This is a genomic window from Paenibacillus sp. FSL R7-0345 (assembly GCF_038595055.1).
Lineage (GTDB): Bacteria > Bacillota > Bacilli > Paenibacillales > Paenibacillaceae > Paenibacillus_AQ.
On record NZ_CP152002.1, the window covers coordinates 3334704 to 3565389 of the forward strand.

Consider the following 230686-nt stretch of genomic DNA (forward strand, 5'->3'; position numbering starts at 1 on the left):
AGGCTTTAACGGGTTTATCCAAGCAGGATAAGGACAAAAAAGCATATACGGTATTTAACGGGGCTTCCTTTGACCAGGCAGGACTCCTTACCGTGTATGCCGAAGATTCTGAACACAGACAGTGGAGGGATGAAAACGGTTCACTACTGAACGCACAGCAGCTGGGCAACGAATGGCTGATTGAAACGCCGGAGATCCCGATGCTGGCAACGGCAGTCATTAGTGCACATTTTACTGATAATGTTGAACCAGCAGCTCAAACGGACTCTTTTGTATGGGAATACCCTATCCTGACTACGCCTCACTATATTATGGAATGGAACAAATCGGGCCAGTTAAGCCGTCTGTATGACCGTGATGCTGAACGTGAGGTGCTCGCTCCGGGCGAATGCGGAAATGTACTGCAGGTATTCGAGGATAAGCCGAAGCAGTATGATGCCTGGGACATTGATCTGTATTATCAGGAGAAAAAACGGGAAATCACCGAACTTGTCTCTATGGAGCTGGTTCACTCAGGCCGGCTGGCAGCAGTGTTACAGTTCTCCTGGAAGTATATGGACTCAATGGTAATCCAGAAGGTGAAGGTGTATGCCGGAAGCCGCCGGATCGATTTTGAGACGCTGGTTGACTGGCATGAGCAGCATCAGCTGCTTAAGGTTGCTTTTCCGGTAACCGTCCGTTCGACAGAGGCCACTTATGATATCCAGTATGGTAATGTGAAGCGTCCGACTCACTGGAATACAAGCTGGGATTATGCGCGTTTTGAGAGTGTGGGGCATCAATGGGCGGATCTGTCGGAGCGGGGCTATGGGGTAAGCCTGCTTAATGACTGCAAGTACGGGTATGACATCAAGGATCATGTGATGCGCCTGTCGTTGATTAAGTCAGCAACCGCACCGGACTGGCAGGCCGATCAGGGTGAACACCGGTTCACGTACAGCCTGCTGCCGCATGAGAGAGACTGGGCCGAGGGACGTACGGCAGAGGAGGCGTGGATGCTTAACAATCCGCTGCGGGCGGTAGAGGGAAGACTCAACGGAGAAACAGGTAAATCACTGTTCCGAACGGACGCTGCAGGAGTCGCCATCGATGCCGTCAAATGGTCTGAGCAGGGTGACAGTTGTGTGATCCGGCTGCATGAATTCTTCGGCGGCCGCCGGAAAGTCAAGCTTAGCAGCGGATATCCCGTCCGTTCCTGGCAGCTGTGCGATCTCATGGAGCGTCCTCAGGGAGAGGTTGCCAGTGGCGGTGAAATCGAGCTTGAATTCAAGCCTTATGAAATTCATACCCTGCTTATCAAATTCTTTGAATAGCTCTGCTAACTCATTATCCGGGAGGAATGAACATGCCGCTGATCAGAAGGGTTAACCGGCTGCAGAAAGAGCTGCAGCTGCGCTGGATTAAGGAAAGCCGCGATATCGGGGAGTGGTCCCTGCAAAGAGCGTTTTATGCGGATGAAGGAGAGTACCGGTATGAGGCTGAACGGGAAACTGCTGCTCCCGGCCGGCTGCAGAGCCAGGTTAGAGAAACGCTATTTCTGGAAGCGGCGGTTCAGATACCGGAGGAATGGGCGGATGAACAGGCAGGTATTGTATTCAAGGCCGGAGGAGAGGGATTGTTGTCCATCAATGGAGTTCCCTATCATGGACTCGACAAGAACAGAAGCTTTGTTCCTCTGTCCAGAACGCTTGCGGCAAGCGGTGAGCTGAAGCTGAATATAGAGCTGTATCATGTGCCGCTCATTCCCGACGACCCTTTAAACGGCCAGAAGGATAACGATGCCCCGCCTGTCCAATTCCAGGAAGCCCGGCTGGTAACTGTGAACCAGGCTGCCGAAAGCTTGTATTTCACAGTCACCTTATCTATGGAGACGCTGAACAGGCTGGCGGAAAGGTCTGCTGAACGTCTTCAGCTGGAACAAGCGCTTGAGGATGCAATTTTGTTTATCGGGAACCCGGCGGAGGCGGACGAGGAGCTCTTCCGGCAGGCGGAGGAGCAGCTGATGAGCAAGCTTCAGGCTGCTGCGGGCAGCCGGAATCCGGGGGACGCCGGAACGATGCATATGGTCGGCCAGTCGCATATTGACCTCGCCTGGCTGTGGCCGCTGAAGGAGACCGTACGAAAAACAAGCCGGACCTTTTCAACCGTTATTACGCTTATGGAGCATTATGAGGACTACCTGTATTCGCAAAGCCAGCCGCAGTTGTACGCTTATGTGAAGAAGCATTTTCCCGATTTGTATGAACAGATCAAAAAGCGAGTCGCAGAAGGGCGCTGGGAGCTTGTCGGCGGAATGTGGGTTGAGCCGGATCTGAACATTCCTTCCGGGGAATCGCTGGTCCGGCAGCTGCTGTATGGCCGGGCTTTCTATGAACGGGAATTCGGAAAAACCTCCCGGGTGGAGTGGCTGCCTGACACGTTTGGTTATTGCGCTTCTCTTCCCCAGCTGCTGAAAAAGTCCGGGGTGGACTATTTTATGACCACCAAAATGAACTGGAACGACACGAACGCTTTTCCATACGACCTGTTTTACTGGGAAGGCATTGACGGAACGAAAGTTCTGTCCTTCCTGAATCATGGCCTTAATGAGAACACACTCCCGGGAGATGTGGGTGAGCACTGGGACAGCTATAAGCAGAAAAAAGCCCATCCGGAGCAGATGCTGCTCTACGGATACGGGGACGGCGGGGGTGGCGTGACCCGGGAGATGCTGGAGGTCATTAGCCGTTCTGCAGCATTGCCCGGTCTTCCGGTGAGCCGGTTCAGCACCGCTCATGACTTCTTTGACGGTGTCCGCGAGGCTGCTCCCAAGCTTCCGGTCTGGTCGGGCGACATGTACCTGGAGCTGCACAGGGGAACCTACACGACACACGGTAGCAACAAGCGCTGGAACCGCAAGGCTGAGGCGCTGTACCGTGAAGCCGAAATTTGGAACTCCCTGTCCTATCTGTCAGGTGTGTCGACACTTGAGGAATGTGCGGAGCTGCAGCAGGGCGGACTCCAGGAAGGCTGGGAGCTGCTGCTGCTGAACCAGTTCCATGATATTATTCCCGGCACTTCGATCCCGGAGGTATATGTTAAATCGGCAGAGCACTATGAGAAAATATTCAGCCGAGGGAAAGAAGCGCTTAGCAGGGGACTTGAGGCACTGGCTGCAGCTGTAGATACCCAGGGAACAGGAACCCCGCTGCTTCTGTTTAACAGCCTTTCCTGGAACCGCAGCGATGCTGCCATACTGACCGGAGGAGCCGAGCTGCTGAACAAAGCCCCGTACGATGCCGGCGGAAACCCGCTGATGTACGATCTGCTGAAAACCGAAGACAGTTACCAGATGAGCTTCTATCCGGGGGAGGTACCTTCGCTGGGTTATACTACGGTTTGGCTGCGGGATAAAACGGATGAAGATGCGGAGACAATTACGTGCGGGACTGATGAATCTGCAGCCGGCCGGGAGACTGCCAGAACTGCTGCAAATCTGCAAAGCTGGGAAACAGGGAATTACAGCTTACAGTTTGACAACTCCGGACAGATTGTCTCCTGGGTTGATAAAGCAGCCGGCCGGGAGCTGATTACGTCTGGGTCTGCGGCCAATCATCTGCAGCTATTTCATGACCGCCCGACGGTCTGGGATGCCTGGGATATTGATCCGCATTTTGCGGAGCAGCCGGCGGCGGAAGCCGTTCTGCTCTCCAGTGAGGTCATGCTTCAAGGAAAGACCAGGGACATCCTGAAGTTCTCCTGGCAGCTCAATGATTCGCTGATCGAACAGCATCTGATTCTGTATCATCAGTCCCGCCGTGTCGATTTCGAAACCCGGGTGGACTGGCATGAGGAGCACAAGCTGCTCAAAGTTGCTTTTCCTGTAGATATCCGCTCGGCCAAGGCGGTCTATGAAATCCCGTTCGGCAGCATTGAGCGGCCGACCCATACCAACACGAGCTGGGAGCAGGCCCAGTTCGAGGTGTGCGGACACCGCTGGGCGGATCTGTCGGAAGGCGGTTACGGGGTAAGCCTGCTGAACGACTGCAAATACGGCTACAACATCAAAGGCAGCATCATGCGCCTGTCCTTGCTGCGCTCCCCGCGCTGGCCGGACAACACCGCAGATATCGGGGTGCATGAGTTCACGTATTCCCTGTATCCGCATGAGGGCGGCTGGAGGGAAGGGGATGTGGTCCGGCAAGGCTTCGAGCTTAATCAGCCGATGACATTGTACGCCACAGCAGCACATGAGGGCGTACGTCCTTCTGCTGCTTCATTACTGGAGGTGCGGAGCCGCCACGGTATTGTCGATGCAATTAAAATAGCCGAGGACTCCGGCGGAACTGTAATCCGGCTCTATGAATCCGGCGGCGGCAGGGAGCAGCTGGAGCTGGCGTTCTCTGCCGGACTGGAGGGACAGAAGCAGGCAAGTGAGGATACTCTGTCTGACGAGCCGGGCAGAGATTCGATAAGGGTAATAGAGACCAACCTGATGGAACAGCCGGAGGAGAACCCGCAACTATCATTAAAGAGCGGGACGGTAACCCGCACGCTTGCACCCTATGAAGTGGTTACAATAAAAGCAGTCCTTCACTGATAGCATGACCATTAAGCAGCTTTTCCCCTTGGGAGGAGCTGCTTTTATTGTGGCAGCACAAGAGGATAGATATTTCCACCCGGATCGTAGATGCATGGGATACGTTAATTTGTGAGCGCTTGCTACAATAACACTGTAAGCTAGAGGAACAGGTTCCAGCGATGATCGATCCTAAACAAAGGGGAGTGCATGCAAGTGACAAGAAAACGTTCACTGATCGGATCTCTGACTGCGGTTTTTGCCCTTACCGGGATACTGGCCGGCTGCGGCGGCAATAACAATGCCGGAAGCGGGGATGCAACCGCACCGCCGTCCGGTTCGGCGGCTACAACGGCACCTGCGGCTACAGCCGCTGAAGTGCAGAAGGTGAATTTCTCGATCGTTTCGGCCAGACCGGGTGATGAAGCTTTTTACAAGGAACAAATGGACATATTTATGAAAGCGAATCCAGAGGTGAAGGTGACGGTCATTGCCAATCCGACGGAGCAGTATAACAATGCGCTGCAGCTGTCTTTTGCGGCTAACGAAGGTCCGGATATCTTCTTCATTGAAGGCGGCCAGCCGCAGGCGAGAACGGTGTATGACAATAAATGGGTGGAGCCGCTGGACAGCTATATCGATGATGCTTTTGTGGCCCGCTTCCCGGAAGGGGCCTTCAGCCGCACCAGCCAGACTCGTGTGAACGGGGAGATCATCGGGATTCCGGTCCGCGACCCGCGCTTCGACAAGGTAAGACCGCTGTATTACAACAAGACTATACTGGAGCAGTACGGCTACAGCGAACCGCCTAAGACGCATAGTGAATTCGTCGCAGCAGCGACCAAGATTACAAAAGAAGGCAAGGGCCAGGTATACGGCTTCGCCATGATGGGGAAAGCACCGGCGGTGTTCGGACTAAGTGTTTCGGGCCTCGGCTCCGGGCTTGAAGGCGGAGTAATCGGGTATGAGGGCAACACGATCATCAACCTGAAAACCGGACAGTTCTCGTCGAAGTCGGCGACACCGGTCGTAGAAATCCTGCGGCAGCTGAACGCGCAGAAGATAGTGGCACCGGGCTGGGAGAACTGGGATACCGCGCAGATGCACCAGCAGTTCGCAGCCGGACGCGTGGCGATGTTCATCGGGGCAGCGTGGCAGGCCGAGGAAATCCGCAAGCTGAATGAGGGTATGGATATGGGCATTGCAGCTGCACCTGTACCGGATGCCGGACGGAGCGGATACCGGGATACTCCGACGATTGCCGAGCCGCGTTATGCAATGAGCTCACAGTCGAAGTCGAAGGATGCCGCCTGGAAGGTACTGGATTTCCTCGGATCAGTGGAGTTTGAACGGGCGAATTATGAATATGCAAAAGAGCTCGTGCTGATGCCGGCAGCAATGGAAGGCATAACAATGTCCGCAGACATGGAGCAGATTGTGAAGGTCATGGATGAGACCATCCGGATGGCTCCTGCAGTCAATACGAATAACCAGAACTATGACCAGTTCTCGAAGAGCATCAGCGATGCCATGCCGAAGCCGAAGATTCAGGAGGTATTCCTGAAAGCGGTAGTCAGCAACGAGGATCCGGTACCGCTGGCAGAGGACTACGATGCCAAGGCCAATAAGGTCATCGATGAGCAGATCAAGATTGCGAACGACGGCGGCATTGATTTTAGCAGAGAGGACCTTAAATATCCCGATTGGAATCCGATGGAGAATTATATTATCGAGTAAACGTTAACCTGTAGTCCCGGAAACCATACAGAAACAGACAGGAGTGAATTCACGATGGGTTACGGCACACCGCAGCAGAGTATTCCTGCTTCCGCCGGCAAGGCTCCGCTCTCCAAAAGAGCGGAGCTGTTCAAACAGATCAAGAAGCACCGCTACCATTACCTGTTCGTGCTGCCGATGCTGGTGTTCTTTGCCGCTTTTACCTTGTGGCCGATGATTGCAAGCTGGTATTATTCGTTCTTTAACTGGGACGGCATCGGCTGGCCGACGGATTTTATCGGGCTTGGCAACTTCAGGGAGGTCGCATCCGACCCGGGCTTCTGGAATGCTTTTATGAACACGTTCCTCTTCGCCCTGACGCATGTGCTGATCCAGATGCCGCTGGCGCTGATCGTTGCGGTCATTCTCAACAACCAGTTTCTTGCGGGGAGAAATGTATACAGGCTGCTGCTGTTCGTGCCGGTTATCTCTACTACAGCGGTTATCGGTGTTATTTTCTCGATTCTGCTGAACCCGCTGGGCGGTGCGATCAACGAAATGCTGCTGGGCACAGGGCTGATTAATGAGCCAATCAACTTCCTGGGATCTACTACACTTGCGTTGCCGACACTGCTGGCCGTTTCTGTCTGGAAAAGCTTCGGTACGCCCATGATCTACTGGCTTGCGGGGCTGCAGACGATTCCGGGTGAGCTGTATGAGGCAGCCAAAATCGACGGGGCGAGCAAGGTGCAGAGCTTTTTCCGGATTACCGTTCCGATGCTGGCGCCGATTGGCCTTGTAATAACACTGCTCACTTTTATCAACAACCTCGATCCGTTTGATCTGGTCCGAACAATGACTGAAGGCGGGCCGGTAAAAGCGACCGATGTGGTGCAGACTTACATTTTCCGTTATGCATTCGAACCCGAGAGCGGCTCTTCCCGTTACGGCTTCGCCTCGGCAGCAGGCATCCTGTTTAGTCTGGCCGTGCTTGTTGTTGTTATCATTCAGGCGCTGACCGGTAAAGCTGCCCGCAGATCCGGCACGAAAGGAGCCTAAGCCATGTACCGCCTAAACCGATTCCTTAGACAGCTGCCGGCCCAGGTCCTGCTGCTTGCCTTCACGTTAATCTGGAGTTATCCGTTTATCTGGATTATCTCCTCTTCCTTTAAATCGCAAAGTGAAATGTTCCTGGGCGGCATCAACATCATCCCCAAGGAGCCGACGTTCGACAATTTTGTAAGGGCGTGGGATCTGGCTAACTTTTATCAATATTTCTTCAATTCGGTCATTGTTACCGCTTCGGTTGTCCTGCTTGTGCTTGTCATTACCTCCATGGCGGGTTATGCGCTGGGAAGAGGCAGCATGCCCGGTAAAAAGCTGATCATGACCATGCTGGTCATCTCGATGTTCTTGCCCAAAGGCTTCACTATTCTTCCGCTGTTCGAGCTGATCGTCGGCCTGGGCTTCAACAATACACTGATGGGAGTTATCCTGGCTGAATCGGGTCCGTCCAAAATCGTATCCATCCTGCTGTTCGTCGGCTATTTTGCCTCGCTGCCCAAAGAGATGGAGGAGTCCGCAACAATTGACGGGGCCGGTTATTTCCGGATGTTCTTCAGCATTATGCTTCCGCTGTCTAAACCGATTCTCGGCACGGTAACAATTTTCAGCTTTATCGGGGCGTGGAATGCGTTTTTTGTTCCGCTGACGTTCACTTTAAGCAAGCCGTCGCTGCGGACGCTGGGTGTCGGGATGTACAACTTCTTTGGAACGAACAGTGTGGACTGGACCGGTCTGGCGGCGGGGGCGGTTATGTCGGTGGTGCCGATCATCATCGTATTCCTGTTCCTGCAGCGGTATTTTATCGAAGGTCTGGCCGGTTCCATCAAAGGCTAATCAGGCAGGAGGTGTAAGAATTGGGCCAGTCAAAATCAGTCCGGACGGAGGTTCTCGTTGTTGGAGGCGGAACAGCAGGCTGTGTGGCGGCTATTGCGGCTGTTGAGGAAGGAGCGAAGGTCATCCTGATCGAAAATGATACTGCACTTGGCGGGGTTGCTACCCGCGGCGGTATCCACCGGTACTATTACGGTTCTCCCGGAGGGCTGCAGGAGGAGATTGACCGCCGGACCTCAGAGGCAGCTGCAATATTCGGAGGCAAAACCAAGGGCTTTCATCCGGATGCCAAGCGGGTGATGCTTGCCGCCCTTTGCCGGGAAAAGGGAATTGAGGTTCACCTGAATTCCGTTGTGTATGAGGTTATTAAAGAGGATGAGAATGTAGCCGGTGTGCGTGTTCTGTCACCGGCAGGGCGATTGGAGATTCGTGCAGGGGTGACCATCGACGGCACCGGGAATGCCCATCTCGTGCGAATGGCCGGGGGCAGGCTGAGGTACGGCCGCGAGCTGGACGGCGTGTATCACAATTATTCCTTCATTCCGCGCAGAGTGCTGGACGGGGAGATCGGGTATGACAATCTGGATGCCGGATGGGTAGATCCGTACGATCCCTGGGATGTGTCGCGGGCTTTTATCCGCGGCCGTGAATGGGTCAGGGAGGGGTATGCAGAGGGTGCGCATTATTTTGCAGTCTCGTCCATGCTCGGGGTCCGGGAAGGCGGCCGGATCGAAGGAGACACTACAATTACACTGGAGGATTATATTGAAGACCGGCCTTCACCGGAAGTGATCTGCCGCAGCTATTCCCATCTGGATAATCACGGCTTCGATACAGGGAATGAAAGTGAGTTCAGCCAGCTGTGGATTGCGGTCATGGGCTTGTTCGTCAAAGGCCTGTGGTGCGATATTCCATACGGGGCGCTTTTGCCTGCCGGTATCGGAAATCTGCTGGTGGCCGGACGGGCCTTGTCTGTAGACCGGGATGTGGGAATGGGTGTACGGATGCAAAAGGACATGCACAAGGTTGGCGAGGCGGCAGGGGTTGCCGCTGCAATGAGTAGCCGTTCCGGCTCTGCACCGCGTGAGCTGGACCGTTCCGTGCTGCAGAAGCGGCTGGTCGAACGGGGAGTGCTGGAGGCTGAGGAGCTGGAGCGGACTCATGGCCGGAATCTGCGCTTTAAGCGCGGTGAGCTGGCTGGTGTGGAGCTGGGAAGGGAGAGCGCCGCTTCGTATGCAGAACAGCTTGCATATTATTTCGAGACGGACGAGCGGTGGAAGGCAATCTGGCTGCTGGCCAGTTCAGCTGAAGCTGCACAAGACCGTCAGGTCACCGTTTTGCTGGAAAGCAAGCTTTATGAAGGCACACCGGAGGCTAGATTCTGTGCTGCTATCACAATGGCTAAGCTGGGAAGAGAAGAAGCCATTCCATACCTGCTGGAACGCATTGCCGCCAGGGATATGAACAAGCTCAGCAATCATCCCAAATGTGTACCGTTCTGGATTGCCTCATTTGTACTGCTGCGTATGCTGAAAAGCACCGCTGGAGTGAGTCAGGCGGCTGCTGCACTTAAAGATCAGCCTGGCGCGGTTCACAGCACTTTTCTACTGGATTACTTGTCTGTTATTTGTCCGGTGCTGAGCGCCGGGGAACGTGCTGAAGCTGCCGGTGCTGTTGAGGTGTGGTTATCATCCGGTGAACTTGGAACGGATTACCGGATGCACGGGGACCGGCCGGAGTCGCTCGGCTGGAGCCTTGAACTCAGAGCGGCAGCGCTGCTGGCAAGTTTGAACGGGGAGCAAGGGAGGGACATTGGAGGTGCGGCGGCTGCTGCGGCCGATCCGCGGGGGTATGTCCGCAATGCGGCAGTGCGGCTGCTTCCTTGGAGTTTTAGAGAGAGTGTGCCTGAAGATGGGGCTGTCCCGCTGCTCGGTGAGTTTGATGTTGCAGTGATTGGTGCCGGGACCGCAGAGGTTATCTGTGCGGCAACGTTGGGCCGTCAAGGCAGGAAAGTGGTGCTGATTGCTGACGGAAGTGCTTTGATGACTGAGGTTACGAAGTCCAGAGTGACCTATTTTAAAGGGCTTGACGAGTCTGCTGGCGGAGTCGCATACGAGTTGATTGATCTGTTGCGACAAGAAGGAGCGTGGAACGGAGAGCAGCTGGAGCCTGTATTGGTGCAACTGGCGGCGGACCAGCTTTTGCAGAATGCCGGGGTAAGCGTTCTGTATGAGGCACGTTGTCTGGAGGAGCAGAGGGCAGAAGGGCGGAATCTAGTTGAGATCGCCTATAAGAACGGCAGAGGGCTGGTTGCCGCCGGCAGAATTATTGGGCAGACTTATCGGACGGGAGTTAAAGTGCAGGCCGTTTCAGGTACATTGACTGCGGTTTTGATAGGCTCCGGGTCATTTGGAGAGTCGGCAGACTGTGCCTGGATGGAATGGAGCCATAGCGGTAACAGGCTATCTATGCGGCTTCGGCCTGGTTATTATCCGGAGGAGGCTTATCTGGATGTCCATTGGTCTTGGGAAGCTGCCGAAACGGCAGGCACCGGGGAGCTGCTTGTGCTGCCGGCAGTTGAGCATCTTCGACAACAGGGACTCATATCGGAGCATGCTGCGCTCGCTTATATTGCAGATGAGCCTTGGCCGGAAGGACTGTCTGACATATTGGAAGCAGCCGGCGGGGACAGGACTGAGCAATTATGGATTGCGGAGCAAATTACAGCCGGAGCAGCTGCCTCTGCAATCGGTTAAGCCTTGTTATCGGAAATAGCAGGATTTATGTTCATAGAATGTCTATTCCAATTAAAAAGGAGCGATTATTCATGAGTATTCTATCTTCATTACCGTTAATGCGTATAGCTGAAATTAAGGTGGAAGCTTCGCCGGGGACTGAGATTACATTCAGCTCCCTGTCCGCGCTTGTGCCTGAGGGCACCCGCCATCTGGTTATTGAAGTCAATGCTGCCCAGACTTACACCGAGCGCAGATTCTGCGAAGTTATTCTGAACGGAGATACTGCCGCCCATTATAACCGAAGGGAGTTCGTGGCTACAGGCTCTGCGGTAACGACAACCAGCACAACGAATACCAATGTTGCCCAGGGCGTGGACATTCCTCCTTCAACAGCAGGATACGGGGGCGGATATCTGCTCTTTCCGTTTGCCTTCCGCACGGATAATCTGAAGCTGTGGCATTCCATGGGATCTTCGCTGGAGACCAGGCTGCAGCGTCATGCCGGAGCCTGGGAGAATACAGCAGCAATTGACGCTATCACTCTGCGTCCGTGGCAAAATGTGCCCGGAGGGGTTAACCAGTGGGCTACGGGCTCCATCATCACCCTGTATGCAGTCAATGAAGCGCTTCTGGCCGCAGACCGGCTGCCGGATGCGCAGTCCAAGAAGTTTACGTTCGGCACACTGCCAACGGATGCGAATCATCTGATCCTGCTTATGTATCTCCGGTCCAGCCATAATGTGTCCACCCGTCAGGGCGACCGGGTCTATCAGGAGCTTAATCAGGATAGCGCCTCATCCAATTATCCTATTCAGCGTTTCGGCGGCGAAGGGATTGCGGATGCTAAAATCATCGATGAATTTTATAACGAGAAACGGGTCGGCTGGTCAACAGCAGCAGCAGCTCCGGCGGATTCCTTCGGCAATCTGGTGGTCATGTATCCGGAATACCGCAGCACGGATTTCCATAAGCCGTGGATAAGCCAGCATGCCGCATACGAGGATATTTTCTATCCTGTCAGCCAGGAGAACGGCCGGAGAAGGAACACGGCGGCATTGACCCGGCTGCATTATTTCCCGGGAATGGGCGGGGAATCTTATCTTCCCGGTTCGATCATGAGCGCGTATAAGTCCGGGACACCGGCTGCAAGGCATGTTGTCTCAGCTTCCGGCGAAGCGTCGGTCACGCTTCAGGTTCCTGCCGGGAGTGTCGGCCTCCGTGCGGTAGTGGTAGCCAGAACAAATAGCAGCGCGGCAGAGGACCGGCTGCTGATCGAGCTGAACAATGATGCTTCTGCGGCAAGCTATGCAATCCGCAGGGCATCGGCCAAAGGGGAACTAAATACCGAGGGCACCCATGAGACTGTGCTGCAGACAGACAATGAAATCGGAGTCATTCCGGGCGGCGGGGCGGAGGCAGGCCAATACGGCTGCGGTGCACTGTCCATTATCCGGCATGCAGAGACCGACCGTCATAAGCATATTCTATCTCTGATCGGCGCAGCCGGCGGCCGGCTGGCCTTGTACGGCGGGCGCTGGAAGAGCAACGCAGCCGTAACCTCTGTGACCTTCAAACCGAAGTCCGGCACACTATTTGCCGCCGGCTCTGTCTTCGAGCTGATTGTTGCTGATGATGCACTTTAGGTGAATATAGGGGCGGGGCCATGTGCAAATGAAGGGATAAATGCTCTTGATTTGATCGGATGAGGCGTCTACGCTCAAATGAAAGGCAAAAATGCCCTTGATTTGGCCAAATGGGACATCTACGCTCAAATGAAAGGCAAAAATGCCCTTGATTTGGCCAAATGGGACATCTACGCTCAAATGAAAGGCAAAAATGCCCTTGATTTGGCCGAATGGGGCGTCTACGCTCAAATGAAAAGCAAAAATGCCTTTGATTTGGCCAAATGGGGCATCTACGCTCAAATGAAAGGGAAAAATCCCCTTGATTCGGCCCGATGTGGCTGCCGCGACCAAATGAAAGGGAAAAATCCCTTTGATTCAGCCCAACATGGCGGCCACGGTTAAATGAAAGGCAAAAATGCCCTTGATTCGGGCCAATCTGGCTGCAGCACTCAAATGAAAGGCAACATGTCCTTCACTCAGCCAAATGTGGCGGCCTACGGCTAATGTCCCAGCAAATTCAAAAAGGAGTACTCCCGAACACATAGCGGGAGTACTCCTGTTTAACGGCGCCACTAGACTGTGCCCTTATGGAAGCCTTCCTCCTCCCGGTACTGGCTGGGCGTCTTGCCGACCAGTCTGCGGAAGATCCGGGCGAAGTATTTGTAATCGGGTATGCCGACCTGCTCGGCGATTTCACCAACCTGCTTATCCGTTTCACGCAGGAGCTGTTTGGATTTCTCAATGCGGTAGCGGGTCACGTAATCGGAGAAGTTGATGCCGGTCTGAGCTTTGAACAAATGGCTGAAGTAGTTGGGGCTGATGGCTGTATATTCGCTGATATCCGCTACACTGACAGGCTCCCGGTAATGCCTGGCTACATAGTCCAGCGCCTTCTGTATTTCACTGCGCTGCACAGGCTGGTCGAAGGACAGCTGGCTGGTGCTTTGCTTCCACAGGAACAGGCGCAGCAGAAATTCTTCGGCGTCGAAGATCGTTTCGATCCCGCCGAGTTCAGAGTGAAAACGGCTGCGGGAATCAGCATCCGCCGTAGTCCAGCGTACGGCCAGCTCCTCCATCCAGCGCAGCAGTTCAGCAGGCCGGAGCTGCATCCGGGTAACCGGACGTATGTATTCGTCATGCACCAGACGCTGAAGCTGTGACGGATCACTCCAGCCGGCAAGCCGTTCATCAGGGTCGGGAAACGCAGACAACGATAGGGTGTGAGCATCTCCTGCAACAACGTGTTCCTTCCCGCGCAGAGTTTCCTGTCCCGCAGTTAACCCGGCACCGTAAACATGCAGCCCGCCGTGCCCGTGATAGAACAAGTCAGTTTTCAACTCCTCTAACTCGGCGAAGGCTGATCCGAACGACGCCTGCCAGGCGTGCGGACCTGCATCCATGCGGTGTTCAGTGCTTATGCGGACAGAAACAGTGAACGGCAAATATTTTCTCGCATGATGTAAAATATTTTCATAGAACAGCAGATGCTCCGTCTGATCTATGTAAGCTTCAGGCAGTTGAATCCATAGTCCGATACTCTGCTGCTCCCATTCAAACACATTGCATAGCAGATTCCTGTCAGCAAGCTCCTCAATAAGACGCATCATCACATACTTGAACAGGGAGAGATCCTTGGGATGAAACGTCCGGGACAGTGCGCTATACCGGTCGATGCTGACCATCCCCATTACAAAAGCCGCCTCCGGCCGGTGCCAATTCACGAAATCACAGGTACTGTTTAGCTTGGAGAGGGACTGCACGGCCCCGGAGCGGATATCGAGGATAAGCTGTTTGCGCAGCAGCGGCTGGCTGTCCTGCAGATGCTTGCGTTCCTCAATGGACAGCAGCATCTTTTCACGGTCGGCTTCGATTTCAGATCGCGCTTGAATCAGAATCTCCAGCAGCTCCTGATAACCCGAGGTCACCTTCAGCAGATAGCCCAGCGCCCCGAGCATAACTGCCTTACGGGCAAATTCAAACTCCTGAAAGCTCGACAAAATAATCACTTTAACCCGAGGCATGAGCCGTTTCAGCTCCTCTGTCAGCTCAAGTCCGTTCATCCGGGGCATTACGACATCGGTGATAACAATGTCAGGACTAAGCTGTCTGCACAGCTCCAGTGCTTCTTCACCGTCCTCTGCTTCGCCTACGATCTCAAACCCATGCTCCTCCAGCGGAAAAGCATAGCGGAATCTCTCGCGGATTAGCGCCTCGTCATCCACAACGATACAGCGGATTTTGTCCAGTACAACCGGATTAATGCTCATCTGCCTGTCCTCCTCTCAAGGCCGGGAAAGAAATAATGATTTTGGTCCCCAGCCCTTCGGTACTTTCAATCTTCAGACCGTAAGCCTCACCGAACTGCAGTTGCAGCCGCTCATGAACATTCCTAAGCCCCATTGATGAATAACGGGGGAGCTCTTCAGCAGCATGAGTATCATTGTCAGAAGGCTCCAATAGTCCGGCAAGACGTTCGGGTGCAATACCAGTGCCGTTGTCTTCAACGTAGAGCTGCACAATTTTGGATTTGTACAAACTGCCGCTTACTGTGATTTGCCCGTCTCCGCGCCGTTTTTCCTTAATTCCGTGAAAAATGGCATTTTCCACAATCGGCTGCAGGGTCAGCTTCAAAATATGGCAATCAAGGATTTCATCGTCCACCTTGAAGGTAACATCAAATTTGTTCTGGTAGCGGATCTGCTGCAGATACACGTAATGCTTCAGTCCCTGCAGCTCATTGTCCAGCGTGGTTAGCGCTTCCCCTTTGCCCATCGAATAATTCAGCAGATTGACGAGCGCATGCAGCACCTTGGCGATTTCGTCCGTCCGCTTCAGATCAACCAGGGCATTAATGGAATTTAGCGTATTATAGAGAAAATGTGGGTTAATCTGAGCCTGAAGCGCGCGGAATTCGTATTGCTTTTTCATCTTTTCAATTCTCAGCTTGTCGTCGATCAGCTCCCCGATATGATCCAGCATAACATTAAAGGAGTCCGCCAGTGTGCGGAACTCATCCTTACGCTTCAGGTGGACCCTTAGCCCCAGGTTGCCTTTTTGAATACGGCGCATCTGCAGAATCAGGCCGGAAATCGGTCCGTCGATGTAACGGGCAAGGAAGAAGGAGATAATCAGCGACATCAGGATAAAAAAGAGCACCAGATAGATAGCATAAGCCCGCAGCTGAGTGACCGGAGCGAGAATGTCCTGCTTGTCAACAAAGCTGACCAGCTGCCAGTTCTGGGAGTTAGGGCTGCCGAACAGAGCGACAAATTCTTCATCCTTAGTATACAAGGGGAGAACGCCGTCGGCTGCCTGCTGAAGATAGCTTTTGATCTGGGGAAAAAGACCGCTATATTCGTCCTGCCGTACTTTAACAGAGCTGAGGATCGGCTGGATATCCGGGTTGAACAGCAGGGTGGAGGTGGTAGGAGAGGGGTTCATGCCCGCAATCAGCTCGTTCAGGGCCAGCAGATCGATGTCGGCAGCGAGAATGCCCTGAATGTCCATTCCTCTGTAAACGGTTACGGCAATCGTCAGCACAAGTCCTTTACTCTCCGACTGGTAAGGCCCGGCTGTCTGCAGAGATGTCCAGGAGTCGCGGGCAGAGGCGAACAACTTATCAATAAGCGGCTCCGGCAGCACAGTGGTTTGTGCAGTTTCATAAATCGAGTAGTCCGGAGCAATGAAATACATGCCTCTCGAAAATGGATACACGGAATATTGGTACATTCGAAGTACATTGGTAACGCCTTCCCGCGACTGGTCGGTTTCCGACAGCTTTCCGGCCAGCTGGCCGAGCGGGGCTTTTATATCCGACAGGATCCGCTCCAGCTGCTCGGATTGACGGTCAGAATAGGATTTCATCTGGCTCATCTGTTTTTCGGTCAGCAGATCGGTTATATACCGGTAGGCGATCAGGCTGATGGACAGCGCAACTGTAAGCATGCAGGCGAGAATGATGATGAACATTTTAAAGCGGATTTTGTGCATAAAAAGCAGCAGCTTCCTCATAGCCGGTGGTCCTCCGCATTTTTGACCTGTAAGACCAGTTTAACGACCCTTTTTCGCCACTGTCAATGCATGAGGCAAAGCGGGTAGATTTATCCACCCTGATCGTAGCTGTGTAGGATACGCGCAATACTTAGACTAATGATGACATGCATAAGTTCTTGTTCATGGTATGTACGGCAAAGCAGAGAAGCTGCTGATGGATAAAATGGTGTCGCTCCAGCTGCGGTTATATATCGAAGGATGTGCTATTCTTGTAAAAGCAAGCGAGATTTCACTATGCAAGGAGGAGAGATTACGATGAAGCTGCTCAATTATATGCAGGATGGCAGTTACCGGCTTGGTATACATACGGATTCGGGGGTTGTGAATGTTGCCGGTGCTGCAGTAGCGAGCGGTCAGGCGGAATTAACCGGCTTAAATATCCACCAGGCCATTTCAGGAGGAGATGCAGTTCTCAATAAGCTGCTTAGCCTTGCCGGTTTCGTTACCGGTAACCCGGACAACAGCTATTTGCTGCTGGATGACAATGGACTAACTTTCGGGCCGGTAGTGACTGGTCCGGGTAAAATCCTCTGTGTCGGCCTTAACTACCGCAAGCATGCGGAAGAGACTGGATCGGCGATCCCGCAGACCCCGATTCTGTTCAGCAAATTTAACAATGCTTTGGCCGGGCATCTGGAGGATGTTCCTTTACCTGCGGTATCACAGCAAGTAGACTATGAGGCAGAACTGGCAATTGTCATCGGCCGAACAGCTAGCAATGTGAGCAAGGAAGATGCGCTTGATTACGTCTTCGGCTATTGCTGCGCGAATGACCTGTCTGCCCGCGATCTGCAGTTCAGGACCCAGCAGTGGCTGCTCGGCAAAACCTGTGACAAGTTTGCCCCAGTGGGTCCATATCTGGTCACTGCTGATGAAGTACGGGAGCCGAACAATCTCCGGATATCGTGCAGTGTGAACGGTGAGGTGCGGCAATCATCCAACACGTCGGATATGATCTTCCACTGCGATGAAATCATCAGCTACGTCTCACAGCATATGACACTGGAGCCGGGAGACATCATTCTCACTGGAACACCGGAGGGTGTAGTTCTAGGGTATCCGCAAGAGAAACAGGTATATCTGCAGGCTGGCGATGTGGTAACGGTTGAGATTGAAAAGCTTGGCAATCTGACCAATACGATGACGGCACATTAAATTATATAGCAAGCTGAACCGTGATCTCTGTACTTCAGGCGCACAAGTAGAGCTGCATAGGGAAACAGCCAGTATGAGCATAGGACCGAATTAAACAAATGGCGATACCACCCAGGTAAAATGGGGGGCATCGCCATTAGCTGTCTACTCCTCGGAATGCGCGGCTTCGTCCTTAATTTCCTCGCGGAAGCCTTTGATGCTTTCTTTGCGTCGTTCGTTCTTTGCCTCGATTTGATCACGTTCTTTGCTGCTGATTTCAGAAGAAAACTCGTTTAAATAGTCTTCAGCTTCATCCAGGTTTTGCATGGTGTGCTGAATGCTTTGCTGTAAATGCTCTACATTGTCTGCACGGTTATCCGGCTTTGCCATTTGTACGAACACCTCCTGTGATTAGCGCGCCGTAAGGACGCTAACCTGTAGGTTGATCGTTGCCGGACGATTTTATGCATCTTTTTTCCATAAGATCTAACACTTTCTGCTTAATAAACATCCCGCGCATACCGCTTGGATAAGGTCATTTCTTTTACATACTGATTCGCTTCATCCGCTGTCATGCCGCTGTGTTGCTGGATAACCATCTTCAGCGCGGCATCTACCTCTTTGGCCATTTGCTGGGCATCTCCGCATACGTAGAAGTGCGCGCCTTCCTGAAGCCAGGCCCAGAGTTCGGCTCCATGCTCAAGGATGCGGTGCTGTACATAAACTTTGTCAGCCTGATCGCGGGAAAAGGCCGTATCCAGCCGGTGCAGGAAACCTTCCTGTTGAAGATCCTTAAGCTCTTCGCGGAAATAGAAATCACTTTCCTCCCGCTGTTCACCGAAGATCAGCCAGTTTCTTCCCTTGGCACCGGATGCTTTGCGCTCTTGCAGGAAGCCCCGGAACGGTGCAATGCCAGTACCTGGACCGACCATAATCATCGGGGCATCGGGATTAGCCGGCGGGCGGAAATGGGCATTCTTTTGAATGAAAATGGGAATGTCCGTATCTTCTGTTGCAAGGTCTGCGAGAAAGGTGGAGCATACTCCCTTGCGGGGGCTGCCGTTATTCTCGTAGCGGACGGTGGAAACGGTAATATGAACCTCGTCCGGATTTGCTTTTGGGCTAGAAGAAATCGAATAGAGGCGGGGCTGCAAAGGCTTAAGCTGCTCCACAAGCTCCTGTGCGCTAAACGAAACCGGAATTTCCTGCAGCACATCGATCAGCTGACGGCCCCACAGCCATTGCTTGAGCTCCGCCGGGTTCTCATTCTCTAGCAGCTGGCTTAACCGGGCATCCTGAGAGCGGTCATTGATGAACCGGAGCATATCCGGTGTCACCCGGGCAATCTCGAAATGACGGAGCAGCGCTTCGGCCACCGGCAGGTGTCCCTGGCCTTTGACCAGCACCGGGGTAGAGGGCTCAATGCCCAGCGTATGCAGCAGCTCGCGGACCAGATCCGGGCAGTTGGCAGGCCACACGCCCAGAGCATCACCGGCTTCGAACCGGACCCCGGCAGCTGAAAGGTCGAAGGCATAGTGGCGGGTTTCTTTTTCAGATCCGGCCTTGTTTAGATGCTGCTTGAACAGCAGCCGTGAAGGTACCGGGTGGTTCCGGTGATATCCACGTGGTTCCGAACTTGGGATAACCGGGACGGATACAGTGGCCGGAGTGGACGGGATACTGATTGCTGCGTCGGGTAGAGTAGGCTTCGGGCTATCTGTAAATCCGCTCAATAGTTCAGAAATATCATGCGTCCAAGCATCAACCTGCTCTTGAAAGTCTGTATCGCAATGAGCACAGTCAAGCAGCCGCTGCGCGCCAAGCTCCTGGAGGCGGGTATCCAGATTCCGCCCAAAGCCGCAAAAAAGATCGTAATTGGAATCCCCGAAAGCGAGCACAGCATAACGCAGATCCTGAAGCTGCGTGGCATTCTCTGCCTTGAGGGATTGGAAGAAGCTTTCGCCATTGTCCGGAGGGTCACCTGCTCCGAAGGTGCTGGCGATGAACAGGGCAAACCGGTTCTTGGCCAGATCGCTCACGGAGTATTGGTTCATATTTACGAGCCGTACATCATAACCGGCTTGCTGTAACTTCCTGGCGCTGTCAATGGCTGCACCCTCCGCATTCCCCGTCTGTGAAGCCCAAAGAATAGTTACCGGAAGCTTGGCTGCAGCGGTACTCTCCGGTAACGGGGCAGCATCCGAAGCGGATGGTCCTGATAAAGTATTAGTTCCAGCGTAAGCTTCCGCCCCGGGAAGCGAGGCGCGGGAGAACATGCCCGCCAGCAGGCCGTCTACAAAGAAGCGGGTAGGTGCTTCAAAAGGTGCGCTGGACGGTAAAACTGGAATATTGGAAGTGGTCCGGCCAGCCTCGGTGCGCAGGCTGGTGAGGAAGCCGGACAGATATGCCTGTTCGCGGCTATCCAGATTCAGGTCTGCGGAGGCTTCAATCCCTAGCAGTCCTGCGAGTGTGTCGATCTGCTTCATCGTTACGGCCTCCTCAGGGTGGACGGTCTCAGTGCTTGCTGGCTGTGAAGCCGGACTCTGGTCTGTGGCTGGCGTATGCAGTTCCCCGTCAGGCTGAACTGCTGCCTTGAGCAGAGAAACCGAACAGAATTTCAACTCGGGCTGCAAGGACATAGGGTCGACGGCATCATTAGTGACGTCATTGACAGCCAGCTGTACCCCAAAGACATCATTCCAGTGAAAAGGGGCAAAGCAGTTACCGGGGCGTACGCGGTCTGAAAGAACCGCGGGAAGAATGGCCAGCCCGCGCCGCGAACGGAGCTCCACCGCCTCCCGGTCTTTAATTCCCAGGGATTCAGCATCTTCCGGATGGATTTCCACAAAGGGGCCCGGATTCAATTTATTGAGCTTCTGGACCTTGCCTGTTTTGGTCAGCGTATGCCATTGATGCTGCAGGCGGCCGGAATTCAGCACAAAGGGATAGTCGCTGTCCGGCAGCTCTGCAGGCGGCATATACGGACGTGCCCAGAACACAGCCTTTCCGCTATCTGTCGGGAACACGAGATCCGGAGAACTGTGATCTGAATAGTCAATCTGTGCTGTGCCGCCTTGACGGTTCAGATACCGGATGGGATTCCGGTCGTTCGGCTGATCCGGCGGACTCGGCCACTGCACAGGCGTTTCTCTTAGCCGTTCATAGGTGGCTCCGCGCAGGTCATATCCAGTTTTCGGATTCCAGGCCTGCTGGATTTCCGCGTAGACCTCGGCTGATGAAGAGTAGGAAAAAGCCTCAGCATAACCCATCTCAGCGGCTACCCGGGCGATAAGCTGCCAGTCAGGCAGGGCTTCTCCAGGCGGCTTCACGGCCTGCTGCATCAGGGTCAGATTGCGCTCCGAATTAATCATCACGCCTTCACCTTCAGCCCATAGGGCTCCGGGCAGCAGAATATCTGCATACCGGTTGGTCTCGGTATCCAGGAAGCTATCCTGAGTAATGACCAGCTCCGCTGCTTCCAGCGCAGCAATGACCTTCTTGCGGTTCGGAACGGTAGCCACCGGATTGGTGCAGATAATCCAGCAGGCTTTGATCTTGCCTGTGATCATGCTTTCGAACATGGAGATGGTACCGCCGCTGACATCTGTTCGTAGAGTTCCTTGGGGAATTTCCCACAGCTTCTCTATGAAGCTGCGGTCAGCCTCAGACACCAGAGAACGCTGTCCGGGCAAACCCGGCCCCATGTAACCCATCTCCCGGCCGCCCATGGCATTAGGCTGTCCGGTGAGGGAGAAGGGGCCGCTCCCCGGACGGCAGATCGTTCCTGTAGCCAGATGCAGATTACAGATAGCATTGGTGTGCCAGGTGCCGTGAATGCTCTGGTTGAGACCCATGGTCCAGCAGGACATCCACTCCGGAGCCTCACCAATCCACTCAGCTGCCCTACGGATATCCGCTTCCGGGATGCCGGTGATTTCGGAGACTTTATCCGGCGGATAATCCTCCAGGAATTCCTCCATACTCTCAAAGCCCAAGGTGAAACGGGAGATAAAGGCCGGGTCCGTATGGCCGTTCTTAACCAGCAGATGCAGCAGCCCGTTGAGCAGGGCCAGATCCGTTCCGGGTCTGATCTGCATGAACAGGTCGGCCTTCTCGGCCGTTGCCGTCCGCCGGGGGTCAACAACAATCAGCTTGGCGCCGTTCTTCACCCGGTCCATCATCCGCAGGAACAGAATCGGATGACAATCGGCCATATTGGCGCCGATAACGAAGAATAAATCGGTCTGATCCATATCCTGATAGGAACCCGGAGGGCCATCCGCGCCCAGGGAGAGCTTGTAGCCGTTGCCGGCACCAGCCATACACAGCCGTGAATTGGACTCAATATTCGGTGTCCGGATGAAGCCTTTGGCCAGCTTGTTAATCAGATACTGGGCCTCCAGCGACATTTGCCCCGATACATAGACGGAGAGTGCATCCGGGCCGTGTTCCTCCAGAATGCTGCGTAGCCGTTTCGCGGTCTCGGAGATGGCTGCGCTGATTTCCATTTTTACAGGTTCAGCACCACGGGTTGGACGGATGCAGGCATACTCCATCCGGCCGGATTCTGTAATCGCAGCTGCAGCGGTGCTGCCTTTGGTGCACAACCGGCCGAAATTGGCCGGATGCTCCTTATCCCCGGTGATTTTGACTACGCGGTTATCGGATACTTCGAGTATGATCCCGCAGCCAACCCCGCAGTAAGGACAGACGCTTTTAACTTTGCCAGTTGTCATGTGAGTTCACCACCCCGAAGTTTTGTGTACGAGCTGATTAGAAATTAACCCCGGATTCTGCCTTCGCCCAGGATTTTCTCCAGGATCTTGTTACAGCGTAGAAGATAAGCGTGGTGAGGAGCACAATGGAACCAACCACGAGAAATCCGGTAACTTGTGAGCCTGTGGACTGCTTCAACGGGCCCAGGACGTAAGTCGGCAGCAGATATCCGCCAAGACCTCCGGCAGCACCGACAATGCCGGTAATGACTCCGATCTCACTGGAGAAGCGCTGAGGGATGATCTGAAAGACCGAGCCGTTCCCCATCCCGAGGCAGGCCATCATCACGCTGGTATAGAGCAGCATTACCAGGAATGAACCCGGCATTGAGGCAATCGCAAACGCACATACCGAAATTACACTGTACAAAACAAGCAGCAGGCGCATGCCGCCAATCCGGTCTGCAATCCATCCGCCTAAAGGCCGGAAGAAGCTGCCCGCGACGACTGTAATAGTGACCAGGTATCCTACCTGGATTTTGGTCAGCCCTCCCGGGTGTGCGCCGTCGCCGTATACATCATAGAAGAAAATGCTCGCGTAGTTGGCGAACCCGACAAACCCGCCGAAGGTAATGGCGTAGAACATCGAGAACCACCAGGTATCCGCATGTCTGAAGACGCTGAGGTAATCTTTGAGTTTTTTGGGCGCAGGGGCATTTGGCGCATCTTTAGCCAATACAGCAAAAACTATCATTACGATCCCCAATGGTATCAGCGCGAATCCGAACACACTGTGCCATCCGTAAGCCTGAGCGATTTGCGGTCCGAAAAAGGTGGCCAGCGCGGTTCCGCTATTTCCTGCACCGGCAATACCCATCGCCAGCCCCTGATATTGCGGTGGGTACCAGCGGCTTGCAAGGGACAGCGATACAGCAAAGCTTGCACCTGCGAAACCGAGCAGGAAACCGATCATATGAATCTGCAGCAGGCTACTTCCGCCAAGCCAGCCCCACAGGAGGGGGATTATGGTAAGAAACATCCCGGCCAGGCCCGCTTTTTTGCTCCCGATGCGGTCTGCCAGGATCCCCATGGGAATCCGGAAGATCGAACCGCCGAGGATAGGAATGGCGACCATGGCTGCTTTTTGGGTATCTGACAATCCGAAATCCTTGGTAATGTAGAGCGATAGCGCTCCGCACAGCACCCAAATCATAAAACTTACGTCAAAGTACAAAAAAGCTGATAACAGACTCGGGGCATGACCCGCCTTGCGAAAACTTTTTGCTTCCATTGCTGACTTCCTCCTTTTAATAAACCCCAAGTAAGTAAATTGACAAAAAAGGGCCGACTGACAGAACCCGCATACCTGCGGATTGTGTTAATCGGCCCCGTTGCCAATTGCAGCCACGTCATCGTAGCTGACTTTATAAACAAATGTAAGAATGCAGGTACAACAAGCCGTCCAGCCACAACATTGTGGGGAGAACCCGCTGTTTCCTTCGTTGACACAATGTTGTGTCGTTGAAATCTTATATTGTCAATATAAATAGTCACACTGAAAATGTCAATAATGATGACATGTAAATTTTTATTTATTTATATTTATGCTATTCTTAAAGCGTTTTCCGGTACTTGTGTTAGGTAATATTACATTTAGAGATACAGATTGTCGTCGCTCTTTTTTTTTCTGCGTCTGGCCGTATCATTAACTCTGTGGAAACCTTCTTCTAATGGGTAACTTTCCGAACTGCAAGAGGAACTCAATCGAGGGGGGGTTTTACTTCCGAGTCCCGACTTCTCGAAGGCACAAACCGCCTTTGATTCCGCCGAGATCCCGACCTTTATTTGAATCGTCTCGAAAAACGTGTTTGTTGATTGGGCAGACCAAGTTTTTTTATGTTAGCTGTGTTCTATTTAAGTAGAAGCAATCCGCCCCGATTCTCAATTGGACTGAGAATGACACATCTCCGACAAACCCTGTCGGCATACCCGTTATGCATACACTTTTCAACAATTCCCAAAAAGATCATAACCTGCAGACAAAACCCGGCATTTAAGCATCGGCTGCGGCATAGTCTAGAGTATTCTTAGCGAGTAAATTATTTTAGCAAACCAGAGGGCACAGCAATCCGCTATGGCTTAAGCCTGCCGCAAGGACGGAGGCCACTGAACAATGGAAGCATTGCTTAACAAATTATCTGAACAGCATGAATTGACTGAGGAAGAAATCGTCTGGTTTCTCGGGCATCTGACTCCCAAATGGAAGCAGCAACTGTACATCCGGGCTTCAGAGGTCCGTAAGCAGCATTATGGTGTAAGCGTTTACCCGCGTGGATTGATTGAATTTTCCAGCTTTTGCAGGCGGGATTGCCTGTATTGCGGACTGCGCCGTTCCAATTCCAGTGCAGAGCGTTACCGGCTCACAGATGAGGAGATTATCGAATGTGCGGCGGAAGGCTATGAGCTGGGTTACCGGTCGTTCGTGCTGCAGAGCGGGGAGGATATCATCTATACGGTGCAGGTAATGACCTCCATTATCCGTGAGATGAAGCTGCGTTTTCCGGATGCTGCAATTACCCTGTCAGCCGGGGAACGGAGTGAGGCATTTTACCGTGCAGTGTATCAAGCCGGCGCTGACCGCTATCTGCTGCGGCATGAGACTGCGTCCCGCACGCTCTATGAATCCCTGCATCCGGGCATGTCGTTCGATAACCGTATGGACTGCCTGCGCATCCTTCGGGAGATTGGCTATCAGGTGGGAGCAGGCTTTATGGTCGGACTTCCCGGCCAGACACACCGGCATCTTGCTGAGGATCTGCTGTTCGTAAAAAGATTTCATCCGGAGATGATCGGCATCGGCCCGTTCATCCCGCACAGTGCAACACCGCTTAAAGACGCGGCGGGCGGAACAGTGGAAGATACGCTGGTAATGATCGCGATGGCCAGACTTATGGTGCCGGAAGCCCTAATGCCTGCAACAACTGCAATGGGCACATTGGACCCGTCCGGCCGGGAAAAAGCAATCCAGGCAGGTGCAAATGTCGTCATGCCCATCCTGTCACCGCTGCAAATCCGCAGCAAATACGCCCTGTATGAGCAAAAAATCTGCACGGGCGATGAGCCGGAGCATTGCCGCAGCTGCCTTGAAATGCGGATCGCCGTCTCCGGCTACCGGATGGAGTTTAGCCGGGGAGATCACTGCAGCTATAAGGCACAACTATAAAACAGTAAGTGAATAATTTCACTTTATAAACTGAAGGAGGAAACCCGTTGTCTACCCTGACCAAGAAAAATGCACTCGGCTTCTATGAAATCCGCCTGGAGTCCATCGGCGGGCTTGGCGCCAATCTGGCCGGCAAAATGCTGGCCGAGACCGGAGCGCTGGAGCTGGGCTTTAATGCCGCTAATTTCTCGTCCTACGGCTCGGAGAAAAAGGGCTCACCCGTCAAAACCTTTGTCCGGTTCTGTGATCCGGAAATGGAGATCAGAGATCATAGCCCAATTGAGCAGCCGCATCTGATCGCCGTTTTTCATGAAGCGCTGTACAAGATTGTGAATGTCGCCAGCGGCCTGCAGCCGGACGGGGTTATTCTGGTCAATACCACCCGCGGCTTTGATGAGGTGCGGGCCAGTCTTGCCGTTGAATCCGGTACCGTGGCCCTGATTGATGCGATGGGCATAGCCGTAGAGGAGAAGACCAAGATTAACACCGCGATGCTCGGTGCGATGTTCCGCATCTGTGATTTTCTTGATCCTGAAGCGATGCGCACCGTTATCCGCCGGACGTTTGAGAAAAAGTACCCGCAGCTCGTGGAGCCCAACCTCCGCACCTTCGACCGGGGCTACAATGAGGTGCAGTTCAGGGCCTATGAAGTGCCGGCGGGCTCACAGATCAAGCCCTTTAAGCGGGTGCAGTCGCTGCTCGGATATAAAACACAGCTGCCCGGCGGCGTAATTACGGCACAGGGCAACAGTACATTGAAGGATCTGGGCGGCTCACGGGCAGGACTGCTGCCGGAGTTTCATGCGGAGAAATGCATCAGCTGCGCAGCCTGCGATAATGTGTGTCCGGATTACTGCTTCGTGTGGGAAGCGGAAGCTGATAAACGCGGGCGGATACAGCAGGTATTGAAGGGCATTGATTACCAGTACTGTAAGGGCTGCCTGAAATGCATAGAGGCTTGCCCCACCGATGCACTGACCAGCCTGCGTGAAGAGCCGGGATATGCCGAGCAGCACCGTGTTGCCCAAGTGTTCTGTTAATTGAAGAGGGAGGAACCGACCAATGGCTGTTAGTGAAAATCAATTATCTGGAGCATTGCCGGCTGAGCAGGTCACTTGCTTCGAATCTGGCAATGAAATGGCGGCAACCGCTGCTGCGCAAATTAATTATCATATGATGGGCTATTTTCCGATAACCCCCTCGACCGAGGTTGCCCAATATCTTGACCAGATGAAAGCCCGCGGGCAGCATGACATTCAGCTCGTTGCTGCTGACGGGGAGCATGGCTCGGCGGGAATCTGTTATGGTGCTGCAATGGCCGGAGCGCGGGTAATTAACGCGACCAGCTCGCAAGGCTTCCTGTATATGCTGGAGCAGCTGCCAACCCAGTCGGGAACCCGGTTTCCGATGGTGCTGAACCTCGTAACCCGGGCAATCAGCGGTCCGCTGGATATCCGCGGCGATCATTCCGACCTATATTATGGTTTAAACACAGGCTGGGTTATCCTGACGGCAAGTACACCGCAGGCGGTCTATGACATGAACATTATGGCGCTCAGAATCGCCGAGCACTCAGAGGTACGGCTACCGGTAATTGTAGCTTACGACGGATTTTTTACTTCGCATCAGAAGCGTAAGGTCAAATATTTTAAAGACAACAGTGTGGTTCAAGGCTTTGTCGGACCGAACCCGAACCACAGCTATCCGAATGTGTCTGATCCGTCCCGTCCGGTAACGATCGGGGCCCACATGGGCGGCGATGATCTGCTGAACAATCACTATCAGCTGTCAGAAGCCCTGGAGAAAGCGGGCGAGGTGTACAGCGAGGTTGCCAGAGACTATGCGCTCATGTCCGGCCGGGAATATAAGGTGCTCGATCTGTACCGGATGGAAGATGCTGAATACGCTTTATTTTTGCTTAACTCCGCCGGTGAGACGGCCAAAGATACCGTTGACCAGCTCCGTGCCAAAGGCATTAAAGCCGGGCTGATCCGTCCGAACATCATCCGTCCGTTCCCGGCTGAACAGCTGCGCGCCGCGCTTAAGAACGTCAAGGCGCTGCTTGTGGGTGAACGGGCTGATTCCTACGGTGCCCAAGGCGGAAATCTCATCCATGAAATCCGTTCGGCGCTGCAGGTTGATCCCGATAACAACACGATTGTCCTCTCCCGTATCTTTGGACTGGGCGGAAAGGATTTTTATGCTGACGATGCGGCAGCTTTCTTCCAGCTTACAATCGAAGCGGCCGGAATGGGCTATGCTGAGAAGCCTTTTGACTACTATGGCTATTATCCGGGCGAGGAAAAAGATGCTCACGCCCCCGTAATGGAGCCGCTGCACGGAAATGCCTACAAAACAGGGCTGATTCAAGTCACACAGAGTGAAGAAACGGGACTGCTCAAGGTGAAGCTGCCGCCACTCCGGCAATTGACCGTGAAGCCGCACAGACTTGCTCCCGGACATGGCGCTTGTCCCGGCTGTGGTGCGCTGTCTGCGCTGGAACTCTTTTTTAAAGGCATCGAAGGTGATATGGTTGTTCTCTTCCAGACCGGCTGCGCTTATGTAGTTACTGCAAGCTATCCGTATTCCTCGCATAAGCAGACCTTCGTGCACAATCTCTTCCAGAACGGGGCAGCTACGCTGGCCGGCATGGTGGATGCGTTCTATGAACTGAAGCGGCGCGGAGAGATCCAGGTTGCGGATGATGTCACCTTTGTCATGGTCTCCGGGGACGGCGGCATGGATATCGGGATGGGGGCCACCGTTGGTGCTGCTCTGCGCAATCATAAAATGATCATTCTGGAATATGACAACGAAGGCTATATGAATACCGGATCGCAGCTGTCCTACAGTACACCGGTGGGTCACATGACCAGTACTTCAGGCGTCGGCGTAGCCCAAAAAGGCAAAAAAGGCCATCACAAGGATACCGCCCAAATTCTCGCTGCCTGCAACATCCCTTATGTGTTCACCGGAGCGGAGAGTAATCCCCAGGACCTGCTGCAAAAAGCGGCGAAAGCCCAGTGGTACGCCAACAATGCCGGGACCGCTTACGGAAAAATACTCTGCGCCTGTCCGCTCAATTGGAAAACGCCGGATGATCAGGGCAATGAGTTGGTAAAGGCGGCGGTGGATTCCTGCTTTTTCCCGCTGTATGAGATTGAACAGGGCATCACCCGCATTACTTATAATCCTGAGGATAAAGGAAAACGCATTCCTGCCGTCGACTGGCTGAAGCGTATGGGCAAAACGAAGCATCTGGTGAAGGACGCGGGGCTGCTGCAGGATTTTGAGAATGAAATTGAACGCCGCTGGAGCCGCCTGAAGCTTAGACATGAGCATGAGCTGCTCTAAATCGGGATGGAAGGGAGCCGTCTGAGTGGAACAACATCAATCTTGCAGCAACAGCACCATTGCCGAAGCCGACCGGAAGCTGGAGCAGATCAAGCTGGCCATCGATCAATTTAAGCAGATGAAGGGTGCTTTAATTCCTGTACTGCATGAGGTTCAGGATGTGTACGGGTTTTTGCCTGAGCCTGTGCTTCAGGTGGTGTCGGCAGAGCTTGATTTACCTATGAGCGAAATCTACGGCGTTGCGTCGTTCTATCATTTCTTTTCACTTACTCCCAAAGGGGAGCATGTTATCCATGTCTGCATGGGCACTGCCTGTTACATTAAGGGGGCTCAAGGCATTCTGGACCGGCTCAGCACAGAGCTGAAGGTTCCGGTTCAGGGAACGACAGAGGACAATAAATTTACGCTGGAAGCGACGCGCTGTCTGGGAGCCTGCGGGCTGGCCCCTGTACTGACTATCGGGGAAAAGGTGCATGGACGCCTGACGCCGAACGCCGTGCCTAAAATGCTTAAGGAATATAACTAGTTCCCGCAGTACACGCAAATTGTTAACGGGAGGTATCGGCATGAAACTGTTAACGGATCTTGATGCCATCCGCACGCTTACCCAGGGACGGCTGGATAACCGGAGGATTAGCGGGGCATCAGGAGAATCGGTTTCCTTCAGATCAGTGATGGTATGCGGGGGCACAGGCTGCACATCATCGGATTCGAATAAAATAATCGCTGCGCTGGAGCAGGAAGTCACTGGCCGCGGCATCCAGACTCAGGTGGAGATCGTGCGCACAGGCTGTTTTGGGCTGTGTGAGCTAGGCCCGGTTGTGATCGTCTATCCTGAGGGGATTTTTTACAGCCGGGTGGAGGTCAAGGATATTCCGGCGCTGGTCGAGCAGCATCTGGTCAACGGCAAGCCGTATGACAAAAAGATTTATGAGAAGACCCGCCAGGGCGATGAGCTGCTGAATTTTGAAGAAACCGATTTCTATAAAAAACAGGTACGGATCGCGCTGCACAACTGCGGTGTGATCGACCCTGAAGTGATAGATGAGTATATTGCGAGTGACGGCTACCGTGCGCTTGCCCAAGTGCTTACAACGATGAGCCCTGAGCAGGTCATTGACACCGTAAAAAGATCCGGACTGCGCGGCCGGGGCGGCGGCGGCTTCCTGACCGGACTGAAGTGGGAGTTCGCAGCCCGGCAGAACAAACCGCAGAAGTATGTCATCTGCAATGCTGATGAGGGCGATCCGGGGGCGTTCATGGACCGTTCGATCCTTGAAGGCAATCCGCATTCTGTTATTGAGGCGATGGCGATAGCCGGATATGCCATAGGTGCGAACCAGGGATTCATCTATGTGCGGGCAGAATATCCGATTGCTGTTCAGCGGTTCTCGAAAGCGCTGGATCAGGCCAGGGAATATGGACTGCTGGGCGATGATATTTTCGGGACGGGATTTGCTTTTAATATTGAGGTGCGTCTGGGTGCAGGGGCATTTGTCTGCGGTGAAGAAACCGCGCTGATCCACTCGATTGAAGGACACCGGGGAATGCCGACGCCCAAGCCGCCGTTTCCGGCCGTTGAAGGGCTGTGGGGCCAGCCGACCATTATCAACAATGTGGAGACGCTGGCCAACATCGGCCAGATTATTCTGAACGGGGCAGAGTGGTATGCCGCAATCGGTACCGAGAAGTCGAAGGGCACCAAAGTGTTCGCGCTTGGCGGCAAGGTGGTGAATACCGGACTGGTTGAGGTCCCGATGGGCATTACGCTGCGTGAGGTTATTTTTGAGATCGGCGGCGGCATTCCCGGCGGCAAAAAATTCAAAGCCGTCCAGACCGGCGGCCCGTCCGGCGGCTGTCTGACCGAGGAGCATCTGGACTGTACGATTGATTTCGATACCTTGACCAGCCTTGGCTCGATGATGGGCTCAGGCGGGATGATCATTATGGATGAGGATACATGCATGGTCGATGTGGCGCGGTTCTACCTTGATTTCACCAGGGATGAATCGTGCGGCAAATGTACCCCGTGCCGGATCGGAACGAAGCGGCTGCTGGAAATGCTGGATAAAGTCACTTCCGGCAAAGGCACGCTAGAGGACCTCGACAACATGGAGCAGTTGTCCCTGCAGATCAAGAATGCATCTCTGTGTGCACTCGGGCAGACGGCTCCAAACCCGGTGCTATCGACTTTAAAATATTTCCGTGAGGAATATCTCGCTCACATTACGGACAGCAAATGCCCGGCCGGTGTCTGCAAAGCGCTGATCTCCTATGAAATTGATGCGGAGCTGTGCAAAGGCTGCAGCCTCTGTGCGCGCAAATGCCCGAGCGATGCCATATCCGGCAAGGTGAAGGAGCCGTATGTGATTGATAAGGCGGCCTGCATCAAGTGCGGCGTCTGCTTCGATGTATGCAAATTCAAGGCGGTAGCGATAGTCTGACGATAGGAGTGATCAGCTTGAACACGGTCAAAATCATGATCGACGGGATTGAGACGGAAATCGCCAAAGGCACCACGGTGCTGGAAGCCGCCCGGGATCAAGGTATAACTATTCCTTCCCTTTGTTACCTGCAGGGAGTTAATCATTCCTCCAGCTGCCGTGTCTGTTTGGTCGAGGTCGGACCGCGGCTTATCGCCTCCTGTACGCTGATCGCCGAGGAAGGCATGAAGATTCAGACGAATACGAAGAAGGTCCGCGATGCCCGGAGGACATCGGCCCAGCTGCTTCTCTCCGATCATGACCGGGAATGTCTCAGCTGCTCACGCGGCGGCAATTGCGAGCTGCAGAGTGTATCGAATTCGCTTAACATCCGCGAAGTGACGTATACCGGTGAGCATTCCAGCCGGGAAAAGGATTATTCGTCTCCGGCAATTGTACGCGATGCCTCTAAATGTATCCTCTGCGGCCGCTGTGTCGGCGCTTGCGGAACGGTTCAGACCGTTGGTGCGATCGGTTTCGCCAAGCGGGGCTTTGACACCGTAATTTCTACAGCCTTCGGCCGTCCGCTGGCAGAGTCAACCTGTGTCAACTGCGGCCAGTGTATTATGGCATGTCCGGTCGGCGCTCTGACCGAGCATGAGAATATCCGCGATGTATGGGAGGCCATCGCTGACCCGGACCAGTATGTCGTTGTGCAGACGGCCCCGGCTGTAAGAGTGGCCCTTGGCGAAGAGTTTGGTCTGCCGGTCGGTACGCGTACAACCGGCAAAATGGTTGCCGCGCTGCGCCGGCTCGGCTTCGACAAAGTGTTCGATACCGTCTTCGGGGCGGATCTGACCATTATGGAGGAGGGCACCGAGCTGCTCTCCCGTCTGTCCAGCGGACAGAACCTGCCGCTGATGACCTCCTGCTGCCCGGGCTGGGTCAAATTTATGGAGCATAACTTCCCTGATATGCTCGATAACCTGTCTACCTGCAAGTCGCCGCATGAGATGGAAGGCGCCATGGTTAAATCTTATTTTGCCGGCAAGCTTGGCATAGACCCGCAGAAGATAACGGTTGTCTCCATCATGCCCTGCACGGCCAAGAAGTTTGAAGGTGCACGTGAGGAGCTGTCCAATAAAGATATGCAGGATGTGGACTGGGTGCTCACAACCCGCGAGCTGGCGGCGATGATTAAGGAAGCAGGGATTGATTTTGTAAATCTGAAGGATGAGGAATTTGATAATCCGCTTGGAGTTGGATCTGGAGCCGGTACAATTTTCGGGGCGACTGGCGGAGTATCCGAAGCGGCTCTGCGTACCGTCTTTGAGCTGGTCTCCGGCCAGCCGCTCGATTCTATTGAGTATACCGCTGTACGCGGGATGGATGGCATTAAGGAGAATGCGGTTGAGCTGCCGGACGGCCGAAAGATCCGGACAGCTGTTGTCCACGGGCTCGGCAATGCCCGCAAGTTAATGGAAGCTATGCAGCGCGGAGAAAAGAATTATGAATTCATGGAAGTCATGGCCTGCGCCGGCGGCTGTATTACAGGCGGGGGACAGCCGATTCTAAACGCTGCGGCCAGCAGCCGGCTGGATGTCAAAGCGCTGCGGGCCAAAGCGATCTATTCAGAGGATGAAGCCCAGACCGTCCGCAAATCCCATCACAATCCGTTCATCAAGCAGCTGTACGCTGAGTTCCTCGGCGAGCCGAACAGCCATCTGGCCCATGAGCTGCTGCATACGCATTATACGGTGCGGACGAAATACTGATTAAAATTCATATAAAAAGGAAAAGTGGAGTCATTTCCAACCCCGATAATTGTAAATGCTAAGGAGGAGGGCACATTTGCGCAAGGATTGGGAACCCGCGGACTTCATCGACGACGCGGAGATTACAGCCAGCCTGCAGGAAGCCAGGCGGATGGCCGGGAACCGGAACGTTGTCCAGTCTATTTTGGATAAAGCAAGAGCCTGCAAGGGGTTAAGCCACCGGGAAGCGGCAGTGCTGCTGGAGGTCAGGGATGAGGATATTCTGCAGGACATTTTTAAATCAGCCAAAGTCATTAAGGAGAAAATTTACGGCAACCGCATTGTCCTGTTTGCGCCGCTGTATATCAGCAACTACTGTGTCAATAACTGCGAATATTGCGGCTATAAGCACTCGAATCAGGATTTTGTACGGCGGAAGCTGGGCAAAGAAGAACTTGCGGATGAAGTCCGGGTGCTGCAAGAGCTGGGTCACAAACGGCTGGTGATAGAAGCGGGAGAGGATCCGGTCCATTGTGATATTGATTATGTGGTTGATGCCATCCGAACGGTCTATTCTGTCAAAGTGGATAACGGCAGCATCCGCCGGGTTAATATCAATATTGCCGCAACTACAGTCAAGGATTACCAAAAGCTGCGGGATGCGGAGATCGGGACCTATATTCTTTTTCAGGAGACCTATCACAGGCCGACTTATGCTGCGCTGCATCCGAACGGGCCGAAGCATGACTATGACTGGCACACAACAGCGATGGACCGGGCACAGCTCGGCGGAATCGATGATGTTGGTGTAGGCGTATTGTACGGATTATATGACTACAAATACGATACAGTGGCCATGCTGATGCATGCCGAGCATCTGGAGGAGCGGTTCGGGGTAGGTCCCCACACTGTCTCTGTCCCGCGGCTGCGGGAAGCGGCGAATGTTAGTCTGAAAACGTATCCATATCTGGTAAAGGATGAGGAATTTAAACAGCTGGTTGCCGTTCTGCGGCTGGCGGTGCCTTATGCGGGCATGATTTTATCCACCAGGGAGGAGCCATCGTTCCGGGATGAGGTTATCCGGCTCGGGATTTCCCAGGTCAGTGCCGGATCAAGCACCGGGGTCGGCGGATATATGGAGGCGAAGCAGGGTACAGCCGGCCTGTCAAAAGAAAAGCCGCAATTCGAGGTGGGCGACCACCGTTCACCGGAGGAGATTATCCGGGGGCTGTGCAGGGACGGCTATGTTCCCAGCTATTGTACAGCCTGCTACCGGGAGGGGCGGACGGGTGACCGGTTTATGCGGCTGGCCAAATCGGGGCAGATCCATAATGTATGCCAGCCGAATTCGCTGCTTACCTTCAAAGAGTATCTGCTGGATTATGCGAATGCTGAAACCCGGGCCCTAGGTGAAGAAATGATCCGTAAAGGGCTTGAAGACATTCCCAAGGAAGCTGCACGCAAAATCACCAGGGAACGGCTGCAGCGGCTGGAGAACGGGGAGCGGGATCTGCGCTTTTAATAGACCCATAAGGAGAGATTGGCCATGCAAATTACACCGCAGCCGGGCAAGATGCACATCGCAGTCTTCGGCCGGCGCAACTCCGGGAAGTCCAGTCTGATCAATGCGCTGACCGGCATTCCTTATCAGATTGTCGGCGATCAGCCCGGCACAACGACTGAACCGGTGTTTCAGGCTTATGAGCTGCCCAAGATCGGCTCCGTCATCATTATTGATACGACTGGTATAGATGAAGATAAAGAGACAGGAGCTTTCCGGGTGCAGAAGACCCGTGAGGTTATGGATCTGACCGATCTCAGTCTCCTGATTTTCTCCGGGGAGGAGGATGATTACAAGCTGGAGAAGGAGTGGTACCAGGAGCTTGCCAAGCGCCACATTCCGGTCATCGGCGTAATTGCCAAAGTGGATGATCATTATGTGGATCTCGATCAGTTGAAAAGTGAGCTGAACATCCCCTTTGTCAAAGTAAGCTCGCGCAGAAACATTAACTTTGGCAGCCTGCGCCATGCGATCCGTGAGTATGCTCCTGCTGAATTTGAGCGTCCAACCATTCTTGGTGATCTGGTCCATCCGGGTGAAGTGGTCGTAATGGTCATGCCCGATATGATTCCGGCACCCAAATACAGGCTGGTTGCTTCCCAGCAGCAGATTCTGCGGGATTTGCTCGATCACCATGTGATGGCTCTGTCCGTTACAGAGGTGGAGCTGCCTACGCTGCTGATGAATCTGAAGGGCATGCCCGATCTGGTCATTACGGACTCCCAGGTGTATGACAGTGTGAACGAGGTACTTCCTGCCAATGTGCCGCTGACCACCTTCGCGATCCTGATGGCCCGGTTTAAGGGGGATCTGACCACCTTTGTAAAAGGCGCAGAAGCGATTTCCACGCTGAAGCCGGGCGACAAGGTACTGCTGTCCGAAGCCTGTATTCATCATCCGCATAATGGTGAAATTGACCGTGAGCTGGTGAAAAGAAAGCTGCAGGAGATTGCCGGCGGCGGATTGGAGATTACGGCAAGTGTCGGCCCGGATTTCCCGGCAGATTTATCGGGTTATAAGCTGATCGTACATTGCGGCGGCTGCATTTTCAACCGCAAGCAGCTGATGACAAGGCTGGCGGATTCCGGCGCCCAATGTGTGCCGATCACGAATTACGGCATTGCCTTTGCATACTTCAAAGGCATCCTGCCGCGTGTGCTGGAGATTATGCAAGTGAAATCATAAGGGGAGATCTTTGTGGAGACGGGCGGGGGTTACCGGCTTGAACGGGATGCGCTTGGAACAGTAGAGGTACCTTTGTCTGCCTACTACGGCATTCATACGGCCCGGGCGATGGAGAATTTTGCGGTGGGCGGCCGGAGAGTCAATCCTCATCTGATCAAGGCACTGATAACGGTGAAAAAAGCGGCAGCAATAGCCCATCTGAAGCTGAACAGCTATCCGCCCGAGATCGCGATGGCGATTGTGCAGGCTTGTGATGAGATTCACGCTGGAGGGTATGCCGACCAGTTTCCTGTGTCTGCACTACAGGGCGGGGCCGGTACGTCAACCAATATGAACATTAATGAAGTATTGGCGAACCGGGCGGCCCAGCTGCTGGGCGGAACACGAGGTGATTATACCGTGGTTCACCCGCTGGATCACGTGAACTGCTGCCAGTCCACCAATGATGTCTACCCGACAGCACTGCGAATCGCTGCGGTGGGTCTGGTCCGCAGGCTTAGTGATGCTTTTGCGTCCCTGCAGGAGTCGCTGCAGAGTAAGGAGCTGGAGTTTGCCGGAGTGCTGAAGCTGGGCCGGACGGAGCTGATGGATGCTGTTCCGATGACTGCAGGACAGAGCTTCGGGGCATACGCCAAAGCCATCCAGCGCGACCGCTGGCGGCTGTACAAGGCTGAGGAAAGGCTCAGGGAGATTAATATCGGCGGAACGGCAATCGGCACGGGGATTAATGCACCGCTCCGGTATACCTTTTATATTACAGGTCTTCTGCAGGAGCTGACCGGATACGGGCTGGCCCGCAGTGAATATCCGATGGACCCTACGCAGAATATGGATGTATTCGTGGAGGTATCCGGGCTGCTCAAGGCAGCGGCAGTGAATCTGCTCAAAATCTCAGGCGATCTGCGCCTGCTGGCAAGCGGACCAGCAGGCGGCTTCGGTGAGCTGGTGCTGCCTACGGTGCAGGCCGGATCATCCATTATGCCCGGCAAAGTCAACCCGGTGATGGCTGAAATGCTTGGCACAGCTGCAATGCGGGTGATCGCCAACGATTCAGCGGTCACGCTGGCTGCCGGGAGCGGGCAGCTGGAGCTTAATGCCTTCATGCCGCTGATAGCAGATGCGCTGCTGGATTCCCTGGAGCTGCTTGACCAGGCAGTCCGCTTGTTTACTGAGCGCTGTATAACAGGAATAAGGGTGTGTGCTGTTCGCTGCGGAGAACTGCTGGAGCATTCCACTGTACTCGCGGCTGCTTTTGTAGGTCATATCGGCTATGAACAGAGTGCTGAGATTGCTATACAGGCAAGGGAGGGAGGGAAGTCCATCCGTCAGGCAGTGCTGGACAGCGGGCTGCTCTCCGGGGAGCAGATTGACAGGATTTTGCATCTGGATCAGCTTACCATGCCCGGTGTGCCCGGAAGAAGGAGTGAGTAACGTGAACCTGAACGAATCGCCCCGTGCCAGCCGGCTGCATATTGCCGTATTCGGCAGGCGCAACGCCGGCAAATCAAGCCTCATCAATGCGCTGTCCAGGCAGGAGGTATCTGTTGTATCACCGGTCCAAGGGACCACAACAGATCCGGTCTACAAAGCGATGGAGCTGCTTCCGCTCGGACCGGTGGTGCTGATTGATACCGCAGGACTGGACGATGAAGGTGAGCTGGGCGAGCAGCGGAAAAAGAAAACGATGGAAGTGCTGTACAAAACCGATGTGGCCCTGCTTGTAATTGATGCACTTGATGGAGCGACGGCGTATGATGAACAGATTGCCGGCATGCTCAAGAGCCGGAATATTCCGGTCATCGGGGTTATAAATAAAACGGATTTGCTGTCGGCGGCAAATGCAGACCGGGATGCCGCTGTACAGGCAGATACTTGCCGGGATCAGTTTGGATTCCGGTTCATGCCTGTATCTGCTGCTTCAAAGAAAGGAATAAATTCGCTCAGAGAGGCTCTGTCTGCTGTGGTGCCTGCTGAGGAGGACAAATTCCGCATTATCGGCGACCTGCTCTCACCGGGAGATTTGGTTGTGCTGGTTACACCCATTGATAAGGCAGCACCAAAGGGCCGGCTGATCCTGCCCCAGCAGCAGACCATCCGGGACATTCTGGAGAGCGACGCCATCGCTGTTGTCACCAAAGAGCATGAGCTAAAGCTCACACTGGAAAGCCTCGGGCGTAAGCCGCGGCTGGTTGTGACCGATTCCCAGGTCTTCCTGAAGGCAGCCGCTGATACGCCACCCGATGTTCCGCTTACTTCATTCTCAATCCTCTTTGCCCGACATAAGGGCGATCTGGAGGAGTTGGTCCGGGGCGCCAGGGCTATTGACCGGCTGCGGGACGGTGACAAGGTGCTGATAGCCGAGCCGTGCACCCACCATACCCAGCCGGATGACATCGGCAGCGTCAAGCTGCCCCGCTGGATCAGGCAAGCGACCGGCCGGACGCTTGAGTTCCATCATGCGAATGGAATGAGCTTTCCCGACAATGTGCAGGATTATGCGCTGATTGTGCATTGCGGCGGCTGTATGATCAACCGCCGGCAGATGCTCTGGCGGATGGAGCAGGCGGCAGCGGGCGGAGTACCGGTTGTGAATTATGGTGTAGCCATTGCCCATGTCCAGGGGATACTGGAACGGGCAATATCCCCGTTTCCGCTAGCCCGGCTTGTCTGGGAGGAGGAGTGCGCAGCGGACAGCACACTTACCGTTGAAAAGTGATCGCTACCACGCCGCTCATTATCTTAACAGTAAGACCAGCCTCCTAATCCGGGGCTGGTCTTGTTTGATGAGGCTTAAGATGGGGCGACCACGGCAAAAGCGCCCTTGATTTCGCCGAAAACGGCTCGATGCGCGAAATGAGAGGCAAAAATGCCCTTGATTTCGCCGAAAACAGCTCGATGCGCGAAATGAGAGGCAAAAATGCCCTTGATTTCGCCGAAAACAGCTCGATGTGCGAAATGAGAGGCAAAAATGCCCTTGATTTCGCCGAAAGCAGCTCGATGTGCGAAATGAGAGGCAAAAATGCCCTTGATTTCGCCGAAAACGGCTCGATGCACGAAATGAGAGGCAAAACTGCCCTTGATTTCAGCGAATACGGCTCGATGCACGAAATGAGAGGCAAGAATTCAGTTAGATCCGCCAATCCAGCCATTAGCACAACCCATCAGGGTTTCGACGTTTAACTCACCTGACCCCGGCATCATCCAGCCGGATCTCCGCAACCTCACCGGTGCTTTTTACGCACCAGAATTCCAGCGTCAGGTTCTGCTTACGGTCGATGTAGCCGACAATGTCAGCACCCTGCTCACCGGATTTGTAATATTTTTTACCGTAGAGTGATAATACCTTTTTTTGGAGTCACCGATATGTATGCCTTTGGCTGTAGTAAGCGGTTTATCTGTGCCGGAGATGATCAGCCGCATAATGTTCCCCTTTTCAGAACCATTATTAATAGAAGCTGTCCCTAATCCACCTTCCCACTCATAGTAATCGTACATTGTGTTATCTTGCTTACTCAGAGGTTGCTGGTACTTGCCGGTAAATGAGCTGCTGCCGATATTTTCCCCGATTTTCACACCTCCCACCGACTCCGCAGAGAGATCAGTAGACCGCGCCAGCATTTGCGGACGGATAAAGAAGTAGCCTATTACGATAATAGCGACCAATCCGATTGCGGTGCTCCATATGATTTTTTTCGTACGCATAAGTCCTCCTTTTGCTAAAATGTAAATCTGCCAATATAAATTAATCAGTGAATCTCAGACTATCATAAAGAGATTTTATGAAAAAGTTACCATAAATCAATCGTTTTGCCCGCGTACGGCGTCTTACATATAGATAAGCAATATAGGGCCCCTATATAGAAGCTGTAACCAAATAGAGAGGGGGAGCAAAAAATGATAGAGCATACGATGAATGAGATCTCTTCTGCAGATACTGCGCTTTTGGAGGAAGAGGCTTTTTTCAAAAGGCTGTATGTCGAGCACCGCAAATTGTATGCTATCGCCTACAGTTATATGCGGAATGAAGCGGATGCGCTGGAAGTGGTGCAGGAGGCATCATGCCGGGCCTGGATCAAGCGAAAAAAGCTAAAGGACGGGCACTCCTTCACACCCTGGCTGATCCGGATCACCATTAACTGCTGTATGGACGAGCTGAGGCGCAAAAAACGGGTTTTTCCGGCGGAAAAGCCTGCGGAGCAAGCTGCACAGGAAATGCAGAGCAACGAGCGGATTGATCTGGAACGGGCGATACACCGGCTGAAACCGAAATACCGGCATGCCATCGTACTTAAGTATTACCAGGACATGACAGTGACGCAAATCGCGGAGGTGCTGAAAAAGCCGGAGGGCACAGTCAAAACCTGGCTCCGCGACGGACTGAAGCAAATGCGTGCCTATCTGCAGAAATAAGGGAGGCGAAACGATGAAAGATATAGAAGAGCAGCTGCTGCACCAGAATGTAAGTGACGTGAAGCAGCAGACGGAGGCTATGCCGGAGATGAGGATTTATCAGGCGATGCAAAGTGGCATTCGTAAAGGAAAGCAGCAGTCCCGGAAAAAATGGTTGATGTCAGGTCTAAAGATTACAGTGGCCGCTGCCGCTGTTGTTCTACTGTTGTTTACTTTTTTGAAGACACCTGATGATGCTGTGGAGTATACGGTCCATACTGCAAGTCCGGCTAACGCCGGGACAGCTTCATATCCGTTCGATGCTTCACTGATCAGAGACAAGACCCTGCTGAATGCACTGAATCAAAATCTGTTGCAGCCGGTTAATAAAGGAGTAGAAAAAGCTGGCTTTAAGGTGGAAATCAAGAACACTGTAAGTGACGGGCGGCAGGTATTTATTATATACAGTGTGCAGAATAACACAGATCAGACTGTAATCCATGCAAATTTTGGGCTGGAGTTTGGTACGATTGAAGCGGCTAGCAGAGGTGCTAAATTAGAGGTAGCGGGTGACGCAAGTGAAATCAGAGCGGGAGATACCGTCTATTTTGTCTACTCCAACTTACTTTCGCCGGATGCAGACTATCCGGAAAATGTCAATTATAAAGTGATTCTGACACAAACATCGGATAAGGCTCTGTCTTCCAGTAGCAATAAATACCGTACTAATCTGGATGTATCATTTAAACTGGATACGGATATGCTTAAGGACCGCAACCAGACCTGGACAGCCAAGCAGGATCTGACAGTAGCCGGACAAAAGCTTAAAGTGAACGGGGTGCTGTTTACTCCTCTAAGCACTTATGTGGATTTGGAAGCGGATGAGCGTAATGCCAAACAGGTTAATGGAATGATAAATCCTGTTCTGATCGGCAAAAGCGGAGACAAGATCATAAAATCCTATTATCCAACTGTTATCACAGCTGACAATTCAGAGCTCTGGAAGGACCGGTCCCATTTTACGCTTGTATACACCAGTAAAGAGTATAAAGCTCTGGACAGCCTGTCTCTGAAAACCTTCGGGATCGCGGCGGTTGATAGAGATCAGATGAAGCTTGTTGTTGATCTGAAAAAGCGGCTGATTGTAGAAGCGCCAGACGGCTTTTCGATAAAAAATGCGGGTGAATCAGCAAAACCGGGTGTAATTACTTTCCGGAATAAGCGGGAAAACATAGAGACACAGGACAGCTTTATAATGCGTCTGGCAGAAAATTATACAGATGCAGATGGAAAAGTGTATACGAGACCGGAAGGGGAAGGGGTCTTTACACAATCAGTAGCACGGGGAGCCACTGAATTTGATGAGCAATACGATTACAACTTCGGCTTGCAGGCTATCGATTATCCGCAGCCGCTGACTGTTGAGATAGAGCGCTACTGGAATCCGGTGAGGGATACGCAATCGGTGGAACTTATTCCTATACAAAAGTGAACTTGGAAAAAGCAAACCAAAGACAAGCCGATCTGCTAAAAGCAGAATCGGCTTGTTACATTAACACATATAGTTATGCCAGCCGGCTTACCGGAAATTGCTGAACCATCCCCAGTCAAAGCCTGCGGGCTGAGCCTGGGCAGAATCGCCGGAAGAAGCTAAGTCTGATGATGTATCTGATGCATTGTCAGATGCTGTGTCTGGAGCGGAGCTATCTTTTGTTGTTTGCGGTTTAGCCGTATCGGCGGGATCACTTGCTGTATCTGCAGCAGATCCGCTGTCTGTGCCGGCCGTTGAGCCGGATCCGGCTTTGCTGGTGTCTTGTCCATTTACCGGCAGCACCCGGCGGGCAGAAGTATAATGCTCATCCCACCAGCCACTGTCCAGATCGGTGACGGTTACGCCGCCATCTCCGTAGGTGTGCAGGATTTTTCCGTCACCGATATAAACGGCCACATGATGAATCGGCGAGTAGAAGAACACTAAATCACCCGGCTGCAGCTGGCTTCTGGATATAGAAGTTCCGTCCGTTGACTGCTGCTTGGAGGAGCGGGAAAGAGTGACGCCGTGCTGTCCAAAGATATACTGGGTGAAAGAGGAGCAGTCAAAGCTGCTGGTATTCCCTGCCTCAGCTCCGTACTCATAGCGGACACCTTTATATTTCATGCCGGTAGCAATAATCTGTTCGGCAAGGCTGGTATTCGAAGCTGTTGCACTTACAGTGCTGTTAGCGGTTGCTGCATATGCTTTGTTGTTGGTATCCATGAAGCCAGTTCCGGCAGTAAGCAGGGCAGTACCCAGACTTACACCAATGACCAGGCTGCGAAAACGATTTGTACGGTTAGTTGTATTCATAAGTTACCTCCTGAATTGTTGTCTGGTAAGCTTCTGAACCCACTCTAACACATATAAAAGTAACACCATTTACCAGCAAATGTGATATTCCAGTGCCCGCAAGGCTTTAGGACCTTTTATTAAGAAATGATGACAAAATTTTAAACAAAATGTTCTTGACAAGATGTTCAAACGATCAATCCTTATAAAAATCCCGCTGATTGCCTTCCCTGAACTTACGGGGAGAGATGCCGATGACCCTGGTAAACAGGATAGAAAAATAGTTGGCGTTGTCGTATCCGACCATTTTGGCGATTTCCCAGATTTTTTTGTCCGTTATGGCCATCAGGCGCATGGCTTCACCCATCCGGCGCTGAATTAAATAGTTGATGGGCGAGATACCGAAATTATTTTTATACATATGAACCAGATAGTAAGAGTCAATATGAAAAAGCTGTGCCAGATCGCCAAGGGTCAGCTTGCGCCGGTAATTAGTATCCAGGTAAGCTTTGATCTGATTCGCGAGTGAAGCTTTTTCCTCCTTGGCAGTCCGGTTCTGTAAAAGAATCATCCGTTCAAGGAGTAACAGAATCGCTTCCAGCAAATGCTGTGAAATCCGTTCGTAGCCTCTGCCACGCAGCGAAAATTCATTGACCAGGCTTTGAATCAGCATGGACAGCTCACCTGTGTAATGATTGGAACGGATAACAGGCTCCCAGCCGGGAGGAACAACCCAATCGCGCTGTGTATCAATCGGGGGGAGAAAACGAAAATTAAAGTAATAAGTAGACAGCGGCTGGTCAGGGTCAGACTGTTCCTGATGCAGCGTACCCCGGTTGTAGACAAGCACATCCCCTTTTTGGGCAGTATAGGCTTTACCGTCGATTACATAGGAGCCCGCCCCGTCTTCAATATAAATGACCTCATGCAAATCCTCATGCTTGTGAAGCGCAAATTTCCATTCCGGGTTGGCGCTCAGCTTGCCTGCATAAATAAGTTCTCCGTTAAAAGCCCCGCTGTTCATGTTCATCAGCAAATCCGCATTTTCGTCCATACCTTATCCCGCTTTCATTCAAGTATTCTAATGACAAGATATATCATCTTTTTGGTAAACACAACAAGAACCTTTATTGTTCCAATACCTGTTCATTTGTACAATGAAGCAAGTAAGAAGGCAGAGCTTAGTGAATGGATGTGACAGTATGCAAACAGCCGGATTGGGGAAGTTCCGCATGTTATGGAATGAATAGGGGGATGTACGGATCCCAAAGGCGGTTCTGTTATAACTGCAGGCTGATTTACAACCGGTGAAAGCGGAACCAATCCGGGCGGAGCCTGGTTGAAAACGGTCAGCAATATATATAATATTTTCGCGTGAGGATTGATTTGGATCTGAACAGCAGCCAGGGGGAATTATGAAAACAGTAAATGAACGGGGTCTGGTATTTTCTTTTACCTTTATGGCCTTTTTGCTTGGAACTACAGAGTATATTATCGTCGGGCTGTTATCGGAAATCGCCGCTTCCCTGCAGATTACACTAGCAGTTGCGGGCAGTCTTGTATCCGGCTTTGCCATTGCCTATGCACTGGGAACACCGGTACTCATGACACTGGTCAGCAGATTGCCCAAGAAGCAGACGATTCTGGGTACGATTGCCCTGATCGTTGTGTTTAATCTGTTCAGTGCCGTGTCGGGTACGTACGGATTAATGCTATTCACAAGGATCGCAACGGCGGTGTTGTGCGGACTTGCAATTTCCCTGTCCCTCTCTGCAGTAAGCGAGGTTGTCACTCCGGCCAGGCAGGGGAAATCTGTCTCATATATACTGGGCGGCTTTGGTATTGCTAATGTGCTTGGGGTGCCCATCGGTACTTTTGTCGGCCAGCATTTTGAGTGGCAGGCTGCATTTATCCTGACAGCAGTGATGGGAGTGGCCGCATTTGTGCTTAACCTGATCGTTATTCCTTCTAATCTGACAAACACCAAGGCTTCGCTGAAGGACCAGCTCAGCCTGCTGACTAACAGACGTATCATACTTGCTTTCCTGATCCCGGTATTCGGGACCGGTGCCGTATTCAGTATCTACACTTATATCAGACCGCTTATGGATCAGGTAATGAACATCTCTGCAGCATCGGTCAGCTGGGTGCTGCTTGCGTATGGCCTGGCTACGATTTTCAGCACCTGGCTCGGCGGGATTGTCGCTTCCAGCAATGCGCTCGGCAGATTAAGAATAGTCTTTCTGGTCCAGGCAGCAATCTACGTCCTCTTTTTCTTTGCAGCGCCTATTCCTGTGCTCGGTCTGGTCTTTCTGATTCTGAGTGCCTGTGTGTCTAATATTCTGAATGTAACGTCGCAGCTGTATCTGATTGAGCTGGCAGTTGAACATTCACCGGGTTCGCGGGATTTTGCAGCTTCGCTGAACCCGGTTGCTGCCAACACCGGTATCGCCGGCGGGTCGGCCCTTGGCGGGCTGGTGGTCGGAACAAGCGGGCTGGCATCCTTATCCTGGACTGCGGCAGGAATAGCACTTGCAGCCTTCGCGGTCACGGCCATCAGCTACCGGCTGAAGCGGAGGTCAGTAGTACGTAAAGAGCAAGCAGCCGCGGCTTAACGAAAATGCATGAAGATTTTTCATGGCGAATCTCTTTATTTTTCCGGCAAAAGTGTCGATACAGTAGTAGACACAATTAGACACAGATCATACACATATAGGAGAGAGCCATGGATAACCTTACTGCACTAGTATTAGCAGCACCCTTTTTTAAACAAGTTCACGCCCAGGATATTATGATTGGTGTTACAGACAGGGAAATCTTTCATTACTATGCACCAAGCGAGACGCTGGACTTCGGTCTGACTAAAGGAAGCCCCGTTTCCCCGGATGATCCTTCACTCGGCAACGCGCTTGCCGGACGTGCAACAACGAACCGCTTGCCTGCCGAGCTCTATGGAGCGACCGTTATCTCTTCGGCTATTCCGGTTTACGGGACGGACGGCGAAGTGATCGGCGCTTTTGCGATTGCTTACACGCTGGAGAATGAAGACAGAATGGAGCAGCTCACAGAGAGCATTAATACAATCAGCGGACAGCTGATGGATATGGTCCAGAATGTAGCTGCCCAGTCGGAAGAGCTATCGGCAACAACGGCCCAGATTCTGGATAACTCGCGGCAGACAGTCCTGGAGTCCAAACAAGTGAACAAGGTAGCCGGTTTCATCAGGGAAATCTCGGAGCAGACGAACCTGCTGGGCTTAAATGCAGCGATTGAAGCGGCCCGGGTTGGTGAGCAGGGGGCAGGTTTTGGTGTGGTGGCATCGGAAGTGCGTAAGCTGTCTGTCAATACCAAAGAAGCAACCAAGACAATTGAGGATTCACTGGCTCTGGTGCAGCGGTCAATCCGCCACATGGAACAGGAGATCGAAGCGATTGCCGCTTCTTCGGCTGCCCAGGCGGAGCTGGTTACCCAGTTCAGTGAAGTCATAGAGCGGTTGAATGAGACCAGTGGAGAAATGACGAAATTTATTTCCTCTATTATTCAATAAAAGATTCTGATTCAGGGATGCCCCGGGGCCGGTTGATGGCTGGTAAGGGGCATCCTTTTTTGGTGCGACAAAATCTTAATGCAATCTTAATGCAGGCGCCGAACTTGTAATGCTATGCTGATTTTGCACATGCTATACTAGCTAACAGCAACTACAATTCCGGAAAGGGAATGGATATGGCACAACACCGGAACAGCGCTGTTCCACTGCAGGATCAGGGTTCAGACGGCATACAGAGGAAACAACGCGGCAGACTAAAAATCTTTTTCGGATATGCGGAAGGCGTCGGCAAAACCTTTGCCATGCTGAATGCTGCTCATGATGAGCGGAGAGACGGTAAGGACGTAGTGGCCGGGTTCATTGAAACGCACGGGCGTCCTGAGACGGAGTCGCTGATGGAAGGCCTGGAGCAGCTGCCGAGGCTGGAACAGCCTTCCCGTGAATTTGATCTGGATAAGGCGCTGCTCAGGCGGCCTGATCTGATACTGGTGGATGAGCTGGCTCATCATAACGGTACAGGCTGCCGGCACAAAAAGCGGTATCAGGATATCGAGGAGCTGCTACGCGCAGGAATCAATGTGTATACAACAGTCAATGTACAGCATCTTGAAAGCCTGCATGACATTGTTGCAGCCATTACGGGTCTGACCGTGCAGGAGCGAATTCCTGACAGCGTATTTGACGGGGCAGACCAGATCGAACTGGTCGATATTCCGCCGGATGATCTGCTGGACCGCTTCAATAAAGGGAAGCTTACCGCAGATGAGCAGGAGGGACCGGAGGAAGGTTCACAGGTTTTTGTCAAAAGCAAGCTGATTGCCCTGCGGGAAATCGCCTTGCGTTATACCGCGGATCAGCTGGGACGGATTGCCCGGCAATCCGGTGACAGGGCAGCTGAAGAGACTTATCATACAGGCGACCACATTCTGGTCTGCCTTTCCTCTGCCGCCTCCAGCAAAAAGGTGATCCGCACGGCAGCGAGAATGTCGGAGGCATTCCGCGGGTCTTTCACCGCACTGTATGTGGAAACGCCGAGAAGTAAAGACTTAACTCCCAAGAGCAAGGCGGAGCTCCGCGATAATCTGCGGCTGGCCGAGCAGCTCGGGGCTCAGCCGGCCACCGTTTACGGTGACGATGTTCCGGCACAGATTGCAGAATACGCTGTTTCCAGCCGGGTGACCAAGATTGTAATCGGCCGGCCGCGTAACGGCAAAAAAAGATGGATTGCCAAAACGAATATCGTGGATAAATTAACGGAGCTGGCACCGAATATTGACATTCATATCATTCCGGATACCCAGTCAGCCCGGTACAACCGTTTTCCTGCCTATTTGAAGCCGCGGGGCTTCTCTCCGGCATACGCCTTGAAGACACTTATCATTCTGGCGGCATGCACGCTGATTGGGCTATGGTTTAAGCATCTCGGATTCCGTGAAGCGAATATCATTACCGTATATATTTTGGGTGTTCTGCTGAATGCGATAGTGACTAATGGAAGGCTGTACAGCGCGGCCAATTCCATCCTCAGCGTGCTAGTCTTCAATTATTTGTTCACAGAGCCTTATTACTCGCTGATTGCAGCTGACACCGGTTATCCGGTTACATTCCTTGTTATGCTGACCGCTTCCTTCATCAGCAGCACACTAACGATGCGGATCAAGGAGCAGGCCCGGCAGTCTGCGCAAAAAGCGTACCGGACGGAGGTTCTGCTGGAAACGAGCCGCAAGCTGCAGCAGGCGGAAGATGCGGAGGCGATCATCAATGAAACAGCTGTCCAGATGGTCAAGCTGGTGGACCGGACCGTGATTTTCTATCCGGCAGGTCCGGATGGATTGGAAACACCGCTGATCTATCCCAAGCCGGAAGCTGCTGTAGCCCCGTCACAGTATACAGAAGTGAACGAATGGGCGGTCGCCGACTGGGTCTACAAAAACAATAAACGGGCCGGAGCAACCACAGATACCTTTTCTGCGGCCAGCTGTCTGTATCACGCTGTGCGTGCAGGCGATACGGTTTTTGCGGTGGCAGCCATTGTGATGGACCAGGAAGAACCGCTCGGCATCTTTGAGAAAAGCCTGATGATTGCCATGCTTGGCGAATGCGCTCTGGCACTGGAGAAGGAGCTGCTCAGCAGCAGGCAAAAAGAAATCTCCATTCAGATCAGGCAGGAACAGCTGCGTGCCAATCTGCTGCGCGGCATCTCCCATGATCTGCGGACACCGCTAACCAGTATTTCCGGCAATGCCGGCATTCTGCTGGCCAACCCAAGTGTACTTAGTGAAGCACAAAAAATAGGGCTATACACAGACATCTACGATGATTCAATGTGGCTGATCAATCTGGTGGAGAATCTGCTGTCCATTACACGGATCGATAACGGCAGTCTGAACCTGTATTTTCAGGCGGAACTCCTTGAGGAGGTTATCGCTGAAGCACTGCTGCATGTAAACCGCAGCAGTGCAGAGCATATCATTCAAACCCGGCTTGAGGATGAGCTGCTGATGGCCCGGATGGATTCCCGGCTGATTATGCAGGTGCTGATCAATCTGGTGGATAATGCGATCAAGTATACACAGGCAGGCTCCGCTATTATAGTATCGGCGAAAAGGGAGCGGCAGATGGTACGGGTCACAGTTTCCGATGACGGCCCGGGCATATCGGAGGAAGCCAAAAGTAAGCTATTCGATATGTTCTTCACGGCGGATAATCTGCGCGGTGACGGACGGCGAGGTTTAGGGCTGGGGCTATCATTATGCAAATCCATTGTGCTTGCCCATGGAGGAACAATAGAGATTACGGATAATATACCGCAGGGGGCTATTTTTAGCTTTACCCTGCAGGCTGAGGAGGTGAACGTTCTTGAATAAACCGTTGATACTTGTCGTTGAGGATGACAAACCGATCCGCAAGCTGATTACAACTACACTGGAGACACAAGGCTATAAATATCACACGGCTGAGACCGGGGAGGCATCCATCCTAGAGGCGGTATCCAACCAGCCGGATCTGATGATCCTTGATCTGGGGCTGCCGGATATGGACGGTGTAGAGATTATCCGCAAAATCCGGGCATGGTCCAACCTGCCGATCATCGTGGTCAGCGCCCGCAGTGAAGACCGCGACAAGATCGATGCGCTGGACGCCGGGGCAGATGATTATTTGACCAAGCCGTTCAGTGTCGAGGAGCTGCTGGCCAGACTGAGGGTCAGCCTGCGCCGGATCCGCTATGACAGCGAAAAGCTGCAGAAGGATGCGTCCGTTTTTACAAACGGCAATTTGAGGATTGATTATGCAGCCGGCTGCGTATGGATGGGCCAGGAAGAAATCCATCTGACTCCGATCGAATACAAGCTGCTCTGCCTGCTCGCCAAGAACGCGGGAAAGGTGCTGACGCATAATTACATCCTGCGGGAGATCTGGGGCAGCCTCACTTATGACGTACCAGCCCTGCGTGTCTTTATGGCAACCCTGCGCAAAAAGATCGAAAAGCCGCCGGCCCAGTCCAAAATCATTCAGACCCATATTGGCGTGGGGTACAGAATGCTGCAGAGCGGCGAGGACAGCAAATTAGGCTGATTTTTAATATAACCAACTTAATCCAATCTGCCTAACAGGGCAGCAACACGGCCATACTCATAGGAGTATGGTTTTTTTTAATGCAATCTAAATTGCCCGGCAGGTACTCTAATCCAGAATTAACGGCACAAGTAGTACGCTGGAAACATGAATTTACTTCACAGAACGAATGCTAAAGGAGAGTCAAAGATGGATGATATGCTGCAAACAGCAGGTGTGGCCGCGATGGTGCTGGTGCTTCTTATGTCTGCCAAAAGATTCTTTGATCTGCGTGATCTTCGGAGACCGGTTGAAGCGGAGGATGAGGAGGCAGTGCGGAAGGCGGAGGAGGTGGTGCGGGGGTTTAGTTCGGGGAAGGGGTAATGATAATTTTATGGCTGAGCTAAGCAGACTGCTCGCTGGTAACGGCAAATTTACTTTGTTATAAGTTCTATTAGTTTCTTTGCATCCTTATTTTTTAACCGGAACAGGCTATCTAAACTTCCTCTTATTAAATATCCAGAGCCTTTTTCGATGTTTAAATGTAGATCATATCTTGTTGTTTTATCATCATTATAATCAAGTATGATTTTATATTCTGAAGGACCTACATCAATTGCACCATGTTCTTTCTTAGTAGAATTCACAGCAGTTTCAATCATTTTTATAGAGGGGGCATCAGTATACTCCTTTTGAATTCCATTTGATTCAATAGTAGCTTTAATTACCTTTACTTCATCTCCGCATGCGGTTAAAAATGATAGTGATAGGATAAACAAAAGAAAAAATCTGATTCTACTTTTCATAAAATGCTCCTTAGAAGATATATAAAGGAGACTGTTATTCGGTCCCCTTTATATATTAGAGTAGTAAAGATTACTTATTTAAAAAATAGTTATTATATATACCATTCAAAATGCTTTCTCTCGAGTTATTGCCGCTTTTACTAAAAGTTACATTTTGTTCCGGTAATGAATTTACTTCTTCCAAGTCAAATTTTCCGTTATTTCTATTTGTTAAAAAATATTGTCCTTCTTTTTGTGAGAATTCATTTTCTTCCTCCTTGAGGAATTATATGGAAACATATGTATTATATATTATCATCTTTTTTGTGCGATATATTTAATTTAAGGAAAAAAATAGAATTTAAATAAAAGTGTTTGTAATTCCGCCTGTTTTTATTTTACAATCATGTGTATAATAAATAAGACTAACTAATGACAGGAGCTGACAGGATAATGTAGGATTTCTTGCGCTTATATAAAACGATAAAACAGATTTCCGCGAGGCCACCAGGCTTTGTGTGTTTTATGCTTTATGTGCAAGAAGGTCCTGCATCCTTTCACTCAGAATAATAGCCGTATCCGCCGCTTACTTAAGGGGCCGGGTCTGCTGTATTTTATTTGAGCTGCGGAAGCATACCTTCTTGCAGCTCATTTTATTTGGTACAGGAGGTTATTTGCATGTCATTAATTAATGTCTCGAATCTTACATTTGCCTATGACGGCAGCTACGATAATATATTTGAAAAGGTAAGCTTTCAGCTGGATACCGACTGGAAGCTGGGCTTTACAGGGAGAAACGGGCGCGGCAAAACAACATTTTTGAACCTGCTGCTCGGCAAATATGAATATAGCGGAACCATCTCGGCAAAAGTGGGCTTCGACTATTTCCCGTTCCCGGTGGAGCATCCTGAATACTTGACCATGGACGTCTTTGAAGAGATCTGTCCGGATGCGGAGCAGTGGCAGTTCGTTCGTGAATTGTCCTTATTAAAGGTTGAGGCGGATGATGTGTTATACCGGCCGTTTGAGTCGCTGTCTAACGGAGAGCAGACGAAGGTGCTGCTGGCAGCGTTATTTTTGAAGGAAAACAGCTTCCTTCTGATCGACGAGCCGACCAATCACCTTGATATGGAGGCCAGACAGCTCGTCAGTGAGTATCTTAACAATAAAAAAGGCTTTATCCTGGTTTCCCATGACCGTGCGTTTCTGGATAATTGCGTCGATCACATCCTTTCGATCAATAAAACCGGCATCGACATCCAAAAAGGCAGCTTCTCGGAATGATGGGACAATAAACAGCGGCAGGACGCCCGTGAACTGGCGGAGAATGACAAGCTGCAGGCCGACATCAGGCGTTTATCAGACGCAGCCAAGCGTACCAGCAACTGGTCGGACGAAGTGGAAAAAAGCAAAAACGGTACGCGTAACTCCGGCTCCAAGCTGGATAAGGGCTACGTCGGACATAAGGCAGCGAAAATGATGAAACGCTCCAAATCGATGGAGCAGCGCCAGCAGAGCGCAATTGATGACAAGTCGAAGCTGCTAAAAAATATTGAAAGCTCAGCCAGCCTGAAGATTACCCAGCTTCCGTATCACAAAAAACAACTGGCCGAATTTGACCATATCTCGATCCATTACGGGGAACGGAGGGTATGCAGTGACATCAGCTTTGTAATTGAACAAGGCGAGCGGATCGCCATTTCGGGCAAAAACGGTTCCGGCAAATCCAGTCTGCTCAAGCTGCTGACCGGGGAGGATATTAGCTATGCAGGAACATTTCGGACCGGCAGCCAGCTGAAAATTTCCTATGTATCCCAAGACACCTCGTATCTGCAGGGCAGCTTAACCGATTACGCACGGGAGCAGGAGATTGATGAAAGCCTGTTTAAGGCGATTCTGCGAAAGCTTGATTTTTCCAGGGTACAGTTCGAAAAGGATATGGCCTCGTTCAGCGGAGGACAGAAGAAAAAGGTGCTGATCGCCCGGAGTCTCAGTGAGCAGGCCCATTTATACATCTGGGATGAGCCGCTGAATTTTATAGACATCTATTCCCGGATGCAGATTGAGGAGCTGCTGCTTGAATCTGCGCCGACGCTGCTGTTTGTGGAGCATGACCGGGAATTTTGCCGGAATATTGCTACTAAAACTATCTCGCTTTAAAAAAATGCCGGCTGCATGAAGTTAAGGGATAAGAATATCGTCCATCATTAACCGTTTATTATCAATTGCTGCTGCTTTATTTTTCCTGTAAACTTCAGCTGAATAGCTGCGGGGCTGATCCCTGCTGCTTCTATCCTGCTGAAGGAAAGGATTTTACTATGAACGATATACACAGTCTTCATCCTAACAAGCTTACGATAACAATGTGGGATTTCTCCTGGTACACGATGACGCTGCCGGGTGAACCTTATCATGATCTGGCCGCCCGGTTCGCGGAAGCGGTAGAGCGCGGGTACAATACGATTCGAATCTGTGCTATGCCATTCCTGTTGTTTACCGCTGAAGGCAAACGTCCCGGCCCGCTGAAATTCGGCAGCCTCGGCAAGGTCGGCCAGCGGACCAGATGGTACAACTGTATCGGCGGAGCAGAGCTGGACGGGCATGCCCATCTGCTCGAGCTGTTCAAACAGGCAGCTGCGCATAACTGCTATATTATGCTGTCCTCGTGGGAGTACCAGCAGAGCCCGAGCTTTCTGGCGCACCCGCAGCTGCGCGACGAGCTGGCGGCAATTGCACCTGAAGACCGGTTCATGGCGATTGCCAAATCGATGAGCCGGTTAATCCATTACGTAAAAGAAGCCGGATATGGCAAGCAGATTATATATGCGGAGCTGCACAATGAGGTGGAGTTCGGTCAGCTGACTGCCGTTGGAGCAGCCCAAGGTGTGGCGTTTGAAAATGTACCGGCTAACGTGAGAATCATGCAGCCTTATATTGAAGAAGCCGTCGGCTATCTGCGCGGGCAGCATCCGGATACACTAATTACAGCAAGCTATACTGTAAATGAGGAATATCCGAAAGCTTATGTAGCCCGCAATATGCAGGTCGGACATTATCATCTGTATATCAAGGGTGTGCTGAACGAGCTGATGCATAGTGCCGGGATTGATGATGACAATGTGCCGTTTCCCGGTGAATTCGTCCAATCACTGCTCAGGGAGGATGCACCGCCTTTTGAGGAATGGAGCCTGCCTGAAGGCCAGGAGTGGCGGATGGAGGGGAACCCCGTGGGCATGCGGCTGATCTATCTGCACGACTGGGCAGACCCGGACAAATGGGATCTTTTCCTGTATGACAGATACGGGGCGCATAAGATCGCGATGCTGCAGAAGGCTGATAAATCCTTTGAAGAAATCCATGAATGGGCAGTCCAGGCAGACTTGCCGATTGTAATCGGGGAAGGTTATGTCGGGTATACGCCGCTGCTGGCCGGCTTCGAGGAAGGGCCTGTAGGCAAATTTATCGCCGAATATGCGATTCGCAAGGGAATGGGGCTCGGCTTCTGGGGGATGACGCTCTGCTCCAACTCCGCACCGCATCATCCGTTCTGGGATGATATCGCCTGGCAGCAGAAGTGGAACCGGTTTATTCTGGAGAGCTAGACAATTGGCAGCGATGATAGTCATGATAAAAGGCGGCTGCGCATGTTCTTATGATGAAGAACATGTGCCAGCCGCCTTATTTTATAAGGGCTGATTTAAGATGTGTAGTCTCTGCCGAGACCCAGCTCGGTCAGCAGCTGTCTGTAGGCAATTGAAGTCCGGTCAGCCGGAATATGCGCTTCTGCGGTCAGATCCAGCGGCAGATCCTCCGGAGTCTGGGCTTCTACCATCTCCCGGTCCTCCGAGAATACCTGAAGATTGAATTTAATCGTGTCCTCAACAGGTACGGACTTATCGAAATTGCGTGAGATCGGGCAGAACAACCGGGTATAACGTGCAGATACAGGAGAGGCGCAGTTCAGGATCATCAGCTTCCCGTCTTCCGGAAAATGAACGGTAAGCGATGCCGCGAAGGGGGCAAACACCCGGAATGCGCGCAGCCACATAAAGCCTTCCGGTGCCGGATTCTCCTGGCCTTTGCCGTAGTTGCTGACCGTGCTCCAGTAATCGGCATGCAGCTCAGTGCCTTCCCGTCTGACCTTATATTGCGGAACCTCTGTGTTGTCAGGATCGGCAAATGAATCAGCATGAACGTAAGCAAAATGGGACACATCCAGAAAGCCTTCCATCTGGCGTCCTGACGAACCGGCAATATCAAAGCTGGGCGGCAAAATATTAACAAAATCCGGATCATCCCACCCGCTGAATTCCGGAAGCTGCTCTTCCGTTCCGGCCAGCGAGGTCCAGATTAACCCGTAGCGTTCAACGGCAGGGTACATCATGAGCTTTAGCTTTGGTGAGATTTTGGCGTTTGGATGTGCGGGAACGGAGGTGCAGGCACCCTCGCAGTTATAACGGAACCCGTGATAAGGACAGACAATTTCTTCATTTTCGACCCAGCCCAGACTTAGCGGGGCTCCCCGGTGGAAACAGAGATCGCGGGCAATCACAACCTTGCCGTGGCTGCGGTAGCAGACCAGCTTGACATCCAGTAGCTTGACGGATACAGGCTTATCTTTGATTTCCTCAGCGATGGCAACCGGATACCAGTATTGGGACAGAACCTGCCAGTCACCCGGTGTAAAGGTACAGTTACGGGGAAGCTGCATTTGAAATTCAGCGAGCGCATTACTTTTTGTCATGGTAGGTTCTCTCCTTTAAGTTACGGATAGTGGAAATGCAATAAACCCCAGGTTAAAGAGGCACAGAGGGGAAGAGGGTTGTATCTGCAAGTTCAAATACAAGCCGCATCAGCTCATGCATCCTCTTGTAGCCTGGGGCAATTTACGGTTGCCTGGTCGAGACGCCCACTCCGATTAATGGGCTTATACAAGATCTTAAATGTTATATAATATGACATTTATCATATTAAATATATTATTCCACGCAAGACATCTTTGTCAATGTTATTTTAAATGACGTATTGGATATTTTTTTTATTGAAAAAGCAGAAATAAGCAAAGAAAAAAGAGCACCTGCAGATCGCTAATGTCAGTTATCCTCTCGAAATCACTGCATTGAACCATCCGGGTACTCTTTAAGGGCTTATTTACTCAACTCGTGGCGCAGCCAGCAGACTTTCTGCAATGTAATCGAGCTGGGCATTAAGGGAGTAAATATCGCTGTAATAGGACAAGCCGAAATCGATGTTAATGAGCCGGCCCGCTTTTACCGCAGGGATACTGTTCCAGATCGGGTCCTGGGTGAGATCGGCCATCCCTTCATAGGATGAACGGAACATGTAATCCCCGCTGTAGTCGGCCAGTACTTCAAATGATACATCCTCACCGGTTGCTCCCGCAGAAGTCTCAACCTTCTCCTGAATAATTGCCGGGGCTTTCATGCCCAGATATTCATAGATTACCTGGGAGCCGCGTCCGAACTGCTTGCTGGTCACAACAGCCATGCTGCGTTTAGCGCCGCCCTCCATAATGGATACAGTGCGGTCAAGGATACCGGCGCCTTTGAGCTTCTGCTTGCTGTCTTCGACCTTAGCGTAGAACTCATCAAACAAGCTCTTTGCCTGATTCTCTTTACCGAGTGCTTCTCCGATAAAGGATACACGCTCCTCGTCGCTCATTTTATCGTAAGGGACCAGTACAGTAGGGGCGATGTCCTTAAGTACTTCATAGGTTTTATCCGAAGGTACAATAATCAGATCCGGATTAAGTGACAGGACAGCTTCCGGGCTCGCTTCAAACCAGGTTCCCAGCTTCTGTACATCACTGAGCTCATCTTCAAAGGCAGCCCCTTCAGAAACATCAGATACGCCGACCGGCTTAACACCAAGCGCCAATACATCTCCGAGCATGTACAGAACTACGACACGCTGTGGATCAGCGGGAATTTCAATATCCCCTTTGACCGTTGTAATAATCCGGCTCTGTGCTTCTGCAGCGGGTTTCTCAGTAGCCGCAGGCGCAGTGCTTGCCGGGGGTGACGGGGATGCGCTGCTGGCAGCTGTATTGGTATTTCCTGCTCCGCAGGCGCTGAGCACGATGGTGAAGCATAACAGTAAGGTAATAAAAAGTGACGGTCTGGCAGATTTAAACATGAATGACGCTCCTTCTGATTTGTATTGATAATGATTATCAACACTATAACCAAGCGAAGACGTACGGACAATGTCAAAACCGGACGCGCCCGATGTCATTTCCGGCCAGGCAGCAGCTGCTTTTACTGAGTTTTTGTACCTGCCCGGCGAAATCCCGAAATGCTTTTTGAACATCCTTCCGAGATAATACGCATCCGGATGCCCGATGGCAGCTGCAATATCATGCAGGCTGGCCTCGGTGTGGAGCAGCAGCTCGCGGGCCTTTTCCATGCGCAGGCTGATCAGATACTGGTTGGGGCTGGTGTGCAGGCGTAGCCGGAATAGTCTGGACAAGCTGCGCGGGCTGCTCCCTGCGGCCTCGGCCAGCTTGTCCATGCTTAGAGGCCGACTGATGTTATTCTCCATATACCGGATTGCTGTCGCCAGCACATCCGGCTTCAACGGCTGGATATGCTGTGCATGCAGCTGTCTAAGCAGTTCATACACCCATTGATACAGCAATGATTTTACATACAGATGCTCCAGTCTGCCGCCCTTTAGCCAGTGCTCATGCATCACCTTAAGCTTATCAAGCAAAGGGAGCGGAGCGTCCGGACTGCATATGTATTGGAGCTCGAACGGGTTGTCACGATTCATGACGGACAGCAGATGTTTGCGGGCAGGGAGGGCAAGCCTTGCTCTGTAGAGGATTAAATAATATTTAACCAGCTCCGCAGGCGGGGGCAACTCAATGATTATTCCTTTGCCTCCGTGGATCACGGTTCCTTCGTATAGTTCATAGCGGATACCGTCCATGAGAATTACTGCATTCCCATGGGTTGCACATATAAAAGCACTGCAAGGCAGCCGGTACCGGAGAAATTGCTCCCCGTGACTGGAAGTATGGCGCCGGATATCTATTATTTCTACCGCTGCATGAGTCCAAAGTAAAATATGTTCCTTCAAATTCATAAATATGTTCAACCCCCTTGCTTCGTAGAGTGAGTATAACTGATAATGATTATCAGTGACAACGAAAGTGCAGGCAAAATTTTTTTAAATCGAAATATCCTTAGTCCATTCCAGGCAATTGGTTTATACTTGAATGGTATTACCCAGTATTATCCAACCCTTGCGCGATATAGCAAGGAGTAAAAGTGTAATTAAAGGAGGTACAATATTACATGCTGCAAGCCCCTGAAATTGTGATCGAAGAATACGAGCCTCTCAAACATGCCAAGTCAATCGCCGAAATGTGGAACCGGAGCTATGAAAGCTGGGGTGGGGACAACTCATACCAGACGGAACAAAGCGTTATCGATGAGCACCAGAATGGTACCCATCTTAAGCTGTTTCTGGCAGTAGCAGGCGGAGAGGTTATCGGATACTGCAGCTTTTCCCACTACAAGGACGACACTGGAGCATTGTATATCCCTCTGCTGAATGTCAGGCCGGATTATCATGGACGCAAAGTCGGCAAAATGCTCATACTCCGCGCGCTTGAGGAAACAATCCGTCTTGGCTGGCCGCGGCTGGACCTTTATACCTGGCCGGGTAATACCAAGGCGGTGCCGGCGTATAAGAAAAGCGGATTTTTCTGGGAGAAACGCGATGATTCCACGCACCTGATGAACTTTATCCCGTCTGTTCTGCAGACCGGAGCGGTGAAGCCGTTGTTTGAAATACTGGACTGGTACTCTGACAGTATCCGGGAAATATCCGTTAAGCCGGATGGCCGTAATGAAAAAGGGTTTGACTATTTTACATATGAATGGCAGAAGGCTGACCTAAAGCTGAAAATGGAATATGAGCGTACCGGACGCGGCTTACGGCTGATTGAAACGGAGGATTACCTGATTCAGGCTTCCATTCCGGTACAGCATCAGCTGCCTTTCGGCAGCAGTTATCCGATAATCTATGAAGCGTTGAATAAAAGCGGCAAGCCACTCACTGTGCAGGTCAAGGGAATCAGCAATCCGAAGATCAGCTTTGAGCTGGCGGAGACGAGAGTTGTTGAAACTACAGGGCAGGTTGAAGGGCGGTTCTACGTTCATCCGGTAGAGGAAGAGCAGGATTCTTACCAGACTCATCCGGTTATCGAGGCAGAGCTGCTCATAAATGGGCTGCCTGCGGTCTTTAAGCTCGGAATCGAGCCGAAGTTCCCGGTTAAACTCAAACTGGCGTTGCCGGACCGCACAATGATTTATAAAGGTGAGACGTTTGAGCTGGATTTGACTGCGGAGAATGAATACGATACGGAGACATTGTTTAGCTTCAGCTTGCCGGATGATTCCGTTTTGGCGTTTCAGCAGTCAGATGTACAGATTAAGGTCCCGGCAAAAGGCCGCAAAACATTGGCTATTCCCGCCGTTCTCAAAGAATACGGGATCTGGAATCACCAGCTGAATATTACTGCGCATACAGGAAGTCCGGAATCTGCATTGACTGAACAGAAAGTCAGCCTTGTTTTCCCTGGAACGCTTGCATCTTTCGGCGGGCAGACAGAGAATGGGTGGATGATCAGCAGCGGACGGTATTCGGCACACTTGGACAAGTCCAAAAATACGCTTAAGCTTTTTGAAGACAGGCATAGAGTACTCGAACTGCAGTATCCAAAGTTCGGACTGCCCTATACGAATGAATTCAAAAAGTCAGCTGCCGAGCAGGTTACCCATTACACGGATGGCGATGCGATGGTGCTTGAAGCCCGTTATAAGCTGGATTCCGCGCGGGAGGGACTGCTTTTAACGACACTGGTCAAGCTCCACGGGAACGGTATCATTGAACGCTATCATCAGCTCCATAACACTTCGGGTACGGATTTTACAGATCCAGTGCATCTTAAGGAAAGCTTCGGCTTCAGCCTTGAGGGCGCCGTAATGCCATATCTTGGACAAAATCTTGATCTGAAGCAGGGCGTGCACGCCGCCAGCGCCGACTACTGGGACGTCCAGAACCTGACGGAGAACTGGCTGTACGCCGATGACGGTACGATAACGAAGGGCATTGCCTGGCCGGCAGACCGCGCCTTAGTCAGGGACCACTGGCTATATGCGGTTGAGCATCCGTTTGAAGGTATTACCGCCGGCGCAACTGTAGAGACAGGGCCGTTGCGGATTGCCTTGGGCACCTGGAACAGCTGGCGGGATTTCCGCTCCTTCGCGCTGCAGCAGGGGCATTCACGCGCAGAGAGCCTGGATACATCCAGTCAGCTGAAGATTAGCCTAAATGGCGGGAATCCGTTTATTAGCGGGCAGACTGAGCTGCGGCTGCAAGAGCAAAAAATGAGCTTTTTGGAAGGGGAAATCTCCGTTTCCTCAGCAGCTGAGAGTATTGCGCCGCATAGCCTGGTGATTAATGCAGTCCAGCAGCTGGCTGAAGCCAGTCTGCCGCTTGTTCCATACGGACAGGCAGAAGCAGATGTGCTCCGGCTGCAGCTTGATATGGAAACCTATGAATCGGCTGAAAGCTATCTGGTGATTCCGGTATCAAGTGCTGAAGTAAAGCATGATACCCGCCGTACTGAGCAGGGTGAGGTGCTTACAGCAGACAACGGAGTGCTGCGGATTCAGGCTGACAGCAGCTTTGCACCGGTACTGTTTTCGTTGCAGCATCAGGGTCAGGAGTGGCTGGATTCGTCCTACCCGTCCCCGCAGCCCAAGTCCTGGTGGAATCCGTGGACCGGCGGAGTGGCGGCAGGCCCGGACGGTATTTCCCCGCTCAGTCTACTGGAGGAACCGCGGGAAGCGGCTTTTGCCGAACTGACAGATAATAAAGGAAACTGCTGGTCAGGGATAAAGCTCAGCATATCCGTTACCCGTAACCGTAAACTACGCGGGCTTACGCTGCATCACTATTTCCTGCTGCTTCCTGGTGCGCCGGTGCTTGCTTCTGTAGTCCGGATCGTGCAGAATACAGATGCACCGCTGCATCCGCTTGATCTGCATAACATTGCCTTTTACAAGACAGGCAGCTTGCTGAAGGGCAGCAGGGGAACACTAAAAAATGCGCACGGTGAGCAGATCACTTATAAAGCAGGGCGAGTCCAGAATGAGACAACCAGCGCAAGCGGTATTATTCAATATCATTCGGATGAGCGGAAGCAGCGGCTGAGCCTAATCAGCAGTCCGGACAAAGCAGCTCCTGAGCTGATGGTTAATACTCATGTAGTGTCTTCCTATACGTCAGAGAAGCTGTTCTTGAAGGATGGGGAGACGCAGTTCAGCACACCGCAGTTTACTGTGCTCTCTGATCTGAATATCCCGGAAGAAGCGTTCCGCGATCTGTTGACCGTCAGATTCACAACCGATACTCCATGAAAGGATTTATCTATGAAAATCATCGATGCACATGTTCATTACTCCAATATTGAAGCTTTTCATGAAACGGCCCGGACACTGGCGAATATTGATTATTCGGAAAAGGGGCTGCTGGAAGAATTCCGGCAATCCGGTGTCATAGCGGGTGTGGGGATGGGGGTTACGGAGACGGTTCCGGGCGCTTTTCCCGATTCTGCGGCGCTTAATCCGATGAGGCTTGATCTGGAGGACAACCTTCCGGACAACCTGTATACCTGTGTCGGCATCAACCCGCTGACCCTGCATCTGGATGGGCAGCTCGAGGCACTGGAGCAGTCCCTGCGCGAAGAACACGTTGTCGGGATTAAGCTTTACGCAGGCTACTATCATTTCAATGTCGGCGATGAGATTTACGACCCTGTGTACAGGCTGGCATCCCAATATAATCTGCCGGTAGTCATTCATGGCGGACTTACCTATTCGGACAGGGGGCTGCTTAAATATTCCCATCCGCTATCAATGGAGGAGACCTTCCTTAAGCACCGGGATCTTACCTTTATGCTCTGCCATCTTGGAGATCCCTGGGTAATGGATACCGCAGCCCTGCTGGAGAAAAATCCGAACCTGTACAGCGACCTGTCCGGCTGGATCGTCGGCGATCCTGCCAAGGTGGACAGGCTGATGGGCGAGCAGACGTATACCGATCATTTCCGCCGGGCCATTGTTTTCGCCGAGAAATATGACCGGCTGGTATTCGGTACCGACTGGCCGCTTGTTCCGCTTACGGCCTACATCACATTTGTGAAGAACCTTATTCCTGAAGTACACTGGGAAGATGTCTTCTACAATAATGCGCTGCATGTATTTCCCAAGCTGGAGCAGCTGATCAGTAAAATAAAATAATCCGGCAGCTGTATGGAAGTGCCTGTCAGAGAGAGGGAATTCATCATGAGTAAAGTTATCGTCATCGGTGCAGGAATTCTGGGCGCCTCAACAGCTTATCAGCTGGCGAAGCTGGGGGCGGAGGTGCTGATCATTGACCGCAAGGACCCGGGACAGGCGACTGATGCCGCTGCCGGGATCATCTGCCCCTGGCTGTCGCAGCGGCGTAACAAGGCCTGGTACAGACTTGCCAAGGCTGGTGCGCGTTTTTATCCGGGTCTGATTCAGGAGCTGGAACAGGAGGGCGAGACTGACACCGGTTATGCACAGGTTGGAGCGCTCAGTGTTCACTCCGACTGGGACAAGATCCTCAAGCTGGAGGAACGGGCGCGGCTGCGGCTTGATGACGCGCCGGAGATCGGCGCAATCAGCTTGCTGGAAGAGCAGGATACAAGGTCTGAGGTGCCGCTGCTGGCGGAAGGGTATAATGCCCTGCGGGTCAGCGGAGCTGCGCGGGTGGACGGGCGTGCGCTGCGTGAGGCGCTGCTGCGCGCTGCCCGGCGGAATGGGGCCCGGCAGATCAGCGGTGACGCAGTGCTGCAAACCGAAGGCAAGCGGATCACAGGGGCGGCCGTTGACGGCGAAGTTTATGCTGCTGACGCCGTAGTAGTGTGTGCAGGGGCATGGGCGCCTTCACTGCTGCTGCCGCTGGGCCTCCGCTTTCAGGTCAGCTACCAGAAAGGCCAGATCCTACATCTTCAGACCACCGGTCAGGAAGATACCGGCTCCTGGCCTGTCGTGATCCCGCCGACAGACCAATATCTGCTGTCTTTTGCCGATGGCAGGATCGTTATCGGGGCCACACACGAAAATAATGTGGATGGCTTTGACACACGAGTTACAGCCGGGGGAATGCAGGAGGTACTGAATAAAGGACTGGAGCTGGCACCGGTTTTGGCGGATAGTACCATTCAGGAGGTCAGAGTAGGCTTCCGGCCGTTCACTCCGGGATTTCTGCCGGTGATTGGCGCCGTGCCCGGCTGGGAAGGAGTGCTGGCAGCCAACGGCCTCGGAGCGTCGGGCTTAACCATGGGGCCGTTTATCGGGAGCCAGCTGGCGAAGCTCGCTCTGGGCTTGACCCCGGACATTGAGCTGGAGGATTATGAACTCAGCAAAGCGATGGAGCAGCAGGGTTAGTACAAACACAAGGAGGGCGATTAGCCAATGAGCATCGTAGAAATCATCAAAACCCGGAGAAGTGTGAAGCAGTTTAAGTCAGATCCTGTCAGCGAAGGAGACCTGTTATCCTGGCTGGAGGCCGCAAGCTATGCCCCGAACCACCGGATGAACGAGCCGTGGGAGATTCTGATGATCGGAACCGAAACTAGAGCGGCGCTGAAGCATAAGACTGATTTTGGCGGAGCACCGGTTGTGCTTGCTTTACTGTCTAAATCAGCAGCAACCCCGTTTGAGCGTGACGAGAATGTAATGGCGGTTTCCTGCTTTGCCCAGAATTTTCTCCTGGCTGCCCATGAAGCCGGAGCAGGCGCATATTGGGCTTCCTTAGGCGCATTGCCCCATAACCGTATTATTCTCGGTGTACCGGAGGATTATGATGTAATCGGTGTTTTCGGAATCGGCTATCCGGCAGAAATTCCGCCGCTCAAGCCAAGAACACCTGTTACCTCCAAAATCACTACCCGTCCTTAGGATATGAGCCGCGCTTAGCGCGGCTTTTGTGTTATAAAGGAGCGTATACAGCTAAAAGCGCTGACTGCTGATTGCCGTAAACCTGCTGCGGTTAATGAATGGCAGAAAGATCAGCAGAGGAGGATTACAAGTGGCAGATCAGCGCAAACGGAATATTCATACGACACCGAATCCCGACGGAGGCTGGGATAATCAGAGAGGCGGCGAGAAGCTCAGCCATCACAGTACCAAGGAGGAGGCGGAGCGGGCCGGCAAACAGGAAGCGAAGAACGCTCATACGGAGCTGAAAATCCACAATAAAGACGGTAAAATATCGGACTCGGTCAGCTACGGTAACGACCCGTATCCGCCCAAAGGATAATATTAAATTTCATGAATATACGCCTGTACGGGAACTCTAGAAATTGAGGAACGCTCAAATTCTAAAGAGGATGAGGACGGTATTCATGAATAAGGTTTCAAATAGTGCTAAACAGGAAAAGAAACTGAAATGGTGGCAGTTAAGCCTATTGGGCGTGGCCGGAACAATCGGTACAGGTTATTTTCTCGGCTCAGGACTGGCGATATCTATCGGAGGCCCGTCCGTGCTGATTGTGTACTTGCTGGCCGCTGCCGGGACTTATGTAGTCTTTGATGCACTGGCCCAAATGACCGCACAGCATCCTGAACAGGGCTCCTTCCGGTCCTACGCCAAAAAGGCATTCGGGAACTGGGCCGGGTTCGGCAGCGGGTGGGTCTACTGGTTCTCCGAGCTGCTGATTATGGGCAGCCAGCTTACGGCTCTGTCCATTTTCTCACGGTTCTGGTTCCCGGCGGTACCGATGTGGACCTTTGCAGCAGGCTATGCTGTGTTAAGTCTGACCATTGTCTTCTTTGGCAACAAGGGGTTTGACCGGGTGGAAAATGTGCTGGCTGTAATCAAGGTGTCAGCGATTCTGATGTTTCTTGTGCTGGCAGCCGCATTTCTGGCCGGCTGGATTGGCGGAGCCAAGTATACGCCTGACATGCCTAACGGCTTTAAGGGCTGGCTTCCTGCGGGAGGAATCGGCCTGTGGTCTGCTTTTATTTTTGCCTTCTATGCTTATGGCGGGATAGAAGTATTGGGCATTATGGCCAACAGGCTGGAGAATCCCGAGGAGGCACCCAAAGCCGGCAAGGTGATGCTGCTGTCGCTTGCGACGGTATATGTACTATCCATTGGTCTTGCTGTTATTATGGTGCCGCTAAGCGCCTTTAATCCTAAAGAAAGCCCGTTTATGCTGGCGCTGACCAGCGACCGGCTGGCTTTTGTTCCGCACCTGTTCAATGGCGTGCTGATCATTGCCGGTTTTTCCACAATGACCGCATCGCTGTATGCGATTACTTCGATGATGATTACCCTGGCCCAGGAAGGGGATGCTCCCCGGATGTTCGCAAAGAAATGGAAGGACAAGTATCCGTTTCTTGCGCTCTGTCTGATTGCTGCCGGTTTAACCGCGGCTATAATGATGTCGCTTTGGCTTCCTGACAGGGTATATGAATACATTACAACGGCCGCCGGGCTCATGATCCTGTATAACTGGTCATGGATCCTGCTGTCCTCCGGAAGATTGCTTAAACCCGGCAGGCTGAGCGGACTGAAACGCTGGAGCGGACTGGTTCTGATCGTAGCTGCAGTTGCCGGTACGCTGTTCCATAAGGTTAGCCGCCCGGGGTTCTACATCAGCCTGCTGATCATAGCTGTAATCGCGCTCAGTGATTTTATTGTCCAGCGGGTAAAGCGCAAGCACAAGGCTTCCTCTGCGGAGGAGGAGACAGGCGGACAGGATGTTGAAATAGCCGGACATCACAGCCTGCCGGGATCTGAATTCCGGATCAAGGGGATCCGGCTGCGCAAAAGCAAAATCTAGTGGAAGAACAGCAGCCGGGCAGCCTGTACTCCGAAATACAACCCGAAGCCGATAAGCGACAGGCCGGATAACACGGAAATGGCCCGCAGCACACGGGTAGTCAGCACTTTACGGAACATACTGGACGCGGCAGCCATCGAAAAATCCCACAGCAGAATGCCTAAGACTATACCTCCACTGTATATGAGCAGCTGCTGCATCGGGAATTCGCTGGCTGCTTTGGCAAGTACAGATCCGTAGATACCGAGCCAGAACAGGATGGAGAGCGGATTAAACAGGGACATCAGAAACCCGGACAGAAAGGATCTGAACAGCGAGGTGTCGCTGCCGCCTCTTAAACTTGCTGTTGCCACTTCACCTGAGCTTCTGATGCCGTCAAAGCCTGTGTACACAAGAACGAAGAAACCGAACAGCCACAGAAACGCTTTGACAAACGGCGCATCGAGCAGATGGATCATGCCGAAATAGACGAGCAGCATATAAACGATATCTGCACTGACAGCGCCGAGCCCGAGCGTCCAGGCATGCAGGAATCCCCCGCGCAGACCTTTATCCAGCTGGGCTGCATTTATGGGTCCAATAGGCGCGGATAGGGATAAGCCGAGCAGCATATACGAGACAAATGAATGAATGACGTCCTCCTCCTCCTTTACTAGTACTAGCCTATTCGGCTAGAACAGGAGGTAGGACAACCAAAATGAAGGCCTGCGCAATTCAAGCGGGCCTTCTGTATGCTACACTTCTATAATAATCGGCAGGATCATTGGACGGCGCTTGGTTTTGTCATACAGGAATTTCCCCAGCGCTTCTTTCAGGGTCTGCTTGATGACATTCCACTGGCCGAGGTCTGCCTGGTTTAGTTTCTCCAGTGTGGCTATGACCAGCTGATTGATCTCCCCGATCAGCTGGTCTGAATTGCGGACATAGATGAACCCGCGCGATATCGTATCCGGTTCGTTCAGCAGGCGGCCGTCTGACTGGCTAAGGGTGATTACTGTGATCAGAATACCGTCAGCCGACAGCTGGCGGCGGTCACGCAGCACCACATTCCCGATGTCACCAATCCCAAGCCCGTCAACATATATCTGTCCGGCAGGGACGCGTCCGCTCTGTCTGACAACACCGCCGGCCGACTCCACCAGCTCGCCATTTTTCAGCAGGAAGATGTTGTTCCCGTCAACGCCAACAGCTTCAGCCAGCAGCTTGTGATGATGCAGCATCCGGTATTCACCGTGAATCGGAATGAAATATTCCGGCTTCATCAAGGTCAGCATCAGCTTCAGTTCCTCCTGGCTGCCGTGCCCGGATACATGAAGCTCGCTTCGTGATCCGTAGATAACCTTGGCGCCCAGGACGTACAGGTTATCTATAATCCGGGCGACATTACGCTCATTGCCGGGAATGGGATTGGCAGCGAGCAGCACAGTGTCTCCGGCGCTGATCTCCATCTGCCGATTGCTGGAATTCGCCAGCCGGGAAAGTGCCGCCATCGGTTCGCCCTGGCTGCCTGTGCACAGTACGGCAACCTCATGCGGCGGCAGCTTGGCGGCTTCGGCCGTTTCGACCAGCATTCCCTCCGGAATCGTCAAATAGCCCAGCTCCTGTGACACGGCTACCACATTTACCATGCTCCTGCCAAGCAGGGCAAGCTTGCGTCCGGTCAGGCTGGCGGCATCCACGATCTGCTGCAGACGGTGGACATTGGAGGCGAAGGTGGAGATAAAGATTCTGCGGTCGGCCTTTTGAAAAGCTTCTTCAATATGCGTACCAACCAGTCTTTCAGACGGGGTGAACCCGGGACGTTCCGCATTCGTGCTTTCGGAGAGCAGAAAACGGACGCCTTTTTTGCCGATATCGGCCATTTTATGTATGTCCGGGTACTGTCTGTTGACTGGAGTCATATCAAACTTGAAATCGCCTGTGTGCACAACAGTGCCTTCCGGTGTATCAAACACAACGCCAAGACAATCCGGAATACTGTGGTTGGTTCGGAAGAAGCTGATCCCGATTTGGCCAAAATCAAGCACGGACTCCGAATCTATGCGGTGCAGGCTGGTCTGGCGGAGCAGCCCGTGCTCCTTAAGCTTCCTTTCAATCAGCCCCAGCGTAAGGCTGGAGGCATACAGCGGGAGATTCAGCTGCTTCAGCAGATAAGGGATTCCGCCGATATGATCCTCGTGGCCGTGAGTGACCACAAGTGCCTTTACCTTATCCGGATGAGCAAGCAGGTACGATATATCTGGAATAATCAGATCAATGCCCAGCAGACTTTCATCCGGAAATTTGGAGCCGCAGTCTACTACGATGATATTGTCACCATACTGTATAAAATACATATTCTTGCCGATCTCGGTTACGCCCCCCAGTGCTCCAATCCACAACCGGTTTTGTGGCATTTATACAGGCCTCCTTGTTGTTCAAAGTTTATTAGTAGTATGTATAGCTGTATGAATAATTATCCTGAATTTAGGTAGTCAGGTGCTTGCTTGACAGAACGCCAGTTCTTATAATGGGAAGCATGAACAGCAAGCAGCTAAAGGGAGAGGGATAGGGATGAAAAACAAAATTATGGATTACTGCCTGAAAAAGCGGGGGGCGGTTAAGGAGTATCCCTTCGGTCCGGAACCGGAGGTTTTTAAGGTGGGCGGTAAAATGTTCGCGTTTATTTATGAGGGAGCAGAGGAGGCCTGCCGGATCAATCTGAAATGTGACCCGGTTATTGCCGGGAACCTGCGGGAGCAGCTGGAGGCTGTTAAACCCGGCTACCATATGAACAAAAAGCACTGGAACACCGTTATTGTCGACGGCTCCCTGTCCCTGACAGAGATTTACGATATGATCGACCATTCCTATAATCTGGTTGTCGGTAAACTGCCCAGAAGCCAGCGTGATTTGCTGCAGGAAGAGTAGAATGACGGCAGCCTTTGCTGCTTTGGATGAGTGAGGATTCCTGCATCCGTTTATAAATACATATATAGACAGCAGACAGGAGAAAGCCTGACAACTGGAGAGCTGAGGTGCTTATACCGATGAAAAAGATTTATGTGTTATCCATACTGACAGCTGTTATGACCGCCGGCTGCTCATCCGCGGCAGAAGAACCGCTGGTTTCCCGGCCGGCGGCGCAGGAGAATTCCGTTCAGGAGCAGCCCGCAGCCCCGGAACCGCAGATGTCTGCCCAGCCTTCGCCAGATGCTGGGGAGGCGGCGGTTACAGAGCGGGGGGTGCTGGCCGACAATCTCGAAGTGCCATGGTCGATTACCAAGACCGGTGATGTCTTTTATATAACAGAGCGTCCCGGCAACATTGTGCAAATTGAGGGCGGTGAGGCTGTGCGTCAGCAGGTGAAGCTGGAGAAAAAGCTGGCGACCGCTTCCGAGGCCGGCCTGCTGGGACTTGCGCTTGATGCGGAATTTGCCGAATCCGGACTGGCCTATGCGTATTATTCTTACACGGACAATTCGGGCCAGTTTAACCGGATCGTAACGCTGAGACTGGAGGATGGAATCTGGAGCGAAGAAGACTTGCTGCTCGATAAGCTGCCCAGCGGCTCTGTTCATCACGGCGGAAGGCTGCAAATCGGGCCGGACGGCAAGCTGTATGCCACAGCTGGCGATGCCAGTGCTGCAGATACCGCCCAGGATACAGATTCATTAGGCGGCAAAATCCTGCGGCTGAACCTTGACGGTTCAATCCCGGAGGATAACCTGCAAGCGGACTCCTACGTATACAGCTACGGGCACCGGAATGCCCAAGGACTGGCCTGGACGGATGACGGTGTAATGTACGCAAGCGAGCATGGCAACCGCAGCCAGGATGAGATTAATGAAATTGAACCGGGTCTGAATTACGGCTGGCCGGTTATTGAGGGGGACGAGCAGCAGGAAGGGATGGTCACGCCGCTTTTCACCTCTGGCGGCGATACGACCTGGGCGCCGTCCGGCATGGCTTATGCCGATGGCAGTCTGTACGTAGCCGCATTAAGGGGCAGTGCTATATTGGCGTTTAATCTTGAAACGGGTACGGAACGGGAGGCTTTAACCGGGTACGGCAGGGTCCGTGATGTGATGATACAGGATGACATGCTTTATTTTGTCAGCAATAATACCGACGGGCGCGGCGATCCTAAGGAAGAGGATGATAAGCTTTACCGCGTTTCCTTGTCTGCATTGAAAAAGTACTAGTAGGCCCGGCTATATCTTATATTAAAATACAGAAACAGCAGCCGTGAGGCTGCTGTTTTCTTTTTGACTGAATACCGCCATCTGTACTGTTAGGACTCGTCCATTAGCTCGTTAATATATTGGCTGCTCAGCGAACGCTCGGCTGATTCCTTGTTCTGGGTATACGAAATCTTGTAAATGCAGGAGTAGATCACATTCAGCACATATTCAAACGCCATTTGCGAGGAAAAGGTGCCGATCTTGGCATGCTTGACTTCGTCACCCGGCACACAGATACAGAGCGTGCTGAGCTTGGCCAGTTCACTCTGTTCAGCGGCGGTGATCGTAATAAGCGGGACTCCCTGCTGTCTGAGATGGCGGGCTGCTTTTACAAAAATAGGTGAGTTCCCGTGGTAGGTGAGAAAAATGGCGCAATCGTCCGGTGTCAGATTAACGGTGTGGTAGGCCCATTCGTACAGGTCCGTGGCGATCACGGCATATTTGTTGATTTTGATCAGCTTGTTTTGAAAGCTCCGGGCCCGGATCTGTGAATCCCCCAACGCGTAGATGAAGATTCGTTCAGACTGATCCAGCTTTAGCGCAGTCCGGGCGAGCACGGCATCATCCATGTATGTATAGGCTTTGCTGAGCGTTTCTTTCATTAATTCGGCGATTTCCCCGGCCACCTGCAACGCTGATTCATCCAGTTCAAAAGGATAGTTCGGATCAACATTGGAGGGAGTCTGGGTATGCTGCTGAAATTCACGGGCAAGCTGCAGAGTGAACTCTTTAAAGCCGGATAAGCCAAGCTTGCGGGTCAGCCGGTTGATGGCCGAGTGGGACGTATAGGTCGCTTTTGCCAGTTCCTGAATGTTAAGCTGCAGCATATTTTCCCTGTGACGCAGGATATAGGCTGCTATGCTCTGCTCGTTAGGTGTAAAATGGGACATTTCTGATAATTGCCGCAGCAGCTTCAATAGGATTCACCTCAATAAACATTTTGTTCGGTAATGGAGGGTACGGAATGCAGGGATTTGGTCGATTGTACCGTTTTACCTGCAAATTCTTTACGCCCGGATAAGTTCCTTTATAATAAACGAAAAAGACCTCAGGGGGAATGTACATGCTGACAATCGCTTATATCGGAAACGGAAAAAGCACCAACCGCTATCATCTGCCGTTTGCACTGAACCGGGATTATATCAACGTAAAAACCATCTATGCCCGCAATCCGCACAAAGCAGAATGGGACAAGATCCCCGGTGTTTTATATACAGATGATATTAATGCAGTGATGAACGATGCAGAGATTCAGTTAGTTGTGGTATGCACTCATCTGGATTCGCATTATGAGTATGCCAAGCTGGCGCTGGATCACGGCAAACATGTGCTGGTGGAGAAACCGTTTATGATGAGCGCAGAGGACGCTAAGGCTATTTTTGCATATGCCCGGGAGAAGAAGCTGATTATCCAGTGTTACCAGAACAGACGCTATGATTCAGATTTTCTCACAACGGGGCAGGTTATCGAATCAGGCAAGCTCGGTGAGCTGCTGGAGGTAGAGCTGAATTATGATTATTACCGGCCGGAAACGCCGAATGCGGTCAAGCAGTTCTCTCCGTATAGCAGCTATTTGTTCGGACATGGTGTTCATACCATTGATCAGGTGATCTCTTATTTCGGGACGCCGGACCGGGTGCATTATGATGTGCGGCAGCTGCTTGGACAGGGCAGAATGAATGATTATTTTGATCTGGATTTCTATTATGCTGCGCTCAAGGTATCGGTAAAATCGAGCTTTTTCCGCTTGAAGGCCCGGCCAAGCTTTGTTGCCTACGGTAAAAAGGGTGTGTTCGTCAAACATACGATTGACCGCCAGGAGGAGCATCTCAAATTATTTTACCTGCCGCAGGGACATGCCGATTTCGGGCTGGACACGCCGGATCATTACGGCACGCTGACTTATCTGGATGATGAGGGCAATTACCATGAGGAGAAGGTCGTTTCCGTCAAAGGGGATTATGCCAGAGTCTATGATGACATCTATGAAGTCATTGTGAACGGGCGGGAGAAGGTTATCAAGGATGAGGAAACAGTTGCCGTTATGGAGATTCTGGAACACGGGATTGCGGGGTGCAGCTGATGAAGCTCGGAATTGCCGGAGCGGGAAACATCGTACTTGATCTGCTAAGTTTTATACAGGATATACCTGAGATTAATGTGCAGGCCATCTGTTCGAAGCCGGAGCATCAGGATAAACTGCTTCATTTACAAAAGAATCAAGGCATCCGGCAGGTATATTACAGTTACGGCGATATGCTGGCGGATGCGGAGGTAGATACTGTCTACATCGGGCTGCCGAACCATCTGCATTTCCAGTATGCCAAGGAAGCGTTGATGAACGGAAAACATGTAATCTGCGAGAAGCCGTTCACCTCAAATCTGGAGGAATTTCTGGAGCTGCAGCAGCTTGCCCGCGGTAGCGGTCTGATTCTGGCTGAGGCCATTTCCAACCAGTATCTGAACAATTACCTGCTGCTGAAGGAGCACCTGCCTAAGCTGGGTGCGCTTAAAATCGTAGAATGCAATTACTCCCAATACTCGTCGCGGTACGATGCTTTTCTGGCCGGAAATGTGCTGCCTGCCTTTAACCCGGAGCTGTCCGGAGGCGCACTGATGGATATTAATATTTATAATATCCATTTTGCAGTCGGCTGCTTCGGCAGTCCGCTGAAGGTGCAGTACTCCGCTAATATAGACCGGGGCGTTGATACCTCAGGTATTCTGCTGCTGGATTACGGCAGTTTCAAATGCATATGTATAGGGGCGAAGGACAGTAGCGGGCAGAACGGGATGAACATTCAGGGAGTTCATGGATATATTCATCTGTCCGGCTCGGCTAACGGGATCGACAGCTTTGATTATGTGGAGGGCAAGCAGCCGCCGGTAACGATTGACCGGAAAAATCACCCGCACCGCATGTATGACGAATTCAAAGCATTCGCACGCATGGTCCGGGAGAATGACCTGGAGACGGCAAACCGGATGCTGGAGCACAGCAGACGGGTTATGGAGGTCGTTGAGCAGGCAAAGCAATCAGCCGGGCTGGTGTTTGGTGCGGACCGGCGTTAACCGTTGAATGGATAAAAAAATGAGTAATACATGAATGAAGTATTATTTGCGCTTACATTACGATGATCTCACGAATACATTGCCGCATTATGCTGAAATAACGTGTTCCTTTAAAATTACAATTTTAAGGTGGACAAGAGATCAGATCATGAGGAGCGTGGCAGGCAGTGAGTGAGAAGCATCCGCTTTTGAAAAGAGTATTAACCGGAATATTGGCAATGTCAGTTATAGTACCGTTTACTCCACCCTCGTTCTCGTCAACCGTTTATGGGGATGCGGCGGAGCCTAGCGGTGTTGTCATGCTGGAAGATTTTGAAAATGTGAGTCTGGCGGATTTAACATTCGACAGTGCGCGCATTTACAGCGGCAATCTGGCACTTGAAAGTAATCCGAAATATATACGTGACGGGGCTAAATCTTTGCGTATTGATTATGATTTTATCGGTGTGACCGATAACCCCTCCCAAGTTGCAGTCGGGCCTGCAACGCAGTTACCCTTGACAGGCAGAACACCCAAAAAAATCGGTATGTGGATTTACGCCAACAATGAAGGGCATGGTCTGACCTCTAAGTTCTATGTTTCAGCCACCGGGAAGTCCAAAACTTATGAAATGAGAAGCGAGGAGGTAGGTATAGACTGGAGCGGCTGGAAGTATGTTGAGGCTGAAATCGGGGATGATCTACAACTGCCCGGTACCCTGGCGTTCTATTTCCAGATGAAAGAAAGACAAATGAGCAAAAAGAACAAAGGCTCGATTTGGATCGACGATGTCAGACTGATCTATGATGAGCCGGCGGATGAAGATATGGATGTTCCTGTGCTGACTCCGGTTTCACCCGTACCGGATCAAATCCTGACTGCCCCTGTATCTGACATCATCCTGTCGGCGGATGATGCCAAATCGGGCATTGATCCAGATTCAATTCGATTAACTATGGATGGGCAGCCCGTGGTACCGGCGGCCTTCGCTTATGATCTAAGCACTAAGGCAATTACCTACCACCCGGATGTGCCGCTGGATGGCGGTTATCATCAAGTAGTTGCCGAAGTGAAGGATCTGGCGGGCAACCCTGCTTCAGCAGAGTACACTTTTACTGTTGATCATGGGGCCATGCTCACATTGGAGGCGCCTGAGGAAGCGGTCAGCAACGAGACTTACCGGTTAAAGCTGGCGGCAAAGGATGCCGGTGAAGCCAACAGTGTGCAGGCCAGAATCAAATTCGACCCGCAGACGCTGCAGGCGAATGCTGTGCACGCACGTGATGGTTTAAGCAACGTCAAGAGCACAGTTGACAATATAGGCGGTTATGTTGAATTTAGCGCAGACGGATTGCAAAAGGGCCTTGTGGATGCACTGGCCAGCATTGATTTCAATGTGAACCGGTCCGCAAAAATGGAGCGTGGCGAGACCTACAAGTCGATCACCATGGTGGATGGCGGTTTTGGATATAGCAACGCGGCGACCGTAAGCTCCTTTGCCTCCCCGGTTAAGTATACGATTGGTTTTCCGTACGCTTTAACCATCAAGGGAGCGGGCCTGCAAACGAAGAATATTATCACCGTTACCACTCATGCGGGAGCTCCGGTTGAAGGAGCTGAGATCGACTTTACCGATGTCAATGGTCCACAGACTTATGTTACGGTGACTGCAGGCAATTCGAATATTTATGCCAGCGCGGATTCTTCGTCCACTGTACTGCTAACAGCAGAGCAAAACGGGCAGTTCTTCGCCACGACAGGAAGCGCATCCGGATTTGTCAAAGTATATCTGCCGGATGGAACCAAGACAGGCTATATAGCTTCAGCTGACATTCAGCAGAAAAGTCTTACTGAAGGATTTGGGCTTACGGATGCCAGGGGTGAAATACATACTTCGCTGGCCAATCTTGCGCTCGGTACATGGAAAGTGCAGGCAGTGAAGGATGGCGGTACCAGTGAGAGTTTCAGCATGAACGTGGTTACCCAATTGGGCGGAGACGATCCGAAATACATTCAAACCTTTGTTACCGAAGACATGAGTACAATGCTGAGCGTTGGCTGGCAGACGGCTCCCAGAGTTCAAGAAACCTCGATTCAATATGTGAAGGACAGTGATCTGGTAAATAATAACTTAAACAGTACACAACAAAAGGCGGCAGAGCAGTCTGCACTTACTGAAGTGGAGGTTATCCATGAGGTTGAGGGCGGGCCGCTGGGGGAAATTAAGTTCCATAAATCATTGGTTACCGGTCTGGAGCCGAATACTGCTTATCATTACCGGGTGGGCTATGAAGGTCACTGGAGTAACTGGTACGAATACAAGACTTTGACTGCAGTGCCGCAAACCCCTGTTTCTTTTGTATTTGTAACCGACTCGCATACCAAGGGAGATAACGGGCTGGAGATCTATCAGCAGCTGATCAGCGATGCAGTAACCCGTTATCCGGACACCCAGTTTATAATGCACGGCGGCGACATGGTGGACGACGGAGCAATCCTGAATGAGTGGAACCAGTTCTGGGAAGCTTCCTCGTTTTATGCTACCTCCCTTCCTTCAGGCTATACCATGGGGAATCACGATGTTAAAGGTGCCGGCAAGGAGATTTTCGCCAAAGGGTTGGATTTGCCGGAGAATGGTCCTGATGTTCAAAAGGACTATGCCTATTCTTTTGATTCAGGTGAGGTACATTTCATTGTGTTGAACTCCGAGGCAGATGAAGTAACCATGGCCCAGCAGGCAGTATGGCTGCGCGGGGATCTTCTGGCAAGTGATAAGAAATGGAAGATTGTAATGTTCCATAAGCCTGCTTATCATACCGAAGACGGACGCGGAAACGTCATTGAATACACGCAAACCTATTTTGCGCCTATCCTGGAAGAGCTCAAAGTTGACCTGGTGCTGGAGGGGCACGACCATGTGTACGCGCGTACCTATCCGATGAGCGGAGGGAAGCCGTTGTTGAATGGTGAGCGCGGGACTGTCTATTTGGACGGAGGCGCGTCCGGCTGGAAATTCTACGATGGAGCCCGCTATGAGTATCTTAATTTTATGTTTGACGAGGACGTTCCGGTATACTCAGCCATTCAAGTCAGCCATGATACCATCACAATCCAGGCCCGCACTACGGAAAGCGACGTATTACTCGACAATTATATTATCGAAAAGAAGGATGAGCGGACGGTGACTTCCGTGTCGGCAACGCCGGCAGAGCTGACATTACAAGCCGGGGAGGAGCGCGGGACCGTTCTCACCGCTACCTACAGCGATAAGTCCACAGCAGATGTCACAATTGAAGCGATATGGAGCTCCTCTAATGACAACGTGGCCAACGTGGATGCAAAAGGCCTGATTCACGCTGTAGCAGCAGGCAGTACTACAATTGAAGCGCAATACGGAAATATGCCGGCAGTCAGCATCCCGGTAACGGTTCAGCCTCAAAGCTCAGTTCCTGTTCTGCTCAATCTGACAGCTGATCCGGCCAGCCATAGGCTGCAAGTGGGCCAGACTGGCACTTCAGTGATTAAAGCAGTATATGATAATGCTGAAAATCCAGTGGTTACAGATCAAGCGGTTTGGATATCTTCGGACCCGGCTATTGCTTCTGTGTCAGACAAGGGTCTTATCACAGGCGCTGCGGCAGGAGAAGCAACGATCACTGCTTCGTTCGGGGGTAAGTCTGTCGTTGTTTCAATTGTGGTCTCGGAGGCTCCTGCGCCTGCAGTGGTTGATTTGGTCGTAACGCCCGCTGCGCTCTCCCTCACTCTAGGAAAAACGCAGAGCTTAGGGGTAACGGCGAAATACTCCGACCTTTCTACAGCACTCAAGACTCTGGAAGCGGAATATACTTCCGCCAATACTTCTGTTGCTGCAGTGAGTGCAGCAGGTGTAGTGACAGCGAACGGTATAGGAACGACAAACATTACGGTTATTTACGGAGGTGTGAAAAAGGAGATTCAAGTCACCGTGACAACGGTTAATGGCAATCATGACGGAGGTACGGCACCAGTGGCAACTCCAGCGCCATCAGGAACTGCGGCACCGGCAGTTACACCAGCGGCAACACCTACAGCAACGCCATCTCCGGTGGTATCTTCAGAGCCGCAGCTTCCAACCTTAATGAAGCCTGTGTTCAATAGCATTGTAGACCATGATAAGATTAAAGCAATGTTGGCAAAAGGGCAGACTGCTCCTGCTGTTACATTCACAGATGCCCCTGCGCTTCAGTGGAGTACAATATTCATTGAACGGGCTGCCCGGATGGGTATTATAACGGGTTATGCGGATGGTTCATTCCATCCTGACGTTAAAATAACCCGTGCCGAGTTTGCTGCAATGCTGTTCAAAGCCTTTGGGCTGAACGCCTCAGGCGGTACAGGCTTCCCCGATACGCAAGGACATTGGGCTTCGGAAGCCATTATTGCACTTCAAGGCAATAAAGTAATAACCGGGTACGCCGATGGTTCCTTCCATCCCAGTCAGGAGATCACCCGGGCGGAGATGGTGACAATGTTATCCCGTCTGACGAATTATGTGAGCAGTATTAATGAGCCTTTCTCCGATGTTACTGCAGGCTGGGCATCAGGTCCGATTAATGCTTTTGCCAGCGCAGGTATCATTACCGGAAAAGGCAATGGAGAGTTTAAACCGGAGGAACCAGCTACCCGCGCAGAATCGGTAGTGATGATCCTCCGACTCATGGATAAGCTAATGGAGCAATAAGCATTAATAAGTATCAAGTGGATTATGCCGATTCGAGCTTGGATCCGTCTGAACATTACAGTCCGTTAAATTTGTTTAAGCCGTGCGGGAAACCGTACGGCTTATTATCGTGCCGCTATAATTGTTATTATTGTTATTAATTAAATAGTATAAATTGATAACATGTATGCGAGAGACTATAATGGTATGCAGGACTATTATTATCAGCATTCATATTTTATTAGAAGAAATAATCGATCGGGAGTGGGATTCTTGCAGACAATGATTAAGCTTGAAGGCGAGTGGAAGCTGCAGCTGGACGGAGACAAACAGGGGCTTGTACTGCCTTTCACCGATACAATTGATTTACCGGGAACGACCTCGTATGCCCGTAAAGGACCTAAAAATGAAGAGGCTCTGATCAGTGCGCTGACGGATGAATATCTGTTCGAAGGCCAAGCCTGGTTTTCCAGGGAGATTGAAATTCCTGTGGAGCTGGCTGGCGTGTCATGCCGGCTGTATCTGGAGCGGACGCGGATGACAACGCTTTATATTGACGGCAAGGAGATCGGCAGCCGGGACAGCCTGAACACCGCTCATGTGTATGATTTGGGCGGATTGGCAGCAGGCAGTCACACCGTTACGATTTGTGTCAGCAACACCGGATATCCGACTAAAGGAGGACACATGACCTCGCCGGATACCCAGACCAACTGGAACGGGATCACCGGCAGGCTGGAGCTGCAATTTTTCGCTGAATCGTATTTGTGCGGAATCCGGCTTACTCCGGATGTGGCCGCCCGCTCGGTCCGCATCACGGCTAAGCTCGAAGGTGAGGCTGAAGCAGTGCTGACGGTATCTGCCGGGAGCTTTAACAATGCGGAGGTTGCCGGACATGTGGCGGAAGCGCAGACGTATGTGCTTAAACCGGGAAATGTTGACGTTGAATATATCCTTGGGCCGGACGCGCTGCTGTGGAGTGAATTCGCCCCCAATCTGTATAATCTCGCCCTTGCTGTCAGTACCGGAGAAGGCGGCCCGGCAGACCTGAATGAGCTTGTCTTTGGCTTGCGGGAGTTCAAAGCGGACGGCGACAAATTCGCCATCAACGGCCACAAAACGTTTCTGCGCGGCAAGCATGACGGCCTAATCTTCCCTCTGACCGGCTACGCGCCGACTGATGTGGAGGAATGGGTGCGGATTCTCGGTATCTCCAAATCCTACGGCATCAACCATTACCGGTTCCATACCTGCTGTCCGCCGGAAGCCGCCTTTGCGGCAGCGGATCTGCTCGGCATCTACATGGAGCCTGAACTGCCATTCTGGGGCACTGTTACCGAACCGTCAGATGATAACCACAATCAGGCTGAGCAGGATTATCTGGTGAGTGAGGGCTACGCTATTCTGCAGGCCTTCGGCAATCATCCTTCCTTTGTCATGATGTCGCTCGGGAACGAGCTGTGGGGCAGCAGAGCCAAGATAGATTCCATTCTAAAAGAATACAAGGAGTTTGACAGCAGACCCCTCTATACACAAGGCTCGAACAACCACCAGTGGGTGCCGGAAATTCTGGAGCATGAGGACTTCTTCTGCGGCGTGCGCTTTTCCAGAAGCAGACTGTTCAGAGGCTCATATGCGATGTGTGATGCGCCGCTGGGCCATGTCCAGACCGCTGAGCCATGTACGCTGAAGGACTACGACGACCAGTTCGTACCGCCTGAGCGGGTGAACAGTACCGACGGAGCTGCAGGAATAGGCGGCGAGATCCAGATTCAGTACGGCACTGAAGCCAAAACCGTACAGGCAGACGATGCCTCCGGGGAATGGATTCCGCATATTCCGGTGATCTCGCATGAGATCGGGCAATATGCAACTTATCCCAACTTTGAGGAAATTGCCAAATACAGCGGGCCGCTTAAAGCCAAAAATTTCGAGATTTTCCGTGAACGTCTGGAACAAAACGGGCTCACCCATCTGGCAGCCAAATACTTTGCAGCTTCGGGCAAGCTGGCAGCAGCCTGCTATAAGGAAGAACTGGAAGCAGCCTTCCGGACCAAGCGGCTTGCCGGCTTCCAGCTGCTCGATCTGCAGGATTTCAGCGGACAGGGTACTGCGCTGGTCGGTATATTGGACGCTTTTATGGACTCCAAAGGCATGATTACCGCTGAGGAATGGCGCACATTCTGCAGTGATGCGGTACTGTTGGCGCGGTTCCCTAAATTCAACTACATTTCCGGGGAACCGTTCCAGGCGGATATCGAGCTCAGCTGGTACCGGAATATCAGCCCGGATTCAGTTGAGCTCAGCTGGAGCCTGGCAGGTGAAAGCGGGACGCTGAGTGAAGGAACTGCAGTGGCAGAGCTTCCGGCAGGGGCTAATTATTTTGAACTGTATCAGCTTAAGCTTGAACTTCCGGTTGTTAAGGCAATGACATCCGTAAAGCTGAGTCTCGGGATTGCCGGGACGGATATCAGCAAGAGCTATGATCTGTGGATCTACCCTGATCTAAGCAGCGCCGGACTTGAAGAAGTGCATGTGTTCAAGGAGCTGGGTGAAGAAGCGCAGGCCCGGCTTGATCAGGGCGGCAACGTCCTGCTGATGCCGGATCCCGATTCGCTGACTAATGCGGTTCAAGGCTTTTACAGTACTGATTTCTGGTGCTACCCGATGTTCCGTTCAATCTCTGAGAGTATGAACCGGCCTGTGCCGGTCGGCACGATGGGTCTGCTGATCGAGAATACACATCCCGCACTCCGTAACTTCCCGAGTGAAGAGCACTCCACTTATCCGTGGTGGAACATTGTCGAGAACTCCAAATCACTGATCATGGACGGAACCGATCATAACTGGAGTCCGATTGTCCGGACTATCGACAATTTTGAGCGCAATCACAAGCTGGGCTTCCTGCTGGAATGCCGTGTCGGCGAAGGTAAGCTGCTGATCTGTCCGCTTCATGCGGATAAGGCCGCCGCGACCCCGGAAGGCAGACAATTCCTGTCCAGTCTGACCAGCTATATGGGTTCAGAGGAATTTAATCCGCAGACAGAGGTTGCAATAGAAGAATTGGCGCGGATTATTCGGTAGGAGTCCGGCTGAGCGAAGATGATGTTAGAAGAATCGAAGCGGCCATCCCGGCCTCGGATATAGCAGGCGGAAGCTTTCCGCAGCTGCAGTTCAGAAACAGTGTTATGATCCGTCCCTATTAACCTGGTGTCATTTACCAGTCTTTTGCCGGCAAAATAATGTTATGGTAGAGGACAGCAATGAATACGAGGTGATATGTTATATGACTAAGAAACACTGTTTGTTCTGTGATGCTATTGTCCCAATCGAACGGGACGGGGAATATGACCGCTATCTGGACTGTTCCTGCTCGCCCGGCGGGTTCTATTTTCTGCAAAAGGACAGCTATGACGTGATTAACGCGCTGCCGCATCCCGCGAAACGGGATCTGTTGCATATTGTATCAGCTTATATCAGGGAAAAGACCGATAGTGGCGAGCAGGTCTATCTATCGTCCGCTGATCTAGAGATGATCGCAGGCAGTCCCAAAACTCCGGTTACGATTGAGGACAAAGGAAACCGGCTGCTGCAGTTCCTGTACCGGCATTCTGAGGCTCCGGGAGACCCGGTTACCATTCATCCGCTGTCTGCCAGCTATAACCTGACCTATTCGCCTAATCTGCAGGAACTGGTATATATCATAGATAAGCTTGGAAACGAGCAGCTGCTCATCCGGGAAGGGATGAACTTTCAGCTCACGCAGCAGGGCTGGAATGAGGCCGCCGCAAGCGCGGGCGGCAAGAAATTAAAGCCCTGCTCCGTGCTCCTTCCTGCGGAGCTTGAGCATAATGCCGTGTGGCAGGATAATCTGCTGTCCGTAATCGGCCAGTACGGTTATCTTCCGGCTATTCTTAGCCATCCGGCTGCACAAGAATATCCGCTGGAGGAGCTTGCCGAGAGCCGGCTTATCATCGCCGATTTAACCGGCCGCTCAGCAGGCGTCTACTTTGCAGCCGGTTATGCAATGGGATTGGGTATTCCGGTAATCTGGACAGTGCACAGCAGTGGTGCGGCAGAGCTGGATGTCCAGCTGCAGGACATCCGTCCGCTGGTTTGGGATACAGCCGAGGAGCTGGCTGTGCTGATGCGCCAAAGGATTACACAATAGCTAAATGTATCAATCCTGTGTTATCACAGGACAACCTAAAAACAGCCTGTACCGGATCAATGATCTGGTACAGGCTGTTTTACTGTTTAAAGAAGCGGTCCGCGCTCAATTCAGCTCCCATTCATGCAGCAGCATTATTGCCGCTCCGGTCGCTACAGCTTCATCCCTCAGTAAACCCTGAGTGAAAACAGGGCTGTATGCCGGATAACGGTACGTATTCTTCTTGGCGACCTCTACGGCGGTGTGAAAGACCAGCGGATCGGCATTGACCAGCGGGCCGCCCAGAATAACGTATTCGGGATGGAAGGTGTTAATCAGGTTGGCCAGTCCGATCCCGAGATAGCGGGCAGTTTCGGTAAACTGCTCCTTGACGAGCGGGTCGCCCTGTGACAGGGCATCGACCAGCACGCTGAAATTCACACGTTCAGGAGCCAGAGCAGACAGCAAACTGCTGTGACCAAGGCTCAGCTTGCTGAGGACACGCTCCTCAAGTGAAGGTACAGACACGTAGGCTTCAAGAGCCCCGTAATTCCCTTTATCCCTGAGCCGCGGTCCTTCGGTCCGGATGATCATCTGTCCGACTGCGCCTTCGGTATCTACGGCCCCGCGGATGATTTTGCCGCCGGACATCATGCCGGAGCGGATATTAGCGCCGGCATGGACATAGAGTGCGTGCTCAACATTCTCCTCGCGGAAAGCCCAGTGTTCGCCGATCAATGCGGTGTTGGCGCCGTTGTCGAGCCTGGCCGGAATCCCCAGCCGGGCAGTTAGCATCTCACATACCGGCACGTTCTTCCAGGAGGGAGAGGGAAAGAGCTCCGGCTCCAGAATAACCCCGGTTTTCTGATCCAGCGGGCCTACGGCACCGACACCGATGCCCAGTACCTGCTGTGATGAACTGCCCTCCTTAGCCAAAAATTCATCAGCCGCTTGTCCGACAAGATCTACCAGCCGTTCCGGCGTCATCCCGGCATCCATCTCCCAGCGCGTCAGCGAAAGAGTCTTTAAATGCAGATCGTAGAGTGCCAGTCTGGAGTAAAGTCTGGATATTTCGAGCCCCAGCAGGTAACGGTGTCTGGGGTTGGTCTGAAACAGGATCGGCTTCCTTCCGCCGGTGGAGCTGCCGAATCCCGAGACGATGATCAGCCCCTGAGTGATCATGTCTTCAAGCAGACGGGTCAGGCTGCTGCTGGCCACAGCAAAATGCTGCAATAAATCAGCCTTCGAAACGGTACCATGCTCGAATATCCGGTCATATACCTGTTTTTTGATTGAAGGAGCTGAATGAGTAATCATATGTATACATTCTCCATTTCCAAGTCAAATAGTCGGGTTATTTTAAGTATAGCGTCACACACCCGTTTTTTCCAGGTCATCCTGTGAATTCTGCAGACAGGGTGGAGAACATGATGATTTTTGCTGGCGGAAAAAGGATTTTGGGATAAGTTGTCGAAAATTTCCGGTAGAGGGACATTTGTCATTGCCTAAACTGCAAATCCCTACTACAAACTAACGCAATTGCCGTGCGCGAAAGGGAAGGCCTTTATGTTTGCTTTTATCCGAAAAAGTCTGATTGCCCGGATCCTCTGTGTGACAACAGCCGTTATACTCTGTATCACAGCCGGGAACCTCGCCATCCAGTGGGTGAACACCGGGTCAGCCGTCAAAGGTACGATCAGCAGCTACAACATGAACATTGCGAGCCATTATGTAACACAGCTTGATGCCGGACGCTACAGTGAGTTTCTGGCAGACCCGCAGGAGTCGGATCTTTACTGGTCGCTGCGTGGCGAACTGGACCAGTTTCGTGAATCTATCGGAGCCAGATATGTATATTTTGTAAAAATTGATGAAGCCGGCCAGCCGCTGCTGATGATCGACGGCCGACCTGCCGGTGATCCGCTGGCTTCGCCGATCAATGAGCAGACAGATATGCCGGATGCTGCGGTCAAGTCCGTTCTGGCAGGAGAACAAGCCAGCTCTGAGCTGATCAAAAATCCTGAATATGGAGATTACATCTCAGCCTTTGTTCCGGTCAAAAATAGCCAGGGCGCGCTGATCGGGGCACTGGGCATCGATACGGATGTCACTGTTGTCAGTTCATTGACCCGGGATGTGCTGCTCCAGAGCCTGCCGCTCTATAGTATCATTCTCGTTGTCTCATTGCTTGCCCTGAGCGTAATCGCCTGGTTCATCACCCGGTCTTTGCGCCCGCTGCATACGATCACTGCTGGTGCGGGAGCTATGGCCGCGGGTGATCTCGCGGAGGCATCCCGGATTCTGCACAGACGGCCGGTCAAATCCCGGGATGAAATCGGAACCGCCTATCAGGCGATGCTCAAAATGTCAGGTGACTTGAACACACGGGTAAGGGGAATGGTCTCCAATGTATCTACTGCCTCGGATTACCTGTACGGCACTTCGGAAACGTTTGCCCGAAATGCTGATGATGTATTACGGATGAGTGAGACCGTTAATGTAAAAATCGGGGATATATACTCTGGCGCAAGTTCGCAGACGGAAGGAGCGCAGAGCAGTGCCTTGGCGATGGATGAGATGGCGGAGGGAATTGCCCGGATCTCGTCTGCTTCTGCTTCTGTATCGGAGACTGCTGTACAGGCTCTGGATAAAGTGAATACTTCCCAGTCGGCCATGTCCCGGATGAGCCGGCAAATGGAATCCATTGCTGAATCAACCGGCCAGACGATGAATATGGCGGCGCTGCTTCAGGGCTACAGCGCCGAAATCGAAGGGGCGCTGGCAGCGATCAGACAATTCGCTGACCAGACAAAGCTGCTGGCGCTGAATGCTTCCATCGAAGCAGCCCGGGCGGGAGAACACGGACGGGGCTTCACTGTGGTAGCCGGCGAGGTGCGTAAGCTGGCAGAAGGCTCTGCCGAGGCGGTCGAACGTGTAGCTGATTTGCTTATACATATCGGAACGGTGTCCTCCGGCATCGGTACACAGATGACAGAGGCTTCACGGGAAGTGACAGAAGGGGTACGCATGTCCTCCGGAGCGGAGGAAGCGCTGCTGCTTGCAGCGGCTGCATTCCGGGAAGTGGCGGAACAGATCATCGATGTGTCGGCGACAGCAGAGCAGCTGTCCGCAGGTTCCGAGGAAGTTGCCGCTACCGTAGGCAGCATGGCCTTGATCGCCGGCGGGGTTACCGAGCAGACCCGCCAGATCCGCGAGCTGACGGATCTTCAGCTGGAGAAGATCAAGGAAGTGTATGAAGCCTCAAGGGTGATCAGTGTGAACACCAGTGATATGCGGCAGGCGATCCTGCAAGTAAGAGTATAATACAAGCGGCTGCAGCCTCCTTTACCGTGGGAGCTGCAGCCGTTATTTTATGACCGTTGCAGCCTGTGTTATAGTATGGATTGGGGAGCTTTTTTCCAGATTAAGGACAAGCATAACAGGGGGAGAGCAGGATATGATCACACGGTTAATTTACAGGGGAATCTGGAAAGAAGGACAGGCTGAGGCAGGTCTTCAGGCTCTGCAGGAAAATACACAGGCAAAACAGCTGGTTGAGGCTGGCGTGCTTATGACAGCTGCGGCTTTTTCCTGGCAGAATAATGTTTTTCTCTACTACGAATGTATTAATGAGCGGGTTGAGCCGGCAGCAGTAGCCGGAGCCGCCGGGCAATATCTGATTGACTGGGCAGGCGAAGCTGCTGCGCGGAAGTGGATTGAGATGGTGGATGTATTTCATTTCAATGAACCGGCTGGTTATGACCATTGGCTGCGTAAAGCGGCAGTTGAGCGGCGCGGCGGAAGAGTAGCTCACCTGAAACGGGAAAAGGTCGCAAGCTATATTTACTATCACTACCAGCTGCAGGAGGAGCGGGCGTTCCACGGCAATAAATACGATATTATCGCCATGCATGAGAATCTGCTGTTCGGCTATCAGGAATTTCCATCCGTAGTCGAGGAGCCTGTAGTTCCGGGGCGGCTTAGCACAAAAGGGACCCCGGTGCCGTGGGAGAATTCGCGGATGGATCAGCATTTTCAGCCGTGGGAGGATGACGGCTACTTGTATTTCAAGCCGGTTGAGACGGTATTCGCCTATTACATAGAAAGCTGAATCTTGGCTGCGAGAATTGTAACCGCTTCAAATATAGCTGCAGGAGGATGATCAGGCGGATGAATGAGAAGATGAGCCGCGCCAGAGTTAGCGGATTTCTAAGAGCTGAGGGCAGGACGGTTGTAAACGGTAATGGTGAAGAAGTGCTCCTTACAGGATGGGGGCTTGGCAACTGGCTGCTCCCGGAAGGCTATATGTGGACTACCGACGGCAACAGCCGGTTTGACCGGCCGGCGCGGATCGAAGCCGTTATCCGTGAGTTAACGGGAACGAAATACGCTGAGCGGTTCTGGGCGGAATTCCGTAACAGCTACATCACGAGAGAAGATATCCGGCTAATGGCCTCGCAGGGCTACAATTCCGTGCGCATTCCGTTTAACTGGCGTGTTCTGATGGAGGACGAGCCCGGGATCGCCTGGAAAGAGGAGGGGTTCCAGTTAATCGGCCGCTGCCTGGACTGGTGCGAGGAATTTAAACTGTATGCTTTTCTGGATCTGCACGGAGCTCCGGGCGGCCAGACCGGCGCAAATATCGACGATTCTGTTGATGATGTGCCGCGGCTATTCACGGATGAGGACAGCTGGCACAAGGGGATTGCGCTGTGGCGGCAGCTGGCTGAACGTTACAAGGGCCGCTGGATTGTCGGCGGTTATGATCTGTTGAATGAACCGATCAAGACTCCGTCTGCCGGACAGGATTTTGACTATCTGGTTCCCCGGCTCGTCCGGTTTTATGAGGAAGCGGTAGAAGCAATCCGTGCAGTGGATGATAAGCATATGCTGTCTATTGAAGGGCATCACTGGGCGACGGACACAAGCATTTTCCACAAAAAGTATGATGAAAATATGATCATTCATTTTCACAGATACGCCTGCTACCCGGATCTTAGCGCTTTTCAGGAATTCCTTGGGGTTTCCGAGAGGCTGAATGCACCGCTATGGCTGGGAGAGAGCGGAGAGAACTTGAACGAGTGGTATACTGCGATCTATCCGCTGGCTGCTGAACTGAATATCGGTTACAATCTGTGGCCGTGGAAAAAGATGGACAATACCAATTCGCCATACTCTGTTGCATTGCCCGAAGGCTGGGACCTGATTATGGACTACACCAGAGGCGGTGTTCATCCGGGTTATGAGCGGGCTGCTGCTATTCTGGAAGAGTATCTTGAGAATATCAGGGTTGCAAACTGCCGGTATAATGCAGAAGTAACGTATTCGGTATTCAGAACGCCCGGATGCACAGTCCGTGCAACGGATTTTGATGAGCTGCCTGGCAAAGGAAAGTCTTTCAGCGGACTACGCCATGAAGGAAATCCCTTTAAATACCGGTCAGGAACCGGGATGCACATTGTTGAGGATGCCAAGCGGGGAGACTTAAGCAAACGTTTCTTCTTTGACATTTTGTGGGACCGGTTCGTTCTTGAGCTGGAGAGCGGAGAGTTTGCCGCTTATACAATCAACGGTACACGGGAGGACAGCAATCTCTCCTTCGTCTATAGCTGCTCTGAGCCTGCGGCTGTAACTCTTTTTCAGGATGAGCGCGAAATAGCATCATTGATGCTTCAACCGGGGGAGCACAAGCAGGCCATTCCGGAGGTAGCATTAGCAGCTGCCAGCAGATCGAAGGTAAAGGTTAAGGTCAGATCGGGAACCGTACGGCTGGTACGGATTATTTTCCATTAGAATAAAAACAAGCAGCGCTTCTCCGGCATCCGGGGAAGCGCTGCTGTGCGCTGGAACGATACATTGCAGTATGGTGCCGCCGCTGTATGTACAGGCTTATGGGCAGCCTATTGCATAAAACGGAAGCTCTTTTGCCGGCCGTCTCCGAAATAGAGAATGTTGTCAAGCTCAGTGGCCTGCAGTCCGCCCTCTTCATTCAGCACATTGCCGGCAACATAGCGGCCCTCAATTTTGGCGAGAATATTAGTAATGCCCCTAAACTGGTCATGCTCAAGGACATCGATTACCGTGCATTCGATCGCAACCGGACATTCCCGGATAACAGGAGCATTGACCGTATGCGCCTGCTCATGCGTCAGAGCTACATGGTCGAATTTGCTGAGCTCTTGTCCGGAATGCGCACCGCAGTAAGTAACCTCGTCCATCAGAGAGCGTCCCGGAATGTTGATGACGAAATCCCGTACTGCTTTAATCTGGTTAACGGCATAGCCCTTGCTGCTGAAGCCCAGCATCATCATGTCCTTCAGTGAATAGGACGAGGAGATGGGCGTCACATTCGGCTTACCGTCCGCATCATAAAAGCTCACCAGGATAACCGGGAACCCGTAGTACATTTTTTCATAATCAACAGCTACCTTTTCCATTTGTCCAATCCTCCTGAATATGTATACCGCACTAGGCGGCTTGTATCAAAAGGATAGCGCAATCCGGAAAGGAGCAAGGGTGACCAGACGCACAGGTCTAGCTGTTCTGTAATTGCAGGGCCGGGCCAAAGAACTCGTAATGAATCTGCTCTTCCTTCATGCCAAGCTTAACCAGTTCCCCGATCATGGCTTCCATGAAAGGTACAGGTCCGCACACATAGGCGTCGCCTGTAACATCTACATAGCTTTTCAGGATTTCGCCTGTGATTACACCGTCAGGTCCGCCGGACAGGAAGGTTTTGGTCTTGGCGTTGCTCATAAGAGCTGCGTATTTCTCGACATCCTGGCGGAAAGCGGCGAGGGCTTCATTACGCGCAGAATGCAGGAAGACAACCGGCCGGTCCGGGGTTACATTGGCAACCGTTTCGAACATGCTCATCATCGGGGTAATGCCTACGCCGCCGGAGATGAAGGCCACAGGTGTGGTTTTGGAGACATCGAGCATGAATTCACCAGCAGGAGCGCTTACCTCTACCGTATCACCTTCGTTGACCTGATTGTGCAGATAGACGGACACAACCCCATTTGGATCGTTTGCTTCCTCGCGTTTGACGGAGATACGGAATTCGTCCGCCTTTGGCGCCTGGGACAGACTGTACTGACGGATCATGGTATATTTCTCGCCTGGAATTAACACACGTACAGAAATATACTGGCCCGGCTTGTAATCTGGAACATTGGAGCCATCTGCGGGCTTCAAATAGAAGGAGGTAATATTGCCGCTTTCCTGTACTTTACGGGCAACAGTGAACGGTTTGAAGAAATTCCAGCCGTTTTCCTGCTCACGGGCTTCTTTGTACATGTTATCCTCGACACCGATAAAAGCACCGGCGATAACGCCGTAAGCCTCTTCCCAGGCCTGCAGAATTTCAGGTGTAGCGGCGTCGCCGAGCACTTCCTTGATCGCTTTCAGCAGAAATTCACCGACAATCGGATAATGCTCCGGTTTAATGCCGAGACTGACATGCTTGTGGGCAATCTGGACTACTGCAGGCAGAATGTTTTCCAGATTATCGATGTGTACGGCTGCAGCATACACTGCGTTCGCAAGTGCGGCCTGCTGACGGCCCTGTGCCTGGTTGGCGTGGTTGAATACGTTTAACAATTCCGGGTGGGCTTCGAACAAATTCCTGTAAAAGACAGTTGTAATCGTTGTTCCATGCTCTGCCAGTACCGGCGCTGTCGACTTAACAATGTCACGAGTGTGTTGTGATAAAATAATGTTCATCCCCTCTCAATTCATCCAAAATGAATATATACCTAATTTTAAATAAAAGATATATTTAAAATACCACTTTAACAAAATAGACAATTTTATTAATATTATTTGTAACATTTATCACTTACCATACATGTGGTTTGGAGGCTGATTATGAGGCTTACTTTATATACAGATTACTCGTTACGGATTCTTTTGTATCTGGGAGCGAAGGAGCGGGATGAGCTGTCAACGGTGCAGGGAATCTCGGATGCTTATCAAATCTCGAAGAATCATCTGATGAAGGTTTCCCATGAGCTGGGCAAGGCGGGTTACATCGAAACAGTCAGGGGAAGGGGCGGCGGAATACGTCTGGCCCTGGACCCTTTGCAAATTAACATCGGGGAGGTCGTCCGGCGGATGGAAGACGATCTTTATCTCGTTGAATGCTTCCAGCCTTCGGGCGGCCGTTGTCCCATCTCCCCGGTGTGTGGTCTAAAAGGTGTACTGGGCAAGGCGCTCCAGGCCTATCTGCAGGTGCTGGATGAGTATACGCTGCAGGATTTACTTATTAATAAAGATGACTTGCGGGCTATTCTGGCACCGACGGATCAGGTTACGCCTCCCCGAACAGCAGACGCTCCTCATCCCGGCTATGAACAGCATTAACTACCAGCAGCGCGTGGAACTGGTGGAGCACTTCCGGTGTGAGCCCTTCCCGGGCCAGCCGGGACTTGGTGTCTCTGACAACAATCCGCATTAATTCATGATCACGGGTCAGCCGGATTACAGCGTTCTGCAGGTCTGGCTGCTTCGCTTCCATTTCCTGATAGAACCCGTCTTCCTCTGCATCGGCATGGCTGAGAATCCGTGTCTCCCAATATTCAATAAGATGCTCTGCCGCCTGGCGGGCTACCTCGAATTCTTTTGCCGCAAGCAGTTCCTCTACTTCCTCGGTTTTGCTGATTGCGCCGGACAGACCGCCCTCATGAATGGCATGATGGGCATGGAGCTGGCGTAAAGAAGGTCCTGGCATGTCGTTCATCCTCTCTTTATTTTTGATCAGTATAGCATACAACCTGATAGTGAAATCCCCGGTAAGGTAATCCCCGTATAACAAAGAGGGAACTCCCTAGTACGGGCTTCCGGCAGTGAAAAAACAGGCTTGCAGCAGCGCTTTTCCCGGTTTTGGGAAAGGCTTTTTTGCTGTTTTTGCAGATCGAGGGAATTCCCGCGGCGCAATAGGCGTTTCCCTAATGGGAAGTGCCGGCATACAGATCCATAATGGTATTAATTGAATGATTGACTAGATTCGCTTCATTCTGCAAAGGAGTGTTCGTAACCGATGAAGAAGAAATTCGGCCTTAACTTTTTTAAACCGATCGAGAGCTATTCCGGAAAATGGTCCATTCTTGAAGAGAAAAATAGAGATTGGGAAAATATGTACCGCCAGCGCTGGTCACACGACAAAGTCGTCCGCACTACGCACGGTGTAAACTGTACCGGCTCCTGCAGCTGGAAGGTGTTTGTGAAGAACGGAATCATTACCTGGGAAAACCAGCAGATCGACTATCCTTCCTGCGGTCCGGATATGCCGGAATTTGAACCGCGCGGCTGTCCGCGCGGAGCGACCTTCTCGTGGTACGAGTACAGCCCGCTTCGTGTGAAGTATCCTTATGTACGCGGTAAGCTATGGCGGCTGTGGCAGGCGGCTCTGCAGGAGCACGGCAGCTATATTGATGCCTGGGCCAGCATTGTGGAAGATCCCGGGAAAGCCAGCCAGTATAAAAAAGCGCGCGGCAAAGGCGGTCATATCCGCGTTGCCTGGGACGATGTGCTGCATCTGATTTCCGCACAGCTGATCTACACGATCCGCAAGTACGGACCGGACCGGATTGCAGGCTTTACGCCGATTCCGGCCATGTCGATGGTCAGCTATGCTTCCGGCGCCCGCTTTATCTCGCTGCTCGGCGGCCAGATGCTGAGCTTCTATGACTGGTATGCCGATCTTCCGCCGGCTTCGCCGCAAATCTGGGGCGAGCAGACGGATGTACCGGAATCCTCGGACTGGTACAATTCCGGCTATCTGATCATGTGGGGCTCGAATGTCCCGCTGACACGGACACCGGATGCGCACTTTATGACAGAAGTCCGCTATAAAGGAACCAAGGTCGTTTCTGTTGCACCTGACCTTGCAGAGAATGTGAAATTCGCCGACAACTGGCTGGCACCGAATCCGGGAACGGATGCTGCGGTGGCCCAGGCCATGACCCATGTCATTCTGAATGAATTCTACCAGGAACGGCAGGAGCCGATGTTCCTGAACTATGCCAAGCAATATACAGATATGCCGTTCCTGATTCTGCTTGATCCGCATGAGGACGCCTGGAAGGGCGGACGGTTCCTGCGGGCCAGCGACCTCGGAGACAGTACGCCGCATTCCGACTGGAAGCCGGTCATTTATGATGAGGCAGCAGGTAAAGTGATTGTCCCGAACGGAACGATGGGCCAGCGCTGGGAAGAGGGCAAGAAGTGGAACCTGATTCTTGATAATGAAGACGGCAGCAAGGTTGAGCCTGCACTGAGCATTGAAGGCCATGGCGAAGAATGGACGGAAATCGTGTTCCCGTTCTTTGACAATGCCGGCAACGGTACGTTCAGACGGATGATTCCAGCCCGTAAAATGCGGCTTGCTGACGGAACTGAACGTTATGTGGCCACTGTCTACGATCTGATGCTTAGCCAGTACGGGGTCGCCCGTATCGACAGTCCGCTCAACGCCAAAGGCTATGATGACGTAGCTTCGCATTACACACCGGCATGGCAGGAGAAGATTACGACGGTGAAAGCCAGCGTCGTGGTGCAGATCGCCCGCGAGTTCGCACAGAATGCAATAGATACAGGCGGCCGCTCGATGATTATCATGGGAGCCGGGATTAACCACTGGTTCAACAGTGATACCATTTACCGATCCATCCTTAACCTGGTGGTCCTGACTGCTTCGCAAGGGGTTAACGGCGGCGGCTGGGCGCATTATGTCGGCCAGGAGAAATGCCGGCCGATCGAAGGCTGGTCCACTGTGGCCTTTGCCAAGGACTGGCAGGGCCCGGCGCGGCAGCAGAATGCGACTTCCTTCTTCTATTTTGCCACCGAGCAGTGGCGGTATGAGGAGAGCGGAACCGATTCGCTGAAATCTCCGACCGGCGGTGAGCTTGCTTACCAGCATCCGGCGGATTACAACGTTCTGGCTGCACGTCTCGGCTGGCTGCCGTCTTTCCCGCAGTTCAACAAGAACAGCCTGCTGTTCGCGGAAGAAGCGGCACGGGAAGGCAAAAAGTCCAACAGCGAGATCATCGGCCATGCGCTGGAGGAGATCAAATCGCGTAAAACCCGCTTTGCGGTGGAAGATCCGGGCGCACCGGAGAACTTCCCGCGTTCGCTCTTTATCTGGCGTTCCAATCTGATCTCAAGCTCAGCCAAAGGCCAGGAATACTTCATGAAGCATCTGCTCGGCGCTTCGGACGGCCTGCTTGCTGAGCCTAATGAGGAGCAGAAGCCGGAAGAAATCATCTGGCGCGAGGATGTGGAAGGCAAGCTGGATCTGATGGTTGCGATGGACTTCCGGATGACCACAACTCCTCTTTATGCAGATATTGTACTGCCGGCGGCAACCTGGTACGAGAAAACAGATCTTTCGTCCACCGACATGCATCCGTTCGTGCACCCGTTCAATCCGGCGGTCAATCCGCTGTGGGAATCGCGTTCGGACTGGGATATTTACCGCCAGCTGTCCGAGGTGTTCTCGGAAATGGCGAAAACCCATCTGCCGGGCGTATACAAGGACATCGTCGCTTCACCGCTTGGACATGACTCGATCAGTGAAATCTCCCAGCCGATGGGTCTGGTTAAAGACTGGGCTAAAGGCGAAGTGGAGGCCATTCCGGGTAAGACGATGCCTAACCTGAGCATTGTGGAACGTGACTATACAAAAATTCACGATAAATATATTTCGCTTGGACCGAACCTGGCTGTCGGAAAAGCCGGTGCACACGGCGTCAGCTTCTCGGTTGCTGAAGAATATGAGGAATTAAAGAAGCTTAGCGGTGTTTACTTTGACGATTCGATCAAAAACGGCCTTCCGAAGCTGCAGACAGCCCGCCAGGCGGCAGATACGATTCTTCATCTGTCCTCGGCGACTAACGGCCGTGTATCCCAGAAGGCATATGAGTCAGCCGAGAAGGATCACGGGGTTCCGCTGAAGGATATTTCAGCAGACCGTGCAGCGGAGAAGATTACCTTCCAGAGCATCACTGCTCAGCCGCGTGAAGTCATTCCGACGCCGGTCTTCAGCGGCTCGAACAAGCAGGGCCGCCGGTATTCGCCGTTCACCACGAATATTGAACGCCTCGTGCCGTTCCGTACGCTGACCGGAAGACAGCATTTCTACATTGACCATGAGATTTTCCTGCAATACGGGGAATCCCTGCCTGTATTCAAACCGACCTTGCCGCCGATGGTCTTCGGACCGCGCGACAAGGCAATCAAGGGCGGACAGGATTCACTGGTGCTGAGATATTTGACACCGCACGGTAAATGGAATATTCACTCCACCTATCAGGATAACCAGCACATGCTGACCCTGTTCCGCGGAGGTCCGACGGTATGGATTAATAACGAGGATGCGGCAGCCCACGACATTGAGGATAATGCCTGGCTGGAAGTATATAACCGCAACGGTGTGGTTACAGCACGGGCGGTGGTCAGCCACCGGATGCCGAGAGGCACGATGTTCATGTACCATGCCCAGGACAAGCATATTCAAGTGCCGGGGTCGGAAATTACCGATACCCGCGGCGGAAGCCATAATGCGCCAACCCGGATTCATCTGAAGCCTACCCAGATGGTCGGCGGATACGCACAGCTCAGCTACGGTTTTAACTACTATGGTCCGATTGGCAACCAGCGGGATGTCTACGTAGCCGTACGCAAAATGAAGGAGGTTAACTGGCTTGAAAATTAAAGCGCAAGTTGCAATGGTAATGAATTTGGATAAATGCATCGGCTGTCATACCTGCAGCGTCACCTGTAAAACGACCTGGACGAACCGCAAGGGTGCGGAATATATGTGGTTCAACAACGTGGAAACAAAGCCGGGGATCGGCTATCCGAAGCGCTGGGAAGACCAGGAGCTCTATAAAGGCGGCTGGCAGCTGCGCAAAGGCAAGCTGGAGCTTAAATCCGGTAACAAGCTGTCCAAGATCGCGCTCGGTAAAATCTTTTATAACCCGGATATGCCGGAAATGAAGGATTATTATGAGCCGTGGACTTACAACTACGAGCATCTGACTAATGCGGGAGAACAGAAGCATTCACCGGTAGCACGGGCCCATTCGGCCGTGACCGGTGAAAAGATGGATCTGGAATGGGGTCCGAACTGGGAGGACGATCTGGCCGGTGCGCATGTCACGGGTCCCCTTGACCCTAATATCCAGAAGATCGAGGAAGAAATCAAATTCAACTTCGAAAAGTCGTTTATGGTTTATCTGCCCCGTCTCTGTGAGCACTGCCTGAACCCGAGCTGCGTCGCCTCCTGCCCTTCAGGAGCGATGTACAAACGGGATGAGGACGGCATCGTCCTGGTGGACCAGGAAGCCTGCCGCGGCTGGAGATACTGCATGACCGGCTGCCCTTACAAAAAGGTCTACTTCAACTGGCAGACCAACAAGGCCGAGAAATGCACCTTCTGCTTCCCGCGCGTGGAGGCAGGACTGCCGACAGTATGCTCGGAGACCTGTACCGGCCGTATCCGTTATCTGGGCGTTCTGCTGTACGACGCCGATAAGGTGCTTGATGCTGCTTCTACACCTGATGTGCAGGATCTGTATAAGGCACAATGCGATCTGTTCATGAATCCGCATGATCCGGAAGTGATTGCCCAGGCCAGAAAAGACGGTATTTCCGAGGACTGGCTGGAAGCTGCGCAGAACTCTCCTGTCTATAAGCTGGCAATCGAGCATAAGCTGGCCTTCCCGCTGCATCCGGAATACCGGACGCTGCCGATGGTCTGGTATGTACCGCCGCTCAGCCCGATCATGAACTACTTTGAAGGCAAGGATTCACTCAAGAATCCGGATATGATTTTCCCGGCGATTGAAGAAATGCGCACGCCGATTCAATATCTGGCCAATATGCTGACTGCAGGCGATACGGAAACGGTAAAAGAAGCCCTGCAGCGGATGGCCATGATGCGCTCTTACATGCGTGCCCAGTCATCAGGACAGGAGTTCGACCTCAGCCGTCTGGACCGTGTCGGCATGACCGCCCAGCAGATGGAACAGATGTACCGGCTGCTGGCGATTGCCAAATACGAGGACCGGTTCGTGATTCCGACCTCACACAAAGAACAGCACATGAATCCTTACCGCGCCCAGGGTTCCGCCGGCTACGGCAATGGAATGGGTGATATGGGCACAGGCTCGGGCTGTGACGGCTGCGGTGCCGCCAGCTCCCTCACTGAAAGCCTGAAGACCGGTAAAGACATGTACGAGGAGAATTTCTACGGAGGGATTTGGCGTGATTAATCTGACCAGATTATACAGCTACAAGGAATCCTTCGGATATTTCGCCCTGCAGCTCATGTATCCTGAGAAGCTGGATTTTCATCCGGCTTTTCTGGAGGAGGCGTTCAGTCCGGATCACCCCGGATATTCGAATGTGCATACGTACTGGACTCTGATGCAGAACTACAGTCTGGAGGAGATTCAGGAGAGCTATGCGGCCACCTTTGATTTTCAGAAGGATTGCGCCTTATATATGACTTACTTCAAGTTTGAGGATGCCAAGGAACGCGGACAGATGCTGGCTAAACTGAAGCTGCTTTATGAAATGTTCGGGCTGGAAATGCCGGAGGGGGAGCTGCCCGATTTCCTGCCGCTGATGTGTGAATTTCTGTACGCTGCAGAGTGGCTGGATAATCCGGATGCACCGGAGAACTTCCGGATGCTGATTGCGATCCTGGAGGATGGCACATTCCATCTGCTCAAGGCGCTCGAAAAAAATAACAGTCCCTACTTCCATCTGGTGAAGGGGCTGCGGGAAACATTTAAAGCTTGTGCTGAACAGGAGGCCCTGAGTCAATGAATATGTACGGTCAGTTTTTATGGGTCATTTTCCCTTATATGTGTCTGGTGGTCTTTATCTTCGGACATATCTTCCGGTACCGCAAGGACCAGTTTAACTGGACGGCCAAATCCAGTGAATTTATTGAGAAAAAGCAGCTGAAATTCGGCAGCATCCTGTTCCATCTTGGGATTATGCCGGTTATTCTCGGCCATATCGGCGGTCTTGCCGTTCCGAAGTCATGGCTGGAGGCCCTTGGTGTGAGTGATCACATGTACCATATCGGAGCTGTGTATATCGGCGGAATCTTCGGTTTTGCAACACTGGCCGGTATGCTGATTCTTACCTCGCGGCGCTTTACGATCAAGAATGTCCGGAAGCTCAGCAGCGCATCTGACCTGATTGTTAACTCTTTGCTTCTATTTATAGTGTTTATGGGGATGTATTCTACAATTGTAACGAATGCCGTACAGCCTGAATTCGACTATCGTGATACCATTTCCGTCTGGTTCCGCGGACTGTTTATGTTCCGTCCCGATCCGGCACTGATGGCTGATGTACCGTTTTCGTTCAAGCTGCATATTCTGTGCGGGTTCGCCATCTTTGCCTTCTGGCCGTTCACCCGGCTGGTCCATGTCTGGAGTGTTCCGTTGAATTATATAGGCAGAAGTTATATTCTATACAGAAGAAATAAAACGAATTAAAGGAAAGAAGCCAGTCTTTCTTTCTGTGTTCGGTAAGGAGTGGAAACGATGATTAACAAGGTGGATTACCAGGGGGAGCTTGACGAGATCCGCAAAGCGCTGGGGTATGACTTCATCTCACTGGCGCTTGCCGAACCTGCGGAATATGATTATGTGATCCGCTGGAAATACGCCTCCGGGAACACGAATGAACGTTATAAACGGATTGTTCTGCAATCAGGCAGAGGGATTGCCGGAATCGTGTTCAAGACCGGTAAGCCGTTTCTGCTGCCTTCTGTTGAGAAAGATGTACATCCTGATTCCTTATTTACTTTCCCCATTACCAAGATGGAGAATTTAAGGAGTATTGCTGCTGTGCCGATCTGGAATGATGCCCGTGTAGCCGGTGTACTGCTGGGCGGGTTCAGAGGGGAACGGCAGGTTACGCACGAAATGGTGCAGGCTCTGGAAGAAACCGCACGCAGGGGCATTGGAGACTTGAACGGGAAGGAATTGTTGCTGAGTTGATTACACCCGGAAAAGATCTGACGAATGGATTAATGAGCAGGCTGTTTGAGAACAGCACCGAGGCCATGTTCTTTTTTGACCGGGACGGCAAGGCGCTTGCAATGAATCCGGCTGCTGAGAATATAGTTGACCAGGATATTCTGAAGCAGCTCTATCAGGGAAATCCCCTGGCGTTATGCGGAACCTGCCGGGGCTATACAAGCGAGACGGAGCTTCGCACCTGTCTGAACTGCTATTTTAATACGCCGGATTCGGATAATTTCACCTCCTATCAGGTTTATCTGGAGACGAGGGATAAGGGGATCGTCCCTTATGCAGCCACTTTCCATACCATTGATGCCGAGCAGGGAATCCGCGTTTTTATGCTGAGGGACTTGACCCGGCAGTTTAAAACCCAGGAAAAGTTCTATCAGAACAAAATGATGAAGCATGTAATTGAAGCCCAGGAGAATGAGCGCAAACGGATTTCCCGCGAGCTGCATGACAGTGTGGCCCAGGAATTGATGAGTGCAGTCATTGATCTGCGTGTGCTTAAATATATGACGGATGACGAGCAGCTGCTGCGGAAGGTGAAGCAGACCGAGGTCTCCATGACCCGGCTGCTCAGCGATATCCGTAATCTTTCGGTGGAGCTGCGGCCGGCGGCGCTCGATGATTTCGGGCTGGAGGCGGCCTTCCGTTCCCACTTCAAGCGGATGGAGCAGAGCTATGGCCTTGTCATTGATTTCGAATCCCGGCTGTCCGAGAAGCGGTATGGCAGTGAGATCGAAACTGTAGTCTATCGCGTATGCCAGGAGGCTGTGCTGAATGCGCTCAAGTATGCCCAGGTGGACACAGTCAATGTTACACTGTCTGAACGGGATGGTTTTCTCCGGCTTCAGGTTGAGGACAGCGGAATCGGCTTTAATGCGGGAGACGAACCTGCGGGAACCGGTCTTGGCCTCTTTGGCATGCAGGAACGTGCAGAGCTGGTCGGCGGAACGTTCAGTGTAGAATCACAAAGAGGCAGAGGGACAAGGATATTGCTGCTGGTTCCCGCAGGGAAGATACAAGGGAAGGAATGAGCTGCGAAATGAAGATTGTTATTGCTGACGACCATGCCATCGTCCGCAGCGGGTTCGCCATGATTCTTAATTTTCAGGATGATATTGAAGTGATCGGAACGGCTGCGGACGGCAGGGAGGCATACGCGCTGGTTGCCAAGCACCGGCCCGACATTCTGATTATGGATCTGAGCATGCCCCCCGGCGAGAGCGGGCTGATTGCAACCGGTAAGATCAAGGAGGATTATCCCGATACGCGGATCCTGATCCTGACGATGCATGATGACGAGGAATATCTGTTCCATGTGCTGAAGAACGGGGCATCCGGGTATGTGCTCAAAAGCGCTCCGGACGAGGAGCTGCTGCTGGCCATCCGGACGATTTATGAAGGCGGCACCTATATTCACCCCAAGATGGCGACCTCGCTGGTCCGTGAGTTCATCAAGAAAGACAAGACCGTCACAACTGAAGATCTGTTCGAGCTGTTATCCAAGCGGGAGCTGGAAATACTGCCGCTGATTGCCAAAGGCTACGGGAACAAGGAAGTTGCCGAGAAGCTGTACATTTCGGTGAAGACAGTTGAGGCGCATAAAGCGAAGATTATGGAAAAGCTGAACCTGAAGAGCCGGCCTGAGCTGGTTGAATATGCGTTACGTAAAAAAATGCTGGATTTCTGACCGGCGAATGGAGGCGTGGCAACATGTCTGAGATTACAGGCCTGCAGTTTTCAACACCTGCCATGCGTATTCTTGAGAATGAACACCGCTATTTATCCTATCTGATGGGAGAATGGCATGCTGCCGTGCTCTGGTTCGAACAGGACAACTTCAGTCTGGAAGAAGGCAGGGCAAGGCTACAAGAGCTGCGCAGAGCAATTATGGATTTTATTATTCCGCTTAATAAGCACACCGCTAAGGAAGAGGAGCATTTCTTCCCGCTGCTGGGGCAGTACATCGGCTTTGAGCAGGGACCGCTTGTCGGTATCCAGGAGGAGCATCGTGAGATTGACGGGTATATCGGACATTTCCTGCATCATACAGCTGAGGAAGCACAGCTGAACTCAGTGGAGGATCTTCGTGCTGCTGCCAAGGATGCGGGTGAAGCGTTTGAGGTGCTGACCGTACATTTTGTTAAAGAAGAAACCGTAGTGTTCCCGATGGCCGAGACTCTGCTGAGTCCACGTGACCGGGAGCGGCTGTCCGGTAAACTGAATACACTGATCACCTGAATCAACAGCTGTTCCTGCCTGGAGCAGCTGTTTTCATTTTGCCGTGAAGCTGCATAATGCGAGTAATCCCTTAATAAATGAGGCGCTTATCCTGTCTTAAACCGGCAGGATAGCCGCCTTATTTTATTTTCAGGGTTTACCCTGTCAGGGACAGGGGACTCCCCTATATCTGAGCCGGGGGATCGGCAGATACAATGAGTACAGGAATGATTCACTATATACAATCAGAAGAATACTTGGCGAAAAGGTGAGAACGAATGATTAAAAAAATGCAGTTACCGCTTCAAACACTAAACTTGGTTACCGGATTTATGGTATGGGTAATTATCTCCTCCCTGATGCCCTATATTTCCGAGGACATCAGTATCCCGTCAGGTAAACTGGCCATGGTTACTGCCATACCGGTTGTACTCGGCTCGGTTCTGCGGATTCCTCTGGGCTATTATGCCAACATTTTCGGGGCACGCATCATTTTCATGTGCAGCTTCATTCTGTTGCTGTTCCCGGTCTACTTCATCAGTGAAGCGACAACGATGGCGCACCTGATCATCGGCGGAACGTTTCTCGGTATAGGGGGCGCTGTATTCTCAGTAGGAGTAACGTCACTGCCCAAATATTACTCCAAGGATAAGCACGGGCTGGTGAACGGGATCTACGGGATCGGCAACATGGGAACAGCGGTTACCACATTTTCAGCTCCGATGATCGCTGCACAGATCGGCTGGGGTCCAGCAGTGAAGCTGTATCTGATTCTGCTGCTGATCTTCATCGCCCTGAATTTCTTTTTCGGGGACCGTCATGAGCCTAAGCTGAAAACGCCGATTATTGAACAGATCAAAGGGGTGGCCAAAAATGAAAAGCTCTGGCTGTTCTCGCTATTCTATTTCATTACCTTTGGTTCCTTTGTTGCGTTTACGATCTATCTGCCTAACTTCCTGGTATCCAACTTCGGACTGGAAAAGGTGGATGCCGGGATGCGTACTGCTGGATTTATTGCGGTAGCTACCTTCTTCCGTCCGGTTGGCGGATGGCTGGCCGACAAGTTCCAGCCGCTGTTCCTGCTGATCGGCACGTTCAGCATCTATACGGTTGCCGCCATCATCCTGGCATTCATGCCATCAATGGGACTTTATACCGCCGGCTGTCTTGCCATTGCGGTAAGCGCGGGGATCGGCAACGGTGTTATCTTTAAGCTGGTTCCGCTATACTTTAACAAGCAGGCAGGGATTGCTAACGGGATTGTGTCCATGATGGGCGGTCTGGGCGGTTTCTTCCCGCCGATTATGCTGTCAGTCATCTATGCGGCAACCGGCCAATATTCCATCGGCTTTATGCTGCTCTCCCAGGTAGCGCTGGCCAGTCTGGTGCTGGTAGTATGGCTGTACTTTCAGGACAAGCTTGCTCTTACCTCGGAAGTATTCAATTCGACCGGGCAAGGAATTATGGTTACCGATGTCAGCGGACTCATTAAGTCCGTAAATCCGGCATTTTCGAAGCTCACTGGCTATGCGGAGGAGGAAGTCGTCGGCAAGCAGCCGAGCATTCTCAAATCAGGCAGGCAGTCCAAAGAATTCTACGGGTCCATGTGGAGCGAGATCAAGGCTAAAGGGATGTGGCAGGGCGAAATCTGGAATAAGCGTAAGAACGGCCAGGAGTACCTGCAATGGCTGAATATCAGCGCTGTGAAGGATGAGACGGGTGAGGATGTGCGTTATGTAGGCACATTCAGCGATATAACGAATAAATAACCCGCGTAACCGCCGGGTTCCAGTATACCGAAGTTAGGAGCAGATAAAGGTGGAAAAGACGAGAAATCCGGTCAGTGTGGCAGAAGCAGTAGCCAGAGTTATTGAACAAGCCGGACGCACCGGCACGGAAAGTGTGCCGCTTGCCGAAAGCTACGGGCGCATCCTTGCGGAGCCGCTGACCGCGACTCATGATGTGCCGCATTTCACACGTTCGCCGTATGACGGTTATGCCATCCGGTCTGCTGATTCCGCAGGAGCGTCCGGGCAGAACCGGATCGCGTTCAGGGTCGTGGATCATATCGGTGCCGGTCAGGTATCGGGTGTAACTGTCGGTGCCTGTGAGGCAGTCCGGCTGATGACGGGAGCGGCGCTTCCGGCAGGTGCTGATGCGGTCGTCATGTTCGAGCAGACGGCTGAAGCCGGTCCGCTGGGCTTTACGATCCGCAAAGCCTTTGCCGCCGGGGAGAATCTGTCTCTGCAGGGTGAGGATATGCAGGCCGGGGAACAGATTATCCCGGCCGGCAGCTTCATTCAGCCCGGCACAATAGCGCTGCTCGCCACGTTTGGCTACGCTCAGGTGAAGGTGGCCAGGCGCCCGGTCGTCGGCATCCTCTCAACCGGGACAGAGCTGCTGGATGTCTCTTCTCCGCTGGAACCCGGCAAAATCCGCAACAGTAACGGCCCGATGATTGCGGCCCAGCTTGCCCGGATGGGGATACCGTTCCGGATATATGAAACAGCAGCAGATCTGCTGGAAGAAAGCCTGCAGACAGTTGAGCAGGCGCTGTCTGAATCCGACTGCCTGATTACAACAGGCGGGGTATCTGTCGGAGATTTCGATTTTCTGCCGGAGATTTATGCGCGGCTCGGCGCAGAGGTGCTGTTCAACAAAGTGGCCATGCGTCCGGGCAGTGTAACCACGGTTGCCGTCTCGGGGAATAAATACCTGTTCGGCTTGTCCGGTAACCCTTCAGCCTGCTTTACCGGCTTCGAGCTGTTTGTCCGGCCGGTGCTGCTCCGGATGACGGGAGCGGAAAAAGTGTATCTGCCCTATACGAAAGCCATACTTGCTGAGGATTTCACCAAAGCCAATCCGTTCACCCGGTTTATCCGGGCAGTGTATGACGGCTTTTCGGTACGGCCGGCCGGATTTAATAAATCCAATGCCGTATCCTCGATCGCAAGGGGGAATTCCCTGATTGTGCTGCCGGGAGGAACCAGAGGCTACTCTGCGGGTACCGCAGTAGATGTGCTGCTTCTGGGCGTTGAGGAAGGAACAGAGGAATGGCTTTTGTAAGCCTGCAGAAAGGGAGGACCAGACAGATGAGAACAGAACCCATACAAGATCAGTTGCGCCGTCCGATCCGTGATCTGCGGATTTCTGTAACAGACCGGTGCAATTTCAGGTGCTCCTACTGCATGCCCAAAGAGCTGTTCGGTGATGATTACGCCTTTCTTCCGTCCAATGAGCTGCTTACGTTTCCTGAAATGAACCGGTTGACCAGATTGTTCGTCTCTTTAGGAGTAACCAAAATCCGTCTTACAGGCGGCGAACCGCTGCTGCGGCGCGATCTCCCCGTACTGGTTGAAGATTTACGTACCATGGCAGGGGTAGAGGATATGGGATTGACGACCAACGGAGTCCTGCTGGGACAGCAGGCGAAGCCGCTATATGCTGCCGGACTGCGCAGGCTGAATGTCAGCCTGGATGCCCTGGACCCCGAATTATTCGGGCGAATGAATGGCCGGGGTTTAAAATCCGGGATTATTCTGCAAAACATTGAACATGCCGTAAACACCGGCTTTGAGGTTAAGGTGAATATGGTGGTGCAGCGGGGTGTCAACGAGACGGAGATCGAACCGATGGCCTGTTATTTCAAGGATAAGCGGATTACCCTGCGGTTCATTGAATTCATGGATGTCGGCAATGACAACGGCTGGAGCTTCAAGAAGGTTGTCACCAAAAAAGAAATCCTGGAGCGTCTCCAAAGCAGCTTCGAAATGGAAGCGCTGGGTCACAGTTACTTCGGTGAAGTTGCCGAGCGTTACAGATATATGGACAACGGGGCAGAGGTAGGCTTTATCACCTCTGTCTCGGAATCGTTCTGTTCCTCCTGTACGCGGGCAAGGCTGTCTTCCGACGGGAAATTCTACACCTGCCTGTTTGCTTCCGATGGCCTGGATCTTAGAACAATGCTCCGCAGCGGAGCGGATGATGAAACGCTGCTGAAAGCAATCCGGACGGTGTGGGAGCAGCGGAGTGACCGTTATTCTGATGAGCGGACAGAGCAGACTGCCCGCAGCAGAACAAAGATCGGCATGTCCTATATCGGAGGCTGATTTAAAGAAAGGGCTTTCAACTGTTGATGGAGCCCGATTGAAGATCGTTCTTGGCCGACTCGAAGTTACCTGAACCCACCCGGCGGCGGATTTCTTCTTCGACATGTTACCCATAATCTGCTATCCGTAAAACATATAAATGAGACAGGAGACGAATTGTACCTATGAACGGAGCCCAGCTGCTGATTCAGATGCTGATCGAAAAAGATGTGGAGACGATATTCGGATACCCGGGCGGTGCCGTACTGCCCTTGTATGATGCGCTATATGATTGTGACAGGATTGAGCATGTGCTGGTCCGGCATGAGCAGGCGGCGGTTCATGCGGCGGATGGCTATGCCCGGGCGACCGGACTCACCGGTGTAGCGCTGGTTACCAGCGGTCCGGGGGCAACCAATGCCGTAACCGGGATCGCTACGGCGTTTATGGATTCTGTTCCGCTGATTGTGTTTACCGGTCAGGTATCGACGGAGCTGATCGGCCTGGACAGCTTTCAGGAAGTGGATATTTACGGGATGACGATGCCGATCACCAAACATAATTATATTGTAAGGGAAATCGCTGACCTGCCAAGAATAATACATGAGGCCTTCTATGTGGCGGCAACCGGACGGCCCGGTCCGGTTCTCATCGACTTACCCAAGAATGTAATGAATGCGGAGGTTCCAGACTGTCTTTATAACGCTGAAACGCTGAATCTGCCGTATATCCGCGGGTATCAGCCGGACCATTCCATCGCGCAGGCTGACATTCAGCTGGCAGCAGAGCAGCTCAGCGGCGCGAAACGGCCGCTGATCCTGATCGGCGGCGGATGCATGACAGATAATACGCCTGCACTGGTCCGGTCTTTTGCCGAGCAGTACCATCTGCCAGTGGCCAGCACACTGATGGGCCTGGGCGCTTTCCCGTCCGGGCATCCTCAACATCTGGGCATGGTCGGGATGCACGGCAGCGTCGCTGCCAACCGCGCGCTGCAGAGCGCTGATGTAGCGCTGTGCCTCGGCGTCCGGTTCAGCGACCGGGTCACGGGCAACCGCAAAGCCTTCTCGCCGGATTCCTATAAAATCCAGGTGGATATTGATACATCCGAGCTGAACAAGAACATTCAGATTGATCTGGCCATTACCGGCTCATGCGGCGAGATGCTGGAACGGTTAACAGGGAATGTACATCCAGCTGAATTTTGGGAGTGGGAACAGCAGATTCAGGCCTGGCGCAGCCGTTCGGCAAAAGCGAAACGCAAAGCAGAGCAGAAGCTGGCCCCGCAGGAAGTGATCGCCTGTCTTCAGAATGCCTCAGCCGGCGATGCGATCATCTCAACAGATGTTGGCCAGCATCAGATCTGGACAGCAACCCATTATCCATTTACCCGGCCGCGTTCTTTCCTGACCTCAGGCGGGCTTGGTACGATGGGATATGGCCTGCCGGCGGCAATCGGGGCTGCTGTTGCCTATCCGGACCGGACGGTCGTCTGTATTACAGGGGACGGAAGCATTCAGATGAATATGCAGGAGATGATGACAGCGGTCGATCTGGGTCTGAATGTCAAGGTCGCTATTTTCAAAAACGGCTATCTTGGCATGGTAAGACAGTGGCAGCAGCTGTTCCTCGGCAAACGGTACTCATCGGTACGGATCAGCTCGCCTGATTTTGTCGCCCTGGCCAAATCCTTCGGCGCGCACGGCTTCCGGGCACGTACCCTTGATGAGGCAGAGCAGATCATTGATCTGGCGCTTCAAACAGAAGGACTCGTGATTATGGAATTCGATATTACCGAGGAGACAAATGTGTATCCGATCGTTCCGCCGGGATCAAGCAATCAGGATATGATTGTCGAATAGTCTTTTATAGTAGACAATAGTCTATTGAATGGTACATAAAAAGGATGCTTTTCTATCGGAACACCGATAGAGAAGCATCCTTTTACATTGTTTCAGGCCGGGACTCCCTAGAAGTAAAACACCAGCACGGCAACGTACAGCATGACCGAAAAACCAATCTCAGTGATACCGGTACGTTTGACTGTAATCCCCGTCTTCGGCAGAATAGCGGCCCGGAGGAGCAGGATCAGCAGAGGAACAAAGAGCGAAGGGAACAGCAGCAGGCCTGCCGCGGCAAGCAGCAGATGATAGACAACGGATACATAATAATAGCGGACATTGTTCCGTTCCCGGATAATCGTCTTGACATACAGTGCAGTCCCGGTGAAGTACAGGGCGGATAAGAGGAACAGCTCCGTCGCCGTCCGCCAGCTCTCTCCCTGTCCGACATAGAAGACCGGATAAATAATCAGGGAAAAGGCGATGATCGCTGAGATGTCGTTGACCAGGGCGCGTTCATTTTTTGTTTTGGCAAAATAGAGATTAACAGCAAAGAGCGGCAGCAGCGGAAGCACGAACCAGATCAGCTGAGGCTCGGCGATAACCAGATAAACAACAAACGGGATCAGCAGCAGCCCGTACAGCTTGATCGGCTTGGCGTAACGCTGGAATTTCCCGGTCTTGACCCCCTGCAGCAGCGGGAAGCTGAACAGATAGATCAGCAGCCAGCAGATGAACAGCGGAATATGTATGGCTTTTCCTGCAGATGATGCAATTCCGAACAGAAAGGGAAGGATCAGCATGGCCCAGGCGCCGTGCTGGTTCGGTATAAACTTCCTCATGTTAATATCTCCTCCTACGGCAAGCTATCATGAAATGGCTGTATTAAATTAGCCTCAGTTTATTATACCTTCTGTCATGACAGCGCTATAGTGACCGCAGACACAACCGCATTTTGCTGTAATTAATTGTTTGCAATTTATCCATTGACACAGAGGGCGATCCCTCCTTTATCGACGCAAATCACATCCTATGTTATTATGATACCCTGATAACGTGTTAACGAACTAAAGCGCGTGTGGACACTTTAATTTTACTAGGGGGATAAGAGAGATGAGACGCAAGGGACTATGGATTTTATTAACAGTAATGATTATAGCGGTGATCGCAGGCTGCTCCGGATCAGGAAATGATGATAATAAGCTGGTTATCGGAATTGATGATAAGTTCGCGCCGATGGGCTTCCGTGACGAGAACAATGAGATTGTCGGCTTCGATATTGACTACGCCAAGGCTGCTGCCGAAAAAATGGGCAAAGAGGTGACCTTCCAGCCAATCGACTGGTCGGCCAAGGAATCCGAGCTGAACAGCGGACGTATCGACATGATCTGGAACGGATATACGATTACCGATGAGCGCAAGGAAAAGGTACTGTTCACCAAACCTTACCTGGAAAACAGCCAGGTGGTAGTTGTGCTTGCCGATTCTCCCCTGACTACACTTACTGATCTTGCCGGCAAGGAGCTGGGACTTCAGAGCCTGTCGTCCGCAGCAGACGCACTGGGTGCCAGCCCGATTAAAGCAGAGGTTGCCGGTGTATCCGAGTTCCCGGACAACGTGCTTGCCCTGACGGATCTGAAATCAGGACGCCTTGACGGTGTAGTTATTGATGAAGTGGTAGCCAGATATTACATGTCCCTTGAGCAGAATACATACAAGCTGCTGGATGAATCTCTTGCCCCTGAGCAGTACGGTATCGGAATCAAGAAGGACAATCAGGCTTTACTGGATGAGCTGCAGAAGGCGCTTGATGAGCTGAGCAGTGACGGCACAGCCGCTGAAATCTCTACCAAATGGTTTGGCGAAAATAAAGTATTGAACTAGATAGTTTCCTTTAGGAGTCGGTTACTGAAATGAGTATTGATTATATTATCCAGATTGCCGGGCCGATGCTGGAGGGGGCACGTACAACAGTGCTGCTGTTCCTGATCGTCATCGTCCTGTCCATCCCGCTCGGGATGCTGGTCACACTAATGGCCAAGAGCCGGATGAAGCCGCTGGCCTGGCTGGCCCATACTTATATTTATGTTATGCGCGGCACCCCGCTGCTGCTGCAGCTGTTGTTCTTCTGCTTTGGACTGCCGCAGATTCCGGTTATCGGCGAATATCTGGTCATGGACCGTTTTGCCGCAGCTGCCCTCGGCTTTATCCTGAATTATGGAGCCTATTTCGCAGAAATTTTCCGCGGCGGCCTGCTGTCCATTGATAAAGGACAGCATGAGGCGGCCAAGGTACTGGGTCTCAGTAAATGGCAGACACTGCGCAAGGTCATTCTCGCCCAGATGTTCCGGGTTGCCCTGCCGGCGGTGGCGAATGAGTCGATTACGCTGGTTAAAGACACAGCGCTGCTCTATGCTGTAGCCGTACCGGAGCTGCTGAATTATGCCAAGACAGCAGTGAACCGTGATTTCACAGTGACTCCGTTTGTTGTGGCAGGAATCATCTATTTGCTGATGACACTGGTGCTGACGCTGTTCTTCAAACTGCTGGAGAAACGTTTCAAATTTGAGTAGAAGGGCTGTCCGATTATGAGCAGTATTATTGAAGTGAAACAATTACAGAAATCCTTCGGCAGCCTGGATGTGCTGAAGCAAATTACTTTTGAAGTTAATCCCGGCGAGGTTGTGGCCGTGATCGGGCCTTCCGGCTCCGGTAAAAGCACCATGCTGCGCAGTCTCGTGCATCTGGAGGAGATCACCGGAGGAAGTATTTTCATCCACGGCAAAACGCTGGCCGAGAACGGTAAATATGCCGGCACAGCGGAGATAAGGGACATTACCGCGACGATGGGGATGGTGTTCCAGCATTTTAACCTGTTTCCGCATCTGACGGTACGGGGGAATCTGGAGCTGGCTCCCCGAACCTTGAAGCGGGAGAGCAGCCAGGTTATTTCAGCCAGAAGCATGGAGCTGCTCACCAAGGTAGGGCTGGCTGACAAGGCGGATGTCTATCCGTCCATGCTGTCAGGCGGGCAGAAGCAGCGGGTGGCGATTGCCAGAGCGCTGATGCTGAACCCGGACATTCTGCTGTTTGACGAACCGACCTCGGCGCTCGATCCCGAGCTCACAGGCGAGGTGCTGAAGGTCATCCGCCAGCTGGCCGAGGAGCATATGACGATGATCATCGTAACCCATGAGATGAACTTTGCCCGCGATGTGGCAGACCGGGTCTTCTTTATGGATAACGGGGAGATCGCCGAATCCGGCACGCCGGATCAGATCTTCGGCAATCCGAAGCTGGAGCGGACCCGGACTTTTTTGAAACAGGAGTAGTAGAGTACGGATAGAGTAGAGTGCATAGCGTATGCTATGCACTTTTTGTTATTTTCTGTATGAATGAACATGCATTGTTTTGACAGAGAGCACCGGGAATGAGAAAATGGGATTTCGGGACAGTAGCAGGAATGCATTCCAGTTTCTTCTGCTGCAGAAATTTGTTCTTTTGGAGGCTTAACATGAATCAGCGTTTTCGTATTACCCGTTCGATGCAGGAGGATAATGCCGCAGAGGCGATCTCCCTGGAGGAATGCAAACAGTACTTTGCACAGAGAGCTGACTTTGCTTATTCGCAGACTTTTACCGTTAAAGGGCCGGAAAGCATCATGACTATTGAGGGAGATTTCTTCATGTGGAATTCTGGAGAAGCGGAAATTCCTTTCCGGCTGTATTCCGGAGATCTTTATGTAGCGGTATCCGCAGAAGCAGTTGTACCTTTAATGATTGAGATTGCTACGGATCTTCAGGCGGATATTGTCGAAGGATAGGGTTACAGGGTTATCATCTACTTTTAGCGCAATTTATATATTTACTAAGGAGACTACTATGCAGCCGATACAACCACAATACATACAGTCACGGATTAATGAATTACTCGGCCGTGATCTGTATCTTCATCTTGAGCTTACCTCTGGCGCGTATGCCAATCATCTGGACAGCAGCCGTCATCCGGCGTCCGCTTTTATCAGCAATGCGGTTATCCGTTACACACAGGGCTCCATTTCCGGCACAGGACCTTACCGTGTCGGGTTAAAAACAGGACAGGGATGGATTTACGCCGAGGGCCTAACCCATATCGATGAGCAGGATACACAGCGCCTTATACTGGCCGGCCATGACAGCCAGGGCAAGCTGGTTGTTGCCCTGCAGCTGAGTCTGGAGGCATTCTGATGAACATGGAGGAACAGACTATCGTGAGTACAAATCAAACGGGCACGCGGCGTATTCTGGTCGTGCTCCCGCATCCGGATGACGAGTCCTTTGTGGCAGCAGGAACATTAGCCAAATATATTGCAGAAGGTGTGCAGGTTACCTTTGCCTGTCTGACGCTTGGTGAAATGGGCAGGAATATGGGGATCCCGCCTTTTGCGAACCGTGTTACCCTGCCGGCGATCCGCAAGCTGGAGCTGGAAGCCTCCTGCCGGGCAATCGGTATTCAGGACCTGAGAATGCTGGGATTCCATGATAAGATGATTGAATTCGAGGATCAGGAGCTGCTGGATAAAACAATTATGTCTTTACTCCAGGAGCTGCAGCCGGAGCTGGTGATCACCTTCTATCCCGGCTACAGCGTGCATCCCGACCATGATGCAACCGGAGCCGCTGTAATCCGCACCATCGGACGGCTTGATGCGGAAGAGCGGCCGGTTGTACTCTGCAGCGCCTTTTCCAGCAATCATGAACAAATGATCGGCAGAGCGGATGTCACGGTAGACGTTACGGCATTCCTTGTCTCAAAAATGGCTTCCATTCAGGCGCACCGTTCGCAGTTTCAGGCAGCGGAGCTTGTAGGCAGCCGGGTTCTGACTGAGGAAGAAATCCGCAGCCGTTACGGCACAGAGCAATTTTGGACTTACCGGTTCAATTAAGGTTATTTGGATACAGGCAGACTGGAAGTCTGGGGCTCATATTGGCTCCAGGGTACAAGATTCTCCATTATCACGGCCAGTATAACGCCAACTACCAGACCGTTAGAAGCGACTGGAATCAGCAGCGGCGGGAAGTCTGCAAAAGCAGCGGCCGGGATATTCATAATCCCGATTCCGGTCAATACCGGGAGAGCGACACGATAGATCGTTTTGGAATTGAGCGCCGTGCGGCCTAAGGTATTCAGCGCTGTGCCAAACATCTGCAGGTAGGCGACAAACAGCACTGCGCTGCCGACAGACATCGGGAGCATTGCCAGCCAGCTGCTCAAAGCCGGAATGAGGCCGACCAGCATAAGCAGGGCGGCACCGATCATCAGCGCGGAACGGCGCAGCACCTTCGTATTCTCCAGAAATCCGATAGAGGAGGCGAACGTGCCGAACGGGATCAGCCCAAAGCAGGCGCCAACCACCGAAAACAGATTGGTGAACAGCAGCGAGCGGATATACTGTTTCTCTGTGGCCTGCTGCTGATACAGTTTATCAGCAGCCAGCAGGCTGGTTAACGTGTTGGTCATATTGACAAGCCCGGCAAGCAGGCCGACCATGACGATACCCGGCACAAAGGTTGGCCTGCCCCAGGGCATCCATTGCCAGACAGCTGTACTTTCCGCTGATGGTGTCCCGATGCTTCCGGAGCTGCCGAAACAGATGACATAGGCGATCCAGCCGGCTATGATCCCAAGGAGCAGGGAGAACTGGCTGAGCTTGCCTTTAGCCTTCAAATGGATAAAGGAAACAAACAGAATGATGACGAGCGACAGTCCGGCAAGCTGCAAATCCCATTTGCCGCCGGCACTGTAGCCGATCATGCCTTTGAAAAAAGTATTGGCCAGCTGAAAAGTAAGCAGCAGCAGATAGATCCCCATTACCGCCGGGGTGAACAGGCGCTGCAGCACTTTAAGGAAGCCGAGCATAGCAAGCAGGCTTCCGATAACGCCTGCCAGCAGAAATCCGCCGGTCAGGCTTGCTGCTACGGATGCAGGATTCATGCCCATTGCAGGAGCTGAGGAGACAATACCGAGCACCAGCCCCCACCAAATACCTGCCGGACCGTCCATTAGGGCGTAACGGTGTCCCCATAAAGCTTGAACAATACATAACAGGCCGGTCAGAATAAAGGACCGCTGCATAGATGCAGTAATGTCACCTGCGTTCATTCCCAGTGCATGACCCACGGACAGGGGGACCAGCACTGTATTGGTAAACAAAAAGAAAAGCCACTGCACGCCTGCGGGCAATAAGCTCAGGTTGTCTTTGTACTTGTTCCACTTCATGATGTCTATACCAGCTTTCTGCGTAAGTTTACATAAGCATGGTATCATGGAGTGAGCTATATGAATAATATTATAATTGTAGCAAAAGTATATGAAAAACATATACAAAAGATAAAAAGGAGGAGCTGAGCCTATGGATATCAGGCAGCTGCGCTATTTTATTGCCCTTACAGAGGAACGTCAGGTCACCTCTGCAGCGCTTAAGCTGCATATGTCCCAGCCTCCGCTGAGCCAGCAGCTTAAGCTGATGGAGACTGAACTGGGTGTGCCGTTGTTTCACCGCAACGGCCGGCAGCTGGAATTGACTGCTGCCGGCAGAACGCTATATGAGCATGCCCTGACAATAACCCGCTTGATGGATGAAGCGAAGGCAGAGACCCGTGAAAGCGGGCAGGGAATCCGCGGGAAGCTGTCCATCGGGATTAATACCTTGTCCGATTCCCGTCTGCCCGGTGCGCTCAGCCAGTTCAGGGAAAAGTATCCGAAGGTAACCTTCAAAATCCAGCAGAATGAAACGAACATGCTGATCCAGCTGGTCCAGAACAAGACGGTTGATCTGGCTATTGTCCGGCTGCCGATTGATCTGGAGGACTTTGACTGTCTGATGCTTGGAGATGAGCCCTTGTATTTTGTTACCGGCGATGGAGGTTCCGGCACCATTACCCGGACAGAGGAAAAGGTATCTTACGAAGCTATCGCGGGATACCCGCTGCTCCTTCCGAGTACAGAGGGACTGGGTCTCTACAATCTGATTCTTGAGCATTTCCGCTCCCGGGGGCTGTCCCCGCGCATTATCGGAGAATGCTCTGACATAGGAATGCTCATTGAGCTGGTATCTTCCGGGTTCGGCGCGTCAATTCTGCCGGAGACTTCACTGGGCAGGCATTCCAGCCGGGGCATCCGCTATTCCCGGATCGACGATCCCCATACCGTATCCAGCTCAGCCGTAATCTGGCTAAAGCAGCCGTTTCTGAGCAAAGCAGCCGTGAACTTTATCGAAATCATGCGCGCAGGCGCTGCCGGTTCATCAAGATCAGCAGAATTGCGATAATTGTAAGCACCAGGGCAAGCGAACGCAGACCGCCGGAGCTGAGCCGCCCGCCCATGACGAGGCCTGTCAGCAGTGAGGACAGGATGGTCCCGAAATACCTTGATGTGTTGAACACACCGGAAGCAACGCCGATGATTTCTTGCGGAGAGCTTTGAAACAGGGCGGCCTGCAGGCCGACACCGCTCAGGCCGTTGCTTATGCCGAAAGCGGCCAGTGCTATGCATACGCCGGCAACCGGCGAGCTTTCGTTCATCATTACCAGCCAGAGGGAGCCAAACATCATCAGCAGAGCAGACAGCATAAGAGCCGGTCCCGGACCTGAGCGGTCGACCCACCGCCCTGCAACCGGAGCCGCTGCGAGCGAGCACAGGCCGAGACTGAGCATCAGAATGCCCGTATGGAAGACACTGACCTCACGCACCGTCTGTAAATAGGAGGGCAGCCCGAAGAACAGCGCATAAAACAGCACGTTAACCAGCATGTACTCCACATTGACCCGGGTCATTGCCGGGTAGCGGGCAAAGGTGCGTAGCGGAATGAAAGGTGAAGCTGATCTCAGCTCTTGTATTACAAATAGGGTAAGCAGTGCGAGTCCGGCCAGCGTCGTAAGGATCTGCCATAACGCGGCGGCTCCGGTTGATTTAAAGGACAGTACACCCAGAAGCAGAGCTGTCAGCCCGGCTGCAAACAGTACAATCCCCTTAACGTCGAGAATTTCCAGCCATTTGGATAGTGGCAAGCCTTTAACCGGAGACTCCTCCGGGGTATCCTCAGGAATCCACCTCCACGCGAACAAAAAACCGGCAGCTGTAAAAGGAATATTGACCCAGAAAATAGCCTCCCAATCCCACCAGCCGATAATTACGCCCCCGATAAAAGGACCGACTGCCGCAGCGCCTGACAAAAAGACGGACAGGACAGACAGGGCGGCAGCCTGGTTCTCCTTGATATGGACCCGCACAATGGCCATGCCGACCGCTACCATCATACTTGTTCCTATGGACTGGATAATCCGGCAAACAATCAGCCAGCCAAACCCCGGCGAGAAGGGAGCCAGTATGGAGGCTGCGAATGCAACCACAAGCCCGGCAAGGAAAATACGGCGGCGGCCGAACAAATCACTGGCTTTGCCCATGACCGGTTGGGCGACACTGCTGGCTATATAAAAGGCAAAAACAACCCAGGATACAGCAGTATAGTCAAGCCGGTACACCTCCTGAAGTCTGGCTAATGCAATAGAAATCATTGAAGAGTTCAACGGATTCAGCAGAACCCCTAAACCTACCGCTATTAATAACCATCTGTTACGGTTTTTCATGTCAGCTTCCTCCTTAATAATGAAAGTAATGTTATCGTAAATGAAATCTGATATTTACTCCAATGCATTTTATGTTATGATTTCATTGACTATAAGGAATGAATGGAGGCGCTATGGAGCTTCTGCAACTACAATATTTCGTAACAGTAGCCCGGCTTGAGCATGTAACGGAGGCTGCACAAAGCCTGCATGTTACACAATCCTCGCTGAGCAGAACCATTGCCCGGCTGGAGGAGGATCTTGGTGTCCCGCTCTTTGACCGGAACGGCAGGCGGCTGAAGCTGAATGATTACGGCAGCAGATTTCTGCAGCGTGCCGAGCGTGCCTTATTTGAGTTAGCCCAGGGCAGGCAGGAGCTGGAATCGCTGTCCAGCCTTGAGCCGGATACGCTGGAGCTCGCAGTGACGGCGGCAAGTGCGCTTCCTAATATTCTGCAGGCCTTCCGCCAAAAGCGGCCGGATGTTCATTTTCATGTACAAATGCTGACCACCCGCGAGATGACTGACTGTCTATTAAGGGGTGAAGTGGACTTCTGCCTGTCCTCACCATCCTTTGCAGCGGAGGAGATTGAGACACGGATTGTTTGCAATGACCCGCTTCTGCTTGCTGTTCCGAAAGGGCACCGCCTGGCAGGCCGGTCTGTAATAGCCTTGGCTGAGCTGGAGGAGGAATGGTTTGTAGGTGTCAAAAAGGGGTATGGAACCCGTGATCTGGCTGATTCCGTTTGCAGGGCAGCGGGATTTACTCCGCGTTATGTGTACGAGGGGGATGAGCCTTCAAGGCTGATCCAGCTGGTAGAAGCAGAAATCGGCATTGCCTTTATTCCCGGAACGGCCAAGGATTCGCGCGGTGCGGTCAGCTATCTGCAGGTGGATAACGGCCGGCTGGTGCGGGAAATTGCTCTGCTGTGGCATAAAGGACGTTATCTTTCGCCGGCAGCCTGTGATTTCCGTGAGGTTGTATTCGGATATTTTGCCGGATTGCAGTAGGTGTATAAGCCTGATAGTTAAATTATTATTAAGCAGGTGGTGTAGATAGTGGACAAGACAGTGGATCAGCATATTTATGTCCGTTTCCCCGAGGAGGCGGATGCAGCAGTGTTAACGGATATTTACAGGCGTAACCGGGCATTTTTCGAGATGTACTCACCTAATGCCATAGACGATTTTTATACAGAGGAATATCAGCATCAGCTGATCGTGAACAGTAAGTCCGACCGCGAGACAGACAGGAGGTATGACTTTGTAATATGCCACCGGGATGACGGGCGGATTATCGGCAGTATCGGGCTGTCTTTTGTTGCGAGAGGCGCACTGCAGAGCTGTATGATCGGCTACAGTCTGGATCAGGAGTTTAACGGCCGGGGTTACATGACTGAAGCGGTTAAAATAGTCGTGCAATATGCCTTTGAGGAGCTGAAATTTCACCGGATTACCGGTGAGGTATCCCCCAAGAATCCCGGTTCGATCCGTGTCCTGGAAAAAGCCGGGTTCCACAAGGAAGGCATCGCCATCCGTAATGTGAGGATTAACGGTGTGTGGGAGGATCATCAGGTGCTGGCCATTCTGAATCCCGCTGATTAAATCTGACCGGATTTCTATTGGCCGTAAATGGTACAATAGCAATGTCAGCTTTAACTAACACCAACCGGAGGGATGCTTAACATGAGCGGGTCTAACCAGGAGTATATCGTCATTTCAGGTGCTAGGGAAAATAACCTCAAAAATGTATCACTGCGCATTCCCAAACGGAAAATAACCATTTTCACCGGGGTATCCGGCTCAGGTAAATCCTCGATTGTCTTTGATACGATTGCCTCTGAATCCTCACGGCTGCTGAATGAGAACTTCAGCATGTTTGTGCGCACCTTTCTGCCCAAATTTCCGCAGCCGGATACAGACGCTATTGAGAACCTGAGTATGGCGGTCATCGTGGACCAGAAACGGCTGGGCGGAGGCTCCCATTCCACGCTGGGTACGATTACCGATATTTCGCCGATTCTGCGTCTGCTGTTCTCCCGGGTGGGCCAGCCGCATATCGGCGGACCGAACATGTTCTCCTTCAATGACCCGCAGGGGATGTGCCTTGAATGCAGCGGCATTGGCCGCAGGCTTGGTGTCGATATGGACAAGGCGCTGGATCTCTCGAAGTCGCTGAATGAAGGCGCTATTCTGCTGCCGGATTATTCAGTGGGCGGATGGGAATGGAATATGATTGTCCAGGCCGGGGATTTCGATCTTGATAAGAAGCTTAGTGACTATCCGGAAGCGGAGCTTGACCAGCTGCTGTATGCCAAAGCCAGAAAAGTAAAGATGGATTTCGCCGGCAAAGCGACTAATATAACCGTGGAAGGCGTCATGGAAAAGTTTGCGGGCAAATATATCAGACAGGATGTCAAAATGAAGTCCGAGCGCACCCAGAAGATGGTCGCCCCGTTCATTACTGAAGGAATCTGTCCAAGCTGCCATGGGGCAAGACTTAGCCAGGCGGCACTGGGTTGCCGGATCAACGGTTACAACATTGCTGAGCTGTCTTCGATGGAGGTCAGCGGGTTGATCCGTACTATCCAAGAGATCAGTGATCCGGCTGCAGCGCCGGCCGTCAAATCGCTGAGTGAACGGCTGCAGCATCTGGTTGATATCGGTCTTGATTACCTGACGCTGGACCGGGAAACAGATACCCTGTCCGGCGGCGAATCGCAGCGGGTCAAGATGGTGAAGCATCTCAGCGGCAGCCTTGTCGATGTCACTTATATCTTCGATGAGCCGAGCGTCGGCCTGCATCCCCGTGACGTACACCGCCTGAACGAGCTGCTGCAGAAGCTGCGCGATAAAGGCAACACGGTAATTGTTGTCGAGCATGATCCCGATGTGATCAAGGTAGCGGATTATATCTTTGATGTCGGGCCGCATGCCGGAAGCCGCGGCGGCAGCATTGTTTATGAAGGCAGCTACGCGGGCCTGCTGGATTCAGGAACCTTAACAGGTACGCACCTGAAGCGCCCGCTGCAATTAAAACAGCAGCACAGGCAGGCATCCGGCATGCTGCCGGTCAAGAATGCCTCTCTGCATAATCTGCAGAATGTGTCTGTCGATATCCCTGCCGGAGTGTTAACGGTAGTTACCGGGGTTGCCGGATCGGGTAAAAGCACACTGATTAACGATGTTTTTCTGAGCCGGCATCCCGAGGCGATTGTGATCGACCAGTCAGCGATCGGCGTCTCCACCCGCTCCAATCCGGCCACCTATACCGGCATTATGGACGATGTGCGCAAAGCGTTTGCTTCAGCCAACAAGGTCAGTCCCGGCCTGTTCAGCTTCAACTCCAAAGGAGCCTGCGAGAACTGTCAGGGGCTGGGTGTGGTCTATGCCGACATGGGCATCCTGGATACGGTGAAGCTGCCCTGCGAGGTATGCGGCGGCAGACGCTTCAAAGAGGAGGTCCTTGCTTACACGCTGAACGGCCGGTCGATTGCCGAAGTGCTTGAGATGACGGTGGAGCAGGCACTGGAGTTCTTTGAGCTGAAGGAGGTAGGGCGCAAGCTGCAGGCGCTGAGTGATGTCGGGCTGACCTACATCACGCTCGGCCAGCCGCTCAGCACCCTGTCAGGCGGGGAATGCCAGCGGATCAAGCTGGCCAGTGAGCTGCACAAGCAGGGCAGTATCTATGTGATGGACGAGCCGACGACCGGGCTGCACATGTCCGATATCGGGCATTTGCAGGAGATTATGGACCGGCTTGTAGACGCTGGGAACACCGTGATCGTCATCGAGCATAACCTGGAGGTCATCAGCCAGGCTGACTGGATCATCGATATGGGCCCTGACGGCGGCAGCCGGGGCGGACAGGTGGTGTACGAAGGTACGCCTGACCGGATTAAGGAAGCCGCAGATTCAATTACAGGTAAGTACTTGAATTAAGATAGACCGGATAACCCCATCTGAACCGCCTGTTTCCGCTGGCGGCTCAGGTGGGGCTATTTTGCACCGGCATAACGGTGATTATAGCTGCTCTTTTAGAATGAAGTGGATTTATGACGCCTAACTTCAGGAAATTAGAGCCAATACAACTATTAGGTTTAAAAATGACATCTATTTCAGGTAATATCTGGCCCTGGACGTTATTTGGGTAGAAATAAGTATCCTTTTTCCAACTAACTCTCCAAAAGTGGGGATCTTCAAAGAATTAGATGCCGATTTTCCACTTAATCAGATTGAAAGAGAAGCTTGTTATTCTATATAGTGAAAATATTCACAAATCGGGCTTCAGATCATTGCAAATCCGGATGAACATATATTATGATGAATATAGCACATTACAGAAATACATTTATAAAAGTCGGAGGATTTGTACAATGGCTACGCAACGCTTGAACAGCATGGAAGTCAAAAAAATAAACCGGAACGCCATCTATCGTTACCTCTATAATAATCCTTCGACTTCCATTCAGGAGATTGCCTCGGCAGTGAACCTGAGTCTTCCGACTGTTACCCAGAATCTCAAAGAGCTTCAGGAACGCGAGCTGATTATTGAGACAGGGCTGTTCGAATCCACGGGGGGACGGAAAGCAAAGGCCATGGCCTGCAACAATACAGCTAAATTCAGCATCGGGCTGGATGTGACCCGGAACCATGTCGGGATCGTCGCCATTGATCTCAGCGGGAGAATCGTCAAGAATATCCGCCATCAGTATCCCTTTAACAATACAAAGACGTACTTTCTGGGTGTAGGCGGGCTGGTGGAGGATTTTATAGCCGATTGTGCTATTGAACCCGGCAAAATCCTCGGCGTCGGCATTGCACTTCCGGCCATTCTTGAAGCCGGCCGCCAGACGGTTAGCTATGCCACGGTTATTGATTTTCAGGGCGGAAATGTCCGGCAGTTCGCGGAGCATATCCCTTACGAATGTGTATTAAGTAACGATGCCAATGCAGCAGGCTTCGCCGAGCTGTGGAGGGAGCAGGATCTCAATAATGTTGTCTACCTCTCGCTTAACAACAGTGTAGGCGGCTCAATCATTGTCGATAACCAGATTTACACCGGCCAGAATCACCGCAGCGGTGAATTCGGCCATATGACTATTGTACCCGGCGGCCGTACCTGCTATTGCGGACAGAAGGGCTGTGTCGATGCATATTGCTCAGCCCGCATCCTCTCGGATAGCACACAGGGCAGCATTTCTGAATTTTTTGAACTTTTGCGCGCCGGTCATGAGCCGCAGAAGACGCTCTGGGAAGAATATCTGGTCTATCTGGTGGTGGCAATCAACAACCTGCGGATGCTCTACGATTGCGATGTGATCCTGGGCGGCTATGCCGGCGCTAATATGGAAGAACACATCGATACCCTGCAGGAGCTAGTGGCCCGGAAGAACACCTTTGAAGCAGACGGATCTTACTTGAGGGTATGCAAATACAAACTTGAGGCTACGGCGGTAGGCGCTGCACTGGAGCTTGTTGCCGGATTTATCGATAACATCTGATGACATCAAGATGAAATCCTGTCTATTATTAAATCTTTATAGTCCCAGCAACTACAGATACATACCGGAATGACGGTAGGTCTGCAGAGGTTGGGGCTTTTTTGGCCAATTTTTCCGGTATATTTGAATCCGCTTACATACTTTTTGAATTTCTGTTGACTTCAAATCAATTACGGCTATAATCTTCTTTAGGTTGTTTTATAAAAGTACATTACTTAAGGTTTCGGCAATCAAAATAACCTTCCATTATGAATTTGGGATGAATATATCGCATTGCTTGAGAAAGCCGAAGCCTTAAAGTAACTGGCTAATTCCGGGAGGAGAAATCAGAATGAAGAACAGAGCTTTTTATATGACAGGGCTTAAGGAAATGGAAATGAGAGAAATAGAGATGCCGGTACCTGCTAAAGGCGAGGTTATCGTCAAACTGGACTATGTGGGCATCTGCGGCTCGGATGTGCATTATCTGGAGCATGGCCGGATCGGCGATTTCGTGGTCGAGGGGGATTTTATACTGGGTCATGAATGTGCAGGTGAAGTTGTACAGCTTGGATCAGGCGTGAAGCATCTGAAGGTCGGTGACCGTGTGGCGCTGGAGCCGGGAATTACCTGCGGCCAATGCGAATTCTGCAAAAGCGGAAAATATAATCTGTGTCCTGATGTCAAATTTCTGGCGACCCCGCCGTATCACGGCTGCCTGACGGATTATATCGCATTCCCGGAAAATATGGCGTTCAAGCTGCCGGACAACGTCTCCTCGGAAGAAGGAGCGCTGGTTGAGCCGTTGTCAGTAGGATTACATGCAGCAGCGCAGGGCGGTATCAAGCTGGGCGATCGGGTTGTGATCCTGGGTGCAGGGTGCATCGGTCTTGTAACTCTGCTGGCCTGCAAAGCCTTCGGGGCAACGGATATTGTCGTGGTCGATATTATCGAGAAACGCCTTGAAGCAGCCAGACGGCTCGGTGCTACACAGGTCATTAATGCGAAGCATGAGAATGTACTGGAGGTAATCGCTGGACTGACGGACGGGGCAGGAGTGGATAAAGTGATCGAAACGGCCGGCAGCGAGCATACGGTGAAGCAGACGCCATATCTGGTCAAACGCGGCGGCAGCATTGTACTTGTGGGCCTGGCGGCCAAGGATATCATAGATTTCGATTTCATGCAGATTATGTTCAAAGAGGCAGACATCAAGTCGGTTTTCCGCTACCGCAACCTGTATCCTGCTGCGATCGGCGCGATTGCTGACGGCAAAATTGATGTTAAAGGGATCGTTACGCATGAGTTCGGCTTTGAGGAATCGCAGAAGGCGTTTGATTTTGTCATCGATAACAAAGAAGAGGTAGTTAAGGCAGTCATCCGAATGGGATAATTCGTGCATCGTATAGTTGTTTATAAGACAACCCGGCCGTCGTAATGACGGTGCGGGCTTTTTTGTGCTGCAGCTTTAGCGGTTTGTAAAAGCATTGTAAAAATTTAAAATAATATTGACATTTTTCTCTGGGTTAAATATATTGTACCTAAGAATAAAAGTTTCACGAGGGAAACAAATGTTGTATAAAGACTAAATGTTAACCGTGAAGAAAATAGTTGCCCGCGTAAAAAAGGATGTGGGGGAAGTACATAAACCCATCGAGGAGACAGGAGACGATACTGTGATTGAGATTAAAGACCTGAATGTTGACTATTTCGGCAACCCGGTATTGGAAAACATCAATCTTGACATCCCCTTCGGCTATTCGGTCGGGATTATCGGGCCCAACGGGGCCGGCAAATCAACCTTTATCAAGGCACTGCTAGAAGTAGTCAGAAAGCGCAGCGGCAGTGTGAAGGTAGATGGCACCGCAATCTCCGGCTATAAGCGCAATATCGCCTATGTGCCGCAAAAAAATGATATTGACCTTACCTTTCCGATTACCGTGCGGAACACAGTGCTGACCGGCACTTACCCGGGCCTCAAGCTGTTCCGGCGTCCGGGCCGGAAAGAGCAGGAAACTGCCGAACGCTGCATGGCGATGGTGGATATCGCGGATCTCGCAAACCGGCAGATCAGCAATTTATCGGGGGGACAGCTGCAGCGGGTGTTTATTGCCAGAGCGCTGGCCCAGCAGGCCGATATCTTTTTCCTCGATGAACCGTTTGTCGGGATTGATCTTGTAAGTGAGACGATTATCGTTAAGCTGCTGAAGCAGCTGCGGGCTGAGGGCAAAACCATCCTCGTAGTCCATCATGATCTGCATGAGGTCGAAGACTATTTTGACAAAATTATGATCCTTAATAAAAAGCTGATTGCCTTCGGCGATGTAGGCGATACCTTCACCACCGAAAATATCCGCAGGGCGTATGGGGCTTCCCTTGGCAATGTGATCATCAAAGGGGCCGGAGGTGAGGCGAATGATTAGCATGCTGTCTGACTGGCTGGACATTCCCGTATATGCTCTGAATGCCGGATTGTCGGCAGTTATCCTGGGCATTGTATCGGGGGCGCTGGGCAGCTTTATTGTCCTCCGCAAAATGTCGCTGATGGGCGATGCCTTATCCCACGCCGTTCTTCCCGGAGTAGCGTTGTCTTATATCCTGGGCATCAACATTCTGCTGGGCGCATCACTCTTCGGCCTGTTGGCCGCCATATTGATTCAGTTCATAACCAGCCGCAGCAATATCAAAAGTGATACGTCGATCGGCATCATACTCAGCTCCTTTTTCGCGCTCGGCATTGTGCTCATTACCTTTGCCAAAAGCGGGCTCGACCTGACGCATATCCTGTTCGGCAACATTCTTGCAGTTCCGCAGTCTGAGCTTACCCAGTCTTTTATCATCATGCTGGTGGTCATTGCTATTATTACTTTGTTATACAAAGAGCTGCTGATCAGCTCATTTGATCCGGTGGTTGCCAAGGCTTACGGGCTGAAAACAGGCTTTTATCACTATCTGTTGATGATGCTGCTGTCTGTAGTTACTGTATCCTCGCTGTCGCAGGTCGGTATTGTGCTGGTTATCGCGATGCTGGTTATCCCGGCAGCCACCTCGTATCTGTGGACCAAAACGTTGTTTCACATGATTATGCTGGCCTCGGCGGTGGGTGCGGTCTCCGGGATAGCAGGTGTTATTGTAAGCTTCCGGTATAATCTGCCGACAAGTGCCACTATTGTGCTGGTAGGCATGGCCTTGTTTGCTGTTTCCTTTATCTTATCGCCAAAAAACAATTTCCTCGGGAAAGGATTGAAGACACGATGAAAAAAATGCTTCTGCTGCCGCTCTCACTGCTGCTTGCCGCCTGCTCTAACACTGCCGGTTCTAATACCAGCATCGGAGGGGAGAACGATAAGCTGCACATTGTAGCGACCTATTCGATCATTGCAGATATGGCTGAGAACATTGCCGGTGATAAAGCTGAAGTCTACAGCCTGGTGCCGGTCGGAACGGACCCGCATATGTATGATCCGCTGCCGGCTGATACCGGTAAAGTGTCGGATGCAGACCTGATTTTTTATAACGGCCTGAATCTGGAGACGGGAAAGGGCTGGTTCCAGGATCTGCTCGATGTGACGAATAAAACCGAAGCTGCGTTTGCCTTGAGTGAAGCAGTGACCCCGATCTATCTGACCGAAAAAGGCAAAGAATCACAGGTTGATCCCCATGCCTGGCTGGACATTCAGAATGCTATTAAATATGTAGACAGTATCACTAAGCAGGTGATTGCACAGGACCCTGACAACGAAGCGTATTACCTCGGTAATCAGGAGAAATACGTCAGCGAGCTGAACGAGCTGGATCAGTATGCAAAAGAGGCTGTAGGGCAGATTCCGGAGGATAAGCGTATTCTGGTCACAAGCGAAGGGGCATTTAAGTACTTTTCCCGGGCATACGGGCTGGAGTCCGCTTTTATCTGGGAGATCAATACCGACAGCCAGGGCACACCGGAGCAGATGAACCGGATTATCGGGATTATCGAAGACAATAGCATTCCGGCGCTGTTCCTGGAAACGAGTGTAAATCCCAAGACGATGGAGACCATTTCTGCAGAAACGGGCGTGCCGATCTACTCCAAAATCTTTACGGATTCCGTCGCCAAAGCAGGCGAAGAAGGGGATACTTACCTCGGGATGATGAAGTGGAACATAGATAAAGTCGTTGAAGGATTATCGGGGTTATAATAAATTACCTTTCATATGAAAAAACAAGACCGCGCGATATTTCATTGTGCGGTCTTGTTGCTATGAGCTCATGTGATCACAATATTCGAATAGCCGGCTGTAATGTTCAGTGAACCTGAAGTGGTGTCTGCCCAGATTCCGATATAACCTCCCGGCGGGACTGAGGCAATGTCGATATAATCCCCAATCAAAGGAACAGGGGTTGGACTGCTTCCGTTGGGGTTGAAGGAGGTATTGGTGATTCTGGTATTGGTGAAGGTCTGGCCGCCGTTAATGGACCGGGCCACAAATACATCCAGCAGGAAACCGTTAACCTGGTTACTGTAATAGATGATATTTACTACTCCGAGTAAAGGGTCAACATCAATGGCCGGGAAGAAATTCTGCGAGCCCGCGGGAGCACCTGTGATGCTGACCGGACTGGACCAGTTCGTTCCATTATTATCAGAGAAGGACATCAGGATGTCGGAATACCCCTGACGGAAATCCTGCCATACGGCATATACACGTCCGGTGTAAGGACTGATAGACCGGTCCGTCGATACATTGGCGAAGGTGAGTACCCGGAAAGCATATCCCGGCACTGGAAGCACCGTCGGAACAGGAATAATGGGAGAGACCAGAACCGGAGGACCAAAGGTTGAAGCCCCGTCCTGAGATACCCGGATAACAAACCGGAATGTCGGATTCACTGTAATCCAGGCGGCGTAGACATTACCGACCAGATCCACAGCCACATCAGGACGTTCCACCTGATCCGCATCACTTGACAGTAATATCGTCTGGTTCCATGTCGTTCCCCCGTCTTGGGAGCGGCTGAGGAATGCGGTTGAATTCCCGCCGTTGGCAACATTAAATTGGTGATTATAGGTGACATAGATATTGCCCAGATAGGGGCTGGACTGCCCTACATCAATCAGCACATTGGTCTCATCATTATTAATGTAGGTGCCGAAGCCCCTGTTTACAATCACAGGGGGGCTGAAGGTCACCCCGTTATCGGTTGAGGTATAGATGACTGTTGTTCCATCTGAAGCACCCGGGAACACATGGGCAGTTACAACAAAGGTATTCGGAAATCCGTAAGCAACATAGGGTGCTTCAGCTCCGGTGAACCCCGGAGGCAGCGGAAGCGTAGACGAAGTCCAGTTAGCCCCGCCATCGAGGGAGCGGTAAAGTCCGGTCTGGGGAGTTCCTGAAGTAGTATCTACTGCAACGGCAACCATGATCTGGGGAAACAGGAGGTTTATAGCGACGGCAGGCTCAAACTTCGCGAATACCCCGGAGGTGACCGCAAAATTGAAATTTGTCATTAGCCTACTCCTTTCCATAATTTTTTGCCCACTAGTATTGTATGGTCATTCACAGATTTAGAGTGTGCATAAAACCAGCTGATGAAAAACCCGCGAAACTCCCAAGTCTTCTGACTCAATCATCAGAAGTCTGCACGAATAGAATGATAGAAAACAGGAAGGGAGTGAAAGAAGATGCCTTATTCAACAGGAATCATCACGAATACCCGGGTAACCGGCACAGCGGCCAATTTTATAGCGGTCAGCTCCCGTAACTTGAGCAGTGCCACGGCTACAGTTGTAGTTGAAATCTTTGCAGTCCCTATGTCAACACTTACGCTGACTCCGATCTATGTCTCTAGCTATACCGTGCCCGCCTTTTCTGCAGATATAAGAGAATTCAATATCGCCGGTAACGTTGCATATGAGGTGCAGATTGACAATACCGATCCATTGTCGGTAGTTGCGTTTTCTTCCTACGGGATCGACGGTTCCGGAAATCTGGTCCTTGAACAGCGCGTGCTGCAGTCAGAGTTTACGGAAATTCCTGCTTTTTCGCTGCCAATCTAGGATAGCTTAGAACATTCTCTCTCCAGCGGATACTGTCATGCAGTTATGACGGTTCCGCTATTTTGCCATGTTTAGGGCGATTCACACAGGCAATCCGCTGATTCCGCAATAAACTAATAATAAAGCTGTTCAAAAAGGAGGAGGAAGGATTGGCGGATGTTGGAATTGTAATGCCTGTGTATATCCAGAATCTGGATTTCCTGCGGCTGGCGCTGGAGTCAGTATTAAAGCAGACATTCACCGGGTTCCGGCTTGTCGTTGTCATTGACGGAGCCATGGACATGGAACCTTTGGTAAGACAATTTACTGCCGGCGACCCGCGGGTGGCCATCATCTCTTATCCGGTTAACGCGGGTGTTGCCCATGCGCTGAATACCGGGTTTGATATTCTGTTTGAAGATCAGGAAATCAAGTACTTAACTTGGGTTTCCAGTGACAATATCTATGATGCAGGCTTTCTGGGGGTGCTGCGTACAGCCCTTGTTAAAGGTACACCGGAGCTAGGGCTTGTCTACAGCTCATTCAGAAGCATTGATAATGACGGAAATCAGCTGGATGATGAGCACAAGCTGGCGGCATTGCGGCAATATCAGGGGCAGTCAAAAGATAGGCTGCTGGAGTCTTCTATAATCGGCGTTTCATTTATGTACAAGGTGGAGCCTGCGCGAAAAACAGGCGGATACCGGATGCAGCCTGTAGAGGATTATGATTACTGGCTGCGGCTGGAGGAACATTGTGACATCCGGTTCCTGCCGGTAGAGCTGATGGACTACCGGGTTAACTCGTCCCATAGCGTCTCTGCCCAGTTAACCAGCAAGGAAAATCACCGCAATTGGAGATATGCCTTTCATCTGACCCGGCTGCAGGCCCGCAGCCGCCGTGGGATTCAGCCTGCTCTGACCATACTGTACCCTGTAGTGGCGCCTGATCCTCATCATGTTTATGCCCTAGAGAATATATATGAACAGACGTTCAGCAACTATATTTTCAAGGTTATTGATTTGTCGCCTGACAATCAGGCTGCAGCCGGGTTAGCAAACATTAGCCATCCCACTACAGAGTTTGTCTGGATGCCTGGAGCCACGGTAAAGAATTCGGTATACCGGATGCTGCTGGGGATAAAAACTCCTTACACCATGCTGTTCGGACCGGAGCTGTTTATCGCCTACATGGATGTGGAGTATCTGATGACAGGTCTAATAAAACACGGAGAGACCTCTATCTCCAATTACTACACGGAGGACCATTCGCAGATCGGTTACCGCAGCAGAGGCGTTCCCTCGGTAAAGCAAAAGCTAAATAACGAGCTGTTCAAAACCGAAGCGCTGCTTGAATTGTATCAGCTGAACATGATTCGAAATCGTGCAGAGAATGAGTGGTTGCGATGAAAATATTATTTACGTTTTACAATCCAAGCGGGGGGATGGAGACGTTAAACCGGATCCGTTGCGAAGCTTTAGCTGTACAGGGGATTGAGTGCCATCTGCTGTACACCCATCCGGGAGAAGGGCAGAAGAATATCCGGAACATTCCTGTCCACCTCATCCGCAGTGACGAAGCGCTTAAGAGTCTGCTTGCTGACCATACTTTTGATCTGATTGTAGTCTGCACTGATATTGAGCTGGCTGTAAGAATCCGTCAGCATGGCTATACCGGCCTGCTCGTTTTTGAACTCCAGGGGCTTGGACAGATCGATGAAGCCAGGGCAGTCGTTGCGGACTTCGCGGGCAGAATCAGGTTATATACCGATGCCCTGCTGTATCCGGAGACTGCGCATTTGCGCCAGCTGCTCCGGGAGTATCTGCCTGATATGCCGCATTACTGCTTCGATGATCCTGTCGGGCTTGCTAACTTTCAGTACGTAGCTTATCCTGCAAGAAAGTTCCCGGTACTTGCCTGGGTAGGAAGGCTGCAGGCCAACAAGAACTGGAAAGAGTTTCTGCAGATCGGACTACAGCTGCTGAAATATCAGCCCCAGTTGTATTTGTGGATGTTTCAGGATGATACGCTGTTTGACCCTGAGGAGAGAGCGGCCTTTGAGCAATTTGTTGCTGAGAAGGGTCTCGCCTCCAGACTGATCCTGTATTCCAATGTGCCGCATGAGCATATGGCGGATTACATGAGCATTATCGGAGATTCCGGGGGACTGCTATGCTCAACCTCAATCCTTGAGGGCTTCGGATACGCAGTTGCAGAAGCGATGCTGTGCCGCTGTCCGGTGCTGTCCAGTGACTCCGACGGGATCCGCCGGATGATTATCCATAATCAGACCGGAAAAATCTACCGGGTAGGCCAGATCTCCGAGGCTGTAACAGCCGCAGCCTCCCTGATGTTTGATCTGCCGATGAGGGCTTCAATCCGCAGGAAGGGGGAGCAGCATATCCGCCGCAATCTGTATCCGGAGCTGTATGTCTCCCGGTTCCTCCAGATGCACAAATCACTGGCTGCCAAGGCAAGACAGCGCCAGAACTAAAGCCAGCCACCCAGGATATGATCACCCTCTGCCAAGCGGATGCTTAGAGCAGGGGGTTGTTTGGTTATTAATAGCTATCACAAAATGTTATTGACCCGTAAGGCAATGATATCTACAATGTAAAATGCACAATACGCAGCATAAGGGGGCTCACACGGCTATGGACTGGAGCAGTATTTTCACTCTAATTGTATCCATCATCACCATACTAAATATTATATTGGCCGGGGTTGTAGTCTTCATTGAGCGCAGGGATATCGGGTCTACCTGGGCCTGGCTGATGGTTCTGTTTTTCATTCCGGTAGGAGGCTTTATCTTCTATGTCTTTTTCGGAAGACAGCTCAAGAAACGGAACTTCTACGAGCTTAGCGCAGAAGAACGGATCTACCTGCAGTCTGCCATTGATGAGCAGGTGATGACCGTTGATTATCAGGGAGGGCTTACAGCCAAATATGCGGATCTGCTCAAAATGAATCTGCGCTCCTCCAACGCGCTGATAACCTCCGACAATGAAATCGAGATTTTCGATGACGGCGAAGCCAAATTCAACGCGATGTTCGAGGATATCCGTAATGCAACCAAGGAAATCAACGTGCAGTACTACATCATTCAGCCGGATGCGCTGGGCCGCAGGCTGCGGGACGAGCTGACCGCCAAAGCCAAGGCAGGAGTTAAGGTCAGGCTGCTGTATGATGAGATCGGCTCTCGGCAGACCTCAAGAGCTTTTTTCAAGGAGCTGATCGAGCATGGAGGTAAGGTAGAGGTATTCTTCCCGTCCCTGTTCCGGCTGATTAATCTGCGGATCAACAACCGTAACCACCGCAAGCTTTGTATCATTGACGGAGAAATCGCTTATATCGGCGGTTTTAACGTCGGTGATGAATACCTCGGTCTGGATAAGAAAATGGGCTATTGGCGCGATACGCATTTCCGGATGAAGGGCAGCGCCGTCAATCAGATTCTTGGCCGGTTCCTTCTTGACTGGAACAAGGCTGCACCCCGGGGGGAGTCGGAATCTGAACATCTGCCGCTCCCGCAGGAGAAGCATACGGGCAGCAGTGTCGTGCAGATTATCTCCAGCGGACCCAATTCACAGACAGAGCATCTCAAGAACATGTATCTCAAGCTGATCGCCTCAGCCAAAAAGAGCGTGTATATTCAGACTCCCTATTTCATCCCGGATGCCAGCTTTATGGATGCCTGCAAAATTGCGCTCCTCTCCGGGGTAGATGTACGGATTATGATTCCGAACAAACCGGACCACATGTTTGTCTATCCGGCTACGCTGTCACATGCAGGTGAATTGCTGCCGTACGGGGTCAAAATCCTGCAGTACGAAAAGGGATTTATGCACGCCAAAACGATTGTCGTAGACCAGGAGATCGCCTCGGTCGGCACGACGAATATCGATACACGCAGCTTCCGCCTGAATTTCGAGGTAAATGCGCTTGTCTGCGATGAAGAGATCGCCGGCGATCTCCACGAGCTGTTCCTGAAGGACAGCATGTCCTGCACAGAGCTGACACTGGAACGGTATGAAGCCCGGCCGAAGCTGCTTAAGTTCAAAGAAGCTGTAGCCAGATTACTGTCACCGATTCTGTAGCACAGCAAAAGGGTGTCCCGTGATGGGACACCCTTTATTTTTGCCGTAAGCGGTGAATTAAGAGGCTTGTTCAAACTGGCTGTTATACAGGTCCGCGTAGAAACCGTTCTTGGCAAGCAATTCACTGTGGCTGCCGCTCTCCAGAATATCGCCGTCTTTCAGGACCAGAATGACATCGGCATTCTTGATGGTCGAAAGTCTGTGGGCGATTACGAAGGAGGTCCGGCCTTCCATCAGCTGATCCATCGCCTGCTGGATCAGCAGCTCAGTCCGCGTATCCACCGAGCTGGTTGCCTCATCGAGAATGAGCATTGGTGCATCTTTGAGCATCGCCCGGGCGATCGTGAGCTGCTGTTTCTGGCCGGCAGAGAGATTTACCTTGTCATTAAGGACGGTATCGTAGCCGTTACTCAGTGTCTGAATGAAATGATGCAGGCCGACGGAACGGCAGGCCGCTTCAATTTCAGCATCGGTTACGCCTGTTTTGTTGTAGACGAGATTTTCTCTTACTGTACCCTCGAACATCCAGGTGTCCTGTAGGACCATGCAGAAGAGATCATGAATGTTCTCTCTGGTCAGCCTGCTGACCGGTGTGCCGTCGATGTAGATTTCCCCGCCGGTCAGCTCATTGAAGCGGATCAGCAGATTGATCAGCGTGGTTTTACCTGCGCCGGTCGGGCCGACAATCGCAATTTTCTGGCCGGGGTGTACCTCGGCAGAGAAGTCTTTGATCACCAGCTTATCTGTTCCCTCATAAGCGAACTGCACATGCTCAAAGGTTACATGACCATCAGCGGTAGCAAGCCTGGTCTGCTTGTGCTCCTCATTATCCATTTCCCCGGCATCCAGGAATTCAAATACGCGTTTGCTGGCGGCAGAAGCAGCCTGCAGGTTCTGTGCAGCCTGGGCCATTTGGGCAAGCGGCTGGGTGAAGAAACGGACATACATAATGAAAGCGACAATAACGCCGAAGGAGATCGACCCGTTGATCGCCAGAACAGCACCGACGACACAGACAGCCACATATCCGAGATTTCCGATAAAGGTCATCAGCGGCATCATCAGTCCGGACAGAAACTGCGCTTTGAAAGCACTTTGCTTCAGTGACTGGTTAAGAGAATCGAAGGCTCCGCGCATTTGCGCTTCACCATTGTACGCTTTTACAACGGTGTGGCCGGTATATACTTCTTCGACATGTCCATTGATTTTCCCGAGATATTCCTGCTGGCTCTGGAAATATTTCTGTGATTTCTTCATGATTATTGCCATCAGGCCAAAGCCGATTATGGTAGCGGCAATCGCTGTGAAAGTCATGATTACGTTTGTCTTAAACATCATAATCATTGATCCGACGAACAGGGCGATTGCCGTAACCAGCGTGCCGACGCTCTGATTCAGCGCCTGCCCGATGGTATCCACGTCGTTGGTAACCCGGGACAGAATGTCACCGGTTGTAGAATTATTGTAGTATGAGATCGGCAGACGATTCATTTTGTGCGACAGGTCTTTCCGCAGGCTTTTGGACACTTTTTGCGTTACCATTGACATAATAAGTCCTTGTCCCAGTGACAGAACAGCGCTGAGCGAATAAATGAAAATCAGGAAGAATCCGATAGAAGCAACGGCATCCAGATCAATGCTTGTGGCGATGCCGGCAGTGATCAGATCGGTCAGCTCCGAGAGCTGGTCAGGACCAAGCAGGGTAAGAATTGTACCTGCGGATGCGCTTATCACTGCGATAAGGATGACGGGAATATGTGACCGGCAATATTGGAGAAGCCGGCTCCAGGTGCCCGGCTGGTGTGTTTTCTTTTTCATTAGGCAAGCTCCTCCTTCGACAGCTGTGAATAGGCGATTTCCTGATAAATGCTGCAGGATTCCATCAGTTCATCATGCGTCCCCATACCGGCGATTTGTCCGGCTTCCAGGACGATAATGTTGTCTGCATCCTTGATCGTACCAATGCGCTGTGCCACAATCAGCATCGTTGTGCCGCGGGATTCCTTCTTCAGCTCGCTGCGCAGCTTGCGGTCTGTCTTGTAATCCAGCGCCGAGAAGGAGTCGTCGAAGATCAGAATTTCCGGACGGCGGGCGATGGCCCGGGCAATGGACAGACGCTGCTTTTGTCCGCCGGAAAGATTGGTTCCGCCCTGGGCGATATGGGCATCGTAGCTGCCGTCCATTTTCTCGACGAAATCAGCTGCCTGTGAAGTATAGACGGCATCAACCACATCTGAATTCAGGTCACGGCCGTTATCACCGAAGGCGATATTGGAGGTAACCGTACCGCCGAACAGGACTGCTTTTTGTGAGACATAGCCCATCTTGTTGCGCAGAGCACTTTGCTCATATTGATTTACATTAACGCCGCCGACAAGTATTTCACCGGAGGTAGCATCATAGAAGCGGGGGATCAGGTTAACAACGGTGCTTTTTCCACAGCCTGTAGAACCGATGAATGCTACCGTCTCGCCTTTTTTAGCTGTAAAGCTGATGTCCTTCAGCACATAATCTTCGGCATCCGGGTATTTAAAGCTGACATTCCGGAATTCCACTTCACCTGCATGCCTGGAAGGGGAGGCGGTGAGCGAACCGTCAGTCAGGCTAGGCTTAGTATCCAGCACCTCGTTAATCCGCTTGGCGGAGACATGGGCCCGCGGCAGCAGAATAAAGATGATGATCAGCATCATAAAGGCCATAACGACCTGCATGGCATAGGAAGAGAAGACAATCATGTCTGAGAAGAGACCCATTTTGGCGCCGGCATCGGCAGATTGAATCATGACCGCGCCGATCCAGTAAATCGCCAGGCTCAGGCCGCTCATGATCAGCGTAATACTCGGCATCATCGCCGATAATACATTGTTAGCGAACAGGTTAGTCCGGGTCAGCTCATTGTTGGCGGCACCGAATTTCTCCTCTTGATACTTCTCTGCATTATATGCGCGGATGACGCGCAGTCCTGTTAGATTCTCCCGGGCTACCCGGTTCAGATTGTCTGTCAGCACCTGCAGCTTCTGGAATTTAGGCATTACCAGCACTACACAAATACCGACAATGACGATCAGGACTCCGACGGCAGCGCCTGTGGCCAGCGACCACTCCCAGCTCTTGCCGGTGATCTTGAGAATCGCCCATACGGCAAGCAGCGGAGCCTTGATCAACAGCTGCAGGCCGATGACGATCAGCATCTGTACCTGGGTAATGTCATTGGTTGAACGGGTAATCAGACTGGCGGTTGAAAAGCTGTTGATCTCCTCCATTGAGAAGGATTGCACCTTGTTGAACAGTCTGGAGCGGACTCTGGCAGAGAAGTTAGCAGCAATTTTTGCCGCGATCCCGGCTACAATAATCGAGGTGGCCAGACTTCCCAGCGCACAGAGCAGCATCCAGGCGCCTGTCGCGGCGATCTCGGACATCTCACTTCCGGGTGTCTGAATCAGCCGGGTAATATCGCTCATATAATCGGGCAGCTCCAGATCGAGCCAGACCTGAGCGACGATGAACAGGACGCTGATTGCGAACAAAGCCCATTCCTTCGGCTCAAGATTTTTCAGCAGTTTAAGCATAAGCGTTACTCCTTTATGTCAGGTGATGTTGCAAGTAGCATAACGGAGGAAGATAAACTGAACATTAACTTTTCTGAAAATACGAAAAAGCCCTGAAACAACCGGCGGGTTGTTTCAGGGCTGGGTTTGTGGGGCAGGAAGGGTAACGGTAAATGCCGTTCCCTGTGACAAAAGGCTGTCGCAGGTAATCGTGCCGCCGTGCAGGTGAACAATTTTGCTCACAATCGTTAAGCCGAGCCCGTTGCCTGCAGTGGAGTGGGAGGTATCCTGCTGATAAAATTTATCGAACACCCTTGGCAGCGCCTCAGGGGAAATACCTGGCCCGTTATCACTGATGACAAAAACGATTCTGCCGCTGCGCTTCTTCATGCTCATCACGATTTCCCCGCCCTCAGGCGTGAACTTGATGGCATTATCAAGCAGGTTCAGCCAGACCTGATTCAGCAGCTCTTTGTTGCCTTCCAGCATATAGTCATGAAAGTCAAGGTTCAGGACGAGCTGCCTTTTTTCGAATTTTGAAGCAAGCAGCAGCACACACTGGCGGAGCTGCTCTCCGGCGTTGAAGCTTTTTTTGTCGGTGAGGATGGTCTGGGTCTCGATCTTGGACAGCTCCAGCACGTTCGACGCAAGTGATGCCAGCCTGGCGGATTCTTCAATCACAATATCCAGGTATTCATCGCGCTCCTGCCTGGAAAGATCATCGTACTTTAGCATTTCGGCAAATCCCTTGATCGAGACAATCGGCGTCTTGAATTCATGCGAGAAGTTGTTCACGAAATCAGTGCGCAGGATCTCGATTCCGCCCAGCTCCTCGGCCATCCGGTTGAAATTCTCGGAGAGAATCCGGAACTCCGGCGGGCTCTTGAGCTGCAGCCGCATGGAGAAGTCGCCGCCGGCCAGCCGGTCTGTCGCATCGATAAAGGTACGGATGGATCGGACCATTTTGCGGCTGCTGATCGCGGAGATGGCCGTGCCGATTATAATGCAGGAGATCAGGATCAACAGGGGAACAACAGTACCTTCCATGACGAGCTTTTCATCAATCAGGCCAAAAACATCTGCAAGATAAAACAATAATCCTGTCACAATAACGGTGACCAGAAAGATTAAGAAGACCGCAAAGGAGAAGAGAAGCGGCAGGCTGAGCCTGCTGCCCAGACGTTTGCCTATTTTACTGCCGATTTTGCTCAAACCTTCTTCACCGCCTTGTATCCTAGACCGCGCACGGAGATTAGCTCAAACTCGGGATAGGCTTCAAAACGCTTCCGCAGCCGGTTAATATGCACATTTACTGTGGTATCAGCACTCTCATTATCCATACCCCAGATTTCATCCATCAGCTGGATGCGTGTAAAGATCCGGTCAGGGTAGGACAGCAGCTTGTAGAGCAGATAAAATTCCTTTTGCGGCAGGGTCTGCCGTTCATCCTCACGGGTCACTGTGAGTGCTTCGTAATCCAGCACAACCTTGCCGACCGTCAAACGGCGGGCTGTGGCAATCTGCGAACGGCGCAGCAGCGCCTGAATCCGCAGCAGCATCTCCTCCGTATCGACCGGCTTGGTCATATAATCATCGGTCCCCAGCCGGAAGCCCTTCTTCTTGTCCTCCGGCAGATGCTTGGCGGTCGCCATGAGGATCGGAATCTGGCTGTTCGCAGCCCGGACCTCTGCGGCAAACTCATAACCGTCCATATTGGGCATCATAATATCCAGAATAATCAGATCAATATGCTGCAGCTCCAGCACATCCAGTGCTTTATGGCCATCCTCCGCCGTATGGACGTTATATCCTTCACGCTTTAACACAGCTTCAAGCAGTCTTCTGACATGCCTGTCATCTTCCACAACTAGAATACTGATCATGTCACAGGTTCACTCCATATCCGGCTTAGGATCATAAAAAGGTTCAGAGTCATAGTATCATCTTTATTTTAGTTTGAACAAGCCGCTGTATAAAAACCCTGAAAGCGCAGAACTCTATAAAAGCAAAATGATGCCGCAAAGGAGAGGTGCTTACGATGGGTAAACAGACAAAGGCGACACCCGTAACCAAGGAGAATCCGAATAAGATGAAGTCCGCAATTCCGTCCAGCAAAAAGGAAACGGAGTTTGCAGACGAGCTTACGGACAGTGACGTTGAATCTGCATTCAAAAATCCGGTTACCGGAGAAGAGCGGATGTATTAAATTGTAAAAAAAACAGCTGCATTCAGCGGATGGGAAAGAGGATCCGGGAATGCAGCTGTTTTACTGACCTTCATAATCTTAAGCAGGTGCTACATACAGTCTTACGTACTCAAATGCTCAACCAGCATCTCTGCAAAGCGGCGGGCAATCCGGATTTCCTGCGGATTCGTCTTCTCTCCGCCCCCGGTGCTCATGCTCATCTTCTGAAGTAAGGCCATCATCGAGGTGAAGATAAAGTGGGCGGTCTCCAGCGGCTCCGGGTCAGGTTGCAATGAATCATCCTTGATTCCGGTCTCCAGCGTATCCAATAAGAAATGCTGCTCCTTCTCGCGGCCGATAAACGCCTCATACTGTGCTTTAAGCCCGCTTGCGGATTCATAAGCCTCATAATGCAGATCAAACAGCAGAATGAAGCGGATGTAACCCGGATAGGCGGCAGCATATTCAATCCAGGCATTCAGCATGGAGACAAGCATCTGTTTGCCGCTCATCCCGGCAGCAGGTGCTTGTGTGATATGTCCGGTCATATTCTCGAGAATTTCTACCTGAACCTCAAAGACCAGCTCATCGATGGTTTGAAAATGCTTGTAAAAGGTAACACGGCTTATTCCCGCAAGACTGCAGATATCCTTTACATTTACTTTGAGAAAGCTTTCCCTGATAAACAGCTCCTTCGCAGCAGCTATCAGATCATCACGGTTTTTGTTTTTGAGATGGGTATGCCAGTTTTCAGTCATGGGCAGCCGTCCGTTCCTGTCTATTATTCGGAGCATGAATGGTTAAGAAAAGTGCAGAGGCAAGAATGCCTGCCCCTAAAATGTAAGGCATATGGATATGCCAGTCAAACAGCTGGCCCGCAATAACCGGCCCGAGAATGCTTCCTATACTCGTGTAGGTTGTGCTCAAGCCGGCTGCATATCCCTGACGGTCACCGGCGGAATTGGCGATAATTGTACTCAGGGTAGGCCGCATAAAAGCATTAAAGGCAAAGAACAGCCCCGACACTACCAGCAGATATCCGAGATTTACGGTGAACAGCATGAACAGGAGGGCGGCAGCGGTTACGACCAGCGAGAGGCGGATCAGCTTCATTTCACCGAGCTTTTTAATGAAACGGTCAAGCAGCCATACCTGTACTATAATCCCGATCACCGCACCAACTGTAATCAGCACTGAGATCTGCGCTGCATCATAGCCGTATTTCTGTTCTACAAACAGGGCGTACACCGTTTCATAATTCATCAGGCCAAAGGTAATGATTAAGATAAGCAGCAGGTACTGGAAATAGGAGGTGCGGAAGGAATTGCGGATCATACTGGTGACCGGCTCACGCCGGCCCCGCTCCATAGCTGCGTTACGCATCTCTTGCGGCAGTGTTTCAGGCATAAAGAAGCATAGCAGCATTGCGATAAATCCCAAACCGCCGGCAAAAAAATAGGGGACCCGGATACCCAGCTCTGCGATCAGTCCGCCTAATCCGGGACCCAGCACCATTCCCAGATTCATCGCTGCCCCCAGATAACCCATGCCCTTGGCACGTGTATCCGCAGTAGTAATATCAGCAACGTACGCCATATTGGCCGGAACCATGATTCCGACGCCGATACCGCCGATAAACCGGGCTATGTACAGAATTGAAAGGGTATCTCCGACAGCAAACATAAGATCGGATACGACAGTCAGCAGCAGTCCGGCGATCAGCATCGGCTTCCGGCCCAGACGGTCGGAGAGCTGCCCGCCGACAGGCGAGAAAATAAACTGCGCCGCCCCGAAAGCGGCGATAAGATATCCGGCCGCTGCCCCGGCTGCATTAAATTGCTTCAAATATTCAGGAAGGATGGGAATAACCATACCCTGACCCAGCAAAGCGATAAACAGATTCAGCATTAAGATGAATAACGGAAATTTGGCAGACTTGGATAAGCTGCTCATAGAATAGCCTCCTTAATGATTTACACGGTGATAATATTAACACGGTGTAAATCATAAACGAAACCCGAAAAACTTACAAGACTGAATTTGGCGATTGTCCTGAAACCGGATTACTAAAGGCCTGAACAGGGTAAACATGTTTAATCCAAAAAGCAAGCCCAAATCCATTAACGGAGGCTGAACAAATGACACAACTGAACAGTAATACAGGAGCAGCGATTCTCGGAATGGGTACAGCTCTCCCGCTGTATTCAATTGCACAGGCAGATGTAGCTGAGCTGATCGCCTCATCGCTGCAGGATAAGCCGGAGCTGGCCCGTTTTGCCAGGAGAATCTTCAAATCCTGCGGAGTCGAGAACCGCTACACCTGCGATGACAGTTATCTGGGGACAGCGGATACCTGCCGCTATCTGCCTTCCGGAGACGGGGCGGAAATTCCTACAACAGAAGAGCGGATGAAGAAATATCAGCAGGAAGCCCCTCCGCTGGCACTGGAAGCAGCCAAACGGTCTCTGCAGGATGCAGGGCAGGAGCCCGGCGAAATTACCCACGTTATTACTGTCAGCTGTACCGGCCAATATCTGCCGGGACTGGATGTCATGCTGATTAAAGAGCTGGGCTTGTCTCCGCGTGTGAACCGGCTTCCGTTAATATTCCAGGGCTGCGCGGCCGGACTTAAAGCGATTCAGATGGCCCGTGATGTCGTTCTCGGGGCTCCCGGCTCCCGCGTGCTTGTTGTCTGTGTTGAGCTGTGTACGCTGCATTTTCAGCCGGTGAAGGAACGGGAAGCCTTGTTTGCAGCGTCTTTCTTTGGTGATGCTTCTGCCGCCTGCGTGATCGGTGAACCGGAGGCAAGGCATACACACTGCCTCAGTCTGGGTAAGGGCTATCAGGTGCTGCTACCGGATTCCGCTGAGGATATGACCTGGGAAGTAGGCAATACCGGCTTCGATCTGTATTTATCCCCGCGGATTCCCAAGCTGCTCGGAACCCACCTGGAGTCAGAGCTCGGACTGCTGCTCGGAGACAGTCCGCTTCCGGAGCTGTGGGCGATACATCCGGGTGGACGCGGCATTGTCGATTCCGTACAGGAGGTTATGAGACTAAGTGATGAGCAGACAAGGTACAGCCGGGAAATCTTAAGAACAGCCGGTAATCTGTCCTCCGCCACCATTCTGTTTGTGCTTGAGTCCATGCGCCGGGACATGCAGGCCCGTAATGAAAAAGCGAAGGAAGGAGTCGCGATGGCCTTCGGACCGGGCCTGACCGCTGAGCTGATGTCCTTCACTTATGTTCCGGCTTACTCACCGTCCTATCAGGAGGCCGGCCATGCCGTTTTTTAGAGCCTTGTCGGTCCGGGCCAAAGAGGATGAGCTGATGGATGACTTCTCCATGGGCGGCGAAGAGCTGAGTGAGGCTTTGAAGCACCTGCGGCGGCTGAACCGGATCTTTGCGGCCCCGGGCCCTACCCGGGACGGGGTGGAGAAGCTCTGGCAGGCCATCGGGCAGCCGCAGAAGCTCAGTATTCTCGATGTCGGCGCAGGCTCGGGCGATGTGAACGTCAAGCTGCTGGAGTGGGCAGACCGCAAAGGAATCGAGCTTGAGATTACGCTGGTCGATATGACAGAGGAAGCCTGCGAGGAAGCAAGGCGACTGTTCCGGAACGAACCAAGAGTAAGCGTGCTGCGGGCGGATTTGCAGGAGCTTGCTGATGCTTCGGCGGATATAGTGACCGGCTCACAGTTTGTACATCATTTTGACGGCCAGCAGCTGGTAGATATGGTGGCCCATATGCGGAGGGCGTCAAGGCATGGTGTGGTGATCAATGATATCCACCGGCATCCGGTATCGTATACGGCTGTGTGGGTAATGACGCGGATGATCTCGCGCAACCGGTATATCCGGCACGACGGTCCGTTATCTGTGGCAAAAGGATTTAAGGACAGGGACTGGCAGGAGCTGAAGCATCAGCTGCAGGCAGAAGCAATGACGTATACCTGGAAGCCGCTGTTCCGTTATTCAGTGGTCATACCGAAGCAGGTGAGCAGCCGATGACCAGGCAGGCAGATGTAATTGTAGCCGGGGCGGGGATTGCCGGCAGCAGCGCAGCCCTTCAGCTGGCTGCTCTGGGGCACCGGACGATCCTGCTGGACCGGCAGGAATTCCCCCGGCACAAAACCTGCGGGGAGTTCATGTCCCCCGAGACGAAGGAAATGCTGGCGGTGCTTGGAATTAATCTCGTGAGCCGCACGCCGGCTCCGGGTAATATGAATAAAGCCCGCATTATCCTGCCCCGCGGCGGAGAGATCGGGGCACCGCTGCCGGGGAATGCAACCGGGATCAGCCGTTATGAGCTTGACCGGATTCTCCATGAGAAGGCAGAATCAGCCGGGGCAGAAATCGTTACTAAGGCTGTAGTTACCGGTATCCGCAAGCTGGATGATAACCGGTATGAAGTCGATACCCGGCAGGGAGACAGAAAGGTTTCATATCAGGCCCTTGCTGTCATCGGGGCCTACGGGACCAAGAAGCCGCGCGGTGTAGCGTCCGGCGCAGAGGATACCCGGGATAATACCGTATATATCGGAATCAAATCTCATTACCGCGGGATAGCCATTCCCGAACAGGTAGAGCTGTACTTCTGTGAAGGAGGCTACATCGGAATATCTCCGATCGAGGACGGGAAGGTGAATGTTGCGGCCCTGCTGACCCTGGACTCTGTCCAGGGCAGAGGCAAATCGGTGCAGGAGATTCTGCAGAAGGCCGCCGGCGGCAATCGGCACCTGACCGCCCGGCTCGCAGAAGGAACGCCGGTGACGGACACCCAGGTATCCATCGCCCCGGTACGCTTATCGGATACTCCTGAGCCGTGGTCGGAATTTCCCCATATCGGCGATGCCATGCTCATGATCCCGCCGCTCTGCGGGGACGGTATGTCGATCGCCCTGCGGTCCGCGCTGATCTGCTCAGGCTGGACTGACAGGTACCTTAAAGGCATGATCAGCTATGAGGAGTGGCAGACCGGGTATTCGGCGGAAGCGGACCAGGAGTTCACCCGGCTGCTGAAGCGGGCCCGGAGAATTCAAAAGCTGGCGTTTGCCAAAACTAACAGGCTGTATCCCGGCCTGGCCCGGGTATTTCCGGGCTTGGCCAGGTATGTCATCAAAGCAACCCGCTTATCGGAAACCGGGATGGCCCGGTAAACGGTAGATATCAGCTTCACTATGCCGCCTTTCAGGCGGCTTTTTATTTGCTTGATAAACAAGTATTCAATAATAATATATTAATAATAAACATTAATTTATTGTTTTACGATAAATTACATGATAAGATACTGGCAACAATAATTTAAACGGGGTGTTCGTAATGAAACAGGGCTCGACTATATTTCTTAAAGCAGTGCTTATATGTATCGGATTAACGGCAGGTGCTGTATCAGTCCTTGTACTGCCGGGGGTTGCCGCAAGAGATGCTGCAGCGCATCCTGAGACAGCTTATCTGCAATATCCGTTTTTAGCTTGCGCCTTTACCCTGTCTGCTTTGTTCATATCCGCAGTGTATCAGGCATACAAAGTATTAGGATACATAGACCGGAACCAGGCGTACTCAGAACTGTCTGTCCTATCTTTAAGAACGATTAAGCGCTGTGCTGCCGCAGTTTGTGTGCTTATAGCAGCCGGGAGCCTGTTTGTCATCTGCTTTATGGAAGGTGACAGGGCAGGGGTGTTGATGCTTGGATTCATCGGCACCTTCGTCTCCGGTGTCATAGCAGCATTTGCAGCGGTTATGCAGAAGATCTTTAAGGACGGCATTGAGCTGAAGTCGGAAAATGAACTTATTATTTGAGGTGAATCTCCTGTCATGACCAGAACCGTAAGTAAATCCTTAACCCAGCTGCTGCATTTTGGATACCATCAGGCGATGAGCTGTATTTTTCCGGTAGCCATCTTTGCCACTCTGGCACTGTCCGGTATGATAAACATCCCGTTTATTCACCGTTATGACGCCATTCTGCTCGTCCTGCTCACCGTCCAGTACCTGATGTACCGCAGCGGGCTGGAGACGCTTGATGAGATCAAGGTGATTTGTGTCTTTCACATCATTGGCCTGCTGCTGGAGATATACAAAGTCCGTATGGGCTCATGGGCCTACCCTGAACCGGGCTTCAGCAAAATATCCGGCGTGCCGCTCTACAGCGGATTTATGTACGCCAGTGTAGCCAGCTTCATGTGCCAGATCTGGCGCAGGCTGCGGATGGATATGACCGGCTGGCCGGGGCTGGCTCCGGCAGGGCTACTCGGCGGAGCCATCTACCTGAACTTTTTTACCCATCATTTCATTCCGGATTTCCGCTGGTGGCTGACCTCGCTTGTGCTGATCATCTTCTGGCGGACCTGGATCATTTACCGCGTTCGGAGCGTTACCTACCGGATGCCGCTGACACTGGCGTTTGTGCTCGTCGGCTTTTTTATCTGGCTGGCCGAGAATATCGCTACCTTCTTTAATGCCTGGAAGTATCCGGATCAGCACCAGACCTGGCAGATGGTCGGCTTCGGCAAAATCAGCTCCTGGTTTCTGCTGGTCATTATCAGCGTGATCATCGTTGCGCAGCTTAAACATGTGAAGGCCGGGAGGGGGAGTTGACTTTTAAAAACCTCCCTACTATAATTCAGGAATGAATATTCATTCCGCAAAGGAGGTGTAACGATTCCAATGGCCAAAAACAAACAGGAAGATATCTATGCAGCGGCAATGCAGTTATTTGCAGCCCGCGGGTATGACGGTACCACAGTGCCCATGATTGCCGAACAGGCTAAAGTCGGGGCCGGGACGATCTACCGCTATTTTGAGAATAAGGAAGCACTGGTGAATTCATTGATCACTGACTGTGTACGTAAGCTAACAGAAGTAATCAGAACCGGGTTTCCTGAGCATGAGCCTGTACGGATGCTGTTCACTCATATCTATAGCCGGGTATTTGATTATGCCAGAAACAATTTTGATGCCTTTCTGTTCATAAATACCCACGATGACGCGTACTATCTGGATGAGCAGAGCAGGCAGGTGATTAATGAGCTCATGGCTTTTATCGGTGAAACGATTGAGTTAGGGCAGCAGCAGAATGAAATTCGCAAGCTTCCTACTTGTGCTTTAATCGCAATAGTGTACGCACCGATCAGCATGATGATCAAGCAGATACAAAATGATGTACTGATCTATTCAGAGGAGCTGTACAACGATCTTGAGGATAGTGCCTGGAACGCTATTTGTATCCGCTAAACCGCTAATCATTTAGTGGTTTCTGCCGTATGCGGAATGAATATTCATTCCTATAGCTGAAATAACGAAAATTCATCCGACATAAGGATTAAATCATACATCCATACCATTATAGAGAAGGTGCGTCTAATGAAAAAACTAAAAAGCTGGAGAACATTATCTTTGCTCCTGTGGGTCATTGTTACCGTCCTGATGATTACAACAATGCCGGATATGAACCGTCTGGTTAAGGAAAAGGGGCAAATCTCGATTCCGGACGACGCGCAAAGCAGCGTTGCCGCTCAGATGATCAAACAGATGAATCCGCAGGGCGGCGAAGCCTATGGCATTATAGCCGTTTTTAACAGCGGCAGTGACAATCCGCTTACTGCGGCACAAAAGGAGCAGATCGCTGCTGCGATCAATGACCTGAAAGCCAAAGAACAGGTGCTCGGCATTACCGGAATTGTAGCGCATACGGACAGCCCGGAAGTCGAGCAGCAGCTGGTGTCTGAAGACCAGACGACGATTTTGACCCAAATCTCTGTTGACGAGAACCATGGTGAAATCGCACAGGTGGCTGATGAGCTGAATACCTTTATGACTGGTGAAGGCCTGCAGCAGGACGGCATCAAAACGTATCTGACCGGCAGCGGGCTGATCGGAAATGACTTTGCCAACTCCACACAGGACGGCGTAAAGAAAACAGAGGTTATCGCCATCGTCTTTATCCTTGCTGTACTAATTATTGTATTCCGCTCACCAGTGGTGCCGCTGATTTCCCTGCTTACTGTGGGTATATCCTACCTGGTATCATTGGGCGTTACAGCCCAGCTGGTTGACCATTTCAGTTTTCCGTTTTCGAGCTTTACACAGGTATTTCTTGTCGTCGTGCTGTTCGGAGTAGGAACAGACTACAATATTCTGCTCTATACCCGGTTTAAAGAAGAGCTGGCTCATCAGGATGATGTATATGCTGCGGTAAAAGCAACCATGAAATCAGCAGCGAAAACCGTACTGTTCAGCGGACTCGCGGTCATGATCGGCTTTGCCTCGCTGTTTCTGGCCAAATTCAATCTGTATCAGGCAACTTCGGGCGTAGCAATCGGCGTTTTGGTGCTGCTGCTGGTATTAGTAACTCTTAATCCGTTCTTCATGATATTGCTCGGCAAAAAAATGTTCTGGCCTGTCCGGAAGTTCGATGGTCATGGCGACAGCCGTCTGTGGGGGATGTTCTCCAAAACTGCCGCAGCCAGATCTATCATGGCCATCGTTCTTGTGGCGGTATTGACTGTACCGTTCATCCTCAAGTATTCAAATGTACTGAATTTCAATGATTTATGGGAAGTCAGTGACAAATACGAATCCAAGCAAGGGATTAACGTCATTGAAGATCATTTCCCTCCGGGCTTCTCTTCACCGGCAACGCTTGTTATCCGGTCTGACAGCAAGCTGGATCAGGCAAGTACCCTGCACACCCTGGATGAAGTAGCGGAGCGGATTGCGCAGATGGAGGGCGTATCCGAAGTCATGTCGCCGACCCGTCCAACAGGCAGCAAGATACAGGAGTTGTATATAAATGACCAGACCAGACAGGTTAACTCCGGGCTGGGTGATGCAAACAACGGCATAGGCGAGATTAACGAGGGCTTATCCTCGGCAGAAGAACAGCTTGGCGGAAGCGGCTCGGACGATCTGGATAATGTGCAGAAGCTGATTGACGGTACGGGCGAAGTACAAGAGGGTGTATCCGCCTTACGTGCTGCCCTGGATCAGGTAACGTCGGGAATGAACAGCGGGGCTGCGGGAGCCGGCCGGATCGAAGACGGTTTAAGCACGCTGAACACATCCGTAGGCCAATTAGCTGAAGGAACTTTACAGCTTTATAACGGATACAGCCAGCTGGAGGCAGGACTGGGAACATACGAACAGTATTTCTCCAGTATTGCCCAGGCTATCACCGGCGCTGCCCAAGGGTATGAGCAGATTGAAGGCTTAATGAATAACCTGGTTGCCGAAAAACCGGAAATGGCTGAGGATCCTAATGTTATGCAGACACTCGGGATCGCCGCTTCTGCGAAACAGCAGTTAAGCGGACTGAGCGGACAATTGGAGCAGCTGCGCACCGGGCATCAGACGGCCATGGCCTCTTTTAAAACAGCCAATGACTCGCTGTCACAGATTAACGGCGGATTAAAGCAGATGCAAAGCGGTGTTGCTGCCCTTCAGACCGGAGCCTCCAGTTTGCAGCAGGGCTTGAATAAGGGCGCTGACGGCTCTGCCCGGATCGCTGATCAATCGGGTCAGCTTGAAACCGGCCTGAAGCAGATTAATGACGGACAGGTGCAGCTGCTGCAAGGTCTTAATGATCTGCAGGGTAAAATGGGAGAGCTGCAATCCGGCCTGTCTGCCAGCACAGAGGGACTTACCCGGGTTAGCACAGGTCTCGAGACGGCGCAGTCCTATTTAAGCAAGCTTAGTGAATCGGAAACCTCGGAAAAATTCTATATACCGGATGATGTACTGAACGGCGAAGAATTCCAGACTGCACTAAACACCTATATGTCAGAGGATAGAACTACCGCTACCATGACCATTATTCTGGATCAGAATCCGTTCTCGGCGGAAGCGATGCCGGTCATTGCAGAAATCAGCAGGCAGGTGGATGCTGCATTAAGCGGAACGAACCTGAGCGGTGCCAAAGCTGCAATAAACGGGACTACAGCCCGTAATGCCGACCTGAACACGGTATCCCAGGAAGACTTTGTACGTACCGCCGTGATTATGATGATCGGGATTGCGGTTGTGCTGATATTCATCACCAGGTCCCTGCTGAATTCGCTGTTTATCGTCGGCTCTCTGATCCTGGTTTATTTCACCTCACTGGGTCTCGGAGAGCTGGTCAGCGCGCATCTGTTTAACGCGGATCTGCTCAGCTGGAATGTGCCGTTCTTCAGCTTTATTATGATCGTCGCACTCGGCGTGGATTACAGCATTTTTGTGATGATGCGTTATAACGAACTTCAGGGAACACCTGCAGAGCGGATTGTAAAAGCATCCCGTGACATCGGCAGCGTAGTCCTGTCAGCGGCCCTGATTTTGGGAGGTACCTTTGCGGCCCTGATTCCTTCAGGCGTACTAACCCTTATTCAGGTAGCGATTGTCGTTATCATCGGCTTGCTGCTGCTCAGCCTGATTGCTATGCCAATTCTGCTGCCGGCCCTGATCGGACTAAGCGGCAGATTTAAACGTAAAGAAGCCAAGTATGAAATGGATAATAATAATACCTTGTAAGATTGCATTATATATAATTTCTTATCTATATCAAGCGTGGTTTATAAAGATCAAACAAGCCTGCACAATGTGCAGGCTTGTTTGCATATATGCTGTTAATTCGGAGCTACATTCACGTTAAGACTTTCATCCCGGATATCGCCTACGATCTCTTCCAGCAGATCCTCCATCGTCACAATTCCGGTAACAGCACCTGACGTGTCAGTCACGGCCGCCATATGAACCCGGGTCTGCTGCATCCGCAGCAGGACATCACGCAGGTTCTTGCTGGCTGCAAATTTCGGAATATCGTGGATAAAGGTCTGCCAGTTGGCTGTTCTACCGGCGGCGATGCTGGTAAGCATCTCTTTCGTGTTCACATATCCGCTATACCGGCCGCTTCCATCGGCAGCCAGAACCGGATAACGTGTATAGTCATGTTTACCTAATACTTCGATTAGCTGCTCTACCTGCATATCTGCCTGCAGAGTTACTACACCTGATACCGGAACGATGATTTCAGCAAGCGTCCGCTCATCAAAGGCAAAGATGTTATTCAGGTAGACAAGCTCTGTTTTGTTGATTTCACCGCTCTCATAGCTCTGGTCAACGATCCATTTCAATTCTTCCTCTGAATGGACAGATTCATGGCCGGCCGGCTTAATGCCGAAGATTCTCAGCAGCAGTCGGGCAGAACCATTCAAAGCAACAATAAACGGGTACGTGATTTTACCGAACCAGTACAGCGGAGGTGCAAGCAGCAGTGTCATCCGCTCTGCGAACTGGATTGCCAGCGTTTTGGGAGCAAGCTCCCCGATGACTACGTGCAGGAAGGTGATGATCGACAGGGCAATCAGATAGGAGAGCAAAGTAGACAATGCGGCAGGAACACCCATCTGGTCAAACAGCGGATGCAGAATCCGTTCGACTGTCGGCTCACCGAGCGCCCCGAGTACCAGAGCCGTGATTGTAATACCCAGCTGGCACGCGGACAAATAGTAATCGAGATCATGTGCCACCTTTTTGGCAATGACTGCCTTTTTGTTGCCTTCACTGATCAACTGGTCGATCCGCGACATCCGTACCTTCAGAATGGCAAATTCAGCACCGACAAAAAAGGCGGTAAGGCCGATAAAGACCGCAACCATAATTAAATTTATCGTAATAACTCCGTCCAAAGTTTTCCCTCAGCGTGAGGGATTCACCTCCAAAGTATTTGATAAGACGTTCTTAATGCTGTACCTGCGGTTGTTTGTAGTGTAAAATGACCTGCTTGATCTGGAAATTATCCGTTTCCATGATCGTCCAGCTCTGGCCTCCGGCCTTAAATTCATATCCGGTGTCAATGGAAGTCCCTTCATGGAACTGAATCCAGCCCCCGATGGTATCGATTTCCTCGCTGTCCTCGAAGGTCACGCCGAACTGCTCCTCAATATCTTCCAGAAGAACGCGGCCGTTAATGATATAAGTCTGCTCGTCGATCCGCTGTATTTCCGGTACCTCGTCGGCGTCGAATTCATCGCGGATTTCTCCGACAAGCTCCTCCAGGATATCCTCTAGCGTCAGAATCCCGGCAGTACCGCCGTATTCATCAATAACCAGAGCCATATGCATCTGTTCCTGCTGCATTTTGAGCATGGCCTCCTTAATAGGAGTAACAGATGATACGGTAGGGAGGCTGCGGACAAACTCCTTCAGATGAGGATCCCGGCCGGCAATAATATGCGGAAGCATCTTCTTTACATTAACTACACCAAGTACACGGTCTTTATTGCCGGTCTCGATGACCGGATAACGGGTATAGTTATTGGTGTCAAGTATGCTGACGATATCTTCATTCGACATATCGTAATCCAGGGCGACCATTCCGGTACGCGGAATCATAATATCCTTGGCTACACGCTCATCGAAGGAAAATACATTTTCCAGATACTCCAGCTTCTGTTCATTAATCTCGCCGCCCTCAAAGCTCTGGGCCATAATGATCCGCAGCTCTTCTTCCGAATAATGCTCTTCATGGCCTGCCGGCTTTACGCCGAACATACGCAGGATGACCCGTGAGGTTCCGTTCAGCGCAACGATGAACGGGTGCATGATTCTGCCGAACCAGTATAGCGGCGGGGAGAGGAGAAGCGTAAGCTTTTCGGAAAACTGGATAGCAAGTGTCTTCGGTGCCATCTCACCGACAACTACGTGCAGGAAGGTTACAAATATGAAGGCAATTGCATAAGACGCTACAGAAGCATTGGCTTCAGATACATTGAAATAATCAAAAACAGGGTAGAGAATACGTTCTACCGCCGGCTTACCGATCGCACCCAGACCGAGTGCAGTTACTGTAATCCCGAGCTGGCAGGCGGACAGATAGTAGTCCAGATCGCTGACGACCTTCTTGGCAAGCACTGCTTTTTTGTTGCCTTCATCAATCAGCTGTTCAATCCGCGACATCCGCATTTTTACGGCCGCAAATTCCGAGGCTACGAAAAATGCCGTCAGTACAATTAATATTGCAAGGATCATTAGGTTCGTTAAGGTTATTAAATCCAATCCTTTCCCTCAAAAGAGGGATTCACCTCCAAGTTGAATTAAGGACGTATTTGTGGTTCGAACGAGAGTTCCGGGTTCATCATACAGCTGCAGAAGCGGATCAATGTAGGAGCACAATCCATTTGCAATATCGCCTTCCCATTATTGTTCAGCCCCCCTCCATAAGATATACGAAAAAGTATAACATAATTCAGACCAAACCATCCAGTTGCACGTTATGGTTTGCGATTTTGTCGATCCTGAAGCACCAAATGCCAATGTCCGATAACCTGCAGCATTCATTATTTTCAGTAAAAATAAAGCAGAGCAGTGATTCTTCCGCTTATGGAGGAATCCTGCTCTGCTTATTTCGATTAGGGGAGCGGCACAAAGGTATTATTCAGATAAGGACATAGGTCGCTCTTAACGGACCGTGCACACCGACGACCAGCTGCATTTCAATGTCTGCCGAATTGGAAGGGCCGGAGATCAGATTAATGGACGAGCCGACAGATTCTCCTGCTTCAACCCGCCGGTTCAGCGCTGCAGCAGCCTGTGTGGAGCGCAATACAATCCGCTCTTTCTCAACAATAGCAATATAATGCTCCGGTAAAAAGTGAAGGGCACGCCCCTGATCCGGCCGGCTCTCCACGACTATGGTTCCTGATTCTGCGAGAACATAATCCGCGAACACAATCACCGTATTGGCCGCTTCGGACCGGCTGATGTTCTCCTCACGGCTGGCCTCGCCCGACCAGACGGTTGAACCAGGGAAGCTGAGCCCATAGCCGGCAAAACGGCGGTCACCGGAAGTCATTACCTGGCCTCCGCCGTTTGCCGCTATCAGATCATCAAGCGTCCGCTGCAGAATGTCGGGTGTGGATTCAATCAGCTGGGTATGGATAAAGAAGCACTGCTCCTTGAGGATACTGATCAGATCATCTGTGGTTAGGGCTCCATAGCTGTCAGGAATCATACCGCTGAGATCAGGACGCTGCACATTATGGATTCGCTCCCGGCCAAGCTTGGAGGCAACTCTGTTCAAAAAAGCATCCCTGTTATTATTTATGGCAGTCATTTGCTGGAACCTCCTTTGCGGTCTTTCATCCAGGTGCGGAAGCTGTCCTCCTGCTTGACCGGCTGCTTGAGATCACGGACACTGACCCAGCCCTGGATCAGCCCCGGGCCTCTGACAATCCGGCCATGCTTGCTCATCATCTTGCTGCCGGGATTGGCAAACCGCAGTGCCTTGCCGAACAGGGAAGGGGAGGAGAGCAGCCGGCTGGCGGCCTTCATCTGGAAGCGGTCCACAGCTCCGGTACGCTTTTCCTTCACGATATTCTGCCGGTGTACAATGAGCTGCTCGTGCAGCGGAATTTTGACCGGACAGACATCTGTACAAGCTCCGCAAAGACTGGAGGCAAAGGGCAGTTCCTTGTAATCATCATATCCGCCAAGCAGAGGTGTAATGACTGCCCCAATCGGGCCGGGATAGATGGAGCCGTAAGCATGCCCGCCGATATGGCGGTAGACCGGACAGACATTCAGGCAGGCGCCGCAGCGGATACACTGTAACGCTTCATTGAATTCGCTTCCCAGAATGTCTGAGCGCCCGTTATCTACTATAACAAGATGAAATTCTTCCGGGCCGTCAACTTCACCCGCGAGCTTGGGACCCATAACGGTGATATAGCTGGTCAGCTTCTGCCCGACAGCACTGCGGCAGAGCAGATTATCCAGCACCTCCATTTCTTCCAGCGTAGGAACAATCCGTTCCATCCCCATTACAGCGATTTGTGTTTTAGGTATGGCCGCCGTAAGGTCTCCGTTGCCCTCATTAGTCACCAGATTAATCGCCCCAAGATTGGCGACAGCAAAGTTGCAGCCAGTGATACCGACATCCGCCTCCAGGAACTTCTGCCGCAGGACGGCCCTGGCGAAGCGCGCCAGCTTTTCGGGACTCTCATCTCCGGTGTAGCCAAGCTTTTCGGTGAATACCCGTTTAATCTGGTTACGGTCCTTGTGCAGGGCAGGCGCCACAATATGTGACGGCGGGTCCCAGTCATCAATCTGCAGTATATATTCGCCAAGGTCGGTCTCGATCAGCTCGCAGCCGGCTTCAATGAGCACCTTGTTCATTTCAATTTCCTCGGTAACCATCGACTTTGATTTGACGATTTTTTTGGCCTGCTTCCGAATGACAACATCACGGATATAGCTGCTGGCTTCTTCTTTGGTTGCGGCAAAATAGACATGCCCGCCTTTTTTCTCAACATTGTCAGCAAGCTGGTTCAGGTAAAAATCGAGATTCTGCAGCGTGTGCTGACGGATCTTCTGGCCGACCAGCCGCCACTGCTCCCAGTCGCCGAGTGTGGTGGCGGCAGTAAGGCGTCTGGTCTTGAGGCTGTCCTGCGCAGAGCTTACGGCACTCCGCATAAAAGTATTGCCTATGCCGTCCGCCGTTCGCTCGCCGAACTCCCGTTTATCTGTCTGCAGACTCATGAGCGGATTCCTCCTTTGGTGGCTGCTGCCGGCTCGCCGGTCTGGTTCAGCACCTCGGCAATATGCATGATTTTGACGGGTGCTCCTTTACGGGACAGGCGGCCGCCGATATTCATAAGACAGCCCATATCCGCGCTGATCAGAATATCCGCTCCGGTTTCCAGCACGCTGTCGCATTTTTCATCGACCATCTGGCCGGAGATTTCCGGCATTTTCACTGAGAAGGTTCCGCCGAAGCCGCAGCAGTTATCGCTGTTCTTGAGCGGCTCCAGCTGTAAACCGCGTACCTGCTCAAGCAGCTGGTAAGGGGTCTCTTTTTCGCCGAGCAGTCTGGTCATATGGCAGGAACGGTGATAGGTCGCCGTGCCTTCAAGCCTTGCCCCGACATCCGTAATTCCCAGCACTCTGACAATGAACTGGGTGAACTCATACGATTTCTCCTTCAGGGCAACCGCTTTCAATTCCCAGTCCGGATCTCCTTTAAAAATCTTCGGGTATTCGTGAAACATAGCAATGCAGGAGCCGGAGGGACCAACTACATACTCAGAATGCTCAAAGGCGAGCATCATATTTTTCATAGCCAGCTTGGAATCCTCCAGATAACCGCTGTTATACGTGGGCTGGCCGCAGCAGACCTGTGAAGCCGGGAAGTCAAGCTCGCAACCCAGCCTTTCAAGCACCTCCACCATTGCTTTTCCCGCACTCGGGGTCATCAGATCTATTAAACAAGTCGAAAAAATGCTAACTTTCATTCCTGTTCCTCCAATCGCAGCGTTGGTAAGTATAGCTTAACTCAAGAAGTCAATGAAAAACAACACAAAAACACATAAAAAATGTGTATCTTGTTGACATAAAATGTTGTTAGCGTTTACACTATGGGAGAAGTAATGGAATAATTTATCTTGAGGGGGAGTAACAGTGGAAAAGCATTTGATGTACATCAACGGCCAATTTACCGAATCAGAAACCCAAGAGTGGATGGATGTCACCAACCCGTCAACCGATGAAGTTATTTCACAGGTGCCTAAAGCGACCAAAAATGATGTCGTGCGTGCGATTGATGCTGCCGATGCAGCACAGTCAGCCTGGGAAGAGACTCCTGCAGTAGAAAGAGGCAGATATCTGCATGCGATTGCAGACGGAATCCGCGCGGAGGCAGACAGCATTGCCAGACTGATTTCCGAGGAAGTCGGAAAGACGCTGGAATTGTCCACAGTAGAAGTGAATTTTACGGCTGACTACCTGGACTATATGGCTGAATGGGCACGCCGCTACGAGGGTGAGATTGTCCAGAGTGACCGCGATAACGAGAATATTTTTGTATTCAAGCGGGCTATCGGGGTTACTACAGGGATTCTGCCATGGAACTTCCCGTTCTTCCTGATCGCCAGAAAGATGGCACCTGCCCTGATCACCGGCAATACGATTGTAGTTAAGCCTAGTGTGGAGTCACCTAATAATGCGATTGCTTTTACCAAAATTGTAGATAAAGTCGGTCTGCCAAAAGGTGTATACAACCTGGTTACAGGCAGAGGCGGTGAGGTCGGCAATGAGTTGGCCAGCAACCCTAAGGTCGGGATGGTCAGCCTGACAGGCAGCGTACCGGCAGGACAAAAGGTCATGGAGGCGGCAGCCGAGAACATTATTAAGGTCAGCCTTGAGCTTGGCGGTAAAGCGCCGGCGATTGTTATGGCAGATGCCGATCTGAATCTGGCGGTGAAGGCAATCGTTGATTCACGCGTCATTAATACAGGCCAGGTGTGTAACTGTGCTGAGCGTGTATATGTACACGAATCCATCAAAGACGAATTCACCTCCCGCCTGGTTGAAGCCATGAAGGAAGTGAAATACGGCAATCCTTTGGTTGATACCGGCATCCAGATGGGACCGCTGATCAACAAAGCCGCTCAGGATTCCGTGCAGCAGAAGGTGGACCGGGCTGTTGAAGAAGGCGCAAAAGTACTGCTCGGCGGTAAAAAGGTTGAGGGCACCGGCAGCTTCTTCGAACCAACGGTTATTGCTGATGCTACCAATAAGATGGAAATTGTGCAGGACGAAATCTTCGGGCCGGTTATTCCGATTGTTACCTTCGCAACACTGGATGAAGCGATTGAGCTGGCGAATGACAGCGAGTTCGGCCTGACCTCTTCGCTGTATACGCAGAACCTGAACGTGGCGATGAAGGTGATCAAACGGCTGAAGTACGGGGAAACCTACATCAACCGCGAAAACTTCGAAGCGATGCAGGGCTTCCACGCCGGCTGGCGCAAATCCGGCATCGGCGGCGCGGACGGCAAGCACGGCTTGAACGAGTATCTGCAGACTCAGGTTGTTTATCTGCAGTATGATAAGTCGGTTAACTGATGTACGGTGAATGAGGAATAGTAAGTGATGCACAGTTAGTGATGTACAATCGTTGATGTGTGAGTAATGGATGATTTATGCAGGATGGATACTGCAACATAATGGTGTGCACTAATCCTATTTTAGCTACAGGTCCCCGGGTTTTCCGGGGGCCTGTTTTCGTTCAGACAAAGGTAAGGGGATGGGAAGGGGGATAGAGTAGATAGTGGGAATAGATAGTAGGGAGTAAATAGAAGATAGAGGATAGAAAATAGTAATAGTAGATAGTATGTGGTAAATAGTGGGGAGTGGATAGTTTGTAGAATAGATGGAAAAGTAACTATTAGCCCTTGAACTAGAGCAGGCGAAGGGGTGAAACAAATCAAAGGCAAAAAAGCCCTTGATTGCGCCCGCAGCAGGCGAATTGGCGAAATCAAAGGGAAAACTCCCTTTGATTCACTAAATCCTAATCTGACCCGCAGCGGCTCTCCTCCGAGCAGCAGCGAATCCCCCAAGAAGCGGTCCTTAAAGCCGCTTCTTCAGATAATACTTCGTATGCCCCTCATTCGGGCAATCCTTAATCTCGCCGAAAATCTCGTAGCCCTGCTTCTGATAGAAATGCGGCGCCTGCCAGCTCATGGTGGTCAGCTCACTTACTTTGCAGCCGAGCTGCCGGGCACGGTTTTCAATTTCTGCGAGCAGGGCAGCCCCTAGTCCGGTTCCTCTATAGGCGGGATCGACTGCCAGCAGGTTCACATTCAGAATGTTCCAGGCCACATCTCCTGTTACCCCGCCCGCAAAGCTGTCATTCACGTAAGCCGCAAGGGAGAGCATTGTCCGCTCATAGGCTGGAATACTGCTATCCGCACCATGGCGGTGCTCTTCCAGTAACCTCGTTAATTCCCGCTGATTGTGTACTGCATCCAATTCTACAATGTTCAAGTGTGCTCACTCCTTCTGCCTAACTATAACATAACTTGGAAGAGCTGCAGACCGGTTAACGCCGGCTGACCCAAAGCTACTCTTACAACACTACATACAAGGCGCTGTCCATGTAACTGACATCCGGCAGGCTGTTTCTTTTCAAACCGGCAAATTCCTTAAAAAAAAGCGGGAAAACCTGAAAAAGTCGCATACCAATCCCGGCACAGGTATCCTACAATGAAGTCAAATCCGCATACTATACAGAGAAAGTAGGAAAAGAGACATGCTACAGAGTAAAGACCGCATTTGGGTAGATTCCGTTATCGGAAAAATAACTGCAAAGCTGGATACCGTCAGCGAAAAATCACGCCACAAAATCCCGTACACCACCGTGGACGGCACGCATGACGACAAGGCGACGAAAAATGTAAGCGGCTTCGACGCAGATGGCATCTGCTGGTGGACGAACGGCTTCTGGGGCGGCATGCTGTGGCTGATGTATCATGAGACCGGAAATGAAAAATATAAGGAAATCGCAAATAGATCCGAGGAGCTGCTCGACAAGTGTTTTCAGGACTTCTATGGTCTGCATCATGATGTGGGCTTCATGTGGCTGCCTACCAGTGTTGCCAACTACAAGGTGACCAAGAATCCGGATTCCCGCAAAAGAGCGCTGCATGCCGCCAATCTGCTGGCCGGCCGGTTTAATCTGGCAGGGGGCTTCATCCGTGCCTGGAATGACCTGGACGAAGGCGATACCAGAGGCTGGGCCATCATCGACTGCATGTTCAACATTCCGCTGCTGTACTGGGCGACCGAGGAGACGGGTGATCCCCGCTTTAAACAGATTGCCATGCGGCATGCCGACACGGTCATGTCTACCTTCGTGCGGCCGGACGGCTCCGTGCACCATATTGTTGAGTTCGATCCGTTCAACGGCGGCGTAGTACGTACATTTGGCGGACAAGGCTATGCGGACGGCTCCTCCTGGACCAGAGGACAGACCTGGGCGCTGTATGGCTTCATGATGAGCTATATCCATACCGGCAAAGAAGAATATCTCCAGACCGCGAAGCGGATTGCCCATTATTTCATGGCTAATATCCCGGAGGACGGTGTCATTCCGCTTGATTTCCGCCAGCCGGCTGAGCCTAAGCTTGAGGATGATACGGCTGCGGCCATTGCCGCCTGCGGATTGATCGAGATCGCCAAGGCTGTAGGAGAGCTTGAGCGTGAGCTGTACCTGAATGCTGCGCTTAAGCTGCTGCGGGCACTTGATGAACGTTCCGACTGGTCGGAGAATAATGACTGTATTATTCAAAGAGGCTCAGAGGCTTATCACAAGCCGCGCAACCAGCATCATCATGCAATTATTTACGGGGACTATTATTTCATGGAAGCTATATTCAAGCTGAAGGGCAATGACCTGTATTTGTGGTAGAAAAGCCAGACAAAGCGGGCTGACCCGACTCTAATGTAAAGCGAGGATATCTGTACTATGAGCCACATGATCAAAAACCCTATTCTGCGGGGCTTCAATCCCGATCCGTCCATCCTGCGGGTCGGAGATGATTATTATATCGCCACCTCGACCTTCGAATGGTTCCCAGGCGTGCAGATTCATCATTCCCGGGATCTGGTCAACTGGGAGCTGATCACCCGTCCGCTTAACCGGATCTCCCAGCTGGACCTGCGCGGCATCGGCGCTTCTCAGGGAATCTGAGCGCCATGCCTGACCTATGATAACGGCACCTTCTATCTCATCTACACCGTTGTTAATTCCTTTTATGTCAAAATGTACGACACACCAAATTATCTGGTTACTGCGACGGATATCCGCGGGGAGTGGTCTGAGCCGGTCTACCTGAACAGCTACGGGTTCGATCCGTCGCTGTTTCATGATGAGGACGGCCGTAAGTACATCGTAAGCATGGTAACCGATCACCGGGTAACAAAACGGTACAGAGGGCATCTTGTCATCCAAGAGTATTCTGCTGAGGAGCAGAAAATGATTGGTGAGCCTGTAACGATCTATGCGAGCCAGGATACATACCTGGAGGGTCCGCATATTTATAAACGGGGCGGCTATTATTACCTGTTCGCTGCGGATACCGGAACAGGGGAAGGCCATGGCCAGAGCATGCTGAGATCCAGAGAGTTATTCGGGCCTTACGAAGCGTACGAGGGTAATTCCCTGATGACCTCCAGAGACAATCCGGAGCTGCCGCTGCAGAAAGCGGGGCACGGTGATCTGGTCGAAACCCAAAATGGGGAGTGGTACATGGTGCATTTATGCGGCCGTCCCTTAGAGAACCTTACGGAAAAAGGTGAGCGGAAATATACTCTCGGGCGTGAAACGGCGCTGCAAAAGGTAGAGTGGACCGAAGACGGCTGGCTGCGCCTGGCGAACGGCTCGGTGCTGCCTGATACCGAGGTAGAAGCTCCTGACCTGCCGCTGCACCCGTTCCCGGTGAAGCCGGCAAGGGATGATTTTGAGGGTGCTGAGCTGGATATCAGCTTTCAGTCCCTGCGGGTTCCGCTTGACGATACCTTCTATTCCCTGAGCGAAAGGCCCGGTTATCTGCGGCTGTACGGCCGCGAAGGGCTTGGCTCGAAGTTCCGGCAGAGCCTGATAGCCAGACGCTGGGAGGAGCATCGCTTCACGGCAGCGGCAGCGCTTGAATTCGAGCCCTCCAGCTTCAAGCAAATGGCCGGCCTGATCCTGATCTATGATACCCAGAACTATTACTATCTCCATGTCACTCATCATGAGGATCTGGGCCGGTGCATCAGCATTCTCACCGCTGTTAACAACAGCTATTCGGAGCCTGCCGGATATGTACCGCTGCCGGATAACGCAAAGCGGATTCTGCTGCGGGCTGACGTCGATTATGACAAGCTTCAGTTCTCCTATTCTGTAGATGGTGAAGACGAATATGAGGTAATCGGGCCAGTGCTTGATGCGAGTACTTTGTCTGACGAAGCCTGCCAGGAGGGCTGGTTCACCGGGTCCTTTGCCGGCATCTGCTGCCAGGATTTAACCGGCTTCCGACAGCCTGCCGATTTCGATTATTTTGAGTACTATAACAGGGTGCAGGCAGGCTCTGCTAATGACCATGACTGATATTTTTGATGTGAAGCGGTACGGCGCCGCCGGTGATGGGGTAACGGTGGATACCCGTGCAATCCAGCAGGCCATTGATGAATGCCATGGGTCCGGCGGCGGGACTGTCGTGCTAAGCGGCGGAACGTTTGTTTCGGGGACGATTATCCTTAAATCGAATGTGAACCTGCAGCTTAATCCTTCCGCAGTGCTGCTTGCCAGCCCGGACATCTACGATTTCTCGGAGGACACCCATTATAACCGCTATATTAATGAAAAGGATATGGACAGATGCTTCATTTATGCAGAGGATGCTGTCAATGTCAGCATTACCGGCCAGGGTGAGATTAACGGCAACGCCGAGAACTTCCCTAATGAGGGCAGTATCTACCGGCCGATGATGATGCGCTTTCTGCGCTGCAGCAACATTCATGTCACCGGACTGAGACTCTATAACTCGACTGCCTGGACGACCGCCTTTCTGGATAGTGAGAATATCTGGTGTGAAAATCTAGATATCAGGAACGACAAAAAATACAACGGTGACGGATTGGACTATGACGGCTGCCGGAATGTGTTCATCTCGGGCTGCAAAATCCTCGGTACCGATGATAATCTCTGTCTTCAAGCCGGCAGTAAGGATTATCCGATGAAAAATGTGCATATCGTCAACTGCCATTTCACTTCAATCTGCGCCGGCATCCGGATCGGGCTGAAGTCGGTCGGGGATATTTCGAGTGTCACGATTCATAACTGCACCTTCGAAAATGTGTGGCGGGAAGGGATCAAGATTGAATGCACAGAGGGCGGCAGCATCAGCGATATCGTGGCTTCGGGTCTGGTCATGCGGAATGTATCCCGTCCCGTCTTTATTCTGCTGAATAACCGGCTTGAAGAGATCGGCTCCTCCATCGGGCTTGAGCGCATGCCGGAGATCGGCTCGCTTGAACGGATTATGCTGTCAGACATCATTGCCACTGACGATGAAGAGATGTACAAGACCCATTACCGGTTCACAGATGACATTATGGGCAGCCCGTCCTTTAACGGTATCCGTGTTGATGCGTGCAGGGAGCATCCGATCCGCGATCTGATCCTTAGAAATATCATGTATACTTGCGCCGGTGGCGTACAAAAAACAGATATCCCTGCTGCTTATCCGCAGGTCCATGATATGCGGCTGGAGCATCCGGAGGCAGCTGCAGAGAATTACTATCCCGACTGGAGCCGGACCACCTTCATGGATATCCGGAATGTGGAGCGGCTTACTTTAGACGGCATCAGATTCCACGCGCTGCGGGAGGATACACGGGAATCCTATATAATAGAAGGAAGTAACACGCTCAAGCTGGATATTGTGGAATAATAGAGGATGATAATGGAATGGATTATACAACGGATGCTTATATTAAGGCCTTGTATCAACGGACAGAAGCTGCGAGAAACAACCGGGAGTTATGCCTGACACAGAATGAACAGCGGAATTGGCTGAGGAGCAGACTGAAACAGGCACTGGGAGAGCTGCCGGAGGCTTCAGCTCCTCTTAATCCTGTGCTGCTGGAGCGTGTTGAATACAAAAAATTTATTCTGGAGCGTATTTCTTATTCCACTGAAGAAGCTCTTCATGTGCCCGTTATCGTGCTGGTCCCCAAGACTGGCAATGGGCCGTGGCCGGCAGTACTGGCCTGCCATGGACATGGCAACGGACAGCTTGATGCCGCAGGTCTGAATTCGGATTACAGGGAATTGGAGGAGCCGGGTATACACAACCGGTTCGCTGTCCGGCTGGTTAAGCAGGGGATGATCGTCGTAATCCCTGAGATCCTGGGCTTTGGGGTGCGCCGGGTGGCAGAGGAGATGAAGAACGCTTCCAGTCCAAGTTCCTGCAGCACCCTGGTTTCACAGCTAATGTTATTCGGCAGGACGCTTGCCGGAATGAGAGTCTATGAAGCGATGCGGGCGGTGGATTATCTTTCGATGCGCCCGGATAGTGATTCTTCCCGGATCGGGATATTCGGCTTCTCCGGAGGCAGTCTGATTGCCGCCTATGCCGCCGCGCTGGATGAACGGATCAAAGCGGCTGTACTGTGCGGCTGGACGAACACCTTTGCCGGCAGCATTCTGGCTTTGCATCACTGCATTGACAATTATCTGCCCGGAATCTTGCAGGCTGCCGAGCAACCGGAGCTGGTTGGTTTAATCGCCCCCAGAGCCCTGTTCATTGAATCGGGCGTCCATGATCCGATCTTCCCTGTGCAGCATGTGCATTCTGCCATTTCTCGGCTGCAGCAGATATACTCGGCCCGGGATGCCGGGTCCCGGCTGTCGTATGATCTTCATCCCGGCAAGCATGAAATCTCCGGCAAAGTGTCAGTGCCGTGGCTGTACGGGATGCTGATCACTGAGGCTGTAAATCAGGGTTAGCTATTGGATTTGCCCCACAGCTTCATTCCACATGAAATCACAAAAAGACTCAGCCCATTCAAGCTGAGTCTTTTTAAATTACGTAAGCAGCCCTAACGCCTCACACCGTCCCCGTAATCTCAATAAACTTGCTCGCCGCCGTAGTCAGCGGCATGTTGCGCCTGGTCATAATACCCACCTGAGCCGGGGGAAGCTGGACATCCAGCTTAATCTCGAACAGCGAACCCTCCTCCAGCTCTTTGGAGACGAACTCCCGGGTTACAAAGGAGATCCCCAGACCTTTACGGGCAAATTCAATCAGCAGTCCGACACTGCCGACTTCAATTTCCGGCTTCAGCTCATAGCCGTAGCCCCGGAACAGGTCACTGACTGCTGCCCGGGCACGGCTTCTGCGGGAAAAGAGGATGATCGGGTAGCGCAGAAGCTCCCCGATGGTCAGCACCTTTTCGTTCAGCTCCGGATAATGGCTGCTGCCGGCAACAAAACAGTCCTGCAGCTGCAGACCCTGCCACACCTCAAGCTGGGGATCGGCAATCGGAATGCGGACGACGCCCAGATCGACCTGGCCCTCTTTTAGATAAGAGATGACTTCAGGGGTGGTTCCATGGATTAGGTGCAGCCGGATGCCGGGGTAACGCTGATGAAAGGTTTCGATAAAGGGCAGCAGGTAATGCTTGAACAGGGAGTCACTGCCGCCGATACGCAGCTCGCCGTTATCGAGATTTTTGAGCTCGGCCATTTTTTTCTCCGCCTGGGTGATGAGGATATGGGACTGCTCAATGTAAGAGTAAAGTGTAGCGCCCTCCGGCGTCAGGGCAACGCCCTTGGAATTGCGGTTGAACAGGGTAAGCCCGAAGCTGTCCTCCAGCTGCTTGATGGCATGGCTGACGCTCGGCTGGGTGATAAACAGCGCCTTGGCTGCCTGGGACAGGCTTCCCGTTTTGGCTGCCCAGTAAAAAACCTTGTATAATTCGAAATTGTTCATAGACACAGTCTATAGCTCCTGTACAATATATTAATTACTTGTATAGCTCGTATTTGTATTATAGTGTAACAAGGAAAGATAAACCATAGCAGAAGGAGAATCGAGATGGAGGCGACCACATTTGTTTTATTCGGAGCGACAGGAGATCTGGCCCGCCGGAAAATATATCCTGCGCTGTACAACCTGTTTCTCGACCGCAAGCTGCATGATTCCTTCGCTGTAATTGGTCTCGGCAGAAGAGAAGTTGCTGATGAAGCTTACCAGGCCATGGTGGAGCGTTCGCTCCGGGATTTCTCCCGGCGTGAAGTGAAGGACACAGCGTCCGTACGCAGCTTCCTGAAGGCCTTCCGATATAATGTGCTGGATGTCGGGCACACTGAAGATTATGTGAATTTGCTTGAACGGGTCGAGCAGCTGGAGACAAGCATGGGCAGCACCCCTAACCGGATGTTTTATCTGTCGGTGGGGCCGGAGTTTTTTGAGCCGATTGCCCTGAACATTGAGGCCAGCGGCCTTGGGGCAGCGAAAGGCTGGAAACGGCTTGTCATCGAGAAGCCGTTCGGGCATGATCTGCTGTCTGCGCAGGAGCTGAATCAGACGCTCAGTAAGGCTTTTACCGAGGAAGAGATTTACCGGATCGATCATTATCTGGGCAAACCGATGGTGCAGGAGCTGGATGTATTCCAGCAGACCAACCCGGTACTGCATGCACTCTGGAACAACCGTTATATTGCCAATGTCCAGATTACCGCTGCCGAAACAGTTGGAGTCGAGGAAAGAGCCGGCTATTATGACCACGTTGGCGCGCTCAGGGACATGTTCCAGAACCATATGCTGCAGCTGCTGATGATGCTGGCGATCCGCCTGCCAAAGGACAGCTCACCAGACGAAGTCCGCTTCAAGAAAAAAGAAGTCATGGAAGCTCTCGAACCGCTTGACGAAGCTAATATAGAAGCCAGCGTTATACGCGGCCAATATACAGCAGGAGCTATTAAAGGCATAGCGGTTCCCGGCTACCGTTCTGAACCGGGAATAGCTGCCGGCTCAATGAACGATACGTTTGTTGCGGCGAGACTGCAGATTGATGATCCCTTCTGGAAAGGTGTTCCCTTCTACATCCGCACCGGCAAACGCCTGAAGGAGAAGTCGACGCGGATCGTCATCGAATTCAAAGAGCCGCTGAAACAGAGCTCCACCTTAGAAGAGGATGATATTCCTAATCTGCTGGTGTTTGAGATCAGCCCGAATGAAGGCATTACGTTGCAGCTCAAAGCCAGAGATCCGCGGAACAAAGGCAAGTTCAAGGCCGTTCATATCGACTTCCATACCAGCTCCATAGAGGTGCCGGAGGCGTACGAGAACCTGATCTATGATGCACTGCATGGAGATCCGTCGTTCTTTGCCCACTGGAATGAGGTAGAGCTGTCCTGGAAATGGGTACAGCCGATCCTGAACGCTTTTGCCGGCAATTCCGTGCCGTTATATTCCTATGCCGCAGGTTCACACGGACCGGCTGAGTCTGATCAGCTGCTGGCGCAGGACGGTCATCACTGGTGGCTGGATGCGCCAGTTGACGAGGAAAGTGAGATTACTCTGCTGGATGCTTCAAATTTTTAAATAGAAAATTGATAAAAATGAACTCGAAGTATTTTATAGTTAAACCAAAAACTGGAGGTTATCACAATGAAGTTTTTCATCGACACAGCAAATGTAGAAGACATTAAAAAAGCGTACAAAATCGGAGTCCTGTCCGGGGTTACCACCAATCCGTCGCTCGTAGCCAAAGAAGGCGTGAAATTCGAAGACCGCATTGCTGAAATCCTTCAGACTGTGCCTGAAGTGGAATCTGTATCCGCTGAAGTAACTCCTGACGCTATTACTGCAGAGCAGATGATTGCCGAGGCTGATGAGCTGATCAAGATCAATAATTACGATAAAAATATTACGATCAAGCTGCCGATGACCCTTGCGGGCCTTGAAGCCTGCCGTTACCTGACTCAAAAAGGCGTAAAAACCAACGTAACCCTAATCTTCACTGTGAACCAGGCGCTGCTGGCTGCCCGTGCCGGAGCTACTTATGTATCGCCGTTTCTCGGCCGTCTTGATGATATCTCTGAAGACGGTGTTCAGCTGATTGTAAAAGTTGCTGAGCTGTTCCGCATTCACAAGCTGGATGCCCAGATTATCGCTGCTTCCGTCCGTCACCCGGATCACGTTACCCGTGTAGCTATGGCTGGTGCGCATATCGCCACTATTCCGTTCAGCGTAATTGAGCAGATTTCCAAGCACCCGCTGACAGATCAGGGTCTGGAAAAGTTCGCTGCTGACTGGAAAAAGGCTCCACAGGTTTAATTATCCGGAACACGAAAGAGAGGTCTATTAAAGATGGGTAAACAGCAGATTGGTGTGGTCGGCTTGGCCGTTATGGGCAAGAACCTGGCCATGAATATGGAGAGCAAGGGATTTTCAGTAGCAGTATACAACCGTTCTTCTGAAAAAACGGATGAGCTGCTTGCTGAAGCAGCAGGCAAAAACTTTGTCGGTGCTTACAGCGTTGAAGAATTTGTACAATCGCTTGAGCTCCCGCGTAAAATTATGATCATGGTTAAGGCCGGCAAGCCGACCGACGATACCATCCAGCAGCTAATTCCGTTTCTTTCGCCGGGGGATATTCTGATTGACGGCGGCAACGCCTTTTTCCCGGACACACAGCGCCGTAACAAGGAGCTGCAGGCCCAGGGCTTCCGCTTTATCGGCGCAGGTGTATCGGGCGGTGAAGAGGGCGCACTGAAAGGGCCGGCGATTATGCCGGGCGGCCAGCAGGATGCCTACGAGCTGGTAGAACCGATTCTGACAGCTATCTCCGCAAAAGTGGACGGCGACCCGTGCTCGACTTACATCGGACCGGACGGAGCCGGACACTATGTTAAGATGGTTCACAACGGCATCGAGTACGGCGATATGCAACTGATCGGTGAAGCATACCAGCTGCTGAAGGATGTACTGGGGCTCGATACTGCAGAGCTGCATGAGATTTTTGCCGAATGGAACCGCGGGGAGCTGAGCAGCTATCTGATCGAGATTACAGCTGACATCTTTGCCAAAGCAGACCCGGAAACCGGCAAGCCGATGGTTGATGTGATCCTTGATTCCGCCGGCCAGAAGGGCACAGGCAAATGGACCAGCCAGAACGCACTGGATCTCGGCGTGCCGCTGTCCATCATCACGGAGTCCGTCTTTGCCCGCTTCCTCTCGGCGATGAAGGAAGAGCGTGTGGCAGCAAGCAAGCGACTGCAGGGTCCTGAAGTCAAGAGCTTTGACGGGGATGCCAAGGAATTTATCGAAGCTGTCCGCAAAGCGCTTTACGCCAGCAAAATCGCCTCCTACGCCCAGGGCTTCGCCCAAATGCGCGTGGCTTCGGACGAATACAACTGGAACCTGAACTACGGCAGCATCGCTATGATTTTCCGCGGCGGCTGTATTATCCGTGCCGGCTTCCTGCAGAACATCAAGGATGCCTATGACCGTGATCCTGAGCTGAAGAACCTGTTCCTCGATGAATACTTCAGCAATGTTGTCCATAGCTATCAGGACGCATGGAGAGACGTAGTAGCATTAGCCGTTAAACGCGGCATTCCAGTTCCGGCGTTTGCCTCCGGACTGGCTTACTATGACAGCTACCGCTCCGAACGTCTGCCAGCCAACCTGCTGCAGGCACAACGTGATTACTTCGGTGCACATACCTTTGAACGTGTTGACAAGCCGGGCAGCTTCCATTTCCAGTGGATGAGCCAAGGCGAATAATCTGCGTGATAAATAAAGTCCGGGCCGCTGGCCCGGGCTTATTTATGTCTGTACCGGTCAAGACTTTAGATATGCAACTATGCTATGATCGTGTTACCACAGGCAGGAGAGAGGTTATTATGAAGAACGCAAATGCCAATCTGATGAAAGAAATCAATCTGAATAATGTGCGCCAGGTGATGAAGCAGGCCGGAACAGCAACCAAGCCACAGCTGGCTGCGCTGACGAAGCTTAGTGTGGTGACGGTTAACTCGCTGGTCAAGGAGCTGCTGGATTCAAATGAACTGGTTGAAGACCAGACCGTTGCATCCGGCGGAGGCCGGCCGGCCCTGACCTACCGGTTCAACTATAATTACAGCCAGGCGCTGGTTCTTTACCTGAAAGAGAAACAAGGCCAGCGCGTTGCTTCCGCAGCCGTAATCAATCTTGGAAACGAGATCGTGAGCCAAAAGGAATATGTGCTGCCTGCCTTTAAACAGCAGTATTTTGCTGAGATCATCAGCAGCTTTCTTACTGCCTGCCCGCAGGTAAAAGTAATCGGCATGGGCATTCCAGGTCAGATCGTTAACGGCAGAATTGTCGTGGCCAGCCACCAGGAGCTGGAAGGGGCCACTTTGATTGAAGAGCTGGAGCAGCAGTTTCAGCTGCCGGTTATGGTGGAGAATGATGTTAACGCTGCAGTCTTCGGTTACCAGGCTTCCCGGGGAACTGCAGACAGGCAATGTATAACAGGTATCTACTTTCCGAAAAAGTATCCGCCCGGCATGGGCATTTATCTGAACGGAAATATCATCAGAGGCAAAAATGGCATGGCTGGAGAGATTAAATTCCTGCCGCAGAAAATTGACTGGTACGCTGAAGGGAGAGAAGAAGTGCTACTGCAGGCGGCCTGCCGGATTATCCAAAGTGTGAATGCCGTTCTTGCCCCTGATCAAATTGTGATCTATCAGGAGATAACGGAAGCTGCACGCTGGAATGAATTTTGGAACGGTTATCAGGCTCAGGAGCCGATGCCTCATTATCCTGAAGTGATTCTGAGCAATACCTTTCAGGCAGAGTATGAAGCAGGGATGCGTATGTTAACTTTGCAAGCACTTGATCCGGTCAGCATTCAATTTTAGTAATGTATTGACAAAAGCGAAAGGGTAGCGCATATTAAATAAAGAAACTTTATAAAGTAGTTATAATAATGAAAGAGGGATGATATGGCAACCTGGTTTCTGGTTATTATTTATCTGGCCTTTATCAGTCTGGGGCTTCCTGATTCTCTGCTTGGCTCAGCATGGCCGGTCATGCAGCCAGAATTGAATGCTTCATTAGATTCTGCGGGTCTTATCGCCATGATTATCGCTGCGGGAACCATTGTGTCCAGCCTGGCCAGCGGAAAGATGATTGAGTGGCTGGGGACCGGTAAAGTCACATTGATCAGCTGTCTTATGACGGCAGCAGCGCTGCTGGGCTTCTCGGCGGCACCTTCACTGATGTGGCTGCTGCTGCTGGCGATTCCCTTAGGGCTGGGAGCAGGCTCGGTCGATGCGGCGCTCAACAACTATGTAGCAGCCCATTATAAAGCGCATCATATGAATTGGCTGCACTGCTTTTGGGGAGTCGGGGCAACAATGGGCCCTATCATTATGTCTTTCTATATGACGGGGGGCTCCTGGCGCGGCGGTTATGCAGCAGTGGCAGTCATCCAGTTTGCACTTGTTGTTATTTTACTCGTAACGCTGCCGCTGTGGTCCAAAATAGCCGCTGTACATGAACAGAATAAGGCTGATGAGGAGCCAGAGCCGAAGCATTCCGGGAAAGACACCAGTGAAACAGGAACAGCCGCCAAGACCAATATCTTTAGGATAAAAGGGGTGAAAACGACCCTGATCGCTTTTCTGTTCTACTGCGGGGTAGAGATGACCGTCGGCTTATGGGGAGCCAGCTTTCTGGTAGGAACGCGTGAGCTTGATGCGCAGACAGCTGCCGCGTGGATCTCCATGTATTACGGTGGGATTACCATCGGACGGCTGCTCTCGGGATTCATCACGTTAAGGGTGAGCAATAAAATACTGATCCGCTCGGGCCAGCTTGTGGCCCTGGCGGGCGGAGTGATTTTGCTGCTGCCGCTCCCGGACTCTTTTCTGCTGGTCGGCCTGATTCTGATCGGTCTGGGGCTGGCTCCGATTTATCCGGGACTGCTGCATGAAACGCCAGCGCGCTTCGGCAAAGAAAATTCCACCCGGCTCATGGGCTATCAGATGGCTGTTGCCTATACAGGCACGACGCTGCTGCCCCCGTTATTCGGTTTTTTTGCCGCTAAGACAACTGTAGCCATCTTCCCGTTTACAGTCCTGTTATTTCTGAGCCTGATGTTTATGAGTGCCGAAAATGTTAACCGGGTGATCCGCGGCAAGCGGACCGGAATCCAATAATGAGAGGAAGTAGAACGTAATGAATCAAAAAGAACGGATGCTGGCAGGCCTGCCTTACAAAGCCTGGCTGGATGGACTGACGGAAGAACGGATTAATAACAAGCAGAAGGTGCAGAAATTTAATCAGCTCCGGCCGGATGAACAGGATGAACAGGATAAGCTCATCCGCAGTATTCTTGGCAAAGCCGGAAAGGGTGTGCATATCGAGCCGCCATTTTATTGCGACTATGGCCAGAATATTGAAGCTGGCGACCATTTCTATGCTAATTTCAACTGTACAATTCTGGATGTCGGCAAGGTCTCGATCGGAAACAATGTGATGTTCGCGCCTAATGTATCTCTGTACACTGCCGGTCACCCGATACACCCGGATTCGCGGAACTCCGGCTATGAGTACGGTATTGCAATCACGATCGGTGACAATGTCTGGATTGGCGGAAATGTAGTAGTCACTCCCGGTGTTACAATAGGCAGCAATGCTGTAATCGGGGCAGGCAGTGTGGTAACGAAGGATATTCCGGACAATGTGGTTGCAGCCGGCAATCCTTGCCGGGTGATCCGTGAAATTACAGAAGATGACCGGAAATATTATTTCAAGGACCGGGAATTTGATGTCGAGGATTACCGGTAAATATAAATGAAATTCTAAGGCTACACTGAAGTGCATCTGTTTTGTTGGCTGCAGGCTGATGGGCAGGTGCACTTTTTTGCCTGAATAATTGTTGTATTTACAACAAATAAAAGATAATATAAATAGTATTAAAGAGGATTGGAGCTGCCGCCATGAAGGAAATTCTGCGAGAAATCGGGATGATTGCCAGAGCTCTGGATTCGATCAGCAATATAGAATTTAAAGAATTTGATCTGACTAAAGGACAATACCTGTACCTTGTCCGCATCTGTGAGCATCCGGGTATCATCCAGGAAAAGGTTGCCGAAATGCTCAAGGTTGACCGTACTACGGCTGCCCGGGCCATCCAGAAGCTGGAGCGGAACGGACTGGTTGAAAAGAGGGATGACCCGCATAACAGGAAGATCAACCTGCTTTTTCCCACTGCTAAGGGTGAACAGATCTTCCCGTATATCCTTAGGGAGCACGAGCATTCGGATAACGTAGCGTTGGCAGGGCTGTCTGAAATGGAGACGGACGCCTTGTTTGAGCTTTTGCAGCGGGTCAGAAGGAATGTAGAGATGGACTGGGAATCAGTAAAGAAGGGCCATAAACGCGAATATTGATTGTACAAAAGGAGCTAACAACGAAATGGAAATAACAATAAGACAATGCAGCCTGGATGACTTAAAGGCACTTCAAGCCCTTAGCATCGAAACCTTTAATGAAACGTTTAAAGACCAGAATTCTCCGGAGGTTATGCAGGATTATCTGGACAATGCTTTTTCTGATGATAAACTGGAGCAGGAGCTGTCACGCACGGGTTCGGCATTCTTTTTTGCCATGGCAGATGGGGAGCCGGCGGGTTATCTGAAGCTGAATATAGATGAGGCCCAGTCCGAAGATACAGGAGCTGACACGCTCGAAATTGAGCGGATCTATCTCAGCAGCAGGTACCATAGAAACGGGCTGGGCAAACACTTGATAAACCATGCGCTGGCTAACGCTGCTCAGCATAATAAAACCCGAGTCTGGCTTGGAGTATGGGAAAAGAATAAGCCGGCAATCGGATTTTATCAAAAAATGGGCTTTGTCCAGACCGGAACGCATATCTTTCAGATGGGCGATGAAGCACAGACAGATCTGATTATGGAAAAACTGCTGTAAAAGCAGGAATTACTGTAATGAAAGGGCTTGCGGAAAGGCTGAAGTTATGGTAAGTTTTAGGAGTCAAATCAAATCTAAACGTTTAAATGGCTAATGGACGATGGTTCGGATGCTTAGACAGGAGAAGCCTATGAGGAAAACCAGCATCAAAGACATTGCACTCAAGGCCAATGTTTCCATTGCTACGGTCTCCTATGTGCTTAACGGAACCCGGAATGTGCGTCCTGAGACTCACCGGAGGGTAACAGAGGCCATAGAAGAACTGAATTATAAGCCTAATGATATTGCCAAGAGCCTGAAACGCAACCGGACGAATACAATCGGGGTAATCGCCGAGGATATCACGGTGTTCAACGCACCGGAGATTATTGACGGTATCAATGATTACGGAGACCGGCACGATCTGCAGATCCTGCTCGTCAATCTCCGGCTGGATAAACGGATTGGTCGCAATTTCGGCGATACGGAGGTTTACCGCAAGTATGCCGAGAATGCCGTATCCGAGCTGCTCCGCAAACAAGTGGACGGAATCATTTACATCGGTGTTCACACCCGTGATTTGACCGGACTTATTGATGTTGAAGGCAAGCCCATTGTGTATACTTACGGGTATACACAAGACAATTTATCCATCCAGTTCAATGATGAACAGGCTTCCTATGAAGCGATGGCTTATCTGGTCAGTAAGGGACACCGGCGGATTGCGATTATCAGCGGTCTGATGGATTCTATTCCATCCAGACACCGGCTGAAGGGTTACTACAGGGCCGTTACTGAATTTGAACTGCCGTTTGATCCCATGCTGATCAAAATGGGGGACTGGGAGCGCGAATCAGGCTACCGGCTGACTGGTGAGCTGCTTGACCTGCCGGAGCCGCCGACAGCGATCCTGTCGATGAATGATGTTATGGTCGTCGGCGTACTCCAGATGGCGGGCGAGCGCGGCGTAAGTATCCCCGGAGATCTCTCGGTCATCGGCTTTGATAACCGCGAGTTCAGCGACTATCTTCAGCCAAGGATTACGACGATGGGATTGCCGCTGCATGAGATGGGCTTTCAGGCAATGGAATCGCTGTACCAGATGATCAACGGAGAACAGGTTCAGCAGCTGAAGATGCCTGAATGCCGGCTGATTGAGCGCGGCTCAGTGAAAGACCTGCACAGTGATGTGAAACACAGCTAGAAACGGCAGTGCCGCCCTGAAGAGGACGGTATCCGTTTCTGCTCGAAGGATAAGGATGAGTGATACAGGAATTCTGGAATTTCTTGTCTTTTGAATACAGATGTGGTTTCACATCATTTCTTTTTTACTCAATTTAAACGTTTAAATTAGCGTCAGGATATGAAAGAGGTGATGGCGTGACTGCTGTACTGGGCAATGAAAAATATAAAATATCTCTAAATAGAAGGGGAGCAGTGGAGTCTCTTATCCTGCAGGATGATCCGTATGGTATGAACTGGGTCATTAATCCGCAATATCTGCAGCAGGCGGGATATGAGGATGACGAAGATAAGCTGTTCGGTGAGTGGGAGCTGAAGCTGGACGGGAAGACGCTGCACAGCAGCCGTTTTAATCCAGTGATCAGTCAAGAAGGTTCCGGGCAGGCAAATGTAGAATTTAATACCTCAGGCATTAAGCTTAACATGAATTATACTTTGAAAGAGGATCAGCTGCTCTGGACGGTCAGGTTAGGTAATGCCTCTGGCGAGCCCGTCACCTTAGAAGGGCTTCATATCTGGTTTTCACTGGCCTATATCATGTTCAGGGATGATAATGTTCTGCGCAATATGCATGAGTCCTGCGCTGTCTATCCGCACCTGGGCGGAGACTTCGCGAAGTTCGCTGCTGTGCGGCGCAGCAATGAAGGTCCGCATCTCGGAATATACGGTTTGGATGGAAGAACGGTAGCGGCGGGTTCTTATTGCCGTTATAGTAACCGCTTTCTTGAGCAGGTGTCACCTTCTTTGGATGGCCTGCTGTATCACCGGCTGTCCCTTGTTGAAGACGGGACCGCCATGAATGGCTCAGCTGCAGCAGACTGGATCTACGGTGATGATTACAAGCAGCTCACTCTCGCTCCGGGAGAGCAGAAGGAGTGGAAGTATACCTTCCAGCCATTCAATGACATGGAAGATTTCTACCGCCAGGGTGAAATACTTGGACATCCGCACTGGAGCTACACGCCCGTACTGCCTGCCGGAGGAGCATTTCAGGCGTCACTACATATACCGGCTGGCCTTGCTGCCAAGGAGCTCCGCCTTTACAGTGCACCCGGGAATTCAGAAGATATTATGCTGGAAGATCTCACAACAGAGCTGCAGCCGATATCTGCCGGTAGTAACGGAACGGGTTATTCGATATCCTTCAGACGCTACGTGCCGGGTGAGCATAAGCTGGAGCTGGTGCTTGAAGACGGCCGCAGCGATGCTCTGATCTGGAACGTACTGGAGCCGGTAAGCACGCTGCTGGGGAAACGGGCAGAGTGGATGTGCGCGAACAGCTATGCAGGCGCCAACGCGGCAGAACGTCCCCACGCCTTCCGGCCGCTGTCCAATCAGGGCGAATCCCTGGGGAAGCTTGCCTTTCTGCTGATGAATAACATGATGACAGAACCGGTACCCGGACAAGTGGCCATTGCTGAAAAAGCTGCTGCTCTGGACATGCGCTTCCATTGGTTCGAGGATGGTGATTTCTCACGGCCGCGGGCGTTATATGGAGACTTTTACCGGATATACGACTTTGACTATATCACACACGTATTTTATCTGCTGTCCCAGATGGATGATGGGCTGCTGGAGCTGTATTCTGCCCGGACATATCTGCAGTGGGCTGCCGAGGTTATGTGTATGCGGCTCGATCCGGATTCTCATCCCGGCAGCCGCGAAAAGGACGAATCCCGGTTAAACGGTGTGTTTATTCTTTATATTGAAGAATTGATTTCAGCACTCCAGCGGGCAGGTCTGTCAGCCTGGTATTCTCAGCTGCAGAAGCTGTGGGAGTCCTTTGGCCGTTCGATGAACATAGGGGTACGGCATTACAGCGGAGCAGTCACGGAGCACTTCTACGATAATGCCGGTTTTGGACCGACCTGCCAGGCCTTATGCCGGCTGGGGAATACGGCTGAAGCTGCACGCTACGGCCAGCTGATTCTCGCCAACATCGGCTTCAGCAATGATTACCGGCTGCAGAATCCTGACCGCTGGTGGGAAGCCCTGTCTCCGATGATCCATTCCCTGTGGGGAGGACTGGTAGCTTCTTCTGCACTGGCAGCTTATGAGCATTTACGAGAGCCTGCCTATCTGGAGGCTGCTTACCGCGCTACAATGGCTGTGTTTAACTGTTATGACTGGAATGTGCGGTCAACACCGCGGCGCCTGGCACCCGGAGAAGCCGCCTCTACCTACAGCGTAGCTGCTCCGAACCTGAATATGCCGGAGCTGTCGCGCAACCGTTTCGGACAGTCGGTATTTGTAGGTGCCAGTGATCCGCTGTTCGCTGCCCTGTTTGCAGATGTGTCCGGCGATGATTGGGATATGGGGGAGGAGCTGGCGGCCTATCTGCTTGGCTTTGGAACAACTGCTTACCTGTATCGTGACAGCAACGGCAGGCTGAAATGTGTCAACGGATTGATAACGGAGGAGCAGGATGGCCTGTTCATTACAAGCTATGCGGCATATCCTTCCAGATATATAATGTTAGAGGATAACCTGGAATTCCGTGCGCCTGAAGGCACGCTGCAGCCGAGTATCCGGTTTGTACAGGGACAATTCACTGTTTAGCCTTCAGTCCGTCTTGCATAATTGCAGCAGTGCACGTCACTGAGGCTCTGCTGCACAAATCCCGTTTTTAAGTTAAACGATTAAACTCGTTTATCTTAAACTATATAGCTCTATCAAAAGGAGGAAATGAAGATGAAGGTTGGCAAGCGTACTCTGGTGCTGTCCATGGCAATGACAATGGCGCTTTCTGCGCTGACAGGCTGCACAGGAAATTCGGACAACCAGCAGAGCGGCACTAATGCTCCGGCAAACGCCGGAGATAACAAAGAGACTGCTGCAAAGGACGTTACACTGGAGCTGCTGTATTGGGGGGATGATGTACAGAAGAAGCTGGTTGAAGCGGCGACAGAGAAATATACAGCCGATACCGGAATCAAGATCAATGCGCAGGTGCTGCCGGCGGACGGAACCTTTGATACCTTTATCCAAACCCGGCTGCAATCCGGCGAGCTCCCTGACATCAGTTACATGGGGGAAGGGGATATCCAGAAATATAATGAAATGGGCATTCTGGCCGATATTTCAGATCTTTTGACGGACGGAAGCATCCCTGAGAAGCTGTCTGCCATAACCATTCATTCTCCTGAACAAAAGGTAATCGGTGTGGGCCTGTCCAATCAGCTGGAGCTGCTCTTTTACAGCAAGTCCAAGTTCGATGAAGCGGGAATTGCCTATCCGCCAACAAAGGTGGAAGAGGCATGGGACTGGGATACTTTTGTAACAAATGCTAAAAAGCTGACCAAGGATTCCAAAGGCAAAACAGCCGCAGAAGAAGGGTTCAATGCTGACCTGACTGAGAATTACGGGCTGGGCTTCACCGCAGGGCGTGAATTCCATCATTTCTGGGCGGCAAATGCGAACGGCGGCGGAATTGTCTCCCCAGACGGCACGGAGTTCCAGTGGGATTCTGCTGAAAGTGCCGAAGGCATCCAGAAGCTGGCTGATCTGGTCAACAAGGACAAGGTTGCATCCCCGTTCACGTATACCTGGAGTACAGGGATCGGTTCGGCGGTTGATGCCCTCAGCGGCGGATACGCGATGGCTGTCAGCGGCTCCTGGGATTTGGCCAATATTAAGGGGAACGAAGACATCGGTGTTGGCGTTCTGCCGAAAATGAAGAAAGCGGTAACAATGAACGCCGGTGCTCCGCTTGTCGTATATAACACCTCCAAGAACATTGAAGAAGCCAAAAAGTTCTATGCTTATATGGTTAATCCGGAGAACAGCCTTGAGCTGCTGAAAAGCGGGGCATGGCTGCCGAATCAGGCAGACTGGTATACTGATGCCGCACTGGTTGATAAATGGAGCTCTGAGCTTCCGGTAAGCGCCAAAGAAACCATTCTCAGCTATAGCACTACTAAGGATTCTATCGTACAATGGCCAGCTTATTATGTTCCTGCTTATCTCAAGATGAATACTGAATACGAGAAATCAATCGACCAGGCGCTGTCCGGCAGTAAAAGCGTAAAGGAAATCTACGATTCTATCATGCCTGTCATCAAGTCACTGTGGGAGAGCGGCAAGGTATCCTAGCACTTATTAATCGCTTTATGTGAAAAGAGGGCTGTACAGATGAACCCAGAAAGCAAAACCAGTCCGGCACCCGTCCCTGTTCCAAAACAGGCCAAAGGTGCCATCAAGGAAGCCGTTGCCGGTTATTTGTTCGCTGCGCCTGCCATCATCGGTTTTCTCGTATTGACCTTGTACCCGATGCTGGCCAGCTTCATTTACAGTTTTCATAAAATTACGATTATGAGCGGTAGTCAGATCATGGAATGGATCGGGCTGGATAACTACATCTATATCTTCAGCAACCCCAGCTCCGAGTTTAAAAAATCGATAACGGTTACCCTCGTTTACGCTTTTGTGAATGTGGTGCTCGTTATTGTATTTTGCCTGATCGTTGCGCTGCTGCTGAACCGCAGGTTCATTGGCAGAAATATGCTGCGGGCGGTTTTCTTCCTGCCTTCCGTGGTCCCGATGCTGGCGACAACCATTGTCTGGCAGATGCTGCTGCAAAATCAGGCCAAAGGCGGACTTGTCAACTGGATTTTGCTGCAGCTGGGGATCGCGCCCATTGAGTTTCTGACAGACCCGGTCCAGATTTTTAGTACCTTGTTCATTATGAGCCTGTGGACGTGCGGCGGGACCATCGTGGTCTTCATCGCCACTCTGCAGGATGTTCCCGGCGAGCTGCTGGAGGCGATCGAAATGGACGGAGGCAATGCCTGGCATAAATTCCTGAAGGTCACTTATCCGACAATCAAGCCGGTGCTGTTCTTCCAGCTAATTATGTGTATGATGACCTCCATTCAGATTTATACCCAGAGTGTTGTGCTGTCCAGAAACGGAGCCCCTGACCGGATGACCTACTTCATTAATGTCATGATCTATGACCATTCCTTTGTGCAGGTCGGCATGCGCGGTCTTGCCTCCGCCGAAGCGTGGATCGTCTTCCTGATTACGCTGGTCATTACCATTGTACTGTTCTACTTCCAGGGTGCCCTGAAGCGGGACGATTCCATGGGGAAAAGGAGGAAGGTGAGATAATGACAACTGCCACAGCCTTGAAATATTCCAGCATCAAGCGGGCCAAAAGCAAAAGCAAAGCCATTCACCTGGCTTTAATAGCGCTCTCCTGCCTGCTTGCCGTAGTCTTCGCATTTCCGCTATATTGGCTGCTTCGCGGTGCTTTTGTCAGCCATACAGAGATTCTGGCCCGTCCGCCGGTCTTTTTCCCGAAGGAGCCGGGATTCGAAAACTTCCGGCTGGGGCTGGAACGGATTCAATTCCTGCGCCAGCTCTGGAACTCGGTATCCATTGTAGTTCCTTACGTCATCGGTACTGTGCTGACAACCAGCTTTGCCGGTTATGCGTTTGCCAAGCTGAGATTTCCGCTGCGCGGAATGTGGTTCGTGCTGGTCATCAGCAGCATGATGCTGCCGAGCGCCGTTACACTGCTGCCGCAGTTTTCGCTCTACACCTCGCTTGGACTGGCTGGTAAGCCTGCACTGATCATCCCTGCTTTTTTCTGTGCCGGCGGGAACGCATATTTCGTATTTCTGCTGCGGCAATTTTTCATGACGATCCCTGTAGAATTAAGCGAAGCGGCCAAAATCGACGGAGCCGGCCATTTCCGCATCTACTCCAGAATTATGCTTCCGCTAATCCGCCCGGCGATGATCGTGGTTGCTTTGTTCAGCTTCATCAACTGCTGGAATGAGTTTTTCTACACGATGATTTACCTGAAGACAGAGGCTGATTATACGCTGCCGATGGGTCTTTATATCGTTAACGGCATGCGGATTCCGAACTATGAGCAGGTCATGGCCCTTGCACTGGTCGTCACCGCTCCCTGCCTGGTGTTTTTCCTGATCGGCAACAAATATTTTGTAGAAGGCATTACGTTGACAGGAATTAAAGGTTAGAGAGGAGACTAAGCAACTATGGCAAAGAAGAAAAAGTGGTCCCGCAAAATGTGGGTGGCAGCCTTATGTACAGCTGTTACTCTGAACGCGGGGATTGTCCCGGCATCGGCAAACTATACAACGGATTTTGTGCATGAAGGGGTAGGGACGGATTACGGTGAGGCGCAGTGGAAGCCGGGCAACCAGATCACAGCACAGCCGGTAGATTTTAGTCAGGAGACAATCGGGCAGATGATGCAGGCGATTGAGGATTTTGATTTTGCCAAGTTTGCGCAGGACAACAGTGATCTTCCGTGGATCGATTCATTACTCGTCAACACCGGCGTAATTCCTGATGATGCAGGGGACGAAGGTGGAGCGAACACGCTTTACAGCCGCGGCAGTGCGTTATATATGAAGACTCAGGATAACTCGAAGCTAGGTTTCGTCGGGACAGTACATTATGCGGACACACTGAACAAAGACACCATGTACAGCATTTCACTCTCAACAGGCGGGCTAACCGAGGACAAAAGCAAGCGCAAAAATTATCCCAGCCACGGCGATCAGACCTACAGCAGCGGCGGGCTGGAGATTAACCAGCGTAAGTTCATATCCGCGTACAACAGTGCCGTTACACTTCTGAAGCTGACCAATAAGGGCAGCCAGCCGGTTACGGTCAAGATGACCGTAAAGTCCCCTTTTGTCACCAAGGCTGAAGGCAATGAATTAATCGGCAACCGGGTTGCTGCTCCTTTAATGGTTGGACGAGCCGGTGAGCAGTATGTGGAAGCCATGTCTTATGTCGATGTGCATCTCAGCGGGGACGGCATGAGCGCAGCTGGCAGCAAGCTGGTCAAAGAAATTACCGTTCCGGCCGGCGGCTCGGTGGATGAGAAGGTGGTAATGGGCTGGCTGGCCGAAGAGATTCCCGCCTCCAAAACTCAGTATGCATCGTTTAAGGAAGCCGGTAATGAGCAGGCTTTTGCCGATCAGGTTACACAGTACAATGAGTGGTGGGCGGAGAATATTCCTTATATCGACGTGCCTGATGAAAATGTGAAAAAGGTGCTCTACTACCGCTGGTGGTGTAACCGCTTTAATCTGCTCGAGGCCAATATTCCGGGGAATGACTGGCAGTTTCCGATGAACATGGAAGGCGTGCTTGGCTATAACAACGGCATCACAGTCAGCGTCCCCTGGGCGATGCAGGATCTGAAGTGGCTGCGTGATCCGTCCTATGCTTATGGTACCTGGCTGGCACAGGGCGAATATTCCGAGAATGCCAACTATAAGAATAACCCCGGGCGGCCTAACATCTGGACCTGGGATATGATGCAAAATTCGTCGCAGGTCGGCTGGGAGGCTTACAAAATCTACGGCGGCGGCGATAAGGTGCTGAAGAAGTTTGCTGATTTTTCGGCAAATGATGTGACCGGCACGCTGGCCCATTTTAAAGGCAATGATCCGAATCTGGTCTATTACAACCACGGCCCGATAACCGGCAATGACGGAGATACCGTCTCTATGCACTGGAAAGGCGGTGGCAATTATGCCCGTCTGGACGGATCAGCTACTGCCTATGCCAATGCTGTGGCCGCACAGCAGATGTACGAGCAGCTTGGTGATACCGTGAAGGCTGCACAGATGAAGGAGATTGCCGGTAAAATCCAGCAGGCCGTGCTAACGGGTATGTGGTATGACGAGAGTGATTTTGACGGTGACGGTGTGGCCGATACGAACGGGGCGGGAAGCTTTTTGCACAAGAAGGTTGAAGGCAGCAAGGATGTGTTTAACCCGTGGCGTGACAATAATATGTTCGTCTTTAACTTCGGTGTTGTGCCGAAAGCAGGTGAGAGCGGCTATGATCCCAAATATCTGACCCAGCTCTACGATTATGCCGATCCTGATTACTATCCGATCTTCCCGTTCTTCACGGCTGACCAGAACAGCATTATGAAGCGTGTAGAAGCATTCAAAAACGGGGAGACCAGCGCCTTCGGCACAGACCAGTTCGCCTGGTGCAACTTCGGCAATTATATCAATACTGTCCGCGCGTCCCTGCGCTATTATCCGGTCAATAACATTGACAGCAGCACTTATAAAACATTGTTTGACTGGGGCGCATGGCTGCATACCGTTGAGCCGGGCAATACAGATCATCTGGATTCCAATGAGTTTTTCTGGCTGGAGGATTATTTCTTCGGCACACCTTGGACCAAGGACAACCCGCCTAACCCGAGCGGCAAAATGGTGCGTGCCTGGATTCACCACGATACGCTGGGCATGATGAATTACACGGTTCTGGAGGATATGGCTGGACTGCAGCCGAGAACAGACGATATTATCGAGCTGTGGCCGATCAATGTGGATTATGACCATTTTGCCGTAGACAATGTACGCTACCATGATGCGGACCTGACGGTGGTCTGGCAGGACCCGGCTAAATACAGCGACAGCAACCCGTATTACGCAGGTATTCCGGCCGGTTACTCCCTGTTCATTAACGGTGAACGCGTGCTGACCACCAACGAAATGTCTCATATCCTGTTTGATACAGCTACGGGCAAAGTAACCAAACCAACAGGAGATGTTGCAGGTGCTGTAGGGGATAACACGAATACACAGGTTCTTTTTGAAAAAGGCAGTGCAGTCACGCTGGCCTCGGCTGACGAGACAACACTCGCCGGTAATGATAAAGCGGTGGACATGTTCAACAAAGCAGGTGTTGACGTTGTTCATAACGGCGCGAACCTTGCGCTTGCAGCAGACACGAAGATTGAAGCAAGTTATATCAGAAGCGGTTCAGATGTGAAAAAGCTCGCTGACGGCTCGACCATTGCTTCCATCACGCATACTTCAAATACGGCGTTGTTCGGCAGCTCACCTAACCCGTCGGACTCCGTAACCTTTGATCTGGGAAGCAGCAAGACAGTGGATAATGTAAAAGTTTACTTCTACAATGACCGCCGTCCAAAGGGTTACAGTGCTCCGCAAACATTCGGTGTCGAGTATCTGGATAGGGATGGTACGACGTGGAGACCCGTAGAGGGACAGTTCCGGTATCCGGATTATGTTGCCGACAACTACAACAATGTAGAATTTACAGCAGTGGAAACAACCGCACTCCGTGTAAGCTTCACCCATGCTTCCGGTTACTCAACCGGAATTAAAGAAATTCAGATTTACAACAATAATCTGACTGTAACACCTGCTGCAAACCGTGCTCCGAAGGTTATTCTGGAGACACCGGTGAAGGTAGAGCAGGATGCACCGCTGACGCTTGTACCTGTTATACAGGATGACGGCATGCCAAACGGCAAGCTCACTTATGAGTGGAAGCTGATTTCAGGTGATGGCGTAGTTGAAGCGCCGGTGCTGGACCAGGCAGTCCTGAAGGCAAAATTCAAGGCAACCGGGGAATACAAATATGAGCTCACTGTGAATGACGGGGAACTGGCGACTACTGTCGAAGTGCCGGTCACCGTATTTGTGGCAACAGCGGATCTTTCAGCGATGATCTCGCAATTTGCGTCCAAAAATACACCGCTTGGTCCGCTTGTACGCAATCAGGATGATTATACGCCTGAATCCTGGCAACAGCTGCAGACAGTGCTGACTGATGCTAAAACGCTACTTGCTTCTGCAGAGTACAGCCTGCAGGAAATCCAGGACATGACAGGCCGGCTGCGGACAGCTATTAACAATCTGCGTTATCGAAATGCTGCGCTGCTGGCTGTGCCAAGCGCATCCTATACTTCCGCCTGGGAGTCGGTTTATGCCATTAATGACGGATTTATTCCTCGCAACTCCAATAATCTGAATGACAAGTCTATCGAAACCCAGTACGGAAACTGGGGCGGACCGGGTAACAGCCACTGGGTTCAGTACACCTGGCAGCGTCCGGTTACCCTGTCAGGAAGCTCACTGTACTTCTTCGATGACGGAGGCGGTGTAATGGTACCGTCCGACTACCGCTTCGAATTTTGGGACAGCGCTGCGGGCGAATTCGTGCCCGTCAGCGGTCTGAGTGAGAAGAAAATGGCTAAAAATGCATTCAACGAAGTGACGTTTAATGAGATCACAACCGACAGACTGCGGCTGACCATGGATAAGCAAGGTGGCTCATTTACAGGGCTTAAGGAGTGGCGGGCGATTTCTTCCAAAGCAGGCGGAGAGGAGCCGCTGCCGGCCGATCATGGAGCCATCACAGCTGTTGATCCAGTCTCTGTCAGCACCACAGTGAACGTTATGCCGGTTCTGCCAGGCAAAGTGACTGTAACTTATGCAGACAACACTAAAGGGCAGGCGGATGTTGTCTGGGATGAAATCCCGGAGAACAAGCTGACGATTGCGACGGATTTTGTAATCTTTGGCAAGATTGAGGGCAGCGATGTGCGGGCAAGCTGCCGGATCTATGTCAAATACGATAAGTCACGCCTGAAGACTGCAATCGATACAGCCGCCGATCCGGCGGTAAATGAAGAGCATTACGACGGGACTGAAGCGCAGTGGGAGGCTCTGGCAGCTGCTCTTACAGCGGCCCAAGCCGTTTACGGTAATGATGCTTCGACTGAAGGGGATATTGATACCGCATACAAAGCGCTTAAGAATGCATTTGAAGCTCTGACACCTGTAGCTGATCACGGTGCAACTATCACCGGCATTACGATTCCAGGAGGAACGCTGGATCAGGTGGCCAAAGAAATTGTTGTGCCTGAAACAACAACCATTGATCAGCTGAAAGAGGGATTAACCGTACGGGCAGGAGTTACCTATGCGGTCTATGAAAGCGATCTGCTCACTCTGGCAACTGAATTGAAAACAGGCTATAAGGTAAAAGTAACGGGCACAGATCAGGTAACGACATCAACCTATACGCTGGCGTTGACTACCGTTCAGGCTCCGGTTAATACCTTTAAGCTCGAAGAGCAGCTGGCCACGGCAAAAGCATTGAAGCAGGAGCTGTATACCGAAGCCAGCTGGAAGCCGCTTGCAGCAGCTGTCAGCCATGCCGCAGAGCTGCTGGAGAGCGGGACTTCCCGGCAGACGGAGATTGATGAGGCTTTGGATAGACTAAAGGCAGCTGTTGAGGGATTGCAGCTGGTACCTTCAGCAACACCAACACCGTCGCCAACACCGTCGCCAACACTGTCGCCAACACCAACATCTACACCGGTTGTAGCTATTCCGGGTGGCACTGGTGCTAGCACTTCCAGTCCTACACCTTCGCCGAGTTCGGCTCCGGCGGTGAATAAGGGGACTATCCTGCTGCAGCCTTCGGCAGCGGCGGATGGAAAGATTGCCGTGAAGGTGGCGGCAAATGAGATCGAAGCGGCTGCGAACGAGCTTACAGACGGTACGCTGACTGTTAAAGTGACTCCGGGCACAGCTGCTAATCAAGTTGCTGTGGAGCTTCCTATAAAGACACTGGCAGCTGCTGCAACAATTAGCACTGTGAAGCTGGACACCGGCAGCGGTGTAGTCATACTCCCGCAGAGCTTCTGGAAATCCTCCGCAGGCAGCAGTCTCACGCTGCTGGTACAAACCGGAGACAGCGCCGGGTCTACTATGAATGGAGCGGGGACACGCAGCACGTTTACGCTGAGTATTGACGGTTCAGTGATTCCGGCAGAGAGAATGCTGACCCAAGGCATCCGCCTGGTCCTGCCATATGCGCTGCAAGCCGGTGATAAGGCTCATCAGGTAGTGGCTTACAGCTTGCTCGAAGACGGAACAACCAGAACGGTTGCCGGCGGCAAATACAATGCGGCTTCGGGACTTCTGGAATTCAGCATGAAGCATAATGGAACTTATATGGTTCGCGGCGCAAATATCGGATTTACTGATTTAACGAATGTTGTCTGGGCTGCAGAGGGCATTGAAGCGCTGGCAGCGAGAGGGGCTATCAGCGGTACGGCTGAAGGTACCTTTAAGCCTGGAGCCAATGTGACACGCGGTGAGTTTATCAAGATTCTGATGAACGCGTTTGATCTTCAGGATGAGACGGCAGTGACAACGTTCGCTGACGTTAACCCGGATGCCTGGTATAGCGAGTCTGTGGCGAGTGCCCAGAAGCTGGGCATCGTGAACGGCAAAGGAAACGGCAGCTTTGGAGCCAATGACCAGATTACCCGTCAGGAAATGGCGGTAATGATCTACCGGCTTGCCAATCTGTTAAAAGTTCAGTTATCCGCTGAAGCCGGAAACCTGAACACTCCGTTTACCGACACGAAGCAGCTTAAGCCGGATGCGCTGCAGGCAGTGGAAGCAGTACGCAGTGCCGGGATTATAAATGGATTGCCTGACGGCCGCTTTGACCCGCAAGGGAAAGCTACACGCGCGCAGGCAGCAGTCGTTATTTACCGTCTGCTGGGTCAAACGGAATAAGAACAGCAATCGTATTAATGCTAAGCAGCCTGTTGAGCTTTCTCAACAGGCTGCTTTTTTTCTTGGGGAAATGGCCGGCTTGTTCAACAATTAGCTTTACATAACAATGAATTAGACGTAAAATCCGTTTATTCAACGGTGTAAGAAGAGGAGAACTGAAAATGAATAACGGGTTAGTCAATGCTATTATTGCGTATATCATGTGGGGGATTCTCCCGCTCTACTGGAAGCTGTTTAATGATGTGCCGGCAGGCGAAATTCTGTCTCACCGGGTGGTCTGGTCGTTCGTCTTCATGGCTATTCTCGTCACTATCCAGCGCCGCTGGGGTGATATTAAGCGGATTGCTACTAACCGCACACATCTGCTATCACTGACAGCCAGCGGACTGCTGATCGCAGGGAATTGGCTTATCTTCATCTGGGCGGTGAATAACGGGCATGTCGTCGAGACAAGCCTCGGCTATTATTTAAACCCGTTATTGAATGTATTACTGGCGGTCGTCTTCCTTCAAGAAAAGCCAAACCGCGGCCAATGGCTGGCAATTGCTATCGCTGGCGCTGCGGTACTTATTATTGCCGTCAACTACGGACGCTTCCCATGGGTCGCGATTTCACTGGCCGCGTCGTTTGGCTTGTACGGCCTTGCAAAAAAGAAAACCATGCAGGATGCTTCTGCAGGCTTGCTGTCGGAGACGGCTGTAGTTTTGCCTATTGCGCTCGGTTACTGGATTTACTTAGGAGCTACAGGTGATTCAACAGCATGGACGCTATCACCGTCTATGTTTGTCGGTTTGTTGCTCTCCGGCGTGGTGACAGCCCTGCCGCTGCTCTTTTTTGCGCGGGCAGCTGCCCGGATGTCGCTGTCTACGCTCGGATTTGTACAATACATTGGACCGACCATAATGCTGGTATTAAGCATATTTGTGTTTAAAGAGACCGTTTCACCGGTTACGCTGGTCGGCTTTGCACTTATCTGGACAGCGCTCTTTGTATACGCGGTGTCATCGGTTCGAGCTACAAAGCTTGCCAAGGCAGGCTGACATTAAAAGGATTCTGTATCGCCAAAACGGCCATTTCCGCAAGAGGCGGAAATGGCCGTTTTTTTTAAAAGTAATTGCTTATGTTAAGGAATCTCCTCAATACTCACAAACTGCTAAACACAATATTACGCAGCTTACGGGTGATAGGGAGGGTGCCGGCATCTCTTTTCTGAACCATAAACAGTACAGTCAGATCATCCTGCGGACTATTCGCGAAATACGCGCCAAGCCAGCCGTCCCAGCCGTATTCGCCTTTACTTCCGATATGTCCGGCTTGACCGGGCTCAGTCATAATGCGCATCTGGTTGCCGTAGCTGTGCCCCCACAGGGATTGCCAAAGCGCGAACCCCTTTTGTTGAGGCGGAGTTAAACCCGGCGAAGTCATATATTGCACAGTTTTTGGTTTAAGCAGCTGAATGCCGTTCAGGCTGCCATTGTTTATCAGCATTGCCGTAAACTTGGCAGCATCGCCAATGGTGGAGGCAAGTCCGGCTCCTCCGGACTCAAATGCCGGATTACGTTCCAGCTGATGATCAATGCCAAGATGGCTGTCCGTGAACAGCTTTAATCCGCCGGCTCCGTCGTCCTGATAGGTTTTGGCCAGACGGGTTCTTTGCTCTTCAGTCAGCCAGAAGCCGGTATCCTTCATGCCCAGCGGCCCGAAAAGCTCATTTTGCAGAAATTCCCCGTAACGTACACCGCTTACTGCTTCAACAAGGGCGCCAAGCACATCTCCGGAGGTTCCGTATTGCCAGAACGAGCCCGGCTCAAAAGCAAGCGGACCCTGGCCCAAACCGTTTGCGAATTCCAGTGTGGTCATCGGATTCTCTCCGTGCAGACGACTGCCCAGCTCCTGAATCAGCTGTTCGGTATGCTGCCCGGCCAGTCCGGGTCCACCGTACACAAGTCCGGATGTCATGTTCAGCAGGTCCTGAATGTTAACCTCCCGGATCGGGTCCACCAGTTGACCGTCTTTATCAACCTTTTGATCACGGAATCCCGGTATGTAACGGCTTACAGGATCGAACAGATCGATTTCTCCGCGTTCCAGCAGCAGCATGACGGCTGTAGCTGTCACTGGTTTGCTCATTGAGTACAGCCGGAAGATCGAGTCTCTGGCAATGGGACGTTCTGTCTCCATATCTGCCAGGCCTTCCTCATGATAAAATACTTCCTCTCCATTTTTAAGCACCATAAAGTTAGCACCGGCAATTTCTTTGTTTGCAATACTGGCGCTGAGCGTTTTTTTGAGCTGTCCGGTTATGCCTGAATCCAGCATGGTAGGTCCGTCTCCTTTATAATCGTTTTCTCTGAATATAGTAAATGGTAAATGTGTGACATACCAAATATTAAGCGCTTTTATGAAGCTTGTATAGTAGTTTTACTATAACGCGCCTCAATGAAGATCTGCTATTTTATATTCGCATCCGGTCCTTCCGGGAATATAATAGAAAAATCATTGCACCTGCCAATGAATATGTAACAGTTAACCCGTCAGGCGTGTTAATATATTATTTATGTTATTAAGGATCAGAAAAAATGAGGGCAGATGTATGAAGAAAATATTTAGACACAAGGCTTATTTTATTGGTGTACATGTATTAATGTTTATTTTCTTGTTTTCAGCACTATATGCTAATTTTTCATGGATCAGGGTGAAGGTTAAGGAGATCATCGATCCGCCGGATAAGGTGATAACGATCGCACACCGCGGTGCTTCAGGATATGCACCTGAGAACACAATCCCGGCAATTGAGCTGGCGATTGAAATGCAGGCAGATTATATTGAGCTGGACATCCATTTAACCAAGGACAAGATTCCTGTTGTTATTCATGATGAGACGGTGAACCGGACAACAGGCAGCAAGGGATATGTGAAAAATATGACCTTGGAGCAGATCAAACAGCTTGATGCAGGAACCTGGTTTAATGAGGCTTATCCGATGTTTGCGAGAGAACAATATGCCGGTCTCACCATCCCTACGCTGGATGAGGTGTTCGAGACGTTCGGCGACAAAACCCGTTATATGATCGAAATTAAAGAGCCTGGGGCGAACAGTCAGATCGAATCCTTACTTAATGAAGCTGTTCAAAAATATAAACTGAAAAATGCAGTATCCGTTCACTCCTTCAGCAGTACCAGTCTACGCAGGCTGCATGCGATCAACCCGGAGATCCCGCTGTACCAGCTTGTATGGAATGACTATACTGCAACAAAGGTTCCTGCCTCTTATCTGGAGAATGTGAAGACCTATGCGGTCGGAATCAGTCCTAACTTTCAGGGAATCGGACCGGCTTATGTGGCTCAGGTGAAGAATGCCGGATTGAAGGTGATGCCCTATACGGTAAATTACCAGGTCAATATGGATAAAGCCTATCTGTGGGGCGTGGATGGAGTGTATACGAATTATCCCGACCGTTTTCAGGAGGTCATTGATACCAACCGCGAAAACGGGCAGTGGTAGCTGGATTTTGATATATTGATAGTAACAAGAGCCGGGAAGGCTGCAGGGAGAAGCAGGTATGAAGAAGCTGCAGGAACTGATTACTGATGAATTGATGTTAAAAGCTACAATAGAAAGTATTGATCCGCAGGAGCCTGTAATAGTAAGCAATGTGACGTTTCCCTGGAAGCTGCTCGGCTGCGGCAATTATGCTGCTGTGTTCTGCCATCCGGACTATGAAGCTTTTGCGGTGAAAATATACGCTCCGGGCAGACCCGGGCTGGAGGAGGAAGCGGAGGTATACAAGCTCCTGGGGCATCATCCGGCCTATGCAAGATGCTATTACATAGGCAATTCGTTTCTCATTCTGGACCGGCTGCGCGGAGTTACCTTCTATGACGCAATGAAGCAGGGGACTCTTATTACGGAGCAGGCAATTCAAGATATTGATACTGCGCTGGACTATGCCCGTTCACGCGGCCTTCACCCGCATGATGTCCATGCCAAAAATGTAATGATCAAGGACGGCCGAGGCCTGATCGTAGATGTGTCTGATTTTTTGAAGCAGGAAGACTGCAGCATGTGGGATGATTACAAAAGAGCCTATTACAGGCTGTACAAGCCTATTGCTTCACGCTGGACGTTTCCCGTTCCGAGGACCATATTAGAGATCGTCCGAAAAGCCTACCAGTGGCGTAAACGAAAACAAAGCTGAAGGAGATAAATCAGCAGGAAACATGGGGCCTATTACGGTTCCATGTTTTTTTATTTCAAAATCCACCTTCGCCCAAATTTTCTCTTAGCTTTAGTAGATTTCAGGATAACTGTATTCCGTACAATTAAAACCCCGCATAAAGCTCGTTTTCTGTATTACGCCAAAAAATAGCTGCAAAAAGTACATTTATAAAGAGCCAGCGTCCATTTTCGCACTTTTTAAGTGTACAAAATACAGGTAATTCACACACAAGACGATATATTTTCAACATATGAAAAATTCACAATAATAAGGACAGAATTTACACTCTCCAACAAACTACACAATTAACCAACCTATACAGCTCCAAACAAACAAAAGCCGGACAAAGAACAACACAACCTTACATGTTATGTAAGGTTGTCTCTGGTAATATCCTCCGCCTCCAATTATAATAAACGACAATAAACGATGGAGGTGCAGCAATGATGAAGAAACCAATGATTGGAGTCCTGCCTTTATATGACTCTGCTAAAGACAGCTACTGGATGCTCCCGGCTTATATGAAAGCAATTGAGAACGAAGGCGGAATTCCAGTAATGCTGCCCCTGACCACAGATGGCAATATTATAACTGCCTTAGCGGACAGCTTTGACGGATTCCTGTTTACCGGCGGTCATGATCTTAATCCTGAATTGTATAAGGAGACGGCAGAGGAGGTGTGCGGGGAATCGTGTGATGAACGCGATCTTATGGAAAAGCTGCTGTTTGACCGGGTAGTTGAATTGGACAAGCCGGCTTTTGGTATCTGCCGCGGACTGCAATTGTTTAACGCCTTATGCGGGGGTTCCCTGTATCAGGACATTCCGGCCCAGCTGAAATCAGAGATTTCCGTAAGCCACAAACAGAAACCTCCGTACGCCGAGCCATCCCATTCCGTACATATTCATACAAACACTTTGCTTCACAACATATTGCTGACAGAGACGATAGAAGTAAACAGCTATCACCATCAGGGGATCAAAGCACTGGCTGCATCATTAACAGCTGCCGCTGTTGCGGAAGACGGGCTGGTCGAGGCAGTAGCCATGGAGGATAAAAGATTTATTCTCGCTGTGCAGTGGCACCCTGAGTTCAGTTATTCAGTAGACAGCAACAGCAGAAAGCTATTTTCCGCATTTGTAGAAGCTTGTCTAGTTACAGATCAATTATCCGTTACTCCTTCCGCGGCGGTATGATCAACAGGGTCCCGCCTAGTAAAAAGAAGCTGCTGGCATAAAAAACAGTAATCAGTCCCAGCGATGCCCCGATCATTCCGAAAAGCAGCGGGGCTGTCCACAGCCCAGACCCAGTCCGACAGCCTTATCCGGTCATGCCGTTCAGAACAGGGAGTCCATAAGCGAATACCCTTCTGTCTAAGCTACAGAGACTGCGGGTAGGCTTCGGAAAAAAGCCGCAGTACCGCCGGCAGACGGTAGTCGGTAGACGAACAACCCGATACCAAGCTCTTTTTCCAGCTGCTGCAGACGGTGGGTAAGCGAAGGCTGGGAGAGATAGCTGCGCTCCGCTGTTTTCGTAATATTGCGTTCAGTTCCCAGTACGACCAGTGTGAGCCAATCCTTTTCGTCCATTCATAACATCCTCTCAATCACCCAGAAAAACCATGCTTTTAGCGGGATCATACATTTCCTTCAATTGCTTCACATCAGACCGCGGCGGAGCACCGAACATCCGCGAATATTCCCGGCTGAACTGGGAAGCACTCTCATAACCGACCCGGAAAGCGACCTCGGCTGCTTCAGCAGATTCAGACAAAAGAATCCGCCGGGCCTCCTGAAGCCGCAGCTGCTTCTGAAACTGGATCGGCGTCATGCCGGTCACTTCCTTAAAGTTACGGTGAAAAGTAGACAGGCTCATACTCGCTGCTTCGGCAAGCTGTTCCACCCGGATCGACTGGTCATAATGGGCTGTCAGCTGATCAATCGCCTCTCTGATCCGGTAAGTATTGCTGCCCTCCATCGCGATTTGACCGAGTGCGGCACCGTAGGGACCTTTTAGCAGGGTGTACAGGATCTCTTTTATGAACAAAGGTGCTAAAAAGGGGATATCCTCCGGCCGGTGCAATAATTCCATCAGTCTGAGAGTCGCATCTATCAAAGACTGTTCCGTCTGACCCACAAAAATAGCGCGTTTGGCGTTTTCATTGGGAATAATACGCACGCTAGCATCGTTAATGACCTCCAAAATCTGATCATGTGTAAATTCCAGCTTCATGCTCAGATAGGGAAGTTCCTCTGAAGCCCTGATGATCTGACCGACCACCGGGAGATTCATTGAAGCGACCAGGTAATCAGCCGGCCCGTATTCAAAGCGCTCCTGCGCCAGAAATATTTCTTTTTCACCTTGGGCAATTACACAAAAGGAAGGCTTGTACACCCTGTACGCCGGCTCGGACACTTCAGAATAGCAGATGACAAATAAACCCGGTATTGCAGTTTCAAATACTCCGTCTTTTGGCGAAAAGTGCTGAATGAGCTGGCCCAGCTCTTGTTGCTGTTTGATTCTGACTTCGGACATAACCATTCCCCCGGATGCTTTTACTTTATTATAATGCTTATGAATTCTCTTATAGTAATCTCCGTGACAGAAATAGGCAAGCATTCAGTATGATCAGGATAACGGTTTTCGCCGGGAATCAGGCATAATAAGAAAGAAGAGTGTGAGCCATGTGATCACAGAAACGGAGGAATGCACAATGGATTATGTTAAATTCGGTAATACCGGACTGGATGTTTCACGGATTTGCCTGGGCTGTATGAGCTTCGGTGAGGCGCTGCCGGAATGGCACCAGTGGGTGCTTAATGAGGAACGCAGCCGTGAAATCATCAAGCGTGCGCTAGAGCTGGGTATTAACTTTTTTGATACAGCCAATATTTACGCAAACGGCACCAGTGAGGAATTCACCGGCCGGGCACTCAAAGATTATGCTAACCGGGATGAAATCGTACTGGCTACTAAAGTCTGGGGACGTATGCATAAGGGGCCGAATGGCGGGGGCTTGTCACGGAAGGCTATTTTGAGTGAGATTGACAAAAGCCTCAAGCGGCTGGGAACCGACTATGTCGATCTTTACATTATCCACCGCTGGGATTACAATACGCCGGTTGAGGAAACGATGGAAGCATTGCATGATATCGTAAAAGCGGGAAAAGCCCGGTATATCGGTGCTTCCGCGATGTATGCCTGGCAATTCCAGAAGGCGCAGTATGCTGCAGAGAAGAACGGCTGGACCCGTTTTGTATCCATGCAAAATCACCTGAATCTGATCTACCGGGAAGAGGAACGGGAAATGCTGCCGCTCCTCAAGGATCAGCAAATGGCATCGACCCCGTACAGTCCGCTGGCATCCGGAAGACTGATCCGCGACTGGTCCGAAACTACGCTCCGCTCGGAAACGGATCACATCCAGAAATCCAAATATGATGCAACGGCTGAGGCCGACAGGCTGATCATTGAACGGGTAGCGTCACTTGCTGAGAAGCGCGGCGTACCGCGAATTCATATTGCTCTTGCCTGGCTGCTGCAGAAGGAAACGGTAGCCGCTCCGATTATAGGGGCAACCAAGCTAAGCCAGCTTGAAGATGCTGTAGGCGCGCTATCTGTGAAGCTGACAGAAGAAGAGGTTTCTTTTCTCGAGGAGCTGTACATCCCGCACCGTGTAGTCGGAGCCCAATAAGGAGGAATACATGATGGAATATGTAACACTTAACAATGGCGTTCAAATGCCGGTACTGGGATATGGGGTATATCAGATTCCCGATCACGAAGAATGTGAAAGATGTGTACTCGATGCAATCAACGTGGGTTACCGCTCCATTGATACTGCACAGGCATACCGCAATGAAGAGGCTGTAGGCCGGGCGATCAAGAAAAGCGGGGTAGCGAGAGAGGAGCTTTTTATCACCACCAAGGTGTGGATCTCCAATGCAGGCTACGAAAGGGCCAAAGCCTCGATTGAGGAATCCATGCGCAAGCTGCAGCTCGACTATCTGGATCTGGTGCTGATCCACCAGCCGTTTAATGATTATTATGGAACCTACCGGGCGATGGAGGAGCTTTATAAAGCAGGTAAAATCAGAGCCATCGGCGTAAGCAACTTCTACCCGGACAGATATATTGACCTGGTTAAATTCAGTGAGGTCGTTCCTGCCGTCAACCAGGTGGAGACTCATGTTTTCCATCAGCAGACTGCAGCACACGAAATTATGAAAAAGTACAACACACAGATTGAATCCTGGGGCCCGTTTGCGGAAGGAAGAAACAACTTCTTTACCAATGCTGTCCTGCAGGAGGTCGGTGACCAATATAACAAGTCCACTGCCCAGGTCGCTCTGCGCTATCTGATTCAGCGGGGCATAGTCGTGATTCCCAAAACCGTGAACAAAGACCGCATGGAGCAGAACCTCAACGTCTTTGATTTTGAACTGACTGCCGATGATATGGACAAAATTGCCGCGCTCGATACCGGCGAAAGCGCCTTTTTCTCCCACGCAGACCCGCAGACTGTTGAATTTATGACCGACTACGGTAAAAAAGGGCTGGAATAGACGTTATATCCTGTTATCAAGTAAAAAGGACTCTCCAAGCGGAGGTCCTTTTATCTTTTTATAATTTCATTCCCGGTTTTGTCCCTGAATGGGCTCTTTACTCCTCCGGTAGACCAGTCCTTCATAAGGCTTCAGTGTACCCTTGCGGTGACATTTAGACTCAGCCTCACCAGGATAATTGCCGAAGAGGAAATCTGCGCCTTCAAGCCGCTCAGCCTCCTGATCCGGGAGTTCCCAATGCGATTCTTCACCAGAGAAGTTGAGCAGGATCAGCCACTCCTCCTCTTCATTATGCCGGGAGTAGGCGAAGATGTGCTGATGATCCTCTAGCAGGAGGTCAAACTCACCGTAAACCATGACCAGATGCTCTTTACGCAGACGGATCAGCTTTTTGTAGAAATGAAACACAGAGTCCGGGTCATCAAGCTGTGCTTTTAAATTGACCTCTTTGTAATCAGGATGAACCGGCAGCCAGGGCTTGCCGACAGTAAAGCCGGCGTTCGGGCTGTCATCCCACTGCACGGGAGTGCGGGCATGATCCCGCGATTTCTTTCTGATCCGCTCCATAATGAGCTCTTCCGGCTCACCCCGTTCCTTAACCATTACATCATAGTACGAATGAGCCTGCTGCTCGTTAAAATCTTCGCTCCGGCTTGGTGTACATGAGCACATCCTCTTCATTGACCTTGGAGGTCTCACCTGCAGTGAAAATCTCATAGCGGGAGAACACCTTATCGTTCATCTCCCGCAGAAATTCGTGAATCCGCGGACCGTTTTTAGTGTAGGGTTCACCATTCGCCTGTAATTTCGTCTTACCGGTATCCGGGAAACGCTGATCCTTGGAAATCGAATTAATGGCATCCATCCGGAATCCGTCAATGCCCTTATCAAGCCAGAAGGTCATCATCTTGTGCATCTCCGCCCGCAGCTCCGGATTATCCCAGTTCAAATCAGGCTGTTTGGCGTTATATAAATGAAGATAGTATTCACCGCTGCCTTCATCATAAGTCCAGGCTGGCTTTCCCAGATAAGAGGTCCAGTTATTAGGCGGGCCGCCATCTTCCGCAGCTGGCCGCCAAATATAGAAGTCACGGTAACGGCTGTCTCTGCAGGATTTTGCATCTATGAACCAGGGATGCTCATCCGAGGTATGATTCAGTACCAGATCCATGATCAGCCTGATGCCCCGTTTATGCAGCTCCTCCAGCAGCTGTTCCCATTGTGCCATCGTTCCGTATTCATGCTGGATTGCCCGGTAATCCTTTATATCATATCCGTTGTCCACATTCGGTGACGCATAGACAGGAGACAGCCAGATGGTATCGATTCCAAGCTCGGAAAAGTAGTCTGCTTTGGAGATCAGGCCGTTTAAGTCACCGGTGCCATCCCCGTCGCTGTCTTTAAAACTCCGCAAGTAAACTTCGTATACTACGCTTTCCTTCCAGTATGTTTTGTACATATGCTGCTCCTTTCACTATCTTTCTTCAAGTTCATTACCCAAAATAAGCGGCAAAAAACGTTCAGCTATACAGACTCTATCATAAGTAAGCTAAAGGACGTTTAACTCTCTCTCCATACGGGTAAAAAGAGACAAATACACCTGAGGAGAAAGGCGGTAATTCTTATGCTATGGGGCTTAATCGGACTAGTGGTGCTGTTATGGCTGTTCGGCTTTATTTTTAATGTCGTCGGCAATCTTATTCATCTGCTGCTCATTGTCGCCGTGGTTCTCTTTCTGGTCAACCTGTTCCGTGGTCGTTCCAGGGGTTAGCTTTTATATAAGCGGCTTTCGTAAAAAACCCGCCGTCTCATGATAATGAGGCTGCGGGTTTTTCGTTGTTCTGGCAAAAGCCCATTCTTTACGGTAGCAGACACTCGCGCTACTACCAGAAATTTATTTAATGTATGTAATGGAGCAGCTACTTAGCTAGGATTTTCTGTAGCAGAAAAAGCAGCAATCTTCTGCAAACTTTGCAGGAGCCTTTTTGGCTATGTTAAACTTCGTTATACTAAATATAAAGGAGCCCATCATACTAAGAAAGCTTTTCGCCAAAACAGGTGACAAGTTTCTTATTGAACAGCCTCTTGAATGATCAGAGAAATAACGGACGAGGATAAGAATAAATATCCAACACCCTGAGCTTATCAGGACAAAATGAGTTTTTAAATAATAAGTTAAGGGAGGATGGACGGATAGCAATGAGCAGCATGTTTTTGATAGGCGAAATCTCCAGGCTCTTTCAAATCGATATCCGGACACTGCGGTATTACGATGAAATGGGTCTGTTCACACCGGCATCTGTGGATGAACAAACCGGTTACCGTTACTATTCTATCGAGCAGTTCGAGAGCCTGAATACCATATTGTACCTTAAGGCCCTGAACATTCCGCTAAAAGAAATCAGGCAATTCGTACATAACCGGAATCTTGATGATATTCTCTCCCTGTTAAAAGAGCAGAGGAGCCGGACGGAGCAGAAAATCAGGGAGTACGAACAGATTCAAAAGAAAATAGTCCAGCGGATTCATCAGATTGAAGATGCCGCCAGAACGGAGGAGCTTTTCACCATACGTCTGACAGAGCTTCCTGAGCGGACAATGATCAAGCTGAAGCAGAGTATTCACCGCAGCGATAATCTGGAAATGTGGATCAGGCATCTGGAGAACAGCAGTCCATCGAAATCGGGTGTTTTCCTTGGTCAAGTGGGTCTGATTCTTTCGGCGGCGAGTCTTGCTGAGCACCATTTCGATGAATATGACGCGATTTTTCTGTTTGTAGAGCATGATAAGCATTCCTCATCTAAGCTGGACCTGATAACGCTTCCCGCACAGACCTGTCTGACGATCCGGTTTGTCGGAACCCATGCAGACGCAGCATTACACTATGAAAAGTTACTAAGACACGCAGAGGAAACAGGTTATGCCATAAAAGAGGATGCGCTTGAAATCACTTACATCGACTATGGGCTTACACAGGATGCATCCAAATTCGTTACCGAAATTCAATTACCGGTGAAAAAAGATTGACCCTCCAGTTACTGGAGGGTTTATTCTTGTAGCAAATGATTAACGGGAGAGAGAAAAGATGATAGGAACGATCGTCAATACAGTTGCCATTATTATCGGGAGTGTTACCGGAAGCGTGTTAAAGAAGGGATTAAAGGAGACTTACCAAGACATTCTTATGCAGGCAATGGGGCTGGCTGCAACTGCTTTGGGCATTAATGCCATAGCCAAATATCTGCCTGACAGCGAGTACCCTGTGTTATTTATCGTCAGTCTGGCTCTCGGCGGAGTTATTGGCCAGATGCTGGACCTTGAGCAGCGGTTTAAAAACGTAGTTGCTACATTTTCAGCGGGAAATCTGGCGGAAGGCTTATCTACAGCCATTCTGCTGTTCTGCGTTGGAACCATGTCTATTATAGGACCTATTGAAAGTGCCCTGAACGGCAACAATACTTACCTGTACACAAATGCCATCCTTGACGGGGTAACCTCAGTAGTGCTGGCTTCCACATTTGGGATCGGGATTATCTGGGCTGCAGCGGTGCTGTTCTGCTGGCAGGGTTCTCTGTATCTGCTGGCTAACGTGCTATCTGACTTTATTACACCAACCCTGCTGACTGAAACCTCGATTGTCGGCGGGGTGCTGATTTTATGTGCCGGTCTGAGCATTCTTGGTGTACGCAGCTTTAAAACCATTAACCTGATTCCCTCCCTTCTGATTCCTGTAATCTTCATCACTGTTAAAAGCGGGCTGGGGCTGTAGAGAATACTTGGAAAAGCTCTGTAATTTGATGCAGAGCTTTTTTATATGCACACGATAATAACAAAAATAAAAATATCAAAAAAGTATAATAGTCGATTTTAAGCTTAATCTGCATTTTTTTGCTAAGAATGCGCTCTCATAATTTGATACACTTGTGCATATTTAGTGGCGGGCTCAAGTATTGCAGCAGTTTGTGGGGATTTCAATAGGAGAACCCGCTTATGAAGGGCCGCATGGGAAGGAGTGATGATCCTGATTTAGTTTAAGGCTTATGATTTGAGGATTGAAGCAGTACAGGTTTACCGGGTTCATGTTTAGATTTCCCCTGGTTTCTAAAATTGATTTTAGACAAATAGGAGGAGTTAAGTACATGGGTAAAAGAGTTTCCGTCAGGAAATCGGCGCTTGCATTCGTTATGTCCTTTCTCATGATCATTTCGTTAGTTGTTCCTCCATCTCCGGGATCTGCTGCAACAGCAGCGGCAGATAGTCCGCTTGCCCGGCAGGCAGAGTATCTCGACCGGGGTCTGGTAGCAGTTCTGACCAGCAGCGGTGTGTACTTGAGCTGGAGATACTTAAATACGGATTCAGATGAAATCGCTTTCAACATATATAAAAACGGATATAAAGTAAACAGCGCTCCTATCAGTGATTCGACAAACTATGTCGATACTACAGGAGCGGACAGCTCTCAATATCAGATTTCTACTGTTATTGCCGGCAAGGAAGTGATCCAGCCGGAGACGGTATCGGTATGGCATAACAATTATTTACCGATCCCGCTGGATAAACCGGCTGACGGCCGGACAAAGGACGGCGGCACCTACTCCTATTATGCCGGAGATGCATCAGTAGGGGACCTTGATGGCGACGGAGAATATGAAATCGTTTTCTTGTGGAGCCCGAGCAACTCTAAGGATAACTCTCAGGCCGGTTATACCGGCAATGTCTATATTGATGCCGTTAAGCTTGACGGCACGAAGCTGTGGCGGATTGACCTTGGGGTGAATATCCGGGCCGGGGCCCACTATACCCAGCTGATGGTCTACGACCTGGACGGCAACGGAAAAGCCGAGGTTGTAGTCAAAACCGCAGACGGCACAAAGGACGGCCAAGGCACCGTAATCGGTGACGGCACGAAGGATTACCGCAATGACGGCGGATATATCCTGACAGGTCCGGAATATCTCACGTTGTTCAACGGTGAGACCGGAGCAGCTGTATCTACCGTGGATTACATCCCGCCAAGAGGCGATGTTGCCGCATGGGGTGACGGATACGGCAACCGCGTGGACCGGTTCCTCGGAGGGATTGCCTATCTTGACGGTGTGAAGCCAAGCGTGGTGATGGCCCGCGGCTACTATACACGTACTGTGCTGACAGCTTACGATTACACCGGCGGCCAGCTGGTACAGCGCTGGACCTTTGATACCAACGAAGCCGGCAAAGAGTACGAAGGACAGGGCAACCATAATCTCAGCGTGCTTGATGCTGATGGTGACGGTAAAGATGAAATCATGTATGGTTCACTGGCAATTGATGATAACGGGACCTTGATGTACAGCACCGGCCTCGGACATGGCGATGCGATTCACGCCGGCAAGCTTGATCCGAACCGGGACGGTTACCAGGTTGTAAGCGTACATGAGCATACAAATGCCGAGTATGGACTGGAGATGCGCGACGCCGCTACAGGCGAAATTCTCTGGGGCCAATATACAGGTAAAGATACCGGACGCGGAATGTCTGCAGATATTGATCCAAACTATCCCGGATATGAATCCTGGGCCTCCACCATTGTGGACGGACAGATGGACCCTCTTTCCAAGGGTTTTGCGGCAAACGGCGATGTCATTTATGAACAGAACGAAGTGCCTAAGAGTACAAACTTTGCAATCTGGTGGGACGGGGATCTTCAGCGCGAGCTGTTCGACCATGAATGGAATAACACAACAGCAAAAGGCATTCCGCTTGTTTACAAATGGGATTATGAAAACAAGCAGCTGAAGGAAATCTTCCGGGCAACCGGTTCCTTAACCAATAACCACACCAAGGGAACTCCTGCCCTTCAGGCGGATATTCTGGGTGACTGGCGTGAAGAGCTGCTGCTGCGCAGTGAGGATAGCAGTGAGTACAGACTCTACACGACAACTATTCCTACAGCTTACAAAATCCCAACGCTGATGCAGGACCCTGTATACCGCTTGGGTATTGCCTGGCAGAATGTAAGCTACAATCAGCCTCCTCACACAGGCTTCTATCTTGGTACTGAAGCTACCTCATTCCCGAAAGCCAACCTGGCGCTGACCGGCTCACAGCAGCTGCCGGAGCAGGTGTACCATTTTGCTTTCGGTACGGAGCCTGCTGCGGGAGCAACCGCTGTTCAGGACACTCTGTATTCGCAGGAGTCAGGCTACGGCTTTGAAAATGCCAGTGGGATCACGGTAGGCACAAACCATGTGGCCCTGCCGGAAAATACCAAGTTCGCAGTCGATCTGCCTGATGCCAACTATCAGGTTACGATTAAGGTCGGGGATGATGCCCGCAGCTCCAATGTGGGTGTTAAATCCGAATTTGTGCAAAAGCTGGCTGTAACCAGCGTTAACGCTGGAGAAGCACGCGAATATTCCTATGACGTTGCACTGGTTGACGGTCAACTGGAGTTCATTTTTACCGGAACAGCCATTGACGTTCAGGAAATCACCATTTCGAAATATCCGCAGAAGACAGCGGGAGACCACACTACAATCTACATGGCCGGCGATTCGACCATGCAGTCCTACAGTGAGCAGCAGGCACCTCAGGAAGGCTGGGGCCAGCAGTTCGGCCGTTACTTCGCTAATGGCGTTGTAGTCCAGAATGATTCGATCGGCGGCAGAAGCAGCAAATCGTTCATGGTGGACGGCCGTCTGGATTCCATCCTTCAGCGGATTAAACCGGGCGACTATTTCTTTATTTCCTTCGGCCATAACGATGCCAGCGCCGGTATTCCGGACCGGTATGCTTCGCCGGCGGATTACAAGACCTATCTGGCCCGTTATATCAACGGTGCTAGACAGCGGGGCGCTGAGCCAGTCCTGCTTACACCGGTAGGACGCAGGGATTTTAACACTATTACTCAAGAATTTAATGTAAGCTTCCCGGAATATGTGCAGGCTGCCAAAGAGGTAGCAGAAGAACTGAATGTAAAGCTGATTGACCTCAGCCAGTTGAGTATTGCCTATTACGATAAAATTGGCCTCAGTGCTTCGGAAAAGGTCTTCCTGTATGCCAACCCGGGCGAATATCCGAAGTATCCGAACGGGGTAAATGATAACACCCATTTCAGCAGCTACGGCGCACAGGTGATCGCGGCATTGGTTGCCGGAGCAGTTAAAGAAATGGAACTGGGCATTTCACCTTATGTTATCGACCCGGATATTACCGAGCCAGAACCGGAACCGGAAATCCAGGTCTATGAAGAAAACTTTGATGGTGATCCTGCGGCTGTCCAGTACGCGATGGTCAATTCTACAGGGATTGCCGGTACGATGGCAGGAACCATTGTCGACCAGAACGGAAACAAAGTACTGTCCGTTAACGGGTCAGGTTCGGGTAACCGTGCCAAGACATTCCGGTTGTTCGATGCCGTGAACGGGGACATTGTAAATATGAACTTTGACTGGCATTCCGGCAATGTCAGCGCTTCTCCGTCGGAAGGACATCTGTCCATCCAGGATGCGAACGAGAATATTATTCTCACACTGCTGACCAAGACCGGCACTACAAGTCCGGGCAACAAAATCCATTACTTCGTTGGGCCGTATACACCGGATTATGGAACAGGTACTACAGCAGTACCGGATGGCGGCATTGCCACCAACCTGCTGAAGAACCAGTGGGTCAATGTGAACGTTAACATTAATTTTGCCGAAAAAACAATGGATCTGACGTTGACGAGTAAGACGGACCCGAGCCTTACGCAGACTATTGAGGATATTCCGATGAATCCGGGCGCCTATACCAATAATGTAAGGGCACTGCGTTTCCTTGGAACAAGAAAAGGCGGAGGCGGAACACTCAGCTGGACCACCCAGATTGACAATGTGAAGATTGAAGGCAAGCAGCTGCCGCCGGTGGCCGGTGATCAGAAGGCGCTTGTTGCCCTGCACAAGGAAGTAAAAGCACTGGATCTGTCAGCTTACACTGATGCATCCAAAGCGGTATTAAACAAAGCGTTAGCGGCTGTTGAAGCAATCCTCGGTACGGAAGCGACACAGGAGCAGGTTGATCATGTGTTTAACATGCTGACAGTGGCCAAGGATTCTTTATCCGCTGAACCTGCGGGTGTGATCAGCAGCTACTCCTTTGATTTCGGCTCCGGTGCTGCCGCAGAAGGCTTCACCGGTGTAAATGCAAAGAGAGCTTATATTGAAGGCAACGGATACGGCTTTGCCGATACCGCGCTGGTTCAGGACGAGAACCGGCAGACCGGGGATCTCCTGAAGGAAGACTTTACCCGCGTAAACGGCACCTCCTTCCTGGTGGAAACGGAGCCTGCCAATTATAAGGTAACCATGACTATCGGTGATTTACAGGAATCAACGAACACCGGCGTAATTGTAGAGCAAATGCCAAAGCTTCCGGTTACGGCCATAGCCAAAGGCGAATTCAAAGAGGTTTCTTATGACATTGCATTAATTGACGGCGTCTTTAACTTTGAGTTCTCTGGCAGCACTCCAAAGATTAACGCGCTGACCATCGAACGCCTGCCTGACAACGGTGCTGGCACACAGCCGGTCATTTATCTGGCGAGCGATTCCACGGTAGCCAATTATGCCGAAAGCTACCGTCCGCAGGCCGGATGGGGCGAACAGCTGGGCAGCTACTTCGATCTGGATCAGATCAGTATCGACAACCGTGCGGTCAGCGGGCTCAGCAGCAAAACCTTCCTGGTAGGCGGATATCTGAATAACATCCTGCTGAACATTCACGAAGGCGATTACCTGTTCATGCAGTGGTCTCACAATGATTCCACACCATCGCGTCCGGAACGTTATCTGACACCGGAGCAATTCAAGGTGTACCTGAAGGATTACATTAACGGCACAGTACAAAGAGGGGCAACTCCGGTGCTGGTTACACCGGTCAACCGCCGTGACTTTAGCGGTGAAGTACTCAATAAGAGCTTCCCTGAGTATGTGCAGGCGATGAAAGAAACAGCACAGGAAACAGGAACGCTGCTGATTGATCTGAACCAGGCAAGCTGGGAATATTTCCAGGAGCTTGGTCCGGAAGGAACCAAATCGATCTTTATGTGGGTGGGTACAACTGAAGACAACACCCATCTGCAGATGAACGGTGCAATCAAGGTATCCGGCATGGTGGCTAAGCTGGTACAGGAGCTGAATATTCCACTGTCTAAGCTCGTCACACTGGAAGAGGAGCCGTCAGACCAGAAAGCGCCGCACACAACAGCATCAGTGGAAGGTGATCTGTTTAACGGCTGGTATACTTCTGCTGTAAAAGTTAGCTTTAGCGCAACAGATGAGGATTCAGAAGTGGAAGCAACCTACTTCAAGGTTGATGGCGGTGAGGCGGTAAGCGGAACGCAGCTGACCCTTAGTGAAGAGGGCAATCATACCGTAACCTTCTGGAGTGTTGACGTTGACGGCAACAAAGAGACGGAACAAACCCTTTCCCTGCCAATTGATCTGACGCCTCCAGTCATTGAAATTCAGGGACAGACTGAATACACCATTGACCAGCAGGTTGTCATTGGCTATTCCGCTGCCGATACCGTCTCAGGCATCGAACAGCCGGCCGGAGAGGTATTGAACACCCCGGCCTATACACTGGACCCAGGCTTAAATACAGTAACTGCACTGGTCTATGACCGCGCAGGCCAAACGACCACTTTGGACTACAGCTTTGGTGTTACAGCTACCTTTGCAAGTCTGACGACACTGACCAATATGTTTGCAGCAGGATCGGAAGACCCTGGTGCAGCAGCTGTTGCCGGACAACTGGCAGGTAAGCTGCAGCAGGCTGAGCAAGCAGCTGTTACGCACAACGGGGCAAAAGCGCGTCAGCTTCTTACGGCTTTCAGCAATGATGTCAATGCAGCCCGAAACACAGTGTTCACAGCTGAACAGGCTGATGCGCTGGTGAAGTGGTCTGCATGGCTGAGCCAGGCGACTCCGCTGGCGAGCAGTGCTCCAGGCACGCCGGTGCTGTCCGATAATAACGGTCACGACACCGGCCTCAGAGACGGGGACTACACAATCACCATGAATCTCTGGTGGGGTAATAACGGTAGCAAGTTCAAACTGTACGAGGACGGCAAGCTGGTCAAAGAGGTATCCCTGTCCGACCAGTCTCCGGCTGCCCAATCCGTGCAGATTGATATTACCGGAAAGAAAAACGGAACCTACGTTTATACCGGTGAACTGATTAATGCACTGGGAACAACAAAGAGTGCACCTCTGACTGTGACGGTTACCGATGCCTCCCCGGGTCAAGCAGTATTGTCTAACGACAACTGGGATGGAGACGGAAGCTTTAACGTCACGATGAATCTGTGGTGGGGTACCAACGCTACAGAATACAAGCTCTACGAAAATGGAAAGCTGGTAGATACACAAGCACTTCAGGCCCGTACGCCTGGCGCCCAGTCGGCAGTAACAGCCATTTCCGGCAAAGCCGCTGGCACTTACGTATACGAAGCGGTACTGAGCAACGCTGCGGGTGAAACCCGGACCGTGAAGATGACTGTAACCGTACGGAAATAAGCTGATTTTACGCTAAAAAACCCGATGAGACGGTCTAACCGTTTCATCGGGTTTTTTTTGCAGCTGCGGGTGCTCAAACCGTTTACGGGCTGTATAGGTCCAGTCTCGATTGTATGCTTTTTAAAACTTCGGCCGGCATTTCCCTGACCTTAAGATCCCCACCCAGGAAAAGCAGCCAGTTTGTAATCTGGTCCACTTCCTCAGGCTTGTCCACATGAACATAAGTCTTAAGGACAGCGGTTGTCTGATAGGGGTTTGTATAAGAAAGCGAAGCTTTTACAGGATGGTATTTTCTGAATTGGGCGATCGCCACCGGACCCACCTCAAGAATGACATTGGCGGCTTCTTCCTGCTTGCTCAGCTTTTCTAATATCTTTTTCCGGCTTAGCCTGTTTTTTACCGGGTAGGGACTGACATCAGTAAGCAGGTCGACAGGATAAATCCGCCGTTTCTCATCAAGCAGATCAAAGCCTTCAATTAACCAGGCGCTTTTTTCACGGTAGAGGTGCAGGAGGTACACAGGATAAATTTGTTCATTGATAGAAATAAATAAGTAACAGTCCGTAAGCAGAAGCTGAATCAGCTTTTCTAACATGGGGTGGGGGAGGTCGGCAAGATCCAGCAAATCCGGATTGTGCGGGTTGGTTCCTTCAAACAGCAGAATTTGATTCAAAAGAAACAGATCCTCCTGCTGGTTCTCAGAGATAAGGCCGAGTAATTTTTCCGATAGAGACTGGCGGCTCTTGAGGTACGGAAGCTGCTGATTCCGGGTGGCCATAAAGGCTATAAACAGAGCTTTGACTTCACTATCAGTAAAGCGGACAACCGGAAGGACAGAGTTACGCATGACAAAATAACCCCCGTCCCGTCCGACCTCAGCCACAAGCGGCATCCCGAGTGCCTCAATTTCCCGGATATCCCGGATTGCAGTGGACCGGGAGATATGGAATTCCCGCATAATTTCTGAAATGGTAAAATGGGCACGGTTGTTAATGTAGCGCATGATGATGTTGATCCGTTCAACTTTTTTCATCGGGCTCCTAAACAGTATCATATTTTGACATGATTTAAGGTTATCATAAGCTTATCAAGTGAAGAACACAAATCATTTGACCAATCCACCCAAAAGGAGTTTTTCAAACATGGCACTTTTTACGCTGGAACAAAAAGAAGGCTTCACCGTTATTGGTCTGGGAACTGAGCTCAAGAGCCACTACACAGACTATGCCGGCATCAATCAGGAAAAAGCGGACTTTTGGCAGCAGGTCAGCCAGGATGGAAGACTTGATCATTTAAAAGAGATCGCCACAAATGACTACATTTTTGCCGTCAACGAAGCGGTGAACAACAAAATGATGCATTATGCCGGTGTTATTACGGATCAGGTAGCTCCGGATGAAGCAAGAATCATTCAGTTCCCGGCAGGCGATTATGTCGTTGTTAAAGGGGAGGCGGAGACAGCAGATGAACTGAATAATACACTTTCCGGCATTGCCTTTGGCCAAGCCTTGCCCGAAGCTGTAGAGTACGCTTACGTCGGCGGACCTAATACGACTGTAGAGATGGGATGGAAAAACGGCCAGATTTATGGTGAAATGTGGATTCCTGTTGTGAAAAAATAATAAGCGTGAAACCAATCAACAATCCCCGCGTTATAGCTAGAGAAAAGGTAAACATCTGGTTATGAAATGGAGATGAACATGCGGGAAACAATGAGCAATTCAGGGGTAACCGGCACAACAGGCGCAGGCTCGATGATGGCGATGGTTTACGATAGCTATGGAACAACAGAGGTCCTCCGGATTGAACCGGTAGAGATTCCTGTACCCAAGGAACATGAAGTGTTGATCGAGGTGCATGCCGCTTCCGTCAACTCCTGGGACTGGGATCTCCTGCGCGGTAAACCTTTTGTAAACAGGATTGGCGCATTCCGTTCCCCCCGTTACCGGATACTTGGTGCAGATATCGCCGGCAAGGTAGTTAAGGTGGGGGCAGCTGCCACAACATTCAAGCCCGGAGACGAGGTGTTCGGTGATCTGTCCGGCTGCGGGTGGGGCGGATTTGCCGAGTATGTCTGCGCAGCAGAGTCAGCTCTAACCCCAAAACCGGCTACGCTAAGCTTTGTGGAGGCGGCGGCTATCCCTCAGGCGGCCGTTCTGGCCTTGCAGGGTCTGCGTGACAAAGGGAAGCTGCAGTCAGGGCAGCATGTTCTGATTAACGGCGCGGGGGGAGGAGTCGGGACCTTTGCGATCCAATATGCCAAGATGCATGGGGCCACAGTGACCGGGGTCGATAACGCCGGAAAGCTGGAGATGCTGCAGGTGGCCGGGGCAGACCATGTACTCGATTATACCAAGGCGGATTTTACCAAAAACGGGCAGAAATACGACCTGATCCTCGACGTTGTCGGAAACCGCCCCATATTCGCTTTGAAGCGTGCGCTTAGGAAAAACGGCACCTATGTCATGATCGGCGGAACGTTCCCGTGCATCATCCTGAATCTGCTCTATTCCCCGTTTCTTTCCCTGTTTGAAAATAAAAAAGCGGCCTTATTGGTCCATAAACCAAACCATGCCGACCAGCTGCTCTGGAAGGAGTATGCTGAAGGCGGTCAGATCAAACCTGTAATATACCGGGAATACTCTCTAAAGGAAGCCGCTCAGGCGGTCCGTGATCTCGGCGAAGGCTCTGTAAAGGGCAAAGCTGTAATCCGTATAAAGTCTTAAATAGCGATTATTAGAGCAGAAAAAGAACCTGACCAAGAGATCAGGTTCTTTCTTATTGCATATGTACAGAAGCGGTGATATAATCAGCCTGCCTCTATTTTTTTATATAAATAGACATAATAATCTTATCTTATACTATAAATTTACCACGCGTGAGTGCTCTTGTCAAATGTTTTTTTCACAAATCCATTATTAGGGGAGATCAGAAATGCAGTCATTGGTACTCAGCTTTGCAGATGTGGAAGCTTCACAGCTCATGCTCGTTGGCGGAAAAGCGCTGAATCTGGGCCGGTTAGCCGGGATTGAAGGAATTCAGGTGCCTGACGGATTTTGTGTAACCACAGCCGGTTACCGCCAGGCAGTTGAAGAAAACGGATTGTACCAGGCACTGCTTGAGCAGCTAAACATACTGTCAGCCGATGACCGCAAACAGATTGCGGAGATCAGCGCGAAGATCCGCAGTCACATTCTGGCAGCCGGCATTCCTGGAGACGTTGCCGCAGCAGTCACTCATCATGTCTCTACGCTGGGGGAGGAGCATGCTTATGCTGTCCGTTCCAGTGCAACTGCTGAAGATCTGCCACATGCCTCCTTTGCCGGACAGCAGGACACTTATCTGAATATTAGAGGGGCTGAATTTATTCTGGAGCACATCAGCAAATGCTGGGCCTCTCTCTTTACAGACCGTGCGGTAATCTACCGGATACAAAATGGCTTTGACCATGCTCAGGTTCATCTGTCCGTCATCATCCAGCGGATGGTTGCGCCGCAGGCTTCGGGAATCATGTTCACTGCAGATCCGGTTACCGGAAACCGGAAAGTGGTATCCATTGATGCCGGCTTTGGGCTTGGCGAGGCGCTGGTCTCCGGCCTGGTCTCTCCTGACAGCTATAAAGTCCAAGCGGGATCGATCACCGATAAACAGATTTCCAGCAAACAGCTGGCTATATATGGCCGCCCGGAAGGCGGAACGCATACATGTGAGCTCGCTCCGGAACAGCAGATTACCCCGGCAATCAGTGACCCGCAGATTCTAGAGCTGGCCTCGCTCGGGAGACAGCTCGAAGCTTATTTTGGCTGCCCGCAGGACATTGAATGGTGTCTGGCTGACGGCGCCTTTTACATTGTCCAGAGCCGGCCGATCACAACGTTATTTCCGGTCCCCGAAGCGGGTGACCAGGTGAACCGTGTCTACTTATCGGTCGGCCACCAGCAGATGATGACAGATGCCATGAAGCCGCTGGGTTTGTCCTTTTACCTGCTAACCACACCAGCACCCATGCGTACAGCCGGGGGAAGACTGTTTGTCGATGTGACGCCTCATCTGGCTTCACCGGATACCGGAGCAGCAATCATTAATGCGCTCGGCAAATCTGATCCGCTGATTAAAAATGCCCTTATGTCTATCGTAGAGCGCGGCGATTTCATCCAGCCCGCAGCAACGGGCCATAAACTGCCCAATTCGCTTATAAACAACGAAAACACAGATCCCGGAGTGTTTAACGCCCGAATCGAATATGATCCGGCAATCGTGCCTGCATTAATACGGCGCAATCAGGAATCGGTTGAAGAGCTGAAGCAGCGGATCCAGATGCATACCGGGCCGGCTCTGCTTGATTTTATTACGGAGGATTTACAGGAGCTGAAGAGGCTGCTGTTTGATCCGCAGAGCTCGGCAGTCATCATGACTGCTATGGATGCCTCTTCCTGGATTAATGACCGGATGCACGAATGGTTAGGCGAAAAAAATGCGGCAGATGTGCTTACCCAGTCGGTAGCGGATAACGTTACGTCAGAAATGGGCCTGGCGCTGCTGGATGTGGCCGATGTAATCCGGCCTTATCCGGAAGTTATCCGTTACTTACAGCAGGTTACAGAGGACGACTTTCTGGATGGGCTAACCAAATGGCATGGCGGGCAGGGAGCCAGCGATGCGATCCGTTCCTATCTGGACAAATATGGAATGCGCTGCAGCGGAGAAATCGATCTGACCCGAACCCGCTGGAGCGATAAACCGTTAACTCTGGTCCCGGTGATTCTGAATCATATCAAGAGCTTTGAGCAAGGTGCCAGCCGGCGTAAGTTCGATCAGGGACTGCGGGAGGCGCTGAGTAAGGAGCAGGAGCTTCTGGAACAGTTGGAGCTTCTAGCAGATGGAGCACTTAAAGCCGCAGAAACGAAGCGGGTCATCGGACTGCTCCGCAGCTTCAGCGGTTACCGGGAATATCCGAAATACGGCATGATCAGCCGCTATTATATTTATAAGCAGGCACTGCTGAGAGAAGCCGGAGAGCTTGTGCAAGCAGGTATTATTCCGCATCCCGAGGACATCTTCTACCTTACTTTTGAAGAGCTGAGTGAAGCTGTCAGCACACGCCGGCTGGATTACGGAATCATCGGGAAACGAAAGGAAGACTACAGACTGTATGAAAAGCTGACTCCGCCGCGTGTCCTTACCTCTGACGGTGAACGGATTAACGGTGACTACAAGCGCACGGATCTTCCGGCTGATGCCATTGTCGGCCTTCCGGTTTCTTCAGGGGTGATAGAAGGACGGGCACGGGTCATCTTCAAGATGGAGCAGGCAGATCTGGAGGAGGGGGATATTCTGGTCACCCCGTTCACCGACCCCAGCTGGACACCCTTATTTGTATCTATCAAGGGTCTTGTCACTGAAGTTGGCGGACTGATGACACACGGGGCTGTTATCGCCCGCGAATACGGCCTGCCCGCCGTTGTCGGAGTGGACGGGGCCACCAGACGGATTAAAGACGGACAGATCATCCGCGTGCATGGAACAGAGGGGTATATCGAAATATTGTAACAAGCGTCACCTAGCGCTGACCCGGTTAACCAGATAAATGCCGATGGATACGAGCAGCAGCGCGGCCAGATTTTTCAGCTCCATAACCGTTTCTCCCAGCAGCAGCGCAGACAGCAGCGCCCCGAATACAGGAATAAGGAAGTTGTATACCGATACTTTTCCTACTTTGTTATATTTCAGCAGCATATTCCACAAGCAGAAAGCGGCAGACGACAGAATGACCAGATAAGCCAGGTAACCGGTGGATGCCAGGGTAAAATGTGTAACGCTGCCGCCAAGCAGCAGACCCAGCAGAATAAGCAGCAGTCCGCCGGTGAACAGGCTGGCGCCCGTCACGATCAGAACATCAATAGTCGCTGTTAACCGCTTGGCATAGATGGCAGTAATCGAAAAAATAAAGGCGGCCACAATAATGAAGCCCTCTCCCTTGAAGGAAAAGGACAGCTCCAGCAGGTTGCTCTGAAAGTTCACGATGATTACGCCGACGAAGCCCAGCAGACAGCCGATGATTTTATTTTTGCTCAGCTTATCATTCTTATAAAGGAAATGAGCCAGAACGACACTGAAAAAGGTGGCTGTGGCATTCATAATCGAGCCTTTGACCCCGGTAGTATGAGAGATTCCCACATAAAAAAACATATACTGCAGGCCTGTCTGTGCCAGGCCGAGTCCGCTCAGTCCAGCCAGCTGACGACCGGTTAGTTTAGGTTTTCCTTTACCCGTCAGGCTGAACAAGATCAGCAGCAGCAGACCGGCGAGAATAAACCGGTAACCGGCAAACACAAACTTGGAGGCTGTATCCTCCGGCATAATCCCGAAAGCTATGTAACCCAGCTTAATTGTAGGAAAAGCACTGGCCCACAGCAGACAGCATAGACTGGCGACCAGCGTTACAACTAACGGATCGCTGAATTTGGATATTCCTTTAGGTGTTCCTTGACTTAACGTTTGCTCTTTCACTTTCCTATTGCCCCTCACTTTAATTTTTGCCTGTATTCATTTTAATTCTTGTGGATATCCTCTGTGCCGCTCTCCAGGGCGGTTTTGTAATAATGGCATTTATGCTCGATGACTTCCATGGTCTTTTTGAGTTCCTCCATCTGGGCTTCGACTGAAGCCTTGCGTTCCAGAAACATATCATAGCGGATCTGCAGGGTGGCGTCCCCTTCGGAGCACCATTCAATAAAGTGTTTAATCTCCTTGATCGGCATTCCGGATGCCTTCAGACATTCAATGATTTTCAGCGAATCAAGGTCGGAATCTTTAAAAATCCGTTTACCGCCCGCAGTCCGCTCTAAAAAGGGCATAAGGCCCTCTTTGTCATAATACCTCAGGGTATGCGGGGTCAGATTAAAGTGCTTTGCTGCTTCGTTAATGGTATAGGTCTTCATTTTATGTCTCCTATGTTCAAATTACTTCTTGACTTAGAGTTAACTTTAAGTAATAACATAGGTTTTGTAAAGCCGGATAAGCCGGTAGCTTTTTACAGAAGCCTTAAAGCACGAACATAACCTAAACATTTCAGGAGGTTCACACTTATGATTCAAGTTAATGCACGCGCCACCTTTAATCCGGAGGGTCCGTTCAAGCTGACCACTATTGAGCGCCGGGAGCTTCAGCCGCATGATGTGCTGATCGAAATTAAATATGCCGGAATTTGTCACTCTGACATCCACACCGCCCGCGGGGAATGGGGACCGGTTAAATATCCGCTCGTTCCGGGGCATGAAATTGCCGGGATTGTCAGCCAGGTTGGATCGGACGTAACTAAATATGCAGTCGGCGACCGTGTAGGGGTTGGCTGTATGGTTGATTCCTGCGGAGAGTGCAGCAGCTGTCATAAAGGGGAAGAGCAATATTGCCTTCACGGAAATACAGGCACTTACGGAGCTACTGACCGTCATGGACACTATACCCAGGGCGGCTACTCCACACATATCGTTGTAACAGAAAATTTTGTTGTCCGTATTCCGGACAATATTCCGCTGGATGCTGCTGCACCGCTGCTCTGTGCAGGGATCACTACTTACTCGCCGCTGCGCCACTGGGAAGCCGGTCCCGGCAAAAAAGTAGCCGTAGTCGGACTCGGCGGACTTGGCCATATGGCAGTGAAAATCGCTCACGCTATGGGTGCTGAAGTTACTGTGCTGTCACAGTCCCTGAAGAAAAAAGAGGACGGCCTGAAGCTGGGGGCAGACCACTATTATGCTACAAGTGATGAAAATACCTTTAAAGAGCTCGCCGGCTCCTTCGACCTGATCATCAATACCGTAAGCGCACAGATTAACATCGATGCCTTCCTTTCGCTGCTGGCGCTGGATGGTACACTGGTTAATGTCGGCGCACCGGCAGATCCGCTGGCCGTTAACGCCTTCTCGCTGATCGGCCACCGCCGTTCGTTCGCCGGATCGATGATCGGCGGCATCCGTGAAACGCAGGAAATGCTTGATTTCTGCGCTGAACACAACATCGCCTCCGAGATCGAAGTCATTTCAGCAAGCCAGATTGATGAAGCCTGGGAACGCGTACTGGCTTCAGACGTCCGCTACCGGTTTGTAATCGACATCAGCACAATGGGACAGGCCTAATTGTATTTAGCATCCTAACCCTTGAAAAGTCTTACAACATCATACTATTAATGATCTGTAACACCTTCAGGAGCTTCCCGTTTCGCCTCAGGGCAGGGAGCATTCCGGAGGTGTTTTTTTGTTGTTGACCGGACCGGTATAGAGGAATATACTAGGCCCGAAAGCGAGACAGGACTTCTGCATAACGGGGAAGCCAGCTGACTGCTACCTTCGGGAGGATGCCCACTATGAGTGTCATTGAAATGAATATGCTGACCAAACATTACGGCAAGTCACGCGGCATTACGGATGTGAACCTGAGTGTCGAGGAAGGGGAGATTTTTGGCTTCATCGGGCCTAACGGGGCCGGCAAATCAACAGCCATCCGCACGCTGCTTGGTCTGATCTATCCGACCCGTGGAAGTGCCGCTATATTTGGCAAGAGCTGCACGGAGCATCCCGAAATCCGCATGGAGCTGGGCTATCTGCCGTCAGAAGTATTTTATTATGACAATATGAAGGTAATCGACCTGCTCAAATATTCAGCCAGCTTTTATAAGAAGGACTGCACGAAACGGATCTTCGAGCTGGCGGAGATAATGGATCTTGACCTGAAGAAGAAAATTGACGATCTCTCCTTTGGCAACAAAAAGAAGGTCGGGATCGTGCAAGGGCTGTTACATGAGCCGAAGCTGATCATCCTGGATGAGCCGACAAGCGGGCTTGATCCGCTGATGCAGCAGAAGTTCTTTGATCTGCTCGGGGAAGAGAACCGTAAAGGGGCGACGATCTTTTTTTCCTCACACATCCTCAGCGAGGTGCAGAAAATGTGCAGCCGGGTAGCTTTTATCAAAGAAGGGGAAATCATCAAGCTGGAGAAAATGAGCACACTGCAGGAGAACAGCTACAAAAAGATCAGCATCGAAGGCTTTTCCGGCATCAATAAGGAAGTGCTTGAGATGAGCGGAGTGAGTAAGCTGGAGATTAACGGTACTGAAGCTGCTTTTATATTTAAAGGGAATATCAATACCATTATGCAAAGGCTGGCAGCAATAGAGCTCCGTAACATTTCCATTGAGGAACCCGATCTGGAGGAAATCTTCATGCATTATTATGTGAAGGAGGAGTAAGCGGGATGAACATGTATAGGTATGAGCTGAAAGCCCTCCGCAAATCAGGCGCAGGCTGGACCTGTGCCATGATCGCACTCGCTGCGCTGTTTCTGATCATATATCCGGGTATGGTGAGCGATGCGGCTGATTTCACCAAATTGCTCGAGGGTTATCCCGCTTCTGTAAGGGCGATGCTCGGAATTAACCTGGACTACCTAACATCTGTTCCCGGCTTTTATTCAATGGTGTTTGTCTATATTGCATTATGCGGAGCCATTCAGGCTATGCATTTGGGCGCTTCTATACTGTCAAAAGAATCACGGGAGCGCACGGCCGACTTTCTCCTTGTTAAGCCTGTCTCACGGTCCAGCATCGTCAGCGCCAAGCTGCTCGCAGCCTGCACGATCATACTAGCCACCGAGCTTGTCTTTTTCGTGGTAGCAGCCCTTATAGCTAGTGCAGTTGCCAGTGCAGATTTTAACCTTCATCTGTTCTTCATGCTCAATCTGCCGCTGCTGTTCCTCCAGCTGATGTTTCTGGCCCTCGGCCTGGCAACTTCCGTCTTCTTCAGCAGACTCAAAAATGTGCTGCCGCTTACGCTTGGCGTCGTTTTCGGACTGTACCTGGCCGGCGTCTTGCTGGCTGCGGGATCAGAGGGGGATGCCGCGCGGTATCTCTCACTGTTTCAGTATTTTGACAGCATCTATATTATTGAGCATAAAGCCTTTGAGCTGCAGTATGTGATGGCCGGTGCGCTTATGGTTGCAGCTGCGGTATCCGTAAGCTACCGGGTCTATATCAAAAAGGATATTCATGCCGTGTAGCCGGCTGAGAATGATCAACGCTTGGGAGGTCAGTTAATGAATATGTTTTGGAGAGAGCTGAAGGCGGGCCGCAAAGCATTGATCATCTGGAGTCTATGCATGTTTTTACTCGTGGCCAGCGGGATGGGCAAATACACCGCCTACTCCGCGGGAGGAGCAGGCAGTGAGGTTTTTAAACAGATGCCTTCAACTGTAAAAGCACTTCTGGGCATCGGCACGCTGGAGGTTACGGTCATGAGCGGATTTTTCGCCCTGCTTTTTCTGTATATTGAGCTCACTGCTGCCATCCATGCTGTTCTGCTGGGAAGCAGCATCGTCGCTAAGGAAGAGAGGGATAAGACTGCCGAGTTCCTGATTGCCAAACCGGTCTCCCGGGCCGCTATCATAACAGCTAAACTGCTTGCTGCACTACTCCAGATTGCAGTTCTCAATCTCGTTACTTTGGTTTCTTCATTTATCATGGTCTCCGCATATAACGAGGGGAAGAATATATCAGGTGAGATCGCCCTATTCCTGCTTAGCATGTTCATTGTGCAGCTGATCTTCCTGTCGCTTGGCGCTGTGCTGGCAGCCGGTATGAGCAATCCGAAAAGCTCGGGAGCTGCCGCAGCCGGAATTCTGGTTGGTTCATTTGTGATCTCCAAGGTTACGGATTTAGCGGATCAGCTCGCTGTGCTGAATGTGCTGTCACCTTTTAAATACTTCAGCTATAACCGGATAGTGGAGGGAGGCGGGCTTAGCATTGGGATCCTGGTGCTTTCTATTCTGCTGGCTGGTATGTTCGCAGCGTTAACTTACTTCTTTTACGGGATGCGGGAGGTGCGGTTTTAATAGGAAAGAAGATTCTACAGAACTGCCGGCGATTTAATGCAATCTTATAATGAAAAGAACAATTATAAGATTACCCCTTAGACTATTAACTATCTTTACATAATAAAATGACAAGAGAATGGAATGGCTGCTTCTACAAAGCAATCATTCCGTTTTTTATGTCCGAAATGTCTCCAATTCTTTAGCTTACGGTATTGCAACGGAGTCATCTGTTCATGCTGCCCTTTATACCCTGGAGAAAAGTACGGTCCTTGCCCATGCGGCGAAAAGACGGGATAATGGTCTGTACGGCCAGATTTTTTCTCGGCTTGCCCTCAGGCAAAATAATGATTAAAGGAGTGCAGCAATGATTTATTTGAGGAGCTTCACACTTTCTGATCATACGAGCAGTAACCCGAATATTTATCCGGATCATGTCTTCAGACACATGGCTGGTGAGGTGTTTGTGTTTGACCGGATTACTGTGCTCTACGGCGGTAACGGCAGCGGTAAATCCACTTTGCTGAATGTGATCTCTAACAAGCTGGGAATGAACGGAGCCGAAAAGCTGGCCAGCCAGTTTAGCCTGTTTGCCCAGCAGTTCCTTGATTTAAGCAGCTTCCGGCTAGGCCTGAATGAGCGGGAGCATGAGATCAGCGGGTTGCCCGAAGGCAGCAGGTACCTGAAATCCGAGGATATTCTATATGAGATTAAGAAGATCCAGCAGGCTGCTGTGCTGCGTGAAGGGCTGCTGCATGAGCAGAGGAGCAAAGGGATGAGCAAGGCTCAGGCGCAAGAGTATGAGGCATCGTACAGGTTTAAGCAGAAGCTGGAGAATATTCAATTCTCACAGGAAAAATACTCCAACGGGGAAACATCCCTGCAGTTCTTTGAAGATACGCTGCTGCCCGGACAGCTGTATCTGCTGGATGAGCCGGAAACGTCGCTTTCTCCGTCCAACCAGATCCTGATGGCAGAGCGGATCAATGAGCTGGCCCGGTATTTTGACAGCCAATTTATTATTGCTACTCATTCTCCTTTTGTGTTAGGCACACTGCATGCCAAAATATATAATCTGGATGCCCGGCCGCTTCAGACAGCGGAGTGGTATGAACTGGATAATGTCCGCTTCTTTCAGCAATTTTTTAACAAATACAAGCATTTGTTTGATAAGGGGGAGTTAGAGAAATGAATACTATGCGGGATGGAGTGGAGAAATGTCTAGCAAAGCACTGCGGCCAGCCATCTTGCTCGGCTTGATTCTCTTGTGCGGTTGTTCCAGCACCAGTACTCATAATGTAACACAGCCTGAACAGGCTGGTGCTTACTATGTAGCAGCCGATGGGGATGACAATAACCGCGGGACGATTGATTTACCTTGGGAGACACTGCAGCATGCTGCGGATCTTGCCGCCCCTGGCAGCACTATCTATATTAGAGAAGGTGTGTATCACCAGAAGCTGCATATCACAAACGGCGGATCGGAAGATGCCGGTCCGGTTATATTCTCCGCTTATTCCGGGGAGACAGCCATTCTGGATGGCGAAGGCCTGGCTGTGGACGGGCTGGAAGGACTGATCGAAATCAATAATGCCAGCTATGTGACCATTCAGAACCTCGAAATCCGCAACTATCAGACAGCGGACAATGGTGAAGTTCCGGCAGGTATATATGTACACGGGTCCGGTCAGTCTATTTCACTGCTTAATAACCGTATCCACTCCATAGCCAATACAGCCGCACCTGAAGGAGAGGATCTTTCCGGCAGGGATGCTCACGGCATAGCCGTGTATGGTACAGAAGCGGAGGAAGCATTAAGTGACCTGACGATTGACGGCAACGAAGTGTATGATCTGGTGCTCGGTTCAAGTGAGGCGGTGGCTGTGAACGGCAATGTGGACTCTTTTGCGATCACAAACAACAAGATTCATGACAATGATAACATCGGGATCGACATTATCGGCTTTGAGGGAACAGCAGGAGACGAAGCAGTGGATCAGGCACGTAACGGAATGATAAAAGGGAATGAAGTATACGGGATATCGTCCAATCATAATCCATCGTATGGCGCTTCCTTGCCTAATGGCAACTATTCGGCCGGGGGAATTTACATAGACGGGGGCAGATCCATTCGTGTTGAGAAAAATCGCGTGTACGATAATGACATCGGCATTGAGCTTGCATCCGAGCATAAGGGAAAGCTGACCCGTGATATCACGGTCCAGGACAATCTCGTCTACCGCAACCGGCTGACTGGAATTGCCATGGGCGGTTATGACGAAGACCGTGGAGGCACCAGCGACAGCAAGGTTATACTTAATACCCTTTACCAAAATGACCTGCTGGAAGGTGGAGGCAACGGGCAGCTGTACCTGCAGGCTAATTTAAGCAGGAATACTATTACAGATAATATCCTCGTGGCCGGTGAATCCGGTGTCCTGATCAGCAACGACTATACGAGCAGCAGTGAGAACACGGTTGATGGCAATCTTTATTTCGCTGAAACCGGGGCGGATGAAGCCATCTGGGTTTGGAAAAAGCAAGAATATGCAGGCTTCAGCGCCTATCAGCGGGGAACAGGGAATGACCGCAGCTCGTTATTTGCCGATCCGCAGTTTGTGGACGCAAGCGCAGGCGATTTCCGGCTGCAGCCGGACTCCCGGATTGTCAATGGAGGCTCAGCCGGTGCCAAAACAGATTAATCGGTATGCCAGTTGTTTCTGCATGCAACAATCCAAGGAGGTATGCGAATAATTGAACGGCGCGGAAGTTTATTCTTCCTCAGAGCTGGATGATTACCATCGTGCGCAATTCCAATGACGAGAATAATGCAAAAAACTTGTTTTCTACAGCTAATCCATTTATAATTTCATCGTATAACCTTATAGATATGGTATAAGGGTCTCTACCAGGAACCGTAAAATCCTGATTACAAGATGGTGTACATTGTACATTTTATTTGTAATCAGGATTTTTTTGTCAATCCGGTAAATAATAATCATTAAAGGAGCTGTGTAAGAATGAGTACATCCCAATTTAAAGAAACCCCGCACATCAAGCCAAACGGAGCCGAAATTGCTGAGACGATTTTGCTGCCGGGAGATCCGCTGCGTGCAAAGTTTATTGCTGAAACCTATCTGGAGAATCCGGTACAATTCAACGAAGTACGGGGAATGCTCGGATATACAGGGACCTATAAAGGCAAAAAAATCTCTGTTATGGGTACAGGGATGGGCGCTCCGAGTATCGGTATTTATTCATGGGAGCTAATTAATGTATTTGGCGTGAAGAACCTGATCCGTATCGGTTCGGCTGGTGCGTTACAGGACAAGCTGAATCTGTATGATATCGTGTTTGGGATGGGAGCCTCGACCAACTCGAATTACGCTTCCCAATACAATCTGCCCGGACAATATGCCGTTACTGCTTCCTTTGAATTGCTGGAAAAAGCAAAGAAAACCGCCGATGCCCAAGGTCAGAAGGTACATATCGGTAATATCCTGACCAGTGATACTTTTTATAATGCAGACAAGACCGCAGGAGCAAAATGGAGAGATATGGGCGTACTGTGTATCGAGATGGAGGCTGCAGCGCTGTACTTAAATGCTGCTCAGGCTGGTGTCAACGCACTGTGCATCCTGACGATCAGTGACCACATTTTCCGTGCAGAGGAAACAACCTCTGAAGAACGCCAGACTTCCTTCACCAAAATGATGGAAATCGCATTAGAGCTGGCTTAATCCCTTCATAGGCCTGATCCCGCAATCCCTTGGATTGCGGGTTTTTTTGTGCTGAGAGGAAAAAGGCTACAGCTTTCTGGCCTTAATCACAAAGGTCACAGGCAGCACCTGTGCTTTTTTGGCAAAATCACTGCTATCACCCTGAGCTTTCAGCAAATCCTCATCCGACTCCTCAACCATTTGCTCAATAATAAAGCCCGCTTTGGCGAGGGCATTCACGTAGGTGGACATTTTGCGGTCGGTTAAGGATAACGTATCTTCGCCAAGCGCTACCGAATACCAGGATTCATCAAAATAGCTCTTTTTGAAGACAAGCGTATCCTTTTCGGCCGCAACGCATTTGTGGATCGGGTGGGACCAGCTGAAGATGAATACACCGTCTTTATTCAGGTAAGAAGCAATCCGGGCGAAAGTCCCCTCGAGATCAGTGGTCCAGCCGATGGCATAAACAGAATAAATAATATCAAAATAATTCTCCGGCAGGCCACACTGATCCTCCATGGGAGCGCAGATTAATTCAGCGGAAAGACCATGCGCTGCCAGAAGCTGCCGGGTCTTACCGATCTGATTCCCGGAAATGTCCGTGCCCCACAGCTCAGCCGGCTGGCGCTGCCCCTGCCCCAGATACAGCAAGGATTGACCGCTTCCGCAGCCGATCTCGAGAATTTTCTTTCCGCTTACATCGCCCAAAAGCCGGTGATTTTCTTCAGAGACAAAAGCCCCATACAAAGGAAGTGCGGTTGCTCCTAGAACCTCATTTCCTTTTGTATCCCAAAACAAGCTGTTCGTCTTATGTATAACGTCCTTATCCATGTCAACCGTAACCGCAACACCAGCCTCGCCAGCGCCTATTACATTTGTCCGGGAACCCTTATTTTTGTCCATGCAAATAGCCTCCATAAAAAATAGCAATATATATGTCAGTTTAAAGGGTAATGAACTATAATGCTGTGATAAATAGGATTGGAGAGATCGAACATGGCGTTACACACCTACACCAAGAAACGCTCAATCCAAAGCTTTATTTTTGAAAAACGGTTTGAGGGGATGCAGGTATTCACCTTAAATGACCGGAGCTCTTCCGCCCAAAAGGTTATTCTTTATATTCATGGCGGCGACTGGACGAAACAGCCTTTACCGTTTCACTGGAAGTTCATGGACAAACTGGCGCATCTGATTAAAGCGGAGGATCTGCCACAGCCTAAAGATATTATTTTATTGTCTGCTGCTGTTGATTTGGCTTTGAATAATCCGGAGATACCAGAATATGAAAAAAAGGACCCCATGCTGTCATCCGGGGGAATTGGAGTCATCATAAACCGCTGGGCGGAGGATAAACAGCTGACTGATCCGCTTATCAGTCCGATCCACAGCGATTTTAAAGGGCTTGGAAGGATATCGCATTTTGTCGGGACACATGAAGGGGTGTATCCTGACGCGATGAAGCTTGATGAACGGCTGACCGCACAAGGGGTTGAGATTGACACGTTTGTGTATCCCAAGATTATGCGGGTTTTAATGGCAACTTCAGTTGAAAGGTAAATAATTCATTCTCATGGTTAAGTGTAAGTGAACCTCCATGCAGTTCGGCAATGTTCCTGGCGATGGAAAGGCCAAGTCCGGCCCCGGTCTGGATGCCTTCGCTGCTTCGGGAGTGATCGACCTTGTAAAAGCGTTCAAATAATTTATTTTGTTGCTCCTTGCTTAGAGGTATTCCGTGGTTCTCAACCTCAATTGTAACCTGCTTATGATCAGTTAGCATCCGGACGAAGATGGCTCCCGGTTTAAAGGAGTATTTTAGAGCGTTCATTAGCAGGTTATCTATTGCTCTGGCAATTTTGTCACTGTCCGCAATGGTATACACCGGGAAGCTGCCAATTTCATTGATGATATGAAGCTGATTTTCATAAGCAATCGGTTCAAATTCAAACAGCAATTGCTTCAAAAGCTGGTAGAGGTCAATCTGGTATGCATTTAGATGGGTATCCGCCGAGCTAAGCCTGGTATATTCAAAAAGGTCCTCAAGGAGTTTTTTGAGGTGCGCAGCTTTATTGTAGGTGTTTTGCACAAAACGGTCGTATTCTTCCTGATCTTGAAAGGAATTGGATCTTAAAAGCTCAATATATCCGATAATGCTGGTCAGTGGAGTACGCAGGTCATGTGAAATACCGGTGATTAATTCCATCTTTGATTGCTCGGCTTCCCGTTCTTTTGCAATTTGCTGCTCCAGACGCTCCGTCATCTGATTGATATTAAAGGCGACCCGCCCGAGCTCATCCTGCCGCTCTACGGGGACGCGGTAGCTCAGATCTCCTTCGGTAATGATTTGAAGCCCGCGTTCCAGTGTCATGAGATCTTTGACGATGCGGCGTGTTGACATCAGGAAAGTAAAGATAAATACGATTATAAAAAAAGGCGTTATAAAATAGGGAAATGCCTTTTTCAGCCAATCCATGCCTGTCCCTACCTGGAAAACGAAGTAGATCAGTACATTATTCATCGTCACAGCAAGAATTAAACTAAGCAGCATGCTAAGCAGAATATTACCCTGAATCTTTTGCTTTCTCTTGGATTGATTTGTTGATCTAATCAATTTTATAGCCAACTCCCCAAACCGTTTTAATATACTGAGGACTCCGGGGATTATCTTCTAATTTCTCCCGCAGGTTGCGGATATGGACCATCACGGTGTTATCAGAGAAACCGAAGGGTTCTTTCCAGACTTTTTCATAAATATGCTCTGAACTGAATACCTGTCCAGGATAGCTGGCCAGCAGCACCAGAATCCCAAACTCCAGAGGTGTCAGCACAATATCTTGTTCTTTTATCTTTGCTGAATGCTTACTTTTATCAATCACAAGATCTTTAATCAGGATAAGGGAAGGATTCTCCGCTTTTCCCAGTAAGGTTTGCCGCCTCATTTGGGCTTTAACACGTGCCAGCAATTCTAATGGGTTAAACGGTTTGGTCATATAGTCATCTGCTCCGGTGGTAAGGCCGGTAATCTTATCAATATCTTCTTCTTTTGCAGATAACATGATAATGGGCGTATCAGAGATTTCTCTGATTTTCAGGCAGGCGCTAATGCCGTCCATCCGGGGCATCATGACATCGAGGATGACCAGCTGAACAGGAGAAGCTTGGAGAACTTGTAAGGCTTCCTCACCGTCAGACGCTTCAACGACATGGTACCCTTCATTCCGTAAATAGACATGTATGATATCCCGGATCTCGGATTCGTCATCAACAACAAGGATAGTATTCATCTGCAGTTGCCCTCTCTTTATTGAAGTTGGTGCTTATTATACAGCAAACCGTTTACTTTTTCCGGCAGACATACACAAACGCAGGTGGCAGATTCAAAGGCACAAGCTGAATATTTTCAATAATAAAATGTTCGGAGAGCTGCTTCTTCATTTGAAGAGAGTACTGGAAGGCAATAAACATCCCGCCCGGCTTGAGCGCATGGACAATCTGGTCTAATAAAGCATCTCTTAGTTCACGTTCAAAGTTAAAGAAGGGCAGTCCGCTGAATATACAATCCAGATAGATAACGTTTTTTTGATTAATGGTATCTACTAACCGGGTTGCATTAGAGTGGCATGAGAACCCGGGATAATTTAACCGCAGCTTTCTTCGCATGACATGATCCATTTCAAATAAAAAGACATTTGCATCCCGTTTCACATTGGATTGAATGTAACGGGTGATCGGACCTGTTCCCGCGCCCAGCTCTGCAACAGCCTTAATATGATCCCATTCAACCTGGTTAACCATCTTCTTCGCCAGAAAACGGGAGCTCGGCGCCACACTTCCCACATTCTTCGGACTTTTCATAAACCTCTGCAAGAACAACAAATGCTGATTCAATCAGTATTCCCCCTATATATGAACCTTAAAATGTGTTGAAAAAAGTTAAAAGCTGATGACCGAAACCCGTACCTGCTGCGAAAAAGGTTAATGTCCAAACTACAGCGCAGGAGTAGGAAATAAGCATAAACTTCCTGATAGATCCTCTGTTGAATCCGATCAGGAAGGGGAGAAAGTATCTCACCACAGGTATGAAAATACCGATACACATTGCCCAGTCGCCACGCTGGCTTAAGATTTTTTCAGCTTTTTGAAAATTGCGGTTGTGCTGGAACTTATGCTTTAAGCGTTGTCCGAATATTCTTCCTGCAAAATGAAACAGGGTAATAGCCGTCAATAGCCCGGACAGAATGGATATATAAGTCATCCCGATATTTAAAACACCACTGCGGCTCAGAATAGCGCCAGTAACCACTGTGATTTCGTTAGGAATGGGCACACCAAAGGGTCCAAGCGACAAAGCCACATAAAAAAACAAATAACCGTACTGGTCGATTAATGACAAAAGTGTGCTGCTGATGACCTGCCACCCTTTCTCTTTGCTGATGCAGTCATCTTAATGAAAAGAACTGAAGAATTTACGGGGAGAATTCTGAAGAAATTCTGAAGGTTCTACTTTTATGTTGAACTATCGTGTTACAATCGAGAGAAATATTAATTGTACCGGTACAGTCAAGGAGGATTTCTTTTTGAAAAAATTTGAGGTCATCGCCCGGTCGCTGGAAGAATGGATACAGGAGCAGGCGGCGCTGCGCAATCAGCACAGCTGGAACGGAAAAGGAATCAAGCTTCCGGCAGTCCGGGTTCTTGCTAACCAATATCAATGCAGCATCAGCACGGTATTGCGGGCTTATGAATGGCTGGAGCAGCGGCATCTTGTCTATTCCGTTCCTCAGTCCGGCTATTATGCAATGCCTGACGGAGGACTGCCGGAGGAAGCGCAGTGGGAAGGCCCGCTCGATTTTGCTTCGGCAGCACCTGATCCGCGTGTATTTCCATATGCGGATTTCCGGCATTGTGTGGATCAGGCAATGAAACAGAAGCAATCCGAGCTGTTTCTCTACGGTACCGACCGTGGCTTGCCTTCTTTGATCGAATTGTTGAGGAAACAGTTTGCGGATTATCAGGTGTTCACACAGAAGGAGCAGCTGTTTATCACGTCCGGCGTACAGCAGGCGCTTGCTGTGCTGGCGCTGATGCATTTTCCGAACGGTAATCAGCAGGTCCTGCTCGAGCTCCCCGGCTATCACAATATGCCTCCGCTGCTGAAGGGGCTTAATGTGCCTTTTACCGGAGTGAACAGAACAATAGACGGGCTGGATTGGGAGGGGCTGGAGCGGAGCTTCAGGGAGGACGATATCAAATTCTTCTATGTAATGCCGCGCTTTCATAATCCGCTGGGGACTTCCCTGTCTGCTCATGACAAGAAGCGGCTGATACAGCTCGCCTGTAAATATGATGTTTATCTTGTGGAGGATGATTATCTCGCCGATCTGGAAAGCGATTCGAGACAGGACCCGTTATGGTCGGCGGATACGGAGGGACGGGTCATTTATCTGAAAAGCTATTCCAAAATCCTCTTCCCCGGGCTGCGCCTCGGCGTCGCTGTATTGCCGCATTCACTGGTACCGTTGTTTGGAGCGCACAAGCGCATGCTGGACATCGACACCTCGCTGTTATCGCAGGCTGCACTTGAAATCTACATCCGGAGCGGCATGTTCGCCCATCACGGTAAGGTAATCCGGGGCAGATACGCTGAACGTATGCGCAGAGTACACGGCCAATTGGATGCATTTGCTGACTTTACTCCGTTCGCACGCGCACCGCTTACCGGAGGTGAACACACGGTCTTGCCGTTGCCTGACCGCATTCCTGTGAGCGTGCTGTTATTACGGCTCAAGAAACGCGGTATACTTGCGGATTCCACCGGGCGGTATTATCCGCAAGGTTATCCCGTACCGGATAAAATGCTGCGGCTTAACATATCTAATGTGCCAAGCCTGCGGGTCGCTGAGGGTATGAATATCATCCGGGAGGAGATTAGTAAGCTGGATATTGGAAGAGACAGCGCGGTACATACCTGAGCACAGGATAATTGAATAAGCACATTCCGGCAGTTGACTCCAGAGTCAGCCGGGAACAGAATACTTACAACCAACAGCAACCAGTCCGTTAGGGAGCATTTCCTGACTTGACTGGTTTTTGGTATTCGGATGTTATCATAAGACAATTGTCCTAATACAATAGTCATATCCTGTTTCAAAAACCTTAAAATTTGGTACATTATAATAAGGTTCTCAATAGCTTAGATGATTTAGAACAGGACAAAGTACCTATTATTGCTTGGAATTGTATAGCATACATAATTTACTTATTAAAACTACTAGTGATCGCGGGGGAATTTAAATGTCTTTATTAGCCTTGGAGAAAAAAGATCTTATTTCAGATGAAATGATTACCGATGAGCTGGTGCTGAGGTCGATGGAAAATAATCTTGCCATCATTCGCTTTGGTCTGGACCGGAGGGTAAGGTATGTGAACGATGTTTTTGCCCGCACGATGGGGTATGAGGCGGAAGAAATGCTGGGAATGCACCATCAGCAGCTTTGCTTCGGCGAATTTGTTAACAGCCGGGAATATGAATTATTTTGGCACAGTATGCTTAATGGTTTGTGCTTTCAGAACAAGATTGAACGCAAGGCTAAAGACGGAAGCACTGTTTGGCTTGAAGCTACCTATATGCCTATCTATGATGAGGCTAATCAGAAGGTGCTGGGGGTTTCAAAGATTGCTACAAATATTACGAACCGGCAAAACAATATCTCGTCAGTAGTTCATGAGCTAAAAGCCATGTCTCACACCCTGAATGAACATTCTACTGTCGGTATAGAGCGAAGCCGTGAATTGATGTCCAGCATTACATACATATCTGAAGTGTCTGCACATAATAGCGCAACGTTGAGTCATTTGCAGGAAAAGGCCAGTTCCATCCAGGGGGTGGTCAGAACAATCCGGGAGATTGCGTCCCAGACACAACTGCTTGCGCTAAATGCTGCGATTGAAGCTGCACATGCAGGCGAGTACGGGCGCGGGTTTGATGTAGTAGCCAAGGAAGTAAGGAAGCTGTCTGATCGGGTTGCAAATTCTATTAATGAGATCCGGGAAAGTGTAGACGGGATCACCAAAGAGATCCGGAACATTTCGAATGGGACGCAGAAGGTTGAATTAAACCTTAAGCAAAGCCAGCAGCAGATTGAGACCGCGATGAAGGATTTTACGGCTATATCTGCTTCTGCCCAATTGCTTGACGCCAAAGCGCGGCATGTAACGGAAATTGTATAAAAGCTAGCCTAATAATAATTTAAAGAGAATCCGCTCCTGTAGCGGATTCTCTTTATGTTCACGGACTTAATTTATATTTTAATTGACATTAATTTAATTTTTAAATAGTATTAAACGGGCGTTTGATTAGAACAACTGTTTGGTCTACAAGATGTTCGTTTAAATTAACCTGCAAAAAAAGAATGAATACATATTGGAGGATTTATTTTATGAAGCAAGCTTTACAATCGCTCTTTAAGAAACCGCCGGTCATAATCGGTATTGTGACTGCGCTGATGTTTCAGGTTATTTTTAGTGTGATCTGGATGACTGCCTATTCAGGTGTCAATGACCGCACAAACAAGCTCACGATTGCTATTGTTAATGAAGACGGTGAACAATCTCAAAAAGTTGTAGATGCTCTGGTACAATCAATTCCTTTTCAAACAGTAGCAGATTTGAATAACAGTGAAGCCATAGATAAGTTGGAACATCATGAAGTGCATATGGTGCTCGAAATTCCTGCAGGTTTTAATGATTTGCTGCAGACCGCAGGTTCCACTGCACAGATTAATTACACCCTTAATGAAGCTAATCCGGTTACGATTAAAAGTATTATGCAAGGTGTTTCCCAAAGTGTAACAAATACCCTTAACAGTCAGGCGTCTGCACAAGGCATTCAGGCTGTATTAACTGCTTCCGGCATGCCTGCCGATCAGGCAGGTGCAACTACAGAGACTATAACTTCCCGTGTTGAAAGCTCGCTCATATCGCTCAACCAGGTTAACGGGATGAATAACCAGATGGTACCTATGATGATGGTACTGGCTTCATACGTTGGCGCTATGATTATGGGGATGAATGTACAGGGTGCAATTGGCATGCTGACTGGACTTTACTCACGTCTTACGCTGTTTGGAGCCAGATTTATTATTAATATCGGATCTGCACTGGTCGTATCGCTGGTCGGCTCCTCATTGATTGTTGCTTTAGGCGGACAGTTTGAACAAGGCTTTATCGCTTTCTGGATGTTCCAGGCCTTATTCCTGTGTACGTTTATGTTCTTCTCACAATTCTTCCTGATTTTATTGGGACCAGCCGGAAGTCTGCTGAATATTATTGCCCTTTCTTTACAGCTCGTATCTTCGGGTGCAATGGTTCCGCGCGAGTTGTTGAACGGATTCTATAGCGGCCTGGGGCAATACTTGCCTGCCACTTATGCAGTAAAAGGTATTCTAAGTGTCCAGCTTGGCGGACCAGGCGTTCTGCAAGCTTCCATGGTTCTGGTTATTATATTCGTTATTGTCCTGTCGTTGTCCATTCTGGTAACTCTACTCAAGAAGGCAGCTGCACCAGTAACACAAATGTAGATTTCAGAGCTGCATGGCAATTGCTATGCGGCTTTTTTGTTGCTCTTAAAGGTGATTTCTGTGCAGCCGATTTGATCATTTGCCGGATTGTAATCTACAATGATCCTATACCATAGGTTGAAAGGGATGTCGCTAAAATATGATTAGATCTTTATATATACGGGTCGTTTTGATCTTTCTGGCCTCTGTAATCGGGGGCACACTGATTTCCTTTTTACTGGCAACCTGGATTTTTGAGGATAAGCTGAATGAGAATCTGCAAATTCCGATGATTTATTTCGGACAGGATATCGCACGTATTTACGGGACCTTTCCTTTAGATGAAGCAAACGATTACGTAAGCAAAATGAGCCAGCTCGAAATGTATAACCTCCGCTTTTTTAATGAAACCGGCCAGTTTCAGACTTTTGGGGAGCTTAACGGATTTAAACCGGCTGTGGTTACTGAAGAACATTGGAGCAGGGTATTGGATGGTGAAACGGTTCAGGTGAACCGCGGTGTAGTCAGCACTACGCTTGTCGGACTGCCCTTTACAATGGATGGGGAGAGAAAAGCTATGTTCATAGAACCTATATCGCCTACCTCCAACACCCTGGCCATACAATTTCTGCTGAATTTCTCAATCTATACGCTGGTAACAGGCAGTCTGGTGATTCTGGTTGCCACCAAGTTCCTCGTGAATCCGATTAAAAAGCTGACTGATGCAACCAGGCATATCGCAGGCGGAAATTTCAACATCAGGCTTAACATTAAACAAAAGGGTGAGCTGGGCACACTGGCTCAAAGCTTTGAAGAGATGACGCATGATTTGCAGCAGGTTGAACAGATGCGGCGGGATTTTGTATCCAACGTGTCTCACGAAGTCCAGTCACCGCTCACCTCCATTACCGGATATGCCAAAGCCCTTAAACAGATGAACATTCCTGATCAAGAACGGGACCGTTATCTTAATATTATTATCTCTGAGGCCGAGCGCATGTCCAAAATGAGCGACAGCCTCCTGAAGCTGAGCATGCTTGAGTCACAATCGCAGCAGCTGCAGTTCAGCACCTTCAGTCTGGATGAGCAGATCAGGCGGGTCATTGTAGCGCTTCAGCCGCAATGGTCAGCACGCAGCATCAGCTTTGAGCTCCAATTAAAGTCAATACGGATTGAAGCAGATCATGATCTGCTGAACCAGGTCTGGACCAATATCCTCGGTAACAGCATCAAATTCTCAGGTGAAGGTTCTGTAGTTACTGTCAGTATCCGGCAGGATAGCAGAAATGTCAGCATCCGGGTTACTGACAAGGGAATCGGGATATCTCCGGAAGACCAGCGGCGCATTTTCGAAAGGTTTTTTAAGGCTGACCGTTCTCACAGCCGCCAGAATGGCGGTAGCGGCATGGGATTAGCGATTGTCAAGCAGATTGTAATGCTGCATTCCGGCGATATACGGGCAGAAAGCGAGCCTGGCAGCGGCACCAGCATCATCGTCACCCTGCCGATCAAGCCTTCGGCAGAACATGATCGTTAAGCTAAACTTAGTTCGGTACAGGGGTGTGCATCTATAGATGTAACGCCTCTTTTTTTTGCCTGTTCATACTGCGTTCATATTCCCGTCATGGTGTGGACATATTGCCTGATTACACTTTAGATATGCCGCATAGCGGCTCTACAGATTAAGGAATAGGAGAAGATGAACGTGACAGATACCGTGGAAATCAAGAACGGGACCGGAATCCGCAGGAAACGGAGACTATGGTTAAAAATAATTGGAGGTATTTTCGGAGCGCTGGTGCTGTTCGCAGGTATTGTATTTATCGTTAATGTAATCAGCAAAGGAGTCGAGAAAAAGAAGATCGAGCCTTACGGCCAATATGTCGCGGTGGATGGCAAGCAGATGAATGTGTTTATTCAAGGCAGCGGCGAGCAGACGATCGTCCTGCTGCCGGGACAGGGGACCCCGTCGCCAGTGCTTGATTTTAAATTACTGATTGATGAATTATCTCCGGATTACAGAGTGGTAGCGGTTGAACCCTTCGGATATGGGCTTAGCGACAAGACGGAGAAGGCAAGAACCACGGAGAATATCGTCAGCGAAATTCACGAAGCCGTGCAGCAGCTGGGTATTGACCGTTACATTCTTATGGGACATTCGATCACCGGACTTTACGGCGTGACTTATGTGAACAGCTACCCGGATGAAGTGCTTGCTTTTGCCGGCATTGACAGCAGTGTTCCGAATCAGCCGGGCATGGATGTGAAGCTCCCGCTGAAATCTATGCAGTTCCTCCAGCAATCGGGTCTGATGCGACTGCTCCAAAAGGTGAGCGGAGATCCGTACGCAGGGCTTGACTATGATGAACACACCAAGGAACAAGTGCGCCTCATAACCAATCAGGTCGGGAGCAATGCAACATTGATGGACGAGCTCAAACACCTCGGATCCAATTTTAAAAATGCAGAATTGCTCACATATCCCCAGGAGCTCCCGGTGCTTCTCTTTGTCCAGTCGAACAACGAGCAAAACAAGCAGTGGGTTCCGCTGCATGAGGCACAAGTCAAGCAATCCGCTCAAGGGCTAATGATCCTGATGGAAGGCTCACATTACCTGCATCATACGAAATACAAGGAAATCGCTGCCGAATTTAAAGCTTATATGAAGAAAATCCAACCATTTGAATAACAAGAGGAGCGGAAGGGCTTGATACAATCAGCGCAGGAAGCAGTAAAGCAACGTTTCACAGCAAAGAAAGTGCTGCATATTGTCCTAAAAATTATCGCCGCATTCATCATATTCGTGCTGCTTTTTATAGCCACTGTGTTTACGGTTAACAAAATCAGTTCCTATTCTGAACAAAAAAGAACGGAGCCGTACGGCCAGCTTGTACCTGTTGACGGTAAACAGATGAATGTGTTCATCCAAGGCGAGGGTGAAGAGACCATCGTGCTTCTGCCCGGATATGGTACAGCGGCACCTGGCCTGGATTTCAAGCCGCTTGTTTCAGAGTTAAGCCCGAACTATAAGGTTGTGGTGGTTGAGCCTTTTGGTTACGGTTTAAGCGACCAGACCAGTAAGGAACGTACTACAGCCAACATCGTCAGTGAAATTCATGAAGCGCTGCAAAGTCTGCGAATTGACCGTTATATCCTGATAGCCCATTCCATTTCAGGACTTTACAGTCTGGATTATGTGAATCAGTATCCGAATGAAGTGAGTGCTTATATCGGGCTGGACAGCAGTGTTGCTACATTAAGAGAACAGAAGATTACTTCATCTGACACCAAACCGGTAAAATGGTTCCGCGACCTTGGCTTCGCCCGCATCCAGCTGAAGCTGACTGCTGACGCTTATGAAGGCCTGCCTTATGATGAACAAACAAAAGAACAGATTAACATCCTGATGCGTAAAAACATGTACAATTCAACCCAGTTAAACGAAGCTGTGAGCATGTATGCCAACTATGACGCAGCAGAACAGCAGAATTTCCCTGCGAGTCTACCTGTCCTGTTCTTTCTTCAGGCCAATCATCCGGTGACAGACCAATGGATTCCTGAACATGAGCAGCAAATAAAGGATTCTCTGCAATCTGAAATCGTCTTACTGGACGCAGATCATTATTTGTATCGTTCACATGCGGAAGAAATCGCTGAAAAGATAAGAGATTTCACAGGAGAATTGAATTAAGCACCTCAAGCTCAGGATTGGTTTGCTTCCAGCGCGTGAATATTCTTTTCTCCCCAGGCTACGATTGCCTCAATGAGCGGGACCAGCTCTTTACCGGATGGGGTAAGAGAGTATTCTACACGCGGAGGGATTTCATTGAATTGCTGGCGGTTCACAATTCCATTATCTATAAGCTCTTTTAAACAGTTCGTTAGGGTGGTGCCGGTGATCCCGTTCAGTCTTCTTTTCAGCTCATTGTAGCGGATGCTTTCCTGTTCACTTAAACAAGCCAGAATCGGGAGATTCCACTTGCCGCCAATGACCTGAAAGGCGAAAGTAGCCGGACAGAGCTGCTCTAAATTCAATTCATATTTCATTCTGAACCCTCCATTAGTATATATAGTATACTAAGTATTAAATATAATAGTACTTGTTATAAGGATTATAAGCAATATAATTATACTATACAAAGGATGATGCGCATATCCCAAAAAAGAAAGGCGTGATCGTGGTAATGAATGACTCCAATATGATGTGTGATCTGGAAACCGGAGTTTGCGGCGCTCCAGGTGAAGAAGCCGTGCAGGAAATCGACCTGAATCAGGTTGAGAAGAATGTGAAGCTATACTATGTTACCGATCCAATCTGCTCTCACTGCTGGGCTTTGGAGCCTGTCTTAGGCCGTTTTGTGCAGGAATATGGACAGTATTTTCATATGGAGACCGTAATGGGGGGACTGCTGCCGGGCTGGAAAGGCTTTGCCGACGGGGGCAACGGAATTCAGAAACCGTCAGATGTAGCAGAGCATTGGAGAGAAGTGGGGGAGCATTCCCGCATGCCTATAGACGGATCGCTATGGCATAGCAACCCGGTTCAATCCTCATTCCCGCCTTCCAGAGTGTTTAAGGTTATACAAAACAGCCATCCAGGCAGAGAAGCGGAATTTTTGCGGCGTGCACGGGAGGCAGTGTTTGTATTTAATCAGAACATCGGAGAAGATGAGATTTTGGTTAATATCGTGGACCAGATGGGATTAGACGGAAAAGAAAGGGTCAGCCAAGCTGCGCTTGAGTCAGCCCAGGATCTGCTGGAAGCAGACTTTCAGCTGTCCTCCCGTCTGGGTGCCCGGGGATTCCCCACTATTGTTATGGTGAACGGAGCCAATAAAGGTGTGAAAGTTGTCGGGGCAAGATCACTGGATACCTATGTGCAGGCTCTGCAGCAAGTAACCGCGCACGAGCTTTCGCCTAAAAAGAGACCCCGCTTATCCCAATTAGTAAATGATGAGGGCATGCTTTTCTCTAAAGAGATTGAAATTATGTATGACATTGAAGCTAATGCAGTAGAAGCTTTTATCGAAGCGGAATTGCCTGAAGGCTCTTACCGGGTTCAAGCCATTATGGGTGAGCTGTATGTTGACAAACTGAATTAAGGCAAGTACGCGCCGCTTTATACTCTATGTCCGCTTCTAAATTTCACTTTAGAAGCGGTTTTTTACGTTCAAAATAGTAGATCAAGTCGCCTTCGTTCCCTGAAGAAAGAGGGCTACCAGCTTCCGGCCGAGGATGAGCGGGGATTCATACTTTTGGGAGGCATTTTCGCGGTTTCCCATCAGCATTAAGGTCGAAAAGGTCTCTGCCAGGAACATCGGGTCGTCCTCACGAAGCAGCCTCTGGTTCATGCCAAGCCGGAAATGGTCTGCCAGCAATTCATGAATATGCTGCTCAGCTTCGCGGATTGCCCGAATTTGCTCCGCTTCAAGAAAAGGCTCGGCTTCTCTCATCATCGTCTCAATCTCGGCATGGGGATTTGCCAATCTGGCTTCTGCCATACGCACCAGGCCTTGCTCCAGATCATCGGCTGCATCCAGCAATTGAGCAGTGACCGTCCGGATATTTTGCAGCATGGTTGTCATGGCTACCTTGAATAATTCCGGTTTACTCGCGAAATGATAATAAATG

180 protein-coding genes, 4 pseudogenes and 2 riboswitches (2 of these 186 only partly in view) are annotated in these 230686 nt (G+C 51.0%); of the genes and pseudogenes, 134 read left to right on the forward strand and 50 right to left on the reverse strand.

The genetic code is table 11. The annotated features are described in order from the left end of the window. From NST84_RS14215 to NST84_RS14250, 8 genes are all read left to right on the forward strand, one after another. On the forward strand, positions 1–1313 hold the 3' end of the coding sequence (locus NST84_RS14215) for an alpha-mannosidase (RefSeq protein WP_342566432.1). It extends 1840 nt beyond the left edge of the window; the window shows 1313 of its 3153 coding nt (coding positions 1841–3153); its start codon lies off the left edge, out of view; it ends in the stop codon at positions 1311–1313. Positions 1314–1345: 32 nt separating this feature from the next. Next, a complete protein-coding gene (locus tag NST84_RS14220) occupies positions 1346–4579 on the forward strand; it encodes an alpha-mannosidase (protein WP_342566191.1) in 3234 nt (1077 codons plus the stop codon). A gap of 195 nt (positions 4580–4774) precedes the next feature. Then, complete coding sequence (locus NST84_RS14225; protein ID WP_342566192.1) at positions 4775–6295, forward strand: extracellular solute-binding protein; 1521 nt, start codon at positions 4775–4777, stop codon at positions 6293–6295. Positions 6296–6349: 54 nt separating this feature from the next. Next, positions 6350–7333 carry a sugar ABC transporter permease gene (locus NST84_RS14230; RefSeq protein ID WP_342566193.1) on the forward strand — a complete coding sequence of 328 codons (984 nt, stop codon included), beginning with the start codon at positions 6350–6352 and terminating at the stop codon, positions 7331–7333. 3 nt (positions 7334–7336) lie between these two features. After that, a complete protein-coding gene (locus NST84_RS14235; protein WP_342566194.1) occupies positions 7337–8173 on the forward strand; it encodes a carbohydrate ABC transporter permease in 837 nt (278 codons plus the stop codon). 20 nt (positions 8174–8193) lie between these two features. Continuing rightward, complete coding sequence (locus NST84_RS14240; RefSeq protein WP_342566195.1) at positions 8194–10926, forward strand: FAD-dependent oxidoreductase; 2733 nt, start codon at positions 8194–8196, stop codon at positions 10924–10926. 71 nt (positions 10927–10997) lie between these two features. Next, positions 10998–12551, forward strand: coding sequence for a hypothetical protein (locus NST84_RS14245; RefSeq protein WP_342566196.1), 1554 nt, complete (start codon positions 10998–11000; stop codon positions 12549–12551). Positions 12552–12629: 78 nt separating this feature from the next. Then, positions 12630–12935 carry a hypothetical protein gene (locus NST84_RS14250; RefSeq protein WP_342566197.1) on the forward strand — a complete coding sequence of 102 codons (306 nt, stop codon included), beginning with the start codon at positions 12630–12632 and terminating at the stop codon, positions 12933–12935. A gap of 170 nt (positions 12936–13105) precedes the next feature. Here NST84_RS14250 and NST84_RS14255 read toward each other — a convergent pair whose 3' ends face one another. Next, entirely contained in the window at positions 13106–14800 is a 1695-nt protein-coding gene (locus NST84_RS14255; protein ID WP_342566198.1) for a response regulator, read from the reverse strand. Beyond that, a complete protein-coding gene (locus tag NST84_RS14260; protein ID WP_342566199.1) occupies positions 14790–16544 on the reverse strand; it encodes a histidine kinase in 1755 nt (584 codons plus the stop codon). Before NST84_RS14260 ends, NST84_RS14255 begins: the two co-directional genes overlap by 11 nt. 169 nt (positions 16545–16713) lie before the next feature. Here NST84_RS14260 and NST84_RS14265 point away from each other — a divergent pair, with 169 nt between their 5' ends. Together NST84_RS14265 and NST84_RS14270 are read left to right on the forward strand one after the other, a co-directional pair. Further along, positions 16714–16845 carry a hypothetical protein gene (locus NST84_RS14265; protein WP_342566200.1) on the forward strand — a complete coding sequence of 44 codons (132 nt, stop codon included), beginning with the start codon at positions 16714–16716 and terminating at the stop codon, positions 16843–16845. Next, a complete protein-coding gene (locus tag NST84_RS14270) occupies positions 16842–17741 on the forward strand; it encodes a fumarylacetoacetate hydrolase family protein (protein WP_342566201.1) in 900 nt (299 codons plus the stop codon). The genes NST84_RS14265 and NST84_RS14270 overlap by 4 nt, the downstream gene beginning before the upstream one ends. Positions 17742–17885: 144 nt before the next feature. On the opposite strand, the gene tlp is transcribed toward NST84_RS14270, so the two are convergent. From tlp to NST84_RS14285, 3 genes are all read right to left on the reverse strand, one after another. Then, positions 17886–18110, reverse strand: coding sequence for a small acid-soluble spore protein Tlp (gene tlp, locus NST84_RS14275; RefSeq protein WP_342566202.1), 225 nt, complete (start codon positions 18108–18110; stop codon positions 17886–17888). Between the two features lie 110 nt (positions 18111–18220). Further along, on the reverse strand, positions 18221–22456 hold the full coding sequence (locus NST84_RS14280) for a sulfite reductase subunit alpha (protein WP_342566203.1): 4236 nt from the start codon (positions 22454–22456) through the stop codon (positions 18221–18223). 37 nt (positions 22457–22493) lie between these two features. Further along, positions 22494–23726: a nitrate/nitrite transporter gene (locus NST84_RS14285; protein WP_342566204.1), complete on the reverse strand. Its 1233-nt coding sequence runs from the start codon at positions 23724–23726 to the stop codon at positions 22494–22496. A gap of 882 nt (positions 23727–24608) precedes the next feature. Here NST84_RS14285 and hydE point away from each other — a divergent pair. The 11 genes from hydE (at position 24609) to NST84_RS14340 (ending at position 39115) form a co-directional block, all read left to right on the forward strand. Further along, a complete protein-coding gene (hydE, locus tag NST84_RS14290; RefSeq protein WP_342566205.1) occupies positions 24609–25658 on the forward strand; it encodes a [FeFe] hydrogenase H-cluster radical SAM maturase HydE in 1050 nt (349 codons plus the stop codon). 47 nt (positions 25659–25705) lie between these two features. Continuing rightward, complete coding sequence (locus NST84_RS14295) at positions 25706–26698, forward strand: 2-oxoacid:acceptor oxidoreductase family protein (RefSeq protein WP_342566206.1); 993 nt, start codon at positions 25706–25708, stop codon at positions 26696–26698. A gap of 22 nt (positions 26699–26720) precedes the next feature. Next, positions 26721–29012 (forward strand): thiamine pyrophosphate-dependent enzyme, encoded by a 2292-nt coding sequence (locus NST84_RS14300; RefSeq protein ID WP_342566207.1) that lies wholly within the window; start codon positions 26721–26723, stop codon positions 29010–29012. 25 nt (positions 29013–29037) lie between these two features. Next, positions 29038–29538: an NADH-quinone oxidoreductase subunit NuoE gene (gene nuoE / locus NST84_RS14305; RefSeq protein WP_342566208.1), complete on the forward strand. Its 501-nt coding sequence runs from the start codon at positions 29038–29040 to the stop codon at positions 29536–29538. Positions 29539–29578: 40 nt separating this feature from the next. Next, positions 29579–31456, forward strand: a complete 1878-nt coding sequence (gene nuoF / locus NST84_RS14310; protein WP_342566209.1) for an NADH-quinone oxidoreductase subunit NuoF — start codon at positions 29579–29581, stop codon at positions 31454–31456. An 8-nt stretch (positions 31457–31464) separates the two neighbouring features. Beyond that, positions 31465–33210 carry an NADH-dependent [FeFe] hydrogenase, group A6 gene (locus NST84_RS14315; RefSeq protein WP_342566210.1) on the forward strand — a complete coding sequence of 582 codons (1746 nt, stop codon included), beginning with the start codon at positions 31465–31467 and terminating at the stop codon, positions 33208–33210. Between the two features lie 55 nt (positions 33211–33265). Beyond that, positions 33266–34711: a [FeFe] hydrogenase H-cluster radical SAM maturase HydG gene (gene hydG, locus NST84_RS14320; protein ID WP_342566211.1), complete on the forward strand. Its 1446-nt coding sequence runs from the start codon at positions 33266–33268 to the stop codon at positions 34709–34711. A 24-nt stretch (positions 34712–34735) separates the two neighbouring features. Beyond that, entirely contained in the window at positions 34736–35935 is a 1200-nt protein-coding gene (gene hydF, locus NST84_RS14325) for a [FeFe] hydrogenase H-cluster maturation GTPase HydF (protein ID WP_342566212.1), read from the forward strand. A gap of 12 nt (positions 35936–35947) precedes the next feature. Then, complete coding sequence (locus tag NST84_RS14330) at positions 35948–37366, forward strand: aspartate ammonia-lyase (RefSeq protein WP_342566213.1); 1419 nt, start codon at positions 35948–35950, stop codon at positions 37364–37366. Between the two features lies 1 nt (position 37367). Next, positions 37368–38651, forward strand: coding sequence for a [FeFe] hydrogenase H-cluster maturation GTPase HydF (gene hydF, locus NST84_RS14335; protein ID WP_342566214.1), 1284 nt, complete (start codon positions 37368–37370; stop codon positions 38649–38651). 128 nt (positions 38652–38779) lie between these two features. Then, positions 38780–39115 carry a hypothetical protein gene (locus NST84_RS14340; RefSeq protein ID WP_342566215.1) on the forward strand — a complete coding sequence of 112 codons (336 nt, stop codon included), beginning with the start codon at positions 38780–38782 and terminating at the stop codon, positions 39113–39115. Between the two features lie 75 nt (positions 39116–39190). Here the strand turns inward: NST84_RS14340 and NST84_RS14345 are convergent, their stop codons facing one another. Beyond that, the gene (locus NST84_RS14345; RefSeq protein ID WP_342566216.1) at positions 39191–39637 is read right to left on the reverse strand and encodes a hypothetical protein; all 447 of its coding nucleotides are present in this window, start codon (positions 39635–39637) and stop codon (positions 39191–39193) included. 192 nt (positions 39638–39829) lie between these two features. On the opposite strand from NST84_RS14345, the gene NST84_RS14350 reads away from it, so the two are divergent. After that, the gene (locus NST84_RS14350; RefSeq protein ID WP_342566217.1) at positions 39830–40345 is read left to right on the forward strand and encodes a sigma-70 family RNA polymerase sigma factor; all 516 of its coding nucleotides are present in this window, start codon (positions 39830–39832) and stop codon (positions 40343–40345) included. Between the two features lie 13 nt (positions 40346–40358). After that, a complete protein-coding gene (locus NST84_RS14355; protein WP_342566218.1) occupies positions 40359–41816 on the forward strand; it encodes a hypothetical protein in 1458 nt (485 codons plus the stop codon). A 336-nt stretch (positions 41817–42152) separates the two neighbouring features. Here the strand turns inward: NST84_RS14355 and NST84_RS14360 are convergent. Both NST84_RS14360 and NST84_RS14365 read right to left on the reverse strand, forming a co-directional pair. Further along, positions 42153–42581: pseudogene (locus NST84_RS14360) on the reverse strand (C40 family peptidase); the annotation flags it as partial. 265 nt (positions 42582–42846) lie between these two features. Continuing rightward, the gene (locus NST84_RS14365; protein ID WP_342566219.1) at positions 42847–43704 is read right to left on the reverse strand and encodes an AraC family transcriptional regulator; all 858 of its coding nucleotides are present in this window, start codon (positions 43702–43704) and stop codon (positions 42847–42849) included. A gap of 361 nt (positions 43705–44065) precedes the next feature. On the opposite strand from NST84_RS14365, the gene NST84_RS14370 reads away from it, so the two are divergent. The 5 genes from NST84_RS14370 to NST84_RS14390 all read left to right on the forward strand — a co-directional run bounded on the left by NST84_RS14370 (position 44066) and on the right by NST84_RS14390 (position 50136). Next, positions 44066–45265, forward strand: coding sequence for an MFS transporter (locus NST84_RS14370; protein ID WP_342566220.1), 1200 nt, complete (start codon positions 44066–44068; stop codon positions 45263–45265). 110 nt (positions 45266–45375) lie between these two features. After that, the gene (locus NST84_RS14375; RefSeq protein WP_342566221.1) at positions 45376–46197 is read left to right on the forward strand and encodes a methyl-accepting chemotaxis protein; all 822 of its coding nucleotides are present in this window, start codon (positions 45376–45378) and stop codon (positions 46195–46197) included. 170 nt (positions 46198–46367) lie between these two features. Continuing rightward, positions 46368–49064, forward strand: coding sequence for a sensor histidine kinase KdpD (locus NST84_RS14380; RefSeq protein ID WP_342566222.1), 2697 nt, complete (start codon positions 46368–46370; stop codon positions 49062–49064). Then, positions 49057–49773, forward strand: a complete 717-nt coding sequence (locus NST84_RS14385; RefSeq protein WP_342566223.1) for a response regulator transcription factor — start codon at positions 49057–49059, stop codon at positions 49771–49773. Before NST84_RS14380 ends, NST84_RS14385 begins: the two co-directional genes overlap by 8 nt. 189 nt (positions 49774–49962) lie before the next feature. Then, the gene (locus tag NST84_RS14390) at positions 49963–50136 is read left to right on the forward strand and encodes a hypothetical protein (protein WP_342566224.1); all 174 of its coding nucleotides are present in this window, start codon (positions 49963–49965) and stop codon (positions 50134–50136) included. Between the two features lie 50 nt (positions 50137–50186). Here the strand turns inward: NST84_RS14390 and NST84_RS14395 are convergent, their stop codons facing one another. Beyond that, the gene (locus NST84_RS14395) at positions 50187–50558 is read right to left on the reverse strand and encodes a hypothetical protein (protein WP_342566225.1); all 372 of its coding nucleotides are present in this window, start codon (positions 50556–50558) and stop codon (positions 50187–50189) included. A 657-nt stretch (positions 50559–51215) separates the two neighbouring features. Between NST84_RS14395 and NST84_RS14400 the strand changes: the two are divergent. After that, positions 51216–52697, forward strand: a pseudogene (locus tag NST84_RS14400) (Lsa family ABC-F type ribosomal protection protein). 158 nt (positions 52698–52855) lie between these two features. After that, on the forward strand, positions 52856–54139 hold the full coding sequence (locus tag NST84_RS14405; protein ID WP_342566226.1) for a cellulase-like family protein: 1284 nt from the start codon (positions 52856–52858) through the stop codon (positions 54137–54139). Between the two features lie 95 nt (positions 54140–54234). Here NST84_RS14405 and NST84_RS14410 read toward each other — a convergent pair whose 3' ends face one another. Together NST84_RS14410 and NST84_RS14415 are read right to left on the reverse strand one after the other, a co-directional pair. Continuing rightward, positions 54235–55281, reverse strand: a complete 1047-nt coding sequence (locus tag NST84_RS14410) for an aromatic ring-hydroxylating dioxygenase subunit alpha (protein WP_342566227.1) — start codon at positions 55279–55281, stop codon at positions 54235–54237. Positions 55282–55389: 108 nt separating this feature from the next. Then, a riboswitch (purine riboswitch) is annotated at positions 55390–55492 on the reverse strand. Positions 55493–55688: 196 nt separating this feature from the next. Next, entirely contained in the window at positions 55689–57644 is a 1956-nt protein-coding gene (locus NST84_RS14415; RefSeq protein ID WP_342566228.1) for an AraC family transcriptional regulator, read from the reverse strand. Between the two features lie 212 nt (positions 57645–57856). On the opposite strand from NST84_RS14415, the gene NST84_RS14420 reads away from it, so the two are divergent. The 6 genes from NST84_RS14420 (at position 57857) to NST84_RS14445 (ending at position 65451) form a co-directional block, all read left to right on the forward strand. Further along, positions 57857–60991 (forward strand): GNAT family N-acetyltransferase, encoded by a 3135-nt coding sequence (locus NST84_RS14420; RefSeq protein WP_342566229.1) that lies wholly within the window; start codon positions 57857–57859, stop codon positions 60989–60991. A 12-nt stretch (positions 60992–61003) separates the two neighbouring features. Continuing rightward, positions 61004–61873 carry a TatD family hydrolase gene (locus NST84_RS14425; RefSeq protein WP_342566230.1) on the forward strand — a complete coding sequence of 290 codons (870 nt, stop codon included), beginning with the start codon at positions 61004–61006 and terminating at the stop codon, positions 61871–61873. 45 nt (positions 61874–61918) lie between these two features. Then, complete coding sequence (locus NST84_RS14430; protein ID WP_342566231.1) at positions 61919–63049, forward strand: FAD-binding oxidoreductase; 1131 nt, start codon at positions 61919–61921, stop codon at positions 63047–63049. A 27-nt stretch (positions 63050–63076) separates the two neighbouring features. Then, complete coding sequence (locus NST84_RS14435; RefSeq protein ID WP_342566232.1) at positions 63077–63562, forward strand: nitroreductase family protein; 486 nt, start codon at positions 63077–63079, stop codon at positions 63560–63562. Between the two features lie 130 nt (positions 63563–63692). Beyond that, on the forward strand, positions 63693–63923 hold the full coding sequence (locus NST84_RS14440) for a DUF2188 domain-containing protein (protein WP_342566233.1): 231 nt from the start codon (positions 63693–63695) through the stop codon (positions 63921–63923). A gap of 85 nt (positions 63924–64008) precedes the next feature. Continuing rightward, complete coding sequence (locus NST84_RS14445) at positions 64009–65451, forward strand: amino acid permease (protein WP_342566234.1); 1443 nt, start codon at positions 64009–64011, stop codon at positions 65449–65451. Here the strand turns inward: NST84_RS14445 and NST84_RS14450 are convergent. Both NST84_RS14450 and NST84_RS14455 read right to left on the reverse strand, forming a co-directional pair. Beyond that, a complete protein-coding gene (locus NST84_RS14450) occupies positions 65448–66083 on the reverse strand; it encodes a LysE family transporter (protein ID WP_342566433.1) in 636 nt (211 codons plus the stop codon). The two genes, NST84_RS14445 and NST84_RS14450, sit on opposite strands and share 4 nt — an antisense overlap. Positions 66084–66185: 102 nt before the next feature. Beyond that, a complete protein-coding gene (locus tag NST84_RS14455; protein ID WP_342566235.1) occupies positions 66186–67847 on the reverse strand; it encodes a ribonuclease J in 1662 nt (553 codons plus the stop codon). A 157-nt stretch (positions 67848–68004) separates the two neighbouring features. On the opposite strand from NST84_RS14455, the gene NST84_RS14460 reads away from it, so the two are divergent. Beyond that, complete coding sequence (locus NST84_RS14460) at positions 68005–68361, forward strand: MmcQ/YjbR family DNA-binding protein (protein ID WP_342566236.1); 357 nt, start codon at positions 68005–68007, stop codon at positions 68359–68361. 119 nt (positions 68362–68480) lie between these two features. Beyond that, positions 68481–69635, forward strand: a complete 1155-nt coding sequence (locus NST84_RS14465) for a sorbosone dehydrogenase family protein (RefSeq protein WP_342566237.1) — start codon at positions 68481–68483, stop codon at positions 69633–69635. An 89-nt stretch (positions 69636–69724) separates the two neighbouring features. On the opposite strand, the gene NST84_RS14470 is transcribed toward NST84_RS14465, so the two are convergent. Then, positions 69725–70591 carry a MurR/RpiR family transcriptional regulator gene (locus NST84_RS14470; RefSeq protein WP_342566238.1) on the reverse strand — a complete coding sequence of 289 codons (867 nt, stop codon included), beginning with the start codon at positions 70589–70591 and terminating at the stop codon, positions 69725–69727. Between the two features lie 146 nt (positions 70592–70737). Between NST84_RS14470 and NST84_RS14475 the strand changes: the two genes are divergently transcribed. From NST84_RS14475 to NST84_RS14495, 5 genes are all read left to right on the forward strand, one after another. After that, positions 70738–71757: a Gfo/Idh/MocA family oxidoreductase gene (locus tag NST84_RS14475; protein WP_342566239.1), complete on the forward strand. Its 1020-nt coding sequence runs from the start codon at positions 70738–70740 to the stop codon at positions 71755–71757. Continuing rightward, positions 71757–72746 carry a Gfo/Idh/MocA family oxidoreductase gene (locus tag NST84_RS14480; RefSeq protein ID WP_342566240.1) on the forward strand — a complete coding sequence of 330 codons (990 nt, stop codon included), beginning with the start codon at positions 71757–71759 and terminating at the stop codon, positions 72744–72746. Before NST84_RS14475 ends, NST84_RS14480 begins: the two co-directional genes overlap by 1 nt. Positions 72747–72964: 218 nt before the next feature. Further along, the gene (locus NST84_RS14485; protein ID WP_342566241.1) at positions 72965–77446 is read left to right on the forward strand and encodes an S-layer homology domain-containing protein; all 4482 of its coding nucleotides are present in this window, start codon (positions 72965–72967) and stop codon (positions 77444–77446) included. Positions 77447–77707: 261 nt separating this feature from the next. Further along, entirely contained in the window at positions 77708–80509 is a 2802-nt protein-coding gene (locus NST84_RS14490; RefSeq protein WP_342566434.1) for a glycoside hydrolase family 2 TIM barrel-domain containing protein, read from the forward strand. Positions 80510–80711: 202 nt separating this feature from the next. Then, positions 80712–81596 (forward strand): hypothetical protein, encoded by an 885-nt coding sequence (locus NST84_RS14495; protein WP_342566242.1) that lies wholly within the window; start codon positions 80712–80714, stop codon positions 81594–81596. Positions 81597–81701: 105 nt separating this feature from the next. Here NST84_RS14495 and NST84_RS14500 read toward each other — a convergent pair whose 3' ends face one another. Then, positions 81702–82892: an ROK family protein gene (locus tag NST84_RS14500; protein ID WP_342566243.1), complete on the reverse strand. Its 1191-nt coding sequence runs from the start codon at positions 82890–82892 to the stop codon at positions 81702–81704. 249 nt (positions 82893–83141) lie between these two features. On the opposite strand from NST84_RS14500, the gene NST84_RS14505 reads away from it, so the two are divergent. The 3 genes from NST84_RS14505 to NST84_RS14515 all read left to right on the forward strand — a co-directional run bounded on the left by NST84_RS14505 (position 83142) and on the right by NST84_RS14515 (position 87368). Then, a complete protein-coding gene (locus tag NST84_RS14505; RefSeq protein ID WP_342566244.1) occupies positions 83142–84899 on the forward strand; it encodes a methyl-accepting chemotaxis protein in 1758 nt (585 codons plus the stop codon). 133 nt (positions 84900–85032) lie between these two features. Then, positions 85033–85686, forward strand: a complete 654-nt coding sequence (locus NST84_RS14510) for a hypothetical protein (RefSeq protein ID WP_342566245.1) — start codon at positions 85033–85035, stop codon at positions 85684–85686. 59 nt (positions 85687–85745) lie between these two features. Next, positions 85746–87368, forward strand: coding sequence for a cellulase family glycosylhydrolase (locus NST84_RS14515; RefSeq protein WP_342566246.1), 1623 nt, complete (start codon positions 85746–85748; stop codon positions 87366–87368). A 107-nt stretch (positions 87369–87475) separates the two neighbouring features. Here NST84_RS14515 and NST84_RS14520 read toward each other — a convergent pair whose 3' ends face one another. After that, complete coding sequence (locus NST84_RS14520; protein ID WP_342566247.1) at positions 87476–88012, reverse strand: flavin reductase family protein; 537 nt, start codon at positions 88010–88012, stop codon at positions 87476–87478. A gap of 97 nt (positions 88013–88109) precedes the next feature. Then, positions 88110–89291 (reverse strand): NO-inducible flavohemoprotein, encoded by a 1182-nt coding sequence (gene hmpA, locus NST84_RS14525; protein WP_342566435.1) that lies wholly within the window; start codon positions 89289–89291, stop codon positions 88110–88112. Positions 89292–89444: 153 nt separating this feature from the next. Here hmpA and NST84_RS14530 point away from each other — a divergent pair, with 153 nt between their 5' ends. After that, positions 89445–89939, forward strand: a complete 495-nt coding sequence (locus NST84_RS14530; protein ID WP_342566248.1) for an Rrf2 family transcriptional regulator — start codon at positions 89445–89447, stop codon at positions 89937–89939. Here the strand turns inward: NST84_RS14530 and NST84_RS14535 are convergent. After that, positions 89887–90306, reverse strand: coding sequence for a hypothetical protein (locus tag NST84_RS14535; RefSeq protein WP_342566436.1), 420 nt, complete (start codon positions 90304–90306; stop codon positions 89887–89889). The two genes, NST84_RS14530 and NST84_RS14535, sit on opposite strands and share 53 nt — an antisense overlap. A gap of 309 nt (positions 90307–90615) precedes the next feature. Here NST84_RS14535 and NST84_RS14540 point away from each other — a divergent pair, with 309 nt between their 5' ends. From NST84_RS14540 to ilvB, 12 genes are all read left to right on the forward strand, one after another. Further along, positions 90616–94290, forward strand: a complete 3675-nt coding sequence (locus NST84_RS14540; RefSeq protein ID WP_342566249.1) for a nitrate reductase subunit alpha — start codon at positions 90616–90618, stop codon at positions 94288–94290. Next, positions 94280–95851, forward strand: coding sequence for a nitrate reductase subunit beta (gene narH, locus NST84_RS14545; protein WP_342566250.1), 1572 nt, complete (start codon positions 94280–94282; stop codon positions 95849–95851). The genes NST84_RS14540 and narH overlap by 11 nt, the downstream gene beginning before the upstream one ends. Continuing rightward, on the forward strand, positions 95844–96410 hold the full coding sequence (narJ, locus tag NST84_RS14550; protein WP_342566251.1) for a nitrate reductase molybdenum cofactor assembly chaperone: 567 nt from the start codon (positions 95844–95846) through the stop codon (positions 96408–96410). The genes narH and narJ overlap by 8 nt, the downstream gene beginning before the upstream one ends. After that, on the forward strand, positions 96407–97093 hold the full coding sequence (narI, locus tag NST84_RS14555; protein WP_342566252.1) for a respiratory nitrate reductase subunit gamma: 687 nt from the start codon (positions 96407–96409) through the stop codon (positions 97091–97093). The genes narJ and narI overlap by 4 nt, the downstream gene beginning before the upstream one ends. 48 nt (positions 97094–97141) lie before the next feature. Further along, positions 97142–97600: a GAF domain-containing protein gene (locus tag NST84_RS14560; protein WP_342566253.1), complete on the forward strand. Its 459-nt coding sequence runs from the start codon at positions 97142–97144 to the stop codon at positions 97598–97600. A gap of 32 nt (positions 97601–97632) precedes the next feature. Next, positions 97633–98664, forward strand: a complete 1032-nt coding sequence (locus NST84_RS14565) for a sensor histidine kinase (RefSeq protein ID WP_342566254.1) — start codon at positions 97633–97635, stop codon at positions 98662–98664. 8 nt (positions 98665–98672) lie between these two features. After that, the gene (locus tag NST84_RS14570) at positions 98673–99320 is read left to right on the forward strand and encodes a response regulator transcription factor (protein ID WP_342566255.1); all 648 of its coding nucleotides are present in this window, start codon (positions 98673–98675) and stop codon (positions 99318–99320) included. 23 nt (positions 99321–99343) lie between these two features. Then, the gene (locus NST84_RS14575) at positions 99344–99871 is read left to right on the forward strand and encodes a hemerythrin domain-containing protein (RefSeq protein ID WP_342566256.1); all 528 of its coding nucleotides are present in this window, start codon (positions 99344–99346) and stop codon (positions 99869–99871) included. 257 nt (positions 99872–100128) lie between these two features. Further along, positions 100129–101619, forward strand: coding sequence for an MFS transporter (locus NST84_RS14580; RefSeq protein WP_342566257.1), 1491 nt, complete (start codon positions 100129–100131; stop codon positions 101617–101619). A 49-nt stretch (positions 101620–101668) separates the two neighbouring features. Further along, positions 101669–102916: a gephyrin-like molybdotransferase Glp gene (gene glp, locus NST84_RS14585; protein ID WP_342566258.1), complete on the forward strand. Its 1248-nt coding sequence runs from the start codon at positions 101669–101671 to the stop codon at positions 102914–102916. A 26-nt stretch (positions 102917–102942) separates the two neighbouring features. Next, entirely contained in the window at positions 102943–103959 is a 1017-nt protein-coding gene (moaA, locus tag NST84_RS14590) for a GTP 3',8-cyclase MoaA (RefSeq protein ID WP_342566259.1), read from the forward strand. A 164-nt stretch (positions 103960–104123) separates the two neighbouring features. Then, positions 104124–105800: a biosynthetic-type acetolactate synthase large subunit gene (ilvB, locus tag NST84_RS14595; protein ID WP_342566260.1), complete on the forward strand. Its 1677-nt coding sequence runs from the start codon at positions 104124–104126 to the stop codon at positions 105798–105800. Positions 105801–105907: 107 nt separating this feature from the next. Here the strand turns inward: ilvB and NST84_RS14600 are convergent, their stop codons facing one another. After that, on the reverse strand, positions 105908–106621 hold the full coding sequence (locus NST84_RS14600; RefSeq protein ID WP_342566261.1) for a YwiC-like family protein: 714 nt from the start codon (positions 106619–106621) through the stop codon (positions 105908–105910). Between the two features lie 271 nt (positions 106622–106892). On the opposite strand from NST84_RS14600, the gene NST84_RS14605 reads away from it, so the two are divergent. From NST84_RS14605 to bshB2, 6 genes are all read left to right on the forward strand, one after another. Continuing rightward, positions 106893–107663 (forward strand): amino acid ABC transporter substrate-binding protein, encoded by a 771-nt coding sequence (locus tag NST84_RS14605; protein WP_342566262.1) that lies wholly within the window; start codon positions 106893–106895, stop codon positions 107661–107663. A 29-nt stretch (positions 107664–107692) separates the two neighbouring features. Further along, positions 107693–108352, forward strand: a complete 660-nt coding sequence (locus NST84_RS14610) for an amino acid ABC transporter permease (protein WP_342566263.1) — start codon at positions 107693–107695, stop codon at positions 108350–108352. A 12-nt stretch (positions 108353–108364) separates the two neighbouring features. Next, the gene (locus NST84_RS14615; RefSeq protein WP_342566437.1) at positions 108365–109111 is read left to right on the forward strand and encodes an amino acid ABC transporter ATP-binding protein; all 747 of its coding nucleotides are present in this window, start codon (positions 108365–108367) and stop codon (positions 109109–109111) included. Positions 109112–109293: 182 nt separating this feature from the next. Further along, positions 109294–109602, forward strand: a complete 309-nt coding sequence (locus NST84_RS14620) for a hypothetical protein (RefSeq protein WP_342566264.1) — start codon at positions 109294–109296, stop codon at positions 109600–109602. Between the two features lie 58 nt (positions 109603–109660). Then, positions 109661–110005 carry a YojF family protein gene (locus NST84_RS14625; protein WP_342566265.1) on the forward strand — a complete coding sequence of 115 codons (345 nt, stop codon included), beginning with the start codon at positions 109661–109663 and terminating at the stop codon, positions 110003–110005. Beyond that, positions 110005–110703 carry a bacillithiol biosynthesis deacetylase BshB2 gene (gene bshB2 / locus NST84_RS14630; protein ID WP_342566266.1) on the forward strand — a complete coding sequence of 233 codons (699 nt, stop codon included), beginning with the start codon at positions 110005–110007 and terminating at the stop codon, positions 110701–110703. Before NST84_RS14625 ends, bshB2 begins: the two co-directional genes overlap by 1 nt. A 2-nt stretch (positions 110704–110705) precedes the next feature. On the opposite strand, the gene NST84_RS14635 is transcribed toward bshB2, so the two are convergent. Continuing rightward, a complete protein-coding gene (locus NST84_RS14635) occupies positions 110706–112037 on the reverse strand; it encodes a uracil/xanthine transporter (protein ID WP_342566267.1) in 1332 nt (443 codons plus the stop codon). A 133-nt stretch (positions 112038–112170) separates the two neighbouring features. Between NST84_RS14635 and NST84_RS14640 the strand changes: the two genes are divergently transcribed. Next, positions 112171–113088, forward strand: a complete 918-nt coding sequence (locus NST84_RS14640; RefSeq protein WP_342566268.1) for a LysR family transcriptional regulator — start codon at positions 112171–112173, stop codon at positions 113086–113088. Here the strand turns inward: NST84_RS14640 and NST84_RS14645 are convergent. Continuing rightward, on the reverse strand, positions 113039–114406 hold the full coding sequence (locus NST84_RS14645) for an MFS transporter (RefSeq protein WP_342566269.1): 1368 nt from the start codon (positions 114404–114406) through the stop codon (positions 113039–113041). The two genes, NST84_RS14640 and NST84_RS14645, sit on opposite strands and share 50 nt — an antisense overlap. Before the next feature lie 113 nt (positions 114407–114519). Between NST84_RS14645 and NST84_RS14650 the strand changes: the two genes are divergently transcribed. The 8 genes from NST84_RS14650 to NST84_RS14685 all read left to right on the forward strand — a co-directional run bounded on the left by NST84_RS14650 (position 114520) and on the right by NST84_RS14685 (position 124045). Beyond that, on the forward strand, positions 114520–115395 hold the full coding sequence (locus tag NST84_RS14650; protein ID WP_342566270.1) for a LysR family transcriptional regulator: 876 nt from the start codon (positions 114520–114522) through the stop codon (positions 115393–115395). 48 nt (positions 115396–115443) lie between these two features. Then, positions 115444–115989 (forward strand): GNAT family protein, encoded by a 546-nt coding sequence (locus tag NST84_RS14655; protein ID WP_342566271.1) that lies wholly within the window; start codon positions 115444–115446, stop codon positions 115987–115989. 81 nt (positions 115990–116070) lie between these two features. Beyond that, positions 116071–118326 carry an excinuclease ABC subunit UvrA gene (locus tag NST84_RS14660; RefSeq protein ID WP_342566272.1) on the forward strand — a complete coding sequence of 752 codons (2256 nt, stop codon included), beginning with the start codon at positions 116071–116073 and terminating at the stop codon, positions 118324–118326. 434 nt (positions 118327–118760) lie between these two features. Further along, complete coding sequence (locus NST84_RS14665; protein WP_342566273.1) at positions 118761–119888, forward strand: ROK family transcriptional regulator; 1128 nt, start codon at positions 118761–118763, stop codon at positions 119886–119888. Between the two features lie 331 nt (positions 119889–120219). Then, positions 120220–121260: an NAD(P)-dependent alcohol dehydrogenase gene (locus NST84_RS14670; RefSeq protein ID WP_342566274.1), complete on the forward strand. Its 1041-nt coding sequence runs from the start codon at positions 120220–120222 to the stop codon at positions 121258–121260. Positions 121261–121543: 283 nt separating this feature from the next. Next, positions 121544–122290: a metal ABC transporter ATP-binding protein gene (locus NST84_RS14675; protein WP_342566275.1), complete on the forward strand. Its 747-nt coding sequence runs from the start codon at positions 121544–121546 to the stop codon at positions 122288–122290. Position 122291: 1 nt separating this feature from the next. Beyond that, positions 122292–123125, forward strand: a complete 834-nt coding sequence (locus tag NST84_RS14680) for a metal ABC transporter permease (RefSeq protein ID WP_342566438.1) — start codon at positions 122292–122294, stop codon at positions 123123–123125. Next, entirely contained in the window at positions 123122–124045 is a 924-nt protein-coding gene (locus NST84_RS14685) for a zinc ABC transporter substrate-binding protein (protein WP_342566276.1), read from the forward strand. Before NST84_RS14680 ends, NST84_RS14685 begins: the two co-directional genes overlap by 4 nt. 68 nt (positions 124046–124113) lie before the next feature. Here the strand turns inward: NST84_RS14685 and NST84_RS14690 are convergent, their stop codons facing one another. Further along, a complete protein-coding gene (locus tag NST84_RS14690; protein WP_342566277.1) occupies positions 124114–125358 on the reverse strand; it encodes a sialidase family protein in 1245 nt (414 codons plus the stop codon). A 174-nt stretch (positions 125359–125532) separates the two neighbouring features. On the opposite strand from NST84_RS14690, the gene NST84_RS14695 reads away from it, so the two are divergent. The 4 genes from NST84_RS14695 (at position 125533) to cls (ending at position 129983) form a co-directional block, all read left to right on the forward strand. Then, positions 125533–125907 (forward strand): hypothetical protein, encoded by a 375-nt coding sequence (locus NST84_RS14695; protein WP_342566278.1) that lies wholly within the window; start codon positions 125533–125535, stop codon positions 125905–125907. Between the two features lie 149 nt (positions 125908–126056). Beyond that, a complete protein-coding gene (locus NST84_RS14700; protein WP_342566279.1) occupies positions 126057–127295 on the forward strand; it encodes a glycosyltransferase in 1239 nt (412 codons plus the stop codon). Further along, positions 127292–128380 carry a glycosyltransferase family 4 protein gene (locus NST84_RS14705; protein ID WP_342566280.1) on the forward strand — a complete coding sequence of 363 codons (1089 nt, stop codon included), beginning with the start codon at positions 127292–127294 and terminating at the stop codon, positions 128378–128380. The genes NST84_RS14700 and NST84_RS14705 overlap by 4 nt, the downstream gene beginning before the upstream one ends. 160 nt (positions 128381–128540) lie before the next feature. Beyond that, positions 128541–129983, forward strand: coding sequence for a cardiolipin synthase (gene cls / locus NST84_RS14710; protein ID WP_342566281.1), 1443 nt, complete (start codon positions 128541–128543; stop codon positions 129981–129983). A gap of 57 nt (positions 129984–130040) precedes the next feature. Here the strand turns inward: cls and NST84_RS14715 are convergent, their stop codons facing one another. The 4 genes from NST84_RS14715 to NST84_RS14730 form a co-directional block, all read right to left on the reverse strand. After that, a complete protein-coding gene (locus tag NST84_RS14715) occupies positions 130041–131801 on the reverse strand; it encodes an ABC transporter ATP-binding protein (RefSeq protein WP_342566282.1) in 1761 nt (586 codons plus the stop codon). After that, a complete protein-coding gene (locus NST84_RS14720; protein WP_342566283.1) occupies positions 131801–133552 on the reverse strand; it encodes an ABC transporter ATP-binding protein in 1752 nt (583 codons plus the stop codon). The genes NST84_RS14715 and NST84_RS14720 overlap by 1 nt, the downstream gene beginning before the upstream one ends. A 114-nt stretch (positions 133553–133666) precedes the next feature. Then, the gene (locus NST84_RS14725; protein ID WP_342566284.1) at positions 133667–134743 is read right to left on the reverse strand and encodes a HAMP domain-containing sensor histidine kinase; all 1077 of its coding nucleotides are present in this window, start codon (positions 134741–134743) and stop codon (positions 133667–133669) included. Beyond that, entirely contained in the window at positions 134740–135414 is a 675-nt protein-coding gene (locus NST84_RS14730) for a response regulator transcription factor (protein WP_342566285.1), read from the reverse strand. Before NST84_RS14730 ends, NST84_RS14725 begins: the two co-directional genes overlap by 4 nt. A gap of 155 nt (positions 135415–135569) precedes the next feature. Here NST84_RS14730 and NST84_RS14735 point away from each other — a divergent pair, with 155 nt between their 5' ends. Next, positions 135570–135737 (forward strand): hypothetical protein, encoded by a 168-nt coding sequence (locus NST84_RS14735; RefSeq protein ID WP_342566286.1) that lies wholly within the window; start codon positions 135570–135572, stop codon positions 135735–135737. Positions 135738–135838: 101 nt separating this feature from the next. Here NST84_RS14735 and NST84_RS14740 read toward each other — a convergent pair whose 3' ends face one another. Next, positions 135839–136474: a TetR/AcrR family transcriptional regulator gene (locus NST84_RS14740; RefSeq protein WP_342566287.1), complete on the reverse strand. Its 636-nt coding sequence runs from the start codon at positions 136472–136474 to the stop codon at positions 135839–135841. Then, positions 136467–137669, reverse strand: coding sequence for an MFS transporter (locus tag NST84_RS14745; protein WP_342566288.1), 1203 nt, complete (start codon positions 137667–137669; stop codon positions 136467–136469). The genes NST84_RS14740 and NST84_RS14745 overlap by 8 nt, the downstream gene beginning before the upstream one ends. A gap of 185 nt (positions 137670–137854) precedes the next feature. On the opposite strand from NST84_RS14745, the gene NST84_RS14750 reads away from it, so the two are divergent. The 7 genes from NST84_RS14750 (at position 137855) to NST84_RS14780 (ending at position 146222) form a co-directional block, all read left to right on the forward strand. Next, positions 137855–139012 (forward strand): type III polyketide synthase, encoded by a 1158-nt coding sequence (locus NST84_RS14750; protein ID WP_342566289.1) that lies wholly within the window; start codon positions 137855–137857, stop codon positions 139010–139012. Next, complete coding sequence (locus NST84_RS14755; RefSeq protein ID WP_342566290.1) at positions 138999–139724, forward strand: SAM-dependent methyltransferase; 726 nt, start codon at positions 138999–139001, stop codon at positions 139722–139724. The genes NST84_RS14750 and NST84_RS14755 overlap by 14 nt, the downstream gene beginning before the upstream one ends. After that, positions 139721–140872, forward strand: a complete 1152-nt coding sequence (locus NST84_RS14760) for an FAD-dependent oxidoreductase (protein ID WP_342566291.1) — start codon at positions 139721–139723, stop codon at positions 140870–140872. The genes NST84_RS14755 and NST84_RS14760 overlap by 4 nt, the downstream gene beginning before the upstream one ends. A gap of 163 nt (positions 140873–141035) precedes the next feature. Further along, positions 141036–141515 (forward strand): DUF2975 domain-containing protein, encoded by a 480-nt coding sequence (locus tag NST84_RS14765; protein WP_342566292.1) that lies wholly within the window; start codon positions 141036–141038, stop codon positions 141513–141515. 15 nt (positions 141516–141530) lie between these two features. After that, entirely contained in the window at positions 141531–142313 is a 783-nt protein-coding gene (locus NST84_RS14770; protein WP_342566293.1) for a DUF817 domain-containing protein, read from the forward strand. 69 nt (positions 142314–142382) lie between these two features. Beyond that, the gene (locus NST84_RS14775; protein WP_342566294.1) at positions 142383–142949 is read left to right on the forward strand and encodes a TetR/AcrR family transcriptional regulator; all 567 of its coding nucleotides are present in this window, start codon (positions 142383–142385) and stop codon (positions 142947–142949) included. Between the two features lie 129 nt (positions 142950–143078). Further along, positions 143079–146222 carry an MMPL family transporter gene (locus NST84_RS14780; RefSeq protein WP_342566295.1) on the forward strand — a complete coding sequence of 1048 codons (3144 nt, stop codon included), beginning with the start codon at positions 143079–143081 and terminating at the stop codon, positions 146220–146222. Positions 146223–146317: 95 nt separating this feature from the next. Here NST84_RS14780 and NST84_RS14785 read toward each other — a convergent pair whose 3' ends face one another. The 5 genes from NST84_RS14785 to NST84_RS14805 form a co-directional block, all read right to left on the reverse strand. Next, the gene (locus NST84_RS14785; RefSeq protein WP_342566296.1) at positions 146318–147379 is read right to left on the reverse strand and encodes a hemolysin family protein; all 1062 of its coding nucleotides are present in this window, start codon (positions 147377–147379) and stop codon (positions 146318–146320) included. A 52-nt stretch (positions 147380–147431) separates the two neighbouring features. Continuing rightward, positions 147432–148748: a hemolysin family protein gene (locus NST84_RS14790; protein WP_342566297.1), complete on the reverse strand. Its 1317-nt coding sequence runs from the start codon at positions 148746–148748 to the stop codon at positions 147432–147434. A 379-nt stretch (positions 148749–149127) separates the two neighbouring features. Continuing rightward, on the reverse strand, positions 149128–149805 hold the full coding sequence (locus tag NST84_RS14795; RefSeq protein WP_342566298.1) for a lactate utilization protein C: 678 nt from the start codon (positions 149803–149805) through the stop codon (positions 149128–149130). Beyond that, entirely contained in the window at positions 149802–151229 is a 1428-nt protein-coding gene (locus NST84_RS14800) for a LutB/LldF family L-lactate oxidation iron-sulfur protein (RefSeq protein ID WP_342566299.1), read from the reverse strand. The genes NST84_RS14795 and NST84_RS14800 overlap by 4 nt, the downstream gene beginning before the upstream one ends. Beyond that, a complete protein-coding gene (locus NST84_RS14805) occupies positions 151226–151981 on the reverse strand; it encodes a (Fe-S)-binding protein (protein WP_342566300.1) in 756 nt (251 codons plus the stop codon). The genes NST84_RS14800 and NST84_RS14805 overlap by 4 nt, the downstream gene beginning before the upstream one ends. Before the next feature lie 166 nt (positions 151982–152147). Here NST84_RS14805 and aldA point away from each other — a divergent pair, with 166 nt between their 5' ends. Beyond that, entirely contained in the window at positions 152148–153593 is a 1446-nt protein-coding gene (aldA, locus tag NST84_RS14810; RefSeq protein ID WP_342566301.1) for an aldehyde dehydrogenase, read from the forward strand. A gap of 504 nt (positions 153594–154097) precedes the next feature. On the opposite strand, the gene NST84_RS14815 is transcribed toward aldA, so the two are convergent. After that, positions 154098–154514: a GNAT family N-acetyltransferase gene (locus tag NST84_RS14815; RefSeq protein ID WP_342566302.1), complete on the reverse strand. Its 417-nt coding sequence runs from the start codon at positions 154512–154514 to the stop codon at positions 154098–154100. 265 nt (positions 154515–154779) lie between these two features. Here NST84_RS14815 and NST84_RS14820 point away from each other — a divergent pair, with 265 nt between their 5' ends. The 5 genes and pseudogenes from NST84_RS14820 to NST84_RS14840 all read left to right on the forward strand — a co-directional run bounded on the left by NST84_RS14820 (position 154780) and on the right by NST84_RS14840 (position 160023). Further along, positions 154780–155937: a glycoside hydrolase family 88 protein gene (locus tag NST84_RS14820; RefSeq protein ID WP_342566303.1), complete on the forward strand. Its 1158-nt coding sequence runs from the start codon at positions 154780–154782 to the stop codon at positions 155935–155937. 66 nt (positions 155938–156003) lie between these two features. Then, positions 156004–156882: pseudogene (locus NST84_RS14825) on the forward strand (glycoside hydrolase family 43 protein); the annotation flags it as partial. Between the two features lie 84 nt (positions 156883–156966). Next, complete coding sequence (locus tag NST84_RS14830; RefSeq protein ID WP_342566439.1) at positions 156967–157620, forward strand: hypothetical protein; 654 nt, start codon at positions 156967–156969, stop codon at positions 157618–157620. Next, a complete protein-coding gene (locus NST84_RS14835; RefSeq protein ID WP_342560967.1) occupies positions 157607–158965 on the forward strand; it encodes a glycosyl hydrolase family 28 protein in 1359 nt (452 codons plus the stop codon). Before NST84_RS14830 ends, NST84_RS14835 begins: the two co-directional genes overlap by 14 nt. 17 nt (positions 158966–158982) lie before the next feature. Continuing rightward, entirely contained in the window at positions 158983–160023 is a 1041-nt protein-coding gene (locus NST84_RS14840) for an alpha/beta hydrolase family protein (protein ID WP_342560968.1), read from the forward strand. A gap of 100 nt (positions 160024–160123) precedes the next feature. Here the strand turns inward: NST84_RS14840 and NST84_RS14845 are convergent, their stop codons facing one another. Beyond that, positions 160124–161008: a LysR family transcriptional regulator gene (locus tag NST84_RS14845; protein WP_342566440.1), complete on the reverse strand. Its 885-nt coding sequence runs from the start codon at positions 161006–161008 to the stop codon at positions 160124–160126. A gap of 105 nt (positions 161009–161113) precedes the next feature. On the opposite strand from NST84_RS14845, the gene zwf reads away from it, so the two are divergent. From zwf to rarD, 15 genes are all read left to right on the forward strand, one after another. Then, on the forward strand, positions 161114–162625 hold the full coding sequence (zwf, locus tag NST84_RS14850) for a glucose-6-phosphate dehydrogenase (RefSeq protein WP_342560969.1): 1512 nt from the start codon (positions 161114–161116) through the stop codon (positions 162623–162625). Positions 162626–162691: 66 nt separating this feature from the next. Beyond that, positions 162692–163360, forward strand: a complete 669-nt coding sequence (gene fsa / locus NST84_RS14855; protein ID WP_221801336.1) for a fructose-6-phosphate aldolase — start codon at positions 162692–162694, stop codon at positions 163358–163360. A 33-nt stretch (positions 163361–163393) separates the two neighbouring features. Then, the gene (gene gndA / locus NST84_RS14860; protein WP_342560970.1) at positions 163394–164812 is read left to right on the forward strand and encodes an NADP-dependent phosphogluconate dehydrogenase; all 1419 of its coding nucleotides are present in this window, start codon (positions 163394–163396) and stop codon (positions 164810–164812) included. A 119-nt stretch (positions 164813–164931) separates the two neighbouring features. Next, positions 164932–165933 carry an ROK family protein gene (locus NST84_RS14865; protein WP_342560971.1) on the forward strand — a complete coding sequence of 334 codons (1002 nt, stop codon included), beginning with the start codon at positions 164932–164934 and terminating at the stop codon, positions 165931–165933. An 84-nt stretch (positions 165934–166017) separates the two neighbouring features. Continuing rightward, a complete protein-coding gene (locus NST84_RS14870; protein WP_342560972.1) occupies positions 166018–167235 on the forward strand; it encodes an MFS transporter in 1218 nt (405 codons plus the stop codon). 19 nt (positions 167236–167254) lie between these two features. Continuing rightward, positions 167255–167866, forward strand: coding sequence for a sugar O-acetyltransferase (locus tag NST84_RS14875; protein ID WP_342560973.1), 612 nt, complete (start codon positions 167255–167257; stop codon positions 167864–167866). A 152-nt stretch (positions 167867–168018) separates the two neighbouring features. Next, positions 168019–168471 carry a MarR family transcriptional regulator gene (locus tag NST84_RS14880; RefSeq protein ID WP_342560974.1) on the forward strand — a complete coding sequence of 151 codons (453 nt, stop codon included), beginning with the start codon at positions 168019–168021 and terminating at the stop codon, positions 168469–168471. A 25-nt stretch (positions 168472–168496) separates the two neighbouring features. Next, positions 168497–169012, forward strand: a complete 516-nt coding sequence (locus NST84_RS14885) for a GNAT family N-acetyltransferase (protein ID WP_342560975.1) — start codon at positions 168497–168499, stop codon at positions 169010–169012. 130 nt (positions 169013–169142) lie between these two features. After that, entirely contained in the window at positions 169143–170195 is a 1053-nt protein-coding gene (locus NST84_RS14890) for a LacI family DNA-binding transcriptional regulator (protein ID WP_342560976.1), read from the forward strand. Positions 170196–170428: 233 nt separating this feature from the next. Continuing rightward, positions 170429–172792, forward strand: coding sequence for a hypothetical protein (locus tag NST84_RS14895; protein WP_342560977.1), 2364 nt, complete (start codon positions 170429–170431; stop codon positions 172790–172792). Positions 172793–172924: 132 nt separating this feature from the next. After that, positions 172925–174325, forward strand: coding sequence for an extracellular solute-binding protein (locus tag NST84_RS14900; protein WP_342560978.1), 1401 nt, complete (start codon positions 172925–172927; stop codon positions 174323–174325). A 39-nt stretch (positions 174326–174364) separates the two neighbouring features. After that, positions 174365–175342 carry a sugar ABC transporter permease gene (locus NST84_RS14905; protein WP_342560979.1) on the forward strand — a complete coding sequence of 326 codons (978 nt, stop codon included), beginning with the start codon at positions 174365–174367 and terminating at the stop codon, positions 175340–175342. Continuing rightward, the gene (locus NST84_RS14910) at positions 175342–176220 is read left to right on the forward strand and encodes a carbohydrate ABC transporter permease (protein WP_342560980.1); all 879 of its coding nucleotides are present in this window, start codon (positions 175342–175344) and stop codon (positions 176218–176220) included. The genes NST84_RS14905 and NST84_RS14910 overlap by 1 nt, the downstream gene beginning before the upstream one ends. 18 nt (positions 176221–176238) lie before the next feature. Continuing rightward, positions 176239–182589 carry an S-layer homology domain-containing protein gene (locus NST84_RS14915; RefSeq protein ID WP_342560981.1) on the forward strand — a complete coding sequence of 2117 codons (6351 nt, stop codon included), beginning with the start codon at positions 176239–176241 and terminating at the stop codon, positions 182587–182589. Positions 182590–182750: 161 nt separating this feature from the next. Beyond that, a complete protein-coding gene (gene rarD, locus NST84_RS14920) occupies positions 182751–183629 on the forward strand; it encodes an EamA family transporter RarD (RefSeq protein WP_342560982.1) in 879 nt (292 codons plus the stop codon). A gap of 103 nt (positions 183630–183732) precedes the next feature. Here rarD and NST84_RS14925 read toward each other — a convergent pair whose 3' ends face one another. Next, positions 183733–184908 carry a serine hydrolase domain-containing protein gene (locus NST84_RS14925; RefSeq protein ID WP_342560983.1) on the reverse strand — a complete coding sequence of 392 codons (1176 nt, stop codon included), beginning with the start codon at positions 184906–184908 and terminating at the stop codon, positions 183733–183735. A gap of 376 nt (positions 184909–185284) precedes the next feature. On the opposite strand from NST84_RS14925, the gene NST84_RS14930 reads away from it, so the two are divergent. From NST84_RS14930 to NST84_RS14940, 3 genes are all read left to right on the forward strand, one after another. Next, positions 185285–186094, forward strand: coding sequence for a glycerophosphodiester phosphodiesterase (locus NST84_RS14930; protein WP_342560984.1), 810 nt, complete (start codon positions 185285–185287; stop codon positions 186092–186094). A gap of 58 nt (positions 186095–186152) precedes the next feature. Beyond that, positions 186153–186788, forward strand: coding sequence for a serine/threonine protein kinase (locus tag NST84_RS14935; protein ID WP_342560985.1), 636 nt, complete (start codon positions 186153–186155; stop codon positions 186786–186788). A gap of 464 nt (positions 186789–187252) precedes the next feature. Beyond that, a complete protein-coding gene (locus tag NST84_RS14940; RefSeq protein ID WP_342560986.1) occupies positions 187253–188005 on the forward strand; it encodes a gamma-glutamyl-gamma-aminobutyrate hydrolase family protein in 753 nt (250 codons plus the stop codon). 177 nt (positions 188006–188182) lie between these two features. On the opposite strand, the gene NST84_RS14945 is transcribed toward NST84_RS14940, so the two are convergent. Then, positions 188183–188398, reverse strand: a complete 216-nt coding sequence (locus tag NST84_RS14945) for a LysR family transcriptional regulator (RefSeq protein ID WP_342560987.1) — start codon at positions 188396–188398, stop codon at positions 188183–188185. Between the two features lie 13 nt (positions 188399–188411). Then, on the reverse strand, positions 188412–189344 hold the full coding sequence (locus tag NST84_RS14950) for an AraC family transcriptional regulator (RefSeq protein ID WP_342560988.1): 933 nt from the start codon (positions 189342–189344) through the stop codon (positions 188412–188414). A gap of 178 nt (positions 189345–189522) precedes the next feature. Between NST84_RS14950 and NST84_RS14955 the strand changes: the two genes are divergently transcribed. Then, entirely contained in the window at positions 189523–190503 is a 981-nt protein-coding gene (locus NST84_RS14955) for an aldo/keto reductase (protein WP_342560989.1), read from the forward strand. A gap of 13 nt (positions 190504–190516) precedes the next feature. Next, on the forward strand, positions 190517–191374 hold the full coding sequence (locus NST84_RS14960) for an aldo/keto reductase (RefSeq protein WP_342560990.1): 858 nt from the start codon (positions 190517–190519) through the stop codon (positions 191372–191374). Positions 191375–191440: 66 nt separating this feature from the next. Here NST84_RS14960 and NST84_RS14965 read toward each other — a convergent pair whose 3' ends face one another. Further along, positions 191441–192046 carry an alpha-glucosidase C-terminal domain-containing protein gene (locus NST84_RS14965; protein WP_342560991.1) on the reverse strand — a complete coding sequence of 202 codons (606 nt, stop codon included), beginning with the start codon at positions 192044–192046 and terminating at the stop codon, positions 191441–191443. Next, positions 192009–192833: an alpha-amylase family glycosyl hydrolase gene (locus tag NST84_RS14970; protein WP_342560992.1), complete on the reverse strand. Its 825-nt coding sequence runs from the start codon at positions 192831–192833 to the stop codon at positions 192009–192011. Before NST84_RS14970 ends, NST84_RS14965 begins: the two co-directional genes overlap by 38 nt. Positions 192834–192998: 165 nt before the next feature. Here NST84_RS14970 and NST84_RS14975 point away from each other — a divergent pair, with 165 nt between their 5' ends. The 4 genes from NST84_RS14975 to NST84_RS14990 all read left to right on the forward strand — a co-directional run bounded on the left by NST84_RS14975 (position 192999) and on the right by NST84_RS14990 (position 201912). Then, positions 192999–193145, forward strand: a complete 147-nt coding sequence (locus tag NST84_RS14975) for a lmo0937 family membrane protein (RefSeq protein ID WP_342560993.1) — start codon at positions 192999–193001, stop codon at positions 193143–193145. 428 nt (positions 193146–193573) lie between these two features. Beyond that, positions 193574–194401 (forward strand): MerR family transcriptional regulator, encoded by an 828-nt coding sequence (locus NST84_RS14980; RefSeq protein WP_342560994.1) that lies wholly within the window; start codon positions 193574–193576, stop codon positions 194399–194401. A gap of 58 nt (positions 194402–194459) precedes the next feature. After that, positions 194460–195143: a DUF554 domain-containing protein gene (locus tag NST84_RS14985; RefSeq protein WP_342560995.1), complete on the forward strand. Its 684-nt coding sequence runs from the start codon at positions 194460–194462 to the stop codon at positions 195141–195143. A gap of 370 nt (positions 195144–195513) precedes the next feature. Beyond that, the gene (locus NST84_RS14990; RefSeq protein ID WP_342560996.1) at positions 195514–201912 is read left to right on the forward strand and encodes a GDSL-type esterase/lipase family protein; all 6399 of its coding nucleotides are present in this window, start codon (positions 195514–195516) and stop codon (positions 201910–201912) included. 82 nt (positions 201913–201994) lie between these two features. Here the strand turns inward: NST84_RS14990 and NST84_RS14995 are convergent, their stop codons facing one another. Continuing rightward, positions 201995–202945, reverse strand: coding sequence for an HTH domain-containing protein (locus NST84_RS14995; protein WP_342560997.1), 951 nt, complete (start codon positions 202943–202945; stop codon positions 201995–201997). A gap of 109 nt (positions 202946–203054) precedes the next feature. On the opposite strand from NST84_RS14995, the gene NST84_RS15000 reads away from it, so the two are divergent. From NST84_RS15000 to ppsA, 3 genes are all read left to right on the forward strand, one after another. Further along, the gene (locus NST84_RS15000) at positions 203055–203534 is read left to right on the forward strand and encodes a GyrI-like domain-containing protein (protein ID WP_342560998.1); all 480 of its coding nucleotides are present in this window, start codon (positions 203055–203057) and stop codon (positions 203532–203534) included. 90 nt (positions 203535–203624) lie between these two features. Further along, on the forward strand, positions 203625–204638 hold the full coding sequence (locus NST84_RS15005; RefSeq protein ID WP_342560999.1) for an NAD(P)-dependent alcohol dehydrogenase: 1014 nt from the start codon (positions 203625–203627) through the stop codon (positions 204636–204638). 208 nt (positions 204639–204846) lie between these two features. Continuing rightward, complete coding sequence (gene ppsA, locus NST84_RS15010; protein ID WP_342561000.1) at positions 204847–207462, forward strand: phosphoenolpyruvate synthase; 2616 nt, start codon at positions 204847–204849, stop codon at positions 207460–207462. Between the two features lie 6 nt (positions 207463–207468). Here the strand turns inward: ppsA and NST84_RS15015 are convergent, their stop codons facing one another. Beyond that, positions 207469–208422 (reverse strand): DMT family transporter, encoded by a 954-nt coding sequence (locus NST84_RS15015; protein WP_342561001.1) that lies wholly within the window; start codon positions 208420–208422, stop codon positions 207469–207471. Positions 208423–208463: 41 nt separating this feature from the next. Next, positions 208464–208853, reverse strand: coding sequence for a MerR family transcriptional regulator (locus NST84_RS15020; protein ID WP_342561002.1), 390 nt, complete (start codon positions 208851–208853; stop codon positions 208464–208466). Positions 208854–209000: 147 nt separating this feature from the next. Between NST84_RS15020 and NST84_RS15025 the strand changes: the two genes are divergently transcribed. The 7 genes from NST84_RS15025 to deoD all read left to right on the forward strand — a co-directional run bounded on the left by NST84_RS15025 (position 209001) and on the right by deoD (position 216515). Beyond that, complete coding sequence (locus tag NST84_RS15025; protein WP_342561003.1) at positions 209001–210050, forward strand: NAD(P)-dependent alcohol dehydrogenase; 1050 nt, start codon at positions 209001–209003, stop codon at positions 210048–210050. 227 nt (positions 210051–210277) lie between these two features. After that, positions 210278–211159: an ABC transporter ATP-binding protein gene (locus NST84_RS15030; RefSeq protein WP_342561004.1), complete on the forward strand. Its 882-nt coding sequence runs from the start codon at positions 210278–210280 to the stop codon at positions 211157–211159. Between the two features lie 5 nt (positions 211160–211164). After that, entirely contained in the window at positions 211165–211965 is an 801-nt protein-coding gene (locus NST84_RS15035; RefSeq protein WP_342561005.1) for an ABC transporter permease subunit, read from the forward strand. Between the two features lie 36 nt (positions 211966–212001). Further along, the gene (locus tag NST84_RS15040; RefSeq protein ID WP_342561006.1) at positions 212002–212796 is read left to right on the forward strand and encodes an ABC transporter permease subunit; all 795 of its coding nucleotides are present in this window, start codon (positions 212002–212004) and stop codon (positions 212794–212796) included. 346 nt (positions 212797–213142) lie between these two features. Continuing rightward, the gene (locus NST84_RS15045; protein WP_342561007.1) at positions 213143–213967 is read left to right on the forward strand and encodes an AAA family ATPase; all 825 of its coding nucleotides are present in this window, start codon (positions 213143–213145) and stop codon (positions 213965–213967) included. A gap of 25 nt (positions 213968–213992) precedes the next feature. Further along, on the forward strand, positions 213993–215477 hold the full coding sequence (locus NST84_RS15050) for a right-handed parallel beta-helix repeat-containing protein (RefSeq protein ID WP_342561008.1): 1485 nt from the start codon (positions 213993–213995) through the stop codon (positions 215475–215477). 150 nt (positions 215478–215627) lie between these two features. Then, positions 215628–215729, forward strand: a riboswitch (purine riboswitch). Positions 215730–215795: 66 nt separating this feature from the next. Further along, a complete protein-coding gene (gene deoD / locus NST84_RS15055; RefSeq protein WP_342561009.1) occupies positions 215796–216515 on the forward strand; it encodes a purine-nucleoside phosphorylase in 720 nt (239 codons plus the stop codon). 66 nt (positions 216516–216581) lie between these two features. Here deoD and NST84_RS15060 read toward each other — a convergent pair whose 3' ends face one another. Continuing rightward, complete coding sequence (locus tag NST84_RS15060) at positions 216582–217400, reverse strand: class I SAM-dependent methyltransferase (RefSeq protein WP_342561010.1); 819 nt, start codon at positions 217398–217400, stop codon at positions 216582–216584. Positions 217401–217493: 93 nt separating this feature from the next. Between NST84_RS15060 and NST84_RS15065 the strand changes: the two are divergent. Beyond that, positions 217494–218024, forward strand: a pseudogene (locus tag NST84_RS15065) (alpha/beta hydrolase); the annotation flags it as partial. On the opposite strand, the gene NST84_RS15070 reads toward NST84_RS15065, so the two are convergent. Genes NST84_RS15070 through NST84_RS15085 form a run of 4 tightly spaced genes read right to left on the reverse strand, consistent with a single transcriptional unit; the run spans position 218020 to position 220890 of the window. Further along, a complete protein-coding gene (locus tag NST84_RS15070) occupies positions 218020–219045 on the reverse strand; it encodes a HAMP domain-containing sensor histidine kinase (RefSeq protein WP_342566441.1) in 1026 nt (341 codons plus the stop codon). The pseudogene NST84_RS15065 and the gene NST84_RS15070 sit on opposite strands and share 5 nt — an antisense overlap. Positions 219046–219100: 55 nt before the next feature. Beyond that, positions 219101–219781 carry a response regulator transcription factor gene (locus NST84_RS15075; protein WP_342561011.1) on the reverse strand — a complete coding sequence of 227 codons (681 nt, stop codon included), beginning with the start codon at positions 219779–219781 and terminating at the stop codon, positions 219101–219103. Positions 219782–219833: 52 nt separating this feature from the next. Further along, positions 219834–220352, reverse strand: a complete 519-nt coding sequence (locus NST84_RS15080; RefSeq protein ID WP_342566442.1) for a methyltransferase domain-containing protein — start codon at positions 220350–220352, stop codon at positions 219834–219836. Positions 220353–220410: 58 nt separating this feature from the next. Then, positions 220411–220890, reverse strand: a complete 480-nt coding sequence (locus tag NST84_RS15085) for a VTT domain-containing protein (RefSeq protein WP_342561012.1) — start codon at positions 220888–220890, stop codon at positions 220411–220413. A gap of 184 nt (positions 220891–221074) precedes the next feature. On the opposite strand from NST84_RS15085, the gene NST84_RS15090 reads away from it, so the two are divergent. From NST84_RS15090 to NST84_RS15115, 6 genes are all read left to right on the forward strand, one after another. Beyond that, positions 221075–222469: a PLP-dependent aminotransferase family protein gene (locus NST84_RS15090; RefSeq protein WP_342561013.1), complete on the forward strand. Its 1395-nt coding sequence runs from the start codon at positions 221075–221077 to the stop codon at positions 222467–222469. A gap of 322 nt (positions 222470–222791) precedes the next feature. Then, the gene (locus NST84_RS15095) at positions 222792–223727 is read left to right on the forward strand and encodes a methyl-accepting chemotaxis protein (protein ID WP_342561014.1); all 936 of its coding nucleotides are present in this window, start codon (positions 222792–222794) and stop codon (positions 223725–223727) included. A 209-nt stretch (positions 223728–223936) separates the two neighbouring features. Continuing rightward, positions 223937–225076, forward strand: coding sequence for an ABC transporter permease (locus NST84_RS15100; RefSeq protein ID WP_342561015.1), 1140 nt, complete (start codon positions 223937–223939; stop codon positions 225074–225076). A gap of 139 nt (positions 225077–225215) precedes the next feature. Then, entirely contained in the window at positions 225216–226592 is a 1377-nt protein-coding gene (locus NST84_RS15105; protein ID WP_342561016.1) for a HAMP domain-containing sensor histidine kinase, read from the forward strand. 162 nt (positions 226593–226754) lie between these two features. Next, positions 226755–227744: an alpha/beta hydrolase gene (locus NST84_RS15110; RefSeq protein WP_342561017.1), complete on the forward strand. Its 990-nt coding sequence runs from the start codon at positions 226755–226757 to the stop codon at positions 227742–227744. 18 nt (positions 227745–227762) lie between these two features. Further along, positions 227763–228746 (forward strand): alpha/beta hydrolase, encoded by a 984-nt coding sequence (locus tag NST84_RS15115; RefSeq protein WP_342561018.1) that lies wholly within the window; start codon positions 227763–227765, stop codon positions 228744–228746. Positions 228747–228757: 11 nt separating this feature from the next. Here NST84_RS15115 and NST84_RS15120 read toward each other — a convergent pair whose 3' ends face one another. Then, entirely contained in the window at positions 228758–229102 is a 345-nt protein-coding gene (locus NST84_RS15120) for a helix-turn-helix domain-containing protein (protein ID WP_342561019.1), read from the reverse strand. 137 nt (positions 229103–229239) lie between these two features. Here NST84_RS15120 and NST84_RS15125 point away from each other — a divergent pair, with 137 nt between their 5' ends. Then, positions 229240–230157, forward strand: a complete 918-nt coding sequence (locus NST84_RS15125) for a DsbA family protein (RefSeq protein WP_342566443.1) — start codon at positions 229240–229242, stop codon at positions 230155–230157. 81 nt (positions 230158–230238) lie between these two features. Here NST84_RS15125 and NST84_RS15130 read toward each other — a convergent pair whose 3' ends face one another. Beyond that, positions 230239–230686, reverse strand: the 3' portion of a protein-coding gene (locus NST84_RS15130) for a helix-turn-helix domain-containing protein (RefSeq protein ID WP_342561020.1). Its footprint extends 170 nt past the window's final position; 448 of the gene's 618 nt are visible here — the last part of the coding sequence; its start codon lies off the right edge, out of view; the stop codon is at positions 230239–230241.

Excerpts from the sequence above, each read along its gene's own strand:
- NST84_RS14540 (WP_342566249.1), top strand. The coding sequence starts at position 90,616 with ATGAAGAAGAAATTCGGCCTTAACTTTTTTAAACCGATCGAGAGCTAT.
- tlp (WP_342566202.1), bottom strand. The coding sequence starts at position 18,110 with ATGGCAAAGCCGGATAACCGTGCAGACAATGTAGAGCATTTACAGCAA.
- NST84_RS14570 (WP_342566255.1), top strand. The coding sequence starts at position 98,673 with ATGAAGATTGTTATTGCTGACGACCATGCCATCGTCCGCAGCGGGTTC.
- NST84_RS14455 (WP_342566235.1), bottom strand. The coding sequence starts at position 67,847 with ATGCCACAAAACCGGTTGTGGATTGGAGCACTGGGGGGCGTAACCGAG.
- NST84_RS14500 (WP_342566243.1), bottom strand. The coding sequence starts at position 82,892 with ATGATTACTCATTCAGCTCCTTCAATCAAAAAACAGGTATATGACCGG.
- NST84_RS14375 (WP_342566221.1), top strand. The coding sequence starts at position 45,376 with ATGGATAACCTTACTGCACTAGTATTAGCAGCACCCTTTTTTAAACAA.
- NST84_RS15020 (WP_342561002.1), bottom strand. The coding sequence starts at position 208,853 with ATGAAGACCTATACCATTAACGAAGCAGCAAAGCACTTTAATCTGACC.
- NST84_RS15080 (WP_342566442.1), bottom strand. The coding sequence starts at position 220,352 with ATGAAAAGTCCGAAGAATGTGGGAAGTGTGGCGCCGAGCTCCCGTTTT.
- NST84_RS14945 (WP_342560987.1), bottom strand. The coding sequence starts at position 188,398 with ATGGACGAAAAGGATTGGCTCACACTGGTCGTACTGGGAACTGAACGC.
- NST84_RS14735 (WP_342566286.1), top strand. The coding sequence starts at position 135,570 with ATGGGTAAACAGACAAAGGCGACACCCGTAACCAAGGAGAATCCGAAT.
- NST84_RS14530 (WP_342566248.1), top strand. The coding sequence starts at position 89,445 with ATGAGGCTTACTTTATATACAGATTACTCGTTACGGATTCTTTTGTAT.
- zwf (WP_342560969.1), top strand. The coding sequence starts at position 161,114 with ATGGAGGCGACCACATTTGTTTTATTCGGAGCGACAGGAGATCTGGCC.
- NST84_RS14505 (WP_342566244.1), top strand. The coding sequence starts at position 83,142 with ATGTTTGCTTTTATCCGAAAAAGTCTGATTGCCCGGATCCTCTGTGTG.
- NST84_RS15105 (WP_342561016.1), top strand. The coding sequence starts at position 225,216 with ATGATTAGATCTTTATATATACGGGTCGTTTTGATCTTTCTGGCCTCT.
- NST84_RS14495 (WP_342566242.1), top strand. The coding sequence starts at position 80,712 with ATGACTAAGAAACACTGTTTGTTCTGTGATGCTATTGTCCCAATCGAA.
- NST84_RS14575 (WP_342566256.1), top strand. The coding sequence starts at position 99,344 with ATGTCTGAGATTACAGGCCTGCAGTTTTCAACACCTGCCATGCGTATT.
- NST84_RS14515 (WP_342566246.1), top strand. The coding sequence starts at position 85,746 with ATGAATGAGAAGATGAGCCGCGCCAGAGTTAGCGGATTTCTAAGAGCT.
- NST84_RS15060 (WP_342561010.1), bottom strand. The coding sequence starts at position 217,400 with ATGGACAAAAATAAGGGTTCCCGGACAAATGTAATAGGCGCTGGCGAG.
- NST84_RS15025 (WP_342561003.1), top strand. The coding sequence starts at position 209,001 with ATGATTCAAGTTAATGCACGCGCCACCTTTAATCCGGAGGGTCCGTTC.
- NST84_RS15120 (WP_342561019.1), bottom strand. The coding sequence starts at position 229,102 with ATGAAATATGAATTGAATTTAGAGCAGCTCTGTCCGGCTACTTTCGCC.
- NST84_RS14420 (WP_342566229.1), top strand. The coding sequence starts at position 57,857 with ATGCTGCAAGCCCCTGAAATTGTGATCGAAGAATACGAGCCTCTCAAA.
- narI (WP_342566252.1), top strand. The coding sequence starts at position 96,407 with ATGAATATGTACGGTCAGTTTTTATGGGTCATTTTCCCTTATATGTGT.
- NST84_RS14230 (WP_342566193.1), top strand. The coding sequence starts at position 6,350 with ATGGGTTACGGCACACCGCAGCAGAGTATTCCTGCTTCCGCCGGCAAG.
- NST84_RS15070 (WP_342566441.1), bottom strand. The coding sequence starts at position 219,045 with ATGCTGCTTAGTTTAATTCTTGCTGTGACGATGAATAATGTACTGATC.
- ilvB (WP_342566260.1), top strand. The coding sequence starts at position 104,124 with ATGAACGGAGCCCAGCTGCTGATTCAGATGCTGATCGAAAAAGATGTG.
- NST84_RS14990 (WP_342560996.1), top strand. The coding sequence starts at position 195,514 with ATGGGTAAAAGAGTTTCCGTCAGGAAATCGGCGCTTGCATTCGTTATG.
- NST84_RS14670 (WP_342566274.1), top strand. The coding sequence starts at position 120,220 with ATGAAGAACAGAGCTTTTTATATGACAGGGCTTAAGGAAATGGAAATG.
- NST84_RS14365 (WP_342566219.1), bottom strand. The coding sequence starts at position 43,704 with ATGGACGAAAATGCGGATTTGCTGATGAACATGAACAGCGGGGCTTTT.
- hydG (WP_342566211.1), top strand. The coding sequence starts at position 33,266 with ATGCTAAGGAGGAGGGCACATTTGCGCAAGGATTGGGAACCCGCGGAC.
- NST84_RS14265 (WP_342566200.1), top strand. The coding sequence starts at position 16,714 with ATGTACGGCAAAGCAGAGAAGCTGCTGATGGATAAAATGGTGTCGCTC.
- NST84_RS14935 (WP_342560985.1), top strand. The coding sequence starts at position 186,153 with ATGAAGAAGCTGCAGGAACTGATTACTGATGAATTGATGTTAAAAGCT.
- NST84_RS14760 (WP_342566291.1), top strand. The coding sequence starts at position 139,721 with ATGACCAGGCAGGCAGATGTAATTGTAGCCGGGGCGGGGATTGCCGGC.
- NST84_RS15075 (WP_342561011.1), bottom strand. The coding sequence starts at position 219,781 with ATGAATACTATCCTTGTTGTTGATGACGAATCCGAGATCCGGGATATC.
- NST84_RS14405 (WP_342566226.1), top strand. The coding sequence starts at position 52,856 with ATGAACGATATACACAGTCTTCATCCTAACAAGCTTACGATAACAATG.
- NST84_RS14915 (WP_342560981.1), top strand. The coding sequence starts at position 176,239 with ATGGCAAAGAAGAAAAAGTGGTCCCGCAAAATGTGGGTGGCAGCCTTA.
- NST84_RS14605 (WP_342566262.1), top strand. The coding sequence starts at position 106,893 with ATGAGACGCAAGGGACTATGGATTTTATTAACAGTAATGATTATAGCG.
- NST84_RS14685 (WP_342566276.1), top strand. The coding sequence starts at position 123,122 with ATGAAAAAAATGCTTCTGCTGCCGCTCTCACTGCTGCTTGCCGCCTGC.
- NST84_RS14805 (WP_342566300.1), bottom strand. The coding sequence starts at position 151,981 with ATGAAAGTTAGCATTTTTTCGACTTGTTTAATAGATCTGATGACCCCG.
- NST84_RS14445 (WP_342566234.1), top strand. The coding sequence starts at position 64,009 with ATGAATAAGGTTTCAAATAGTGCTAAACAGGAAAAGAAACTGAAATGG.
- NST84_RS14465 (WP_342566237.1), top strand. The coding sequence starts at position 68,481 with ATGAAAAAGATTTATGTGTTATCCATACTGACAGCTGTTATGACCGCC.
- moaA (WP_342566259.1), top strand. The coding sequence starts at position 102,943 with ATGAGAACAGAACCCATACAAGATCAGTTGCGCCGTCCGATCCGTGAT.
- NST84_RS14845 (WP_342566440.1), bottom strand. The coding sequence starts at position 161,008 with ATGAACAATTTCGAATTATACAAGGTTTTTTACTGGGCAGCCAAAACG.
- NST84_RS15100 (WP_342561015.1), top strand. The coding sequence starts at position 223,937 with ATGAAGCAAGCTTTACAATCGCTCTTTAAGAAACCGCCGGTCATAATC.
- NST84_RS14340 (WP_342566215.1), top strand. The coding sequence starts at position 38,780 with ATGCGCGAAATGAGAGGCAAAAATGCCCTTGATTTCGCCGAAAACAGC.
- NST84_RS14960 (WP_342560990.1), top strand. The coding sequence starts at position 190,517 with ATGGAATATGTAACACTTAACAATGGCGTTCAAATGCCGGTACTGGGA.
- fsa (WP_221801336.1), top strand. The coding sequence starts at position 162,692 with ATGAAGTTTTTCATCGACACAGCAAATGTAGAAGACATTAAAAAAGCG.
- NST84_RS14740 (WP_342566287.1), bottom strand. The coding sequence starts at position 136,474 with ATGACTGAAAACTGGCATACCCATCTCAAAAACAAAAACCGTGATGAT.
- NST84_RS15000 (WP_342560998.1), top strand. The coding sequence starts at position 203,055 with ATGGCACTTTTTACGCTGGAACAAAAAGAAGGCTTCACCGTTATTGGT.
- NST84_RS15125 (WP_342566443.1), top strand. The coding sequence starts at position 229,240 with ATGAATGACTCCAATATGATGTGTGATCTGGAAACCGGAGTTTGCGGC.
- NST84_RS14965 (WP_342560991.1), bottom strand. The coding sequence starts at position 192,046 with ATGTGCTCATGTACACCAAGCCGGAGCGAAGATTTTAACGAGCAGCAG.
- hydF (WP_342566212.1), top strand. The coding sequence starts at position 34,736 with ATGCAAATTACACCGCAGCCGGGCAAGATGCACATCGCAGTCTTCGGC.
- NST84_RS14600 (WP_342566261.1), bottom strand. The coding sequence starts at position 106,621 with ATGAGGAAGTTTATACCGAACCAGCACGGCGCCTGGGCCATGCTGATC.
- NST84_RS14535 (WP_342566436.1), bottom strand. The coding sequence starts at position 90,306 with ATGCCAGGACCTTCTTTACGCCAGCTCCATGCCCATCATGCCATTCAT.
- NST84_RS14345 (WP_342566216.1), bottom strand. The coding sequence starts at position 39,637 with ATGCGTACGAAAAAAATCATATGGAGCACCGCAATCGGATTGGTCGCT.
- NST84_RS14355 (WP_342566218.1), top strand. The coding sequence starts at position 40,359 with ATGAAAGATATAGAAGAGCAGCTGCTGCACCAGAATGTAAGTGACGTG.
- NST84_RS14975 (WP_342560993.1), top strand. The coding sequence starts at position 192,999 with ATGCTATGGGGCTTAATCGGACTAGTGGTGCTGTTATGGCTGTTCGGC.
- NST84_RS15040 (WP_342561006.1), top strand. The coding sequence starts at position 212,002 with ATGAATATGTTTTGGAGAGAGCTGAAGGCGGGCCGCAAAGCATTGATC.
- bshB2 (WP_342566266.1), top strand. The coding sequence starts at position 110,005 with ATGAACATGGAGGAACAGACTATCGTGAGTACAAATCAAACGGGCACG.
- NST84_RS14715 (WP_342566282.1), bottom strand. The coding sequence starts at position 131,801 with ATGAAAAAGAAAACACACCAGCCGGGCACCTGGAGCCGGCTTCTCCAA.
- NST84_RS14885 (WP_342560975.1), top strand. The coding sequence starts at position 168,497 with ATGGAAATAACAATAAGACAATGCAGCCTGGATGACTTAAAGGCACTT.
- nuoF (WP_342566209.1), top strand. The coding sequence starts at position 29,579 with ATGAAACTGTTAACGGATCTTGATGCCATCCGCACGCTTACCCAGGGA.
- NST84_RS14730 (WP_342566285.1), bottom strand. The coding sequence starts at position 135,414 with ATGATCAGTATTCTAGTTGTGGAAGATGACAGGCATGTCAGAAGACTG.
- NST84_RS14765 (WP_342566292.1), top strand. The coding sequence starts at position 141,036 with ATGAAACAGGGCTCGACTATATTTCTTAAAGCAGTGCTTATATGTATC.
- NST84_RS14875 (WP_342560973.1), top strand. The coding sequence starts at position 167,255 with ATGAATCAAAAAGAACGGATGCTGGCAGGCCTGCCTTACAAAGCCTGG.
- NST84_RS14870 (WP_342560972.1), top strand. The coding sequence starts at position 166,018 with ATGGCAACCTGGTTTCTGGTTATTATTTATCTGGCCTTTATCAGTCTG.
- NST84_RS14620 (WP_342566264.1), top strand. The coding sequence starts at position 109,294 with ATGAATCAGCGTTTTCGTATTACCCGTTCGATGCAGGAGGATAATGCC.
- NST84_RS14650 (WP_342566270.1), top strand. The coding sequence starts at position 114,520 with ATGGAGCTTCTGCAACTACAATATTTCGTAACAGTAGCCCGGCTTGAG.
- NST84_RS14970 (WP_342560992.1), bottom strand. The coding sequence starts at position 192,833 with ATGTACAAAACATACTGGAAGGAAAGCGTAGTATACGAAGTTTACTTG.
- NST84_RS14940 (WP_342560986.1), top strand. The coding sequence starts at position 187,253 with ATGATGAAGAAACCAATGATTGGAGTCCTGCCTTTATATGACTCTGCT.
- NST84_RS15050 (WP_342561008.1), top strand. The coding sequence starts at position 213,993 with ATGTCTAGCAAAGCACTGCGGCCAGCCATCTTGCTCGGCTTGATTCTC.
- NST84_RS14625 (WP_342566265.1), top strand. The coding sequence starts at position 109,661 with ATGCAGCCGATACAACCACAATACATACAGTCACGGATTAATGAATTA.
- NST84_RS14890 (WP_342560976.1), top strand. The coding sequence starts at position 169,143 with ATGAGGAAAACCAGCATCAAAGACATTGCACTCAAGGCCAATGTTTCC.
- rarD (WP_342560982.1), top strand. The coding sequence starts at position 182,751 with ATGAATAACGGGTTAGTCAATGCTATTATTGCGTATATCATGTGGGGG.
- NST84_RS14485 (WP_342566241.1), top strand. The coding sequence starts at position 72,965 with ATGTCAGTTATAGTACCGTTTACTCCACCCTCGTTCTCGTCAACCGTT.
- NST84_RS14350 (WP_342566217.1), top strand. The coding sequence starts at position 39,830 with ATGATAGAGCATACGATGAATGAGATCTCTTCTGCAGATACTGCGCTT.
- NST84_RS14800 (WP_342566299.1), bottom strand. The coding sequence starts at position 151,229 with ATGAGTCTGCAGACAGATAAACGGGAGTTCGGCGAGCGAACGGCGGAC.
- NST84_RS14270 (WP_342566201.1), top strand. The coding sequence starts at position 16,842 with ATGAAGCTGCTCAATTATATGCAGGATGGCAGTTACCGGCTTGGTATA.
- NST84_RS14770 (WP_342566293.1), top strand. The coding sequence starts at position 141,531 with ATGACCAGAACCGTAAGTAAATCCTTAACCCAGCTGCTGCATTTTGGA.
- NST84_RS14680 (WP_342566438.1), top strand. The coding sequence starts at position 122,292 with ATGCTGTCTGACTGGCTGGACATTCCCGTATATGCTCTGAATGCCGGA.
- NST84_RS14720 (WP_342566283.1), bottom strand. The coding sequence starts at position 133,552 with ATGCTTAAACTGCTGAAAAATCTTGAGCCGAAGGAATGGGCTTTGTTC.
- NST84_RS14565 (WP_342566254.1), top strand. The coding sequence starts at position 97,633 with ATGAGCAGGCTGTTTGAGAACAGCACCGAGGCCATGTTCTTTTTTGAC.
- NST84_RS14665 (WP_342566273.1), top strand. The coding sequence starts at position 118,761 with ATGGCTACGCAACGCTTGAACAGCATGGAAGTCAAAAAAATAAACCGG.
- NST84_RS14950 (WP_342560988.1), bottom strand. The coding sequence starts at position 189,344 with ATGTCCGAAGTCAGAATCAAACAGCAACAAGAGCTGGGCCAGCTCATT.
- NST84_RS14380 (WP_342566222.1), top strand. The coding sequence starts at position 46,368 with ATGGATATGGCACAACACCGGAACAGCGCTGTTCCACTGCAGGATCAG.
- NST84_RS14250 (WP_342566197.1), top strand. The coding sequence starts at position 12,630 with ATGAAAGGCAAAAATGCCCTTGATTTGGCCAAATGGGACATCTACGCT.
- NST84_RS14520 (WP_342566247.1), bottom strand. The coding sequence starts at position 88,012 with ATGGAAAAGGTAGCTGTTGATTATGAAAAAATGTACTACGGGTTCCCG.
- NST84_RS14370 (WP_342566220.1), top strand. The coding sequence starts at position 44,066 with ATGAAAACAGTAAATGAACGGGGTCTGGTATTTTCTTTTACCTTTATG.
- NST84_RS14255 (WP_342566198.1), bottom strand. The coding sequence starts at position 14,800 with ATGAGCATTAATCCGGTTGTACTGGACAAAATCCGCTGTATCGTTGTG.
- NST84_RS14490 (WP_342566434.1), top strand. The coding sequence starts at position 77,708 with ATGATTAAGCTTGAAGGCGAGTGGAAGCTGCAGCTGGACGGAGACAAA.
- NST84_RS14480 (WP_342566240.1), top strand. The coding sequence starts at position 71,757 with ATGAAGCTCGGAATTGCCGGAGCGGGAAACATCGTACTTGATCTGCTA.
- NST84_RS15035 (WP_342561005.1), top strand. The coding sequence starts at position 211,165 with ATGAACATGTATAGGTATGAGCTGAAAGCCCTCCGCAAATCAGGCGCA.
- deoD (WP_342561009.1), top strand. The coding sequence starts at position 215,796 with ATGAGTACATCCCAATTTAAAGAAACCCCGCACATCAAGCCAAACGGA.
- NST84_RS14390 (WP_342566224.1), top strand. The coding sequence starts at position 49,963 with ATGGATGATATGCTGCAAACAGCAGGTGTGGCCGCGATGGTGCTGGTG.
- NST84_RS14430 (WP_342566231.1), top strand. The coding sequence starts at position 61,919 with ATGAGTAAAGTTATCGTCATCGGTGCAGGAATTCTGGGCGCCTCAACA.
- NST84_RS14510 (WP_342566245.1), top strand. The coding sequence starts at position 85,033 with ATGATCACACGGTTAATTTACAGGGGAATCTGGAAAGAAGGACAGGCT.
- NST84_RS15005 (WP_342560999.1), top strand. The coding sequence starts at position 203,625 with ATGAGCAATTCAGGGGTAACCGGCACAACAGGCGCAGGCTCGATGATG.
- NST84_RS14795 (WP_342566298.1), bottom strand. The coding sequence starts at position 149,805 with ATGACTGCCATAAATAATAACAGGGATGCTTTTTTGAACAGAGTTGCC.
- NST84_RS14900 (WP_342560978.1), top strand. The coding sequence starts at position 172,925 with ATGAAGGTTGGCAAGCGTACTCTGGTGCTGTCCATGGCAATGACAATG.
- ppsA (WP_342561000.1), top strand. The coding sequence starts at position 204,847 with ATGCAGTCATTGGTACTCAGCTTTGCAGATGTGGAAGCTTCACAGCTC.
- gndA (WP_342560970.1), top strand. The coding sequence starts at position 163,394 with ATGGGTAAACAGCAGATTGGTGTGGTCGGCTTGGCCGTTATGGGCAAG.
- NST84_RS14750 (WP_342566289.1), top strand. The coding sequence starts at position 137,855 with ATGACACAACTGAACAGTAATACAGGAGCAGCGATTCTCGGAATGGGT.
- NST84_RS14645 (WP_342566269.1), bottom strand. The coding sequence starts at position 114,406 with ATGAAAAACCGTAACAGATGGTTATTAATAGCGGTAGGTTTAGGGGTT.
- NST84_RS14245 (WP_342566196.1), top strand. The coding sequence starts at position 10,998 with ATGAGTATTCTATCTTCATTACCGTTAATGCGTATAGCTGAAATTAAG.
- NST84_RS14635 (WP_342566267.1), bottom strand. The coding sequence starts at position 112,037 with ATGAAGTGGAACAAGTACAAAGACAACCTGAGCTTATTGCCCGCAGGC.
- NST84_RS15110 (WP_342561017.1), top strand. The coding sequence starts at position 226,755 with ATGAACGTGACAGATACCGTGGAAATCAAGAACGGGACCGGAATCCGC.
- NST84_RS15095 (WP_342561014.1), top strand. The coding sequence starts at position 222,792 with ATGTCTTTATTAGCCTTGGAGAAAAAAGATCTTATTTCAGATGAAATG.
- NST84_RS14395 (WP_342566225.1), bottom strand. The coding sequence starts at position 50,558 with ATGAAAAGTAGAATCAGATTTTTTCTTTTGTTTATCCTATCACTATCA.
- NST84_RS14980 (WP_342560994.1), top strand. The coding sequence starts at position 193,574 with ATGAGCAGCATGTTTTTGATAGGCGAAATCTCCAGGCTCTTTCAAATC.
- NST84_RS14820 (WP_342566303.1), top strand. The coding sequence starts at position 154,780 with ATGCTACAGAGTAAAGACCGCATTTGGGTAGATTCCGTTATCGGAAAA.
- NST84_RS14560 (WP_342566253.1), top strand. The coding sequence starts at position 97,142 with ATGATTAACAAGGTGGATTACCAGGGGGAGCTTGACGAGATCCGCAAA.
- NST84_RS15030 (WP_342561004.1), top strand. The coding sequence starts at position 210,278 with ATGAGTGTCATTGAAATGAATATGCTGACCAAACATTACGGCAAGTCA.
- NST84_RS14460 (WP_342566236.1), top strand. The coding sequence starts at position 68,005 with ATGAAAAACAAAATTATGGATTACTGCCTGAAAAAGCGGGGGGCGGTT.
- NST84_RS14905 (WP_342560979.1), top strand. The coding sequence starts at position 174,365 with ATGAACCCAGAAAGCAAAACCAGTCCGGCACCCGTCCCTGTTCCAAAA.
- NST84_RS14475 (WP_342566239.1), top strand. The coding sequence starts at position 70,738 with ATGCTGACAATCGCTTATATCGGAAACGGAAAAAGCACCAACCGCTAT.
- NST84_RS14880 (WP_342560974.1), top strand. The coding sequence starts at position 168,019 with ATGAAGGAAATTCTGCGAGAAATCGGGATGATTGCCAGAGCTCTGGAT.
- NST84_RS14580 (WP_342566257.1), top strand. The coding sequence starts at position 100,129 with ATGATTAAAAAAATGCAGTTACCGCTTCAAACACTAAACTTGGTTACC.
- NST84_RS14705 (WP_342566280.1), top strand. The coding sequence starts at position 127,292 with ATGAAAATATTATTTACGTTTTACAATCCAAGCGGGGGGATGGAGACG.
- NST84_RS14910 (WP_342560980.1), top strand. The coding sequence starts at position 175,342 with ATGACAACTGCCACAGCCTTGAAATATTCCAGCATCAAGCGGGCCAAA.
- NST84_RS14690 (WP_342566277.1), bottom strand. The coding sequence starts at position 125,358 with ATGACAAATTTCAATTTTGCGGTCACCTCCGGGGTATTCGCGAAGTTT.
- NST84_RS14425 (WP_342566230.1), top strand. The coding sequence starts at position 61,004 with ATGAAAATCATCGATGCACATGTTCATTACTCCAATATTGAAGCTTTT.
- NST84_RS14415 (WP_342566228.1), bottom strand. The coding sequence starts at position 57,644 with ATGAATTTGAAGGAACATATTTTACTTTGGACTCATGCAGCGGTAGAA.
- NST84_RS14840 (WP_342560968.1), top strand. The coding sequence starts at position 158,983 with ATGGATTATACAACGGATGCTTATATTAAGGCCTTGTATCAACGGACA.
- NST84_RS14300 (WP_342566207.1), top strand. The coding sequence starts at position 26,721 with ATGGCTGTTAGTGAAAATCAATTATCTGGAGCATTGCCGGCTGAGCAG.
- NST84_RS14755 (WP_342566290.1), top strand. The coding sequence starts at position 138,999 with ATGCCGTTTTTTAGAGCCTTGTCGGTCCGGGCCAAAGAGGATGAGCTG.
- NST84_RS14835 (WP_342560967.1), top strand. The coding sequence starts at position 157,607 with ATGACCATGACTGATATTTTTGATGTGAAGCGGTACGGCGCCGCCGGT.
- hydE (WP_342566205.1), top strand. The coding sequence starts at position 24,609 with ATGGAAGCATTGCTTAACAAATTATCTGAACAGCATGAATTGACTGAG.
- NST84_RS14435 (WP_342566232.1), top strand. The coding sequence starts at position 63,077 with ATGAGCATCGTAGAAATCATCAAAACCCGGAGAAGTGTGAAGCAGTTT.
- NST84_RS14865 (WP_342560971.1), top strand. The coding sequence starts at position 164,932 with ATGAAGAACGCAAATGCCAATCTGATGAAAGAAATCAATCTGAATAAT.
- NST84_RS14660 (WP_342566272.1), top strand. The coding sequence starts at position 116,071 with ATGAGCGGGTCTAACCAGGAGTATATCGTCATTTCAGGTGCTAGGGAA.
- NST84_RS14985 (WP_342560995.1), top strand. The coding sequence starts at position 194,460 with ATGATAGGAACGATCGTCAATACAGTTGCCATTATTATCGGGAGTGTT.
- NST84_RS14280 (WP_342566203.1), bottom strand. The coding sequence starts at position 22,456 with ATGACAACTGGCAAAGTTAAAAGCGTCTGTCCTTACTGCGGGGTTGGC.
- NST84_RS14780 (WP_342566295.1), top strand. The coding sequence starts at position 143,079 with ATGAAAAAACTAAAAAGCTGGAGAACATTATCTTTGCTCCTGTGGGTC.
- NST84_RS14745 (WP_342566288.1), bottom strand. The coding sequence starts at position 137,669 with ATGAGCAGCTTATCCAAGTCTGCCAAATTTCCGTTATTCATCTTAATG.
- NST84_RS14995 (WP_342560997.1), bottom strand. The coding sequence starts at position 202,945 with ATGAAAAAAGTTGAACGGATCAACATCATCATGCGCTACATTAACAAC.
- NST84_RS14610 (WP_342566263.1), top strand. The coding sequence starts at position 107,693 with ATGAGTATTGATTATATTATCCAGATTGCCGGGCCGATGCTGGAGGGG.
- NST84_RS14220 (WP_342566191.1), top strand. The coding sequence starts at position 1,346 with ATGCCGCTGATCAGAAGGGTTAACCGGCTGCAGAAAGAGCTGCAGCTG.
- NST84_RS14775 (WP_342566294.1), top strand. The coding sequence starts at position 142,383 with ATGGCCAAAAACAAACAGGAAGATATCTATGCAGCGGCAATGCAGTTA.
- NST84_RS14695 (WP_342566278.1), top strand. The coding sequence starts at position 125,533 with ATGCCTTATTCAACAGGAATCATCACGAATACCCGGGTAACCGGCACA.
- NST84_RS14640 (WP_342566268.1), top strand. The coding sequence starts at position 112,171 with ATGGATATCAGGCAGCTGCGCTATTTTATTGCCCTTACAGAGGAACGT.
- NST84_RS14955 (WP_342560989.1), top strand. The coding sequence starts at position 189,523 with ATGGATTATGTTAAATTCGGTAATACCGGACTGGATGTTTCACGGATT.
- NST84_RS15045 (WP_342561007.1), top strand. The coding sequence starts at position 213,143 with ATGATTTATTTGAGGAGCTTCACACTTTCTGATCATACGAGCAGTAAC.
- NST84_RS14235 (WP_342566194.1), top strand. The coding sequence starts at position 7,337 with ATGTACCGCCTAAACCGATTCCTTAGACAGCTGCCGGCCCAGGTCCTG.
- NST84_RS14410 (WP_342566227.1), bottom strand. The coding sequence starts at position 55,281 with ATGACAAAAAGTAATGCGCTCGCTGAATTTCAAATGCAGCTTCCCCGT.
- NST84_RS14925 (WP_342560983.1), bottom strand. The coding sequence starts at position 184,908 with ATGCTGGATTCAGGCATAACCGGACAGCTCAAAAAAACGCTCAGCGCC.
- cls (WP_342566281.1), top strand. The coding sequence starts at position 128,541 with ATGGACTGGAGCAGTATTTTCACTCTAATTGTATCCATCATCACCATA.
- NST84_RS14260 (WP_342566199.1), bottom strand. The coding sequence starts at position 16,544 with ATGAGGAAGCTGCTGCTTTTTATGCACAAAATCCGCTTTAAAATGTTC.
- NST84_RS14285 (WP_342566204.1), bottom strand. The coding sequence starts at position 23,726 with ATGGAAGCAAAAAGTTTTCGCAAGGCGGGTCATGCCCCGAGTCTGTTA.